General features: G+C 45.1%; 194 protein-coding genes, 1 tRNA gene and 1 other annotated feature (1 of these 196 cut by a window edge). Of the genes, 87 read left to right on the top strand and 108 right to left on the bottom strand.

The window, feature by feature from the left end:
* Positions 1 to 576: 576 nt before the first annotated feature.
* The 3 genes from clpB to rluD all read right to left on the bottom strand — a co-directional run bounded on the left by clpB (position 577) and on the right by rluD (position 4,937).
* Positions 577 to 3,150 carry an ATP-dependent chaperone ClpB gene (clpB, locus tag ACE1OE_RS13490; RefSeq protein WP_449211391.1) on the bottom strand — a complete coding sequence of 858 codons (2,574 nt, stop codon included), beginning with the start codon at positions 3,148 to 3,150 and terminating at the stop codon, positions 577 to 579.
* A gap of 84 nt (positions 3,151 to 3,234) precedes the next feature.
* Positions 3,235 to 3,963 carry a peptidoglycan editing factor PgeF gene (gene pgeF / locus ACE1OE_RS13495; protein ID WP_449211392.1) on the bottom strand — a complete coding sequence of 243 codons (729 nt, stop codon included), beginning with the start codon at positions 3,961 to 3,963 and terminating at the stop codon, positions 3,235 to 3,237.
* A complete protein-coding gene (gene rluD, locus ACE1OE_RS13500) occupies positions 3,963 to 4,937 on the bottom strand; it encodes a 23S rRNA pseudouridine(1911/1915/1917) synthase RluD (RefSeq protein ID WP_102470283.1) in 975 nt (324 codons plus the stop codon). The genes pgeF and rluD overlap by 1 nt, the downstream gene beginning before the upstream one ends.
* 132 nt (positions 4,938 to 5,069) lie before the next feature.
* Between rluD and ACE1OE_RS13505 the strand changes: the two genes are divergently transcribed.
* From ACE1OE_RS13505 to pheA, 4 genes are all read left to right on the top strand, one after another.
* Positions 5,070 to 5,795: an outer membrane protein assembly factor BamD gene (locus ACE1OE_RS13505; RefSeq protein WP_372059741.1), complete on the top strand. Its 726-nt coding sequence runs from the start codon at positions 5,070 to 5,072 to the stop codon at positions 5,793 to 5,795.
* Between the two features lie 153 nt (positions 5,796 to 5,948).
* The gene (locus ACE1OE_RS13510) at positions 5,949 to 7,361 is read left to right on the top strand and encodes a transglycosylase SLT domain-containing protein (RefSeq protein WP_449211476.1); all 1,413 of its coding nucleotides are present in this window, start codon (positions 5,949 to 5,951) and stop codon (positions 7,359 to 7,361) included.
* A gap of 308 nt (positions 7,362 to 7,669) precedes the next feature.
* Complete coding sequence (gene hpf / locus ACE1OE_RS13515; RefSeq protein ID WP_102470281.1) at positions 7,670 to 8,008, top strand: ribosome hibernation-promoting factor, HPF/YfiA family; 339 nt, start codon at positions 7,670 to 7,672, stop codon at positions 8,006 to 8,008.
* Positions 8,009 to 8,119: 111 nt separating this feature from the next.
* Positions 8,120 to 8,240, top strand: a sequence feature (Phe leader region).
* An 11-nt stretch (positions 8,241 to 8,251) separates the two neighbouring features.
* A complete protein-coding gene (gene pheA, locus ACE1OE_RS13520; protein ID WP_102470280.1) occupies positions 8,252 to 9,433 on the top strand; it encodes a prephenate dehydratase in 1,182 nt (393 codons plus the stop codon).
* 73 nt (positions 9,434 to 9,506) lie between these two features.
* On the opposite strand, the gene ACE1OE_RS13525 is transcribed toward pheA, so the two are convergent.
* Complete coding sequence (locus tag ACE1OE_RS13525; RefSeq protein WP_372059746.1) at positions 9,507 to 10,160, bottom strand: OmpA family protein; 654 nt, start codon at positions 10,158 to 10,160, stop codon at positions 9,507 to 9,509.
* A gap of 192 nt (positions 10,161 to 10,352) precedes the next feature.
* Between ACE1OE_RS13525 and yjjX the strand changes: the two genes are divergently transcribed.
* Complete coding sequence (gene yjjX / locus ACE1OE_RS13530; protein WP_449211393.1) at positions 10,353 to 10,874, top strand: inosine/xanthosine triphosphatase; 522 nt, start codon at positions 10,353 to 10,355, stop codon at positions 10,872 to 10,874.
* A gap of 117 nt (positions 10,875 to 10,991) precedes the next feature.
* On the opposite strand, the gene trpR is transcribed toward yjjX, so the two are convergent.
* Both trpR and sltY read right to left on the bottom strand, forming a co-directional pair.
* On the bottom strand, positions 10,992 to 11,279 hold the full coding sequence (gene trpR, locus ACE1OE_RS13535; RefSeq protein ID WP_372059739.1) for a trp operon repressor: 288 nt from the start codon (positions 11,277 to 11,279) through the stop codon (positions 10,992 to 10,994).
* A gap of 70 nt (positions 11,280 to 11,349) precedes the next feature.
* On the bottom strand, positions 11,350 to 13,290 hold the full coding sequence (sltY, locus tag ACE1OE_RS13540; protein WP_449211394.1) for a murein transglycosylase: 1,941 nt from the start codon (positions 13,288 to 13,290) through the stop codon (positions 11,350 to 11,352).
* Positions 13,291 to 13,594: 304 nt separating this feature from the next.
* Here sltY and ettA point away from each other — a divergent pair, with 304 nt between their 5' ends.
* Positions 13,595 to 15,262 carry an energy-dependent translational throttle protein EttA gene (gene ettA, locus ACE1OE_RS13545; RefSeq protein ID WP_102469949.1) on the top strand — a complete coding sequence of 556 codons (1,668 nt, stop codon included), beginning with the start codon at positions 13,595 to 13,597 and terminating at the stop codon, positions 15,260 to 15,262.
* Between the two features lie 144 nt (positions 15,263 to 15,406).
* Positions 15,407 to 16,438 (top strand): M23 family metallopeptidase, encoded by a 1,032-nt coding sequence (locus ACE1OE_RS13550; RefSeq protein ID WP_102469948.1) that lies wholly within the window; start codon positions 15,407 to 15,409, stop codon positions 16,436 to 16,438.
* Positions 16,439 to 16,526: 88 nt separating this feature from the next.
* Here ACE1OE_RS13550 and tyrA read toward each other — a convergent pair whose 3' ends face one another.
* Both tyrA and ACE1OE_RS13560 read right to left on the bottom strand, forming a co-directional pair.
* Positions 16,527 to 17,654, bottom strand: coding sequence for a bifunctional chorismate mutase/prephenate dehydrogenase (gene tyrA / locus ACE1OE_RS13555; RefSeq protein ID WP_102469947.1), 1,128 nt, complete (start codon positions 17,652 to 17,654; stop codon positions 16,527 to 16,529).
* A gap of 8 nt (positions 17,655 to 17,662) precedes the next feature.
* Positions 17,663 to 18,736 (bottom strand): 3-deoxy-7-phosphoheptulonate synthase, encoded by a 1,074-nt coding sequence (locus ACE1OE_RS13560; protein ID WP_449211395.1) that lies wholly within the window; start codon positions 18,734 to 18,736, stop codon positions 17,663 to 17,665.
* 252 nt (positions 18,737 to 18,988) lie between these two features.
* On the opposite strand from ACE1OE_RS13560, the gene ACE1OE_RS13565 reads away from it, so the two are divergent.
* Positions 18,989 to 20,692 carry a LytS/YhcK type 5TM receptor domain-containing protein gene (locus ACE1OE_RS13565; protein WP_449211396.1) on the top strand — a complete coding sequence of 568 codons (1,704 nt, stop codon included), beginning with the start codon at positions 18,989 to 18,991 and terminating at the stop codon, positions 20,690 to 20,692.
* A gap of 2 nt (positions 20,693 to 20,694) precedes the next feature.
* A complete protein-coding gene (btsR, locus tag ACE1OE_RS13570) occupies positions 20,695 to 21,414 on the top strand; it encodes a two-component system response regulator BtsR (protein ID WP_449211477.1) in 720 nt (239 codons plus the stop codon).
* An 86-nt stretch (positions 21,415 to 21,500) separates the two neighbouring features.
* Here btsR and nagZ read toward each other — a convergent pair whose 3' ends face one another.
* The gene (gene nagZ, locus ACE1OE_RS13575) at positions 21,501 to 22,484 is read right to left on the bottom strand and encodes a beta-N-acetylhexosaminidase (RefSeq protein WP_372059736.1); all 984 of its coding nucleotides are present in this window, start codon (positions 22,482 to 22,484) and stop codon (positions 21,501 to 21,503) included.
* 127 nt (positions 22,485 to 22,611) lie between these two features.
* On the opposite strand from nagZ, the gene ACE1OE_RS13580 reads away from it, so the two are divergent.
* Together ACE1OE_RS13580 and murQ are read left to right on the top strand one after the other, a co-directional pair.
* On the top strand, positions 22,612 to 23,730 hold the full coding sequence (locus ACE1OE_RS13580; RefSeq protein ID WP_449211397.1) for an anhydro-N-acetylmuramic acid kinase: 1,119 nt from the start codon (positions 22,612 to 22,614) through the stop codon (positions 23,728 to 23,730).
* 10 nt (positions 23,731 to 23,740) lie between these two features.
* Positions 23,741 to 24,670: an N-acetylmuramic acid 6-phosphate etherase gene (gene murQ / locus ACE1OE_RS13585; RefSeq protein ID WP_449211398.1), complete on the top strand. Its 930-nt coding sequence runs from the start codon at positions 23,741 to 23,743 to the stop codon at positions 24,668 to 24,670.
* A 73-nt stretch (positions 24,671 to 24,743) separates the two neighbouring features.
* Here murQ and ACE1OE_RS13590 read toward each other — a convergent pair whose 3' ends face one another.
* Positions 24,744 to 25,085 carry a DUF2799 domain-containing protein gene (locus tag ACE1OE_RS13590; protein WP_102469941.1) on the bottom strand — a complete coding sequence of 114 codons (342 nt, stop codon included), beginning with the start codon at positions 25,083 to 25,085 and terminating at the stop codon, positions 24,744 to 24,746.
* 277 nt (positions 25,086 to 25,362) lie between these two features.
* Between ACE1OE_RS13590 and ACE1OE_RS13595 the strand changes: the two genes are divergently transcribed.
* Complete coding sequence (locus ACE1OE_RS13595) at positions 25,363 to 26,847, top strand: carbon starvation CstA family protein (protein WP_449211399.1); 1,485 nt, start codon at positions 25,363 to 25,365, stop codon at positions 26,845 to 26,847.
* 216 nt (positions 26,848 to 27,063) lie between these two features.
* Here ACE1OE_RS13595 and ispH read toward each other — a convergent pair whose 3' ends face one another.
* The 6 genes from ispH to murJ form a co-directional block, all read right to left on the bottom strand.
* A complete protein-coding gene (ispH, locus tag ACE1OE_RS13600; RefSeq protein ID WP_102469939.1) occupies positions 27,064 to 28,020 on the bottom strand; it encodes a 4-hydroxy-3-methylbut-2-enyl diphosphate reductase in 957 nt (318 codons plus the stop codon).
* A gap of 35 nt (positions 28,021 to 28,055) precedes the next feature.
* Complete coding sequence (fkpB, locus tag ACE1OE_RS13605) at positions 28,056 to 28,487, bottom strand: FKBP-type peptidyl-prolyl cis-trans isomerase (protein WP_102469938.1); 432 nt, start codon at positions 28,485 to 28,487, stop codon at positions 28,056 to 28,058.
* A 146-nt stretch (positions 28,488 to 28,633) separates the two neighbouring features.
* Positions 28,634 to 29,137, bottom strand: coding sequence for a signal peptidase II (gene lspA, locus ACE1OE_RS13610; protein ID WP_102469937.1), 504 nt, complete (start codon positions 29,135 to 29,137; stop codon positions 28,634 to 28,636).
* 8 nt (positions 29,138 to 29,145) lie between these two features.
* On the bottom strand, positions 29,146 to 32,004 hold the full coding sequence (gene ileS / locus ACE1OE_RS13615) for an isoleucine--tRNA ligase (RefSeq protein ID WP_449211400.1): 2,859 nt from the start codon (positions 32,002 to 32,004) through the stop codon (positions 29,146 to 29,148).
* 62 nt (positions 32,005 to 32,066) lie between these two features.
* Positions 32,067 to 33,002, bottom strand: coding sequence for a bifunctional riboflavin kinase/FAD synthetase (gene ribF, locus ACE1OE_RS13620; RefSeq protein ID WP_449211401.1), 936 nt, complete (start codon positions 33,000 to 33,002; stop codon positions 32,067 to 32,069).
* Positions 33,003 to 33,071: 69 nt separating this feature from the next.
* Positions 33,072 to 34,634, bottom strand: coding sequence for a murein biosynthesis integral membrane protein MurJ (gene murJ, locus ACE1OE_RS13625; RefSeq protein ID WP_372059733.1), 1,563 nt, complete (start codon positions 34,632 to 34,634; stop codon positions 33,072 to 33,074).
* A gap of 257 nt (positions 34,635 to 34,891) precedes the next feature.
* Here murJ and rpsT point away from each other — a divergent pair, with 257 nt between their 5' ends.
* Complete coding sequence (rpsT, locus tag ACE1OE_RS13630) at positions 34,892 to 35,152, top strand: 30S ribosomal protein S20 (RefSeq protein WP_102469934.1); 261 nt, start codon at positions 34,892 to 34,894, stop codon at positions 35,150 to 35,152.
* 186 nt (positions 35,153 to 35,338) lie between these two features.
* Here the strand turns inward: rpsT and ACE1OE_RS13635 are convergent, their stop codons facing one another.
* Together ACE1OE_RS13635 and nhaR are read right to left on the bottom strand one after the other, a co-directional pair.
* Positions 35,339 to 35,638 (bottom strand): ArsR/SmtB family transcription factor, encoded by a 300-nt coding sequence (locus tag ACE1OE_RS13635; RefSeq protein WP_102469933.1) that lies wholly within the window; start codon positions 35,636 to 35,638, stop codon positions 35,339 to 35,341.
* 85 nt (positions 35,639 to 35,723) lie between these two features.
* Positions 35,724 to 36,617, bottom strand: a complete 894-nt coding sequence (nhaR, locus tag ACE1OE_RS13640; RefSeq protein ID WP_102469932.1) for a transcriptional activator NhaR — start codon at positions 36,615 to 36,617, stop codon at positions 35,724 to 35,726.
* A 393-nt stretch (positions 36,618 to 37,010) separates the two neighbouring features.
* Here nhaR and ACE1OE_RS13645 point away from each other — a divergent pair, with 393 nt between their 5' ends.
* Positions 37,011 to 38,156 carry a Na/Pi symporter gene (locus tag ACE1OE_RS13645; protein WP_198593150.1) on the top strand — a complete coding sequence of 382 codons (1,146 nt, stop codon included), beginning with the start codon at positions 37,011 to 37,013 and terminating at the stop codon, positions 38,154 to 38,156.
* A gap of 107 nt (positions 38,157 to 38,263) precedes the next feature.
* On the opposite strand, the gene ACE1OE_RS13650 is transcribed toward ACE1OE_RS13645, so the two are convergent.
* A complete protein-coding gene (locus ACE1OE_RS13650; RefSeq protein WP_449211402.1) occupies positions 38,264 to 38,836 on the bottom strand; it encodes a Slp family lipoprotein in 573 nt (190 codons plus the stop codon).
* A 260-nt stretch (positions 38,837 to 39,096) separates the two neighbouring features.
* Between ACE1OE_RS13650 and ACE1OE_RS13655 the strand changes: the two genes are divergently transcribed.
* Positions 39,097 to 39,417 carry a hypothetical protein gene (locus ACE1OE_RS13655; RefSeq protein WP_372059728.1) on the top strand — a complete coding sequence of 107 codons (321 nt, stop codon included), beginning with the start codon at positions 39,097 to 39,099 and terminating at the stop codon, positions 39,415 to 39,417.
* A 112-nt stretch (positions 39,418 to 39,529) separates the two neighbouring features.
* Here the strand turns inward: ACE1OE_RS13655 and ACE1OE_RS13660 are convergent, their stop codons facing one another.
* From ACE1OE_RS13660 to rppH, 5 genes are read right to left on the bottom strand one after another with little or no spacing between them, the layout of a single operon-like run.
* On the bottom strand, positions 39,530 to 40,381 hold the full coding sequence (locus ACE1OE_RS13660; protein WP_449211403.1) for a thymidylate synthase: 852 nt from the start codon (positions 40,379 to 40,381) through the stop codon (positions 39,530 to 39,532).
* Positions 40,382 to 40,389: 8 nt separating this feature from the next.
* Positions 40,390 to 41,208 carry a prolipoprotein diacylglyceryl transferase gene (lgt, locus tag ACE1OE_RS13665; RefSeq protein WP_102469927.1) on the bottom strand — a complete coding sequence of 273 codons (819 nt, stop codon included), beginning with the start codon at positions 41,206 to 41,208 and terminating at the stop codon, positions 40,390 to 40,392.
* A gap of 32 nt (positions 41,209 to 41,240) precedes the next feature.
* On the bottom strand, positions 41,241 to 42,032 hold the full coding sequence (locus tag ACE1OE_RS13670; protein ID WP_449211404.1) for a sulfite exporter TauE/SafE family protein: 792 nt from the start codon (positions 42,030 to 42,032) through the stop codon (positions 41,241 to 41,243).
* Positions 42,033 to 42,053: 21 nt separating this feature from the next.
* Complete coding sequence (ptsP, locus tag ACE1OE_RS13675) at positions 42,054 to 44,303, bottom strand: phosphoenolpyruvate--protein phosphotransferase (RefSeq protein WP_449211405.1); 2,250 nt, start codon at positions 44,301 to 44,303, stop codon at positions 42,054 to 42,056.
* A gap of 2 nt (positions 44,304 to 44,305) precedes the next feature.
* Positions 44,306 to 44,824, bottom strand: coding sequence for an RNA pyrophosphohydrolase (gene rppH / locus ACE1OE_RS13680; protein ID WP_102469924.1), 519 nt, complete (start codon positions 44,822 to 44,824; stop codon positions 44,306 to 44,308).
* A gap of 620 nt (positions 44,825 to 45,444) precedes the next feature.
* On the opposite strand from rppH, the gene mutH reads away from it, so the two are divergent.
* Complete coding sequence (mutH, locus tag ACE1OE_RS13685) at positions 45,445 to 46,110, top strand: DNA mismatch repair endonuclease MutH (RefSeq protein WP_372059723.1); 666 nt, start codon at positions 45,445 to 45,447, stop codon at positions 46,108 to 46,110.
* Between the two features lie 23 nt (positions 46,111 to 46,133).
* On the opposite strand, the gene ACE1OE_RS13690 is transcribed toward mutH, so the two are convergent.
* Positions 46,134 to 46,442, bottom strand: coding sequence for a DUF6482 family protein (locus ACE1OE_RS13690; RefSeq protein ID WP_102469922.1), 309 nt, complete (start codon positions 46,440 to 46,442; stop codon positions 46,134 to 46,136).
* 148 nt (positions 46,443 to 46,590) lie between these two features.
* Here ACE1OE_RS13690 and ACE1OE_RS13695 point away from each other — a divergent pair, with 148 nt between their 5' ends.
* A complete protein-coding gene (locus tag ACE1OE_RS13695; RefSeq protein WP_449211406.1) occupies positions 46,591 to 47,625 on the top strand; it encodes an NADP(H)-dependent aldo-keto reductase in 1,035 nt (344 codons plus the stop codon).
* A gap of 115 nt (positions 47,626 to 47,740) precedes the next feature.
* On the opposite strand, the gene ACE1OE_RS13700 is transcribed toward ACE1OE_RS13695, so the two are convergent.
* The 7 genes from ACE1OE_RS13700 to xerD form a co-directional block, all read right to left on the bottom strand.
* Positions 47,741 to 47,995 (bottom strand): DUF1127 domain-containing protein, encoded by a 255-nt coding sequence (locus ACE1OE_RS13700; protein WP_449211407.1) that lies wholly within the window; start codon positions 47,993 to 47,995, stop codon positions 47,741 to 47,743.
* A gap of 580 nt (positions 47,996 to 48,575) precedes the next feature.
* Positions 48,576 to 49,904 carry a sigma-54-dependent transcriptional regulator gene (locus ACE1OE_RS13705; protein WP_372059963.1) on the bottom strand — a complete coding sequence of 443 codons (1,329 nt, stop codon included), beginning with the start codon at positions 49,902 to 49,904 and terminating at the stop codon, positions 48,576 to 48,578.
* A 211-nt stretch (positions 49,905 to 50,115) separates the two neighbouring features.
* Positions 50,116 to 51,633 (bottom strand): lysine--tRNA ligase, encoded by a 1,518-nt coding sequence (gene lysS, locus ACE1OE_RS13710; protein WP_102469918.1) that lies wholly within the window; start codon positions 51,631 to 51,633, stop codon positions 50,116 to 50,118.
* 30 nt (positions 51,634 to 51,663) lie between these two features.
* A protein-coding gene (gene prfB / locus ACE1OE_RS13715; RefSeq protein WP_372059962.1) for a peptide chain release factor 2 occupies positions 51,664 to 52,762 on the bottom strand; the annotation gives its coding sequence in 2 pieces (ribosomal slippage) (positions 51,664 to 52,686 and positions 52,688 to 52,762; 1,098 coding nt in all).
* Positions 52,763 to 52,866: 104 nt separating this feature from the next.
* Positions 52,867 to 54,606: a single-stranded-DNA-specific exonuclease RecJ gene (recJ, locus tag ACE1OE_RS13720; protein ID WP_449211408.1), complete on the bottom strand. Its 1,740-nt coding sequence runs from the start codon at positions 54,604 to 54,606 to the stop codon at positions 52,867 to 52,869.
* Positions 54,607 to 54,641: 35 nt separating this feature from the next.
* The gene (gene dsbC, locus ACE1OE_RS13725) at positions 54,642 to 55,421 is read right to left on the bottom strand and encodes a bifunctional protein-disulfide isomerase/oxidoreductase DsbC (RefSeq protein ID WP_102469915.1); all 780 of its coding nucleotides are present in this window, start codon (positions 55,419 to 55,421) and stop codon (positions 54,642 to 54,644) included.
* Between the two features lie 60 nt (positions 55,422 to 55,481).
* The gene (gene xerD / locus ACE1OE_RS13730) at positions 55,482 to 56,390 is read right to left on the bottom strand and encodes a site-specific tyrosine recombinase XerD (protein WP_449211409.1); all 909 of its coding nucleotides are present in this window, start codon (positions 56,388 to 56,390) and stop codon (positions 55,482 to 55,484) included.
* A gap of 158 nt (positions 56,391 to 56,548) precedes the next feature.
* Here xerD and fldB point away from each other — a divergent pair, with 158 nt between their 5' ends.
* The gene (gene fldB / locus ACE1OE_RS13735) at positions 56,549 to 57,067 is read left to right on the top strand and encodes a flavodoxin FldB (protein WP_102469914.1); all 519 of its coding nucleotides are present in this window, start codon (positions 56,549 to 56,551) and stop codon (positions 57,065 to 57,067) included.
* Positions 57,068 to 57,185: 118 nt separating this feature from the next.
* Here the strand turns inward: fldB and brnQ are convergent, their stop codons facing one another.
* Positions 57,186 to 58,499, bottom strand: a complete 1,314-nt coding sequence (gene brnQ / locus ACE1OE_RS13740) for a branched-chain amino acid transport system II carrier protein (RefSeq protein WP_102469913.1) — start codon at positions 58,497 to 58,499, stop codon at positions 57,186 to 57,188.
* A 295-nt stretch (positions 58,500 to 58,794) separates the two neighbouring features.
* Between brnQ and ACE1OE_RS13745 the strand changes: the two genes are divergently transcribed.
* Complete coding sequence (locus tag ACE1OE_RS13745; RefSeq protein WP_102469912.1) at positions 58,795 to 59,517, top strand: tRNA1(Val) (adenine(37)-N6)-methyltransferase; 723 nt, start codon at positions 58,795 to 58,797, stop codon at positions 59,515 to 59,517.
* 95 nt (positions 59,518 to 59,612) lie between these two features.
* Positions 59,613 to 60,842 (top strand): ATP-dependent RNA helicase SrmB, encoded by a 1,230-nt coding sequence (gene srmB, locus ACE1OE_RS13750; RefSeq protein ID WP_372059958.1) that lies wholly within the window; start codon positions 59,613 to 59,615, stop codon positions 60,840 to 60,842.
* 209 nt (positions 60,843 to 61,051) lie between these two features.
* On the opposite strand, the gene yaaA is transcribed toward srmB, so the two are convergent.
* Together yaaA and ACE1OE_RS13760 are read right to left on the bottom strand one after the other, a co-directional pair.
* Positions 61,052 to 61,831, bottom strand: a complete 780-nt coding sequence (gene yaaA, locus ACE1OE_RS13755) for a peroxide stress protein YaaA (RefSeq protein WP_102469910.1) — start codon at positions 61,829 to 61,831, stop codon at positions 61,052 to 61,054.
* A 113-nt stretch (positions 61,832 to 61,944) separates the two neighbouring features.
* Entirely contained in the window at positions 61,945 to 63,387 is a 1,443-nt protein-coding gene (locus ACE1OE_RS13760; RefSeq protein ID WP_157933723.1) for an alanine/glycine:cation symporter family protein, read from the bottom strand.
* Between the two features lie 700 nt (positions 63,388 to 64,087).
* On the opposite strand from ACE1OE_RS13760, the gene ACE1OE_RS13765 reads away from it, so the two are divergent.
* From ACE1OE_RS13765 to ACE1OE_RS13810, 10 genes are all read left to right on the top strand, one after another.
* Positions 64,088 to 64,273, top strand: a complete 186-nt coding sequence (locus tag ACE1OE_RS13765) for a DUF3545 family protein (protein WP_102469908.1) — start codon at positions 64,088 to 64,090, stop codon at positions 64,271 to 64,273.
* Between the two features lie 210 nt (positions 64,274 to 64,483).
* A complete protein-coding gene (locus ACE1OE_RS13770; protein WP_449211410.1) occupies positions 64,484 to 65,380 on the top strand; it encodes a helix-turn-helix domain-containing protein in 897 nt (298 codons plus the stop codon).
* A 131-nt stretch (positions 65,381 to 65,511) separates the two neighbouring features.
* Entirely contained in the window at positions 65,512 to 67,641 is a 2,130-nt protein-coding gene (locus ACE1OE_RS13775) for a TonB-dependent siderophore receptor (protein WP_449211411.1), read from the top strand.
* Positions 67,642 to 67,696: 55 nt separating this feature from the next.
* On the top strand, positions 67,697 to 68,446 hold the full coding sequence (locus ACE1OE_RS13780) for a siderophore ferric iron reductase (RefSeq protein ID WP_449211412.1): 750 nt from the start codon (positions 67,697 to 67,699) through the stop codon (positions 68,444 to 68,446).
* 427 nt (positions 68,447 to 68,873) lie between these two features.
* On the top strand, positions 68,874 to 69,641 hold the full coding sequence (locus ACE1OE_RS13785) for a DUF3450 domain-containing protein (RefSeq protein WP_102469904.1): 768 nt from the start codon (positions 68,874 to 68,876) through the stop codon (positions 69,639 to 69,641).
* Positions 69,641 to 70,984 carry a MotA/TolQ/ExbB proton channel family protein gene (locus ACE1OE_RS13790; protein ID WP_102469903.1) on the top strand — a complete coding sequence of 448 codons (1,344 nt, stop codon included), beginning with the start codon at positions 69,641 to 69,643 and terminating at the stop codon, positions 70,982 to 70,984. The genes ACE1OE_RS13785 and ACE1OE_RS13790 overlap by 1 nt, the downstream gene beginning before the upstream one ends.
* A complete protein-coding gene (locus tag ACE1OE_RS13795) occupies positions 70,974 to 71,549 on the top strand; it encodes a MotA/TolQ/ExbB proton channel family protein (protein WP_102469902.1) in 576 nt (191 codons plus the stop codon). The genes ACE1OE_RS13790 and ACE1OE_RS13795 overlap by 11 nt, the downstream gene beginning before the upstream one ends.
* Positions 71,546 to 71,950, top strand: coding sequence for an ExbD/TolR family protein (locus tag ACE1OE_RS13800; RefSeq protein WP_102469901.1), 405 nt, complete (start codon positions 71,546 to 71,548; stop codon positions 71,948 to 71,950). Before ACE1OE_RS13795 ends, ACE1OE_RS13800 begins: the two co-directional genes overlap by 4 nt.
* Positions 71,950 to 72,576 (top strand): energy transducer TonB, encoded by a 627-nt coding sequence (locus ACE1OE_RS13805; protein ID WP_372059950.1) that lies wholly within the window; start codon positions 71,950 to 71,952, stop codon positions 72,574 to 72,576. Before ACE1OE_RS13800 ends, ACE1OE_RS13805 begins: the two co-directional genes overlap by 1 nt.
* The gene (locus tag ACE1OE_RS13810; protein ID WP_449211413.1) at positions 72,573 to 73,760 is read left to right on the top strand and encodes a tetratricopeptide repeat protein; all 1,188 of its coding nucleotides are present in this window, start codon (positions 72,573 to 72,575) and stop codon (positions 73,758 to 73,760) included. The genes ACE1OE_RS13805 and ACE1OE_RS13810 overlap by 4 nt, the downstream gene beginning before the upstream one ends.
* Before the next feature lie 115 nt (positions 73,761 to 73,875).
* Here the strand turns inward: ACE1OE_RS13810 and ACE1OE_RS13815 are convergent, their stop codons facing one another.
* The 3 genes from ACE1OE_RS13815 to nfo all read right to left on the bottom strand — a co-directional run bounded on the left by ACE1OE_RS13815 (position 73,876) and on the right by nfo (position 76,388).
* On the bottom strand, positions 73,876 to 74,427 hold the full coding sequence (locus ACE1OE_RS13815) for a hemerythrin domain-containing protein (protein ID WP_449211414.1): 552 nt from the start codon (positions 74,425 to 74,427) through the stop codon (positions 73,876 to 73,878).
* Positions 74,428 to 74,513: 86 nt separating this feature from the next.
* Positions 74,514 to 75,203 carry a uracil-DNA glycosylase gene (gene ung, locus ACE1OE_RS13820; protein WP_449211478.1) on the bottom strand — a complete coding sequence of 230 codons (690 nt, stop codon included), beginning with the start codon at positions 75,201 to 75,203 and terminating at the stop codon, positions 74,514 to 74,516.
* A 333-nt stretch (positions 75,204 to 75,536) separates the two neighbouring features.
* Positions 75,537 to 76,388 carry a deoxyribonuclease IV gene (gene nfo / locus ACE1OE_RS13825; RefSeq protein ID WP_372059947.1) on the bottom strand — a complete coding sequence of 284 codons (852 nt, stop codon included), beginning with the start codon at positions 76,386 to 76,388 and terminating at the stop codon, positions 75,537 to 75,539.
* Between the two features lie 370 nt (positions 76,389 to 76,758).
* On the opposite strand from nfo, the gene grcA reads away from it, so the two are divergent.
* Complete coding sequence (gene grcA / locus ACE1OE_RS13830) at positions 76,759 to 77,136, top strand: autonomous glycyl radical cofactor GrcA (protein WP_102469895.1); 378 nt, start codon at positions 76,759 to 76,761, stop codon at positions 77,134 to 77,136.
* 161 nt (positions 77,137 to 77,297) lie between these two features.
* Here grcA and tyrS read toward each other — a convergent pair whose 3' ends face one another.
* Entirely contained in the window at positions 77,298 to 78,485 is a 1,188-nt protein-coding gene (gene tyrS / locus ACE1OE_RS13835; RefSeq protein ID WP_102469894.1) for a tyrosine--tRNA ligase, read from the bottom strand.
* 129 nt (positions 78,486 to 78,614) lie between these two features.
* Here tyrS and ACE1OE_RS13840 point away from each other — a divergent pair, with 129 nt between their 5' ends.
* Positions 78,615 to 79,904, top strand: a complete 1,290-nt coding sequence (locus ACE1OE_RS13840) for a peptidoglycan DD-metalloendopeptidase family protein (protein WP_102469893.1) — start codon at positions 78,615 to 78,617, stop codon at positions 79,902 to 79,904.
* Between the two features lie 141 nt (positions 79,905 to 80,045).
* On the opposite strand, the gene ACE1OE_RS13845 is transcribed toward ACE1OE_RS13840, so the two are convergent.
* From ACE1OE_RS13845 to ACE1OE_RS13875, 7 genes are all read right to left on the bottom strand, one after another.
* Positions 80,046 to 81,893 (bottom strand): AMP-dependent synthetase/ligase, encoded by a 1,848-nt coding sequence (locus tag ACE1OE_RS13845; protein WP_449211415.1) that lies wholly within the window; start codon positions 81,891 to 81,893, stop codon positions 80,046 to 80,048.
* A gap of 178 nt (positions 81,894 to 82,071) precedes the next feature.
* Positions 82,072 to 83,031, bottom strand: coding sequence for a transcriptional regulator LeuO (gene leuO, locus ACE1OE_RS13850; RefSeq protein WP_102469891.1), 960 nt, complete (start codon positions 83,029 to 83,031; stop codon positions 82,072 to 82,074).
* A 490-nt stretch (positions 83,032 to 83,521) separates the two neighbouring features.
* Positions 83,522 to 84,565: an MJ1255/VC2487 family glycosyltransferase gene (locus tag ACE1OE_RS13855; RefSeq protein WP_102469890.1), complete on the bottom strand. Its 1,044-nt coding sequence runs from the start codon at positions 84,563 to 84,565 to the stop codon at positions 83,522 to 83,524.
* A 9-nt stretch (positions 84,566 to 84,574) separates the two neighbouring features.
* On the bottom strand, positions 84,575 to 85,108 hold the full coding sequence (locus ACE1OE_RS13860; RefSeq protein WP_449211416.1) for a phosphatase PAP2 family protein: 534 nt from the start codon (positions 85,106 to 85,108) through the stop codon (positions 84,575 to 84,577).
* A gap of 196 nt (positions 85,109 to 85,304) precedes the next feature.
* A complete protein-coding gene (locus ACE1OE_RS13865) occupies positions 85,305 to 88,406 on the bottom strand; it encodes an efflux RND transporter permease subunit (protein ID WP_449211417.1) in 3,102 nt (1,033 codons plus the stop codon).
* A complete protein-coding gene (locus tag ACE1OE_RS13870) occupies positions 88,403 to 89,731 on the bottom strand; it encodes an efflux RND transporter periplasmic adaptor subunit (RefSeq protein WP_449211418.1) in 1,329 nt (442 codons plus the stop codon). Before ACE1OE_RS13870 ends, ACE1OE_RS13865 begins: the two co-directional genes overlap by 4 nt.
* A gap of 30 nt (positions 89,732 to 89,761) precedes the next feature.
* Entirely contained in the window at positions 89,762 to 90,412 is a 651-nt protein-coding gene (locus ACE1OE_RS13875) for a TetR/AcrR family transcriptional regulator (protein WP_449211419.1), read from the bottom strand.
* Positions 90,413 to 90,799: 387 nt separating this feature from the next.
* Between ACE1OE_RS13875 and leuA the strand changes: the two genes are divergently transcribed.
* The 5 genes from leuA to ACE1OE_RS13900 all read left to right on the top strand — a co-directional run bounded on the left by leuA (position 90,800) and on the right by ACE1OE_RS13900 (position 96,622).
* On the top strand, positions 90,800 to 92,347 hold the full coding sequence (gene leuA / locus ACE1OE_RS13880; protein WP_102469885.1) for a 2-isopropylmalate synthase: 1,548 nt from the start codon (positions 90,800 to 90,802) through the stop codon (positions 92,345 to 92,347).
* An 81-nt stretch (positions 92,348 to 92,428) separates the two neighbouring features.
* Positions 92,429 to 93,517 (top strand): 3-isopropylmalate dehydrogenase, encoded by a 1,089-nt coding sequence (gene leuB / locus ACE1OE_RS13885; protein WP_372059940.1) that lies wholly within the window; start codon positions 92,429 to 92,431, stop codon positions 93,515 to 93,517.
* A gap of 81 nt (positions 93,518 to 93,598) precedes the next feature.
* Positions 93,599 to 94,999: a 3-isopropylmalate dehydratase large subunit gene (leuC, locus tag ACE1OE_RS13890; protein WP_449211420.1), complete on the top strand. Its 1,401-nt coding sequence runs from the start codon at positions 93,599 to 93,601 to the stop codon at positions 94,997 to 94,999.
* 13 nt (positions 95,000 to 95,012) lie between these two features.
* A complete protein-coding gene (gene leuD, locus ACE1OE_RS13895; RefSeq protein ID WP_102469882.1) occupies positions 95,013 to 95,615 on the top strand; it encodes a 3-isopropylmalate dehydratase small subunit in 603 nt (200 codons plus the stop codon).
* 227 nt (positions 95,616 to 95,842) lie between these two features.
* Entirely contained in the window at positions 95,843 to 96,622 is a 780-nt protein-coding gene (locus tag ACE1OE_RS13900; protein WP_449211421.1) for a DUF547 domain-containing protein, read from the top strand.
* A gap of 88 nt (positions 96,623 to 96,710) precedes the next feature.
* Here ACE1OE_RS13900 and ACE1OE_RS13905 read toward each other — a convergent pair whose 3' ends face one another.
* Complete coding sequence (locus ACE1OE_RS13905; protein ID WP_372059967.1) at positions 96,711 to 97,256, bottom strand: DUF924 family protein; 546 nt, start codon at positions 97,254 to 97,256, stop codon at positions 96,711 to 96,713.
* Positions 97,253 to 98,092 carry a co-chaperone DjlA gene (djlA, locus tag ACE1OE_RS13910; RefSeq protein WP_102469959.1) on the bottom strand — a complete coding sequence of 280 codons (840 nt, stop codon included), beginning with the start codon at positions 98,090 to 98,092 and terminating at the stop codon, positions 97,253 to 97,255. Before djlA ends, ACE1OE_RS13905 begins: the two co-directional genes overlap by 4 nt.
* A gap of 153 nt (positions 98,093 to 98,245) precedes the next feature.
* Between djlA and lptD the strand changes: the two genes are divergently transcribed.
* The 6 genes from lptD (at position 98,246) to ACE1OE_RS13940 (ending at position 105,078) form a co-directional block, all read left to right on the top strand.
* Entirely contained in the window at positions 98,246 to 100,567 is a 2,322-nt protein-coding gene (gene lptD, locus ACE1OE_RS13915; protein WP_449211422.1) for an LPS assembly protein LptD, read from the top strand.
* 107 nt (positions 100,568 to 100,674) lie between these two features.
* Positions 100,675 to 101,979 carry a peptidylprolyl isomerase SurA gene (gene surA / locus ACE1OE_RS13920; RefSeq protein ID WP_449211423.1) on the top strand — a complete coding sequence of 435 codons (1,305 nt, stop codon included), beginning with the start codon at positions 100,675 to 100,677 and terminating at the stop codon, positions 101,977 to 101,979.
* A complete protein-coding gene (pdxA, locus tag ACE1OE_RS13925) occupies positions 101,966 to 102,985 on the top strand; it encodes a 4-hydroxythreonine-4-phosphate dehydrogenase PdxA (RefSeq protein ID WP_449211424.1) in 1,020 nt (339 codons plus the stop codon). Before surA ends, pdxA begins: the two co-directional genes overlap by 14 nt.
* Positions 102,982 to 103,791 carry a 16S rRNA (adenine(1518)-N(6)/adenine(1519)-N(6))-dimethyltransferase RsmA gene (gene rsmA / locus ACE1OE_RS13930; RefSeq protein WP_102469876.1) on the top strand — a complete coding sequence of 270 codons (810 nt, stop codon included), beginning with the start codon at positions 102,982 to 102,984 and terminating at the stop codon, positions 103,789 to 103,791. Before pdxA ends, rsmA begins: the two co-directional genes overlap by 4 nt.
* A 53-nt stretch (positions 103,792 to 103,844) precedes the next feature.
* Positions 103,845 to 104,225, top strand: a complete 381-nt coding sequence (gene apaG / locus ACE1OE_RS13935) for a Co2+/Mg2+ efflux protein ApaG (protein ID WP_449211425.1) — start codon at positions 103,845 to 103,847, stop codon at positions 104,223 to 104,225.
* A gap of 49 nt (positions 104,226 to 104,274) precedes the next feature.
* Positions 104,275 to 105,078, top strand: a complete 804-nt coding sequence (locus ACE1OE_RS13940; protein ID WP_449211426.1) for a symmetrical bis(5'-nucleosyl)-tetraphosphatase — start codon at positions 104,275 to 104,277, stop codon at positions 105,076 to 105,078.
* A 77-nt stretch (positions 105,079 to 105,155) separates the two neighbouring features.
* Here the strand turns inward: ACE1OE_RS13940 and folA are convergent, their stop codons facing one another.
* From folA to rplU, 7 genes are all read right to left on the bottom strand, one after another.
* Positions 105,156 to 105,638 carry a type 3 dihydrofolate reductase gene (gene folA, locus ACE1OE_RS13945; RefSeq protein ID WP_372059930.1) on the bottom strand — a complete coding sequence of 161 codons (483 nt, stop codon included), beginning with the start codon at positions 105,636 to 105,638 and terminating at the stop codon, positions 105,156 to 105,158.
* A 156-nt stretch (positions 105,639 to 105,794) separates the two neighbouring features.
* Positions 105,795 to 106,274, bottom strand: coding sequence for a threonine/serine exporter family protein (locus ACE1OE_RS13950; RefSeq protein WP_372059929.1), 480 nt, complete (start codon positions 106,272 to 106,274; stop codon positions 105,795 to 105,797).
* Positions 106,274 to 107,041, bottom strand: a complete 768-nt coding sequence (locus ACE1OE_RS13955) for a threonine/serine exporter family protein (protein WP_102469871.1) — start codon at positions 107,039 to 107,041, stop codon at positions 106,274 to 106,276. Before ACE1OE_RS13955 ends, ACE1OE_RS13950 begins: the two co-directional genes overlap by 1 nt.
* 106 nt (positions 107,042 to 107,147) lie before the next feature.
* A complete protein-coding gene (locus ACE1OE_RS13960; RefSeq protein WP_449211427.1) occupies positions 107,148 to 108,203 on the bottom strand; it encodes an FUSC family protein in 1,056 nt (351 codons plus the stop codon).
* Between the two features lie 226 nt (positions 108,204 to 108,429).
* A complete protein-coding gene (cgtA, locus tag ACE1OE_RS13965) occupies positions 108,430 to 109,602 on the bottom strand; it encodes an Obg family GTPase CgtA (protein ID WP_102469869.1) in 1,173 nt (390 codons plus the stop codon).
* A gap of 271 nt (positions 109,603 to 109,873) precedes the next feature.
* Positions 109,874 to 110,128, bottom strand: coding sequence for a 50S ribosomal protein L27 (gene rpmA / locus ACE1OE_RS13970; RefSeq protein WP_102469868.1), 255 nt, complete (start codon positions 110,126 to 110,128; stop codon positions 109,874 to 109,876).
* A gap of 20 nt (positions 110,129 to 110,148) precedes the next feature.
* Positions 110,149 to 110,460 (bottom strand): 50S ribosomal protein L21, encoded by a 312-nt coding sequence (gene rplU / locus ACE1OE_RS13975; RefSeq protein ID WP_005437376.1) that lies wholly within the window; start codon positions 110,458 to 110,460, stop codon positions 110,149 to 110,151.
* 272 nt (positions 110,461 to 110,732) lie between these two features.
* Here rplU and ispB point away from each other — a divergent pair, with 272 nt between their 5' ends.
* Entirely contained in the window at positions 110,733 to 111,704 is a 972-nt protein-coding gene (gene ispB / locus ACE1OE_RS13980) for an octaprenyl diphosphate synthase (RefSeq protein WP_102469867.1), read from the top strand.
* A 155-nt stretch (positions 111,705 to 111,859) separates the two neighbouring features.
* Here the strand turns inward: ispB and ACE1OE_RS13985 are convergent, their stop codons facing one another.
* Both ACE1OE_RS13985 and mdh read right to left on the bottom strand, forming a co-directional pair.
* Complete coding sequence (locus ACE1OE_RS13985; RefSeq protein WP_102469958.1) at positions 111,860 to 112,051, bottom strand: hypothetical protein; 192 nt, start codon at positions 112,049 to 112,051, stop codon at positions 111,860 to 111,862.
* 180 nt (positions 112,052 to 112,231) lie between these two features.
* Positions 112,232 to 113,167: a malate dehydrogenase gene (gene mdh / locus ACE1OE_RS13990; protein WP_372059925.1), complete on the bottom strand. Its 936-nt coding sequence runs from the start codon at positions 113,165 to 113,167 to the stop codon at positions 112,232 to 112,234.
* Between the two features lie 336 nt (positions 113,168 to 113,503).
* On the opposite strand from mdh, the gene argR reads away from it, so the two are divergent.
* From argR to ACE1OE_RS14010, 4 genes are all read left to right on the top strand, one after another.
* Positions 113,504 to 113,974 (top strand): transcriptional regulator ArgR, encoded by a 471-nt coding sequence (gene argR / locus ACE1OE_RS13995; protein WP_102469865.1) that lies wholly within the window; start codon positions 113,504 to 113,506, stop codon positions 113,972 to 113,974.
* Between the two features lie 333 nt (positions 113,975 to 114,307).
* Complete coding sequence (locus tag ACE1OE_RS14000) at positions 114,308 to 115,276, top strand: TAXI family TRAP transporter solute-binding subunit (protein WP_449211428.1); 969 nt, start codon at positions 114,308 to 114,310, stop codon at positions 115,274 to 115,276.
* A 247-nt stretch (positions 115,277 to 115,523) separates the two neighbouring features.
* Positions 115,524 to 118,103, top strand: coding sequence for a TRAP transporter permease (locus tag ACE1OE_RS14005; RefSeq protein WP_449211429.1), 2,580 nt, complete (start codon positions 115,524 to 115,526; stop codon positions 118,101 to 118,103).
* 81 nt (positions 118,104 to 118,184) lie between these two features.
* Entirely contained in the window at positions 118,185 to 118,625 is a 441-nt protein-coding gene (locus tag ACE1OE_RS14010; RefSeq protein WP_102469862.1) for a universal stress protein, read from the top strand.
* Positions 118,626 to 118,711: 86 nt separating this feature from the next.
* Here ACE1OE_RS14010 and ACE1OE_RS14015 read toward each other — a convergent pair whose 3' ends face one another.
* From ACE1OE_RS14015 to rapA, 3 genes are all read right to left on the bottom strand, one after another.
* Entirely contained in the window at positions 118,712 to 119,704 is a 993-nt protein-coding gene (locus ACE1OE_RS14015; protein ID WP_449211430.1) for a D-2-hydroxyacid dehydrogenase, read from the bottom strand.
* Between the two features lie 46 nt (positions 119,705 to 119,750).
* Positions 119,751 to 120,488 carry a bifunctional tRNA pseudouridine(32) synthase/23S rRNA pseudouridine(746) synthase RluA gene (gene rluA, locus ACE1OE_RS14020; RefSeq protein ID WP_449211431.1) on the bottom strand — a complete coding sequence of 246 codons (738 nt, stop codon included), beginning with the start codon at positions 120,486 to 120,488 and terminating at the stop codon, positions 119,751 to 119,753.
* A gap of 123 nt (positions 120,489 to 120,611) precedes the next feature.
* The gene (gene rapA / locus ACE1OE_RS14025) at positions 120,612 to 123,521 is read right to left on the bottom strand and encodes an RNA polymerase-associated protein RapA (protein ID WP_449211432.1); all 2,910 of its coding nucleotides are present in this window, start codon (positions 123,519 to 123,521) and stop codon (positions 120,612 to 120,614) included.
* A 490-nt stretch (positions 123,522 to 124,011) separates the two neighbouring features.
* On the opposite strand from rapA, the gene ACE1OE_RS14030 reads away from it, so the two are divergent.
* Positions 124,012 to 125,388: a PhoH family protein gene (locus tag ACE1OE_RS14030; RefSeq protein WP_449211433.1), complete on the top strand. Its 1,377-nt coding sequence runs from the start codon at positions 124,012 to 124,014 to the stop codon at positions 125,386 to 125,388.
* A 115-nt stretch (positions 125,389 to 125,503) separates the two neighbouring features.
* On the opposite strand, the gene tldD is transcribed toward ACE1OE_RS14030, so the two are convergent.
* The 10 genes from tldD to ACE1OE_RS14080 all read right to left on the bottom strand — a co-directional run bounded on the left by tldD (position 125,504) and on the right by ACE1OE_RS14080 (position 139,289).
* The gene (gene tldD / locus ACE1OE_RS14035) at positions 125,504 to 126,943 is read right to left on the bottom strand and encodes a metalloprotease TldD (protein WP_449211434.1); all 1,440 of its coding nucleotides are present in this window, start codon (positions 126,941 to 126,943) and stop codon (positions 125,504 to 125,506) included.
* A 13-nt stretch (positions 126,944 to 126,956) separates the two neighbouring features.
* Positions 126,957 to 127,790, bottom strand: coding sequence for a carbon-nitrogen hydrolase family protein (locus ACE1OE_RS14040; protein ID WP_449211435.1), 834 nt, complete (start codon positions 127,788 to 127,790; stop codon positions 126,957 to 126,959).
* 4 nt (positions 127,791 to 127,794) lie between these two features.
* Positions 127,795 to 131,694 carry a YhdP family protein gene (locus ACE1OE_RS14045; protein WP_449211436.1) on the bottom strand — a complete coding sequence of 1,300 codons (3,900 nt, stop codon included), beginning with the start codon at positions 131,692 to 131,694 and terminating at the stop codon, positions 127,795 to 127,797.
* A gap of 10 nt (positions 131,695 to 131,704) precedes the next feature.
* Positions 131,705 to 133,174 carry a ribonuclease G gene (gene rng / locus ACE1OE_RS14050; protein WP_102469854.1) on the bottom strand — a complete coding sequence of 490 codons (1,470 nt, stop codon included), beginning with the start codon at positions 133,172 to 133,174 and terminating at the stop codon, positions 131,705 to 131,707.
* A 16-nt stretch (positions 133,175 to 133,190) separates the two neighbouring features.
* Entirely contained in the window at positions 133,191 to 133,787 is a 597-nt protein-coding gene (locus tag ACE1OE_RS14055) for a Maf family protein (RefSeq protein ID WP_449211437.1), read from the bottom strand.
* A complete protein-coding gene (gene mreD, locus ACE1OE_RS14060) occupies positions 133,777 to 134,265 on the bottom strand; it encodes a rod shape-determining protein MreD (RefSeq protein WP_102469852.1) in 489 nt (162 codons plus the stop codon). The genes ACE1OE_RS14055 and mreD overlap by 11 nt, the downstream gene beginning before the upstream one ends.
* Before the next feature lie 17 nt (positions 134,266 to 134,282).
* A complete protein-coding gene (mreC, locus tag ACE1OE_RS14065; protein WP_372059907.1) occupies positions 134,283 to 135,146 on the bottom strand; it encodes a rod shape-determining protein MreC in 864 nt (287 codons plus the stop codon).
* A gap of 61 nt (positions 135,147 to 135,207) precedes the next feature.
* Positions 135,208 to 136,251 (bottom strand): rod shape-determining protein, encoded by a 1,044-nt coding sequence (locus tag ACE1OE_RS14070; protein ID WP_102469850.1) that lies wholly within the window; start codon positions 136,249 to 136,251, stop codon positions 135,208 to 135,210.
* Between the two features lie 241 nt (positions 136,252 to 136,492).
* Entirely contained in the window at positions 136,493 to 138,484 is a 1,992-nt protein-coding gene (csrD, locus tag ACE1OE_RS14075) for an RNase E specificity factor CsrD (protein WP_449211438.1), read from the bottom strand.
* A 244-nt stretch (positions 138,485 to 138,728) separates the two neighbouring features.
* On the bottom strand, positions 138,729 to 139,289 hold the full coding sequence (locus ACE1OE_RS14080) for a single-stranded DNA-binding protein (RefSeq protein ID WP_372059905.1): 561 nt from the start codon (positions 139,287 to 139,289) through the stop codon (positions 138,729 to 138,731).
* Positions 139,290 to 139,551: 262 nt separating this feature from the next.
* On the opposite strand from ACE1OE_RS14080, the gene ACE1OE_RS14085 reads away from it, so the two are divergent.
* From ACE1OE_RS14085 to ACE1OE_RS14100, 4 genes are all read left to right on the top strand, one after another.
* Positions 139,552 to 140,199, top strand: a complete 648-nt coding sequence (locus ACE1OE_RS14085) for a LuxR C-terminal-related transcriptional regulator (RefSeq protein ID WP_449211439.1) — start codon at positions 139,552 to 139,554, stop codon at positions 140,197 to 140,199.
* 163 nt (positions 140,200 to 140,362) lie between these two features.
* Positions 140,363 to 141,232 (top strand): UTP--glucose-1-phosphate uridylyltransferase GalU, encoded by an 870-nt coding sequence (galU, locus tag ACE1OE_RS14090; protein ID WP_102469846.1) that lies wholly within the window; start codon positions 140,363 to 140,365, stop codon positions 141,230 to 141,232.
* Positions 141,233 to 141,396: 164 nt separating this feature from the next.
* On the top strand, positions 141,397 to 144,243 hold the full coding sequence (gene uvrA, locus ACE1OE_RS14095) for an excinuclease ABC subunit UvrA (protein ID WP_449211440.1): 2,847 nt from the start codon (positions 141,397 to 141,399) through the stop codon (positions 144,241 to 144,243).
* Between the two features lie 93 nt (positions 144,244 to 144,336).
* Entirely contained in the window at positions 144,337 to 146,115 is a 1,779-nt protein-coding gene (locus tag ACE1OE_RS14100; protein WP_449211441.1) for a PglL family O-oligosaccharyltransferase, read from the top strand.
* Between the two features lie 92 nt (positions 146,116 to 146,207).
* Here the strand turns inward: ACE1OE_RS14100 and ACE1OE_RS14105 are convergent, their stop codons facing one another.
* Both ACE1OE_RS14105 and ACE1OE_RS14110 read right to left on the bottom strand, forming a co-directional pair.
* Positions 146,208 to 146,960, bottom strand: a complete 753-nt coding sequence (locus tag ACE1OE_RS14105; RefSeq protein WP_449211442.1) for a general secretion pathway protein GspB — start codon at positions 146,958 to 146,960, stop codon at positions 146,208 to 146,210.
* A complete protein-coding gene (locus tag ACE1OE_RS14110; protein ID WP_449211443.1) occupies positions 146,950 to 148,656 on the bottom strand; it encodes an AAA family ATPase in 1,707 nt (568 codons plus the stop codon). The genes ACE1OE_RS14105 and ACE1OE_RS14110 overlap by 11 nt, the downstream gene beginning before the upstream one ends.
* An 86-nt stretch (positions 148,657 to 148,742) precedes the next feature.
* Here ACE1OE_RS14110 and ACE1OE_RS14115 point away from each other — a divergent pair, with 86 nt between their 5' ends.
* The gene (locus ACE1OE_RS14115) at positions 148,743 to 149,972 is read left to right on the top strand and encodes a multifunctional CCA addition/repair protein (RefSeq protein WP_449211444.1); all 1,230 of its coding nucleotides are present in this window, start codon (positions 148,743 to 148,745) and stop codon (positions 149,970 to 149,972) included.
* A 134-nt stretch (positions 149,973 to 150,106) separates the two neighbouring features.
* Here the strand turns inward: ACE1OE_RS14115 and ACE1OE_RS14120 are convergent, their stop codons facing one another.
* From ACE1OE_RS14120 to folB, 3 genes are all read right to left on the bottom strand, one after another.
* A complete protein-coding gene (locus ACE1OE_RS14120) occupies positions 150,107 to 150,910 on the bottom strand; it encodes an undecaprenyl-diphosphate phosphatase (protein ID WP_449211445.1) in 804 nt (267 codons plus the stop codon).
* A gap of 62 nt (positions 150,911 to 150,972) precedes the next feature.
* Complete coding sequence (folK, locus tag ACE1OE_RS14125; protein ID WP_372059895.1) at positions 150,973 to 151,455, bottom strand: 2-amino-4-hydroxy-6-hydroxymethyldihydropteridine diphosphokinase; 483 nt, start codon at positions 151,453 to 151,455, stop codon at positions 150,973 to 150,975.
* Positions 151,452 to 151,811, bottom strand: coding sequence for a dihydroneopterin aldolase (folB, locus tag ACE1OE_RS14130; protein WP_102469838.1), 360 nt, complete (start codon positions 151,809 to 151,811; stop codon positions 151,452 to 151,454). The genes folK and folB overlap by 4 nt, the downstream gene beginning before the upstream one ends.
* A 105-nt stretch (positions 151,812 to 151,916) precedes the next feature.
* On the opposite strand from folB, the gene plsY reads away from it, so the two are divergent.
* Positions 151,917 to 152,513 (top strand): glycerol-3-phosphate 1-O-acyltransferase PlsY, encoded by a 597-nt coding sequence (plsY, locus tag ACE1OE_RS14135; RefSeq protein ID WP_449211446.1) that lies wholly within the window; start codon positions 151,917 to 151,919, stop codon positions 152,511 to 152,513.
* A gap of 26 nt (positions 152,514 to 152,539) precedes the next feature.
* On the opposite strand, the gene ACE1OE_RS14140 is transcribed toward plsY, so the two are convergent.
* A complete protein-coding gene (locus ACE1OE_RS14140) occupies positions 152,540 to 153,355 on the bottom strand; it encodes an alpha/beta fold hydrolase (protein WP_449211447.1) in 816 nt (271 codons plus the stop codon).
* Positions 153,356 to 153,572: 217 nt separating this feature from the next.
* Positions 153,573 to 154,592, bottom strand: a complete 1,020-nt coding sequence (gene tsaD / locus ACE1OE_RS14145) for a tRNA (adenosine(37)-N6)-threonylcarbamoyltransferase complex transferase subunit TsaD (RefSeq protein WP_372059892.1) — start codon at positions 154,590 to 154,592, stop codon at positions 153,573 to 153,575.
* Between the two features lie 232 nt (positions 154,593 to 154,824).
* Between tsaD and rpsU the strand changes: the two genes are divergently transcribed.
* From rpsU to ACE1OE_RS14225, 16 genes are all read left to right on the top strand, one after another.
* Entirely contained in the window at positions 154,825 to 155,040 is a 216-nt protein-coding gene (gene rpsU / locus ACE1OE_RS14150) for a 30S ribosomal protein S21 (RefSeq protein ID WP_001145625.1), read from the top strand.
* A gap of 27 nt (positions 155,041 to 155,067) precedes the next feature.
* Positions 155,068 to 155,511: a GatB/YqeY domain-containing protein gene (locus ACE1OE_RS14155; protein WP_102469834.1), complete on the top strand. Its 444-nt coding sequence runs from the start codon at positions 155,068 to 155,070 to the stop codon at positions 155,509 to 155,511.
* A 105-nt stretch (positions 155,512 to 155,616) separates the two neighbouring features.
* Entirely contained in the window at positions 155,617 to 157,374 is a 1,758-nt protein-coding gene (gene dnaG / locus ACE1OE_RS14160) for a DNA primase (RefSeq protein ID WP_102469833.1), read from the top strand.
* 97 nt (positions 157,375 to 157,471) lie between these two features.
* Positions 157,472 to 159,322 carry an RNA polymerase sigma factor RpoD gene (gene rpoD / locus ACE1OE_RS14165; protein WP_449211448.1) on the top strand — a complete coding sequence of 617 codons (1,851 nt, stop codon included), beginning with the start codon at positions 157,472 to 157,474 and terminating at the stop codon, positions 159,320 to 159,322.
* 142 nt (positions 159,323 to 159,464) lie between these two features.
* A tRNA-Ile gene (locus ACE1OE_RS14170) sits at positions 159,465 to 159,540 on the top strand.
* Positions 159,541 to 160,495: 955 nt separating this feature from the next.
* Complete coding sequence (locus tag ACE1OE_RS14175) at positions 160,496 to 160,834, top strand: HopJ type III effector protein (RefSeq protein WP_449211449.1); 339 nt, start codon at positions 160,496 to 160,498, stop codon at positions 160,832 to 160,834.
* Positions 160,835 to 161,794: 960 nt separating this feature from the next.
* On the top strand, positions 161,795 to 163,477 hold the full coding sequence (locus ACE1OE_RS14180; protein WP_372059890.1) for an ABC transporter substrate-binding protein: 1,683 nt from the start codon (positions 161,795 to 161,797) through the stop codon (positions 163,475 to 163,477).
* Positions 163,478 to 163,630: 153 nt separating this feature from the next.
* Positions 163,631 to 164,617 carry an ABC transporter permease gene (locus ACE1OE_RS14185; RefSeq protein ID WP_102469820.1) on the top strand — a complete coding sequence of 329 codons (987 nt, stop codon included), beginning with the start codon at positions 163,631 to 163,633 and terminating at the stop codon, positions 164,615 to 164,617.
* A 2-nt stretch (positions 164,618 to 164,619) separates the two neighbouring features.
* Complete coding sequence (locus ACE1OE_RS14190; RefSeq protein WP_372059887.1) at positions 164,620 to 165,645, top strand: ABC transporter permease; 1,026 nt, start codon at positions 164,620 to 164,622, stop codon at positions 165,643 to 165,645.
* Positions 165,646 to 165,647: 2 nt separating this feature from the next.
* Positions 165,648 to 166,637 (top strand): ABC transporter ATP-binding protein, encoded by a 990-nt coding sequence (locus tag ACE1OE_RS14195; protein ID WP_102469818.1) that lies wholly within the window; start codon positions 165,648 to 165,650, stop codon positions 166,635 to 166,637.
* A 48-nt stretch (positions 166,638 to 166,685) separates the two neighbouring features.
* Positions 166,686 to 167,678, top strand: coding sequence for an ABC transporter ATP-binding protein (locus tag ACE1OE_RS14200; protein WP_102469817.1), 993 nt, complete (start codon positions 166,686 to 166,688; stop codon positions 167,676 to 167,678).
* Between the two features lie 90 nt (positions 167,679 to 167,768).
* Complete coding sequence (locus tag ACE1OE_RS14205; RefSeq protein ID WP_449211450.1) at positions 167,769 to 169,496, top strand: glycoside hydrolase family 9 protein; 1,728 nt, start codon at positions 167,769 to 167,771, stop codon at positions 169,494 to 169,496.
* Entirely contained in the window at positions 169,489 to 170,364 is an 876-nt protein-coding gene (locus tag ACE1OE_RS14210; RefSeq protein WP_449211451.1) for a BadF/BadG/BcrA/BcrD ATPase family protein, read from the top strand. The genes ACE1OE_RS14205 and ACE1OE_RS14210 overlap by 8 nt, the downstream gene beginning before the upstream one ends.
* Positions 170,365 to 170,376: 12 nt before the next feature.
* Complete coding sequence (locus tag ACE1OE_RS14215) at positions 170,377 to 172,290, top strand: beta-N-acetylhexosaminidase (protein ID WP_449211452.1); 1,914 nt, start codon at positions 170,377 to 170,379, stop codon at positions 172,288 to 172,290.
* A 92-nt stretch (positions 172,291 to 172,382) separates the two neighbouring features.
* Positions 172,383 to 174,788, top strand: a complete 2,406-nt coding sequence (locus tag ACE1OE_RS14220; protein ID WP_449211453.1) for a GH36-type glycosyl hydrolase domain-containing protein — start codon at positions 172,383 to 172,385, stop codon at positions 174,786 to 174,788.
* 56 nt (positions 174,789 to 174,844) lie between these two features.
* Positions 174,845 to 176,257 carry a phosphoglucomutase/phosphomannomutase family protein gene (locus ACE1OE_RS14225; protein WP_102469812.1) on the top strand — a complete coding sequence of 471 codons (1,413 nt, stop codon included), beginning with the start codon at positions 174,845 to 174,847 and terminating at the stop codon, positions 176,255 to 176,257.
* A gap of 270 nt (positions 176,258 to 176,527) precedes the next feature.
* On the opposite strand, the gene ACE1OE_RS14230 is transcribed toward ACE1OE_RS14225, so the two are convergent.
* From ACE1OE_RS14230 to ACE1OE_RS14255, 6 genes are all read right to left on the bottom strand, one after another.
* The gene (locus ACE1OE_RS14230) at positions 176,528 to 177,559 is read right to left on the bottom strand and encodes an ABC transporter ATP-binding protein (RefSeq protein WP_449211454.1); all 1,032 of its coding nucleotides are present in this window, start codon (positions 177,557 to 177,559) and stop codon (positions 176,528 to 176,530) included.
* On the bottom strand, positions 177,559 to 179,184 hold the full coding sequence (locus ACE1OE_RS14235; RefSeq protein WP_449211455.1) for an ABC transporter permease: 1,626 nt from the start codon (positions 179,182 to 179,184) through the stop codon (positions 177,559 to 177,561). The genes ACE1OE_RS14230 and ACE1OE_RS14235 overlap by 1 nt, the downstream gene beginning before the upstream one ends.
* 84 nt (positions 179,185 to 179,268) lie before the next feature.
* Positions 179,269 to 180,279: a Fe(3+) ABC transporter substrate-binding protein gene (locus ACE1OE_RS14240; protein WP_449211456.1), complete on the bottom strand. Its 1,011-nt coding sequence runs from the start codon at positions 180,277 to 180,279 to the stop codon at positions 179,269 to 179,271.
* Between the two features lie 171 nt (positions 180,280 to 180,450).
* Positions 180,451 to 181,680 carry an ammonium transporter gene (locus ACE1OE_RS14245; protein WP_449211479.1) on the bottom strand — a complete coding sequence of 410 codons (1,230 nt, stop codon included), beginning with the start codon at positions 181,678 to 181,680 and terminating at the stop codon, positions 180,451 to 180,453.
* An 18-nt stretch (positions 181,681 to 181,698) separates the two neighbouring features.
* Positions 181,699 to 182,037 carry a P-II family nitrogen regulator gene (glnK, locus tag ACE1OE_RS14250; protein ID WP_102469808.1) on the bottom strand — a complete coding sequence of 113 codons (339 nt, stop codon included), beginning with the start codon at positions 182,035 to 182,037 and terminating at the stop codon, positions 181,699 to 181,701.
* A gap of 197 nt (positions 182,038 to 182,234) precedes the next feature.
* Positions 182,235 to 182,606 carry a YacL family protein gene (locus ACE1OE_RS14255; protein WP_449211457.1) on the bottom strand — a complete coding sequence of 124 codons (372 nt, stop codon included), beginning with the start codon at positions 182,604 to 182,606 and terminating at the stop codon, positions 182,235 to 182,237.
* A 92-nt stretch (positions 182,607 to 182,698) separates the two neighbouring features.
* Here ACE1OE_RS14255 and ACE1OE_RS14260 point away from each other — a divergent pair, with 92 nt between their 5' ends.
* From ACE1OE_RS14260 to ACE1OE_RS14270, 3 genes are all read left to right on the top strand, one after another.
* Positions 182,699 to 183,841 (top strand): sugar diacid recognition domain-containing protein, encoded by a 1,143-nt coding sequence (locus ACE1OE_RS14260; RefSeq protein WP_449211458.1) that lies wholly within the window; start codon positions 182,699 to 182,701, stop codon positions 183,839 to 183,841.
* Between the two features lie 162 nt (positions 183,842 to 184,003).
* Complete coding sequence (locus ACE1OE_RS14265) at positions 184,004 to 185,269, top strand: GntP family permease (RefSeq protein WP_102469805.1); 1,266 nt, start codon at positions 184,004 to 184,006, stop codon at positions 185,267 to 185,269.
* Between the two features lie 9 nt (positions 185,270 to 185,278).
* Positions 185,279 to 186,418, top strand: a complete 1,140-nt coding sequence (locus ACE1OE_RS14270; RefSeq protein ID WP_449211459.1) for a glycerate kinase — start codon at positions 185,279 to 185,281, stop codon at positions 186,416 to 186,418.
* Between the two features lie 116 nt (positions 186,419 to 186,534).
* Here the strand turns inward: ACE1OE_RS14270 and sspB are convergent, their stop codons facing one another.
* The 8 genes from sspB to zapE all read right to left on the bottom strand — a co-directional run bounded on the left by sspB (position 186,535) and on the right by zapE (position 192,972).
* Positions 186,535 to 187,041: a ClpXP protease specificity-enhancing factor gene (gene sspB / locus ACE1OE_RS14275; RefSeq protein ID WP_449211460.1), complete on the bottom strand. Its 507-nt coding sequence runs from the start codon at positions 187,039 to 187,041 to the stop codon at positions 186,535 to 186,537.
* Positions 187,042 to 187,048: 7 nt separating this feature from the next.
* A complete protein-coding gene (sspA, locus tag ACE1OE_RS14280; RefSeq protein WP_102469802.1) occupies positions 187,049 to 187,684 on the bottom strand; it encodes a stringent starvation protein SspA in 636 nt (211 codons plus the stop codon).
* An 88-nt stretch (positions 187,685 to 187,772) separates the two neighbouring features.
* Positions 187,773 to 188,510, bottom strand: a complete 738-nt coding sequence (locus ACE1OE_RS14285; protein ID WP_372059870.1) for a cytochrome c1 — start codon at positions 188,508 to 188,510, stop codon at positions 187,773 to 187,775.
* Positions 188,507 to 189,772, bottom strand: coding sequence for a cytochrome b (locus ACE1OE_RS14290; RefSeq protein ID WP_449211461.1), 1,266 nt, complete (start codon positions 189,770 to 189,772; stop codon positions 188,507 to 188,509). Before ACE1OE_RS14290 ends, ACE1OE_RS14285 begins: the two co-directional genes overlap by 4 nt.
* Complete coding sequence (gene petA / locus ACE1OE_RS14295; protein WP_102469799.1) at positions 189,772 to 190,362, bottom strand: ubiquinol-cytochrome c reductase iron-sulfur subunit; 591 nt, start codon at positions 190,360 to 190,362, stop codon at positions 189,772 to 189,774. Before petA ends, ACE1OE_RS14290 begins: the two co-directional genes overlap by 1 nt.
* Before the next feature lie 457 nt (positions 190,363 to 190,819).
* Positions 190,820 to 191,212: a 30S ribosomal protein S9 gene (rpsI, locus tag ACE1OE_RS14300; protein WP_102469798.1), complete on the bottom strand. Its 393-nt coding sequence runs from the start codon at positions 191,210 to 191,212 to the stop codon at positions 190,820 to 190,822.
* A gap of 15 nt (positions 191,213 to 191,227) precedes the next feature.
* The gene (rplM, locus tag ACE1OE_RS14305; RefSeq protein ID WP_102469797.1) at positions 191,228 to 191,656 is read right to left on the bottom strand and encodes a 50S ribosomal protein L13; all 429 of its coding nucleotides are present in this window, start codon (positions 191,654 to 191,656) and stop codon (positions 191,228 to 191,230) included.
* Positions 191,657 to 191,868: 212 nt separating this feature from the next.
* Entirely contained in the window at positions 191,869 to 192,972 is a 1,104-nt protein-coding gene (gene zapE / locus ACE1OE_RS14310; protein WP_449211462.1) for a cell division protein ZapE, read from the bottom strand.
* A gap of 143 nt (positions 192,973 to 193,115) precedes the next feature.
* Here zapE and zapG point away from each other — a divergent pair, with 143 nt between their 5' ends.
* The 3 genes from zapG (at position 193,116) to degS (ending at position 196,361) form a co-directional block, all read left to right on the top strand.
* Entirely contained in the window at positions 193,116 to 193,571 is a 456-nt protein-coding gene (gene zapG / locus ACE1OE_RS14315; RefSeq protein WP_102469795.1) for a Z-ring associated protein ZapG, read from the top strand.
* Between the two features lie 132 nt (positions 193,572 to 193,703).
* The gene (locus ACE1OE_RS14320) at positions 193,704 to 195,071 is read left to right on the top strand and encodes a Do family serine endopeptidase (RefSeq protein ID WP_449211480.1); all 1,368 of its coding nucleotides are present in this window, start codon (positions 193,704 to 193,706) and stop codon (positions 195,069 to 195,071) included.
* A gap of 225 nt (positions 195,072 to 195,296) precedes the next feature.
* Positions 195,297 to 196,361, top strand: a complete 1,065-nt coding sequence (degS, locus tag ACE1OE_RS14325; protein WP_102469793.1) for an outer membrane-stress sensor serine endopeptidase DegS — start codon at positions 195,297 to 195,299, stop codon at positions 196,359 to 196,361.
* A gap of 88 nt (positions 196,362 to 196,449) precedes the next feature.
* On the opposite strand, the gene parC is transcribed toward degS, so the two are convergent.
* The 6 genes from parC to nudF form a co-directional block, all read right to left on the bottom strand.
* Positions 196,450 to 198,729 (bottom strand): DNA topoisomerase IV subunit A, encoded by a 2,280-nt coding sequence (gene parC / locus ACE1OE_RS14330; protein ID WP_449211463.1) that lies wholly within the window; start codon positions 198,727 to 198,729, stop codon positions 196,450 to 196,452.
* A 5-nt stretch (positions 198,730 to 198,734) separates the two neighbouring features.
* Positions 198,735 to 200,615, bottom strand: coding sequence for a DNA topoisomerase IV subunit B (gene parE, locus ACE1OE_RS14335; RefSeq protein ID WP_102469791.1), 1,881 nt, complete (start codon positions 200,613 to 200,615; stop codon positions 198,735 to 198,737).
* Positions 200,616 to 200,843: 228 nt separating this feature from the next.
* Positions 200,844 to 201,431: an esterase YqiA gene (yqiA, locus tag ACE1OE_RS14340; protein ID WP_449211464.1), complete on the bottom strand. Its 588-nt coding sequence runs from the start codon at positions 201,429 to 201,431 to the stop codon at positions 200,844 to 200,846.
* A complete protein-coding gene (gene cpdA / locus ACE1OE_RS14345) occupies positions 201,431 to 202,255 on the bottom strand; it encodes a 3',5'-cyclic-AMP phosphodiesterase (RefSeq protein ID WP_449211465.1) in 825 nt (274 codons plus the stop codon). The genes yqiA and cpdA overlap by 1 nt, the downstream gene beginning before the upstream one ends.
* Before the next feature lie 29 nt (positions 202,256 to 202,284).
* A complete protein-coding gene (locus ACE1OE_RS14350; protein WP_102469788.1) occupies positions 202,285 to 202,737 on the bottom strand; it encodes a DUF1249 family protein in 453 nt (150 codons plus the stop codon).
* Positions 202,734 to 203,363, bottom strand: coding sequence for an ADP-ribose diphosphatase (gene nudF / locus ACE1OE_RS14355; RefSeq protein WP_372059863.1), 630 nt, complete (start codon positions 203,361 to 203,363; stop codon positions 202,734 to 202,736). Before nudF ends, ACE1OE_RS14350 begins: the two co-directional genes overlap by 4 nt.
* Positions 203,364 to 203,598: 235 nt before the next feature.
* Here nudF and tolC point away from each other — a divergent pair, with 235 nt between their 5' ends.
* Positions 203,599 to 204,921 (top strand): outer membrane channel protein TolC, encoded by a 1,323-nt coding sequence (gene tolC, locus ACE1OE_RS14360; RefSeq protein ID WP_102469786.1) that lies wholly within the window; start codon positions 203,599 to 203,601, stop codon positions 204,919 to 204,921.
* Between the two features lie 74 nt (positions 204,922 to 204,995).
* Here the strand turns inward: tolC and hldE are convergent, their stop codons facing one another.
* The 5 genes from hldE to ACE1OE_RS14385 all read right to left on the bottom strand — a co-directional run bounded on the left by hldE (position 204,996) and on the right by ACE1OE_RS14385 (position 213,109).
* Entirely contained in the window at positions 204,996 to 206,426 is a 1,431-nt protein-coding gene (hldE, locus tag ACE1OE_RS14365) for a bifunctional D-glycero-beta-D-manno-heptose-7-phosphate kinase/D-glycero-beta-D-manno-heptose 1-phosphate adenylyltransferase HldE (RefSeq protein ID WP_372059862.1), read from the bottom strand.
* 181 nt (positions 206,427 to 206,607) lie between these two features.
* Entirely contained in the window at positions 206,608 to 209,454 is a 2,847-nt protein-coding gene (glnE, locus tag ACE1OE_RS14370) for a bifunctional [glutamate--ammonia ligase]-adenylyl-L-tyrosine phosphorylase/[glutamate--ammonia-ligase] adenylyltransferase (protein WP_449211466.1), read from the bottom strand.
* An 86-nt stretch (positions 209,455 to 209,540) separates the two neighbouring features.
* A complete protein-coding gene (locus ACE1OE_RS14375) occupies positions 209,541 to 210,311 on the bottom strand; it encodes an ABC transporter permease (RefSeq protein WP_102469783.1) in 771 nt (256 codons plus the stop codon).
* A 1-nt stretch (position 210,312) separates the two neighbouring features.
* Positions 210,313 to 211,233 (bottom strand): ABC transporter ATP-binding protein, encoded by a 921-nt coding sequence (locus tag ACE1OE_RS14380; protein WP_102469782.1) that lies wholly within the window; start codon positions 211,231 to 211,233, stop codon positions 210,313 to 210,315.
* A 202-nt stretch (positions 211,234 to 211,435) separates the two neighbouring features.
* Positions 211,436 to 213,109, bottom strand: a complete 1,674-nt coding sequence (locus tag ACE1OE_RS14385) for a SulP family inorganic anion transporter (protein WP_102469954.1) — start codon at positions 213,107 to 213,109, stop codon at positions 211,436 to 211,438.
* Between the two features lie 235 nt (positions 213,110 to 213,344).
* On the opposite strand from ACE1OE_RS14385, the gene can reads away from it, so the two are divergent.
* Entirely contained in the window at positions 213,345 to 214,004 is a 660-nt protein-coding gene (can, locus tag ACE1OE_RS14390) for a carbonate dehydratase (protein WP_102469781.1), read from the top strand.
* A gap of 55 nt (positions 214,005 to 214,059) precedes the next feature.
* Here the strand turns inward: can and hpt are convergent, their stop codons facing one another.
* Entirely contained in the window at positions 214,060 to 214,590 is a 531-nt protein-coding gene (gene hpt, locus ACE1OE_RS14395) for a hypoxanthine phosphoribosyltransferase (protein WP_102469780.1), read from the bottom strand.
* Positions 214,591 to 215,074: 484 nt separating this feature from the next.
* Between hpt and ACE1OE_RS14400 the strand changes: the two genes are divergently transcribed.
* Complete coding sequence (locus ACE1OE_RS14400) at positions 215,075 to 215,695, top strand: LuxR/HapR/OpaR family quorum-sensing transcriptional regulator (protein ID WP_372059857.1); 621 nt, start codon at positions 215,075 to 215,077, stop codon at positions 215,693 to 215,695.
* 99 nt (positions 215,696 to 215,794) lie between these two features.
* On the opposite strand, the gene lpdA is transcribed toward ACE1OE_RS14400, so the two are convergent.
* From lpdA to ampD, 5 genes are all read right to left on the bottom strand, one after another.
* On the bottom strand, positions 215,795 to 217,222 hold the full coding sequence (gene lpdA, locus ACE1OE_RS14405; protein WP_102469778.1) for a dihydrolipoyl dehydrogenase: 1,428 nt from the start codon (positions 217,220 to 217,222) through the stop codon (positions 215,795 to 215,797).
* Between the two features lie 266 nt (positions 217,223 to 217,488).
* Positions 217,489 to 219,399: a pyruvate dehydrogenase complex dihydrolipoyllysine-residue acetyltransferase gene (gene aceF, locus ACE1OE_RS14410; RefSeq protein WP_449211467.1), complete on the bottom strand. Its 1,911-nt coding sequence runs from the start codon at positions 219,397 to 219,399 to the stop codon at positions 217,489 to 217,491.
* A 26-nt stretch (positions 219,400 to 219,425) separates the two neighbouring features.
* Positions 219,426 to 222,089, bottom strand: coding sequence for a pyruvate dehydrogenase (acetyl-transferring), homodimeric type (aceE, locus tag ACE1OE_RS14415; protein ID WP_449211468.1), 2,664 nt, complete (start codon positions 222,087 to 222,089; stop codon positions 219,426 to 219,428).
* A 55-nt stretch (positions 222,090 to 222,144) separates the two neighbouring features.
* Positions 222,145 to 222,912: a pyruvate dehydrogenase complex transcriptional repressor PdhR gene (gene pdhR, locus ACE1OE_RS14420; protein WP_372059854.1), complete on the bottom strand. Its 768-nt coding sequence runs from the start codon at positions 222,910 to 222,912 to the stop codon at positions 222,145 to 222,147.
* 388 nt (positions 222,913 to 223,300) lie between these two features.
* Complete coding sequence (ampD, locus tag ACE1OE_RS14425) at positions 223,301 to 223,882, bottom strand: 1,6-anhydro-N-acetylmuramyl-L-alanine amidase AmpD (protein WP_449211469.1); 582 nt, start codon at positions 223,880 to 223,882, stop codon at positions 223,301 to 223,303.
* 134 nt (positions 223,883 to 224,016) lie between these two features.
* Here ampD and nadC point away from each other — a divergent pair, with 134 nt between their 5' ends.
* From nadC to zapD, 7 genes are all read left to right on the top strand, one after another.
* Complete coding sequence (nadC, locus tag ACE1OE_RS14430; protein ID WP_102469774.1) at positions 224,017 to 224,907, top strand: carboxylating nicotinate-nucleotide diphosphorylase; 891 nt, start codon at positions 224,017 to 224,019, stop codon at positions 224,905 to 224,907.
* A gap of 379 nt (positions 224,908 to 225,286) precedes the next feature.
* Entirely contained in the window at positions 225,287 to 225,751 is a 465-nt protein-coding gene (locus ACE1OE_RS14435) for a pilin (protein WP_449211470.1), read from the top strand.
* Complete coding sequence (gene pilB / locus ACE1OE_RS14440; RefSeq protein WP_449211471.1) at positions 225,752 to 227,440, top strand: type IV-A pilus assembly ATPase PilB; 1,689 nt, start codon at positions 225,752 to 225,754, stop codon at positions 227,438 to 227,440.
* 60 nt (positions 227,441 to 227,500) lie between these two features.
* Complete coding sequence (locus ACE1OE_RS14445; RefSeq protein ID WP_449211472.1) at positions 227,501 to 228,727, top strand: type II secretion system F family protein; 1,227 nt, start codon at positions 227,501 to 227,503, stop codon at positions 228,725 to 228,727.
* A 42-nt stretch (positions 228,728 to 228,769) separates the two neighbouring features.
* Positions 228,770 to 229,642 carry a prepilin peptidase gene (locus tag ACE1OE_RS14450; protein WP_449211473.1) on the top strand — a complete coding sequence of 291 codons (873 nt, stop codon included), beginning with the start codon at positions 228,770 to 228,772 and terminating at the stop codon, positions 229,640 to 229,642.
* Positions 229,642 to 230,250 carry a dephospho-CoA kinase gene (gene coaE, locus ACE1OE_RS14455; protein ID WP_102469769.1) on the top strand — a complete coding sequence of 203 codons (609 nt, stop codon included), beginning with the start codon at positions 229,642 to 229,644 and terminating at the stop codon, positions 230,248 to 230,250. Before ACE1OE_RS14450 ends, coaE begins: the two co-directional genes overlap by 1 nt.
* 32 nt (positions 230,251 to 230,282) lie before the next feature.
* Positions 230,283 to 230,686, top strand: the 5' portion of a protein-coding gene (gene zapD / locus ACE1OE_RS14460) for a cell division protein ZapD (RefSeq protein WP_102469768.1). Its footprint extends 337 nt past the window's final position; the window shows 404 of its 741 coding nt (coding positions 1–404); it begins with the start codon at positions 230,283 to 230,285; its stop codon lies beyond the right edge, outside the window.

Consider the following 230,686-nt stretch of genomic DNA (forward strand, 5'->3'; position numbering starts at 1 on the left):
TAAGATTTTGTCGGCTCAATGAATACTGACTTCAAAACTGTCCCTTACTTAAAAAGTAAGAAGTAATTTTAAAGCTATTATCGTTCCAACAGAACGATAATGATTGTTGACTGTGTGACAGCAAGCGAGCTCACTACCCTTAGGTCACGTGTTCATTGAAAACCATTTTACTTCCGAAGAAGTGTTCGTTTCTACTTTGCAGCAGAAGCAAACGTAATGATTATCATCAACAAGTGTCCACACAGATTGATATAGGTTTATATTGTTAAAGAGCTTGTTTCGAGCTTTACTCGAAACGGACGGCTATTTTAGCGAGTTAAGTTTCAGTGTCAAACACTTTTTTAAAACTAATTTCGTTTAGCTCATTGAGCTGAATAACCTTGCTGATTCGTTCTTGGTTTCTAACAACCTTTCCCGTCTCAGTGGGGTCGCATTATAGAGAACGAATTATTCTTGGCAAGTGTTAAATCACATAAAAACAGCACTTCCATACCGTTCGAACACAAATCAAACAAAGCGTCTATTAAAGACACAAAAAAGGAGGCTGACGCCTCCTTTTTGCATTCCAAAACCAAATTATTGGCTTGCAACAACCTTATCATTACTGACAATGAGTCTTATCGGTTTAGATGGATCTACTTTACCGGCTAGTATTTCTTTTGCTAGCGGGTTCTCAACACTTTGCTGAATCGCCCTTTTTAACGGTCTAGCGCCATACACAGGATCAAAACCGACCTTAGCGATAAATTCTAGCGCTTGCTCAGAAACGGACAACTGATAACCCGAGTCTTCCATGCGCTGTCCTAAACGTTGTAACTGAATATCTGCGATAGATTCTATATGCTTCGCGCCCAGCGGATGAAATACAACGCTCTCATCGACTCGGTTTAAAAATTCAGGTCTAAAGTGGGATGTCACCACTTCCATAACTTCTCTTTTTATTCCTTCGTAGTCTAATACAGCGAAGTTCTCTTGTATTTTAGAAGACCCTAAATTTGAAGTCATAATGACGACAGTATTACGAAAGTCGACAGTTCGCCCTTGTCCATCGGTTAAGCGACCATCATCTAACACCTGCAGCAAGATATTAAACACGTCTGGGTGCGCTTTCTCTATTTCATCAAGTAAAATCACTGAGTACGGCTTTCTTCTCACCGCCTCCGTGAGATACCCCCCCTCTTCATAGCCAACATAACCAGGAGGGGCACCGACTAGGCGAGCAACCGAATGTTTTTCCATAAACTCTGACATGTCGATGCGGATCATTGCGTCTTCGCTATCAAACATAAAATTCGCTAACGTTTTACAAAGCTCTGTTTTCCCTACTCCTGTTGGACCCAAAAACATAAAAGAACCGATCGGCTTATTGGGATCAGATAAACCCGCTCTGCTACGGCGAATCGCATCAGATACAACCTCAACCGCTTCAGCTTGGCCAATCACTCGCTTATGCAGTACTGCTTCCATTTGGAGTAGCTTATCTTTTTCCGCTTCCAGCATTTTTGAAACTGGTATTCCTGTTTGCTTTGAAAGCACTTCGGCAATCTCAGCGTCGGTGACTTTATTACGTAACAGGCTCATCTCTTGCATTTCAGCTTGCGTAGCCAAGTCGAGTTGCTTTTCTAATTCGGGGATTCGTCCGTATTGCAGTTCGGACATTCGATTGAGATCACCCGCTCGTCTTGCTACGTCCATATCCATACGAGCTTGCTCTAGCTCAGTTTTTATATGTTGAGTACCGGACAGTGCCGCTTTTTCTGCGTTCCAGACTTCGTCAAGTTCGGCATATTCTCGTTCTTTTGCGAGTAGCTCAGTGTTTAAAATGCCGAGTCGCTTTTCGCTTGCATCATCTTGTTCATTCTTCAGAGCCTGCTGTTCAATCTTAAGTTGAATGATTCTACGCTCTAATTTATCTAGTGATTCTGGCTTTGAATCGATCTGCAACCGAATACTTGATGCCGCTTCATCAATAAGATCGATAGCTTTGTCTGGTAATTGTCGATCCGTTATATAGCGATGAGAAAGGCTCGCGGCTGCGACGATAGCTGGGTCAGTAATCTCAACATGGTGGTGCAGTTCATAGCGCTCTTTCAAGCCACGTAGAATTGCAACGGTGTCCTCAACCGATGGTTCATCAACAATGACCTTTTGAAAGCGTCTTTCTAACGCTGCATCTTTCTCGATGTATTTCCTGTACTCATCTAGAGTGGTTGCCCCGACGCAATGTAGGTCACCTCGAGCCAAGGCTGGTTTCAGCATATTGCCAGCATCCATCGCCCCTTCACCTTTACCCGCTCCTACCATCGTGTGCAGTTCATCGATAAAGAGAATGATATTGCCTTCTTCTTTTGCTAGCTCGTTAAGGACAGACTTTAAACGCTCCTCAAATTCACCTCGGTATTTAGCGCCTGCTACAAGCGACCCCATATCAAGAGAAAGGACACGACGCCCTCTTAGCCCTTCAGGAACTTCGTTATTGATAATGCGCTGGGCGAGCCCTTCAACAATGGCCGTTTTTCCCACGCCTGGCTCACCTATAATGACAGGGTTATTTTTGGTACGCCTCTGTAGTACCTGAATCGTGCGGCGTATCTCATCATCTCGGCCAATAACCGGATCGAGCTTTCCTTGTTCTGCAAGTTCAGTCAGATCGATGGTAAATTTTTCGAGTGCTTGTCGTTTCTCTTCAGCGTTAGGATCATCAACTTTCTGACCACCTCTGATCTGTTCGATAGCTTGATTAATTTTAGCTTCCGTTAGACCCACCTTTTTAAGCAATTGACCAAGAGGTCCCTTGTCATCAATGGCTGCAAGTAGGAATATTTCAGATGAGATATACGAATCTTGTCGTTTTTGTGCAACCTTGTCGCATAAATTAAATAGCTTACCCATTGCACTTGAAAGCTGAACATCCCCACCAACCCCAGTGACTTTAGGAAGCTTATCTAACAATTCGCCTAATTTTGAGCGCAACTGCACCGCATCGACATTCAGCATGGTAAGCAGTGGACGAATGGAGCTACCTTGCTGATTGAGTAACGCAACCATCAGGTGGACAGGTTCAATATATTGATGGTCTCGGCCTAGGGCGAGAGATTGGGCATCAGAAATAGCGATTTGAAATTTGCTAGTAAAACGGTCAAGGCGCATAACAACCCCCTTAAATGACATACGATGTTATATGCAAATAAGATGGTTACGCGGTGAGCATTTTTCAAGATAAAGGGATAAAAATCAGCGCTGCATCCAGATAAAACTTGCCATACGTCCCGTTTGGCCATCACGACGGTAGGAAAAAAAACGCTGCGGGTCTGAATAGGTGCATAACGCACTTTGCGTAATGTCTGTTACACCCGATTGTTCAAGCTTTAATTGAGCAATAAAAGCGAGATCGGCTAGCCATTTATCTGAGGAAGGCTTGGCTTTAAATGCTTGTTCTAATCGCGAGTCTTTCCCACAAAAAATGGCTTTAACTTCACCGCCTATTTCAAAAGCATCGTAACCAATGGCGGGTCCAATCCAAGCTTGTAGTTCACCCGAAAAGCATTTAAGCGTATTTTCGACAATCCCATCCGCCAAACCTCGCCAACCCGCATGAATCGCAGCGATCTCTTGGCCATCCTTAGAGGCAATGAGAATAGGCAAACAATCCGCTGTCATCGCTGACAATACAATATTGGCGTGTTGTGTATACGCAGCATCAGCATCAACAATTTGATCGGTGATGTCAGTGATGATTGCCACATTTGTAGAGTGTGTTTGATTTAACCAGATAGGAGAAGAAGGCATGGCTGCCTTCTCTTTCAGTATTTGCCGGTTCAACGCAACATGGTCTGCGCTGTCACCAACATGAGTACCGATGTTCAGTCCATCATAAGGTGCCTGGGAGACACCTTGCTCTCTTGTTGAGGTCACAGAACTGATATTTGGATTTGTCACCCATGTTGGTACAAGAAGAGACACTAGTAGTCTTCTTCCTTGTTCAGCTTTGCATCTTCTCTTAACGCCTCGGTCATGACCACCATATCTTGGGGAATAGGAGCATGGAACTCCATCTCTTCTCCCGTAGTAGGGTGAGCAAATCTCAGCATAACAGCGTGAAGAGCCTGACGATCAAACGCACGAATCATTGTCGTTAATTCTTCGCTCGCTCCTCTTGGGATGCGCGCACGACCACCGTAGGCAGTATCGCCTAAAAGAGGGTGCTGCAGGTACGACATATGCACACGAATTTGGTGCGTACGACCTGTCTCTAGACGCAATCGAAGCCTTGTATGCTCACGAAAGTGTTCTGCCACACGGTAATGAGTCACCGCAGGTTTGCCTAACTCATTTACAGCCATCAATACACGTTTTGTTGCATGGCGGCTAATGCCTTTGTCAACCAGTCCACCAGCCGTCATTTTACCAATAGCAATGGCTTCATATTCACGTGTGATATTACGCTTTTGCAACGCACGCACTAAACGAGTTTGAGCTGGTACCGTTTTGGCAACCACCATAAGACCCGTCGTGTCTTTATCCAAACGATGCACAATACCTGCGCGTGGGACTTCTGCAATTGCTGGGTAATGATACAATAATGCATTAAGTACCGTACTATCGGGTGTCCCTGCCCCTGGGTGAACAACGAAATCTCTTGGCTTATTGATCACAATGATGTCATCATCTTCAAACACGATATCAAGAGGAATGTCTTGCGCGATAAAACGCTCTTCATCTTCTAATTCGGCTTGGATTGTGATTAACTCACCACCCATCATTTTGGTTCGGGGCTTGGTGATAACCTCTCCGTTAACGGAGATTTTTCCTGCTACTAACCACTCTTTTAAGCGTGAGCGAGAAAAATCTGTGAATAATTCAGCAACAGCTTGGTCTAATCTTTGACCTAACTGGCTGTCTTTTATTGTATTTGTTAATTCAATCTGCTGAGCCATATCGAACTTTTTAAAAAACCTTGGGACTAAGTAACCACGAGTGTGGATAATGTATCCCAACATTGTATCTGTTACTTGACTGAAAAGTAATGGAGACTGAAAAATATTTATGTCAAGGAATCTCGTTTTAGTATGAAACTGCTTAAACTGACAAGCTTATTATCGCTAGTTTTGTTGTTTGGTTGTGCTGACAAAGAAGTCACCGTTCCAGATGTCCCGCCGTCACAACTCTATTCTGAAGCACAAGATTCGCTGCGAAGTGGTAACTGGTCTTCAGCTATTGAACGTTTAGAAGCGCTTGACTCCCGCTACCCATTTGGTGCGTACACTGAACAAGTTCAACTTGATCTTATCTACGCTTACTACAAAAATGACGACCTAGCTCTGGGGCTTGCGACGATTGAACGTTTCTCACGCTTAAACCCAACGCACAATCGCTCAGATTGGGTGTTGTACATGCGCGGGTTAACCCATATGGCTCAAGATCGAAATTTCATGCATGACATATTCAGTATTGATCGCTCAGATCGCGATCCTGAGCCTGTCAAAGCTGCTTTCTCTGATTTTGACCGCCTGCTCAAACGCTACCCAGGTAGTGCTTATGCTGAAGACGCGCAAAAACGAATGGTTGCATTAAAAAATAGATTGGCAAAATATGACCTTGCGACTGCCGATTTCTATCTTCGTCGCGAGGCGTGGATTGCAGCAATCAACCGCTCACAAGAGATACAAAAGACCTTCCCCGACACTGAGGCAGCTCGGCTATCACTGGATATCCAAAAACAAGCCTATGAAAAACTCGGGATGGAAGATCAAGTGAAACGAACGGAAACGTTGATGGAGTTAAATCCTCGATAAATCACGGTTAGTTAACTTTTTTCACTATGAACGCTGCCAATTGTGCAGCGTTTTTTTTGTTTATAAATTGGCAACTTATCCCATTCATTTATATATTTACCTTTAACACAGTAGTAACAAGGGTAGTATGTGAAAACATTTATATTATGTTTGATGATGGCTTTCACTAGCTTGTCATCCGTTGCTTTGGAACTAACGCCATTAAGTAACGAGCCTTATAAGGGCGATTTAGACAAGTTAACAGAGCGAGGCGTATTAAGGGTTCTCGTCGCCGCGGATCTCGGCTTCTATTATATTGAAAAGGGGCAGCCCAAGGGTATTGGCGCTGAACAACTGCATCACTTCGAAAAAGAGCTTAAGAAAAAACACCGTCATTTAAAAGTTCAAGTAATCCCAGTACCAAGAGACGACCTAATTCCGTCACTCATTCGAGGTTATGGAGACTTGGTCATAGCGAATCTAACCGTCACTGAACGCCGAGAGCAAGTCATTGAGTTTAGTAACCCGATTCTTACCAACATCGACGAACTGGTTATCACTGCAAAAGACTACCCAAAGCTAAATTCTATAGAGCAACTGAGTGGCAAAGAAGTGTGGGTAAGGGCAAGCTCGAGCTACTTTGAAAGCTTACAAGCGCTCAATAAAAAGCTAACCGATAACAACAAGCCACCAGTCTTTGTGCAATACCTAGAAGAAACACTACAGGATTACGAACTGATTGAAATGGTAAAGCAAGGCTATATCGGCGCCACGATTCTTGATAGTCATAAAGCGGAATTTTGGCATAAAACAGATAAGAACCTTAATGTTCATTTCGATCTTCCGTTTAGAACCGGAGGAGAAATCGCGTGGGCAATGAGAAAAGATTCTCCAGTACTGGCTAAACAAGTAAATAGCTACATCAAGACAGCGAAGGCTGGGACTTTGCTCGGTAACGTCATCTACAACAAATATCTGGACAATATCTCTTGGTTTGCTCGGGCCCTAGACCCAGAAAAACTCAAACGCCTAAATAGCACTGCAGAACTCTTTAAAAAATATGGCGATCAGTATGATTTTGATTTTCTAATGATAGCGGCACAGGCCTTTCAAGAATCTAAACTCGACCAGAGAAAAGTCTCCCCCAAAGGCGCAGTAGGTATTATGCAAGTACTGCCAAGTACCGCTCGTGACCGTAACGTGAATATCAAAAACATTCATTTAGTCGAGAATAACGTCCATGCTGGCGTTAAGTATCTGCGTTTTATTCGAGATCGATATTTCAACGACGAGAGCATCAGCGAAAAAGACAAAGTCTACCTATCACTTGCTGCCTATAATGCAGGACCAGCTAACATATCCAAAATGCGACGACTCGCGACTAAGCATGGTTACGATGCCAATGTATGGTTTGGGAACGTTGAACTTATGGCTCGAAGGAATATCAGTTCAGAGCCTGTTACTTACGTCATGAACATCAATAGATACTTCGTCATATATAAGCAACTCGAATCACTACAACAAGTTCGAGAGGAACAGCAAGCACAAAACACAGACGTGCCATTTTACAAAATATTGAACGACTAGAATATCAAAATAGATAAAGGTGATATTGATCACACATTGGCGGAGTATGTTTTTTGAGCAAGGTATTATCGAGGCCGTAAAAAGCCTCCAAAAACAGTGTATTTTCAGCCTATTACCCTTTCAAATCTAAAGACTTTCAGGAAGGAATAAAAGGATTTCAACAAGTCAGAACTCATATCTTTGCGTTAGATCACATTTACTTTCTATCAATGAACACTCAATCACTTTAGTGATGTAGATCACATTTATTTCACTGTGAGCGAGTAATCTGAAGTTAACCCATAAGGGATGTCACAGAGGAAAAACATATGAGAATAAACATCACAGGCAAGAATATTGAGATTACCTCTGCAATCCGTGAACATATTGAAAGTAAGTTTAAAAAACTTGAAAAATGGCAAGTCGATATCATTAGCTGCCAAACCGCGTTTAGCGAAGAACCGAACAAACAAATGAAGTTTGAAGCATCCATTACGGTACCCAAAGGAAAATTGGTGGCATCCGCTTCGAACGAAGACCTTTATACTGCGGTTAATGAAGTAGAACAAAAACTTGAACGACAATTAAATAAGCTACGTCATAAACCGGAAGCTCGTCGCTCTGAGAAACTCGAATTCGAAGAAGAGATTGAAGCTGAGGTTGAATAACCTGCTCTCATTTCTTTACGATAGCGCCTAACGGCGCTATTTTTTTGCTTGACGGTCTATCCCCGCTTGCTTATTGTGGGGTTGGGTTCAACATAAAGTACTTCTCATAATGCTAATAACATCTCCGTTCTTTTTTGACTTTTTTTTCCTCCACTAACTTGGGGGCATCGTCGTTTACGAAAGAAAAATCAAAAACGAACGGAAAGCCTCCCAAACGGGAGGCTTTTTTATAAGGATAATTCGATGACCAATACTAAATATTCTCTTGATGAGATTCGATTACGTCTAAATGAGCTAGACGACCAATTACTGCAACTTCTATCTGAGCGTCGTCAGCTCAGTATTGAGGTTGCCAAGAGTAAAGTTCAAACATCGAAACCCGTGCGCGATGCCTCTCGCGAACAACAGTTACTCGTTAAACTCATTAATAACGGCAAAGAGAAATACCAGCTCGATGCACCTTATATCACCAAAATTTTTCATACCATCATTGAAGACTCCGTGTTACTTCAGCAGGTTTATTTACAGAACTTAGCTAACCCACAACAAAGCCGTAAGCCACTCGCTCGAGTAGCGTTCTTAGGCTCAAAAGGCTCATATTCACACCTAGCAAGTCGTGAGTATTTTTCACGTAAAAATACCGAACTGATTGAACTGAATTGCGATCAATTCAAAGAAGTGACGAAAACCGTGGAATCAGGGCATGCTGACTACGGTGTTTTACCGATTGAAAATACGAGTTCGGGCTCCATTAACGAAGTCTTTGATCTCCTTCAACACACAACATTGCATATCGTTGGTGAATTAACTCAGCCTATCGACCACTGTCTCGTTGCCACAAAAGAGATACAGCTAGAGAACATTAAAACCTTATATTCTCACCCGCAGCCCCATCAACAATGCAGTGAATTCCTAAGTCGGTTGTCAGGTGTGGCTTTAGAGTCCTGTGCGAGTACCGCAGATGCGATGCAGAAAGTCCAAGAACTGAACCGAGATGATGTCGCCGCTATCGGCCATGCCTCAAGCGGTAAACTCTATGGCTTGCAATCTATCCAAAGTGACATTGCTAACCAAACAGAAAACCACACTCGTTTCATTATCGTGGCAAGAAAGCCTGTTGAGGTATCCACTCAAATACCGGCGAAAACGACATTTATCATGTCAACCTCTCAAGATGCAGGTTCTCTGGTCGAAACCTTGCTGGTTCTACAACGTTATGGCATCAACATGACGAAGCTTGAATCTCGCCCAATTATGGGTAACCCTTGGGAGGAGATGTTTTACGTCGACGTAGAAGCACATAAAGATTCAGAACCCATGCAATTGGCAATACAAGAGTTAATTAAGATCACCAAGTACCTAAAAGTATTGGGTTGCTACCCTATTGATAACGTCAAACCCGTTATTCCTGATTTGAGTGAATAGCAAAAAGCCCCAGCAATTACGCTGGGGCTTTTTATGACCTATCATCTCTCTATGTCAGCAGAGACTTGTCGGGCTAAGTCAACGGCATAATCTTTATCTCAACACGTCGATTACATTTTCGACCTTCCGGTGTTGAGTTAGCGCAAATTGGGAATCGCTCACCATTCCCGCGAGCAACAGCTCGGCCTGCAGCAACATCTTGGCTAACTAAAAACGAACGCACTTGTTCTGCTCGTTTCTCTGACAATTCTTGATTATATTGAGCATCACCAGAGCTATCCGTAAAGCCATCAATGACTAAGCTCGTATCAGGGTATTCCACCAATATGCGGGCAACGCCTTTTAGTGAGCGGTTAATGCTGCTGTTGAGTGTGTAAGAGTTACTATTAAAACCAATCCCATTTTCCAATCGAAGCACGAGCTGGTTGTCACCCACTCTTTCTACTTGCACCCCAGAATTGAGAAGTTCTTGGCGCAACGCTTTTTCTTGTTGATCCAAATAGTACCCAGTCCCACCACCAAGGGCAGCGCCACTTGCCGCTCCCAATAAAATGCCGCGACCATCGCCACCAGAAGCAATACCCACAGCCGTTCCTGCTATTGCCCCAATCACCGCCCCTTTGGTCGCTGAATTCGTTTCATACTCACCCGTTGTTGCATTTTGGCGCTGCGTGGCTTGGCAGCCTGCTAATGTAACTAGACCCACTACTACGGCTATTTTTTTTATTTTCATTTCCATGATCTCTTTGTTCGAACAACTCACCATTTTACAGGATGATATTCCATATGGTAAAATTATTGTTATAAATCTTTCCCGATTCTTGACAAGAATAATGTTGCTCGAGAATTAAATGACATGGCTACGGAAGCTTTACGTTAGAATTGAGTTTGTTATCTAAGGTAATTGGAATCTATTGCTATGAAGAAAGTGATTATCGCCTCGCTAAATCCAGCTAAGATCAACGCAGTTAAGAGCGCGTTTGAGTCTACTTTCCCCACCCAGAGTTTTGAGTTTCAGGGGGTTAATGTTGCGAGCAACGTACCCGATCAACCGATGAACAATGACGAAACCTTACTAGGCGCTAGAAACCGTGTCGGCAATGCTCAGCATGCACTAAAAGACGCAGATTATTATGTAGGTATTGAAGCGGGATTAGATGGTGACTCAACGTTCGCATGGATGGTCATTGAATCGAATGGTATTGTCGGACAGTCAAGAAGTGCCAGTTTAATGTTGCCGCCTGCTGTTATCACTCAACTCGCTCCAGACGTTGAACTAGGTGACGTAATGGATTTAACCTTTGGTACCGACAACATCAAGCAAAAAGGCGGAGCAATTGCATTGCTAACCGCCCATCAGTTGACTCGTAGTTCGGTGTACCAGCAGGCATTAATACTCGCACTAATACCGTTCATTAACCCTCAGCACTTCCCTGGATAATTCTACCAGCCCGTGTGTGAACCCTTTGCACAGTCGACCAAATCAATGGCTGTTATCCGCTACGTAATAGCAGCTTAGTAAAAACGTACTTGAGTAATACGTTATTTGAGTAATACGTTATTTGAGTAACAAGTCACTGAGCGATAATTTATTCTCATCGCTCAGGCGCTTCACTTCAGCAGAACCCCGAGTAATTGTTGCGACTCCCACGCCAAGCATCTGACTGATCTGCCGCTGTGATAACTCACCCTTGAGTAATTCACATAAAATATTTACTCGCGCCGTTACTGCTTCCCGTTCGTCTGGAGTAAGCAGCATCGTCAGCAATGCCGCTTGTTGATCTGCTCCATCGGTTCTTTGAATGAGGTCGAGCACTTGTTGCCAGTCTTGATATTGAGGTTCCATTCACTTTTCCATCAGAAACATTCCTTTCGTATTTTAACCTCAAGAAGAAGGTAAATGGTAGCCCAGTCATTTAGTATCGACGATTCGCTTCCTCTGTCGTCAAAAAGCTGCCCTCTATCCCCAGTCGATCTCGATAGTACGTCTGAAACATCAAAATATTTTGCACGTAGCCACGAGTCTCCTTAAACGGGATGGTCTCAATAAAAGCAAAAACATCGAGTTGCTCGTCAGAACGTTGACGCCAGCGTTTGACTCTATTTGGCCCTGCATTGTACGCAGCAAAGGCAAAGATACGATTATTATCATAGTCGCCTAACAAACCATTCAAGTAATGCGAGCCTATTTCTATGTTTTTACCCACGTTATAAAGCTCTTTAGAGCTGCTGTATGAAATCTTATACTTCTTAGCCGTATATTTTGCTGTAGCTGGCATAATCTGCATAACACCTCGCGCCCCTACTGGTGAGCGAGCCTCTACATCCATGGCACTTTCTTGTCTCGCCAAAGCCATCATCATCATGCTATCGAGGCCGAGCTCCTTAGCATAAAAATCAAACCACCAGCGATGGGCAATCGGGAATCGCAGGCTCATGTTGTCCCACATTTTTGCTGAGATAGTCGCAACAACGGTAAAATGATGCCAACCTTGCTGACCGGCATAAGCCGCAAGCATCGTTTTTTCATCTTTTGATACTCGAGATAATAAATAACGCCATTCCGATTTCGCAGCTGCTATTTTATCTCGAACCACCAATTCTTTAATACGAACCAAACTGTCTTCGTATGGTTCAAGCACGGCCGTATCAATAGTAACTCGAGATATTGGGTAGACAATTGAGTGCTCTAAATAAGTTGCAGCAGCGGCGCTATAGAAATTACGCTCACCAACCAGTCTTTGAAGGCGTTCTTCTCCCTGCTGCTGATTACCTGATTTAATCTCGACGCGAGCTATCCAGTACTGCCATCGACTACTGTCGCGCTTAGCCTGTGATAGCTTTCCAATCCAATCTAGCAATCCAGCCCAATCACTTTGTTGAATAGCAAGACGAGCACGCCGTTCAATATTAATATCATTGCTACTATTCGCCAGTACGCTATCTCGCCATTTGGCCTCAGATGAAGATTCGGTATTAATCAACCGCATCGCTAAGTAATCGGCCATAGACTGCTTGATTTCATTAGATATTTTTTCATTGGCATTGAGGGTTGGCCATATTGAATACGCTTGATCGCTATCAGAGCGTGCAAGCTTCTTGAAAGCCGACTCGATTAACTCACTTTTATAAGGTTCAGGAAAAGTGCTACCAATGAATGAGGTGACTTGTTGAGGCGAGGAAAAAAGTGTGCTGACCTGTTTTCCTTGTGCTTGACCTTGATTCGTTTTTAACTGTTTATTGAGGTATTTAATGAGCGAACCATTGCGCGATTGATAAGCGTAAGTCATGCGCTCAATGAGTCGTTCATCGGTGCGAAATCCAGCCTTTGTCCACTCTGAAAACAATGGATCACAAGCGTCTGATACGCTTTTACCACTTTTCCATAGCTCACCAGCCCCTTTAAACGCTTCCTCGTGGTTTCCTGTCTTTAATTGTGCGTAATGGTACAAACATTGATAGCGTTCTCCTTTTGGGTAGGTAGTTTGAAACTCTAAAAGTTCATCCCATTGCTTACGCTGAGCCAAACGGTCCAAATAAGGTGCTCTTACACGAGAAGAGAAAGGCAACGCTTGGTTGTCTGCCATAAACTGATTGACTTGAGCAACCGACTTATCACCTAGCTCAAGAGAAAACACTCGATTATCAATATAGGGTGTTAAGGGATAATCGGCAATTTGAGGGCGTAAACTCTGATACCCAGAAATATCCTTACGATCGATTAATGACTGCGCTTTGTCATAAATTGCTCTTTGTTTTTTAAGCTTTGCCTCTTCTTGCGCTTGAACGCTCCCTACACTGACTAAGCATGACAGTATCGCCGTCCATGCTAACTTAACCTTTCCTTGTCTGTTCATCTAACCCTACCCCTTAAAATTGTATAATGATGCGACCACTTGATCATTGTTGTTATTTTTATGTCGCTTTCTCAACGCACACTAAAGGCATGGTCAACTTTCAATTTAAGACGATATCACTGCTTATGCCAATCCATTTCTCATTAAGAATTTGTTTCCTTTTGCTTCAGTGCGGTAATTTTTCACCTAACCGTGCATAACCGAGCGAATGAGTGCACTTTGCCAGAGAAGGAAAATTGAAACGTAGTGACTGCGTAGTGTAAAATAACCGTTCTATTGACTTGAATATTAGGATCGAACGGTAATGGCTGAGTACGTCTATACCATGTCGCGAGTGAGCAAAATTGTGCCACCGAAGCGACAAATACTTAAGGATATCTCTTTAAGCTTCTTCCCTGGCGCTAAGATTGGCGTTTTAGGCCTTAACGGTTCAGGTAAATCTACCCTGCTTCGTATTATGGCGGGTCTTGATACAGACATCGACGGAGAAGCGCGTCCACAGCCAGGACTGAACGTTGGTTATCTTCCTCAAGAACCTCAACTCGACGAATCTAAAACGGTACGTGAGATCGTTGAAGAAGCCGTTGCAGATGTGGCAGGTGCGATGAAGCGCCTTGATGAAGTCTACGCAGCCTACGCAGAACCTGATGCGGATTTTGACGCCCTAGCGAAAGAACAAGGCGAGCTTGAAGGACTGATTCAAGCTAAAGATGGTCATAATCTAGAGAACACCCTTGAGCGAGCTGCAGATGCCCTTCGTTTACCAGAATGGGATGCAAAAGTTGAATTCCTCTCTGGTGGTGAGCGTCGTCGTGTGGCGATTTGTCGCCTGTTGCTTGAGCAACCAGACATGTTACTACTCGACGAGCCTACCAACCACTTGGACGCAGAATCTGTCGCGTGGCTAGAGCGCTTCCTTGTTGATTATACCGGCACTGTTGTGGCCATTACCCATGACCGTTATTTCTTAGATAACGCGGCGGGTTGGATTCTCGAGCTAGACCGAGGCGAAGGTATCCCTTGGGAAGGCAACTACACCTCATGGCTTGAACAAAAAGACGCCCGTCTTCAGCAAGAAGCCTCTCAAGAAAAAGCTCGTCAAAAAACCATTGAGAAAGAGCTGGAATGGGTTCGTCAAAATCCTAAAGGCCGCCAAGCTAAATCAAAAGCTCGTATGGCTCGCTTTGAAGAACTACAAAGTGGCGACCATCAGAAACGTAATGAAACTAACGAGCTATTCATCCCGCCAGGTGAGCGTTTAGGTGATAAAGTTCTGGATGTGACCAATCTAACAAAATCATTCGATGGTCGTGTTCTTATCGACGATCTATCGTTCAGCATCCCTAAGGGAGCGATTGTTGGCATCATCGGTGCCAACGGTGCGGGTAAATCTACCCTGTTCAAAATGCTCAGCGGTACCGAGCAGCCTGATTCAGGCACCATTGAACTTGGCGATACCGTTAAGCTAGCATCCGTTGAGCAATTCCGTGATTCAATGAACGATAAAAACTCTGTCTTCCAAGAAATCTCGGAAGGATCAGATATCATCAAGATAAATAACTTTGAGATCCAAGCCCGAGCATACTGCTCTCGCTTCAACTTCAAAGGCGCAGATCAACAAAAGATCATTGGCGACCTTTCGGGTGGTGAGCGTAACCGTGTTCATTTGGCGAAACTGCTTAAAGCGGGTGGCAACATGTTGCTACTCGATGAACCAACCAATGACCTTGATGTAGAAACCTTACGTGCGCTTGAAGAAGCCCTGCTTGAGTTCCCTGGTTGCGCCATGGTTATCTCGCATGACCGTTGGTTCTTAGACCGTATCGCAACCCACATCATCGACTATCGCGATGAAGGCCAAGTAAACTTCTATGAAGGTAACTACACCGAATACATGGAATGGTTGAAGAAAACCTTAGGCCCACAAGCCGCTGAACCACACCGTATTAAATATAAGCGCATCTCAAAATAATCATATGAATTTGAGATAAACTTGTTTTTTTACATCAGGCCGCTAATAATAGCGGCCTATTTTTTTGTGATTTACGTTCATATTCAGCGAAAATTAACAGAAAATTCACTCTATTTATAGAAATTAAGTAAACTGAACTGACTCATGCCAAATCAAATTAAGGTTGTGATACCAACCACGCAAGGAAAGGCGAAGAAGACGCTACGCTTAGGAAAAAAGCGAACCTACAGCACCCTTATGCTTGCCGCTGCACTCCCTGTTGCTCTTGGTTTAGTTGGGTATTCATTTACACAATCGCAGACACAGCTCAATTCAACGCAACACCAATTATCATCAACTGAGTTGTCACTATCAGATTTGCAACTTGAAAAAAGCGAACTTGAATCTCAACTTCAAGCCCAAGTCGACATTACTCATAACCTATCTCAAGAGCTAGAAGACAAACGAGACGAGCTGCAATTACTTGGAAAACGAGTTAACGACGTTGAGGCTGTCCTTGGCCTTGTTGATGAAGAACTCTACGATGCAGAGATGCCACTTGATGAGCGTATTGATGCCGCTGCCATAGATTCTGCGGTTCGAGCAACGATGTTTCGACTTATTCCTAACGACAGCCCAATGACGTATCAACGAATCTCGTCATCCTATGGCCGCCGTACCAACCCTATTTCTGGCAACCGCCAACTGCATGCGGGGATCGACCTCACATGCAAAACAGGTGAACAGATCTTAGCGCCAGCAGACGGTGTGATTGAAACCGTTCGCCCTAGCCGTCAAGGTTATGGTAATTACATGACAATACGTCACGCATTTGGTTTTATGAGCTCCTATGCTCATCTCAATAAATTCAAAGCAAAAAGTGGACAATTTGTTAGAAAAGGCGACGTGATTGCACAGTGTGGTAACAGCGGTAACTCTACCGGCCCACATCTACACTATGAGGTCCGTTTTTTAGGTCGTACGCTTAATCCACAGTACTTAATGGATTGGAGCCCAGAAAATTTCGATTACGTCTTTGAAAAAGAGAAAAAAGTCCAATGGGCCCCACTTGTCGACCTCATCACAAGTGTCGTGAAGTTGCAGATTAATCTGACGAATGCACCTTATGTAGATTCGTCGATAAAGACGGCGGGGAACGAAGAACTGCCCTCAACAGAAGATGCACATACGCATTAAAGCAATACCAAAAGCAATAAACTAATACCGAAGCAATAAAAAAACGCAGCCATTGGCTGCGTTTTTTTGATTATTAGTCGTTCAACACTCAACTACGATGAATGGCATCGTTGGCCTGTTTCAGCAAATTTTGGCTTTCAGACATAAACTGCTGCGAATAATCACCAAACCACTCACTTACCTGGTTAAACTGAGTCACAAACTCTGTCTTGTCTTTGTTATCAAGTAGTGTCAGTGCTTCACCAAACTGTTGATGGAAGCGTTTAATCATCTCAATATTTTCATCTGATGATAAAATAATATCACCGTATAGGTTTGGGTCTTGAGCGAACAGTCTACCGACCATCGCCAACTCTAATCGATAAATAGGTGAACTCAGCTTCACCAACGTATCAAGGTCTGGATTCTCTTTACTCAAATGAAGGCCATAAGCAAATGAGGTAAAGTGGCGCAGCGCTTGAATAAGTGTCATGCCATTATCATGCTTCTCTGCTTCGATTTGGCACAGGCTTGCCCCCCAGATCGTAAACTGCTCTAACAACCATTGGTACTGAGACTCGCCACGTCCATCACTATAAACAATCACTTGTTTAGCCATACTCGGGACATCAGGACCAAACATTGGGTGTAACCCGACTACTGGCCCTTTATGAACGCGCATCATTGCCGTCAATGGGCGCTTTTTCACTGACGTTAGATCACACAAGATACAGTCTTCAGGCAGGTTGCCTAATTTTTCGATCACGCCCTCGGTTAGGTTAATAGGTACCGTCACCACAACCAAGCCCGCGTTATCAAGAATCTCATCCGCGTTAGACCAATCTTGGCTACCCAAGATCTTTACTTCATAACCCGATAGCGCGAACATTTTTCCAAATAGGCTGCCAAGTTGACCACGACCACCAACGATCACAACCGAGCGTAAATCAGGATTCAGACATTTAAATCCTGAGTCCTTTTCACTGGCATACGATTCACGCATGGTACGACGTAGAATATCTTCAATCAGTTGCGGCGGTACACCAACCTTCTCTGCTTCCGCTCGACGAGATGCCAGCATAGCGGCTTCTCGGTCAGGTGCATAAATTGGTAAACCATGCAGGCTTTTTACTTCACCAACTTGCTCTACAAGAGAGAGGCGCTGAGCCAGAAGCTCAAGCATCTTCTTATCAACTTCGTCTATTTTGTTACGAAGTGGGGTCAATTCAGCAGACATGGATGCGATTATTCCTTAATACGATTTTCCAAGAATGGGACAAGCTCTTTATGAGCATGGCGTAATAGTGCCTCAGTTGCATCCCAATTGATACATGCGTCGGTGATAGAAACCCCGTACTCCATCTCACTTAAAGGAATATCTGAGCTCTGGTTTCCTTCATTAAGGTGACTCTCGATCATTAAGCCAATAATTGACTTGTTGCCTTCTCGGATTTGATGCAACACATCTTCTGCTACCAATGGCTGGCGACGGTAATCTTTACGTGAATTAGCATGGCTACAGTCAACCATCAGCGACGCATCCAGATGGTGTTTCGCTAATTCTTGCTCACACTCGTTGACAGAGACTGAATCATAATTCGTTTGTTTGCCGCCGCGCAGGATCACATGACCATTAGCATTACCTTGTGTCGTCAACAGTGCAACCTGACCGTCTCGGTTAATCCCCATGAAACGGTGACTAGAAGAGGCCGCTTGCATGGCGTTAATCGCCGTTGATAAACTGCCATCGGTCCCGTTTTTAAAACCAATCGGCATCGATAAACCACTGGCCATTTCACGGTGAGTTTGAGACTCAGTGGTACGCGCCCCAATCGCTGCCCATGAGAATGTGTCCGCGAGATATTGCGGGCTAATTGGATCCAGCGCTTCCGTCGCTAATGGGATATCCATTTCAGCAAGATCGGTCAGAAGTTCACGTCCAACATGCAAACCGTGTTCAATATCGAACGTTCCATCTAATTGAGGATCATTGATTAGACCTTTCCAGCCTACCGTTGTACGTGGCTTTTCAAAATATACACGCATAACGATATACAGTTGGTCGCTCAACTCCGCAGACAAGGTTTTCAAACGTTTGGCATATTCTTTTGCGGCATCGATATCATGAATAGAGCATGGTCCACAAACAACCAATAAACGATGGTCGCGCTTATGGATAATGTCAGCAATAGCATCACGTGAATCTTGAATCGACTTTCTCGCTTTTTCACTTAAAGGTAGCTTCGCTTTCAGTGCTTCTGGCGTAATCAATACTTGTTCATCGCTAATATTGATATTACTTAATTCACTTTTCTTCATAATCTTATTCCGTAAAAAAACATTTACACCGAGTTTATTAAAAAACCCGCCCGGACACTCTATGAACTCTAATATACTCAGATATAAATCACTTGCAAGTGTAAATTATTAAAAACAGGTGGTGTAAATTATAACTTACACCTATTGCTGATAATAATAATACTGTGATGCATCACCTTGTCTCGACAACAACCGCGCTTCATATGATGTTTGTGTATACAATAAAGCCAATTGAAATTTAGGCGATCACAGATGGACTTAATCCTTTCTCTACTGCAACAGATGTGTGTTTATCTCATGCTGGCTTACATGCTCAGTAAAACACCTATCTTTATTCCTCTGTTCAGCCTGTCCAACCGAGTGAGTCATAAATTCAGTATCTACGTCTTGTTCTCCTTATTTTGTATCCTCGGCACCTACTTTGGGTTACAAATCAACGATGCCATTGCCAATACCAGAGCCATCGGTGCGGTCATGGGAGGTCTGTTTGGGGGACCTCTCGTTGGCTTTGCTGTTGGGCTGACCGGCGGTATACACCGCTATACACTCGGAGGGTTTACCGACCTTGCCTGTACCATATCAACAACCGCAGAAGGCTTAATCGGTGGCGTGGTACACCTATATTTCATTAAGAAGAAAAAGAAAGAGGCGCTCTTTAATCCCCTGGTGGTGCTGTATGTCACATTTACCGCTGAGATCATTCAGATGTTACTTATTCTTGCTATCGCTAAACCCTTTGATCAAGCGGCTGCTCTTGTTGCTGATATTGCTGCGCCAATGATCATCGCCAACTCGATTGGTGCGGCATTCTTTATGAGCATCCTTCAAGATAGAAAGACGATTTTTGAAGAATATTCTGCGACCTTTTCCCGACGTGCATTGAATATTGCAGAGCGTTCTGTTGGTATTCTGGTGCATGGATTTAATACCGATAATGCCAGCAAAATCGCACGCATCATCTACGAAGAAACCAATGTGGGTGCAGTGGCGATTACAGATAATGACAAAATCCTTGCCTTCGTTGGGATTGGTGATGATCACCATAAGCTCAATCGCCCTATTTCTTCGCAAAGCACGCTCGACTCCATCACCGAAAATCGCATCATCTATTTAGACGGTAAGGACAATGCCTATCAATGTTCAATCTCTCAAGATTGTAAGCTAGGTTCAGCGTTGATTATCCCACTGCGCACGGGTGATAAGGTCATAGGAACCATTAAGCTGTACGAACCAAAAAGAAAACTGTTTTCTACTATAAACATGTCAATGGCGGAAGGCATAGCTCAACTGCTCTCGAGCCAAATTTTACATGGCGAATATATCCATAAACAAACCCTACTCAATCAATCTGAGATTAAGCTTTTGCAAGCACAGGTGAACCCTCACTTTTTGTTTAATGCACTCAATACCATCAGCGCAATTACCCGTAGAGACCCCGATAAGGCTCGCAGCTTAATTCAGCATCTTTCGCAATTTTTTAGAAGTAACCTTAAACAAAACATTGAGACGGTCTCACTCAAAGAAGAACTCGCTCATGTCAACGCTTACCTGACGATTGAAAAAGCCCGCTTCACTGATAGGCTCAGTGTCGAGATGGATATTGAGCTATCACTCTTAGAAAGAGCTGTGCCCAGTTTTACCTTACAGCCGTTAGTAGAGAATGCGATCAAACATGGTATATCAACCAAAATTGAGGGTGGCAAAATTAGAATTTACAGTGAGGAAACGGCGGACGGACACCGCGTAATTGTCGAAGACAATGCTGGCACGTTTATCGCGCCCGGGCATGATCATGAAGGGCTCGGCATGCAAATTGTTGATAAGCGGCTAAGCAACAAATTTGGCCGTGACGCAGCGCTAAAAATTGAGGTAGAAAATGACACCTATACTCGAATGAGCTTTATTATTCCTGCGCGAGAAAAAACGACAGAAACAAGGACGACGATCACCTCATGATACTGATGACTGCTCTCATTATTGATGATGAATGCTTTGCGCGTGAAGAGCTCATTGAGTTGCTTGGCGACATCGAAGATATCACCGTCCTTGATCAAGCAAGTAACGCTATTGAAGGGTTAAAAAAGATCAATAACCTAAAACCTGATGTGGTCTTTCTCGATATACAAATGCCACAGATTACAGGGATAGAATTACTCGGCATGCTTGACCCAGATTCAATGCCTCATGTTGTGTTTGTCACCGCTTATGATCAGTACGCTGTGCAGGCATTTGAAGATAATGCATTCGACTACTTACTCAAACCTATCGATCCGTGTAGGCTCAGAAAAACGGTGAAGCGACTGCTTAAACAAGAGCAGCAGCAACAGAATGCCATTCAGTCGATTACTCCCCCTACTCTCGATCAAATCCCCTGTGTAGGGCATCACCGAATAGTCATTGTTCCCACCACCGAGGTGGAATGTGCCTTTAGCGATATTACCGGGGTTCAGGTTAGAACGGCCTCACAGCAAGCCAACAGTCAGTTATCGCTGAAAATTCTTGAAGAAAAAACCCCACTGCTGCGTTGTCATCGCCAGTACCTCATTAACATCAAAAGCATCAAAGAGATCAAGCTCCTTGAACATGGCCTGGCTGAAATTATTACTCACAGCGACTTTTCTGTACCAGTCAGTCGACGCTACCTAAAAACACTCAAAGAGACCCTAGGATTTCAATAAAAAAGCGAGCTATTTATGCTCGCTTCTCGTCTTGCATCATTTACCGCATTGTTCGTTTTTTACTCACCAAATCTAAGCATGCCACGCTAGATATCTAAAACTTGGCATACCTTTTTATTGGCCAATTTCCATTGCTCTGATTTAACAAGCTCAGCTAAAGTGAAGTGCTGTTTACGCAGCATCGTCGGCGCCTTGGCAACGCTTGAGATGGGTAGATTATCTAATACGTCGACCGCTGACCGGCGACTATTACACATTAGCACCATATCGCAACCGGCTTGCATGGCTTGTAATGAACGTTCTGCGGGTCCGCCCATTATCGCCGCTCCTTCCATTGAAAGATCATCAGAAAAAACAATTCCTTCAAAGTTAAGCTTTTCTTTTAAAACAGTTTTTAACCAGTACGGCGAACCACTTGCCGGATGCTCATCGTAATGAGGATACACAACATGAGCAGGCATCATGGCATCCAATAGCCCTGCTTCAATCTGTTGTTTGAACACCTGAATATCTTTTTCAAAAAGATCGCTTCTTTCATCATACGGCGTCTCTAAATGCGAGTCAGCAATCACACCACCATGCCCAGGAAAGTGCTTTCCAGTCGTCGCCATGCCCGCCGCTTTCATACCTGAAATGAACGCACTACTGAAACGAACGATACTGGCGATATCTTCACCAAAAGCTCGGTTACCAATGGCTTTGCATTCATGGCCTTGATCAAGCACAGGAGCAAAGCTCAGATCAATGTCATGTGCCACGAGTTCAGCCGCCATCAACCAACCTGCTTGCGTGGCAAATTCTTCATCGCCAATTTCTGCATAACGCTGTGCGGCAGGCAATAGCGTGAATCCTTCACGAAAACGCTGTACTCGCCCACCTTCTTGGTCAACACCAATAATGATTGGTTTCTTTGCTGCAGCTCTGATTTGTCTATTCAATTCAATAAGCTGCGCTGAATCATGATAATTGCGAGTAAATAGGATTAACCCTCCAACGGTCGGATGTTCTAGAACCTCGCGATCTTCAGCACTGAGTTCAAAACCTTCCACATCTAGCCATAACGGTCCCATTATTCGTCCTCTGCAATTTTGTTATCAAATAGGGGTGCGAAAAGATTATTCCGTTTATTTTTGATTTACAATGACTATCGCTAAGTATTGGCTTAGCATCTTGATAAGAGCACATGGAGTATACGTGATGGAATCTGCCAACTATTATATTGGCCTCATGTCTGGTACCAGCTTAGATGGAATCGATGTTGCGTTGGTCTCTATTGATGACAAGGGGATTTCGCTCCTTGAAAGTGACGCTCTCGACTACCCCGCTCAATTAAAGACTCGCGTTCTCGAGATATGCCACGGTCAAGCAACCGATTTAAAGGCGATTGGTGAACTCGACCACCAGCTTGGCCATGTGTATGCTCAGGCAGTATTACAGCTTCTTGATAAAGCCAATGTCACAGCAAGCCAAATTACAGCCATCGGTAATCATGGACAAACTGTTTTCCATCAACCCGACGGCAATGCCCCATTCACCATACAACTTGGTGACAACCATATCGTTGCGGCGAGAACCGGTATCAACACCGTGGGTGATTTTCGACGTCGAGATATGGCATTAGGTGGGCAGGGTGCGCCACTCGTGCCTGCTTTTCATCGCTACCTTTTTGGCGCCAGCCAATCCTCTCAGGTCATTTTGAACATCGGTGGTATTGCCAATATATCGATCCTTCAACCAGATGGCACCGTGATCGGTTTTGATACCGGACCGGGCAATACCTTGCTCGATACCCTTTGCTCCCAACACTTAAATAAGGCCTTTGATGAGGATGCACAAGAAGCACAACAAGGCCACGTTGACCCGCTGTGGTTAAACCAGCTACTTGAAGATGAATACCTATCGCGCCCGGCCCCAAAAAGCACAGGGCGGGAGTATTTCCATCAACATTGGCTCGATGACAAACAAGCCTTACAATGCCAGCCGCTCTCCGTCCATGATACCCTTCGCACCCTGACAGAATTTACAGTGCGTAGTATCGTTGATGCTCTGCTACCCTACAAAATTGGGGCACAACCTAAGCTTCTCGTCTGTGGCGGAGGAGCCAACAACCCTATCATCATGCAGCGCTTGACTGAGTTGCTCACCGGATGGCATGTCGCGAGTACCGATAGCGAGGCCATCAGTGGTGATTACATGGAATCGGTGGCGTTTGCTTGGCTGGCACACTGTTACGTTCACCATATACCAAGTAATCTTCCCTCTGTTACAGGGGCAAGCCGAGCCGTGCCACTAGGCGTGCTCTATTCAGCAGATTAGGAAACATATTATGACTAACGATGCATTGTTGCATGCCCTTACTCAACTCGTTTCTGAGGGACGCAACACAGAAACGATGGACATCGATTTACTCACTAGCCAGGAAATTGTCCTGCGCTTGAATCAACAAGATCACTTAGTACCGATTGCCGTCGAAAAAGTCATCCCTGAGATCGCGCAAGCCGTCGATGCAATTACTCAAGCATTTCAAAATAATGGGCGACTCATTTATATTGGTGCAGGCACCAGTGGCCGACTTGGCGTACTGGATGCGTCTGAATGCCCGCCCACATTTGGGACCTCACCTGAGATGGTCGTAGGCGTCATTGCTGGTGGGCAAGATGCCATGTTTAAGGCAAAAGAAGGTGCGGAGGATGACCCTGAATTAGGGCAAACTGATCTTGTTGGTATCAATGTCACTGCCAATGATGTGATTGTCGGCATTGCGGCCAGCGGACGCACTCCCTACGTCATTGGCGCATTGGAATACGCCAATGACATTGGCGCAACAACCGTATCGCTTTGCTGTAACCCTGCATCACAGCTAGCGAACATTGCTTCTATTGCCATTAGCCCAGTCGTGGGCCCAGAAGCATTAACGGGCTCCACACGGCTGAAATCAGGCACCGCACAAAAACTGGTGCTTAACATGCTAACCACAGCGAGTATGATTCGGTTGGGTAAAAGCTACGAGAACCTAATGGTCGATGTGAAAGCCACAAATGCGAAATTAGTCGCCCGGGCAACTCGGATTGTCATGCAAGCCACAGAGTGTACCGAACGTGAAGCCAAGCAGGCTTTAACAATCACCGACCATGACGTCAAGCTCGCCATCTTAATCATCCTCACTGGATTAGATAAAGAAGAAGCAAAGCAACAACTAGCCGACAAAGAGGGGTTCTTGCGAAAAGCTGTCGATAGCCACAAAGTGGATAAATAACCACAAGGTGAATAAATAGCCAAACGCTATCCTCTCCCTCTTATTAAAAACGGGACCTTAAAGGTCCCGTTTACTAATTTGAATAGTCGTTCCAGCCACGCTGCCATTCCATGCGAAAGCGCTGAGCGTCAGGCAACCCTTCGCAGGCCCCCGTATAATATTGCCCAGACAGGCCAATTTGGTAAGCAAAACTCGCATCGCAAAATTCTATGACACCAATCTGATACCCACGCTCATATTCAGCATGATCGGCGGCGCCTAATTTCTGCAATGCTGAGTATGTCCTAGGCAACTGCCCTCTGACACCGTCTTGATAGCCCATTTGATTCCAATTTCCTTGTTTGGCTAGCGCTTCAACACCGTTAGCACATCCAAATAATAGTAGCCCTGCGAGCACGGCAATAATGGCTTTCATAGTCATCCTTTTGCGTCCTATTTTATTGCAGCCACAATGCCAGTATTTCGCAAAGAATGCCACTCATTGAATGCTTAAGTGATGTGCTTCACGCTTCTCTCCTACCACTTACCCCGCATTTCTGACCACTTAAGCCATGAAAAAACCACTTAACCTAGCTATTGACCACTTAATCAGCTATTCAACCACTCGGCGAATAACCCCGGCATCTATAAATCAAGTCACGTTATGATCGACGACAGGTTTTAATGTTATTACAAATTAGGGATAACACATTATGTTGTGGTTCATGACTTGCGTTGCCGCATTGATTGGCGGTTACTTTATTTATGGTGCTTTCATCGAGAAAGTATTTGGAATCAATGAAAAGCGTCAAACCCCTGCGCATACCAAAGCGGATGGCGTGGATTATGTACCGATGTCGACTAAAAAAGTCTACTTGGTTCAGTTGCTGAACATTGCAGGGGTCGGCCCAATCTTTGGCCCTATCATGGGGGCTCTATACGGTCCGGCAGCGATGCTTTGGATTGTGCTTGGCTGTATCTTTGCTGGTGCGGTGCACGATTACTTCTCTGGCATGCTTTCTATCCGTAATGGTGGCGCATCCGTCCCTACTATTACAGGTCGATACCTAGGCAATGGCGCCAAACATTTTATGAACATTTTTGCCATTGTATTGCTGCTGCTTGTCGGTGTCGTATTTGTTTCTGCACCGGCTGGCATGATCACCAATCTAGTCAACGATCAATTTGATATGTCGGTCAGCATGACCACGATGGTTATCGCAATCTTCGCTTATTACATTGTTGCGACCATTGTACCGGTGGATAAAATCATTGGTCGTTTCTACCCGTTATTTGGCGCACTGCTTATCTTTATGTCAGTCGGCCTCATTACCGCTGTCGCAATGTCAAGCGAGCACACTGTCATGGGTGGCTTCGAAATCAGCGACATGTTCAATAACATGAACCCTAACGACCTTCCATTATGGCCTGCACTGTTTATCACGATTGCTTGTGGCGCTATCTCAGGTTTCCACGCGACACAATCGCCATTGATGGCACGCTGCATGGAAAATGAAAAAAATGGTCGCTTTGTATTTTACGGCGCAATGATCGGTGAGGGTGTCATTGCTCTTATCTGGTGTGCACTAGCACTTTCATTCTTTGGCTCAGTCGAGTCTCTCTCAGAGGCCGTTGCTAATGGCGGTCCTGGTAACGTCGTCTACAGCGCATCATTTGGTTTACTTGGTGTATTCGGCGGTATTCTCGCTTTCTTAGGTGTGGTTATCTTGCCTATTACATCGGGTGATACTGCATTCCGTTCAAGCCGCCTTATCCTTGCTGAATATTTCAACATGGAACAAAAGACACTACGTAACCGTCTGCTAATGGCGCTGCCATTGTTTGTTATCGGTGGCATCTTGACTCAAGTAGACTTCGGTATCATCTGGCGCTATTTCGGGTTTGCCAACCAAACGACAGCTGTGATGATGCTTTGGACGGCATCCGCCTACCTACTTCGTCATAACAAGTTGCACTGGGTAACGACGGCCCCTGCCATGTTCATGACCACGGTAGTCATTACCTTTATCCTAAACAACAGCACGTTAGGCTTTGGTTTACCAATGCAAATCTCCACAATCGTCGGTATTATTAGCACACTCTCCATTACGGCTTATGTGATTAAAATATCGAAAGGTAAAGGAGACATCGAGCTTGAAGATGAAGACAAGCCTCAAGGTGAAACGAAGACAGCCTAATCGCGCTACTACTCAATGATAGTGAGTTCTAAAAAAACGCTTCGTTTTCGATAAACAACTGACTACCACATAGAAATCCGAGTACTCATGTACTCGGATTTTTTATTAAATAAACGTACAGGTCGTCCGCTCAATAGACGGACGAAAAAAAGACCCAGTCGCATAGCGGCTAGGTCTTTAGTAAGAAGAACGATTTAATTTAGTAGGACGATGTAATTAGTCGATTTGCTTAACCTGCAACTCTCGCGGTACTTCAAAGAACATATTTTCTTCTCTTCCCAGCACTTCTTCAACGTCACTCGCACCTAAATCTTTAATGCGATCAATAATTTGATTAACCAGCTCCTCTGGTGCGGATGCGCCTGCGGTTACGCCAACTAAACCTTTGCCTTCAAACCACTCTGGTTCAATCTGATCAGGGGTGTCAGTCAAATAGGCCGGTGTGCCTAATTTTTCTGCCAGCTCTTTTAAGCGTGTTGAGTTTGAGGAATTTGTTGAACCGACGACGACCATCACGTCAACCGCTTCTGCAAGTTCACGCACGGCATCTTGACGGTTTTGGGTGGCGTAGCAAATATCATCTTTACGAGGCCCCTGAATCTGAGGGAATACCTCACGCAAGCGTTCAATCACATCTGCCGTCTCGTCCACTGACAGCGTGGTTTGGCTCACGTAATGCAGATTACTTGGGTCATTCACTTTCAATGAATCCACGTCTGCTGGGCGCTCGACTAAATACATTCCGCCAGTATTACTCGCATACTGCCCCATTGTCCCTTCAACCTCAGGGTGGCCAGCGTGTCCAATCAATACAACTTCCATGTTCTTGCGGCTTGCTCTTGCCACTTCCATATGAACTTTCGTCACCAAGGGACACGTTGCATCAAATACGGTTAATGCACGCTCTTTCGCTTCTTTTCGAACGGCCTGAGACACACCATGCGCAGAAAAAATGACAATATTGTCGTCAGGCACTTCTGCCAACTCTTCAACAAAAACGGCGCCGCGCTGTTTAAGGCCTTCGACTACAAAACGGTTGTGCACCACTTCATGACGTACGTAGATCGGCGGCTGGTACAACTCCAGAGCGCGCTCTACAATACTAATAGCCCTATCAACACCAGCACAAAAGCCACGTGGATTTGCTAATTTAATTTTCATTTCATTACTCATCAGTACACACCGATTTTGTTTATTCTATAGGACAGTTATTCTACTGAAAGTATTTCCACGTCAAACGTGACGTCTTGGCCTGCAAGTGGATGATTAAAATCCACCGTGACAGAATCACCTGCAATCTCGGTAATAATCCCTGGAATTTCCATTCCATCAGGGCCAGAGAAGGCCATTATTGTACCGACTTCCACCTCAGAGTCACCCACAAACTTAGCGCGATCCATATAGTGAATATTGTCCGGATTAGGCATACCAAAGGCGTCTTCGGCTTTCAGTTCGATCGATTGCTTGTCGGATGCTGACATCCCTAACAAGCATTGTTCAAAATTCTCACTCAAGCTACCATCACCAATCACAAGCTTTGCGGGTTTACCCATATTGTGAGTACTATCCGCCACTGAGCCGTCTTTCAGTTTGATGGTGAAATGCAGCGTTACTGCGCTATCTTGTTTTATGGTCATCACGTTACCGCTTCCTTGTAATCAAACGATTATTCTCAAACTAGCCGTTGCAAACTCGCTGTATCAAATAAGTCGTATCAAATGCTTGTTATATAAAAAAGCGCCGTACGAATCAACGTACAGCGCTTAGGGTTATTCAAGTTATAACACTAATTGGTTTCTTTTTTTCGAAAACTGTCGAGGATGATCAATCCAGCACCGATACAAATCGTCATATCGGCGAGGTTGAAAGCTGGCCAGTGATAGGTTCCCCAGTAAAAATCTAGGTAATCCACAACAAAACCATGCACCACACGATCAAACACATTACCCACCGCACCACCAATAATCATGGCATAGGCAATGTTGTTCCACTTTTCAGTTGCCGGTAGTTTGCTCATCCAGTATGTCAGCATACCGGTCACAACAAAGGCAATTCCAGTAAAGAACCAGCGCTGCCAACCTGCTTGGTCACTCAAAAAGCTAAATGCAGCCCCGTAGTTATGGACATAAAGGAGATTGAAAAACGGCAAAACCTCAATACGATTTGCCCATCCATATCCCATACTGTCCATGACGACGAGCTTAATAGCAATATCGGCAACGAAGATAAGTACCGCCAGCCACAGCCAGCGGACTCCAGATTGTTTTAATGAAAACGTCTGTTCAGTCATTGTGTTGTTTAAGCGAATTTACGAACTTCGCCTTCACCTTCTACGTTAGTGACACAGCGACCACAGATTTTTTCATGGCCAGCGATAGTGCCGACATCCGGTGTATGGTGCCAACAACGCTCACACTTCTCAGCTTCCGTTGCTACGACTTCAACAAACAAACCAGCAAGATCCGTTGCATGAGCCGCTGCAGACTTCTCACTTAACGCTTTTACTTCTGCTTTAGACGTCAGTAATACAAAGCGCAGCTCGTCATCCAGTTGGTTCAGTTTTTCAGCGAGTGCTTCATCAGCGTAAAGCGTCACTTCAGCTTGTAACGAACCGCCGATAACTTTCTCTTTACGAGCGTCTTCAAGCAGTTTATTCACAGAACCACGAACCGCTTGGATCTCAGCCCAAAATTCATTGCTCAAGGCTTCATCGTCCGCTAAATCAAACAGACCTTCATACCATTCGCCCGTGAACACAAACTTATCGCGCTGCTCTCCAGTCGGCAAAGAAGCTGGCATTTCGTTCCAGATTTCATCCGCAGTAAATGACATGATTGGCGCCATCCAACGAACAAGCGCTTCTACGATGTAGTACAGAGCACTTTGACAGCTGCGTTGAGCGTGACCGCCCTGCTTCGCTGTGTATTGGCGATCTTTAATCACATCTAGGTAGAAAGAGCCCATTTCGATTGAGCAGAACTGCATTAGGCGTTGAGTCACACCATGAGTATTGTACTCGCCGTATGCTTTAACAATCTCTTCTTGCGCCGCAAATGCACGACCTACCGCCCAGCGATCCAATGCCACCATTTCTTCTGCTGGCACTAAATCTGTCTCAGGGTTGAAACCATTTAGGTTCGCTAGGAAGAAACGAGCCGTGTTACGAATACGACGGTACGCATCGGCTGAGCGCTTAAGGATTTCATCAGAAACCGCTACTTCACCGGTGTAATCCGTTGAAGCGACCCACAGACGAAGGATATCAGCACCAAGCTTGTTAGTGACATCTTTAGGTGCCACAACATTACCGATAGATTTAGACATCTTACGGCCGTTGCCATCTACAACAAAACCATGCGTTAGCACTTGCTTGTAAGGGGCTTCATCTTTCATCGCAATCGAAGAGATCAATGAAGACTGGAACCAACCACGGTGTTGATCTGAGCCTTCAAGGTAAAGATCCGCTTTGTTGCCGTTGTACTCTTCACGAGTATCAACCACAGAGAAGTGCGTCACACCTGAGTCAAACCAAACATCGAGTGTATCAAGAACTTTTTCGTACTTGTCAGCATCGTCAGCGCCCATGAGTTCAGCAGCGTCTACGTCCCACCAAGCTTGAATGCCTTTTTCTTCCACTAGTTTTGCTACTTTTTCGATAAGAGCTGGGCTATCTGGATGAAGTTCTGATGTTTCTTTATGTACAAACAGCGCAATTGGCACGCCCCACGTACGTTGACGAGAGATACACCATTCAGGGCGACCTTCAATCATACCCTCGATACGGCTTTGGCCCCATTCAGGCATCCACTCAACATTCTTGGTTGATTCGAGTGCTTTTGCACGCAAACCCGCTTGATCCATTGAGATGAACCATTGTGGTGTTGCACGGAAAATAATTGGCGTTTTGTGTCTCCAACAATGTGGATAGCTATGCTCATACGCATGATGATGAAGCAGCGCGCCTTTTTCTTTCAATACTTCTAATACTGAATCATTCGCTTTAAAGACGTGTTGACCAGCAAATAGCTCAGTATCCGGCAGATAAACACCGTTTGAACCCACAGGGTTAGCGATTTCTAGGTTGTATTGCTTACCTACAATGAAATCTTCTTGGCCGTGGCCTGGCGCAGTATGAACAACACCCGTACCCGACTCTGTCGTTACGTGATCACCTAACACAGCAGGTACTGTGAAGTTGTAGAACGGGTGATTGAATTGAGAAAGCTCAAGCTCAGCACCCGTTGTAAAACCAAGATTGTGGAAGTGCTCAATACCCGCACGATCCATCACGCTTTTCGCAAGTTCAGAAGCAACAATAATACGTTGAGCCGTTTGCTCACCGTGCGCTTCAACTTGAATCAATACGTATTCTAGATCATCACGAAGACATACGGCGCGGTTTGCCGGTAGTGTCCACGGTGTGGTTGTCCAGATAACAATCGAGATTTCACCTTGGCCGGCATGTCCTTCCGCTAGAGTAAATTTCTCTAGAAGAGACGCTTCGTCTGCCGCAGTAAATTTCACATCAATAGATGGGGACACTTTATCTTTATATTCAACTTCTGCTTCAGCCAGCGCTGAACCACAATCCGTACACCAGTGAACAGGCTTAAACCCTTTCAGCAAGTGACCTTTGTCGGCAATTTTACCAAGTGCACGAATGATGTTTGCTTCAGTGCCAAAGTCCATAGTGCGGTAAGGTTTATCCCATTCGCCCATGATGCCAAGACGCTTAAAGCTTTCTTTTTGGCCTTCAACTTGACCCGCGGCATACTTACGGCACTCTTCACGGAATTCAGATGCAGAAATCTTTTGACCCGGCTTGCCTTTCTTCTTCTCTACCATCAATTCGATAGGAAGACCGTGACAATCCCAGCCCGGAATGTAAGGGGCATCAAAACCAGAAAGGGTTTTAGATTTAATAATAATGTCTTTAAGAATCTTGTTCAGTGCGTGGCCGATATGAATATCACCATTCGCGTATGGAGGGCCATCGTGTAATACAAATGACTTTTTGCCTTGCTTCGCTTTACGGATTTCCCCGTAAAGATCTTCTTTATACCAACGCTTCAGCATCTCTGGCTCTCTGTTAGCCAGGTTACCGCGCATAGGAAACCCTGTTTCAGGAAGGTTCAGGGTATCTTTATACTCACTCATCGATTCTTAATTCCGTTGTATTGGGCGACAGTTAGACATTATGTTAGCGGTGGAATCTCCCACTAACCCATACACTCAAGTAGCCACACCCTTGCTACTTCAGCGTCCAATTCTATTTGCTGCTTAAGCAGCTGCAAAGAGCTAAATTTCTTCTCATTGCGTATTTTGTGGAACAGTGCGACTTCAATTTGCTTTCCATACAGATCGCCATCAAAGCCAAAAATATGCACTTCTAAATCTAAGTTGGAACCATTGACTGTCGGTTTATTACCGACATTTGCGATACCAGGTAACGGCTGTTTATCAATGCCCATTACTTGCACCGCATATACACCACTGACCGGTGACACATATCGCTTTAAAGAGATATTTGCGGTTGGAAAACCGAAGTCTCGCGCCAGTTTTTTACCATGAGCAACCCGACCAGACAATGTGTAATGGCGCCCAAGCATTTCTGCGCTCACATCAAGCTCATCGTTGGCTAAAGCCTGACGAATTGCCGTGCTACTGACTCGCCTATCATCGACACAAAAGCTGCGTGTGCTGACGACTTCAAAACCAAACGTTTTACCCGCTTGTTTGAGCATGTCAAAGTTGCCGACTCGACCTTTGCCAAAGCGGAAATCATCACCAATCACTAAAAACTTAACGCCTAACTTATCGACGAGCAAATCACGAATAAATGATTCAGCCGACAGGCTAGCAAAGTGGTGGTTGAAGTTCACACAAAGCAAGCGGTCTATATTCATCTGCTGTAATAGCTCGAACTTATCTCGCAATCGCGTCAAACGTGCCGGTGCTTTGTCTTTGGCAAATAACTCCATTGGCTGAGGTTCAAACGTCATCACCACAGAAGGTAAATTCAAAAGCACTGCCTTTTCTTTTACCTGTTCGAGTACACGTTGGTGCCCTAAATGTACACCATCAAAATTACCAATCGTCAACACACAGCCATGATGTTGATTTCTTAGATTATGGATGCCTCGAATAAGTTCCATGAAACGACTAAACCACCTGTTGAAGTTAATAATAGCAGTGTGAAACCGACGGATTATAACGAATCATTGCTAATCTGTCGCTGCTTTTAAATCCTTCACTCTAATGCCAAGTAGCAAGAGTGTAAATAGGTAGCTCGCACCACCAACGCCGATCAACATAGTCAATGTCGTCACACGCTGTGTTAGCCCCCATGACAACCACTGCTGCATGTCTGCCAATAACCAAATCACCACCGCGACCATGATTAACGATGCAATAATTAACTTACCAATGAACAGGGCCGTCTGTTTTGTTAAACGGTAAACATTCTGAATATGAAGCCCACGGTAAAGTAGTGCCATATTAATAAGTGCAGACAAAGCCGTCGCCATAGCCAAGCCAACATAGCCATAAAAGTATGCAAAAATAGCATTGAATACCATATTAGAGACCATGGCAATAATGCCGTATTTCACCGGTGTTTTGGTATCTTGTCGCGAGAAATACCCAGGTGCTAAAACTTTTATCAGCATGAAGTTAAGTAAGCCTGACGCGTATGCGAGCAATGACATCGAGGCTTGGTTCACATCATGTGGTGTAAACTCACCGCGCATAAATAAGACCATTAGCATGGGCTTCGCTAGCACCATCAGTCCCAACATTGCCGGTAGACCCAATAACACCACCATACGCACCCCCCAATCCATCGTTGAGGCAAAGCCTCTACTCTCGGCATCAACATGCTTACGAGATAACGCAGGGAGAATGACAGTCGCAATCGCAATACCAAAAAGGCCAAGCGGGAACTCTAATAAGCGATCCGAATAATACAACCAACTAATGGAACCCGTCGCCAGAAAACTGGCGATAAAGGTATCAAACAATAAATTAATCTGACTGACTGAGACACCAAATAACGCAGGGATCATCAAGGTTCTGATCTTCACTACGCCAGGATCTCGCCAACCCCATTTCGGTTTAACAAGAACCCCCGCTCTTATAAGAAAGGGAAGCTGAAATACAAACTGAACAAAACCGCCAAGAAAGACACCAATAGCGAGACCGATCTCAGGTTGAGCAAGGTTGGGTGAGATAAACCAAGCGCAGCCAATGATCATCACATTTAGAAAGACGGGCGTAAACGATGAAACGGCAAACTTACCTAAGGTATTAAGAATAGCGCCAGATAAGGCCACAAAGGTAATAAACCAAAGATAGGGAAAGGTGATCTTGAGCATCAAGCTAGCCAGCTCAAATTTAGGGGCGGCTGGACCATCATTTAACCAATCAAGGAACCACCCAAAACCAAAGACAGCGGTAACGACACCAGACCCTAGCACACCAAACAATGTCACGATCGACACTAGTACGCCTAACGTTCCCGATACCTTAGCAATGAGATCACGTGTTTTTTCTTTATCTCCAGCGGCATGATACTCAGTAAGTACTGGAACAAAGGCTTGCGAAAAGGCGCCTTCAGCGAACAAGCGGCGCAAGAAGTTGGGTATTTTATTGGCAAAAAAGAACACATCGGCGCTCGCGCCTGCTCCCATTAAATTGGCCACGACCACGTCGCGCACCAGTCCCAATACTCGGGACACTAACGTCATAGCACTTACGATCATGCCAGACTTAAGAAGCTTTTTACTCACTTTCACCCCTAATTACCTAGCTAATACCTTGTCCTAGATGGGTTTCCGTCTTCTTTATTGTTCAAGAGCGGATAGTATTAGCATTGGTTGAAAAATACTGTTAGAATCCCCGCCATCTTAACCGCGAAGACCTCCAGATATCAAAACTTGTTTTATATCGTTGGGTTTTTGCACAAATCTGTTGACTTTTAAGTGCAAATAGAGGATATTCCTCGCCCTTAAATTGTCACCGAACTAAGTTTTTGGGAGTTAGACCCTTGGCAAACAGTAAATCTGCTAAGAAGCGCGCTATCCAAGCTGAGAAACGTCGCCAGCACAATGCTAGCCGTCGTTCTATGATGCGCACTTACATGAAAAAAACTATCGCTGCTATTGAAGCTGGCGATAAAGAAGCAGCAACAGCGGCACTAGTTGAAGTTACACCTCTTCTAGACCGTATGGCGACTAAAGGCCTTATTCATAAGAATAAAGCAGCTCGTCATAAGTCTCGCTTCACTGCAGCAATCAAAGCTCTTTAATTAGAACTCGATTAGCGATAAAAACCGGCCTTGGCCGGTTTTTTTGTATCTATCGTTTTATTTATAATTTTGCTTAAAAGCACCAATGCTGACTTAAAATGACATCGTCACTGTCCTAATAGCAATAGCATGTGAGCCAGCTCAGACATGAACTGGCCCTGATACAAACCGCACGCCCCTCAGGTATCACTCTTCTTCGCAATATAGGCCATGCAGTAGTTCGATCATTTGACGAACCTCTGTGCTACTTAAGGTGTAATACACCGTCTGTGCTTCTTTTCTCGTAGAAACCAGTCCATCTCTGCGCAACCATGCTAAATGTTGAGACAGCGCTGATTGGCTTAGGTTTAAATTTGCACACAACTCCCCGACTGAAAGCTCAGTATTATGAAGCATACAAAGTATTTGCAGGCGTCTTTCGTTTGCCATTGCTTTAAGGAGCATCACCGCTTGCGGTGCATTCTTTTCCATCTCCTGCAAATTCATACCTTACCTCTACCCTAGTAAAACGATCTAACCCGAACGAAGTAACCATTTTAAAATACGGCCTCTTCGTTACTAAAAAAACTCACTAAACATTCAACAAATCACTAAAGTCGGCCTCACAGACCCCTTTTACCGCAGGATGCTGGATCATTCGCTCAGCAAAAATAACGTAATACTCTTCCTTAAGGTCGTCGATATCACCAATATGTTGAAGCGGGCGTTTATCTGAGATCTCTGACATATATAAGCTTGGTGCTAAAAATATTACGTCTTCTTTGTACATAGAGAAGGCTTTCATCAATGCCACATCATCAAATTCGCCCAATATATTAGGTTGGATACCTTGCCGATCAAACCATTGATGGATCTTACGCCCCATTGAGGTGCGACTTCCTGGGAGTAATAATTTTCGTTGCTCCAGTATTTCAGGAAAATGATGATGTTCGACCTTTCCTGATGTAAAAAAACTCATCCGGCTTTCGCCAAGTTTCTTACTGAACAATCCTGGACTCTGACTAGAATCAACAGGACAATCGGACAAAATCATATCCAGCTTATGCTGAGATAGCTGCTCTAACAGCATCTCATGGGTAGATTCAAAGCACCGCAGGTGAATACTGTTATCATCAGGGATGGTCGTCATCAAAATCTTACTCACGAGACGCTTTGAGAGTGCATCGGCGACACCGACATCGAATAAGATATTAGAGCGCTGGCTGTAATTAACGATATCAAGCATCTCATAGCTCAAACCAAACATACGATCAGCGTACTTGTAAACAAGCTGCCCTAGCTCGGTAGGCTCAACACTTCTCCCATTGCGCTTGGTAAGCTTGCCGTCCATTCTTTCTTCAAGTGCTTTTATCTGTCCCGTCACCGTTTGTGGTGTTAAAAACAACGCGTCGGCTGCCTTTGTCACTGAGCCTTGCTTGCAAACCATCCAGAAATAGTAAACGTGATTATAATTAAGATGTGACATGAATTACCGCCTTAAAATTCTCAATGCCTTTTATATCAAACTCTTCCCAGATCAACAATATTCGGTTAAACCGATACAACCTAAGTCATGCATCGTAAATAACGAAACACAACCTGTCATAGTTGTCACATTCGCACACCAAAACCGCTCTACAATCGAATTTATTCATTAAAATAGCGCTATTTATCTATTTTTATCACATCAAATAAAATCATTTTAAATCAACGCTTTAGATTAAAAATATGTCATGTCAATAAAATAAAAAACACAAATATCGCAGTTATTGATGAGCGACATAATATCGTCATATTACTGTAATAATTCAGATCTACTATCGCAGCAGATTCCACAACAGACCGACAAAATTCTACAGGTCAAACGGAGAAAACTATGATGAACCAAGCAACAACAGCTGCGACACCAATGTCGAATTCGACACGCTGGCTACGCTGGGCTAACTTGGCGTTCATGCTATATCTACTGCTACTTGCGGTATCTATGGTGGGTAGTGGGTTTAAGATGGCGACAGGAGAGCAAGCCAAGGTCTTGTTCGAATTTGCTTCTCATCCTGTTGCTGGTTTAATGATTGGTTTGGTCGCGACGGCCCTTATTCAATCCTCAAGTACCGTCACATCTATCATTGTCGGCCTGGTTGCAGGTGGACTTCCTGTTACGGTTGCGATTCCAATGATCATGGGTGCCAACATCGGCACTACAGTAACCAACACACTAGTGAGCTTAGGCCACGTTCGTTGTAATACTGAATTTAAACGTGCCTTTGCTAGCGCAACGATCCATGATTTCTTCAATTTATTAGCGGTTGTCATTTTCTTACCACTAGAGATGATGTTTGGTATTTTAGAGAAAATATCACACTGGCTGGTGTCACCAATGCTAGCGAGTGGTGACATGAGCATGGGCGGTTTGAACTTTATCAAACCAATGACTAAACCAGTTGTCTCTGCAATTCAAGATCCATTGGCAACGTTTGGTAATGTCACCGGTGGTGTGCTTCTCATTGTCTTAGGTATCGCGACTATCTTTGTTGCTATCACGGTAATGGGCAAACTTATGAAGAGCCTAATGGTAGGCCGAGCGCGTGACATCCTTAAAAATGCCATCGGTCGTGGTCCAATTCACGGTATCGTATCGGGTTCTATCGTCACTATCTTAGTTCAGTCTTCTTCTACAACAACGAGCTTGATGGTTCCTCTAGTCGGCACCGGAACGTTGAAAGTTCGTGATGTTTATCCATTTACACTTGGGGCGAATATTGGTACTTGTATTACCGGCCTGCTTGCCGCAACAGCAGTCTCTGGTGAGTATGCGGTTTTTGCTCTTCAAATAGCGTTGGTTCACCTAGTCTTTAATGTCTTATCAACCGTATTCATCTTTGGTATTCCTTTCTTAAGAGAACTACCTGTTAAAGGCGCTGACTACATTTCAGATATGGCAATTAAGAATAAAGCGGTGGTAGCTGGATACCTTGCTTCTATCTTTGTCATCATTCCAGGGACGATTCTCGCTCTAACAACGTAATCGCCTCCGAGTAGCAACTCGCTTAAATGACAATGTAATACGAAATGAAAGCCCAACGTCAATGCGTTGGGCTTTTACTTTTTTAATCAATCAACATTGAATACGTATTAATAATCGCCGTAGTCATACGCATCGTAATCGTCATAATGCTCTATCAGATCAATATCATCGACATCGTCCCAGTAGTAATCACGATCGTAATAGTAATCATAGAATGGGTCACCGACATAGTAGGTTTTGATTCGCTTGTCTTCGGTCCATAAATAGTAGTTAGACGCCTTAACAACGGGTACGACTAGCGTTTGCTCTCCGACTTTAATCGTTTCATTGCCTGCGACTATGCCTACAAACGTCATGGCTTTACCCTGAACAAAAATACTCGGGTCTAAGAATCGGTCAACTTTTACGACAAAGCGGCTTGTTCCTTGCTGAGTTTCATCAGGCCTACCTTTGCTATCCAGCTCAAATTGACTGATTTGCAACACGCTACTATTGGGCGAAGGATTACTCAATTGAGCCACGACCCCACCCCACCTCGCTGGTTTACCGACAAATTCCGCTGTATTGTCAACGACCGCTTTATAAGCCACTAATTGTTTCTCATCCGCCACTTTTATTTCTGTCGGAGCACTGCTACAACCCACTAACATCCCAGCTAAAACATACCCAAACCATCGCATGATCAATTCCTATTCCAACGCTTATCTATCCATTATGAGTGACACTTGATGGTTATCGCAAGATAGGTCATTGCATTCACACTACAAATACCCCGCTCCAAACAAGCCTTAGTGATGGTCTTGGCTAGTGTAAAAGTAGCAATCATAAACCGCAGCAATAAACACACACTATACTGACCAAACCTTTACGCGAGGTATCTTATTTAGTTTGTCGATGTTCATTACCCTACTGTCACTTCCAATAACAATGTGAACGCGTTATGAAAATTAAAACACTTCTCCTTCTGGCTATGCTTAGCTCCCCTTCATTTGCTTACTACTGCGATCAAACCTCTGATGGTGCCATTGATGGCGCTGTTGATGGGGCTGTCACGGGGGCCGTCGTCGGGGGTATCGTCGATGGAAGTTCAGGAGCAGCGGCTGGTGCTGCTATTGGTGGTGGTGCCGGCGCAGTTGGCGGCGCTATTGATGGCGCATACGACGAAGAGACATGTGAGGTCGCGACCGATATCGTAGAAGAGGAAGTTATAGAAGACGACATCATCGAAGAAGAAATTATCGAGGATGAGTACTACGACTAATTCGCTCGTCTATCTCGCTAGATAAATGGATAGAGAGATAGAGATAGAGAGAAGCGCTCACTTTTTCCCTTCTATCTAGATAATAAAAAGCCGAGCATCGCTCGGCATTTTATTACACTGAAAATGGGTATTTTATTGGTTCGTGACATTGATAGTCACGCACCTCAAAGTCATCCATCGTCACCCAAGTTTCTAAATCTTCGAGTGACTGAATCTTCGGATTTATATGGAAAGTCGCCGCTGAAAGAGGCTCACGCTTTAGTTGAACATCACGCATCAACTCTAGCTGGTCTTCATAGATATGCCCGTTAACAATCTTATGATAGGCATGCCCCGGTTTCTTACCCGTAATTTGCGCCATAATCGCTAAGAAAACATACACTTGAACCATATTAAAGTTGAGCCCAAGTGGGACATCACACGAGCGCTGTGTACTGTTTAAATACAACGTATCACCAAGCAGTGAAAAGTGATGGCTGTACATACACGGACGTAGACACCCCATGTGGAACTCACCAGGGTTATAAAAATTCAGTATCTCACCGCGATCGTCAATACCACGAGATAGGTCATCGACAATCTTACGAAGTTGATCGACATGCCCGCCATCAGGCTTTGCCCACGAGCGTCCTTGAACGCCATAAACGCGCCCCATATCATCCTCACCTTTTCTGAAAGGGCTGTTTAGCCACACTTCATTGAGGTTGGAATTGGCGTCCCACGTTTTAGTTCCGAGCTTACGAAAGTCTTCAGCGTTATCGTATCCGCGGATATAACCCAACAATTCCGCTACTGCTGATTTCCAAAAGCTCTTACGCGTTGTCACCAATGGGAAGGCATTATTCGCCACATCATACGTAAGGTCGGCATTAATCACCGTCAAGCAACGCTTTCCTGTACGCTCATTTTCAATCCAGATACCGTCATCGACGATACGTTGGCATAAATCTAAATACTGCTTCACAACAATTCCTATTGCTTAGATACGTTATGTGTCGTGTTTCCGTTGACTTTGTAAGCCCACGTAATCATTAAGGCACCAAGGATGACCATAGGTAATGACAGAATCTGTCCCATCGAAATAAACCCGCCAAACAAGCCTAAGTGTGCGTCTGGTTCACGAACGTATTCAATCAAGAACCTAAAGCAACCGTAGCCAAGTAAGAATAGACCTGACACCGCACCCTCTGGGCGACTTCTCTTAATAAACCAATTGAGGATAAGGAATAATACGACACCTTCTAAGGCAAATTCATAAAGCTGGGAAGGGTGTCTTGGTAATGGCCCGCCATTTGGGAATACAATCGCCCAAGGCACGTCGGTAACTCGGCCCCAAAGTTCGCTGTTCATAAAGTTGCCGATACGCCCCATTCCTAAGCCAAATGGCACAAGCGGCGCGATAAAGTCAGCAACATTGAAAAAGGTACGACCGTTCTTACGGGCATACCACAACATAGCGGTAATCACCCCAAGCAACCCACCATGGAAAGACATCCCGCCAGTCCATACTTTGAACAAGTAGAGTGGATCCTGCATGAGAGTATCGAAACCGTAGAACAACACATACCCAACTCGACCACCAATCACCACACCCAAGAAGCCGGCAAATAGCAGATCCGATACCTGTTCACGAGTCCAGCCAGATCCGGCTTTATCTGCACGTCGATTGGCAAGCCACATCGCAAATGCAAAACCGATTAGGTACATTAAGCCATACCAGCGAACGGATATAGGGCCAATTTCAAATAAAACGGGGTCAATACTAGGAAATTCAATAAATCCCTGAGACATAAACTGCTCTCTTAACGTGTGGGTAATAAAGACTAAAACATCATTGAAAATGATACGAATACTAAGAAGACCGCAAAAATCTTTTTAAGTTTCGGTGTTGGCATCGTTGTGGCCAATTTAGCACCAAACCGAGTCGTTAACATCGAGGTCACGGCGATAGCCAACAGTGCGGGAACATACACATAGCCAAGGCTATATTCAGGTAAACCTTGTGCCTTAGCGCCATGGAGAATGAAGCCTATCATACCTGCAATCGCAATCACACAACCGCACACCGACGAAGATCCAACTGCCCTACGCATTTCTACACCATGCTTGCTTAAGAATGGGACAGACATAGAGCCGCCTCCGATACCGGCAAGGCTTGATACCATGCCAATAACACCACCACAGCAGCTCATAATAACTGGGGATGGCAGTGGACGAGTGGAGGTAGAGGAGATCGATAAAATCATCTGTACAGCCAGCGCAAAGACGATCAGTGCAAACACCTTAGGCAGATATTGGAAAGGGATCCATTCCGCTACAAATGACCCAACTAACCCACCCACGATGACACCAGGCAGCAGCCATTTAATTACAAAAAGGTCGACATTGCCGAGCTTGACATGATTAATAGCAGAAGATCCAGAGGTAATAATAATCGAGGCTAGCGACGTCGCCAACGCTATTTGCATCACTAATTCGGCGGGGATCCCAAATAGGGGTAACAAGTAAGCAAGGGCTGGCACAACAATTAACCCACCGCCAATACCGAGTAAGCCCGACATCGTGCCGACGATCGCCCCTAAAAGAAGCAATACAAAGAGAAGTTCAAAATTCATGTTATTTCCACGATGTGAGCACTAAGATTTCCCAGCACGAATAAACCCAGCCAAACCTTTTTGCTCAAAATAGTCACGCATCAGATTATAAATCGAATCACCATATGGATGCATTAATGCATTATTCGCAAGATGTTTCAGCTCATCCATTGTCGTTTGACGCAGCAAATATTTCACTTTAGCGACATTCGAGGTATTCATACTTAATGTATCGTAGCCCAAGCCAACCAGTAATAATGCACCGATAGGATCACCAGCAAGCTCACCACAAATACATACCGGCAATTGATAAGACTGGCACGTTTCAAAGATATGTTTCATCGCTGCTAATACAGACGGATGAAGGGTCTCATAGATATCCGCTACTTGGGCATTATTGCGATCAACCGCTAACAAATATTGCGTAAGATCATTCGTACCCACAGAAACAAAGTCGACCTTTTCTGCCATAAAAGGCAGAAGGTATAGCATAGATGGCACTTCAATCATCACACCAACCTGAGGAGGCACAATATCTTGATGTACTTGAGCTACCTCATCATAAGCTTGATTAATGAGTGTGATTGCTCCATCCAACTCCTGCATTGAGGAGACCATTGGTAACAATATGCTCAAATTATCGAGCCCTTCACTTGCTCTGAGCATTGCTCTTAATTGGATCAGAAAAATATCAGGGTGATCAAGCGTAAAGCGAATTCCACGCCAACCTAAGAACGGGTTATCTTCCTCAATAGGAAGATAAGGCAATGCCTTGTCACCACCAATATCCAACGTACGCATGACAACTCGCTTAGTAGGATAAGCTTGTAACACCGCTCGATATTGCTGGACTTGCTCTTCTTCAGACGGAAACTGTTGCCTCAATAAAAACGAAATTTCAGTTCGGTATAACCCAACACCATCCACACCTTTATTTAAGGAAATACTGGTGTCAGCGCTCAAACCCGCGTTTAATAAAACCTGAATTCGTTGACCATCTTTGGTTGCAGCATCAAGATCTAAGGTCTGCTCAACCATGTGCGACAATTCAGTCTCTTCGGTCACCAATTCGCGGTATTCAGAGAGTAACTCAACGGTTGGCTCTAAGAAAATTTCACCACTGTAGCCATCCACAATGGCTAGCTTAGCGCTTAATAATTCAGGATTAATCCCTAGTCCCATGACAGCAGGCACGCCCATCGCTCGAGATAGGATCGCAGCATGAGAGTTTGCAGCGCCTTCCAATGACACAACCGCCAGCAACTTTTCTTTGGGAATAGACGCCAAGATAGAGGCCGTCAGCTCCCTCACCACCATAATGACAGGCTCAGAAATCACATGTACTGGCTGCTCTGAGTTATGAAGAAAAAACAATAACCGCTGTCCGAGTTCACGGACATCTTGCGCCCGCTCTCTAAGATAGATGTCCGACATTTTAGCAAAGCGATTCGCGTAACTTTCAACCACTTGTCTTAGCGCCCAGTCCGCTCGATCTCCCTGAGCTATTTGAGCCTTGAGATCTTTTCGCAACATAGGATCATTGAGTAAGTGCGTAAAGAGGTCAAAAATAGCCAGAGCATCTTTATTTAACTCCAAATCTAGCTTTTTACGCATTCGCTTAAAGTCAGCAAGCGCTTTTTCGATCGCAAGCGATAACAGCTCTTGTTCACGACTAACATCCAGCGTAGACGCTGGAAACACGTCACTTAGCTCTGGCTGGGTGTTATCCCACCACATTGGACCAATCGCAACCCCAGAAGACGCTGCAATGCCTTTTACAACCGTTAATTGATTGCCCTCAAAGAAGCTATCCCCTTGGGCAGTAGCATGGGCAATGAGCACCGCGATCTGAGCGGCTAACGTAACAAGAAAAGATTCTTCTGTTTCACTAAACTGACGAGATTTTTTTTGCTGAATAACGAGTACGCCGAGCACTTGTTTACGGTGAATAATAGGTGTGCCAAGAAAGGCATGGTAGATATCCTCCCCAAGTTCAGGGAAAAATTTAAATGCAGGGTGCTGAGCCGCAGCCGCTATATTCAGTGGTTCAGCGGTGCGCTTGACTAACCCTACTAACCCTTCATCAAAGTTAATGTGAATGGTATCGCCCTGAAAAATAAGGCCTTGGGTTGCCATCAGCTCTAACCGTTGTTGCGGTTCATTGGCAAGATAAATTGTGCAGCATTCGGTATGCATAGCTGCACAAGTTTGTTTAACCAACATTTCAAGGGCTAAGTGCACGCTCTCCTCTTTAGAAACGTGCTCAACTATTTCCCTTAGTTGCGAAAGCATACTTACCCTCTTCGGTGTTTTCTTTTGCCTTTAAACTTACGTTCCTTAAAAGGCATTGCGAGAGAAGCAAATTCTTTCATGGCACGACGATAAACGTCACGCTTAAAAGAGACAACTTGCCTGACCGGATACCAATAACTTACCCAGCGCCAACCATCAAACTCAGGGGTACTACCACGTTGCATATTGATCCGCGACTCATCGCAATCCAAACGTAGCAAAAACCATTTCTGTTTTTGTCCAATACAAACAGGCTTCGAGTCCCAACGAACGAGCCGTTTAGGTAACTTGTATCTCAGCCAATGACGACTAACAGCGACAATTTTTACATCATCTTTTGTTAGCCCGACTTCTTCATACAGTTCTCGGTACATAGCTTGCTCAGGGGATTCACCTTCGTCAATACCACCTTGAGGAAACTGCCATGAATGTTGTCCGTATCGTTTAGCCCAGAAGACCTGACCATGGTTGTTACAGATTACAATACCCACATTAAGTCGGTAACCATCGCCATCTATCACTGGCCAACCTCAATTAAATTTTCATTACCTTGATTTTTCCACATATCCCCAAGTTGAGCAAACGTAGACACCCGTAAATTTGAACATTTACCACTTAATCGACAAACTATGGATAAGTTTTACTCGCACCAACACTTATCAACACCACAATGAGACCTAGACCACATTTATTCACCTTTTCTGTGAATAACCATGTGCAGAATCTTTGATCTTCTCTAACAATGACAAATAAATCACGTATACCAATTTATAGCACACATATAATCTAGAATATTAATCACTTTAAAACAACAAGTTAAATATAACGATTGAAAAATCAGCCTTAAATGAAATTGCCAATTGTCCATTGATCTTAGATCGGTCAAAGATCGAACAAAGCTTGTTTTATCCACACAAGAGCTGCTATCAATTCTATCACTTACAATTAATCAAGCATTAGTTTCCAAAAAATACCTGTTTATTCATACAGATGATATAATAATAAAGAAATTAAAAAACGAACTGTGGATAACTCAGTAATAGATCGAAAGCCGCGCTTTGTGATCTTTTTTTGTACAGGCAGAAGTCGAACTCCGTGATAAACTGACATCGTCATTTTTATCTACAACGTCTCTTAATATATGAAGTCTACTCCTAGATCAGAAAGCGAGCTCATGAGTAGAGCGCGACAAATAGCGGGCATGAGCTTTGGTGAGTTAGCGCAAGAAGCTGATATGAAGGTACCTGAAACCTTAAAGCGTGATAAGGGCTGGGTGGGTCAATTGCTAGAGTGGCACCTAGGTGCAAAGGCCGGTAGCAAACCGACACAAGATTTTCCAGATATTGGTATCGAACTTAAAAGCATCCCTATCAGTTATTCAGGTACACCGCTTGAGTCCACATTCGTTTGTGTCGCCCCTCTTACCGGCGTACAAGGTTTGACATGGGAGCGTAGCCATATTCGCAATAAACTCTCACGTGTACTTTGGCTGCCAGTGGAAGGTGAACGAGAAATCCCAGTAGCACAACGTCGCGTCGGATCCCCTTTGATCTGGAGCCCTTCCGAAGAAGAAGAACTCATGCTCAAAAATGATTGGGAAGAGTTAATGGACCATATTACTTTGGGACACATCAATCAACTGACCGCACACAGTGGCGAAATCCTACAAATAAGGCCAAAAGCAGCGAATAGCCGCGTGACAACAGGCGCTTATGGCGCCAACGGCCAGCCGATAAAAACCCTGCCCCGAGGGTTCTATCTCAGAGCGAAGTTTACATCCTATATCCTTGAAAACTACTTTGTCTAACGCCTTTATCATAAAGGCGTTACCTAGTGCAGTTTTAACTCAATATCACAGTACCGGTTCATTTCCCCCGTACTGCCACACTCGTCATAGGCGTTATGTAAACGAAGATAGGCTTTTTCAACGCCTAATTTGTGTAGTACCTCTTTCACCGAATCTAATGACTCAAAATGAATGGGTTCATCATTTTCTTTTATTGGTTCAAGCTTATGCTTGTATTCCACTGCTAACAAATAGTGTGAAATATCAGCACAACCAATTACAAAGACTTTAGGTGGTGTATAGGTGTCTTTGTGGTATCCATGTAACCACCGATCGAGCTGATGTTTTTGCATATTCCACCTCCTTTAAAAAATACTTGTGGATAATGCCTTACTGACAATCAACAGTTTAGTAAAATAAATTCAGAAGTGTGCTCTTTAAACTGAAGTTTTAACAAAACGCGGTATAGTGAAAGAAAACAAAAGCAGCAAGGAAGGCTCAATGAAATATCATACTCTCCCTCATTCCTCTCTTGAAGTCAGCAAAATTTGCTTAGGCACAATGACGTTTGGTGAGCAAAATACGAAAAAGGAAGCATTCGATCAGCTCGACTTTTCTGTCGAACATGGCGTGAACTTCATCGATACCGCCGAGATGTACCCTGTCCCACCAAAAGCCACAACGCAAGGTCTTACCGAAAGCTATATTGGTGACTGGTTATCTCAGTCAGATAAAAGACAAAAAGTCATATTGGCAACCAAAGTCGCGGGACCAAGAAGTGTTCCACATATTAGAAATAATATGCGCCTAGATCGCCGCAATATTCATCAAGCCGTCGACGATAGCCTCACTCGACTCAAGACAGACTATATCGATCTCTACCAATTGCATTGGCCTCAAAGGCAAACGAACTGTTTTGGTCAACTCAACTATCCCTACCATGAAGGCGGTGATGATGTCTCTTTGATCGAGACGTTAGAAGCGTTGAATGAAATGATCAATGCGGGGAAGATTCGTTATATCGGTGTTTCAAATGAAACCCCTTGGGGCGTAATGACGTTATTAAAATTGGCTGAAAAGCATAATTTACCTAGAATTGTCTCAATACAGAACCCGTATAATCTACTTAACCGAAGTTTTGAAGTCGGGTTATCAGAAATAAGCCATCATGAAGGCGTGGAGCTGTTAGCTTATTCACCACTAGCGTTTGGGTGTTTAAGTGGAAAATATCTGAATGGACAAAAGCCGCCAGGTGCTCGCTGTAGTGTTTTTGAACGCTTTGTTCGTTATTTCACACCCCAAGGTCTTGCCGCTACACAAGCGTATATCGATGTTGCTCATAAACACCAGATTGACCCAGCAGTAATGGCTTTAGCCTTTGTGAATCAACGCCCTTTCGTTGCGTCAAATATTATTGGTGCAACAAATTTATCTCAACTTGAAGCGAATATTAATAGCATTAACGTCACCTTATCTGATGAACTATTAAATGATATTCAAGAAATAGGGACTCAGTATTCTAATCCTTGTCCCTAGTGTTATTAACTCATCGTCATAAGTTGTTATTTCATTACTATTAACGATTTTATTGTCGTCTCATATACAATATAAAGAATCTAAGCGGGCAGTGAGACGCTCTGCCCGCTTTCAATTACGTTGCTATTGTCGATTTCAGCCCCCTTCGAAGATGACGAGCTTTGCGTGTCGCCACTACTGAAGGCACGTGAGTCACTAGCCCAAGTGGACGACCTTGCGAGTCAAGGCCAATATCACGAAGTAAGTGTTCGTTATACAACGGTAATTGGTAAGCATTTCGACGGTAGCGGCGCTTCCATTCTCTTTCTTCATGATGAAGATCAGCTTTAATTAACCAGGTAGCAAGTGTTAGGTATATAGATGTACGCATGTTGTTCTCCTAAATGGACAATATTGAGGAGAGAAATAGCGATCTAAAAAAGACTTATTTGACTTTGAGACTGCTATTTCCGCAGCCTCTAGGGGTACGGATATTAAAGTAGTGGTGTACCAAACGTAACTGGGCACGAGGCTTTAGTGGCCTTAACATGCATCCATTGTTTATTTACACATAAACGTGGAACAGCAATAATATTGATAGAAAATTTACGATTCATCATTTTATGCCTCCACTTAACTTTAAAATCCAAAATAATTTGATAGGTGAGCTTGTAGCTCAGGTTGATTTTTACTCATATCGACTATATTTTCAACATTCATTTACAAAATATATCAATACAATTTTATACTCTATTTCTTTGCCATTTAGCGGTTTCATTTCCAAGTAATCAACTGTTCATTAAATAAATAGCAGTGATTCATTTTACAAAAAATAATCATATAATAGAAAATATTTATAATTAACAATATTGCCAATTAATAGACCGTCGTATAGATCACAAAAATAATGTAACAGATAAGAGAATTAAAACCACTGAGGATACAGTGGCTTTAAAAATGAATAACCCGCTCTATAAGGTTTCTTCCGTAATTAGGTTATGCTTATTCAGCAAGCGATACATCGTTGCTCTTGAGATTCCCAGCTCTTTTGCCGCTAAGGTCACCTGACCATTATGGCTATCAAGTACTAAGATTAATGCATCTCGCTCTGAACGTTCTCGAATGCTCTTTAAACTCCGCTTACCCGAGTATGTACCCGGCAGTTCAAAGTGCTTCTTAGAAAGTACCTCTTCTTCTGTCATTAACACGGCTCGCTTGACTTGATTGAGTAGCTCTTTGACATTGCCAGGCCAATGATAATAGGTCAGCGTTTTTAGGGCATCATCATCAATGGATTTTACGGGGGAATTAAATTCTTTTGAAAACTGACCAATATAGTGATTAACCAGCAATCCTATGTCGGTAGCACGCTCTTTAAGACTTGGGACATTAATTCTTAATACATTGATACAGTGAAACAGCTCGTCATTAAACAAACCATCCCCTAACGCTTTTTCAATATCGGATGAATCAGAAGCCAGCACACGAATATCATACTCCTTCCAACCATCAACGGTTTCAACCTTGCCCTCTTGATAGAACTTTAATAAATTCATTTGTTGTTTGGGTTGCAAGGTAAAAATATCATTCAATAAAATCGTACCGCCAGCGGCTTGATCGAGCAGTGATATCTGATCTGGGTTGTGTAACCCGAAGAATTCATTCTCAAACCTCGCATCAGAAAAGGCTCGACAGTTGATCGATATAAAAGGTTTTTGCGACCGCGCAGAACAACGGTGAATGGCCTTTGCTACGGTTTCTTTACCGCAACCTACCTCACCGTGAATCATTATACTGACATCCGTCGGGCCAATGCGTTTAATTTGATCTCTTAGGCGCCGTAACGGTAATGATTGTCCTACTAGGCCTAGATCATTGTTATTACCATTATGCGGCCACACTTTTTGTTCAAGTTTAAGCATGCCTAACTGATGGCCAATCGTTCCCATCAAGCGCGAATCTGGAATGGGCGTCGTAAAAAAGTCGATACAAAAATTCACGATAAATTGGCATATAGTGTCAGAGCTTAATTGTGACTCTCGGATAAAGGCTATCCATCTCACCTGCTTATGTGTGCTCACAAGCTTTGCAATACCGTTCAAACTAAAGTCATCGCGTGTCAGATCCACGATGCCAATACAAGGCCCAGTATCTGAGAAAATAGCATCTGCCTTTCTTAAATCAGAACACTGCGTGCAACGCCAACCGGCCTGCTCTAAAACTGATAACCATGGCTCATACGTCCCCCCCACCACCACTAAGGCGCCTGGGATGGAATCCATCCTAAAGTCGGTCCCCATTACATCATTCCTTATTATTGTTTTTAGTTTTTAATTCGTTAATTCTATTGAATAGGACTATTCTCACAAGGTTACTCACGCCATATTGATGACTTTAGTTGTCTCAATTTTAAGACTAGTGCACTGTTTTCCATTTTTCTACAAAAGTTATTGTTTTTTGGCATAAAAAAAGCCTCTCAAAGAGAGGCTTAAAAAACATAGCAATAACAGATTATTGTTGAGGGCGCATCGCTGGAAACAAAATCACATCACGAATCGTATGCGTATTAGTAAACAACATGGCTAAACGATCAATACCAATACCTTGGCCTGCCGTTGGCGGTAAGCCATGCTCTAATGCAGTAATATAATCTGCATCGTAATACATCGCTTCATCATCACCCGCATCTTTAGCGTTCACTTGCGCTTTAAAACGCTCGTCTTGATCTTGAGCATCATTAAGCTCTGAGAAACCATTTGCCACTTCACGGCCGCCAATGAAAAACTCAAAACGATCAGTAAAGAATGGATTGCTGTCGCTACGACGAGCCAATGGCGAAATATCTGCAGGGTAACCGGTAATGAACGTTGGTTGAATAAGTTGAGGTTCAGCCGTTTCACCAAAGATTTCTTCAAGTAACTGACCGCATGTCCAGAATGACTCGACATCAACGTGCACTGATTTTGCGATAGCAACCATTAGGTCACGATCTTGAATATCAGCTTCCGTCATTTTTTGAATCTCAGCGTGGTCTGGGTTGTACTGTTTAATAGCTTCAAACATGCTAATACGTGTATAAGTACCACCAAACTCAACCGTTTCGTCACCGTATGGCATAGACGTTGAACCCAGTACGTCCATCGCAGCTGTACTTAGCATCTCTTCGGTCAGATCCATAAGATCTTTGTAATCCGCGTACGCTTGGTAGAACTCCATCATAGTGAATTCTGGATTGTGACGAGGAGAAAGGCCTTCGTTACGGAAGTTACGGTTGATTTCGAATACTCGGTCAAACCCACCCACAACTAAACGCTTCAGGTATAGCTCAGGTGCTACACGCAGGTACATATCAATATCAAGTGCATTGTGATGAGTCACGAATGGACGAGCCGTCGCACCACCAGGGATCACATGCATCATTGGTGTTTCTACTTCTAGATAACCTTTTGAGCTCATGAAGTTACGGATAGAAGACACCAACTTAGAACGAATGATGAACGCTTGACGTGAATCTTCGTTAACAATCAAGTCAACATAACGTTGACGGTAACGCATTTCCTGATCCGTTAAGCCGTGGAATTTTTCAGGTAGAGGACGAAGTGCTTTTGTTAGCAACTCGAATTCTTCCATGTTCACGTAAAGATCGCCTTTACCTGACTTATGAAGTGCACCTTTAACGCCGATGATGTCACCGATATCAAGGCCTTGGTACTTCTCTTTCAATACTTTTTGTACGTCTTTTGCCGCGTAAGCTTGGATACGACCCGATGTTTCTTGGATCGCTAGGAACGGACCACGCTTTGCCATGACACGACCAGCAATCGCTACAATATGGTTCAGTTCTTCTAGTTCTTCTTTCGTCTTTTCACCGAATTCAGCTTGAAGGTCGCCGGCAAGATTTTCACGACGAAAATCGTTAGGGTGGCCATTTGCTTTGCAGCTTTTGCGGATATGATCCAGCTTGCTACGACGCTCAGCAATTAACTTGTTTTCTTCTTGTACGTTTTCATTTTGAACAGCATCAGTCATTTGGATGTACCCTGTTAAGTTGCTTTTAGCTTACAGGCCTGATTTCAGGCTAGCTTCGATAAATTTGTCTAAATCGCCGTCGAGAACCGCTTGTGTATTACGGTTTTCAACGCCTGTACGTAAATCTTTAATTCGTGAGTCATCCAATACGTATGAACGTATTTGGCTTCCCCAGCCTATATCCGACTTCGCATCTTCGTTCGCTTGTTTTTCGGCATTCTGCTTATGTACTTCTAACTCAAACAGTTTAGCTCGAAGTTGCTTCATCGCTTGATCTTTGTTCTTATGCTGAGAACGATCATTTTGGCACTGAACCACGGTATTCGTTGGGACGTGTGTAATACGGACCGCTGATTCTGTGGTGTTGACGTGCTGACCACCCGCGCCAGACGCACGGTAAACATCAATACGTAGATCGGATGGGTTAATATCGATCTGGATGTTGTCATCAATCTCTGGATAAATAAACGCAGAAGCAAAAGAGGTATGGCGACGACCACTTGAATCAAATGGTGATTTACGCACTAATCGATGGACACCGGTTTCAGTACGTAGCCAACCATAAGCGTATTCGCCGCTAATACGGACCGTCGCGCCTTTCAAACCAGCAACATCACCATCAGAGACCTCTATGACCTCTGTCTTAAAGCCTTTCGCTTCAGCCCAGCGTAAATACATACGAAGTAGCATGGAAGTCCAGTCTTGCGCCTCGGTACCGCCAGATCCTGACTGTAGATCGATGTAGCAGTCTGATGCATCGTGATCACCAGCAAACATACGACGAAACTCAAGCTTTTCTAACTTAACTTCGAGTTCAGCAAGCTCAGGTTCGATTTCATCAAAGGTTTCTTGGTCTTGCTCTTCAACGGCAAGTTCCAGTAAGCCAGCAACATCCTCAACGCCTTGGTCAAGAATATCGATAGTTTCGACAATGGCTTCAAGTGATGAACGCTCTTTACCGAGCGCTTGTGCACGCTCAGGTTCGTTCCATACATCCGGTTGTTCTAATTCTGCATTAACTTCTTCTAGACGCTCTTTTCTGGCATCGTAGTCAAAGATACCCCCTCAGGATATTCGTGCGCTCAGTCACGTCCTGCAGGCGGTTATTAATTGGATTGATTTCAAACATATTTGCTCAGCATTTATGAGTAGAATTTAACCGGAGAATTCTACTCAAAAATGTGATGAAGATACAGAAAAATATCGATATTACTTGCTGTTTTGAAAAAGCCGCTATCGTGGCTCTAAGTAATCGACCATGAGCTGTAGAGATTGGTTTCCACGGAATTCATTGATGTCCAATTTGTACGCCAAAGTCACGGTTTTCACTGACGCATCTGGCCAACGACGCAGATCAACATTGAACGCAATCGCATCCAGCATAATATTGGTTCCAAACCCCTTATGCATGGGTTCAACCATCAGTTTTAAGTGCTTTTCTCCTACCAATTTTTGATGCAAGACTTTAAATTCCCCATCAAAAATTGGCTCAGGGAACGCTTGTCCCCAAGGCCCACCAGCGCGTAGCGTCTCAGCGGTATGCATTGTGAACTCTTCTGGCGCTAACTCACCGTCTGATAAGATGACCCCTTTTAATGCTGTTTCACCTAACTCGTCACGGACAATTTGATCAAACAATTGACTAAAACGTTCGAAGTCTTTTTCTTGAATGGTCAAGCCCGCAGCCATGGCATGCCCACCAAATTTGGCGATCAATCCTGGGTTTTGAGTATCGATTCGATCGAGTGCATCGCGCATATGTAATCCTGGGATAGACCGGCATGAACCTTTAATCGTTCCTTCGCCACCATCCGCAAATGCAATAACAGGTCGGTGAAATTTATCTTTAATACGAGATGCTAAGATACCGATGACACCTTGATGCCAATCGCGCTGAAACAGTGCTAAACCATACGGCATAGCTGCCTTGTCACTGATCTGTAGACGCTCACAAAAGGCTAACGCCTCTTGTTTCATTCCTTCTTCAATCTCTTTTCGAGTTTGGTTCAATCCATCCAACTCACTGGCCATTCGGCGAGCAGCGTGAATGTTATCACTCATCAGAAGCTCGACTCCAAAAGACATATCATCAAGCCGACCGGCCGCATTGATCCTTGGCCCAAGCGCAAAGCCAAAATCCGTCGCGACCAATTTTCTTGGATCGCGTTTGGCGATCTCGATCAACGCTTGGATACCTGGTCTCGCTTTACCTGCTCTTATTCGCTGAAGGCCTTGATGAACCAGGATACGATTATTTCTATCGAGCGGGACGACATCAGCAACCGTGCCCAATGCAACCAAGTCAATCAGCTCCATCAGCTTAGGTTCTGGCATGCCTTGCGAAGCAAACCAGTTTTGCTTTCGCATCGCTACACACAAAGCCATCATTAGATAAAACGCGACACCAACACCAGCCAACGCTTTGGAAGGAAAACCGCAATCGGTAAGATTAGGGTTCACCATAGCATCGACATCAGGCAGCTCAGAGCCTGGCAAGTGGTGATCGGTAACAATAACCTGTAGCCCTTTTTCTTTGGCGTATTTCACCCCAGAAATAGACGACACGCCATTATCAACGGTCATGATAACTTCTGCACCAATATCCAGTACTTGATCAACCACTTCAGGGCTCAAGCCATAACCGTCTTCAAATCGGTTTGGCACCAAATAGTCAACGTTGCGACTGCCAAGCATACGCAATGCTAATACAGACAGCGCCGAGCTCGTGGCACCATCCGCATCAAAGTCACCAACGACAATGATGCGCTTTTGGTCACGTACAGCCTGAAACAGCAGTTCAACGGCCTTGTCAATTCCGGCCAATTCAGTATAAGAGTGTAAGCCCTTTGATGCCTTCTCAAGCTCAGCAACGCTGCTGATACCACGAGAAAGATATAAGCGTCTTAAAATCTCTGGAATGCTCTCTGGTAATACAGAGATATCGACCGCATCACGGCGTTGAATTTCTATCATAGATTAAAAGGGCTCAATTAAGCGCCCTACCCTAATTATTGTTGAGTGCTTTCTAAGCGCTTTAGAAGATCAGCCGGCGGTAGGTAACCTCCAACCATTTCACCATTAGGAAGGAAGATCGCAGGTGTGCCACTAATCCCTAATTCACGACCTAAATTATAATGCTTCGCGATCGTTGCTTTACATTGAGCCAAATCACCATCAAAAGTAGGCTGTTTACGATTCACTTTTGCATCATGCATTGCGGTTTTCGGATCCTCAGCACACCAGATTTTGGCCATATTTTCTGCCACTTGCCCATTCACGCCTTCACGAGGGTAAGCTAAGTAGCGCACCGTAATGCCTAGGTCATTATACCCTTCTATTTGACTGTGCAGACGGACACAATAACCACATGTAATATCGGTAAATACGGTCACCGCGTATTTTTCATTATCCGCTTTGTATTCAATCATGCTATCGCGATATTGCGCTATTTTTTTAGCATTTAACGGCGCTTGGCGCTCAGCGACGATATCTTTGTAGTTACCATCTTTATCTAACGCATACAGAGTACCTGCGATAAAATGATCGCCAGATGGTGTGGTAAACAACACCCCGCCTTCTGTGCGAACTTCCATCAGTCCTGCCACGTCGGAAGGAACAATCTCAAGCACATCAATGCCAATTTTAGCGAAACGTGACGTAATCGCCGCCTCATCCGCTTGGACCGTCGCCACTTCAACTGGAGTAGGGGCAGGCTTCGCTTCTTCAGCGCCACAAGCCGTCACAAAGAAAGGAAGAGATAAAAGAGTCAAACAGCGCATTACGCTCATTAAAGTCACCATGATTTCTAAATGTGATGTTTCGATGAGATAACCATTCGAAACGGTAAATTAAGCCCTTGGATGATGCTGGCTATGAATATTTTTCAACCTTTCAGTTGCTACATGAGTATAAATTTGTGTCGTTGATAAGTCACTATGCCCTAACAACATCTGTACGACACGCAAATCTGCCCCGTAGTTCAACAAATGCGTAGCAAAAGCATGTCTCAATACGTGCGGAGAAAGCATTTCAGTATCGATACCTGCCAGTACAGCATAGTATTTGATCCGATGCCAAAACGTTTGCCGCGTCATTTGTCTCGCTCGTTTACTGGGAAATACCACATCTGAGGTATTCTCGCCCAGTAAATCGGGCCGCCCTTTTTCGATAAACTCACTGATCCAATCGATCGCGTTTTCACCCATAGGGACGAGCCGTTCTTTGTTGCCTTTACCAATGACACGAACAACCCCTTGTCTCAGGCTGATATTTTCCATCGTGAGACTCACCAATTCAGTCACACGAAGTCCAGTGGCGTAGAGCAACTCTAGCATCGCCTTGTCACGCAATTCTAACGGATTATTCAAATCCGGCGCCTCGAGAAGCGCCATAACCTGGTCTTCAGTCAGATCCTTTGGCAGACGCTTGGGTAATTTAGGACTGATGAGCAAAGCGGTCGGGTCATCACCTCGCTCTTTTTCTCGATGAAGGTATTGAAACAAACGGCGAATCGCTGAGAGCATGCGAGCCCGAGAGCTCTGATGGAAGTCTTGGTCAACCAACCACACTTGATATTCTTGTAGGCCAGCAAAACTTATAAACTGCAGCCTGTAGTTATGCTTGTTCATCCAGGTGAGCAGTTTCATTAAGTCATTTCGATACGATGACAGCGTATTTTCCGCTAAACCTCGCTCCATCCACATCGAATCCAAAAAATGCTCGACGAAACCTTGGTCTTGGATATTGACGTCACTCACAGAAGCCTCTTGTATGTTTATACAGTACTTAAAACAGAATATTAGACTTAAAGAAATATTGCCATAAAAACTCAAGAAATCCTCGATAACCGCTGCAATGCTAAGCGTTTTAAAGGTAGAATCTTGGGTAACAGATTGACCAACCATGCGAACAGATTATGAAAATAGGATTATTTTACGGCTCATCGACCTGCTACACCGAGATGGCTTCCGAAAAAATACGCGACATTATTGGCCCAGAGCTTGTCGATATATTCAACGTAAAAGAGACCCCTATTTCGAAAATGAGCGACTATGATTTACTTATCTTAGGGATCTCAACGTGGGATTTCGGTGAACTCCAAGAAGACTGGGGCGGGATATGGGATCACATCGCTGGCGTGTCACTAAAAGGCAAACACGTCGCACTATTCGGACTCGGCGATCAAGAAGGTTATGGCGAGTGGTATCTGGATGCTATGGGAATGCTGCATGACGAACTAAAGCCGACTGGCGCTCAGTTTATCGGCTACTGGCCTAATGTTGGCTATGAGTTTGATGCCTCAAAAGCACTGATAGACAACGATACGAAATTTGTTGGACTGGCGTTGGATGAAGACTCTCAGTATGAGTTAAGTGATGAACGAATCGCGACGTGGTGTGAACAGATTCTTGTCGAGTTTCAAGATTCTTTATAGAGCGCCTGGTCATACCCACTAACGTTTAGGGTGTGTCATTTACGCTAACCCCAATAAAAACGGCACTCTAAGGTGCCGTTTTTTAATTTCAAAGCGCTATTTTAAATCTAAGCCATCACTACGATGCTGTTTCTTCGGTAAGCTCACTCGACGAACGACCAATAAAGCACATACAAATGATGGCCGCTGTCGTTGGTAGTACCCAACCCATCCCGACACTAAATAGTGGCAGCATGTTGAATGCTGACACATCAATGCCACTCACTTTTGCCGCATCAATCAATGCAAATGCTAACGAAACTGAGATCACAACTCGGTAAGCCAATTGAGGGTTTGGTAGAAATTTACGTACAAACGTCAATGCTACAAGAGCAATGGCTACAGGATAAAGAGCAAACAAGACCGGAACCGACAAAGAAATAAGCTGAGCGAGACCAATATTTGCAACCGTTGCACACACCGGACCTAATATCAGAACCCATTTTTTGTAACTCACAGAGGTAATGCTGCTGAAATAATCAGAACACGCTGAGATCAAACCAATCGCAGTGGTTAAGCACGCAAGCAATACAATGATAGATAAAACAATCTGGCCATACGGCCCAAACAGCGCTTGCACGTATTGGCTCAATACCGCACCGCCATTGTCAGCACCTGCAGCAACCGTTGCACTGGTCGCGCCTAAATAAAACAAAGAGATGTAAACAAATGCTAGACCAGTTGCGGCAATAAGTGCTGCATTAATCAGATATTTAGTCGTTGCACTTTGTTCAGTAATCCCTTTCTTACGCAGCGCATCAACAATCAACATGCCAAACATCAAAGACCCAAAAGTGTCCATGGTGTTATAGCCTTCAAGAAAGCCCGTCGTTAATGGTTGCGTTGCATAATCACCCACAGGTGCAATCATTGCGCCCTGTGGATCCACAAAGACCGCTACGGCTAGAACAATAAGGCCAACGAACAATGCGGGGGTTAAAACCTTACCAATCACGTCAATCAATTTGCCTTGTGACCAAGCAAAAAACATCGCTACCGCAAAAAATAGAATTGAGAAAATAGTCAAATGAGCCTGCGCCGCTTCAGCAAAGAACGGACGAATTGCCATTTCGTAGGCCACCAGCCCAGTACGCGGTGCAGCAAACGCAGGACCAATGATGATAAAAATCAACACAGCGATAAGCATCGCAGCACGCTTGGGAAGATCTTTCGTTAGGTGATCCCAAGAGCCTCCTGCAACCGCGACGGCAATAATGGTAATAAGAGGGAGACCGACAGCAGTGATAAGAAAACCCGTCATGGCTGGCAATAAGTTCTCACCCGCAAGTTGACCAGCAAGAGGTGGGAAAATGATATTGCCCGCACCTAGAAAAAATGCAAACAGCATGAAGCCGACTGCTATAATATCTGTTGTTTTTAAACGTTGGTTCACAGATATACCTCTATTCGTTAATGTTGTGTGTTTTTCGAGAAAATCATCGCTTTCCCGTATAATTTAGGGCGGCATGATGACGAATCACCATTCGATTGGCAATAGAACCAGAAAAAACACTACATTAAATTACAAAATAGAGACAAAACCAGTTCAATACACTAGGTTTTATTTTATAACCAAAATATAATCCCGATCATTTACCTACACAACTTAAAAACAATCAGAACATAAAACCGCACAAACAATTAACATTAGATGAATAATCTCAATAGCAAACGATTGACAAAACAAAATGACATACAGTTCCCCAAAAACAAAAAGCTTTGCATTCAAACAGTTCAAGATTCATTCCGGTAACGCAGGCATGCCTGTCAGCACCGATGGCGTACTGCTTGGCGCTTGGGCTGAATTTAATGACTCAAGCCAACTGCTTGATATCGGTGTCGGTACCGGGTTGCTATCGTTAATGTTGGCGCAGCGATATACCACGGCATCAATCCATGGCATAGACATCGAAATTAGTGCGATCATCGATGCTCGTCATAATATTGCTCAATCTCCATGGCATGATCGAATTCAAGTAACCCATGGTGACATTGTCCGTCTCCCTCTTGAGCACCGTTATTCAGGCATTATTTGCAATCCACCCTATTTTAACTCTGGTGAACATGCTCTGAATCAACAGCGTGCCACCGCTCGGCATACGGCCTCACTCGCCCACTCAGAGCTGTTACTGCGGTGCGACCAATTACTTGATGACAACGGACACGCTAGCTTTGTATTACCGCTTATCGAGGGAGAACAATTTATTGATATGGCGTGCAAACAAGGTTGGAATCTAGCTCGCTGTTGTCTCGTTCGAGCGACAGAAAAGAAAGCGGTTAATCGAGTTCTTTTCACTATTTGCAAACAACAGACCGTACTAAAACAAGAGACTTTAGTCATTCATAGTGCTAATGGTGGCTATTCCGAGGCCTTTATTCACCTAACTCGCGATTTTTACCTTAAAATGTAAGTGCGCTCAGCGAGCGTTTGAGTATAATAGCCGCCCTACTTTTCCTGTGTCGTTTTTTTGTGCAGGTACAACTTCCGTCTTGTGGAGACACGATAGTGATCAGAACATTCGCCGAATTAGATTTAGACCCAGTCCTTTTAGAAGCGATTGAAGAAATGGGCTACGAACGCCCTACTCAGGTTCAGGCAGAAGCCATCCCACAAGCGCTAGATGCAAAAGATATCTTGGCATCTGCACCAACAGGCACGGGTAAGACCGCATCATTTGCGATCCCAGCGATCCAGTATTTGCTAGACTTACCACGCAGAAAAGCAGGTCCTGCTCGTATACTGATTTTGACCCCAACACGTGAGCTTGCCATGCAAGTGGCTGAACATACTAAAGCATTAGCAAAAAACACTCACCTGAAGGTAGCGACGATTACTGGTGGTGTGACGTATGACACCCACGCAGACACACTGGCACGCACGCAAGATATTGTTGTTGCAACCCCTGGTCGTCTAATGGAATACATCGAGGCAGAACGCTTTGATTGTCGTGCTATCGAATGGTTAATTCTTGATGAAGCAGACCGTATGCTTGATATGGGTTTTGCCCCTACCGTTGACCGTTTGTCTTCAGAGTGTCGCTGGCGTAAACAGACGCTATTGTTTTCCGCCACACTGGAAGGCCAAGGCGTGGAAGGGTATACCGCAGATCTTCTTAAGAACCCTGCAGAAATCAAAGCAGAACCGTCTCTACGTGAGCGCAAAAAGATCACACAATGGTATCACCGAGCCGATACCGCAGAGCACAAACTCACACTACTTAAACACATTCTGACAGAGCAAGCAGAACGTACCATTGTCTTTTTGAAAACACGTGAGCGTCTTGCCGAGCTTCGTCAACAGCTTGACAGTGCACAGATTCCTTGTGCGTGGATCCAAGGTGAAATGCCACAAGATCGTCGTAACAATGCGATTAGCCGCTTCAGAGATGGATCGGTAAATGTATTACTTGCTACCGATGTTGCAGCTCGCGGTATTGACCTTCCCGATGTTTCGCACGTGATTAACTACGATTTGCCTCGTACTGCTGACGTGTATTTACACCGCATTGGCCGTACTGCCCGAGCGGGTAAAAAAGGTATCGCGATCTCGCTCGTTGAGGCACACGACCAAGCAATGATGGAACGTGTTGGCCGTTACACCAGCGAGCTAATCAAAGAGCGCTTCATCGACGGTCTTCGACCAACGCACAAAAAGCCGACAGTAAAGAAAAAGAAGAAAGTTAAAAAAGACGACAAGAAAAAAGCCGTAAAGAAAAAAGCGAGTAAAAAGAAGTAACCCTGTCGTGACGGTATGCTGTATCACCAATATATACTCGATCAGTGATACCTTGTTTAATGACGGGCATCCGCTTAGGCGCTAAAAGTACTCGGTCATCATGACTAAAAATCCCCACTCATTGAGTGGGGATTTTTGATCGTAAACATCACGGTTTCATTTGTCATCTTATTTTACATTGAGACATTTTACGCTGAGACATTTACCGTTTACACGTTTTGCTCTTCACGCTTAAAGACCAACTGCGATGCTGTTGATTCAGCCTCTACAAAGTAATAGCCTGCTGTATCGAAACCTTTCAATGATTCAACTGAATCGATTTGATTATCAATAATATAACGAGCCATCATGCCGCGCGCTTTCTTAGCGTAGAAGCTGATAATTTTGTATTGGCCATTTTTGCAATCTTTAAACACCGGTGTCACGACCTGACCTTTTACTTGTTTCTCTTTCACCGCTTTGAAGTACTCATTAGAAGCTAAATTCACCAACACATCGCTCCCTTGAGAAGCGAGAGCGTCGTTAAGCTTGTTGGTGATAATATCCCCCCAAAACTGGTAAAGATTACTGCCACGTTCGTTAGCGAGCTTTGTGCCCATTTCTAAACGATAAGGCTGCATCAAATCTAACGGCTTTAGCAATCCATAAAGGCCAGACAACATGCGGAGGTGTGACTGAGCATAATCAAAATCTTGCTCAGACATCGTTTCAGCAGCCAACCCTGTGTACACGTCACCTTTAAATGCCAAGATAGCCTGACGTGCATTCGAGGGTGTAAACGTCGTATCCCACTGCGCAAAGCGTGCCACATTCAACCCTGCGATTTTGTCACTCACCTTCATCAACGCAGACACGTCGGCTGGGGTAAGCTTACGGCATACTTCAATCAGCTCAGCCGACTGCTCAATAAATTCAGGCTGGGTAAAACGTTCAGTTGCCAAAGGGGATTCATAATCCAGCGTCTTGGCAGGTGAGACAACAATTAGCATAACTTTACTCTTATCATGATTATTTGTGACCAGTATAAAAAAAGCCACGCATGAACTTCAATGAAATCCTGCATGGCTTCGTCTATTTCTGAGATAGAAGGTAGCTATTAAGACTATTTCGTCTTATCAGCGCTCTCTCTGCTATCCCAGATCCCTGGTTCTAACTGAGATTTCAACTCAGGGTATTCATCAGCATTGAAGGTCGGTACCTTGCCTGCTTTAAGCTGTTGGTTGTAGTCTTTCGCAAGCTTAACCACAATGCCCGACAACAAAATGATGGCGACCAAGTTAACTAACGCCATCAATCCCATCGAGACATCGGCGAGCGCCCAAATCATAGGAAGCGTAGCCACCGAACCAAACAGTACCATGCCTAGCACAACAAGACGGAATAGACCGAGTCCTGCTTTATGATTGTGCTCTAAGAAGATCAAGTTCGTCTCTGCATAAGAATAGTTAGCAATGATTGAAGTAAAGGCGAAGAAGAAAATCGCGACCGCAATAAAAATGCCGCCCCAATCGCCCACTTGTGAGCTCAATGCACGCTGTGTCAGTTCAATACCAGTGACCTCACCGTGAGGAACATATTCACCAGACATCAAGATGATAGCAACCGTTGCAGAACAAATGACAATGGTATCCACAAAGACACCCAACATTTGCACGTAACCTTGTGACGCAGGGTGTGGTGGATATGGTGTTGCCGACGCTGCCGCATTAGGCGCAGAACCCATACCGGCTTCATTTGAGAACAAGCCACGCTTAATGCCTTGAATCATCGCCTGTGCAATGGCATAACCCACGCCACCAGCAGCGGCTTCTTGCAGACCAAACGCACTCTTAAAAATGTACGCCAGAATCTCTGGCACTTTCTCGATGTTCATGAAAACAACGTAAAAAGCCAGCACAAGGTAGGCAAGCGCCATCACTGGAACAATCAGTTCAGCCGTACGGGCAATCTTGCGAATGCCACCAAAGATGACGAACGCAGAAATCAGAGCAATAACAATGCCCACGTACAGAGGCTCAAAACCAAATGCCGTTTGCATGGCATTCGCAATGGCGTTGGCTTGAACCGCATTGAACACAAGACCAAAAGCGACAATCAAGAACACTGAGAACAATACGCCCATCCAGCGCATCCCCAGGCCTTTCTCCATATAGTACGCCGGACCACCACGGTAGTTACCGTCATCATCACGAGTCTTGTACAGCTGTGCCAATGTGCTTTCTGCAAATGACGTTGCCATACCAAGCATCGCGATTAACCACATCCAGAAAATTGCACCAGGGCCACCAAATGTCAGGGCAACGGCGACACCAGCCATGTTACCGGTGCCCACACGTGCTGCTAAACTAGTACAAAGTGCTTGGAAAGATGAGATACCAGCAGCATCGGATTTTCGGCTATTTTTTAGCACACTAAACATGTGACCAAAATGGCGGAACTGAATGAACCCAAGGCGAACTGTAAAATATATCCCTACGCCTACGAGTAGATAAACCAGAATCGATCCCCAAAGAAGATCGTTCATTAAACTAATTACGTCTGTCACTTTAAAACCTCTTTAAAATTAGAGCGTCGGCAGTACTTCCTGTACTGACTAAGTTGCTGAGGTTATACCCATCCGTGTGGTTTTGATTAATTCACTGTTTTTCACGGCAACTTAGCTTGTATTTCTCACCCATTAGGAACGAAATACAATTCGACATCGTATTTGACGGAGCGGATTTTGCAGGGATGCTCAGCAAAAATCAATACGCAACTGCACTTATATCTGCCTTTATTTCACCTTAACATCACGTTCCCTTAACAGTTGCCGCAACAATTGCACTACCAACTATCATCAAAAACGCTGCTTACCAGTAACAATTAGTAAGCATAGCAATCAAACCTGATTTTATACTGACATTTCCTAGTAAACCTTTGTCCATCGGAGGTCGAGTGAATTTTACGGCATCACATGTTTTTTAATCATTCTTGGCGAATGAGAATGTTTCGCTCAGCGTATTCGGCGCACCCATCCATCATCCCGCCATCCACGTTAACAATCTTGCTAAGACAATTCTTTTTCATTATGTGAGTTAAACGATTATTTTTTAAACAACTCAATAAATTAAAACTGTGAGATTGAGTTCAATTTGGCATAAAACATTCATGCTAACGAAACAAATGAGAAACAAATCAAAGTTATGCTGCCTTGGAATATGGTACTTAAAAGGCTCCGCAAGGAGATTAATACTAAGAGGTAGCTTATGGATGGCTTTGAACTAAACGACATAATGGAAATGGATGCTCCCCGGACAAGAGCAGCTCGATCAAAACCGCTAAAGCGTAAATGGCGCGAAATAGAAGCAATAAAAGACAAACGACGTTTACAAAAAGAACTCAACGATATGGACATTGGTCTTGATTTCGCGATTGAAGATATCAAGCTTTAATTCACTAGTTTTTGGTGATGAGGGTGCCTGAACCTTCTTTGCTAAAATTAATATAACGCCCTCATATGAGGGTGTTATTTTATCGGGTATTGACTCAGAGCTCCTCTCACCTTTCTCAATAGACGACTATCCAACCGTTTATTAATTCGACGCCTGTTATGAAAAATGCCAAAATGTTGCCACCGAACCATCAATAAAGTCTCTTGATATATGGTCTCCAAAAGAAAACCAACTCACCTCAACCGAGTGGAAAGAGTGGTCGACTACATCAATCAAAATTTGGATAAACCCCTGACGGTGTCGGAACTTGCAGAAATAAGTTGCTGGTCACGCTGGCAGCTTCAGAGAGTCTTTCAAGAACAAACGAATCAAAATTTAGCGCAATATGTTCGCCAACAAAAACTCAGCCGTGCCGCTGAACACTTATTAGCTAGCACCTCTAAAATTACGGATATCGCCTTAGAGTTTGGTTTCAATTCCGAGGTAAGCTTTAGCCGCGCCTTCAAGCAACTCTTTGGCGTTTCACCCCGCCAGTATAAACAACAAGGTATTCTTAAAGGTATCCGTTTACCACTGACCATGAGTCCCGAGCTGCCACTTGAACAAAGCGCGAGCCAGATGGTACGTATCGAAACGCGTGCACCTAGCCAGTTTTGGGGCATCCATACTCCCATCGATAGTCTTCACTCAAGTGATCCCCAGTTTAGTACTCAAGTGCGCAATATTTGGCACCAGTTCGCTCAATGCTTAGACGCTCACCCTATCTCCAATGGCGAACACTACTTCGGGGTCATTGATACGAACCATGTACTTCCGAACGCACAAGTTATCTATTGGGCAGCCGGTACTCAAGATTGTCTGAGTCAACTGAACTCATTACAAAGCTTGAATATTCCAAAACAAACCTATGCCGTCATCACGCATATTGGTCCTGTAGCAAACTTCCCCCAAACCTTAGAATGGGTACTCTACCATTGGCTACCGCAATCCGGTTTTCACGGCGAAGAAGGCTATGAGCTAGAATGCTACCCTAGCGACTACGATCCACTCAAACCTGACGCTAAAATGGAGTTTTGGCTCCCTATTAGCGCCATCGGCACCCCATAAAGGCTCTTTCCCTCGACCTTTTCAAAAAACTTGCACCAAATTGTTAAGTATCTCGATAATATAATCGCTAGAATGCAAATGAAATTAATTATCAATAACATTTGCATACTCGTTAAGACTACTTATAAATTATGTTAACTATAAAAATCAGCCCAATAGCAGTAATCGTATCAATCACGCTATCTTCTCAATCCGTCCTTGCCGAACAAACTGAGGCCAACCATTCATCACCACAAACCGATGAACAAATGACGGTGTTAGGCAAAACCTATCGAAACACAGCCACCAAGACCTCGCTATCTCCTGAAGAGACACCACAAACGCTCAATGTCATTGAAAGCAAACAAATGGAACAGCGCGGTGTTCAATCTGTCATGCAGGCTCTACGCTATGCACCCGGTGTATCAACCGAAAATAAAGGCGGCGCAGTCGTCTTAACGGATTGGGTGAATATCCGCGGCTTTAGTTCATCGAATAATTATTATGATGGCTTGATGCTACCAGGGTTGCCAGGATGGAACGCGAAGCCACAAATTGACGCGATAGCCATGGAACGCCTAGAAATATTCAAAGGCCCTACGTCGGTGCTTTACGGCACTATGCCTCCAGGAGGCATGGTTAACATTATCGCTAAGGCGCCGAGCTTTGAAGAAAAAACCTCGGTTAAGGTCGCGACAGGTCTCGACAACCTAATGGAAGCCTCGATTGATAAAACGGGTGCACTCAGCGACAACGTTTCTTATCGACTTATTGCTCTTGGCCGAAAAAAAGACACACAAGTTGATCACGTGAAGGAAGAACGCTATCTCATCGCGCCCTCTATTGATTGGAACGTATCTGATAACACTTTCGTTAACTTCAACCTTTACTATCAGAACGACCCAGCACTAGGACAAAATGCCACGGTGCCATTAGCGGCCATCGAGTCAGGAAAAATTTCGCCCTCAACTTTTGCAGGCGATGTGAATTACAACGATATCAATCGTGAGTTTTTACTCACGGGCTATAAGGTCAAACATGACTTTAATAACGATTGGTCTTTCTTCCAAAACTTTCGCTATATGACCACTAAATTTGGCCAAAAGAGCACCAATAGCGGCGCGTTCAACGCTCAAACGGGTGAGCTGCAGCGTACCGCTTACAGCACAGATGAAAACTCCAATGGCGTCAGTGTCGACAACCAATTGTCGGGCTTCGTCAATACCGGAAGCCTTGACCACTATCTATTGTTCGGTGTGGACTATCGCACAATAGAAGGCTCTGCCGCTTACGACTCGTTTGATAATGTGGGCAGCATTAACTTATACAACCCAGACAACAATCAGCTCAATCCCGATGATTTTAATAAAAATTATTGGTCTAACACCGATGTGTCAATGAAACAGCTTGGCGGATATTTCCAAGATCAAATGCTGATTGATAATTGGGTCTTTATCGCCGGCGGTCGCTATGACATCGTGGAGTCGACGACTAAGGCTTCGGTTGGCGGCGGAGCACCCAACAACACAACAACCCGTGATAATAATTTCTCGTATCGCCTCGGCTCAATGTATCAGTTCGACAACGGCCTATCGCCATTTGCCAACTTTGCGACCAGCTTTGAACCCAATGCGAAACTTGATGCCAATGGCAATAACCTAGAACCTGAAAAGGGTGAACAAGTTGAAGCTGGGGTCAAATACACCTCTTACGACAAAACCACGTCAGGTTCGGCATCGCTGTTCCATATCAAAAAACGTAATGTTGGGGTGCGTAAAGACGGTGCATCGCCTTATGAAGCCATTGGTGAAGTTCGCTCGCAGGGCCTTGAGGTTGAAGGTAAGACGTTAATCAATGACAACCTCGATATCATCGCTAACTATACCTATACCAACATGGAAATCACAGAAGATGAAGACCAGTCTAATGTGGGCCAACAATTCATTTACGTGCCAGATCATGCCGCAAACCTATGGGCTAACTATACGGTTCATGAAGGCACAATGCGTGGTTTAAGAGTCGGTGGTGGGGTTCGTTATGTGGGTAACACTGTCCGCAATGATGCGTCCAACAAAAATGCAGGCACTTTACCGTCTTACACCTTAGTTGACCTTTCTATCGGCTACGACTTAGGTCAAGTCAGCTCTTCGCTCAAAGGCGCATCAGCAAACTTAATTGCGAATAACCTATTTAACAAAGAATACTATACCTGTTGGAACGAGAGTTATTGCTGGTATGGACAACAGCAGACGGTTCAGCTGAACGTGAAGTTTGATCTGTAATCAATCATAGAAAAGTACTTTAACAGCGGTTGGAGTACTTTAATTTAGGGTAAGAATGCATAGTTCACTCACCATTGAAAATATGTCGCACCTACACGGTCTGACACATATTTCACAACAAGTCTCCCCTTTGCTCATACCATTGAGTCGGGATGCTGATGCTATAATACCTGATTCTAAATCAAGCCCTGAGATTCATAGGCTCTACTCTTATTGGCAGCAGGCCTACCCTGAAGCCGGTGCTATTTACTGGCAAACTCGAACGTGGGCTATGCTCACCTGGCAGCCTATCACGATTGCCCTTATCGCAACCTATTATTCAGATTTCGTTCCTAAACTAAGCAGCATGAAGCAGGGGTTAAACACCGAATCTGGTGTCGTCGGCACCTTTGACTTCGTAGAGGATGAGTGGACAGCCGGCGACCAACACCAACGTCAACAACTCGCGGCCCAGGAGTTGACCAAGTTGTTAAGCAATCTAGCCGATCAATTGGGCGAGGTCTGTCGAATGAGCCCTGCAACCAGAGAGAAACTGCTCGCTGACACCGTAATGGAGATGCTGCTTCGTGGTCTCAAACATAGGGTAGGGTCAAACCGGCTCGCCTCAAATAAACTGCATGCCACCTTTGCTCACGAACTTGCGCATTGGCAACAATTACTCGCCCTTCCTCTATCTCGGTTTGGCCGCCTTGATGTATCCCATGATGGCGAGTTATTCATTCAGCGTCGTTCATGCTGCATGCACTATCGACGACGTGATGGTTCCTATTGTCAGGGCTGCCCTCAGAATAAAAGTCGCACTTAGCGGCATACCGAACAAACCTTTGTACCGTGCACGCATACCCATTTAAAATAAGAATGAGCGCCACATACACATTATGATTGAGTATCACTCTCATTTGCATTGTATTTATCACCCAATTTGCCATACAATGTGAGCTCTCAATTTTAACCACAAGTGCACTCATGTTATTGTCCTAGGCTGACAGTAACCATGAGGAATGTAAGTGTATAAAATCATACATAAATTACTGTATGCACTGTAATTGAGAGGCCGTATTTCATTTTTTGATTACGTTACTGACGACAATCCATTCATCTCGATTAGACATAAACGTCTAAATGCATGTTGTCGGTACGGCCATTATTTTAGTTTTATGTGTTAGACGACATAAAACCCGTAACTTTATTTTTCATTTTCCCTTTCTATTCGAAAGCAACAGGTTATTGAAATGAACAAAACGCTCGTTCACGCCGCATTGTGCTCCTTATCATTGGTCGCTATCAATGGGCAAGCTTTGGCCAATGATCTCAACACCGCAAGAAATGTTGAGGCTCAAACTATTACTCAAGGCACACAAAGCCAAAAACGCATCAATACCAGTAGCGACAAGGCGTTTGAGCTGAGCTCTGAAATTGCCGCTCTTGAGCAAGAGATCGCCAACCTTGAAGTATACGAGCGTCACTTGCAATCCGTCGTCGATAACCAACAACAAGAACTGACAAGTATCAACACACAACTCGTGCAAATCAGTGATACCCGCCAAGGTGTTGTACCACTAATGTACAAAATGCTTAGTGGGTTAGAGACTCACATCCAACAAGATAAACCCATTCGTATTGACGCCCGCTTAGCGCGCTTAGAAGAATTAAAGTCTCTTATGCCCCAAGCGGATGTCAGCGATGCAGAAAAGTATCGTCGCATCTTAGAGGCTTATCAGATCGAGATGGATTATGGCATTAAACTGGGCAGCTATCGTTCACGCATCAATGTCGGCGATGGCATCGAAGCCGAGCAGCTTTATCTAGGTCGCTTATCATTAGTCGCCCGTAGCCTGGATAGGAATCAATATTGGTCATGGGACAATCGTCAACGCACTTGGGTCAGCACTGATGCCTCACTTGCTTCACATATCGACCAAGCGTTTGCAATCGCGAACAAACAAGCCTCACCAAGCCTGATGACACTTCCGGTTTCTCTTGCCAAGGATCCTAGCTAATGCGTTACCTGACCTTATTGATTGCGCTGTTTTCATTCAGCGTCTCACACCTTACTTTCGCTGCTAATACGCTAACAAGTGACGCTAAGACAGCCCAAAAGCAAGAGCAACAACACAATGCCGCACGTGAAGCTCAGTTTAAGAAAGACGAGCAAACGCTTACAGCCAAACGCAAACAGCTTACTGAACGTAAGCGCCAGCTCGATGCATCTATTGAGTCTCTCAGTACGCAGTTTTCAAATAATGAAAAGACACTGGCGGAAAAACAAAAACAGCTACACCTTGAAACGGGCAGCTTAGGTGAACTGTTTGGTGTCGTTCGTCAATCAGCAAAAGAGCTGCAACTTGAGTTGGAAACGTCCGTCGCCAACAGTGAACAAGCACCACAACGTGCCGATATTGAGAACATTGTCGCGGCGAAAACACTACCGTCAATCCAAGAACTCACCGCATTATGGCAAGCATTTAATGCTCAGATAGCCAGCAGTGGCACCTATGCCAATATTGATGTTCCATTTGTCACTGGTAACGGTGAAATTACCACGATAAAAGCGCTCCGCCTTGGTAACTTCGCATTGCTAGCTAAACAGGGCCCTATTGATTGGGACGGTCAACTTGCAAGCGACTTCCCTCGACTCCCTAGCTCGGTTTCAACCATTGATAACGCCGAGAGTATCGTCAATGGCCAAATCCCTGTCGTAATCGATCCAAGCCGCGGGGATATCTACAAGCAATTAGCCGAAAATCCAACCCTAGCTCAACGATTTGAGCACGGTGGCATTGTCGGTAAGATTATTGCGGGATTATTCCTTGTTGGTTTGATCATCGCGTTATATCGCGCGGTCGTATTAGTTCGAATTGAGCAACAAATTAGCAAACAACTAAAAAGTCCCGAGACACCGACCGACAACCCGCTGGGCCGCGTGTTAAGTGTTTACAATCGCGATAAAAAGATGAACGTCGAGGCACTAGAGCTCCGCCTTCTGGAATCCATTATGGATGAACAGCAGCACCTAGAGCGTGGCTTAAGTATGCTAAAACTGATTGCGGCACTTGCACCAATGCTTGGTTTACTGGGTACCGTAACCGGTATGATTGAAACCTTCCAAGTGATCACTCAGTTTGGTAATGCCGAACCGCGTGTCATGGCTGGCGGTATCTCAATGGCGCTTGTAACGACCGTTCTCGGCTTGATCACAGCGATGCCACTGTTACTGGCTCATAACCTTCTGAGCTCAAAATCAGAGTCTATTCGGAATATATTGGAACGCCAAAGTGTCGGTTTAGTCGCTGAGCAAGCAGAAGTCCACTCTACCGAACAGAGAGCGAGCTATGCTGCATAATCTGACCAATTGGCTTCCTGGCTCAGAACACCTGAGCCAGTTTATGAACCAAGGTGGCCCCATTCTTTGGTGGCTAGCGGCTGTTGTCGTGGTCTTTTGGGTTGTCGCCTTTGAGCGAATTATCTATTTTTCGCGAGCGTTCCCAGTACAAAAACGCGATTGGACAAAAAAGTGGTCGCAACGTACTGACCATTTTTCTTGGTACGCTCGCATGCAGCGAGATGCGATCCTAAGTGATGCAGAAAACCAACTGAAGCAGAACCTTAACCTTCTAAAATGCTTACTAGCACTGTGCCCAATGCTGGGTCTTTTAGGCACAGTCACCGGTATGATCACTGTTTTTGACACACTGGCTGCACAAGGTAGCGCTCAACCACGCCTCATGGCGGCGGGCATCTCTATGGCGACGATTCCAACTATGGCTGGTATGGTTGCCGCCCTATCAGGCATGCTCGCGTTTTCTCGCATCCAGAAATGGAGCAACAAGAATTTGTTTCAGTTAGAGCAACTATTAAGAAGTGACCAACACATGGGAAGCCATCATCCCATAAGGAATAATACATGAGACTTGGCCACCGAAAAAAACAACAAGAAGAAGCCAACATTGATATGACCTCAATGCTCGACATTGTGTTCATCATGCTGATCTTTTTCATTGTCACTAGCTCTTTTGTCCGTGAATCAGGCGTGGACGTGAATCGTCCACAAGCCAGTCATGCGGTTAGTCAAAAGGATGCAGGGATATTTGTCGCCATTACTGCGAATAACGATGTATTCATTGATAAACGTCGCGTGGATGTAGAACGCGTGCAAGCGACTATCGAAAAACTATTACTTGAACAACCTAATGCGTCAATGGTCATTCAAGCCGATAAACATGCCTTCAATGGTACCGTTGTACAGGTCATGGACAGCGCAAAAGGTGCCGGGGTAACCAAGATAGCCCTCGCAACGGAGAGCCCGTAATGCTTCGCATTTTGTTGAGTATCCCCTTAGCAATGGCGCTGGCCTTCACTCTGTTCTCTTTTATGAGCTGGATGATCGACATCGGTCCAAAGTCTAAACCTGAAGAATCAGCAAGGCTAAGTTACGATCTAGTCATGACTGAACCGGATAGCGAAACGGCACGACGCACTCGTCTTTTGCCTGAACCGCCAAAGATGCCGGCGACACCACCTTCAGCGGCAGTGGTAGAGCAAAGCTCACAAAGCTCGAGTGTGCAAACCCCGACGTCACCTCAACTGCCTAATATTGCCATATCAACTCAGGTTGCGGGTGTGGCAATGAACGCCCCTAGCGTACCGGATATTGGTCGTAACCAGCAGGTCATGCCGTTGCATCGGAAAGAGCCACGCTACCCACGTCGTGCGATACAGCGCAATGTTGAAGGTTATGTCGTGATGTCATTCACCATTGACGTCAACGGTCGTCCAAGTGATATCGAAGTCGTCGAGGCCAATCCAAAGCGTATGTTCGAACGAGAAGCGATGGTAGCGCTGAAACAATGGAAATATCAGCCAATGATGGTCAATGGCAACGCACAACCAAGAGTTGGGCAAACGGTCAAATTGGAGTTTAAGTTAAACCAATGAAAAAACGATTGACTCATTTAAGCCTCCTCCTTACATGCTGCTTATCATTTTCGTTTAGCCAAGTGGCAGTGGCAAAACAAGAGCTTGGCATGCGAACGGCAACCCAAGTTTCCAAGGCTTATGAACTTGAACAGCAAGAAAAGCTCACAGAAGCCATCGCGTTGCTCGAAACACTCAAACCATCGGCAAGTTTTGATAAGGCTTACGTCGCAAGGATGCTCGGCATTTATTATTGGCAAGCTGATAAAACTGATCTTGCGATCAAGCAGTTGCAAATCGCCGTAAATACGCATGCTTTTAAAGATGATCAAGGCTGGCAAACCGAGCGTATGCTCGCCGAATTGTTATTATCGGATACCAAAGCAGAGCAATCGTTAGTCCATTTTGAGCGTTTGGTTACATCGGCCGAAGCGCTTGAAATCCCCAAAGCGCAACTCACCACGGCTTGGCTCAACAAAGCCAGAGCCCACTACTTATTGCAACAGTGGACGCCATTGCTGGCTTCGATTAACCAATACCATCGCCTTGATAGTACCCCAAAGCTGCAACCCCTTAGCTTACAACTCAGTGCCGAGCTGCAACTATCTCGCCTAAAAAGCGCAATCATTACGAGTCAAAAGCTGCTTGCCTTACAACCAGAAAAAATGATGTGGTGGCAACAACTGAGTGCGCTTTACATGCAAACCAAGCAATATAAGCTGGCTCTCGCCACGCTCGTTTCCGCCAAGCGAGCAGGCATCGACATTCCGGATACGATGCAACTTAGTATGGCGCAGCTTTATGCTCAGCAAGGGATCCCTGAGAAATCAGCACACCTCTATCGCGATCTACAACTCAGTGACACTGACGTCGATACCATCGTCAAACAAGCGACACATTGGCAAATGGCGAGAGAATGGACGCACGCACAGACCTCATGGTTAGCAGCGGCTCGTCTCAATGCTAAATACTATGAACAAGTATCGCGACTAGAAATGCAACAGGGTGATTTTAAGCAAGCCTTACAATCGTTAGATAAAGTCAAAGGGCTTACGTTGCAAGAAAAGCAATTGCTGCAAATCCGTGCCTATGTGGGATTGAAACAATACGCTACTGCGAAGACACTTGCCGAAAGCGCCCATAAAGCAAAACCAACGACGCAAACAGCAGATTGGCTCAACTATCTGGATCAAATGACTCAATAGACTTAATCATTACAAAAACCTACCGAAACGACAAAGGCATCGCTAGCGATGCCTTTGTCGTTTACGATGATCTTATTACTATCAATACCGCTACTTTCAGATCTCGATACCTAAGCTACACGCTTTCAAACTCATTCTGTCGCACCCGTTCAGCCAATTGCTTGTATCGGTCAGCAATGGTGTCACCAAACACGGGGTCATCATCAGCGTCGGTCCACAACGCCTCAACCACTTGCCAATCCTCTGTTGAAAACATCTTATCGATGAGTGGCAATACTGATTGTTCTTCAAGGTCTAAATGCTGCTTTTGGTTACGAATAAATTCAGACAAGCGATTGGCAAAAATCTCATGTGGCACGACCGCATCTTGCAAGATCATTTCAACGATATCGAGGAAATCATGCGTTTTCTCCGACAGATCATGATGCTCTGCCTCAAGATTCGATATGGTGCCCTGCTGTCCGTAATGCTCAATGAAATAGCGGTAAAGAATATCTTCTTTAGGATGATGCACTTTCTCTGAATGCACGGTTAGGTAGGTCACTATCTCTTTGATCAGAGAGTAATTGATGGGCTCTTCGCGCTCTAACAAATGTAATTTACGATTCAATATGGCGAGCAAACGGACCATATAGCCGTGCTCGCGTCTTATCCTTTCGATCATCATCGCCTTCTCTCCCTTAATTCCACATTCTTAATAAGTGTATAAGAGTTTCCAAGTTCATGCTTTGACTATGCTCGAAAAACCAGCGATTACCCCTCGCTACCAACCAGGTTAGGCTGCCAATTAATTGGATCTTTACCCATCGAACTCAGTAGTTGATTCGCTTGAGAAAAATGTTGGCAACCAAAAAAACCACGACGTGCCGACAACGGAGACGGATGTGGCGCAGTCAGCACATGGTGCCGCTGTCGATCGATTATCATGCCTTTTTTCTGTGCATGTGCTCCCCACAGCAAGAAAATAATATTCTCTCCATCGGTGTTGAGCGATTCAATCACATGATCAGTGAAAGTTTCCCAGCCCGCTTTCGAATGAGAATGAGCCTGGCCTTGCTCCACGGTGAGCACTGTATTCAGTAATAATACGCCTTGATCGGCCCAGCTTTTCAAAAAGCCATGAGAAGGAATCTCAAAACCATCGATATCTTGCGCCAATTCTTTATAGATATTCACAAGAGACGGTGGTTTTTTTACACTAGGTAACACCGAAAAGCACAAGCCATGGGCTTGATGAGGGCCATGATAAGGGTCTTGCCCAAGTATCACTACCTTAGTGCTGCTAAATTCAGTAAATTTGAATGCGTTGAATACATCATTGGCGGGAGGGTAAACGATCTTGCCTGATTCTCTTTCATTTTCTACAAACGAAAGCGTCTGCTGAAAGTACGCCTGTTGCTTCTCTTTTTCAATGACGTCATGCCATGTCAGTGTTGTCATTATGATTCCCCAGAGTTTGAAACTCTGGGGAGTTTAGCATCTCAAAAGTCACCACCACTACCGATTTAATACCAGTTTTATAGGGTTCAATTAATGATTACTTTTATGTTGTGGCGCTCGATGGTGCCCTTGTCCCGTCACATGACGATTTGGAACAGGGAAACGACTAGAACGCATGGTATTTGGTCGTGGAGCGACAGTTCGAGACATAATGACACCTACCTAAATCTTACACTACGATGGTTCGTGATATTTTCAAAATCACACTTTTATGCAACGTGCATGTAATCAATTATGAAAGAAAGATGCCAAAGATCCATGTTGTCACAAAAAAAATTAACTTTTTATTGCTAAGTGTCTCAGTTGTTGGATTTCATCAATCCAAATACCTGGTTCAATAGTCTCTAAAATCAATGGGATAGAATCAAATCTACGATCTTTCATGATGAACTCAAAACAGTCCCAGCCAATCTCTCCTTTCCCCAAAGATTGGTGGCGGTCAACCCTGTCACCTAATGCTATCTTTGAATCGTTGAGGTGCATTGCTCGTAAATAGTGCATCCCAACAATGTTATCAAACTCAGAAAATGTCGCCTCACAGGCTTCACTAGTTCGCAGGTCATAGCCAGCTGTGAATGTGTGGCAAGTATCAAGACACACCCCGACACGACTTTTATCTTCAACTTTGGCAATAATATGAGCAAGGTGCTCAAATCGCCAGCCAAGGTTCGTGCCCTGCCCGGCAGTATTTTCTATCACTGCCACGACGTTAGGCACCGCTTGATGAGCGATATTGATGGACTCCGCAATGCGATCCAAACACTCATCTTCTGTGATTTTTTTGAGGTGGCTACCCGGATGAAAATTCAATAACGTTAGACCCAGCTGCTGGCAGCGCTCCATTTCATCAATAAATGCCGCTCTCGATTTTTCAAGCTTTTCTAATTCAGGTGCGCCTAAGTTAATCAGGTAGGAATCGTGCGGAAGTATTTGCTCCGGAAGAAACTGGTATTTTTCACATTCTTCCTTAAAACGAATAATGGTTTCTTGTGTTAGCGGCTTCGCCACCCATTGCCTTTGATTCTTTGTGAACAGCGCAAATGCGTTTGCTCCAATTTCTGACGCTCGTTGTGGCACATTATCCACCCCACCAGCTGCTGATAAATGTGCACCTATAAACTTATTCATACCTTAACAACCCGATCTATATCACATTTTTAAAACTGTTATTTAGCGATCTTATACTTTCAGCTTTAACTATTGAAGCCCTTGTTTCTTGGTACACGGCGCTCTCAAAAACACAAAAATGTAGTTTTATTACTACATTTATCTCTTTCAAATAATTTTTAATGTATAAAATATTATTTAAGGCACCATTTTAAGAGGCTTAGTTGATATAGGTCAAGAAATCAGCCTTACACTAATTAATGTTATTTGTTGTAATTTGATCTAAATCAATACTAGAATACCCATTATTAGGTATATATAGCTCAGCTCAATAAAATTTGAAATTTAACACCACAACAATACCGCTATGAAAGTGGTTCAGGAGATAGTGATGATTCAAGGTATCCAAATTACTCAAGCAGCAAACGACGACCTACTCAATTCAATCTGGTTGCTAGATGGCGAGAAAAACGAAGCGCGCTGCGTTGCTGCCGCGACAGGTTTTGAAGCAGACCAAGTAGTTGCAATCAGCGATCTAGGTGAATACGAAAGCCGTGAAGTTGCCATTGAAACGGCACCTCGCATCGAAGGTGGCCAACACCTTAACGTTAACGTTCTTAAGCGTGAAACGCTAGAAGATGCTGTTGCTCACCCAGAGAACTACCCACAGCTTACTATCCGTGTTTCTGGCTACGCTGTGCGTTTTAACTCTCTAACAGTAGAGCAACAACGTGACGTAATCGCACGTACGTTTACTGAATCTCTATAATTTAGAATTTAGGCAATCAAAATATAAAAACAGACGCGATCGCGTCTGTTTTTTTTTGCTTAAGGCTCCCCTCAAACGTATCAGATATAAAAAAACCTCCCGAAAGAGGTTTTCATTCTGTCATGACTCAACATACGCCATAAGGCGGTAACGAAACGAGTCTACTTAAGTGTCACACGAGCAAACTTACGCTTACCAACCTGGTACACGGCTTGTCCTACAGCAGGAACGAGTTTTGTATCTTCGACTTTATCGCCATCGATTTTCACCGCACCTTGACGAATCATTCGCATCGCATCGGAGGTTGAACCGACAAGACCCGCTTCTTTCAGCAAGTTGTTGATGGCAATACCCGCTTCAAACTCAAATTCAGGCATCTCGTCAGGCATTGCGCCTTTTTGGAAGCGATTGATAAACTCTTGCTCTGCCGCGTCCGCATCTGCTTGTGAGTGGAAGCGCGCAATGATTTCTTTCGCCAGCAGAATCTTAACGTCTCGAGGGTTTTTACCCGCTTCTACATCGGCTTTAAATTGTGCGATTTCTTCTAGCGGACGGAAAGACAGTAACTCGTAGTAACTCCACATCAGCACGTCTGAGATCGACATGATTTTACCAAACATCTCTGTTGGTACTTCACTCACACCAATATAGTTATGCGCGGATTTGGACATTTTCTTCTCACCGTCAAGTCCAACGAGAAGTGGCATTGTTAATATGACTTGTGGCTTCTGACCATGCGACTTTTGTAGTTCTCGGCCCATTAAGAGGTTGAATTTTTGGTCAGTACCACCCAACTCAACGTCGGTTTCCATCGCAACAGAATCATAGCCTTGCAGTAACGGGTACATGAATTCATGGATCGCAATAGGTTGACCGTTGCTATAACGCTTCTTGAAGTCATCACGCTCTAACATGCGTGCAACCGTTTGGTTTGCAGCAAGGCGGATCATACCTTCTGCTCCAAGGTCTGACAGCCATTCAGAATTAAACTGAATTTTGGTCTTTGCAGGATCTAAGATTTTAAACACCTGCTCCTTGTAAGTGTCGGCGTTACGAAGTACGTCTTCACGAGTCAGTGGCGGTCGAGTGGTGTTTTTACCCGTTGGGTCACCCACCATACCTGTGAAATCACCAATCAAAAACGTCACGTCATGACCTAAATCTTGGAACGTACGTAGCTTGTTTAAAATGACCGTGTGGCCTAAGTGAATATCCGGCGCAGTCGGATCGGCACCTAGCTTAATACGTAGAGGACGGTTTTCTTTAAGTTTCGCAATGAGTTCTTCTTCTGGAATCAACTCATCGACACCACGTTTAATCTCAGCTAATGCAGCTTCTAGGCTCGCCATTCTTGTTCACTCCCACAGATTTGGCAAAAATATAATAGTTAGACATCTTACTTGAATAGCGATGTTTTTTGAAACCAGTTAGACTAATTGGTTCAGGAAATTTAAAAAATAATGTTGAATTAATCACTCATGGTATCTGTTTTTAAGCGCCTCCCTTGGCTTCATCGAGCTCTGATCGCATTTTTCACCGCGCTGATTGTCGTCGCTCTGTTCTTACCCGACGCCGCAGAGCTTCACGATGACCCGAATAAACTCGAGATAGGTAAATATTATCCACTGACAATTAATGCGTCTTCATTGAATATTGCCAACGAACCACCGCCAACGGTTGTCCTTAATTGGGAAGAACATTCTGTGCGTTCTGGCGAAAGCGCTGCAATATTATTTCAACGTGTGGGATTGTCTGCTCGCTTGCTCTATGACCTAGTGAATACCAATAAAGACATCGAACAACAACTGTCGCGCCTTCGACCTGGTGATACACTGATATTTGGCTTTGATGAGCATAATGACTTATTGCAACTGAAGCGGAGAATGAATGACTACGAGACCTTCCTGATTACTCGTACCGATGACGGCTTTACCTCTCAGTTCGACAAGAAAGACATCGACTACCAATACAACTATGCCGAGGCCGATATTACCTCTAACTTCTGGAATGCAGGAATAGGCGCCGGCCTAACGGCGAATCAGATCATGGAGCTCGCCGGTATTTTTGGTTGGGATATCGATTTCGCATTAGACATCCGTTCAGGTGATCACTTTGAGTTGCTCTATCAAGAAAAAGTGGTCGAGGGTGAAGTCATTGGCAGAGGTAAAATCATCGCGGCGGTGTTTAAAAACCAAGGTGATACATTTAAAGCCATTCTAGATGATAATACCAACAGCTATTATGACGAAAATGGCCGAGCCATGAAAAAAGCATTTCTACGCTCACCACTTGATTTCCGACGAGTTACCTCCAATTTCAACCCTAATCGACGCCACCCCGTGACCGGGAAAGTTCGTGCTCACCGTGGTACTGATTATGCGGCACCGGTTGGCACACCTATTTGGGCCGCAGGTGATGGCACGGTTCAAAAGTCAGGGTATAACCAATTTAACGGTAACTACGTTTTCATCAAGCACAGCAACACCTATATCACCAAGTACTTGCACCTAACTAAACGCACCGTCAAAACGGGGCAACGCGTTAAGCAAGGACAGACCATTGGTACACTTGGTGGGACAGGACGCGTGACCGGTCCACATTTGCATTATGAATTCTTGGTTAATGGCGTTCATAAGAATGCGAGAACGGTTAAGCTGCCGCAGTCTAAGTCTCTTACCGGCAAAGCAAAGCAAACCTTCCTTGCTAATGCGGAGATCCGCCTCACCAAGATGAATCGCTACAGCCAATTGTTGTTTGCTAAGCCCTAGCGTCAAAGCCGCTTAGCGTGCTCAGTGTTTGCTCATGATTGGCCGCCATTAAAAAAGCCCCCTTGAATAAATCTCAAGGGGGCTTTTTATCATCAATGACTTATTTAGTACCATCACATGTGATGACACGCCGAGAGTCGATTATTTATCGTTGTTCTCTTTGATGTCTTTCTTTTTCGAGTCTTTTTTATGGTGGTTGTCGCTATACATCTCTTCAATTTCATCTTGGTAACGATCATTGATCACCTTGCGACGTAATTTTTGAGTGGGTGTAAGCTCACCTTTGTCCATAGAAAAGCCACGAGGCAGTAATTTGAACTTCTTAACTTGTTCAAATTTTGCTAAGCCTTTTTGCAATTCAAACACTCGCTTCTCAAACATTTCGACAACTTCGTTATGTTTAATCAACTCTAAGCGATCATGGTATTTGATATTGAGTTCTTTGGCATACTCTTCGAGTGTGTCAAAGCATGGCACAATAAGCGCTGAGACAAATTTACGAGTGTCCGCGATAACCGCGATTTGTTCGATGTAATGGTCTTTACCAATGGTGCCCTCAATCGCTTGAGGAGCAATGTATTTACCATTTGACGTTTTCATTAGCTCTTTAATGCGGTCAGTAATGAATAAATTTCCATTGGCATCAAATTCACCGGCGTCACCAGTCTTTAAGAAGCCGTCAGCATCAAACGTTTTGGCCGTCTCTTCTGGCATTTTATAGTAGCCACGCATCACCATTGGACCGCGCACAAGTATCTCGCTATTCTCACCAATTTTCACTTCGGCGCCAGGCATCGGCATGCCAATAGAATCCGGGTTGTAACAGGTGTCATCCCAGCACGATACGGTCGCCGTCGTTTCTGTCATGCCATAGCCTAGCTTGACATTAATGCCAATCGCTTGGAAAAAGCGGCCAATCGTCTCATCAAGCTTCGCGCCACCACATGGCATAAAGTTGATGTTGCCACCGAGCAATTCACGTAGCTTACTCAAGACAATTTTATCGGCTAATGCATGACTCTTTTTGAGCATGAAAGAGGGCTGAACATTGTCTTGACGACATTGGGCCATTTTTGCACCCATGTTCACCGCCCAAGTAAAGAGCACCTTACGGTGTATTGGCGCCTTAGAAACACGCTCATGGATAGCAGAAAATATTTTCTCATAGAAGCGCGGCACCGCACTCATGACCGTTGGGCGAATCTCGCCCAAGGCATCACGCACTTGCATCGTGTCTTGCAAGTAACAGTTGGTTGCCCCTTTATAGAGGACGTAAAACGTCCAAGCACGCTCAAATACGTGAGACAGAGGCAAGAAGCACAGTGATACATCACTTTCAGACAAGCTCAGACGCTCATCATGCCCTTTCAGTTGTGCACCAATGTTCTGGTAGTCCAGCATCACACCTTTGGGCTGACCGGTTGTACCAGAGGTATAGATAAACGTCAGCAAGTCTTCAAAGTTGGCCTGCTCAAGTCGGGCCAAGAACTCTGGTTGCTGCTGGCTATGATCACCCGCGATGAAATCATCCCAAGTCATCACAAACGACTCGTCTGACGCAGCAATGCTGTCACACATAGTGACTATGCATTCCAGTTGTGGACATTCATCATAAATAGACAACGCCGCATCAAATTGGTCTTGTTCACCAACGAAAAGAATGCGTACATCGGCATTTTGAAGAATATAGCTCGTTTGAGCAGCCGTATTCGTTGGGTAAAGAGGGACAGTCACCGCACGGATTTGCAAGGATGCAAAATCAGCGATCGTCCATTTAGGCATGTTATTTGAGATAATGCCTATCTTGTCTTGAGGTTGAATACCTCGACTCAACAAGGCAAGAGACAGTGCATCAAGGTTTGCACCAAACTCTTTCCAGCTAATCCCTTGCCACACATTGTCGATCTTATGTCTTAAGGCGATCTTATCGCCACCTTTTAGGATTCGTTCACGAATCTTTTTTACAATATGGAATTCTAAATTAGCCATGTTCTATCTTACCTTTAAGCGTACACGCGTAAGCCATTTGAGCGCACAAGTGTACCTATGATGATAGAAAAGGCAACAGACCCAAATCAAACTTATGGCTAAATAATGTAACGAAAAAAGCCCCCACAACGAAGTATCAAAGACTTAGTTGTGGGGGCTTATTCTCATTGGCTGTGAATTACGCGAATGCGACAACTTCACCGCAGATCATCATTAACTGATCACGCAACCAGATGTGACCCTTATCTTTTTCGCTTGATTCATGCCAACTTAAAAACCCACTGATCATGGCATTGTCAAATGGCAATGAAAGCACTTGTAGCTGATCTTTATTGACCGCGTTTTCTACCATCCAGCGTGGTGCAATCGTAACCAGTTCAGACTGGCCAACAACATAGAGCACATTGCTTAGGCTAGTGCCTTCATAAGATGCTTGGCAATCTAGGTCTTTATAAGCATGCTCAGAGAAGCTACGTACACCGTGTACTTTTGACAATTTCGCATGTTTCTCGTGACTAAGTTGAGCAACACTTACCGCATTGTGAATACGTGGGTGGTTTTTCGACGCGACAACGACAAGCTCATCTTGGAAGATCTCAGTACTTGAGAAACCTTGTGCATCATAACGAGCGTAATCAATAACAAAATCGATTTCTTGGTAACGCATACGATCCGCAAGTTGACGGTCTGCTTCCGCATCAAGATGCAATTGTACATGGGGAGCTTGTCCTGAAATGCTTTGCATGATCTTTGGTGCAAATCGCATGTCACATGGCGAGCAGATTGCCATTTTAAACAGGCGTGTTGATGTCTCAGGTGTAAAGATAGAACTTGGCAACTCATTACGAATCAACTGTAGCGCTTGGCGAACTGGGCCAAATAATTGACGAGCACGCTGTGTTGGTTGAATACCACGGCCTTGACGCATAAACAATTCATCATTGAACATCACTTTTAAACGCGCAACGGCGTTACTAACTGCTGGCTGTGACATCCCTAAGTTGTGCGCAGCACGGGTAATGTTTTGCTCCTGCATTACCGCGTCAAATACGGTTAATAGGTTTAGATCTACGCCACGTAATGTGCTTTCCATGCGGTAGCTAGCGATTGCGCTCATAGCATCTTTTTTGTCTAACATTTAGTAAGCCTCGTTTAAAATCAATCTCGAATATGTGGGCAAGGATTAATCAGAAAATCATTAACGTCATTTCTGTACCCTACAATGTTCTATTAATCCTCTGCATAGTTCGAGGACGAAGCAAACTATCCACTAATAATAACTTCGACACCAACAAGTTTGATAAAGAATCAGTATATTTTACCGGCAAATATGCAATATCGATAAACAACAGTAGCTTACATCTAATGTAAAAAAAGATAAATTATATTTTTAATAACTTTTGTTGCAAATAATCCCTAAAAAGATAGACACAAGATATAACACTGTTAAATCCTGTCATGTTCATCCCGTTATCTCGCATATAGTTCATTCGCCAACCCATTAAAAAAACCAATACATCAATCCAATATAAGCCTAGGGATTAATACATAGTAAGAATACCAATCGACCCCAAAATGCAAAAAAGGCTACCAAACGTAGCCTTTTTGCATTGCCGCTTGTCTCCAGGCTACATAGAAGCGTAACTAGGAAAGTCGACCTTTGCCCACAGTCGCTTCCGTAAGGCTTGGCTGCAATGCCATTCACCCGACACTAACCAATCCGCAATCTCACTCGCCACATCTGGGTATATGACACGCTCAGCTTGTTTTTCATCAAGCCAGTCTCGAACCACGGCAGCATCAAGAGAGTCCATGCTATGAGCAAGCCCCAAGCTGTCCAACGTTGCGGCATTGCTTTGCTGCTCAAATTGCCCCTCAAGTGGCTTAACAAGCAGCTTTTTCCCTAAGCTCAGCGCTTCAGAAGGTAATTCAAATCCCCCATTAGCAATCACACCCGCACATCGATGCAGATCAACCTGAAACCCCAAATGGCTTAACGGCTTCATCGTGATGTTTTCAATCTTTTCTTCTTCAACGATTTCGGGGTGATAACAAGTGAAAGGTTGATTGACAAAACGAATCAGCAAATCGATGATGGCATTAATACTCTCAAAGGGCAGATAAACCAACACCATGGCTTCTGATGTCACGCAGTGCCCTTGAGTATGAACAATAGGAGGAAGGATCGGTTGGTCAAAATGGTACCAATGCAGCCCAAGCTGATGATCCGATGGTGCAAAGCGATGAATAATTTGGTTATCGAGCCAACTTGAGCCTTTTTGCGGAACATCAAAACGAAAAGCATTTTGATGACTAATGCTTACGGTCGGGACTTTTTGACGCTTTGCCGCCCACGCTGAGATAGGCTCAAAATCGTTGACCACGACATCGTAATGACTCACATCAAGATCTCTGGTTTCTTGCATAAAGCTCAATAGGTTGTTGTCGGTTGCCGTTTGAAAATAGTCAACTTTGCCATTTTTCGTCACGAAGCTGAACCCTCGTCGCGTTTGGTAGTCGCCAAACATTTCCATCGAGAAGTACTTATTTTTGTCGCGCCCCGAAAACAAAAAATCCACGTCAACATCATGAGAACTCAGCGCTTGACTCATTGCTCGCGCTCTCGCGATATGGCCATTACCCGTTCCTTGAACCCCATAAAGTATTTTCACACGCTCTCCCTACACCATCGATCCTACAAAATTTATCGCATACGTCGCACACGAAATACCAAGTAGCGCACCAATCACAATATCTGTTAGAAAATGCACCCCAAGAAGCACACGAGAAAATCCGATCAGCATCGCCCATACGATTGAGAATAAATGCAGCTCAGGATAAAAATGACCGATGACGGTCGCCATCAAAAACGCTGCTGCGGTATGACCGGACGGCAGGCTATAGCGATCTGAGGGAGTAATGAAAGGCTGCACGAATTGCGAAAGCTCTTGAGGACGTCGACGCTTAAAACCATTTTTTGCCAAAAAATAAATGGGCAATTCGATGGCAAAAGCAAGTAAGCCCGCAGCAAGAAAAGCCCCGCCAACCCTATCGTCAAACAACCAAATGAGCACGCCTAAGCACGCATATAGAGGGCCATCTCCACTTCTCGATATCAGGCGACTCAGCTTCGCTACTTGGGCATTAAATCGATGATCCAAACAAAATAATGAAAATGCCAGATCGAAACGAGCAATCGGTTCAATAGTGCGCATGACCTACTCCTTGTCATTGATAATCTCGTATGATCAAAAAGTAGCCAGATTGCATGACAATTAGGTGACGAATTATTGGAGAAATGATGAAGCTTAGTGAGGTAGGTATCTACCTCACTAATTGTTGGCGAGCTTTAGATGGTACAGCCCTATGGATGGTGTTGTGGCTAAAAGCCGCATTTATTGACGCGAGTGACTAAATCTCTTCGTGTTTATGCACTAACCCCCAGTCCGCTAATATGGCGTAGGCGGATGGAATCATGAACAGTACCAATAATGTGGACGCAAAGATGCCAAACACAATCGAGATAACGAGAGGCTGAATCACCTGAGCCTGTAAGCTTGTTTCCGTCAATAAAGGAAGCAATCCTGCAGCCGTTGTCATTGACGTCAAAAATACCGCTCTAAATCGCTCACGACTGGCTTTCACGACGGAGTCATGTACCGACTCTCCTTCATCCACATGATGCCGAATATATTGCACCAACAAGATAGAATCATTGACCACGATGCCCGCCAATGAAACGAATCCCATGATACTCGGCATGCTCAGCGAGTGACCAAGCAGTAAGTGCCCCCACACCACCCCAATAAACGCCAGTGGAATAGCCAGCATGACAACAAAAGGTTCTAAATAACTGCGGAACTGGTAGCTCAAAATACAGAACACACCGAACAATCCCAATAAGAAGCCTTTACCCATTGAAGAGCCTGTTTTAGCGGTGTCTTTTGCCTCACCTTCAAAATCAAAACGTAGACCTGGGTATTTCTCTTCAAGTACTGGCGCTTCATCAACTTGGAACTGACGAATAATCTCAGAAGAGCTCGCTTTACTATTATCAATATCACCAAATACGCTGACGGTTCTTAGGCCATCGATACGCTGGATCCTGACATAGTTACGTTGAAAATCCATGGTAGCAACCGCGCCAAGTGGCAGCTGAGATCCATCAGCGAGCATAATAGGAAAGTTTGCCAGTTGTTGAATATCAGCAATGTCTTCTTTGTTTAACTTGACCTCAATCTTGATATTTTCGACACCCAACTGTATCTCATCTGCTGTCTGCCCAAAGAAAGCGCCTCTTAACTGATTGGCGATCAGCTGGCCATCTACACCATATGTCTCCGCGCCTGGTCGTAGCTTGACTAGGATCTCTTCTTTACCTAATCGCATATCATCGAGCACGCCCGTTACGCCATCAAACTCGTTTAGATATTGTTGGATGTCTATCGATGCGGCTTTAAGCTGTTCAAGATCGTCATGTTTAATGCGAATCTCTATCGCGCGGCCACCAGGGCCCATCGTCGGCTGCTTAAAAACCAATGAAATAGGATCAGCCATCTCACCCACATCGTCTCGCCAAGCATCAACAAAATCATCAATTAAGGTGTTACGTTCTTCTGCACCGAGCAGATCGAGCCTCACGGTAGCAAGGTGAGGGCCAGATTCATTGGCATCCTGATTGGTGTTGAACTGGCTGGTGATCTGCTCGACTAGCGTTCGACCCCCTTCAACATCCTCACTCCACTCAACGTTAAGTTTTTTCGCCGAGGCGACAACGTGATCCACGACTCGCTCGGTTTGAGATAGGGATGAGCCAGGAGGCAATATAATCCTCACTTCAGCCGTATCGCCATCCAATTCAGGAAACGGGACAAACTTCACCGCGCCTCCAGCAATCAATGCGACCGAAACGAGCAGTAGCGACAAGACGCCCCCCATGAAGGCATAACGATGCGACACAACACGGTCAACAGCATTAACAAGGGTGGTATTTCTAAAATTTTCAAAGCGCTCAAGTAAGACTCGCTTGAACTTAATCGGTGGTTTTTCTTTTTTCTGTTTATGCAGTGAATGAGAAAGGTGGCTCGGCAAGATCAAGAACGCCTCAATTAAACTCAATGACAATACGAGAATAAGCACCTGCGGGACAGCTTTAAGCACCGCTCCCATTTCACCATCTAAAAACAACAAGCTACCAAAGATACAGACGGTCGTTAAGAAAGACGAAATGACCCCCGGCAATACCTTTTGTACTCCGTTTATCACAGCATCATCAATCTTCTGCCCTCGATCAAGGTGCGAGGCGATCGACTCGGCAATCACAATCGCGTCATCCATCATGATCCCAATCGCCATCAACAGCCCGACCAGGGACATGATATTGATCGACAACCCTAAATTGGCCATTAAAAATAGCCCACCTAAGAAGGCAACAGGCAGGCCGGCAGCCACCCAAAACGAATAACGAAAACTAAAGAACAACCACATGGTGGCAAACACAAGAACAATCCCTTGCCAGCCATTTTTCAGCATCATGGTCAGACGATCCCACAATACAGACGAGAGGTCGTTGGTCATTTCCAATGTCACGCCATCTGGAGCGATGGCACGCTGATCATCGACAAATCGAACCACATCTTCTTTGATCCGCAGTGCATCGTCTTCTTTATTTTTACTGATTTTTAGTACGGCTGAGGGCTTGTCATTGAACAGTACTTTTTGTTCATCCAACTCAAACCTATCGGTGATCGTTGCCACGTCATTAAGGCGGATTAATGCCCCAGATGAGCTAGCGCCAATGACCATAGACTCCAATTCTTGTGGTGTTACTCGGCGTTCATCGAATCGAATCAAGAAGTTTTTATCCGGCGTTTCGACGTTACCACTGGGTAGTTTTACATTCTGTTTGCCAATTTTAGAGGCAATATCGTTCACGCTAAGCCCAAGTTGACGCATAACTTGCGTGTCGAGTTCCACTCGATATTGGTGATCAGAGAAACCACTCACCTCCACAAGTGAGACGTCATAGTCCAACTTTAAGGTACGTTTGAGCTGTTCGGCATACGCTTTCAGTTCTGGCCAACCGGTATCCGCGGTAATAGCAATGTCGACAACAGGCTCGTTCCAATCTAACTCTTGGACCACTGGTGACTCTATCTCATCAGGGAAGTCGTTAATGGAATTAATCTGAGTCTGAACATCCACCAGCATGCGGCCAATATCGGCTTTTTCAGAGAGTTTGAGGGTTAAGCGAGCTGAACCTTCAATCGCCTCACATTTCGTTTCTTCAATATTCGCTAGGCCATCGACGGCGTCTTCCATTCGAATACACAGGCTTTCTTCCACTTCCTGTGGGGAAGCCCCAGGATAAGTAATCGCCGCCATGATGTATGGTGGGCTAAATTCTGGAAAGGTTTCTCGTTTTATCGTCGAGAGCGACGAAACGCCGAGAATAACCAAGGCAAGCATCAATAAATTGGCCGCCGTGGGGTGTTTGGAGAAAAAACGAATCATGACTCGTCACCTTCTTCACTCATGCCATCTTTGGCTACGCTGATATCTCGTAACAGCATTCCTTCTATCGCAGGCAGCAAATCATTCAATACCAGTTTGTCCCCTTGTTGAAATTCCCCCCGAACCGCTACTTGATTGTCTCGGCGGTACTCAACAACGACCGGTTTAATCTGCAATGTGTTATCCACGCTCATCAAATACACTTTATCACCATGCAAGGCACGCTCTGGAATCAACCAAGCCTGCTGAGGTTGACCTTCAATCTTTGCTTTAACAAACATTCCGTTCACCAACAATGGCGTATCAGATAGACCGTTACCTGTCGTAGACTGCGCGATCTCCAAAATCACACCCGCTGTCGCTTGATTGGGATCCACGGTCTCACTCACACGCACAACCTTCGCTGGCCAAGACGATTGCAAGCTACCGCTACTCAACTCTATCGACGCACTAAGGGCTTGCAATTCGTTGTTGCTACCACTATTGCGTGCTGAACTGTTCAGCGTGTCTGCAATAAGCTGTAAATCATGAATCGAAAGCTGAGCCTCCACCTCCATCATTTCGGTACCATGCGCTGTTACCATGGCCTGCTGTAGGTTTACTACTTGGTTAATTTCCGCATCAACCTCCGCGATACGCAAAGTTTCTGGCAGATAGATAATGGTTTTAGCTAATAAGCGTTGAGCTTCTTGCTCTTTGGCCTTATTGACGTTCACCACTGCCAACGCGACATCTCTTTCATCAGGGAGCAGCGCCATTTGGTTCTCAAGTTCTTGAACCAACTTTTGCTGTGACAGCATGTTCTGCTTTTGCGTATCCACATCAGACTGTGACGACAAACCTCGTTTATTGAGGTCGGCGCGGCGTTGGTACTCACTTCGCGCCAGCTTCAAGCGATTAAGTTCAATGGTAAGGGTTTGCTTTAAATTAATTTCTTCTTGATCAATGCGAGCCAGCTGTGTCTCGCTCGATTTAAGATCAGCAATCGCTTGGGAGACCTTAAGTTCGTAATCGAGGGGGTCGATTCGAAGCACTTCTGTCCCCGCGCTCACAATATTCCCTTTCTCTAAATTAGGGTGCTTATACACGACCTCCCCAGAAACCTCGGAGATCGCTTTCCACTCAAGTTTTGGGGTAACACGACCGAAACCAACAGCAAGGGGGGCGGAAAATTGTGGCTGCATGGTTAGAGTTTCGACCACTCGAGCACGATCTCCAGCAGGCTTAGTCGGAATATCTGGTCGTAAATTAATGGCGGCGATTAGCGCAACAACACCCACAGCGAGTGCAGGAAAAAACAGCAGTTTCTTGTTTATATTTTTCATAGATTTAATCTTTATCATTCTGATTTATATTTAATTATCGCGCAGTAAACCACGCGTCAGGAGCTGGATATTGTGCTCAAGTAATTCATCGAGAAAAGACTCGGTTAATTCAATACCATGCAATTGCAACATGGCGGGAGGTGCCATAAAAGGAAACACCATCAAAGCAATAAGTGAGAGCTTACATAACTTAGGGTCAAGACCTTCACGAAGGTACCCTGCAGCCTGTAATCTGCCGAACATCATGTCATGATCAGGACGGCCAAGATCAGAAAATACTTTCTCAAACAATCGCCGTTGCGTCGTCGATGGCGGCATGTGCATAACCTGAGACATCAACCTAGGGAATTGAGGAACCTTGTTCATTTCGTGATAATAGATTCGCATGAACTCAAATACGTTTTTATGATCATCTCGCTCAAAAATATCATTCATTTTTTGCTTGATCGGTCGCACGGTTTCACGAATCATGTTTTCAAACAGGCCTTCTTTATTGCCAAAATAATACCGGATCATAGCAATATTGACCCCCGCTCGTTGAGCAATGAGACGAGTCGATACCTTGTCATAGGGCATAACGACAAAAAGGTCGCGCGCATGAGTCAACAGTTTATCTCTCGTGTCTGTTTGTTGTTTCGGTCGCCCAACCTTTCTTTTGATCGAGGATTCATCATCATGCATTGCTTATCTCACTTATTAATCATCGATTAATTATAGAATGAATTGGCAGCATAAGATGAGCCTTTAAATTCATCATTATTTAATCAAATGATTAATTAATGATTTTCACACAAACTCCTCCGATAACCATAAAAATATCAGGAAAGACTTGACGGGAAAGTGTGAGTGCGGTACTAATTTGTTAACCAAATTTTGTGGAATGCATAACAATGACATTACGTTTTTCTCTCCTGCTGAGCCTCCTCCTTATCGTGAACAAAACGCGCGGGTAGCCAGTGTCTGAAAAACACCACTAAGAATTTTCTTAAAGCCCGCATCGAGATGCGGGCTTTTTTATATCAATCGAACAGGACGTAAACGATTAACCTGTACAGAGAGGAAGCAAATATGAATGACCAGGTAATTATCTTTGACACCACGTTGCGTGACGGCGAACAAGCACTTTCAGCAAGCTTGACAGTAAAAGAAAAACTGCAAATCGCTTTCGCTCTCGAACGTTTAGGTGTCGATGTTATCGAGGCAGGCTTCCCAATTTCATCGCCAGGTGATTTTGAGTCTGTACAGACCATCGCGAAACACATCAAAAACAGTCGCATTTGCGCGCTATCACGAGCGGTAGCCAAAGACATTGATGCTGCAGCAGAGGCACTAAAAGTTGCTGACGCCTTCCGTATTCACACGTTTATCTCTACGTCTACTGTACATGTACAAGACAAGCTGCGCCGCAGCTATGATGATGTGGTTGAAATGGCGGTACAAGCCGTAAAGCATGCACGTAACTACACCGATGACGTTGAGTTTTCTTGTGAAGATGCGGGTCGTACCCCTATCGACAACCTATGTCGCATGGTTGAAGCTGCCATCAATGCCGGCGCTAAAACGATTAATATTCCAGACACGGTTGGCTACACCGTACCGAATGAGTTTGGCGGCATTATCCAAACCCTATTTAATCGCGTGCCAAACATCGATAAAGCCATCATTTCTGTGCACTGCCACGATGATTTAGGAATGTCCGTTGCTAACTCCATTGCCGCCGTTCAGGCAGGAGCACGTCAAATTGAGGGCACCATCAATGGCATAGGCGAACGCGCGGGTAACTGCTCTCTTGAAGAAGTTGCAATGATCATCAAAACGCGCCAAGAATTACTAGGTGTACATACTGGACTTAATCATCAAGAGCTTCACCGTACCAGTAAGCTAGTAAGCCAATTGTGTAATATGCCTATTCAAGACAACAAAGCGATTGTCGGTGCAAACGCATTTAGCCACTCTTCTGGCATCCACCAAGATGGTATGTTGAAGAACAAAAACACCTACGAGATCATGACACCTGAGTCTATTGGTCTTAAAAACAAAGCGCTAAACCTAACCAGTCGCAGCGGTCGCGCAGCGGTTAAAAGTCACATGGATTCAATGGGCTACAACCCAGAAGAATACAACTTAGACGCTTTATATGCTGATTTCTTGAAACTTGCAGACCGTAAGGGCCAGGTCTTTGATTATGACTTAGAAGCCCTAATGCACTTTTCTAATCTGCGCGAAGAAGATGATTTCTATAAACTGAACTATCTAAGCGTGCAATCTGGTAGCGTGATGGCAACCACCAGCATCAAGATCCAGTGTGGCGAAGAAGAGCAATGTGAAGCTGCTGTGGGCAATGGTCCGGTTGACGCTCTTTACCAATGCATTTACCGTGTAACTGGATACGATATTGTTCTAGACAAATTTGATTTGACGGCAAAAGGTGAAGGCGAGGATGGCTTAGGTCAAGCTGACATCATTGCGAATTACAAGGGTCGAAAATACCACGGAACCGGTGTATCAACCGATATTGTAGAGGCATCAGGCCAAGCCTTACTGCACGTTATCAACAGTATCCACCGTGCGAACCAAGTAGAAGAAATCAAACAGAAAAAGGTAGAGACCGTGTAATTATTAGGCGCTCTATAGAAAACACAACATATTGAAAATAAATAATTTATAGCAATTACAAACCGTAAGGAACAGGACACCATGGCAGGCACATATAAGATTGCAGTATTACCAGGCGACGGCATTGGACCAGAAGTAATGGCTCAAGCACATAAAGTATTGGATGCAATTGAAGCAAAGCACAGCATTACGTTTGAATGCGAAGAATTTGATGTTGGCGGTATCGCGATTGATAACCATGGCTGTCCGCTTCCCGAAGACACCGTTAAAGGCTGTGAAAACTCGAACGCGATCTTGTTTGGTTCGGTCGGCGGTCCTAAGTGGGAGCACCTAGCACCAAACGATCAACCAGAGCGTGGTGCTTTACTTCCCTTACGTAAGCACTTCCAACTTTTCTGCAACTTGCGCCCTGCAAAGATCCATGCTGGATTAGAGGACTTTTCACCGCTACGTGCTGACATTTCAGCAAATGGTTTTGATATTGTTGTCGTACGCGAGCTAACGGGTGGCATCTACTTTGGTCAACCTAAAGGTCGTGAAGGAGAAGGTCCAACGGAAAAAGCGTTTGATACTGAGGTATACCACCGCTATGAAATCGAACGTATTGCCAAGATTGCGTTTGAGTCAGCCCGTCTGCGCAATAAAAATGTCTACTCCATCGATAAAGCTAACGTGCTGCAAAGCTCTATTTTATGGCGTGAGGTCGTGGAAGAAGTCGCTAAAGATTACCCCGACGTAAAACTCAACCATATGTACATCGACAATGCCACGATGCAGTTGATTAAAGACCCGTCACAATTCGATATCATGCTTTGTTCAAATATCTTTGGTGACATTATCTCAGATGAGTGCGCCATGATTACCGGTTCAATGGGCATGTTGCCATCAGCAAGCCTAAATGAAAGTCAATTTGGTCTGTATGAACCCGCTGGCGGTTCGGCGCCGGACATCGCAGGCAAAAACATTGCGAATCCTGTCGCACAAATTTTATCCGCCGCCTTGATGCTTCGTTATAGCCTAGGGGAAGAAGCGGCCGCTCAAGATATCGAAGCAGCAGTAAGCAAAGCACTTTCAGCAGGCGAGCTAACAGCGGATTTATCAGGTGATAAGCCAGCGTTGAGCACCTCTGAAATGGGTGACAAGATCGCCAGCTATATTACCAATGCATAAGTAACGACCTGACACATAATAAGAATACCCTGCTTGCGCTAAGCCATTATTAGCGCAAGACCAACAGCAAGGAATTGAGCAATGTCGAAAACACTTTACGAAAAAGTCTACGATGCGCACATCGCCGTAGAAGCCGAAGGTGAAAACCCAATCCTTTATATCGATCGCCATTTGGTGCACGAAGTGACCTCACCACAAGCCTTTGATGGGTTGCGTGAAAAAGGCCGTCAAGTTCGTCAAGTCGGTAAGACTTTTGCGACCATGGATCACAACGTCTCGACGACAACCAAGAACATTAACGCCTCAGGTGAGATGGCTCGAATCCAGATGGAAACGCTCTCTAAAAACTGTGAGGAGTTTGGGGTCACTCTGTATGACCTAAACCACAAATACCAAGGCATTGTGCATGTTATGGGGCCTGAGCTTGGCATTACCCTACCCGCAATGACCATTGTTTGTGGCGACTCGCACACTGCAACACATGGCGCTTTTGGTTCCCTTGCGTTCGGTATTGGTACCTCTGAGGTTGAACACGTACTGGCAACACAAACCCTAAAACAATCTCGTGCTAAGACAATGAAGATTGAAGTTAAAGGTAAGGTTGCACCCGGCGTGACGGCAAAAGACATCGTCTTGGCCATCATTGGCAAAACGACAGCAGCGGGTGGCACTGGCTACGTTGTAGAATTCTGTGGTGAAGCGATTACCGACCTTTCAATGGAAGGCCGTATGACTGTGTGTAATATGGCAATTGAACTCGGCGCCAAAGCCGGTCTTATTGCGCCTGACGAGACGACGCTAAACTACATCAAAGGCCGTAAATTTGCCCCACAAGGCGCAGATTGGGACGCGGCAGTCGAGTACTGGAATACGTTTAAAACCGACGACGATGCGACATTCGATGCCGTGGTCACCCTAAACGGTGCCGATATCAAACCGCAAGTAACTTGGGGCACCAACCCGGGTCAAGTGATCGCCGTTGACCAACCTATCCCTGATCCTAATCATTTTGCGGATCCAGTTGAAAAAATTTCCGCAGAAAAAGCACTCGCCTATATGGGCCTAGAAGCCGGTAAGTCATTGACCGATTACAACGTCGATAAGGTCTTTGTCGGTTCATGTACTAACTCTCGTATCGAAGATATGCGTGCCGCTGCTGCGATAGCTAAGGGACGTAGTGTCGCCTCTCATGTTCAAGCACTGATTGTACCGGGTTCGGAACAGGTAAAAGCACAAGCAGAAGCAGAAGGCTTAGATGTCATCTTTAAAGAAGCTGGCTTTGAATGGCGCTTACCAGGATGTTCCATGTGTTTAGCGATGAACAACGACCGTCTAGGTCCTCAAGAGCGCTGCGCCTCAACCAGTAACCGCAACTTTGAAGGCCGACAAGGCCGAGATGGTCGTACGCACCTAGTTAGCCCGGCAATGGCTGCTGCCGCTGCGATTGCTGGTCATTTTGTTGATATCAGAGAATTGGACTAATAAGGAATTACACATGACAGGTTTTAAACAGCACACCGGATTAGTCGTCCCTTTGGATATCGCGAATATTGATACCGATGCGATCATTCCGAAGCAATTTCTACAAAAAGTGACACGTACTGGGTTTGGCCAGCATCTCTTCAACGACTGGCGCTTCCTCGATAATGCAGGTCAGCAACCAAACCCTGAATTCATCATGAATGCGCCTCGCTACCAAGGTGCGAGTATTTTACTTGCACGCGAAAACTTTGGCTGTGGTTCATCTCGAGAGCATGCACCATGGGCGCTGGCCGATTATGGTATTCAAGTCATGATAGCCCCAAGTTTTGCCGATATTTTTTATGGCAACTCGATCAACAATCAAATGATCCCTGTTCGCCTGACGGAACAAGAGGTGGATGAGTTATTCACTTTTGTTGCCAACAATGAGGGTGCAGAGATCACCGTTGATCTTGAGTCTATGACGGTTAAAGCGGACGGCAAAGTATACCAATTCGAGATTGACGAGTTCCGTCGTCACTGCCTACTCAACGGCCTTGATAATATTGGCTTAACCCTTCAACACGCTGATAAAATAGCGGCGTACGAAGCTCAGATCCCGAGTTTTTTGAAGTAATTTATCAGCCATTAACCGCTTATTATCCCGGCCCTTATGCCGGGATTTTTTATACGAATAAAAACGCGACCATCACATTACCCTTTCAGCGTCTAAACTCCTCTCTGTACGACTAAAAATATCAACGTGACTCCATTTAATTTGAGTGCTTTTTTTGCTTACATTGAAAGAAAATCGCTTTAAATTGGGTCTTTTAAAATATCGCTCTCAATACGGACATGCTGACTATGACTCGACTGTTATCGCTTCTTATTCTTTTCCTTGCCACTAATGTGATCGCCGCACCCAAGTCCGAACTTTGGGCATTCTGGAATGTCAGTAATGAAGCCAATAGCCAGGTGGTTTCTCATCAACAATGGCAAACGTTTTTGGACCGTTATCTCGTTAGCGAGGGCGACAATACACTGCTGCGTTACGTTCGAGTGTCTTCCAATGACAAGCAAAATCTCAAGCAATACATTGCACAATTAGCGGAAATGGATCCCAAGCAGTTAAACAAAGCCGAGCAATACGCGTACTGGGTGAATTTATATAACGCGATTACCGTTGACCTTATCCTTGATAATTATCCAACCAAATCGATTACCAAGCTCGGTGGACTGTTTAGCTTTGGACCATGGGGAGATGATGTCGTCACCATCTCAGGTAAGGCACTCACGCTAAATGATATTGAGCATCGAATCCTTCGCCCAATATGGAATGACCCACGCACGCATTACGCGGTGAATTGTGCCAGTCTCGGTTGCCCCAACCTTCAACCACAAGCGTTTACCTCTATGAATACGAATGTACTCCTCGAACAAGCGGCAACACAATTTATCAACAGCGACAAAGGCGTCAACCTACAATCAAGCAAGGCGACGCTCTCTTCTATTTATGAATGGTTTGTGAGTGACTTTGCCGCTGATGGTGGTGTAAACGCGCACATCAGTCAGTATCGCCCGGAGTTTGAAACTTATAAAGGAAAGGTTGATTACGACTATAATTGGGATCTCAATGCTAAATAGCCTCATCCCACACCGTACGGAGCAGGCAGCACAAAGCGGATAGACTCAATATCGCATCTTAGCGCTGCCGTTTTAGTAAGCGGATGGATTAAAAGCTTGATCCCGGTTGTGTCAAAAACGCCCGTTCTTCCGAGGTCGACTCCCGTCCCAAGATCTCATTACGGTGCGGGTAACGACCAAACTGTTCAATAATCGCTTTGTGGCGCAATTCAAAATCGAGAGTAGATTCTACGCCATTGTCGGTAAACAGTCGTACCGCATGCTCGTGAATCTTTAACGACTCACTGTGCATGAAGGGCATGTAAAGAAAAGTACGTTCGTTGGCGGGAAGATCTTTATCTAACCCTAACGCAATGCACTCTTGAGCAAGCACCAACGCGACCGTGTCAGAAGAAAAAGCCCCCGGCTTCCCTCGATACAAGTTTCGAGAGAATTGATCCAAAACAATGACCTCTGCCAAACGGCCTTGGGCGTTGGTGCGCCATGATTGCAGCCCGCCCGCTGCCGCTATGGTATGAGTGTGGCTAAATCGATCCGCGATCAAACTATCAATCTCGCTCGCTCCCGAAAACCAATCACTTGCACTAAGCTCTTCAAACCAAAACGATAATACATCCTTGTATTCCATCATTATTTAAATCCTTTCGCTTTCTTTATTAAGTCATAGGCCGTTTGAATTTCTTGCGATTTTTCTTTTGCCACATTCATCATTTCTGGTGGCAAGCCTTTCGCCATAAGCTTATCGGGGTGATGTTCATTCATTAGCTTGCGGTGGGCACGTTTTAACGTTTTCGCATCCGCCGATTCGTCTACGCCAAGTACATTATAGGCATCAGAAAGCTGAGAAGCACTGCTCGCTTGTTGCCAACCGCCGGATTGACCGCCTTGATATTGGCCGCCCCCTTGTTGGAAACGAAATGCCGCCTCTTGCATGCGCAGTCGTTGTTCCAGTTGCTCAGCAGAAAAACCTAATCCTTTTGCAATTCGATGCAGTACATCTCGTTCGCTCGGATGAATACTGCCATCAGCAAACGCGGCTGATATCTGCAGCTCTAAAAAGAACTGCAATAAATCATGGCGACCGCCAGACGAGATCCTGACCTTGTCAAGAATACGGTCGAGAGGAAAGTCGGCTTCTTTACCTTCTCTAAAGGCATTCTGAGCTTGTTTTTTTTGCTCACTATTAAGGTTCATGCGATCCATCATGATGGTCGCAAGCTGAATCTCCTCGGCCGTAACCTGGCCTTTAGCTTTAGCAACATGCCCCATGACGGAGTACGCCGAATTCAGAAACTCTTGTTGGCGCTCTTCTTGGTTGACACCGCCAAAGCCCCCGCGATTAAACCCGCCACGGTTGATTCGCCTGGCTTTATCAAACTGATGCCCCAGAAACAATCCAAACAAAGCACCCAGTGCTCCGCCGAACAGCATGCCAAAGAATACACCTAAAATTTTTCCAATCATTTGTATTATGTGCTCTCTATCTATGAATTTTTGCGTTGATTCGCAGTCTACTAGTGTCTGTAAGGTCAATTTCCTTTATGATAGGAACCGTCTTATATACGATTCAATATCAATCGAATTCAATAGAATGAATCAAGTTAAACAGGATAGTACAACTCGATGTCACGTTATTCACGCTCATATCTAGCGGCCTCTATTGCTGCTGCGCTGCTCGCGTCTTACGCACACGCCGAAGATACATCGACAAATAAAGGGCAAAGTATGCCACCAACAGACCAGTGCTCTGTTGATACTGCCCAAAGTTCCGACTCCAATCAAGAGCCAATCAACATTGAAGCAAACTCATTAGAGGCGATCAATGGCAAACGTGCGACCTATAAAGGTGACGTTGTGGTGGTTCAGGGCAATAAAACCATTACTGCCGACAGCGTAACGCTGCATCAGGATGAAAATATCGTCGTGGCGGAAGGAAACGTCACCTTAGAAGACGGGCAACTAAAAACCGTCTCCGATAAAATCACCAACAATCTCAACAAAGATGAAATCACAGCTGAAAATAGCACCTATAAAATGCTATGTGGCGGCGGCCGTGGTGAAGCAGTCTATGTCTCTAAAACGGGCAAATCGATGTATCAAATCGAGGACGGCTCAATTACTACCTGTCCAGAGGATGACAATTCTTGGCGATTTCTTGCTGACGATATAAAAGTCGACCAAGAAGCTGAGGTCGCAACCCTATACGGCAGCCGTGTAGAAGTGAAGGATGTCCCTATTTTCTATATGCCTTATATGAGCATGCCAATTAGTGGTAAAAGAAAGACTGGCGTCTTGTTCCCATCATTATCTTTGGGGTCAAAAAACGGTCTTGAATTACAGGTTCCGGTCTATTGGAATCTTGCGCCAAACTATGATCTACTGACCACATTCCACTACATGCAGACACGTGGACTTCAGCTAAAAGGTAACCTTCGCTATCTCACCGGAACCAGTAATGGAACACTGGATGCCGAATATTTAGCGAACGATGACAAATATCCTGAATATGGCGATCGCTGGGCTGTCCAGTATAAAAATAGCAGTCGCTTTGGTGACAACTGGAAGCTAGACCTTGACTACTCTCAAGTTAGTGACAACGACTACTTTCAAGACTTAGATTCCAGTGTGGGCAGCCGCTCTGAAGGGCAGCTCTCTCAAAGAGGTAGTCTCGGTTATCGCGATAAGTATTGGGACGCGGCGCTCACCGTGCAAGATTTCCAGATTCTGGTTGACGACACCAAGCCTTACCAGTTGATGCCTCAATTCGAATTTAACTACTATCGTCCCGATATTTACAGCACCGTCAACTTTGACATGATAAGCCATATTTCTAGGTTTGAGACAGACGATGAAGATAAACCGTCTGCAACACGTGTGCATGTGGAGCCTGGCTTCACGCTGCCTTTATCAAACACCTGGGGCACATGGACCACAGAAGCGCGTTACCTGCTGACTCATTATCAACAAGACCTAGAGGGTCGAGACCCAACTGTTGTCGCCGACTTAGACGAAACGGTCACGCGGTCGCTTCCTGAATTTAGAACTCATGCAGGGGTGGTGCTCGAGCGTGATACGGCCTTTATAAAAGGCTATACACAAACCCTGGAACCACAAATTCAGTACCTGTATGTGCCAGAGGTTGATCAAAGTAACATCTACAACTACGATACCACCTTGCTTCAAACCGATTACTACGGCCTGTTCCGTAGCCGCCGATACAGTGGTGTCGATAAGATTGCTGCGGCCAATCAGATCAGCTACGGTGCAACATCGCGTTTTTATGATGATGGACAAAAAGAACGCCTTGCTATCTCATTTGGTCAAATTTATTACCTAGACGTGGCTAATAAAAACCCAAACACCTCTAATGATGATGCCAACTCGAACTACTCATCGTGGGCGGTAGAAACAGACTTTATCTACAATGACCGCATCTCCTACCATGGAGGCGTTCAATACGATATCGACTCTTCAGCCGTGTCTCTCGCCAATAGTGCGATTGAATACCGCATTCAAGATGACTTTATTCAAGCGAACTACCGTTATGTCACCAAAGAATACATCGAGAGTGTTAATAGCTATACCACGGATGAACTTGATAAACTGACAAGAAGCGGCATTAACCAAGTTGGCCTGATGGGCGGCTATCAAGTGAATAAAAACTGGATAGCAACCGGACAGTATTACTACGACATGACCGAAAAAGTGTCCGTCGAATGGCTAGCGAAGCTTGAATATCACTCCGACTGTTGGTATCTCGGTGTAGACTACAGCCGACAATTAAGAAGTTGGGAGTCCGGCATTGTTGGTATCGGCGCTGCAAACTTCGAAGACAATGTTCGCTTGAGCTTTGGTATTACCGGACTTGGCGGCAGTTCAAAAGCACCAGAGCCACCTAACGGTAACGCCCTGAAGTATGGTCGACCATTTATTCTAAATGACTAAGCCTCACTCACGAGGATCACGTAACAAAGTCATACTAGGAACTTTATACGCTTCATCGACTCTTAGTCACATAACGACAGTTGGTGAAGTTTACATTAGGAATATCGATGAAATTAACAAGTAAGATTCTCTCTTCCCTTTTACTCGCAGCCGTGACGCTGAGCGCCTTTGCTGCACCAGTAGAACTAGATCGAGTGCGTATCGTGGTTAACGATGGCGTAATTTTACAAAGCGACATTGATTCAGCGACTAAAACGCTCTTCGCCAATGCGAAGAAAAATAATCAAGAATTGCCGTCACAAGACATCATACAAGAGCAAATTCTAGATAAATTGATTCTTGAGAAACTTCAACTTCAAGAAGCAGAACGAATTGGTGTTCGGATTGATGATAATCGCCTTGAGGATACCCTTAAAGACATCGCTAAAAACAACAAACAAACAGTAGAAGAGTTACGTCAAACTGTCACGGAAGAAGGGTTAAGTTGGGCCTCTTTTCGTGAACAGATTCGTGATGAGATTGCGGCCAGTGAGGCTCGCAACGCGATGGTCAGGCAACGTATTAATATTTTACCAGCAGAGGTGGATAACCTAGCTGAAATCTTAGCGCAAGAAAGCAACGCCACAGTAACCTATAAAATTCGTCATATCCAACTACGTTTTAACGATGGCGAAGATAAAAACGAAGTCGAAGCACAAGCCAAAGATATCGTGGCCAAACTCAATAATGGTGAAGATTTTTCAACCATGGCTTATACCTACTCAAAAGGCCCAAAAGCACTTGAGGGTGGTGATTGGGGCTGGATGCGTAAAGAAGAGATGCCCACCATTTTTGCAGACCAAATCAAAATGCAGACAAAAGGTAGCATCATTGGTCCATTTCGCAGTGGCGTCGGTTTCCACATTTTAAAGATTGAAGATGTCAAAGGCCTAGAAACCGTGTCGGTTACCGAGGTTAATGCACGCCATATCCTGATCAAACCAACCGTTATTTTAAGTGACGAAGGCGTCAAGCGTGCCCTCAACAGCTATATCCAGAAGATTCAATCCGGTGAGGCCACCTTTGCCGAATTAGCAGAACAATACAGTGCTGACCCTGGCTCTGCGGCACAAGGTGGTGAGTTAGGTTACCAAACCCCTGAGCTGTATGTCCCTGAATTTAAACATCAGGTAGAAACACTGCCTATTGGTCAAATTAGTGCACCATTTAAAACCGTGCATGGCTGGCATATTGTCGAAGTCCTTGACCGACGTGAAGTAGACAAAACAGGCTCAGCAATGCAAAACCGAGCGTATCGCATCTTATTCAATCGTAAGTTTAATGAAGAAGCCTCCGCTTGGATGCAAGAGATCCGAGCCAGTGCATTTGTTGAAATGATAACGGACGAGGAAGATGACGATGCCAGCAACTAGCGAAGTGAGTACCACGTTGCGCGAGACAAGACGAATCCTTGTCACGGCAGGTGAACCTGCTGGGATTGGTCCCGACCTCGTGGTTGCCTTGTCACAAAGGGAATGGCCCTATCAAATTGTCATCTGTGCGGATAAAACGCTCATTGCAGAACGCGCTAAGCAGCTAGATACACCTCTCGAGCTTCTCGACTACGATCCGGCTTGTCATGATACGCATAAAGCGGGCACCCTGGTTGTTTTGCATGAACCACTTGCTACTTCCGTTCAAGCAGGAAAGCTTGATCCGTCAAACGGCCAATACGTATTAAATACGCTAGAAAAAGCAGCAAAAGGCTGTATGAACGGGGAATTTGATGCTATTGTCACCGGCCCTGTGCATAAAGGGGTGATCAACCGCGCTGGCGTGAGTTTTAGTGGTCATACTGAGTTCTTTGCAGAGGTGTCAAATACACCGCTTGTTGTTATGATGCTTGCGACTGAAGGTCTACGAACGGCATTAGTGACAACCCATCTGCCTTTGAGTGAGGTTCCAGCCGCAATAACCGAAGAGCGCGTGGCAAGTATCGTTGATATTTTACATCACGACCTTGTCAACAAATTTGGTATTGATCACCCAACCATCTACGTGTGTGGATTAAACCCTCACGCTGGTGAAGATGGCGTTCTTGGCTCAGAAGAGATCGATACGATCACACCGACCTTAGAAAGCCTTCGTACGGAAAAAGGTTACAATCTTATTGGCCCATTACCCGCCGATACGATTTTTAATGACAAATACTTACGCGATGCAGACGCTGTTTTAGGTATGTATCACGATCAAGTCCTCCCAGTACTTAAATACAAGGGCTTTGGTCGTTCAGTTAATATCACACTTGGTCTACCCTTTATAAGGACGTCGGTTGATCATGGCACTGCTTTAGATCTCGCAGGCACAGGCCTTGCAGATTTTGGCAGCTTTGAGACAGCATTAGCATACGCGATAGAATTAGTAGAGAGCAGACAATGAAAAATGATGTCCACTTAGGGCACAAAGCGAAAAAGCGTTTTGGTCAGAACTTTTTGAACGACCCGTACATCATTGACGGTATCGTATCATCGATCAATCCGCGACCAGGACAAAACTTGGTTGAGATTGGCCCTGGTCTTGGCGCAATTACAGAACCCGTTGGTAGAGAAGTTGATAAGTTCACTGTTATTGAGCTCGACCGTGACTTGGCTGCGCGACTCCGTAATCACCCAGAACTTGCTGATAAGCTCACGATACATGAAGGCGACGCAATGCGTTTCGACTTCAACCAATTAGTGAAGCCAAACAACAAGCTGCGTATATTCGGTAATCTACCATACAATATCTCAACGCCGCTGATGTTCCATCTTTTTGAATTTCATAAAGACATTCAAGACATGCACTTCATGCTGCAGAAAGAAGTCGTCAACCGTCTTGCGGCAGGCCCTGGTAGTAAAGCCTATGGTCGTTTAACCGTTATGGCACAATACTACTGCAAGATTGTTCCTGTTCTAGAGGTTCCACCAACTGCATTTGTACCGCCACCAAAGGTTGATTCCGCTGTTGTTCGCTTGATGCCTTATGAGGTTCTCCCTCACCCAGCAAAGAACATTAAATGGCTAGAGCGTGTGTGCAGAGAAGGCTTTAACCAGCGTCGTAAAACTGTGCGAAACTGTTATCGCTCGTTATTATCCATAGAGGTTCTGGAAGAGTTGGGTGTCAACCCAAGTATGCGACCAGAAAACCTGACGCTTGAGCAATTTGTTGCGATGGCAAACTGGCTTGAAGACAACCATACAAACTAATCCCCTCGCCTAGCACATTGTGCTGGGCGTTTTTTTAGGTAAAGGAAAGATATATGGACACTTCTTCCCCTTGTATAAAATGCCAAGTACACACTAAGTATATTGCCGAACAATCGGATCCTGATCATCATCGCTATGTCTTCGCTTATATCATAACCATCAAAAACCTCAGCAAAGAAACCGTCCAGCTGATCAGTCGCCGATGGCTTATCACCGATGCTAATGGGAAGCAAATGACCGTAGAGGGCGAAGGTGTCGTCGGTCAGCAACCTATGATTGCAGGTTATGACGAATACACCTACAGCAGCGGTACTGCAATAGAAACCCCCGTGGGTGTAATGCAGGGTCATTACATTATGTTAGATGACAAAGGCCATGAATTTACGGCCGAAGTTGAGCCCTTTCGCCTAGCGCTTCCCAATATCCTTAACTAGTACTGCTCATTGTTGTTTTCTTTTTATTTTCAATATCTATAGGTAATGTGTGGCCAATTATATTGTCGGTGATATTCAGGGTTGTTTCGATGAGCTCAAACAACTTCTTTCTACCGTTTCGTTTAATAGCAGCCTTGACACCCTTTGGGTCGCAGGAGATTTAGTCGCAAGAGGGAATAAGTCCCTTGAAACTCTGCGCTTCCTAAAAAGTCTTGGCGACTCCGCAAAGATTTGCCTTGGCAATCATGATCTTCACCTACTCGCGGTTTCTTTGGGGGTTCATCGAGTTAAATCAAAAGATAAGACCCTACCAATATTAGAAGCTGAGGATTGTACCGAGTTGCTCACTTGGCTACGTCAGCAACCGCTGCTTCTCGAGCATGATGATTTTGTTGTTTGTCATGCGGGTATTTCTCCAGACTGGACCCTTGCTATCGCGCGTGAGTGTTCACAAGAAATTGAAGACAAACTGGCCAGTGACCACTGGGAAACTCTCATAAGAAACATGTACAGCAATGAACCTGATAAATGGCATTCTGAACTAGCGGGTATAGAGCGTGATAGGTACATCATCAACGCCTTTACACGTATGCGTTTCTGCTCATACGATGGCCGCTTAGATATGGCTTGTAAATTACCACCTGAAGACATGCCAGCGAATGAACTCATTCCTTGGTTTAAGGTTCCGGCAAGGCAACCACTTGAAAAGACGGTACTGTTTGGACATTGGGCCGCACTAGGTGGTTACATGGGTGACGATGTGATTGGCTTAGATACTGGATGCGTTTGGGGAGGGACTCTCACCATGATTCGCTGGGAAGACAAAACACTATTTTCTCAAGCTGCGCTATGAAATCTAAATCTATGTAGGAGACTCGACGACAATGTTGTCGTCGAGCGTATCAATGCTACTGCTTTAGTAATACGTTACTATTGTTTTTCAAGCACCACAAAATTCATGTTGTAGCGATTCTTTTCATTGGCAGTAAACGGCTCATTATAGGTTTCTATCCAATCCTCGCCCCATTGTGGAAATTGAGTATCCCCATCAATCTCTGCGTCAATAAAGGTCAAATAAAGCTTCGTTGCTAGCGGCAAGCAATGTGAATAAAACGAACCACCACCAATGACCATAACCTCAATTTCATCACTGACTAATGCAATACCTTCCTCTAGCGAGGTAACCGTATCGACACCTTCGATGGTCAGGTTCGCATCTCGGCTCACGACAATATTACGCCTGCCAGGAAGGGCGCGACCAATTGAGTCATAGGTTTTTCTTCCCATAATCACAGGTTTACCCATGGTACATTTCTTAAACCACATAAAATCGGCGGGCAGATGCCAAGGCATTTGATTCTCTTTACCAATAATTCGGTTGTCTGCCATGGCAGCTATCATACTGATGATCATTGTTGCTTTATCCTATTGAGCTATAAACCTTGTGAGCTGTAAACCTTGTGAGCTGTAAACCTTGAGCTAATCAATACGCAGTGAAGTAAATAACAAGAAAGCCAAAGCCCCCTGAGCCATGATTCGCTCAACGACTCTCAACTGAGTGCTTTGTGCTCACACTACTGAACGGCGACGGTAGAATAGCAGCCCTGGTATCGCTAAGCCAATAGCAAGCGCGGCGATAATAAACATCGCCTTTAAAAAATTCTCCATCAAGGTCGCGAGCAATTCAGGGGTAAAGCCGAGGTGATTAATCTCGACCATGGCGATCATCGCCTTGAAAGCAAATACGCCAGGGATCATAGGGATCATAGCAGCGACCGTGAATACTTTCGGGTGAGCCAAAAACTTATGCGACCAATGGACCCCGATGCACCCCACTATTGTCGCTGCAAAAAATGTGGCCCATTCAATCGGCATACCATAGTGCATCATGAGGAAACGACAACCATGACCAATTGCTCCGCCAATCGCGCAATAAGCCAAAGCGCCTTGGGGCACATTAAACACTAAAGCAAACCCCACCGCGGGTATCGCGGCGAAAAACATGTCATTGAGCAACGCGATTAAAAGGTTGAATCCAATAAGCTCCATTATTGAACCCACCCTAAAACGTTCGTCAAACTCATTGCGCCAATGATGCCAAGGCAGGTTGCGAGCGTAAGTAGACTCGCCATAACAAAGCGGGCAATCCCCATGTTTATATACCCCTTGAGCATGTCAGCGACCGCATTGATTAAGGGAAAGCCTGGTACCAACATAAGAACAGAAGAGGCCATGACCAATTGAGGGTGATCGCCAACATCATACAACACCGCTTGCGCGGAAATTAATGTCGTGACAAAAGCCGTGGCTGAAAAATTCAATAGTGGGTTGAAGTGACGATGCCCAATCTCTTGCCTGACTATCATTCCGACAGAAGCGGCTAAGAATGTCATCATAAATGCTGGCCAATCCCCACCAGCCAATCGACTAAATGCCGCACACGAAAGGCCTATCATTACCACGACAATCCAACGATTGTAGCGCTCAGGGCTAATCGCATGAAGCTTTTTCTGGGCTAGCTCATAATCCAGAATACCTTTCTCCATCATGATACAAATCCGTTGGATTTGGGTTACCACTCGCATATTTAGCCCTTTATCAGGGCTTCTTCTCACGGTCGTCACACAATGTTCTTGATAAACCGTTGTGACCACTATTGAACTTGCCGACAATGATACTTCGACTTCATCCATACCCGCCGCAATACCAATACGGTATGTGATATGCCCCACTAGGGTGCTTTCCGCACCATGCGCTAATAACATTTGTCCTGATTGAGCAATTAAACGTGATACAGCACGTTGCTTAGAGTCCATTCCAACTTCACATTCTTGATAAAAGATAAGACGTTTATTTTAAAGTGATTTAGATACGTAGTATGTGAATTTTCGCCAAAATTGATGAATATAATCATCAATTTCCTTATTCCTGGGACAAGTTAAGAGAATAAATAATTAGGCGCCTCAGGTTCACCAAGTCCTCCATCACTTTTATATTCAACCACAAATAACCATTAATACTTATCTCATCTCCCGCAATCGTCGGCATACTTCGCTTAAGCTCATTCATTAGGTCTTGAAGCTCTTGGCCTGAAAAATCGGAAACCAGTTCCCCCGTGATCACAAGATTGGACAAGGCTTTAATCTCTGTGTGTATGACTTTCTGGCATTGCGTTAGCTCCTTTGACCAAAGCATGTTTAAATGGCTATTCCGATCACTCCAGTAGGAGGTATGCAATAGCTCAATGGCATACACCATATTTCGGAGATAAACCTGAATGGCTTCAAGCAACTGAGCGTTCAGTTTTGACTCTTTGACAGATGGAGAAATCAAGCTTCGTAGCGTCACCATCTCTTTCATTAGATGCTTTTGGTAGCGCTCAATATTGGGTTTTTCTACCACATTTGGCGAAGAGGAAAGCTGATAAATCGTTGAAAAGCTATTGAGTGCCCCCCCAAGTCTCATGCGCCAATGTATAAATGCTCGTTGAGGGTAAATAAAACAAAAGAGCACCGCTAATGCACAACCTAGCGTGACATCTAAGCCTCGCCACAGTGCAATCTCAATATCATGGTTACTCGCCCCTATGGTGACGGCCAACGTAATGCCAACCAACAAGCCAACATAGGGTCGTTTTCCTAGCGCAAAGTAAGCACTCATAAACATCACAGCACCGCACCAAAGATACATAAGCCCCAGCGACCACTGTCCTAAATATATTGCAAGCACACCGGAGACTGCACCGATTAATGTGCCTAAGGTTCTATGCCAGGCTCGAGGTAAAACATTGCCGAGGTAAGATATGGGGCCGATGACAACCACGAGCGTAATGAGAACCCAAGTACTTTCTGGCAAGTCCAGATACGTCGTGGCGATGAGCGTGATAACGAACGCCGTCGAAATACGAAGTCCGTGAACTGCACGATAGTATTTAAAGATAAACGCATCTGCTGTTGATATTTTACGGTTCAAATCCATTGATTCCGTATTCCTTATTAATGACGAGTGTTTAGTTATAACTTACTAATTGCTAATTGCTAATTGCTAATTGCTAATTGCTAATATTAATTCTCTCTTGTTGAGTTTGCCTGATAAATACGTCGGCTCCAATGCTACAGGCACAAAAAAGCCGCAACATAACATTGCGGCTTTATCACGTTCAACTGTCGGCGCATTTTAGAGCGAGACAAACAACGGCGATTATTTAGTCACGAACATAAATGACATGACCGTCATCTTCTTCGTCATCCCAATCATCATCGTCATCGCCGTCTTCAGTAACAACATCTTTGCCGGCAATCGCATCTTTATGATAATCATCCCACATAAAGTCGACTTTCTCTTCTTCAGAGATCTCTTCTTGCGCTCTAGGCAATGTATCCATAAAGTCAGCTAGCTTGTAACAAAGCTCTTTTGTGCCCTGCTTGTTCACGGCGGAGATCTTGAAATAATCGTCTTCCCAACCTAGCGCATCAATCACTTCTTGAATGATTACATCCGCTTCATCTTCCGACATTAAATCAACTTTATTGAAGACTAACCAGCGAGGCTTACCCGCTAACTTTTCACTATATTGCTCAAGTTCATCGATGATCGTCAATGCATTTTCAATCGGGCTCGATTGATCAATAGGCATGATATCGATCACATGCAACAACACTCGACAACGTTCAAGGTGTTTCAGGAATCGAATACCTAGACCAGCCCCATCCGCTGCGCCTTCAATAAGACCAGGAATATCGGCAACAACAAAGCTCTTCTCAGGAACGACGCTAACCATACCTAAGCTAGGGATCAGCGTAGTAAACGGATAATCGGCAACCTTGGGTTTTGCTGCAGAAACCGCACGGATAAATGTCGATTTACCTGCATTAGGTAAACCTAGCATGCCAACGTCAGCAAGCAAGAGAAGCTCAAGCCTTAACTCACGAAGCTCGCCCTTAGTGCCCAGTGTTTTCTGACGTGGTGCACGGTTAACTGACGACTTGAATCGAGTATTTCCAAGACCGTGCCAGCCACCTTTAGCGACCATGACTTTTTTGCCATGTTCAGCGACTTCAGCAACAATTTCATTGGTATGGATATCAACAGCACGAGTACCAACCGGTACCTTCATGACCTTGTCTTTACCACGTTTACCCGTACAGTTACCGCCACGGCCGTTCTGACCACGTTCGGCATCATAAAAACGCTGAAAACGGTAATCAATTAATGTGTTAAGGTTCTCATCAGCTTCGATGTAGATATCACCGCCATCGCCGCCATCGCCGCCGTCTGGGCCGCCCTTAGCCACAAATTTTTCTCGCCAAAAACTCACAACGCCGCTACCGCCGTCACCAGCTTGGACTTTTACTACCGCTTCATCTACGAACTTCATCTCTTACTCCGACTACTTCTTCGCGTGTATATCTTAGAGTCTCATCGGTTGATTTGCATAATATAACTACGCATCAACATTCCTCTAAGCTAAAACAATTATCACTGCATTTTAGCAGATGACAGAGACGATTCCCCACTAAACCTATTATGATAATAGTAAGGAGAGCTTCGTCTCTATCGACTGCCTATAAATAAAAAACCCTGCCGAATCGGCAGGGCTTTTGAATTCAGCTAAAAGCTAATTAATAATTAGGCGCTAGGCGTAATTATTAAGCTTCGATGCTTACAAACTTACGGTTTTTAGGACCTTTAACTTCAAATTTCACTTTACCTTCAGTAAGAGCGAAAAGAGTATGGTCTTTACCGATGCCAACGTTTGTGCCAGCGTGGAACTTAGTACCACGTTGACGAACGATGATGTTACCTGCAAGAACAGCTTCACCACCAAAACGCTTAACACCTAGGCGTTTGCTTTCTGAATCGCGGCCGTTACGAGTAGAACCACCAGCTTTTTTGTGTGCCATTGTTAAACTCTCCTAATCGATTAAGCGTTGATACCAGTGATCTTCACTTCTGTGAACCACTGACGGTGACCTTGTTGCTTACGTGAGTGCTTACGACGACGGAACTTAACGATTTTAACTTTATCGCCACGACCGTGTTGTACTACTTCAGCAACCACTTTACCGCCCTCAACAAGAGGTGCGCCAACTTGGATCTCTTCGCCGTTAGCAACAAGAAGAACTTTATCAAATTCTACAGTTGCGCCCGTTTCAACGTCTAATTTCTCTAAACGAAGGGTTTGACCTTCGCTTACTCGGTGTTGTTTGCCACCAGATTGGAAAACAGCGTACATATTTTACTCCGCTTTTTCCGCACAGCCTTTTGATTGTTATTTGAACAATGAGGGTGTGCGCTAAACTAATCATCAATAGGGCGCAGATTCTACGCGAACCATTATCCTATGACAAGCCATATTTTAAAAATTTTGGCGAAAAGCTAATCGCCAAAGAAAAGTGCGGCAATAATGCCTTTTAAGCATGTATTAATCAACGTTTTTTAGTGTATTATTCACAAATTATAATAATCGACTAAGCCTTATAGGCTCTATGCTCAACCGGGTACGTAATGGATTTTAAAGCTATCCAATCACTAACTGCTAGTGACATGGTAAAAGTGAACGAAACGATTCAAGCTCAATTGAATTCTGAGGTTAGCCTTATCAATCAATTGGGCTTCTACATTGTCAACAGTGGCGGAAAGCGCATTAGACCTCTGTTGGCGATATTATCAGCAAAAGCCTTAGGCTATGAAGGACAAGCTCACACGACGGCTGCAGCCTTTATCGAATTCATTCATACTGCAACCTTATTGCATGATGATGTGGTTGATGAATCAGATATGCGCCGTGGGAAAGCGACGGCAAATGCCGCCTTTGGTAACGCCGCCAGCGTCTTAGTAGGTGATTATATCTACACTCGCTCTTTCCAAATGATGACTGGGCTTGGTTCGTTGCGAATCCTAGAATTGATGAGTGACGCGGTGAATGTGATCGCTGAAGGCGAAGTGCAACAGTTAATTAACTGTAATGACCCCAATACTACCGAAGCCAGTTACATGCAGGTCATCTACTCAAAAACCGCTCGATTATTCGAAGCGGCAACTCAAGTCGGTGCCATTCTCAACGAGGCTTCACCTGAAACCGAGCTCGCCTTGCAAAACTACGGCAAATACTTAGGCACCGCATTTCAACTGATCGATGACGTAATGGATTACACCTCATCCGGTGACGATATGGGTAAAAATGTTGGCGATGACCTAGCAGAAGGGAAACCAACACTGCCTCTCATCCATGCCATGCAACATGGTGAGCCCGAAGAAACGGCGATGATTAGAGAGGCGATTGAGAAATCTAACGGTATTGATAAAATTGACGCTATTCTCGCGACAATGAAGCGTGTCGGCTCATTAGTCTACACCGAGGAGCAAGCGTACAGAGAAGCGGACAAAGCGATTGCTGAGCTCGATATACTGCCTGAAAGCATATATAAAGATGCCCTTATCGCACTTGCTTACATGGCGGTCAAAAGAACCGCGTAGAGCTTTACAGCCGTGTTGGCTTATAATAAGCACATCAGATAAACACACAGAGCGACGCTCAAAAACTAATTAAGTGTCGCTCTATGTGTTTATTTTGACTCTAGCGCTCGCGAGCGAGCAGCGTTGCGTCATCCCAATAATGATGTCGATCAACCCTAGTAATACTGGTCGCAACCATTATGAAGTTGAAGATTTTCATTTATTTCATCAACAGATAGCGCCCACTGCAGTTCGGTACCTGTCGGTGCGACCAACACAGACCCTGATACCTCGTCTACAACAAGTACTTTTCCTACACCGTGTTGAGACTCAACCCACATCCCTCGTGAAACATCTTTTATATCCATGATCATCCCTCACTCTTATCGTAGTCATTTATACCGAGATAGTTAGGGTATAGATCAAAAAACCGATCTTAAAAAGATCGGTTTTCATTAATATGACTCTGTATCAATACACTTATATTGCTACGGTCATCACTTTATAGATATTTATTATCGTGTTACACATATACTATCGCTAAAAAGTTATTTCGCGAATTCGATGCCAAGCTCAATATCTTTATTCAGTGTTTCGAGCATGCCATCCAGCGCTGCTTTTTCGTAGTCACTTAATTCGCCATAGCCTAACACCGCCTCAGCGCCATCTTTACCCAATTTAACAGGTTGTGCGAAGAACGGAGCATGTTCGCCCTCGCCTTCTACATAAGCGCATTCAATAACGTTCTCTTCACCTTGCAGGCCTTTCACCAATGCTAAACCGAAACGGCATGCAGCTTGGCCCATCGATAACGTTGCTGAACCACCACCGGCTTTCGCTTCAACCACTTCAGTCCCTGCGTTTTGAATTCGCTTCGTTAGCGCTTCCACTTCATCAGCAGTAAACTCAACCCCTTCAACCTGAGACAGCAACGGGAGAATAGTTACGCCAGAGTGACCACCAATAACAGGAACACGGATATCACCAGGATCTTTGTCTTTCAAACCAGCAACGAATGTCTCTGAGCGAATCACATCTAATGTCGTGATACCGAACAGCTTACGCTTGTTATAAACGCCCGCTTTTTTAAGTACTTCCGCAGCAATAGGAACCGTAGTATTAACAGGGTTGGTAATAATACCGATACATGCTGTAGGGCATACTACCGCGATACGTTCAGCCAACGACTTTACAATGCCAGCGTTCACATTAAATAAGTCTGAGCGATCCATACCAGGTTTACGAGCGACGCCAGCAGAAATTAGTACCACGTCAGCACCTTCAAGAGCCGGAGTTGGGTCTTCACCCGCATAGCCCTTAATAGAAACAGGAGTTGGGATGTGACTTAAGTCAGCAGCAACGCCCGGGGTGACCGGTGCAATGTCGTAAAGGGCTAAATCAGAACCAGCAGGGAGGCGGTTTTTCAATAGAAGGGCTAAAGCTTGGCCGATGCCACCTGCGGCACCAATGACAGCTACTTTCATGGGCGTTCTCCTTGAGACGATATCTCTTATTAATAGTTTTGTAGGGTAATTTTTCATCAATTAGAGAAAATCTATAATATTCACCAATTGATTACAATCAATTAACCTCAGCTTTGCGAGGTCGCGCACCTCACTAAATACGTGCTACTAAATTAGCATGAATCGTTCTCGATAATAACCTTCTTTTCTTCTTGGTTTTTATGAGGTTATAACGCTTAGTTCGACAATATATTATCGTGATATTGTCGACAGAAACTCTGGATTATTTGGTCAATAAACGGGTTCTGTGCAACAATAGGCGGATCACTGCTTGTCGGACAATATTAAGAGGCGTTTATGCGCAATAATGATAAACAAGATACTCTCATTCGTGCCTTTAAAGCACTCCTGAAAGAAGAGCGTTTCGGCTCACAAGGTGAGATCGTCGATGCACTAAAAATTGAAGGGTTTGAAAACATCAACCAGTCAAAAGTGTCACGCATGCTCACAAAGTTCGGCGCAGTGAGAACACGAAATGCCAAAATGGAAATGGTGTACTGCTTACCCGCAGAACTCGGTGTTCCCACCGTATCGAGCTCATTACGTGAATTGGTGCTCGATATTGATCATAACAATGCCATTGTGGTGATTCATACCGGGCCAGGGGCTGCACAACTTATCGCAAGATTGTTAGATTCTCTTGGGAAAGCCGAAGGTATCCTCGGTGTTGTAGCTGGTGATGACACCATTTTTATCACCCCGACTTTGAATATCACCACTGAACAATTATTTGATTCTGTCTGTGATTTATTTGAGTACGCTGGGTAATTTCAAACGGTAACATTCAGAATAATGTATCACGGAACCCCCTAGTCCGTGATACACATCACATCTTTAAAAATCTGATTTCCCTCCCAAAAAATCACTTAAGTCATTGTTTTAAAACATACACATATTACATCAATAATTCCTAGCTCACCTTCTAGCACAGACAAATCACCTATCTTTATTAACAATATGATAATTTTCTTCCAATTTATTTGGTATGATTGCGCTACTTTTTCAACAAACGGATTGAAAAAGATGCCGTTTCCGCATAGGAAGCCTCTGAAGACGACTATAGTTATGCAGAGTTAGTAATGAATAAAGGAAGGGAAATTCATGGCATTGAAGAAACTAATTAAAGTCGGCGCAATTGCAGCCGTCGTCATGGGCGCTGGCACAGTTCAGGCTCAAGAATTCATCACAATAGGTACAGGCTCTGTCACCGGTGTTTATTACCCTACTGGTGGTGCAATTTGTAAGCTTGTAAATAAAGGTCGTAAGGATCACAACATTCGTTGTTCTGTCGAATCTACTGGCGGTTCAATTTATAACGTGAACACCATGCGTGCTGGTGAACTAGATTTTGGTGTTGTTCAATCTGATTGGCAATATCATGGTTATAACGGTACCAGTAAGTTTGCAGACCAAGGTCCTTACAAAAAGCTTCGTGCTATGTTCTCACTGCACACCGAACCTTTCAACATCATCGCTCGTGCTGATTCTGGCATTGAAAACGTGACGGACCTAAAAGGCAAACGAGTCAACATTGGTAATCCAGGCTCTGGTGACCGCGCAACAATGGGCGTCGTTATGGACGCAATGGGGTGGACTAACGACGACTTTAAACTTGCCTCTGAGCTTAAAGGTTCAGAACGCTCACAAGCACTTTGTGATAACAAGATTGACGCGTTCGTGTATGTGGTTGGACATCCAAACGGATCCATCAAAGAAGCAACAACGTCTTGTGATGCTCGCCTGATCCCTGCTACCGGCGTTGAAGTCGATGAGATCGTAGCGGCTAACCCTTACTATGCATACTCTTCAGTACCTGCTGGCATGTACCGCGGTTCGGATGAAGACGTAAAAAGCTTCGGTGTAGCGGCAACAATGGTGACAAACTCTGATGTTTCAGATGAAGTGGCTTACAACGTGGCAAAAGCAGTATTTGAAAACTTTGACACCTTCAAGCGTCTGCATCCAGCATTCGCAAACCTGAAGAAAGAAGACATGGTAAAAGCTGGAATCTCGATTCCTCTTCACCCAGGTGCTGAAAAGTACTACAAAGAAGTCGGTCTTCTTAAGTAACATACCGAGTAGGGAAGCATTGCTTCCCTACTACTTTCTAGACCATATACAAAGACTTAACAGACACCAGATTTTCTTATCTGGTGAGGCTATTTGGGCTCACCGTTCACAGCCCACGATTTTCGAGCCAAACTAAACACAACAACAACCATTCCTTCGCAGACATTGACTACACTGTTAAATGCGAATTATGGTTTTAATCCGTTGTTGGGAAACATTGGACCATTAATAATAAAGGATAAAGTACATGACGCAGACATCACAACCGTCGCAAGATGTGCAGGAAATGGTCGCACAATCCGATACCGGAGCGCGAAGCCCTCAAGGAATACCAGCAAAAATCCTCTGGTTTGTTCCACTATGTTGGTCACTTTTTCAGCTTTGGTACGCCTCTCCGCTACCATTTATTTTCAACTTTGCTGTCCTAAACGACACTGAGGCGCGCTCAATACACCTGACATTTGCTATCTTCCTCGCATTCACGGCTTACCCTGCGATGAAATCATCACCAAGAGATCGCATTCCTGCTGTAGATTGGGTGTTAGCACTACTAGGTAGCTTTTCTGCCGCCTACATCTATTTATTTTATACCCAGCTTGCTGAGCGCTCTGGTGCGCCTACAACCATGGATATTGTGGCAGCCGTCACTGGAATGATCCTATTACTTGAGGCGACACGACGTGCATTAGGGCCACCCCTTATGGTGGTTGCCGCTGTATTTCTGTTGTATACGTTTGGTGGTCCACACATGCCTGACGTTATCGCTCACAAAGGAGCAAGCCTAAATAAAGCCATGTCACACCTCTGGCTCACCACTGAGGGTGTGTTTGGCGTTGCACTTGGCGTATCCACCTCATTTGTATTCTTGTTTGTACTCTTTGGTGCCATGCTAGAACGTGCTGGCGCAGGGGCTTATTTTATAAAAGTCGCCTTTTCTCTATTAGGACACATGCGTGGTGGCCCAGCAAAAGCCGCCGTTGTTGCGTCGGGTCTGTCAGGGCTGGTTTCTGGTTCATCCATTGCCAATGTTGTGACCACGGGTACATTTACTATCCCTCTCATGAAGCGCGTTGGCTTCCCTGGAACCAAAGCGGGTGCGGTCGAAGTAGCAGCCTCAACCAACGGTCAGCTTACTCCACCAATTATGGGAGCCGCGGCCTTCTTGATGGTCGAGTATGTGGGCATCTCCTACGTTGAAGTCATCAAAGCAGCCTTGCTTCCTGCTCTTATTTCTTACATCGCCTTAATTTACATTGTTCACCTAGAAGCTTGTAAAGCAGGCATGACCGGATTACCGCGTCGTCATAATCCTACCTTGGTACAAAGCCTCTTGTCGTTTACGGGCACAATACTCGGCTTATGTGTTATCAGCGCCGCGGTCTACTACGGTGTGGGTTGGACTAAAGGCGTCTTTGGTGAAGCCGCAACGCCTATCGTCGGTGTGGCCTTACTGATCTCTTACGTGGCCCTATTACGAATTTCCGCTCGCTATGCCAAAGAAGGCGGAATGAACATAGATGCAGAGTTAACAGAAGTGCCCGATCCCGGACCAACCATTAAGTCAGGCCTTCACTTCTTATTGCCGATTGTCGTTTTGGTATGGTGTTTGACGGTCGAACGCTTTTCTCCGGGCCTATCCGCCTTTTGGGCAACCGTGTTCATGATTTTTATTCTCATCACCCAGCGTCCTCTCATTGCATTAATGAGTCAATCCGGTGACGTCGCACAACAAACAAAAGTAGGCTTTAATGATCTTGCTGAGAGTTTGGTATCTGGTGCACGTAACATGATAGGCATTGGTGTGGCGACAGCGGCAGCGGGTATCGTGGTTGGTGTCGTAACACTGACGGGCATTGGCCTTGTCATGACTGACTTTGTTGAGTTTATATCAGGCGGCAGCATCATTCTTATGTTGTTGTTTACCGCGGTTATCAGTCTTATCTTGGGGATGGGATTGCCAACGACGGCCAACTACATTGTCGTATCCACGTTGATGGCTCCCGTGATTGTTACCCTCGGTGCCGCACACGGGCTAATTATCCCGTTAATTGCCGTCCACCTATTTGTGTTCTACTTCGGTATCTTAGCCGATGATACACCGCCTGTTGGACTTGCCGCATTTGCCGCTGCAGCCATCGCGAAATCGGATCCAATAAGAACCGGTATTCAAGGCTTTATGTACGATATTCGTACCGCCATTTTACCCTTTATGTTCATCTTCAATACTCAATTATTATTAATGGGAATTGATTCTTGGTGGCACCTTGCATTGACGGTGATTTCTTCCATTATTGCCATGCTGATATTCTCGGCAGCGACGCAAGGATGGTGGTTCACCAAAAATAAGTGGTGGGAAACAGTATTACTGCTGGTCTTAACATTTACCTTCTTCCGCCCAGGTTTTTGGTGGGATATGGTCTATCCAGCCAAGGTTTTCTCACCAGGAGTTGAGATAGCGCAAATCACTAAGACGTTGAATGTTGGACAATCCATCGAATTAAGAGTGGCAGGTGAAACGCTAGAGGGAAAATACCTCGAGAAGGCGGTACGTTTACCATTTGAAGATGACGCAGTAACAGCAGAAGATCGCATTGCTTCAATGGGCCTAATGCTGACAGAAAACGACGGTAAAATGATCATCGATATGGTGGAGTTTGGCAGCCCAGCTGAGGCATCTGGTTTAGATTTTGATTGGGAAATCAAATCCATTGTCCAAGATGCAGAGCGTCCAATGAAAGAGTGGATGTTTGTTCCAGCCCTACTCATCCTGCTTGCGATGGCCATGAACCAACAACGTCGTGCTCGTAGGGAAGCATTGAGCGCATAAGACGGATAAGGCTCCACATGTGGTGGAGCCTTAAAAAGGATAAAGCGACCTCACCTCGCGTGAACTAAGAAGAGAAATCACATGTATAAACAAATCCTTGTTCCTGTCGATCTAAATGATAAAGGCTTTTCTGATAAAGCCGTCGAGATTGCGGTCTGGCACGCCAAACATTCAAACGCTGAGATTCATATTCTCAATGTATTGCCAGGCATTCACATGTCGATGGTGGCCACTTATTTTCCCAAAGATGCCGCTGCCAAGATGAAGAGCGACGTGAAGGCACAGCTAAAAGCGTTCGCTAATCAACATATTGACGATGAAGTGATCTTTAAAGTCCACGTTGCTGAAGGCAAGCCTTATGCAACCATCTTAGATTATGCAGAACGGTTAGGTGCAGACTTGATTGTTATGCCAAGCCATAAACGCTCAAAGATCGATAAAGTCGTTTTAGGTTCCGTGGCGAGTAAGGTCGTACAAAACTCGCCAATTAATGTCTTAGTTGTGAAACCACAGTCTGATTAATTGACAATCATTCCCGTAGTTGTCATCAACCATGTAGTGAATAAAAGGTAGCCTTAGGCTACCTTTTCTATTTGCAAGCTTGTTCACTAAACCACATGATTGGTGTTTTTTCCTTGCCAAAAAGCGTCTATATTTTCAATGAGTATGTCGCAGAGTCGCTGGATAGAAGAATCACTTCCCCACGCAACATGCGGCGTCAACACTAAATTCGGCAAGTGCATATTGGCAATAAGAGGATTACTCGGTAATGCTGGCTCTTGCGTAAAGACATCCACACCAGCCCCCGCGATACTCCCTGCAATAAGAGCCTCCACCAAGGCTTGTTCATCCACTAAACCTCCCCGCCCGGTGTTGATTAGTACCGCTGACGACTTCATTAACGCGAGTTCATTTTCAGCAATTAGACCCTGAGTAAGTTCCGTCAAAGGGCACAGCAAACACACCGCATCGGATTGTCGCAAAACCGTTTCAAAATCCACATACCCCTGGCGCACAGTCGGCGCATTTTTTCGCTCAGAAAAGATGACCTTCATCCCTATAGCGCTTGCCAATTTGGCGGTTGCCTGACCTAATGCGCCTGAACCAATGATACCCAGTGTTGCCCCAGCGACATCTTGAATTGGGTGAGTAAAAAAACAGAACTTACCCTGTTTTTGCCATTCACCCTGAGCGATATCATTGTGATAAGCAGGAAGGTTTCTAAACAAAGTAAACAGCAATGCAATAACATGTTCTGGTACGGAACGTGTCGCATAACCTTGAATATTCGACACGCTGATCCCGCGAGACTGACAATATGCTAAATCGATATTATTCACGCCTGTTGCGGTGACGGCGATGTGCTTAACCTTTTGCGCACAGGATAAATCGTCAGCGCTAAGGGATACCTTATTCGTGACGATAATATCGGCATCGGCAATGCGCTCTACCAGATCTGGCAATTCTGTTTCAGGGTATGACACCCACTGATGCGGGAACGATGGAGAAGAAATGGAAATATGTGCAGGGATCGTGTCGCGATCTAAAAATACGATCCTAGTTCGCGTATTAGTATCGAACAAGTGATGATTATCGGCCATTGATTTTCCTCGAATTGCAACGACCGACAACACTGTTATGGCCGTATTAGCATTTAGGCAATGTCTTATAATCCGGTAAAACCGGTGCGGGGTCAAAGTATTCAATCACCATTTCCGTCGCTTGAGGGTAAAAATCACAAGGCACAAAGAGAGTCGTCAGCTCTAAGCTCTCTGGATGATAGAAGGAGAGCTCACTGGCATGTAGATCCAACGTCTCTGAGAACTGCATCGCTTCCTCATGTGCGTAAAATTCGTCACCCACAATCGGATGCCCAATTGCCAATAAATGAACACGCAGTTGATGGGAGCGACCCGTGATAGGAAATAGGCGAACAATACTGGTTTTATCTTCAACCTCAACCACTTGGTAATACGTCTGCGATGGCTTTCCATCTTGATAACAGACTTTCTGCCTTGGCCTGTTTGGCCAATCACAGATTAACGGCTCATCAATCAGGCCCTCACTGTTTTCTGGGGTTCCCCAAACGCGTGCATAATACACCTTGTGAGTGAGTCGGTATTGAAATTGCTTCTTTATTGACCGCTCTGCCGGTTTGTTTTTTGCCAACAACATCAACCCAGAAGTTGACATGTCTAAGCGGTGTACCACCTGAATATCAGGATATTCAGCATGCAAGCGACTCCACATGCTGTCGTAATGTTCTTCTGCTCGTCCTGGTACAGATAGCAACCCTGATGGTTTGTTCACGGCAAGGATATCCTCGTCCTCATAGACAATGTCAATCCAAGGGTCAGTGGGGGGGGTGTAGCTGATCATAGCCATAGTGGATACCAAAACAAAAAGGGATAGATATAAATGAAGGTAAACCTTTTACAGTTTACCTTCATTTTAACAAAGCCAAAAATACACAGCGCCGCCTTAGCATCGCATTATGCTGACTAAGCGTTAGTTATGACTCACAACAATAAGACGCAGTGAATCTAGCTGAAGCTGAGCGTTATTAATATAACCATCCAATGCTTTAATTTGAGCATCAATCGCTTCAATTTCTTCATCGCGAATGTTTGGGTTCACCGCTTTAAGCGCCTGCAAGCGTTCCAGTTCACCATTCAAACTGCTGTACATCGATTTGTGTGCTTCTTCTTTCGCTGCGGTCAGTTTAGATTCAACCATACCGTTGCCGGTTTCAATTAGGCGTACTACCTCTGCCTGCACCGAGGTCACCAGCTTGCTCGCAAGATGACGGTTTACCGGGCTGAGCTGACGGTTGAAGCCCTCAAACTCGACCTGAGCAGATAAGTCATTACCACGCCCATCAATCATAAGTCGGATTGGAGCAGGTGGTAAGAAGCGACTGATACCACTGCGTTTCGGTGCTTGAGCATCAACCACGTAAACCAGTTCAAGTAAAATCGTTCCGACAGGCAGCGCCTTGTTCTTCAACAAGGACACAGCACACGCGCCCACACCTTCACTCATTACCAAGTCAATACCACCTTGGATCATTGGGTGCTCCCAACTAATGAAGTTCATGTCTTCACGAGACAACGCCGTATCACGATCGAAGGTGATCGTCGCCCCTTCATAAGGCAAACCAGGGTAACTCGGTACCATCATATGCTCAGACGGTGTGACAACAAGGGCATTTTCACCTTTGTCATCTTGGTTCAGTCCAATGGTATCAAACAAGCTCAAAGCAAAAGTAACCAGATTGGTGTCACCATCAGTTGCCATGATGTCATCCGCAATTTTTTGCGCGGCCTCACCACCATTAGAATGCATCTCTAATAGGCGATCTCGTCCTTGTTCCAACTCGTGTTTCAGCTCTTGATTGTAGTGTCGAGATCCTTCAATGACCTCGTCTAACTCAGTCACATCACCCGATGCCAGCATATTAACGATGGCGTCCTGATAACGATCGTAGACCATGCGGCCTGTTGGGCACGTCTCAGCAAAGGCATTCAAGCCTTCATCAAACCAACGAGCAAGGATCGCTTGCGATGTCCCTTCAAGATAAGGAACATGCACATCAATATCGCGGCTTTGACCAATACGGTCCAAACGCCCGATACGCTGCTCTAGCAAGTCAGGGTTGAAAGGCAGGTCAAACATCACTAATTGATTAGCGAACTGGAAGTTACGACCTTCCGAGCCTATTTCGCTACAGATAAGAACCTGAGCCCCACCCTCTTCTTGTGCAAAATAAGCAGCGGCTTTATCACGCTCTAAAATTGACATGCCTTCGTGGAATACCGTAGCACGAATGCCTTCTCGCTCACGAAGGGCTTGTTCAAGTTGCAACGCTGTGCTTGAACGTGAGGCGATCACTAGAATTTTCTCGCTACGTTTGGCTTGGATTTTATCAATCAACCAGTTCACACGTGAATCAAACTGCCACCAGCTAGAATCTTCGCCTTCAAATTCTTGGAAGATTTCTTCTGGATACAGCATCTTCATTGCGCGAGCTTCAGGTGCCATTTTGCCACCGATCATGCCAGACACTCGCATAGAGGTCGTGTACTGCTGAGGGATCGGCATCGGAACTAGGTTGACATTACGTGTCGGAAAACCTTTGATGGCAGCACGTGTATTTCGGAACAATACTCGCCCAGTACCATGGCGATCCATCAGATTATCGATAAGCTCTTGACGTGCAATGGCTTTCTCGGTGTCATCCGCGGTGCTCTCGAGCACATTAAATAATGGCTCTGCGTCTTGTTCTGACAATAATTCTGTAATTTGATTCTTAGCTTCATTCGCCAGTTTTTCACCAGAAAATAATGCCGTAACGGCGTCTGCTACCGGCGCGTATTGGTCTTCTTCTTTAACAAATGCGTCGTAGTCAAAGAAGCGATCTGAGTCGAGCAAGCGTAAACGTGCAAAATGACTTTCACGCCCCAATTGTTCAGGTGTCGCGGTGAGCAATAGAACGCCCGGCGTTTGCTCTGCCAATGCCTCAATGACTTGATATTGTCGGCTTGGTTTGTCTTGGCTCCATTCTAAATGGTGCGCTTCATCAACAACAAGTAGATCCCACTCACCCTCAAGCGCTTGTTCAAAACGCTTACGACTTTTACGTAAAAAATCGAGAGAGCACAGGACATATTGCTGGGTATCAAATGGGTTTTCAGCCTCAGCAAACGCCTCAATACAACGCTCTTCATCAAAGATGGAGAAATGCAGATTGAAACGACGCATCATCTCAACTAACCATTGATGTTGAAGTGTTTCTGGCACCACAATAAGGATACGTTCAGCGCGGCCCGATAACACCTGTTGGTGAATGATCATGCCGGCTTCAATCGTTTTCCCCAGTCCTACTTCATCGGCTAATAGTACACGAGGGGCGTATCGACGACCGACCTCATGAGCAATAAAGAGTTGATGAGGAATCAGGCCTGCTCTCATTCCACAAAGGCCGCGCATTGGGCTTTTATGTTGCTGGTATTGATTGGTCAATGCGCGATAACGCAACACAAAATTGTCCATGCGGTCAATTTGACCAGCAAACAACTTATCCTGAGGCTTATTGAAACGGATGTGGTTGCTAAGAAAAATCTCACGCAATGCAATGTCTGTTTCTTGCGTATCTTGTCGCGTACCCATGTACGTCAAGACACCTTGATTTTCAGACACATCTGCAACTTCTAAAGACCAGCCTTCTTGGCTATCTATAACATCGCCGACATTAAAAATGACTCGGGTTACCGGAGCATCACTACGTGCATAAACTCGATTTTCTTCTGATGCAGCAAACATCACTGATACTGTTCTCGCATCCATTGCGACGATGGTACCCAAACCTAAATCACTTTCCGTATCGCTAATCCAGCGCTGCCCTAAAGCAAATGTCATAGAACGAATACCTCACTCTTTTAGATGTCTTTGCGGTTATTTTGATGGTAGCTCTGCATTAATATCGAGCACATAACACCATCCAAATAATAGTAGATGATGACACAAAAATTGCGCATTTCTACCCTTTGATGAAAGGTCGCTAATCTTACTTGAAGGCGTGATTTAGGTCACGCCAATTGCACGGAAAAGCGCACTTTTTTTTGTTTTATGCACGTTGACATCAAACTGAAAAAAAATAGTGGCATTTGTTAACGGTAAGGTGATTTTTTTCGCTTATACTCAAAATGTAAACGTTACACAAATGTTAACCGAAGTTGATATTTTGAACGTATACAAGGATAAGAGATTCAATCTAGTTTTATTTTGATTGAAGCAACCAAAGTTGACTCACCGTGCACACAGACGAGCCAGCGAGGATCCAAAGCCTGATTCGTCTCAGCTGTGAGCAGCTTACTAGGACAGTCGCGGAATGCGGCAAGGAGACTCTATGGGCGACACCGACCGTAAATTTTTTGTTCTCGACACTAATATCCTTCTTCACGAACCCTTCGCTATCTACTCTTTCAAAGAACATGATGTTGTCATACCGATGACAGTGCTAGAAGAGCTCGACCGAATCAAAGACAGTAAACGAGACGTCGCTCGTGACGCCCGCGTTGCTATTCGAGCACTTGAAAATATATTCAAAGATGCCACGCCAGATGAAATCTCAGAAGGTATTCCTTTTTCTCACGACCAACAAGCAACAGGCACCATTTCGATACTCGCGGACTATATGCTTCAAGAAACCTTCAAGGCATTTGCCGACAAAGAAGGCGATAACCGAATCCTTAACGCCGTGCTTTATTTACAAAACAAGCGGGCACCGCGCGATATTATCTTAGTCACCAAAGACATTAACATGCGACTGCGAGCAAAAGGCGCAGGGGTCCTGCATGTTGAAGATTATCGCACCGATCAACTCATTGATGATGTCCAATATTTGAGTAAGGGTTTCCAGACCGTTCCTGGCGTATTTTGGGACGGTATTGATAACGTCGAAACCACCGTGTTAGGCGGAAAAACCTTTCACACCTTTGAAAAGCACGCCATTGAACCATCCTATGCCAATCAATATATCATTGATGAAGAAAGTGACTTTGCCGGCCGAGTTGCCGACCTTCATGATGAAGACATCACGATCAAAGACCTTAGCCAAGAACGTATGTTAACTCGCCAGGCTTGGGGAATTAGACCAAAAAATATCTACCAAGGTATGGCGATGGACGCCTTACTTGATCCCGACATTGATCTCGTTATCCTAACGGGTGCAGCCGGCAGTGGTAAAACCCTACTCGCTATGGCCGCGGCACTTGAAATGACGATTGAGCGTAGTATGTTTGATAAAATCATCGTAACGCGCAATACCCCGGATATCGGTGAGTCCATTGGCTTTCTTCCCGGTAGTGAAGAAGAGAAAATGATGCCATGGTTGGCGGCTATCACCGATACACTTGAGGCCCTACATAAGCACGACCATTGCACAGAAGGCTCTCTAAAGTACATTTGCGATAAGGCCAATATCCAATTTAAATCCATTAACTTTATGCGTGGTCGCTCTATACAAAATGCTTTTGTATTGCTCGATGAATGCCAAAACCTGACAGCCTCTCAAATAAAGACCATCATTACTCGCTGTGGCGAGGGGACAAAAATCGTCTGTTCAGGGAACCTCGCACAAATCGACTCTCATTATTTGACGCCCGTCACTTCAGGATTAACGTATATGGTTGAACGGTTTAAGAACTTTTCAGGCAGTGCCAACATTCACTTGAATGGCGTGGTAAGAAGCCGGTTGGCAGAATATGCGGAAGAGAATTTGTAAATGGGTCCTGGGTCCTGGGTCCTGGGTCCTGGGTCCTGCAAGATGAGGATCGTTACTTGATTTACTTGCAAAAAAAATCGCGGTATAAAACCGCGATTTTTTAATAGAAAAGACGCTAGTCAGTACCACCGACTGTCAGTGCATCGATTTTTAGGCTTGGTTGGCCTACACCGACTGGCACGCTTTGTCCTGCCTTACCACAGACCCCCACGCCGCGATCAAGACTAAGATCATTCCCCACCATCGACATTTGCTGCATCGCTTCAATGCCAGAGCCAATCAAAGTCGCACCTTTGACCGGAGTGGTGATCTTACCATCTTCGATCAAATACGCTTCTGATGCTGAAAACACGAACTTACCTGAGGTGATATCCACTTGACCACCACCAAAGTTAGGGGCGTACAAGCCTTTCTTCACCGTAGAGATAATTTCTTCTGGGGTATGCTGGCCAGGCTGCATGTAAGTATTCGTCATACGCGGCATAGGAAGGTGCGCGTATGATTCTCGGCGTGCATTCCCGGTTGGATTCACGCCCATCAAGCGAGCATTGAGCTTATCTTGCATGTAACCTTTCAGCACACCGTTTTCAATCAGCGTGTTGTGCTGGCCGTGTACACCTTCATCATCGACGTTCAAAGAACCACGTAAATCTTTTAGCGTACCATCATCGACAATGGTGCATAGTTTTGAGGTCACTTGTTGACCTAATTTGCCCGAGAACACCGATGACTCTTTGCGGTTAAAATCCCCTTCCAAACCATGGCCGACGGCTTCATGCAACAAAACACCTGGCCAGCCAGAGCCTAACACGACCGGCATAGTACCCGCTGGGGCATCAATGGCTTCTAGGTTAACCAATGCTTGACGAATGGCCTCATCGGCATAGTGGTAAGCGACCTGTCGGCCATTTTCATCTGAGATGAAAAAATCATAACCATAACGTCCACCGCCACCAGCACTACCACGCTCACGACGATCGCCTTTTTGAGCTAAGACGCTAATGGATAAACGGACTAAAGGTCTCACATCGCCAGCAAAGGTGCCGTCAGTTGCAGCGACAAGCATTTGCTCATACACACCACTTAAACTGACGGAAACCTCACTCACCAAAGGCTCCTTGGTACGGATGTATGCATCAAGTTCTTTCAGTAATTCGGTTTTCTGTTGTTTTTCCCAGCTTTCCAGTGGGTTAACTGCCGCATAGTAAGCTTGGTTATCATGGCGAGTGAGCGCCTTAACGGATGCATTTTTCCCTTGTTGAGCAATGCCTCGAGCCGCAATGGCACTCTGCTTCAACCCATTAAGGGTCAGTTGGTCAGAATAAGCAAAACCGGTTTTTTCCCCCGTGATTGCACGTACACCAACACCCCTATCAATATTAAAAGAACCGTCTTTGATAATACTGTCTTCAAGGACGAGTGACTCGTGCCAACTAGACTGAAAATAAATGTCTGCATAATCGATTTGGCGAGTCGCAATACTTGCGAGTGTAGCTTCGATATCTTGCTCAGTTAGACCAGTAGGCCCAAGTAGCGCATCTTCTATGCGTTCCATATTCGTACTCTTATTATCGTAATGAGTGTAGGTGTTGTTCAAAGCGAATATGCTTCGCAACAGGCATGGTTTGCCTGACTTCTTTAACAACATCAAAATTTAAATCGGCAATGATAGTACCCACTTGATTGCCGAGTTGGCCTTGCACCTCACCCCATGGAGAAATGACCATCGAATGGCCCCAAGTTTCTCTGCCACATAGGTGGGTGCCACATTGGTTAGCCGCGACGATCCAACATTGGTTCTCTATCGCTCTTGCTCGAAGCAATACTTCCCAATGAGCTTGCCCCGTGACCGCAGTGAAGGCAGCCGGTACGACAATCACGCTTGCCCCTTGCGCTCTTAATGCACTGTAGAGATGTGGGAAGCGCAAGTCATAACAAATCGTTAGGCCAATCGCACCAAAGTTAACAGGTACCATCGCAATATCGGTACCTGCTTTAAACGTCTCAGATTCACGGTAGCGTTGAAATCCATCGTCCACATCGACATCGAACATGTGCAGCTTATCATAGTGATTTAGTCGCTGCCCATTACTGTCAAAAACTAATGTCGTGGTGGTCACTTCCGTAGCGGACTGTCGAATGGGAAAGCTACCAATGATCAAATTAACGGCATGTGTCTTGGCAATATCGGCAAGCTGGTGTTGCAGCTTACCGTCACCCAGCCACTCGGCGTGAGAATGATAGTCTTCTCTTTTTCCGAATATCAACGAGTTTTCTGGTGTCAAGATCCAACGCGCCCCTTTACGGGCAAGAAGCTGAACTTGCTCGTCGATAAAGGCAAGATTCTGTTTAGGGTCTGGGCCCGAGGTCATTTGAATAATACCGAAGCGTTCCTTGCTCATGGGATTACTTTTGCTCCTTTTTTAGGTTATCCGGAAGTTTGTATTCGCCCTTTGTACGCGATATTTCACTGACTTCAGGCGATGCAAGTGGCCCTTTCACGGCATAATTAACCTGAGTCACCACCTCCACAACCGGAGAGATCACGGTCGTGACAGCCAATACGATTAATGCCGTTTGCGGCGTCACAGCAAAGGCAGTAATAATCGGAATCCCTGAGGTCATATCCGGGGTAAAGTTGACCTCTGCATCCACGGTTTGTGAAGTAAGATCCGCCAACCCTTTGATTTTCATATCACCAGCAATCGCATCCATCTCGATATCATTGGTAACAAACATCCCATCTCTTATTTTTCCGCTACCGGTAATGGAATTAAAAGCCATCCCCTTATCGAAGACATCTGTAAAGTCTAATTGCATCTTACGAATGATCGAATCAAGGCTAAACAACCCCAATAAACGCGCTGCACCGCTGACATCAGAGATCACGCCTTTGCCGAGCTTAGTATCAATGTCGCCATTAACGGTATCAATTCTCATCGACCAAGGCGCGCCATCCCAAGTCAGTTTTGAGTTAAGCTCAAAAGGCGCTTTTTGAATACCGGAAGTAATACCGAAGCGTTCCATTAGATCGCTGTTATTCTCACCTTCAACCTCTAGATTCACCTGGGTCTTATTTTGCTGTCCGGCAACCATCCAGCTACCATCGATACGAACCTTGTTACTGCCGCTGCTCAGGTTAAGTTTATTCCAAACGAGTTTGTTGCCTTGTCGAGCAACATCCATATCCACGTCACCAACTTTATACCCTTGAAACCAAAAGTTTTTTATATCTAACTTAGTATCAGGAATGGCATTAAAGAGCTTCCGGTCAAAATCACTCACTAGTGGCGCTGACAAATCATCTTGAAGAATCAATGAGTCATCTGGACTGGCAGATTCAGCGAGCGACGGTAAATAAACATGCAGTCGTTGAAGGGCGACATAAAGTTGATTATCGTCGCTGTAATTTGCCTGCCCTTTTGCTTCTTGGCTATCAAGTTCGAATTGCCAGCCACCTTGTTTATATCTCGCATTAAAGTCGACATCATGCCACTCAATCCCCCCGAGCATAAACTCCTTTGGTTCTATATTTACGCGTGTTGGCAAGGGAATTGTAGGTGTATTTAAGTCATCCAGCATGGCTTTTTTAGTACTTGCTGGCTGCTTAGTTAAGGCACTCCATTCGTCCAAGTTAAAGCGATCGGAACGTATCTGGAAATCGTGTCCAACAATAGGGCTTATCTTAAAACCGCCCTTACCAAGCACGAGATTGGTTGCCTTAAGCACCGGCGTTTCCTTGGTAATATCAATCTCAGTTTGGTATTTAACAGACGGGAGCTGCAATCGCGCTGTAATCGCCTGTTGGTTACCAGAGGCCTGCAACCTTGCTTTTCCTGATTCACCAAATGCTTTCTTTAATGGATAGGGGTAATCACTCGCAATCGTCACCAAGTTAGCATTGAGATCCAATTGATAAGTAAATCCAACGTCATTTAGCTGAAGATCCACTTCCAGATTCCAAGGGGCGTGCCCTTTTAAACCACTGACATACCGCTCTCCGACATAGGGTTCTAATGGCCCCATATTCCAATCGCCTATAGCATCAAGATCGACTCCATAACCTTTACCGGAGTTCTGGCCATTAAAGTCTAGGGTTATGGGCTGATTCAACAAGGTCGCGGATAAGCCTTTAGCGTTGATGACATCGTTATCAAATGCAATGCTTCCTGATACCTTCTCTAAGGTCATCGGTGGTGCGTCAATCTCGACATGATTGTCTTTCAGTTTTGCAGCGCCCCAAGCACGAGACGGCGTCGTGTCACCAGAAAACGGAATGTACAGCTGAAAATCCGCGTCAACCTTCCCGCTTACTTGCACCGCAGTCAGCGCAGCACCAACAGAGCCGACTAACGGTGTCGACATCATGTAATCGCGTACCGCACTACCACTACCAGTGGCATTGGCTTCAATCTCCAAATGACCATCACCGCGAAGCTCGGGAATGCGTCCAGTAATCCTCTTACCTTTCACGCCCATCAATGTGGCGGATTTCGAGTCAATGTGCATTGCCTCATTTTGGAACAGTAAATCGAGTTGCAAATCGGTCAATGGTGGCCAATTGGTATCGAAGCTAAATTTAGCATCGCGTAACCCCACCCACGCTTGAAACATGCCATTATGTTTTTTATACGGAAAATCGGAAAGCTGGCCGTACCAAAGTAACTTCGACGTATTGACGTGTCCCGCTTGAATAGCAGCGGATAAATAATCGGTTAGGCTTTGCCCAAGCGCAAGGGTTGGAAGATAACGCCACGTTTCCCCCGCATTATACAAATCGGCTTCGGCATAAAATGACAAAAATGGGCTGCTATCTTTAGGAAAATCAAGTCGAAACGCTCCCAATACCTGAATATCAGAGGTGGCGGCCGTCACTTTATCAGACCATAGCGACCAGCCCTTTTCACCATTATTTTCCCAATGAATATTGACTAAGCCTTGCTTGATATTAAGCGGGGCTTGGAAAACATCTCCGTAAGGAAATTTGTCATCGACCACCATCACCGTCGCATCCGCTTTGTTCACACTGCCGGCAACACTACCGGAGACATGAGAAAAGCCAGGAAGTAATGCCCATTGGGAGAGCGACAGCTGCCTAAAACTCGCGGAGTACAGCAAAGACTCAGCACCATTTTGTTGAGTGGCTCGGATATTTTCAATGCGCCCACCCGGATTCAGCTTATCCAACCACTCTTTAACCGTCGTATCTGGCATTAAAGATGCGAGCGGCTTTAAGGCATTGATATCTAATTGAGAAGCGTTCATTCGCCATTGATTTTCTCTGTTCCAATCCAGAGCAATATCTAATTCTGGCCATGGAGTATCGTTCGTTCTCGCCTGGATTTCATGGGCATTAAGCTGCCAACCCTTTTCTGATGGGTGTACATGAAGCACGGCAGATTCCAGCACAATCTGATTATTAACCCCGTCTCTTTGCCATGCCAACTCAGAGGGTAATACCTCAACATACGCATCACTGGCCTTACTTTGCTCAAGAGTTAGCCAAGCGCGCAGGCTTGCATCCCCACCCGTAATGCCTGTTTTTTGACTAATCTCGTCACTAAGCCATGGCGATACTGACATCTTATCAACCGTGACATAGAACTCCCCCGTGACATCAGTGAGTGAGCCGTTATCAACAAAGTCAGCACGAACCTCAAGCGAATCTAAATTTGCATCCGCAATAGACACTGTCCCCTGTGCAAGGTGCCGGTCATTTTCATTTCGCCATTGCAGATTTTCAATATCCAGTTGACGTGTATCACCTGATATCGCCTTATAAAAAATCGTGGATTGAGCCACAGAGAAACGATCGAGCTGCCTTAGCAATAAATTATCAAGGCGGTTAAGGATCTGCTCACCATTTTCTGCCGACTCAACGTTAGCAGGGTCGACTGATTTTTGATTGTTTGACGAGTGAAGAAGATCAACGGTTCGTACATCCAAAATCATACCGTTTATCGACATATCGGCGATAACAGGCTGACGTTGAATGATGGTCTGGACTAAATCAAATTCAAGTTCTAGGTTGTTCACTTCTAACTTGCTGTCTTCGCTTTTAGGAAGACTCACCGCGACACCTTGCAACGAAATAGAGGGGTGGGTGTTTCGCCAGAAACCACGAACATCACTGATAGACACATTGAATCCGCTTCCTTGATTTATCCAAGAAACGATTTCGGGTTGAATTCGGTTTAATTGAGGTAAAGTGACACGCAGCATTGTGACCGCACAGGCAAGTAACACCAATACGGTCAACAATATCCAAAGAAAAAAACGTACTAATTGATTAACGCGAGGACTCACACACTACTCATTACATCATAACAACATCAAATTGTTCTTGAATATACAAAGGTTCAGCCTGAATACGAACCTGTTTTCCAATAAAGACTTCAAGTTCTGCAAGGGCATGAGACTCTTCGCCTTCCAATGTTTCAGCAACAGCTGGAGAGGCATAGACAACAAATTTATCCGCATCATAGGCACGGTTTACTCGGGTTATCTCACGCAAGATCTCATAGCACACCGTTTCAACGGTTTTTACTGAACCACGGCTTTCACATGTTGGACAACCACTACAAAGAACATGTTCAATACTTTCACGCGTTCTTTTACGGGTCATCTCAACAAGTCCAAGCTGAGTAAAGCCATTGATATTGGTTTTCACTCGATCTTTTGCCAGCGCCGCATCTAACGACACTAAGACACGGCGGCGATGCTCTTCTATACCCATATCGATAAAGTCGATAATGATGATGCCACCTAAATTTCGTAGTCTTAACTGCCTAGCAATCGCTTGGGTCGCTTCAACGTTGGTGTTAAAAATAGTTTCTTCGAGGTTTCTTCGTCCTACAAATGCCCCAGTATTGATATCAACGGTCGTCATGGCTTCCGTTTGATCAATAATCAGGTAGCCACCGGATTTTAGATTGACTTTACGCTCCAATGAACGCTGAATCTCATTCTCCGTGTCGTACATATCGAAGATAGGTTTGTCACCTTCATAAAGCTCAAGCAAGCATTCCATTTCAGGCACAAACTCATGAGTGAACTCTTTTAGGCTTTCATAGATAAGACGGGAATCGACTTGAATACGAGTCAATTCGGTTCCAACAAAATCACGAATAATGCGATGTGCTAAACCCAACTCACCGTATAAGGTTGAGCGTGTTTTGTATTTTTTGCGGCGCTCATTGATCTTTAGCCATAGACGCTTCAAGAACTGAGCATCTTGAGCCAATTCTTTTTCATTCGCCCCTTCGGCCGCAGTACGAATGATAAAACCACCATTTTCATCGCAATAATCAGCAACAACGCGTTTAAGTCGGTTTCTTTCTTTTTCGCTCTCGATACGCTGAGACACACCAACATGACTAGCACCTGGCATAAAGACGAGGTAGCGAGACGGTAAGGTGATATCGGTTGTTAGTCGAGCGCCTTTGGTACCAAGCGGGTCTTTAACCACTTGAACAACAATGTCTTGCCCTTGACGCACGAGCTCTGAAATATCTCGTACCTGAAACTGTTTTTTCTCATTTTCCGCTACACATTCGGTATGTGGAACAATATCCGAGGCATGCAAAAAAGCTGCTTTCTCTAAGCCGATATCCACAAAGGCCGCTTGCATTCCGGGTAAAACGCGACTGACTTTTCCTTTGTAAATATTACCTACAATTCCGCGTTTCGCTTCACGTTCAATGTGAACTTCTTGAAGGATTCCGCCTTCGATCATAGCAACCCTCGTTTCACTAGGGGTTACGTTTAGCAACAGCTCTGCACTCATGAGCGCACCTCAATTTTTAATTATTTATAAATTCTTGCAGGAGCTGGTCAGTTTCATAGAGTGGCAATCCTACTACCGCGTAGTAGCTTCCTTCGATACGAGAGACAAATCGTCCTCCGAGTCCTTGAATTCCATAACTGCCAGCTTTATCTTGCGGCTCACCACTTAACCAGTATTGTTGTATTTCGTATTCAGTTAATGGCTTGAACCAGACGTCGGTTTTTACAATAACAGACGCTTGCTTGTCCTTAGCAACGACACTTACCGCCGTCAAAACTTGGTGCTGATTATTCGATAACTGGCTTAACATTCGCTGTGCATCAGCGTAGTCATTCGGCTTTTCAAGCACTTGCCCATGCAGTACGACAACGGTATCAGAGCCGATAACGATGGCTGGATTCTGCGAAGCAAAATTCACCAGCGCATAGCCCGCCATGGCTTTTTCTAGTGATAAACGTTCAACGTATGCTTCTGCGGATTCATTCACCCCTTTAAGCTCTTCAATATCAGGGCTTACGGCATGAAAATCATAGCCTAGTTGCGTCAGTAGCTCTTTGCGTCGAGGTGAAGTCGACGCTAACACGATAGCGTATTGTGATAAATTATCTGACATGCCAATGCCTTCTCATGCGGCGCAACAATAAAAACATCCATGGCCAAAGTATACAGTTAATCAAACCACTCCACAGCGACATTGGATTAAAAGTTACGTCTTGGATCAAATACTCACCGAAAAATATTGCGACCTCTAGGGCCATAGAAAGCAAGGCGATCACCGTTGCTTGTTGCCACAACGCCATATTGCGAAGGACCAAAAAATTCAGTGCCACTACGTAGATGATGATAGACATCATCATGCCACGAATCCCTAAGGTCGAACCAACAAGTAAATCCCATATTAGGCCGACAACAAGGGCGGTACCGACATTGATACGATGCGGTAACGCCAACACCCAATAACACATCACCAACAATAGCCATGAAGGGCGAATAAAATCGAGCACTCCTGGCCATGGGATGGTTTGTAAAGTAAGCGCGAGCAGTAATGACACACCAATTACTAACTGGCTGCGAAATCCACGATTAGTCATAGTCTAGTTCTCGTCTCTTATTCCGCATTAAGTGTCGCTTCAACTTCTTGCTGCTGCCTATCTTGATTAGGCCAAATCAGCAGTAAGTATCGTAAGCGATCAAAATCCACGACAGGTTCTGCGATGATGCTGGCAAATTCGCGTCGGTTATCTCGCTGCACTTTTCTAACATACGCAACGGGATAGCCCTCTGGATATATGCCTCCCAATCCCGAGGTAACAAGAAGATCTTCCTGCTGAATATCCGTGCTCGTTGGAATATGCTCTAGTTGAATCTCATCGACCAATCCATTTCCAGAAGCGATCACTCGAATATCATTACGAATTACTTGCACGGGAATCGCACTGTTTGAATCGGTTAACAACATGATTCGGCTATTGTGAGCCCCCACAAACGTCACCTGTCCAACGATACCATTTTCGTTGATGACAGGTTGGCCTTCATACACACCGTCTGTTTTTCCTTTATCAATCACGACTTGGTGACGATAAGGAGAAGTGTCTACCGCCATCACTTCCGTGACCATTTTCTTTTCGTCTCGTACAAATGACGACCCAAGCAGATCACGAAATCGTTGATTTTCTTCTCGGTATTGATCCAGCAAAATCAAATCGCTCTTTAAGCGTAAAACCTCTCGTTTGAGGTTAATATTTTGCTCAGCTAGACCTTGACGGGTATTAAAGCGCTCATACACACCATCAAACATACTTCTCGGTAGATTAGCGGTGTATTGAATAGGGGCTACCACACTATTCAGTAAATAGCGTACGTGGGAGAAGGTATCTAAACGACTATCAGCCAGCATTAAGCCAGCTGATAAGGATACCGCAAGAAATAGGCGAAGTTGTAAGGATGGACCTCGACCAAATATTGGTTTCATGAACTCATTATCCTGGTGTGGACTCTAGCTTCAGTACCACACCAAAACCAGAGTGAAACCATTATTCTTCAGTAAACAGATCGCCACCGTGCATGTCGATCATTTCTAACGCTTTACCGCCTCCACGAGCAACACAAGTCAGAGGGTCTTCTGCGATAACAACAGGAATGCCTGTTTCTTCAGTGATAAGACGATCGAGATCGCGCAGCAATGCACCACCACCCGTCAATACCATTCCATTTTCAGAAATATCAGAAGCTAACTCTGGCGGACACTGCTCAAGAGCAACCATAACGGCAGAGACAATACCGGTCAACGGCTCTTGAAGCGCTTCTAGGATTTCATTTGAGTTGAGGCTGAAACTACGAGGCACACCTTCAGCAAGGTTACGACCACGAACTTCAATCTCATTGACCGTATCACCAGGATACGCAGAGCCAATCTCATGTTTGATTTTTTCAGCGGTTGCTTCACCAATCAAGCTGCCATAATTACGACGCACGTAATTGATAATGGCTTCATCGAAACGATCGCCACCAATACGCACCGAAGATGAGTACACCACACCATTTAGTGAGATAACGGCGACTTCTGTAGTACCACCACCGATATCGATAACCATAGAACCGGTTGGCTCAGATACACGTAAACCGGCACCAATGGCTGCCGCCATTGGCTCATCAATCAAATACACTTCACGAGCGCCCGCACCCAGAGCCGATTCGCGGATTGCACGACGCTCTACCTGAGTTGAACCACAAGGTACACAAACCAATACACGTGGACTTGGCTTTAAAACGCTGTTGTCGTGTACTTGTTTGATGAAATGCTGCAGCATTTTTTCAGTCACATAAAAGTCGGCAATTACGCCATCTTTCATCGGACGAATTGCCGAAATGTTACCCGGTGTACGGCCTAACATTTGCTTAGCCGCATGGCCAACGGCCGCGACGCTCTTAGCAGAGCCAGCACGATCTTGGCGAATAGCGACTACAGAAGGCTCGTCTAGTACGATGCCCTGCCCTTTAACATAAATCAGTGTGTTGGCAGTACCTAGATCTATCGATAAATCGTTAGAAAACATGCCACGCAGTTTTTTAAACATATTCTTCGCTCGTCCTGCAAGAATGAGAAGACAAAAATTGCACTAAATGTACCAATGCGTTGCCATATCAGCAAGGCATTGAGGCAGAAACATGGGGGGAAAACCCCATTTTCTTACAGTTTCCTTACTTAACGCAAAAAATTGACAGTAATTAGCGGCAAACTCACTTTATTTCTTCTTTATAAGTCACTCATTCAATGTGGGGTTATTCGTCATTCGTGATAACAAAACTTCACAACCACTAGGTTTTACGCCAACGATTTCGACGACCCGGTTTGATTACGGCTGTTTTTACCGAGGCCTCAGGTAGCAATTGCGTTTCAGGAGCAAAGTAACGCCCCTGCCCACCAGACACACCTAAATCAATGAGGGTATGCCACTCTTTTTTGCTTTCCACTCCAACCGCGATGACCTTAGTGGGTGAATCACCACACGCTCCAACCATGCTGCGCACAAACAATTGGTTTTCGTCTCGTTGATCGATCTTTTTGATCAAACTACGGTGCAACTTCAGGTAATCAACTTTCAGATCTTTAATGTAATGAGTACTAACAATCGAACGGCCAGCTTGGCCAACGATAACGGTACACCCTAAACCGGATAGCATTCTAATAACAGGGCGAATATAGTCCAAGTGCTGAATGACTCTCGCTTCAGAAAATTCAAATGATAATTGCTGTCTTTGAGCAATAGGCATCTGTAATAACTCATCCCTAAACCATTTGAAGTGACGCTTGTTAGCAAAAGGAACCACATACAGATTAATGGAGATCGGGAGGATATTTTTACCTTGCTTTATATTATGAAGCACCTTGTTCAAAACAGAACGATCTAAATTGGATTCATAGCCCACTTGAATCAGCGCCGAGTGGAAGCGAGAAGCTTTGATCACTCCTCTCTCTGGATCTTCAATTCGAGCGAATAGCTCACGGTGAAGCGTACTCAGATCTTGGCCTTTTTCATACAGGTAACAAGGCTGGGAAAAAATCAACAAATTGTCCGGTAGCAGCGCTTTATCGAATAAGGTTCGCCAGCGCACACTGCCACGCTCATCCATACTTTGCGTCTGTTTACTAAACCGGCTCCAGTTATTGGCTTTTTGAAGCTGAGCACTTTTCAGAGCCGTTTCCGCCTCTTCCATAACTCGTCCCTGGCGCTCTGATTCCGCATACATACTCACGCCAATGTGGCACCAGTTGTCTTCATCAAGTGGCGTAGGTGGCGTCACCTTTTCTAACTGGCGAAGGCATTGATTGGCCAAACTCCCCAAATCTTTAGCACTCTGATGGGGAACAAAAACCGCAAAGTCGGCATCAAAGTATCGAGAGAAGATCGCATCTGGGTATTTTTGTACCGCATTAGAAATGACCTCGCCTACTTCAATCAAGAAGTCATCGGACACCGCTTTACTATTTAGCTCACTGACCTGATCCCAATCCTCTATGCGAAACAGCATCACGCCACCTTGCGCACCACTTTCCAGTAACGCGGATTCAAGCTTGCTATCAAAGAGCATACGGTTTGCACTGCCCGTCAATGGATCAAGAAACGTTTGAGTACGAATAAAAGTATCAAAACGGCTGCGCTCTTGACGAGCATCTTGTAGCTCCTCAATCAGTATATCTAGCGCTTCACTCGCAGTATAAGGCCACTCGCGTAAATCCCCTTTCGCGTATTGTTCAACTCGCCCAGCTAAGATCATTCTTCCCCGCTCTTCAAGCAGTTCTGATCCAATAAGTTGCCCTCTAACCCATTTCACGCCCTGCATTAAGCAAAAAACGATCAAACCAAAAGCCAATGTAACAGACCACATCGCCTCTAAAGAATAGCGGACCCCCAGGTAGGGCGGAAGTGCTGTAAAGCTGATGGTATAGCCGTCATTACGCTCTAAGGTATACGTTTTTTCGTAGGTGATCGTGCGGTCGATCATTGGGGAAGTGTTTTTGTAGCGGTAAACGACACCAGCTGAAGAAGAGAGCTGCATCTCAATAATATTACTGGCTTGCAGCATTTTAGGCATCCAGCGTTGCATTATGTATGCCGCGTCAGGATCTTCAAGTTCTTTGTCGATCACCTTCACGATGCCTGACAAATGGTGGTTAAGGTATTCTTGACCCATTTTTTTTATCGACAGCGTACCACCGACAAACAGAATAAAAACCGCACTGAGCACTATCACCGTGACAAACGCCACTAAGCGAGTACTCAATTTCAAGGTTGGGGTTTGTCTCATAAATGCTCAAGTCCTTTTTGATCCATTTATCTTCTCTACTCGAGAGAAAGGTTCACGCAGTACATTATCGATAATGCTTAAATACCGACAACAATGTTACGTTAACTATTTGTTATAACAGATTTATCAGCAAACGTACGTTTCATTCGTCACGCTAATTCTAATAAACGAAAAAAACCGCGAAATACTCGCGGTTTTTTTATTCGAGCTGCAAGCAACGTTATTGCTTACTATCACGACCAATCTAGAACGGGATGTCGTCATCAAAGTCCATTGGTGGCTCGTTGTATTGCGGCTGTTGCTGCGCTGGTTTTTGCTGCTGAGCAGGCTGCTGCTGTGCTTGTTGAACCGGCTGCTGTGGCTGACCCCAACCTTGTTGAGGTTGTTGTGCTTGTTGCTGCTGCATGCCGCCTTGGTTCATTCCACCTTGTTGCATCGGAGCACCGCCGCCTTGACGACCACCAAGCATTTGCATCACGCCATTGAAGCCTTGAACAACCACTTCGGTTGTATAGCGGTCTTGACCACTTTGATCTTGCCACTTACGCGTCTGCAATTGACCTTCAATATAAACTTGAGAGCCTTTTCTTAGGTATTCGCCTGCAACTTCAGCTAGCTTTCCAAACAAAGCAACACGATGCCACTCTGTTTTTTCACGCTGTTCGCCCGTTGCTTTATCACGCCAAGACTCTGACGTGGCGATTGTGATATTCGCTACCGCACCACCGTTTGGCATGTAACGAATTTCTGGGTCGTTACCTAAGTTACCCACTAGAATGACTTTGTTTACTCCACGGCTTGCCATGTTTTGCTCCGTAACCACAATAGATGTCTTAAATTAGCGCAACAGGATAACACGATACGCCATTTCGACAACAGTGCTTAATACATCAATCCGCAGATTGGCTCTGTACGCTCACTGTCATCTTGCACCGCTAAAAAATCAACTTGTTATTTATATCAGTTACTTAGATTTTTTAAGTGACTCCCAAATGTTTAGTACTGCCCTAGCACCTCGCCACCGTATTCGTCAGCATGCATAAAACACTGGGAGTAACGATACCTTTATGCGAACAAGTAATTACAAACGCGTCATTCAACATGTCACGCTGAGCACCACAGCCTCCGACCCTCTAATCCAAAGGCTGTCAGCATTAAGTATCAATGAAATCAAAACTATCGAACCTGAAAGTTTGCTGGTTGCCGGCAATAGTGTACGGAACCGGATCTTATTATTCGACTATCACGAATCCCTCGATATGTTTCAACAAGTTCTCAAGCTACCGCTCGTCAGCAAGCATTTTGAGACGATTTTAGTCAATGTCCCACATAGACTTACGACGGAAGAAATTCTTAAGTACGGCCATATCAAAGGCCTCTTTTATAGCCACGAATCGCCAGAAAAAATTGTTATCGGATGCGGTGAGATTATTAATGGCAAAAATTGGCTGCCAAGAGACGTGTCGAGCCAATTACTGCATCATTATCGACACGTTGTCGCAGCGAATACCTCACCGGCAGTGGTCGATCTCACCGTCAGAGAAATAGACATACTTCGCAGCTTGCAGTCTGGCGCCACCAATATGCAAATGGCGGAAGACCTTTTTATCACCGAATCCACCGTCAAGTCACACTTGTATCAGGTGTTTCGAAAACTCTCGGTAAAGAATCGCTTACAAGCCATTGCCTGGGCGAATCAGCACCTACTCTCTTAAAATATGACCCTAGACTCTTAATAAACGATGTTAACTAAGTCGCAATAATGTCGCGTTATTGCTGTTGGATATCGCTGTTATCTCAAATTAATTAGCGGTAGACTAGCAAGATAACCGTCGTTGGCGATACGATGTAAATATTATAAAGATAAAGGGTTTTATCATGATCAAAAAGTGCCTGTTCCCAGCCGCTGGCTACGGAACGCGTTTTCTTCCGGCAACAAAATCAATGCCAAAAGAAATGATGCCAGTCGTTAACAAACCACTCATTGAGTACGGTGTTGAAGAGGCGATTCAAGCCGGAATGGATGGGATGTGCATCGTCACAGGCCGTGGTAAACACTCCATCATGGACCATTTTGATAAAAACTATGAGCTAGAGCATCAGATCAACGGCACAAACAAAGAAGCACTGCTTGACGAGATTCGCGATATCATCGAATCAGCGCAGTTCACTTATGTCCGTCAGCGTGAAATGAAAGGCTTAGGTCATGCTATTTTAACGGGACGAGAATTAGTCGGTGATGAACCATTTGCTGTTGTGTTAGCGGATGACCTTTGTGTTAATGAAGAGCAAGGCGTACTGGCACAAATGGCGGCACTCTACAAACAGTTCCGTTGTTCAATTGTCGCGGTTCAAGAAGTGCCAGAAAGTGAAACGCATAAATACGGCGTGATTTCCGGTGAAATGATTAAAGACGACCTTTACCGCGTCGACGACATGGTAGAAAAGCCAGAAGCGGGCACAGCACCAAGTAATCTTGCTATTATTGGTCGCTACATCCTAACCCCAGATATTTTTGAGCTTATTGAGCAAACCGAGCCAGGTAAAGGTGGCGAAATCCAAATTACCGATGCGTTGCTTAAACAAGCAAAATCAGGCTGTGTCTTAGCGTATAAATTTAAGGGCAAACGTTTTGATTGCGGCAGTGTTGAGGGCTACATCGAAGCCACTAACTACTGCTTTGAAAACCTTTACCTAAAAGATGAAAAAACCTCAGAGCTTGGCAAACACGCGACGAAAAAAGCGTAATCTATTGCCAATCCCTGTGTTATCAGACGCCACTTTCTCTTAAGAAGTGGCGTTTTTTGTCGACGCTTCCATAGCTTCAAGCCTGTTTTTTTATCCAGTATTTCTTTGCACAAACTTCACACTATGTAATACTTATCGCACTGCATATTACATGAGTGGCAACAATGGATAAGATCGAAGTTAGGGGTGCTCGAACCCATAACCTAAAAAACGTCAGCCTCACGATTCCTCGCGATAAACTCACTGTCATTACCGGCCTTTCCGGATCTGGCAAGTCATCGCTTGCATTCGATACCTTGTATGCTGAGGGGCAAAGACGCTACGTCGAATCATTATCGGCGTATGCGAGACAGTTCTTATCCTTGATGGAAAAACCCGACGTCGACCATATCGAAGGGCTTTCTCCCGCCATCTCTATTGAACAAAAATCCACATCACACAACCCGCGCTCAACCGTTGGTACGATCACCGAGGTATACGATTACTTACGGCTCCTGTATGCCCGTGTTGGAGAACCTCGTTGTCCTGAACACAAAACACCTCTCGCCGCCCAGACGGTCAGCCAGATGGTGGATAAAGTACTGGAGCTACCCGAAGGCTCAAAGATGATGCTACTCGCCCCTATCGTAAAAGAGCGTAAAGGGGAGCACGTAAAAACACTCGAGAATCTGGCCGCACAAGGCTTTATACGCGCTCGTATCGACGGTGAAACCTGTGATCTTACCGATCCGCCCCCATTAGAGCTTCATAAAAAGCACACCATCGAGGTCGTTGTCGATCGATTTAAGGTCCGTGATAACCTACAACAACGACTCGCTGAATCCTTTGAAACCGCATTAGAGTTATCAGGTGGCATTGTCGCCGTGGGTTGGATGGATGATGCCGAGAAAGACGATATTATTTTTTCAGCTAATTTTGCTTGCCCGTATTGTGGCTACAGTATTCAAGAATTAGAACCTCGACTGTTTTCATTCAACAACCCTGCTGGGGCTTGCCACACCTGTGACGGCCTGGGCGTACAACAGTATTTTGACCCCGCCCGTGTCATTCAAGATGAGACCATCAGTATCGCTGAGGGGGCTATTCGTGGCTGGGATCAAAAGAATTACTATTACTTTCAAATGCTTTCTTCATTAGCCAAGCACTATGATTTCGATTTATTTGCGCCCTTTAAATCACTGCCGAAAAAAATAAGGGACGTCGTACTTAAAGGGTCAGGACGCACCGAGGTTGAGTTTAACTATGTGAATGACCGAGGCGATATTCGAGTTAAACATCACCCATTTGAGGGTATTTTGAATACGCTTGAGCGTCGTTACCGTGATACCGAATCGAACTCCGTACGTGAAGACCTAACGAAATATATCTCTACCAAATCTTGTACCTCTTGCGGGGGGACGCGGTTAAAAGAAGAAGCACGCAACGTATTCATCCAAGACACCACGCTACCTGAGATTGTCGAGATGAGTATCAGTGACGCGATGATCTTTTTCCACTCACTCTCCTTAGAAGGTCAGCGAGCGCAAATAGCCGATAAGGTGATGAAAGAGATCAATGACCGATTACAATTTTTGATTAATGTTGGACTGAATTACCTCAATCTATCTCGCAGTGCGGAAACATTATCAGGTGGTGAAGCGCAACGTATTCGTCTAGCAAGCCAAATTGGTGCTGGGCTTGTTGGTGTCATGTATGTTCTCGATGAGCCGTCAATTGGCCTTCATCAACGTGATAATGAACGCCTACTCGATACACTCATCCATCTGCGTGATTTAGGTAATACCGTGCTGGTGGTTGAGCACGATGAAGAGGCGATTCGCACTGCCGATCATGTCATTGATATTGGCCCTGGAGCCGGTGTCCATGGCGGTTATATCGTTGCGGAAGGCACAATTGATGACATTCTCGCTTCCGAGGCCTCATTAACGGGACAGTACTTAAGTGGCAAGCGTGAAATTTCGATTCCCAAGCAACGCACGCCTTTCGACCCAAAGAAAGTTGTGACCTTATCTGGTGCGACGGGCAACAATCTTAAGAACGTCGATTTAACGATCCCTGTGGGGTTATTTACCTGCATCACTGGCGTCTCAGGATCGGGTAAATCAACCCTAATCAACGACACCTTCTTTAAGCTTGCTCATACCCAGCTTAACGGTGCCACGACAGCTGAACCATCACCTTATAAGAAGATTGAAGGACTCGAGCACTTTGATAAGGTCATCGATATTGATCAAAGCCCAATAGGCCGAACACCCCGCTCAAACCCAGCGACATACACGGGTATTTTTACGCCGATTCGAGAACTGTTTGCAGGCACGCAAGAATCACGTTCTCGCGGTTACAAACCCGGTCGATTTAGCTTTAATGTGCGAGGCGGACGATGTGAGGCCTGTCAGGGTGACGGCGTGATTAAGGTGGAAATGCACTTTTTACCCGATGTATACGTCCCTTGTGATATCTGTAAAGGTAAGCGTTACAATCGCGAAACCTTAGAGATTCGCTACAAAGGTAAAACCATCGATGAGGTCTTGCAGATGACCGTTGAAGATGCACGAGAATACTTCGATCCTGTACCGATGATCGCCCGTAAGCTGCAAACATTAATGGATGTAGGCTTGTCTTATATTCGTTTAGGTCAAGCAGCCACCACACTCTCAGGTGGCGAGGCACAACGCGTGAAACTCGCGAAAGAACTCTCCAAACGAGACACAGGTAAAACACTCTACATTCTTGATGAGCCGACGACCGGCCTTCACTTCCATGATATTGAGCTACTGTTGTCGGTGTTACATCGCCTGCGTGATCATGGCAATAGCGTCGTAGTGATTGAGCACAACCTTGACGTGGTAAAAACCGCTGATTGGGTAATCGATCTTGGTCCAGAAGGTGGGCAAGGCGGTGGTGAAATAATTGCAGAAGGTACACCTGAATCTGTGTCACAAGTCGAAGGTTCACATACCGCTCGCTTCCTAAAACCGCTGTTACTTCCTAAAGACGGTGTGACTTCCTAAAAACTATGTTAAAAGAATAAATAGTCCCTATTGACTAAGTGCCTACTTCCTAGGCACTTAGTTTTTCTTAGCTATAGTGAAACCAGACTTACGATGGCAACAACATTTATCAATGGCACTGAATTAGCCACTATCAGCACGCGCCCACCACTGAACCGAAAATTTTTATCGGCAATGGCAGTGGTGTATCTCGTTGCTATGCATTTCTTTTGGCCTAATCCCGGTGGTATTGGCCTTGCGTTGTCATTTAACAACACGACCTGGATTGCCTTTAGTGTGGCCTTCGCCATTGGGCTATACCAATTGGGCAGTAATCAGTACTTACGCTTTAGTAAGCTCACCATTGGGTTGCTATTTTCATGTGTGCTGCTGACGTTGCCGTTATTGTATAGTCAGCCTAACATTGGCAGCGTTTTACCCCGCTTCATCACGCTGTGGAGTGGCTTCTTATTTTTTGTTCTACTGCAACAATTCCAATTTACTAATAAACAAAAACAACGGCTGCTGTGGTTGATTGTTCTCGCCAGCTTAATGGAAGCTATCTTAGGCTACATCCAATTTTTTTGGCTACCTGTTGATAATATTTTTGGTTACAACGCAATCGCCAATCGACCTTATGGGATATTTCAACAACCCAATGTCATGGCTAGCTTCCTCGCCACCGGCCTAGTGCTGTCTGGCTACTTACTCGCTCGACAAAAGCACAAATATCATCGCCGAATCAGTGATGTATCCTTATTGTATTTGACCCCTATCGTCTTAATTCCATTGATCGTTGTGCTGGGTTCAAGAACTGGCTGGCTGGGCGCGTCTACTGGTGCTTTGTTTTTGGTGCCCTACCTATATCGTCACTCCACTCGCAAACGCTTTCGCGGCTGGACGCTCGCAAACTTAACTGGCTTGGCATTAGGCATGCTGCTCGCTTTTGGTGGCAGTGGAAATCCTACACTCATCGAAGATAAATCCACACTACAAGACGTGAGAACAACGCTATATAGCCAATCTATTGATATGTTGATAGAAAAGCCTCTGACAGGCTATGGGCTTGGCAAGTTTGAATCGGAGTACATCCTTTATACCGCGCGACAACATCAGCTCAATGAGCAATTTGAACCAGGTATGCCCGCGTTAGATCACCCACACAATGAACTGCTCTTTTGGGGAATAGAGGGGGGGATTGTGGCTATTTTAGGTATTATTTTGGCTGCCGTGTTTATTTTAAGCCGTATCTATACCTCCAAACCAGGAACACGGCTGGCTATCTTTGCGCTCTTTATTCCTATCATTTTACATACACAACTTGAGTATCCTTTCTACCACTCATTGGTGCATTGGCTGACATTTATTGTCTTAATTTACTGGGTCGACCAGCGAGGTTCTCAGTTAAAACAAACCTCATTTTCTCGCGTAACAAAAACGTTAGTTCGAGTCATGTCGCTCGTGGTTCCCATCGTGACAACCGCCTATATGGTGGCAGCATTGCATACTAACTATGTACTGACCAAATTCGAGCAGAGTAAGCCTCGTAATCCTGATATTTTACAGCAAGTCTCAAACCCTGTCGTTTGGAAAGATCGGTATGACTGGGATGTATACAGTACCTATCTAAAAATTGGATTGAGCAGCCAGCAACCTCAATATATTCAGCCATACATTGACTGGTCAATTAAGATCATAAAACGTAAGCCGCGACCAGCTTTCTACCAAAACCTGATCCTCGCGTACTACGCTATTGGTGATAGCAGCCGGGCATTGCAAGTGCGTACAGAAGCTGAATACTTGTTTCCTAACGAAACGTTTTCGGGCCAGGCGGTCAGCATCAACGAACGTCCGCCATCATCGTCCCTACCAACCGACCCGACGGGTCAATAACACGACTCAAGAATGGCGCTAATCGCGCCTATTCGACCAACACTCCCATCAGTGAGTATGAGCAAGCCGCCGATCTTTAAGGCGACGCTCTATTACCCAGCCCATTCATAAAGCGCTGGCACTTCTATCAATTCATTGTCAAAGCGGATTGTCACTGATTGGGGGCTTATTTCTACGATTTGAACGTTGTTCAACCGATCCCCTTCCCTCAGCTCCTGACCATTAATTTTTATCCACCGACGATGCGAATCTGAAGAATACATATGCGTCTGAAGGTTCATTGCAGGGAGGCGACCCTGATATTTGCTTTCATTACCTTCCAGCGAGATGCGATTGGTGGTCACAGGGTTAGGGGTATCTATCTGACTCATGGCCGATGCCACTTTTCGAGCAATTTCAGGATCAAGCCCACTCAAATCTAAGCTTTCAAGAGTAAACGGCTCGTCTGATACATTACGCTCTGCTGGCGACTGCGATTGTGATTGTGATTGTCTGTTATTATCACTCGATGAATGGATAGCTAATAACGCAGGATCCACACTCTCCTGTTTTTGAACAGAGGGTTGCTCAACGATCGGCTTCTTATCTTCAGGCAATGTATTGAGCGGCCCAAAATCTGGATAAGTAAGAACGAGAACATCACTGTCGGACTTAATGACTTCACTCTGTTCCGGTTCACTTGACGTCGAGTCAGTATTCATTTTTTCCAATGACGTGACCTTCGAGGTCGTCGTAGACCCTAACGTCTCTTCTGAGGCAAAAGACGGTATTGAATGCACCACAGGCCACAAAATCAAACCACTAAGCGCAACAAGTGTCATCGTGTTCATTCGGTTACATTGCATGCTTAACCTCCTTTACAGAGGCGTCAAGCGCCAGTGATGGAGCATCAACCTGTGTTAACAATTCGAGGGTTTGTAGGGTATTTCGCCCTGCAATACCATCAACATCCATGTGTTGCCAGCGTTGAAACACTTCAACTTTCCTCTTTAATTGCTGATCGAAAACATTATGACCAGACGGTTGACTCCCTAAGACCTTTGATAACTTTTCATCCAAGATCTGTACCGCCTCTCCTGTTTGATTTAGCCTCAGAGTTTGAGTCAATGCCCGCTGCCAGATAAAGTAATATTCACCCGTCCATAATGATTCTAATGTATCAGTCGACACCTGAAGCCGCTCTGAACCATTGAGGATCTGTGCATAGGTGTCTGACAGTTTGTACAGCACAACATAACTTTCGCGTCCATCTAAATACATCGGCATCATGACCGGTAAATTGTTATCCCGCACTTGCTGCAACGTACCTAAACGCTTCTGGCAGACAAATGCACTGTTGCCATCACCTTCACACATACCATCAAGGACACTGGCTCGATACCCCCAAATTTTATACAACTCTTGTATTGCGGCGACTTTATCCGACCTTAAAAATACCGAATCAATCAATGTAGCAGAATACCCCAGGCGTATTTGGGTTGCTCCAAGCGATGTAACGCTAGGATCAACATGAGACGTATTCGTCAGCACCTTAGAATCAGAAGCCATCGCCTCCCCAGCTGGGCTTTTTTGGCTTTGTGGCCACAGTGCCAACAGCTCCGGCCCTTTGAAATAAAGCAACAAGGCCAGCGACACTCCAACCGTTCCTAACGACATATAACCGACAATCGTACGGATATTGATGGCATTTGGTGTCGCTCTCGAATGATGTGAACCATTAACAAAACCCGGAGCTTGAAATGATAAAATGTCTTCGCTCGCCTTTTGCGCTAGTGCTTTTGATACGTCTTTTTGTCCGGAGTGATAGGCGTACTGTAGAGACTTGTCGGCAATAAGATTGATAAGACGTGGGATTCCTTGGCTTGAATGATTGATCACCGAGACCGCACTTTTTGAAAAGAGCGTACTTTGGCCACCAGCCATTGAAAGACGAAACTCTATATATTGGCGAGCTTCCCCCTCAGTAAGTGGCAACAAATGGTATCGCCCGGTAATTCGTTGTGCGAGTTGACGCAGTTGCGTAGTACGCAGCTTATCTTGCAGTTCTGGCTGCCCAATCAATAATACTTTCAGTAATTTGCGGTCATCCGTTTCCAAATTAGTCAGTAATCTAAGCTGCTCTAACACATCGGCTGACAGGTGTTGCGCCTCATCAATGACCAATAACGTGTTGACGCCCTGCTCTTCATTGCTTTGTAAATAACGATAAATTGCCTGACTAAGCTGCTTGAGCGAGGCACCTTCTGGGTAGGTTAAACTGAATTCATCGCAGATTGCTTCAAGTAGATCTTGGCTAGAAAAGGTGGGATTGAGAATGAATCCAGATGCTGTTTTATCATCAAGCGCCGCTAACATCGCTTTAGCCACGGTTGTCTTACCGGTGCCAACTTCCCCAGTTAACATGGCAAAACCACCACCTTGCCCTAATCCAGCCTGTAGGTGCTGCATGGCTTCACGGTGTCTCTGGCTCAAAAAAAGATAACGAGAGCTCGGCACAATTGAAAACGGTACCTCGTGGAAACCAAAAAAATCCTTATACATTCTCTCGTCCTTACATTATGACAAAAAGCAAAGTACCATTGGGCTTAATGAATGCCAACGGCAAAGTGTGAAAAAGGGGAGCCAATTTGCAAGTCTATCTTGTTGGTGGTGCGGTACGTGACCACTTACTCAACCTTGAGGTATATGACAAAGACTGGGTTGTGGTTGGAGCCACACCAGAACAAATGCTCACCGCAGGTTTTCAGCCTGTGGGTAAAGACTTTCCTGTCTTCTTACACCCTAAGAACAAACAAGAGCATGCCCTTGCTCGTACGGAGCGTAAAACAGGTCATGGCTACACTGGGTTTGAGTGTTTTTCCTCTCCCGATGTCTCCTTAGAAGAAGACCTACTTCGTCGCGACCTCACCATTAATGCCATGGCTCAAAACGAGCAAGGTGATATTATCGATCCCTATCAGGGACAAATCGATCTAAAGCATCGCCTCTTGCGACACGTTTCGCCCGCTTTCGTTGAAGACCCGCTGCGTGTGTTACGCGTTGCACGCTTTGCAGCTAAACTGCATCATCTTGGTTTTCAGGTTGCGCCAGAAACTATGTCCCTCATGCAATCCATTGTATCGAATGGCGAACTCGCTCACCTGACACCGGAACGAGTTTGGCAAGAGTGGCATAAGTCGTTATCCACGCCCCATCCTGAAATATTTCTGACCGTACTAAGAGACTGTGGCGCACTGCGTGTGGTATTGCCTGAAATCGATGCTCTCTTTGGCGTACCACAACCTGAGAAGTGGCACCCTGAAATAGATACGGGTGTACACACCTTATTAGTGACGCAGCAAGCTAGCCGGTTAACTAAAGACACCACCATTCGTTTTGCGGCTCAAGTTCATGATCTGGGTAAAGGTGTCACGCCACAAGAGGAATGGCCGAGCCATAAGCGACACTGTCATACTGGACAAAAACTGATAAAGCAGCTTAGCCAACGTATTCGCGTGCCCAATGACTACCGTGACCTTGCCGTGGCGGTCTGCGCTCAGCATTCAAATATTCACAGAGCGAGTGAACTCAAAGCCACAACATTTATTAAGATATTCTCACAACTCGATGTTTGGCGAAAACCCGCTAAATTAGAGCAGATTCTCCTTTGTTGCCAGGCCGACCACCTTGGTCGCAAAGGATTAGAGATGATGCCATACCCGCAAGCCGATCGAGTGAGGGCGGCTTATCAAGCGGCGCTGTCTGTGAATGTACAGGCGATTATTGCCGATGGGTTCCAAGGTAAAGACATCAAAGATGAGTTGGATAAGCGCCGTGCAGATGCAATAAAGCAAACCCTAATAGTCTTAGATTCTTAAAGTCTTAGACTCTTAGACTCTTAGACTCTTAGACTCTTAGACCAATAATATAGACGGATAGAACAGAGTAGGCGCGATGCGCATTGAAACCGTTGAGCACGTAATTGGACAACTACGTGCTCAACCCTTATTCATTACGCCATCAGCAAAAACGCAAACAAGCCAAAGCCTAAGATTAATCGATAAATAACAAAGGGCATCATGCCCATTCGTGAGATCAATTTTAGGAAGTAATGAATACAGATGTATGCACTAATAAATGATACCACCATCCCCGTTAGCAAATAGCCAAAGTGGATCGGCTCTGAGCCGGTCACGAGCTTCATACCAAGATACGAACCCGCTAGAGTAATGATTGGGATCGACATCAAGAATGAGAACCGAGCGGCTGCTTCGCGTGTGAAGCCCAGATAAAGAGCGGCTGTAATTGTCGCGCCAGAACGAGACGTACCCGGAATAATCGCCATCGCTTGCGCAAAACCAATGAACAATGCTTTCTTCCAACCAGCCTGATATTCATCGGCATTTTGCTGCGCGTGTTTATCGACCCACCATAACAACAAACCAAAAATAATGGTGGTCGTTGCAATCACATAAGCACTGCGTAAGTACAGTTCGATAAGGTCCTTCATCAGCAATCCGAAAATACAGGCCGGAATGGTCGCCAGTACAATCATCCAGGCAAGCTTAGATTCTTTGCTTCGCTCACCTTTAAAAATAGAAGCGAACAAAGCGCTAAACAGCGTCACCACTTCTTGTCTAAAATAGATCACCACGGCGACCAACGTACCAATGTGTACCGCCACATCAAAGGCAAGTCCCTGATCTTCCCAGCCAAGAATGGCAGAAGGCAAGATTAAGTGCGCCGAGCTTGAGATAGGTAAAAATTCGGTTAGCCCTTGAATCAAGGCTAAGATAAAGGCTTCAAAATAACTCATTATTCACTGCTACCACTAAAACGTTTCGGTCCAGCCCGCAAAGCTGTGCTCTGTAAGACTGATTAAAGGTTAAGATCGATGGTTCTAAGTTCAACGGGATCAGACATAGCCTGCCAAATTTGCGTCACCGTGCGACCATCTTGAGGGATCACTAGATCCGGAGCCAGATCATACAGGGGTTGTATGACAAAAGAATATTTAAAGATATCTTCTCGTGGCAAAATCGGTTTTTTTTGTGAAATTTCATTTCCAAACAGTAAAATATCAAGATCTAATGTTCTGTTTTGAAATTTCTTGGCTCCTAACTCCCGCCCCCACTTCACTTCAATTTCTTTAAGTGCGGCGCTTAATGATGCCACCGTGTGTGAGGTTTTTATTCGCACCACGAGATTATAAAATTCATTGCCTGAGAATCCATAGGACTCAGAAGCGTACACCGGTGAAAAGGCCGTATCTTGACTCAATAATTCAAGCTCTCGGCACGCCGCTACAATGTGTTTTCTACGATCAATATTGGAGCCAACCCCAATATAGGCAATGGTCATGCCTGACCTCTTTCGATCACAACGCCAACACCGCTGGCTTGTGCAACTGCCCCTGGTTTAGTCAAACGAATCTTAACCCATGGCACTGAAAACTGGGTTTGAATCAATGCAGCAATCTCTTCTGCGACACGTTCCACCAAAAGAAAACGCCCACTTTCGATGTGATGAATCACTGCTGTACTCACTTGAGAGTAATCAAGCGCGTCTTCTACGTTATCACTCTTCCCTGCTGGCGCATTGTCGTGTGCCATTTCAATATCTAAAACCAGCTTCTGCTTAATTTCTTGTTCCCAGTCATAAACACCAATGGTGGTTATCACTTCAAGCTGCTCAATAAATACTTTGTCCAATGCCATGATTTGTCCTTTATTAGAGGTCGGATACCCATTTGTTGGGAAAAAACGTACTATTGCCGATATGATATCAGTCCCTATTGATAATTTCTTGAGAAAAGGTATGCAATGACACCGTTAGCGCTCGCCATGATCATCATCGCTTATTTACTCGGCTCCGTGTCGAGTGCAGTGCTGATCTGTCGCTTATTGCACCTACCCGATCCAAGAACCGTGGGTTCTCAAAATCCTGGAGCAACCAATGTTTTACGGCTAGGCGGAAAAGGTGCCGCTGCCGCAGTATTGCTGTGCGATATGCTCAAAGGAACGATACCGGTATGGATTGGCTACTATCTAGATATCGACCCTATCATTTTAGGTGTGATCGCAATTGCCGCATGCTTGGGTCATATGTATCCGTTGTTTTTTCATTTCACTGGGGGAAAAGGGGTCGCGACAGCATTAGGAGCGATAGCTCCGCTCGGTTGGGATCTCACAGGGCTGATCACTGGCACTTGGTTGGTTGTTGCGTTGATCTTTCGCTATTCGTCTTTGGCTGCTATCACAACCGTGATGCTCGCGCCACTTTACACTTGGATGGTACGACCGGTATTTACACTCCCTGTCGCGATGTTGAGTTGCCTCATCATTTTACGTCATCACCAAAATATTCGTCGCCTATTTGACGGCACAGAGCCAAAAGTTGGACAAAAAAAAGCACCGTAAACGGTGCCTTTTCTGAAAAATGGTCTCTATTCGGCGTGCTGCGCTAAAAATTCTTGCAACTTAGCGGTTACGACATCGGGCTGCTCAAGGTTGCTAATATGCCCTGCACTTGGAATCACCATCAACTCGCTACCTGACACTAAATCTTGCATCAAGTAGGACTCTAATACTGGTCTTGGCTTATCTTCTGCGCCCACCGCAATCAATGTTGGTAACGCGAACTTCTCAAGCTCATCACATAGGTCTCGTCGACCAAATACCATGCGACCAATACGTGCAACCTCGACCGCCTCTTCACCTTGCAAGTTAGAAAGCTGACTGGTGAATGCCTCGACTAACCGTGGCGTGTTATTCACAGCATCTTGCGCAAAGAACATAGGCACAACGGCGTCGACGATCGCTTGAGGTACGGCTTTGAGTTGTGTGATGGTATCTAACATCGCAAAGTATTTAGTGTGCATGACTTCAGGCTCAAGCCCGACAAAGGTGTCCATCATGACCAAGCTTTTTACGCGAGACGGGACGAGTGAGGTCAACTCTGCGCCCCACATACCACCAACAGACAAACCAACAATAGAGAATTCATTGATACCGAGCTCATCTAACAATGCCACGATATGCTGAGCATAGTCGGTAAGGTTGCGCATAGACGTTGGGGCTGAATCAGACTCTCCATGTGCCCAAAGATCTGGAACAATGCAACGATAATGTTGACTCAAGGTGGCTATTTGCGGTGCCCACATATTACTATCCCACAAATAACTGTGACCAAAAACGACAACTGGGCCAGAGCCTATATCTTGATACGCCATCATTTGGCCATCAATAGAAAACTGTTTCATTGTTCTTATTCCCTATATTTTTTATTAAGATAGCACGCTTTAAAAGTAACAAACCTTAGGTGTTTTGTTTAAATTTGTCATTGAAAAAGGCCACTGATGTGACCTTTATTCTAACCTTGGGGGAATGACAATATTGAGTGACTGCGGTATTGAGTTGCTACAGTATTAAGCGGCTATGATGTCTAGCCACTTGAGTCATAAACTCACTCTCGTCTATTTAATCTTTAATCGGTGTTAACTGATCAATTGGCCAGCGAGGTGTGGCTTCTACTGCCATATCAGCGATATCTCCATTCTTTAACCGTTGCATTCCAGCATAAGCAATCATGGCACCGTTGTCCGTACAGAACTCAGTACGAGGATAATACACCTCTCCACCGACCTTCTTGGCCAGTGCCTCAAGCTCTTGACGTAGGAATTGGTTTGCGCTCACGCCACCAGCAATCACGATTCGCTTCATTCCCGTTTGCTTTAGTGCCCGCTTACATTTTATTGCTAACGTATCACAGACGGCTTCTTGGAACGCATAAGCGATATCAGCACGAGTCTGCGGATCATCGTCATTGGCTCGTATCGTGTTTGCAGCAAAGGTTTTTAAACCCGAAAAGCTCATATCCAGACCGGGTCTATCCGTCATCGGTCGTGGAAACTTAAAACGACCTTTGGTGCCTTTTTCTGCCAATTTTGACAACAACGGACCACCAGGGTATTCAAGCCCCATCAACTTTGCGGTTTTATCGAAGGCTTCGCCCGCAGCATCATCAATGGATTCACCTAAAATTTTATAATCACCGATACCTTTGACCTCAACGATCATGGTATGACCACCAGATACTAATAACGCGATAAAAGGAAACGGCGGTGGGTTATCTTCTAGCATTGGCGCTAACAAATGCCCTTCCATATGGTGCACGGGTACCGCTGGCACTCCCCATGCGTACGCCATACTACGACCAATTGTGGTACCAACAAGCAAGGCACCAACAAGGCCTGGACCAGAGGTGTAAGCAACACCATCAAGATCTTTTGGCGTTAAATTCGCTTCAGCCAATGCCGCTTTGATCAATGGGATCGTTTTTTTTACGTGATCACGAGAGGCTAACTCAGGCACCACACCACCATAATCAGCATGCAATTTGACTTGGCTATAGAGTTGATGTGATAGCAGGCCTTTCTCGTCATCATAGATGGCGATACCCGTTTCATCACAAGAGGTTTCAATACCTAAAATGCGCATAATGTTCTCGACATATTTCGAAATTGGCGCAATATTACCTCGTCATCGCCTCTCAAACAAATTTTGTACAAGAGATAAGCGGAAAAACACTTTACAAAGCCCATCTGATCGGATTAAAATTCCGCACCATTTTTGATTTAGCTGGTTTACCGATTAGAACTAAGGAATTTCTTAGGGCTAACAACAAAAGCACCAGCATTAATGAACAGATAAACCCTGAGGTGAAAGGCATATGCCAGTAGTTAAAGTACGTGAAAACGAACCGTTCGACGTTGCACTACGTCGTTTCAAGCGCTCTTGCGAAAAAGCAGGTATCCTTTCTGAAGTGCGTCGTCGTGAGCACTATGAAAAACCTACTACAGTACGCAAACGCGCTAAAGCAGCAGCTCAAAAGCGTCACGCTAAGAAGCTAGCTCGCGAAAACGCACGTCGCGTTCGCCTGTACTAATAACTAGGTCCCAAGAGGAATTTAGTTATGGCTCTTATTGAACAACTCAAAGAAGAGCAAAAGATTGCGATGAAAGCCAAGGACAAAGCTCGCCTTGGCACTATTCGTTTAGCCCTGTCAGCAATTAAGCAACGTGAAGTCGACGAACGGATTACTCTGAACGACGATGACATTATTGCAATTCTGACAAAAATGGTTAAACAACGTCGCGATTCTGTCTCTCAATTTGAAGCTGCGAATCGTCAAGATCTCGCGGATGCAGAAAAAGCTGAAATTACGGTTCTTGAGGATTTTATGCCTCAACCACTGACCGAAGACGAAGTAAGCGCGCTTATCGCAAGTGCTATTACAGAATCTGGTGCCGCTGGCATGCAAGACATGGGCAAAGTAATGGGCGTGCTGAAGCCGCAGATTCAAGGCCGAGCAGACATGGGTAAAGTAAGTGGTTTAGTTCGCGCTAAACTGGCTTAGTCACCCAATCGAATTGCAACAAGCCGTGCTATCCTCTGGAGTGCACGGCTTGTTTGTATCTCAACTCTAGTAAAAAGGGTTATCTCTTTCTTGTAAAAAGGTTTTATGGCTGGAATCATCCCCCGCAACTTCATTGACGACCTGCTTGCTCGACTCGATATTGTCGACATCGTTGATGCACGTGTAAAACTAAAAAAACAAGGTAAGAACTACGGCGCATGCTGCCCCTTCCACAATGAAAAGACGCCCTCATTTAGTGTCAGCCAAGACAAGCAGTTCTACCATTGCTTTGGTTGCGGTGTACACGGAAACGCGATTGATTTCCTAATGGAATACGATCGTCTTGAGTTCGTAGAAGCAATAGAAGAACTTGCCTCATCTCTAGGACTAGAGGTCCCAAGAGAGCAAACCAACGGCAAAAGCGGCTTTACCAAAGGGCCTACGGCCAACAGCGAACAAAAAAGATCCTTGTATGATCTCATGACCGCTATCGGACAATACTACAAAGATCAACTCAAGGTATCGAGCAACAAAATTGCGATTGAATACCTTAAAGGTCGTGGACTCTCTGGTGAAATCGTTCAAAAGTTTGGCATCGGGTACGTACCTGATGAATGGGACAACGTAAGAAAGAATTTTGGCCAACAAAAAGCCACTCAGGATATGCTTGTATCCGGTGGCATGCTGATAGAAAACGACAAAGGCAATCGATACGACCGTTTTCGTGGTCGCATCATGTTCCCTATCAGGGACAAACGTGGTCGTGTAATTGGATTTGGTGGTCGTGTACTTGGTAACGATACGCCCAAGTATCTCAATTCTCCCGAAACACCGATATTCCATAAAGGCAAAGAGCTGTATGGATTATATGAAGTCCTGCAAGCTTACCGTGAGCCACCACATATTCTCGTGGTTGAAGGCTATATGGATGTGGTTGCGCTAGCTCAATATAACGTTGATTACTCAGTAGCCTCGCTCGGAACATCGACAACAGGCGATCACCTGCAGGTGTTATTTCGTCAAACTAACACCGTCGTGTGTTGTTATGATGGTGATAGAGCCGGTAGAGATGCGGCCTGGCGAGCGCTTGAGAATGCCTTGCCACACCTAAAATCTGGCAACACCTTGAAGTTTCTATTTTTGCCAGATGGTGAAGACCCTGATAGCTATGTACGTAAGTATGGAAAAGAAGCACTAGAGCAACAAATTGAAAACGCGACACCGTTGTCTTCTTATTTATTCGATAACCTTATTGAGCTAAACAAGCTCAATCTAGGGTCGAATGAAGGAAAATCAGCCCTACGCGCCCTTTCGAGCGAATTGATCAATAAAATTCCTGATATTTACTTTCAGGAGTTATTAGAAAAGCGCTTAGATGAACGAACAGGCTTTGATAATCAACTCAGGCGCGCTCGCAAAACCAACGTAGAAACACGACCACAACCGCAAAAAGTGATCAAACGAACACCAATGCGTGATGTAATCGCTCTACTTTTGCAAAATCCGAGCTATGCTCAAATGGTACCGGATCTCTCAACAGTGAGAGATTTATCACTTCCTGGGTTAATTTTATTGGGCGAAGTGGTTGATAAGTGTCAAGCGCACCCCCATATGACTACAGGTCAACTGCTTGAACATTGGCGTAATACCAAGAATGAGGCGCTTCTGTCTCGTCTCGCAAGCTGGGATCTCCAGGTTGACGATGACAATCAAGAAGATGTATTTATTGACTCATTGGACCGAATTTTAGCCCAATGCGTGGAACAACAAATCGAAAACCTGCAAGCTAAAGAAAGAAGCGTCGGCTTATCAGTCGATGAAAAACGGGAGCTACTGGCCTTGATGCTAGATTTAAAAGCGTAACCCTATTTGTTTAGTCAGCAATAAATAAATTTGTTACTATTAACGGTTTGCATTTCGCATACTAAACCCTTCACTAGATCTAAGTTGGATATCGTCTATGGAGCAAAATCCGCAGTCACAGCTAAAACTGCTTGTCATCAAGGGCAAGGAACAAGGCTATCTGACCTACGCAGAAGTAAATGACCACCTACCTGAAGAGATTGTAGATTCTGAGCAGGTAGAAGATATTATTCAGATGATTAATGACATGGGTATTAAGGTGGTAGAAACTGCCCCTGATGCCGATGACCTTGCACTGAGTGATGAACAGTCTATCACCGATGAAGATGCTGCCGAAGCGGCTGCTGCCGCGCTTTCAAGCGTAGAAAGTGAAATTGGCCGTACCACCGATCCTGTCCGCATGTACATGCGTGAGATGGGCACTGTTGAGTTGTTGACTCGCGAAGGCGAAATCGATATTGCTAAGCGTATCGAAGATGGTATCAACCAGGTACAAGCCTCTGTTGCTGAGTACCCAGGTACTATTCCTTATATTCTTGAGCAGTTTGATAAAGTTCAAGCCGAAGAGTTGCGCCTGACCGATGTCATTCAAGGCTTCGTTGATCCTGATGACGATGGTACAACCGCACCAACCGCCACACACATCGGTTCAGAACTTGCTGAAACTGATCTTGCTGACGAAGATAAAGAAGGCGAAGACAGCTCTGACGAGGACGATGAGGAAGAAGAAGATCAAGGTATTGACCCAGAACTTGCTTTAGAGAAGTTCACGGCTCTGCGTAACACTTACCAAGACCTTCAGCTTGTTATCAACGAATTCGGATACGACAGCCCACAAGTGGCTAAGTCTCACGGTCTTGTACAAGAAGTCTTCAAAGAATTCCGTTTAACACCAAAACAATTTGATCACCTCGTAAGAGAGCTACGCACCTCAATGGATCGCGTAAGAACTCAAGAGCGTTTGATCATGCGTCAGGCTGTTGAATACGGAAAAATGCCGAAAAAATCATTCATTGCCCTCTTTACTGGCAATGAATCAAATGACGCATGGCTTGACGAAGTACTCAGCTCTGATAAGCCGTACGCTGAAAAAGTTCGTCGCTACGAAAATGACATTCGTCGTTCTATCCAAAAACTGGATATTATCGAAGAAGAAACGTCACTTTCAGTACAAAATATCAAAGACATCAGCCGTCGTATGTCTATCGGTGAAGCGAAAGCTCGTCGTGCTAAGAAAGAGATGGTTGAAGCGAACTTACGTCTGGTAATTTCGATTGCTAAAAAGTACACCAACCGTGGCCTACAATTCTTGGATCTAATCCAAGAAGGTAACATCGGTTTGATGAAAGCCGTTGATAAGTTTGAATACCGTCGTGGTTATAAGTTCTCAACTTACGCTACATGGTGGATTCGTCAGGCGATCACTCGTTCAATCGCTGACCAAGCACGTACCATCCGTATTCCGGTGCACATGATCGAAACGATCAACAAGCTGAACCGTATTTCTCGTCAAATGCTTCAAGAAATGGGTCGTGAGCCTCTTCCTGAAGAACTGGCAGAACGTATGCAAATGCCGGAAGACAAGATCCGTAAGGTTCTTAAGATTGCCAAAGAGCCAATCTCAATGGAGACACCAATTGGTGACGACGAAGATTCGCATCTAGGTGACTTTATCGAAGATACGACTCTCGAGCTGCCTCTAGACTCCGCGACAATGACGAGCCTACGAGTTGCAACGAAAGATGTTCTAGCGGGTCTGACTCCTCGTGAGGCGAAAGTACTTCGTATGCGTTTTGGTATTGATATGAACACTGACCACACTCTTGAAGAGGTGGGTAAACAGTTCGACGTAACACGTGAACGTATTCGTCAAATCGAAGCGAAAGCACTGCGTAAACTTCGTCACCCTAGCCGCTCAGAGACTCTGCGTAGCTTCCTAGACGAGTAACAACCGCATAAATCAGACAAAAGGTGAGCACTAGCTCACCTTTTTTGTGTCTATTGGTTTAAGTGATTAAAAAGCAAGCGCAATTAGCCCTGCTTACGTCTAGACAGCTTGCCTACCATCCCCTATAATCTCTTCCCTATAAGGCCCCTTAGCTCAGTGGTTAGAGCACTCGACTCATAATCGATTGGTCCGCAGTTCAAGTCTGCGAGGGGCCACCAAATACAGAAAGGCCTGAGAGCATTATTGCTTCTCAGGCCTTTTGCTTTTCTGCTCTTCTATAGCAAAAAATCTAAGCACACCCTCTTCTACCTCAAATGATTTATCTCATCATTAGACGCATTGAGTTTTCTCTTTGCTCTAGCACAATACCATTCAAGAAGTATCGACATTCAAGCGAAATATAAATGACTGACGACTCTTACCTTAACATTCTATGACCCACCGAAGTTAAGTCATCATCCTTGTGGAAGCAAAGATGACTCAAAGCGAGCAACTCACTTGAAATACAAACCAAGTGCTAAGAACCAATTCACTACGCGCTGGTGAAGATCCCCTTGTTCAAGGGGATGACGGTTATTTTGATTGGTGGGAGCAGTCACATGCCAGAGTCTATTCTGCGCTGACGAAAACCAAGCCCAAGCTAACGCACCTTGGAGAGCGACCTCTTAGTACGTCACGTTCTAACTCATCCCAATTAGGCCGTTATTCTTGTGAAAACGGGGATCTCCCAAAGCGTGTAACTCACTTAAAATAACAACCAAGTGCGAGGAAACCAGTTCACAACGCGCTGGTGAAGATCCCCTTTTTCAAGGGGATGACGGTTATTTTGATTGGTGGAAGAAGTCACATGCCAGAGTCTATTCTGCGCTGACGAAAGCCAAGTACTAGGAAGCTGTTCACGACGCGCTGATGAAGCTCCCCCCCCCCCTTTTTCCAAGGGGTGACGGTTAGTCTTTATTTGTGGGAGCAGTTACAGCCCAAGCTTCATTCTGCGCTAGCGAAGACAGAGCTGACACGTTTTTGAACCGTTCAAATTTGTAAATAACGAGCTGCCGAAATAAATCTGCAAGAACGTAACTGTCCATCAACAAGTACTTTTTCTACTTGTTACTCACTTTTGATTGGCCTGATGATATAGTACGGGCTCTGATGAATCACGAGGGAGAACATAATATGGATAAATTTCTAGAGTTACTGGCTACAAAGCCTAATGAAGTCATGTTTGAGCAAACGATGCAAGTTATTGACGAGCATTTTAAGTTTAACCCAGTCCGCTTCGTAAACGGAGAAACCGAAAATCAAGCAGGACAAAATAATGGGTCTTGTAAGATTTTTGCTTTTGCTCAGGCTCAAGGGTTAGATGAATCATCAACGCTCGCTTGTTTTGGTCAATTCTATCGTGACGACGTTTTAAAACACCCTAATGGTAGCGACCATGCCAACATTCGTAACTTCATTCAGCACGGTTGGGTAGGCATTCATTTTGATGGAATCGCATTAACAGCAAAGTAGGTCTTCTGACAGACTTAATGTTAAAAACACTTGCTAGTACAAACCAGCTGCTAAAAATTCGTCTTCAATATTAGACTCTCAAACACGCTGATGAAGATCCCCTTTTTCAAGGGGATGACGGTTATTTTTATTTTTGAGAGCAATAACATACCAGAACCTATTCTGTCCTGAAAAAGATCATACGCTGACGCACCTTTGGACAGAGACTTTGTTGTAAACTACCGAAGCCGTAAAGACTTCGAATGCTCTCCTTTATTCCAAACGCCCTACCTATTAGCTCATTTACTCGTGACCATGACATCCTCTCACCACGGCAAAGCAATGCTTAACCATTCTATTAAGATGACCAACACTTAGCTCGAAATTAGACAGCCCCCACAGCGCCTTTTTACCCCTGACATGCCATCCTACTTCCTGACGCCTCTTTTTGTACGATACAAAACAAGTGATATTATTGGTGTCATGACAAGGCAATAGAGGGATGAAAATTGCAAATTGCAGCCTCGAAACCAGGAGTAAATAACCAGTTTGCGACCACAATCACAACAAATTGCCATTACTAATTATCAAGTTAAATTAACGTGTCAATTCTCAACGTGACAACCATCACCATTTTCAACAAACACCACGAAGCACTGAATAAAAAAGAACAAAGCCGTAGTGAACACTAACAAACAACAATATAAAATTATTGAATGTGATTGATATCACCCTAACTCAGCGCTCAAAAAACCAGCAAAAGACTGTGATTTTAACGTTTTTGACAACACTAGACCCAAAATTGACGTTTTTGACGGAGAGCGTAATTGATAAATCTTTCTTTAAGGTGTTTTCTAGTAGTGCCTAAGGCTTACAGGCCACTCTTCAGGACACAAACACAAGAGGTAGGCTTTAGCAAAACGTGAGGGTAAATCTCCAATGTTTACCCTGTGAAACAAAAGCAAATAGTAAGGAATAGCTATGCTTGCGCATATTAAAAAAACAGCACTCGCGACAGCAATGATTGCCACAGCGGTAACCGGATTCAGCTCTGTAGCAGCGGCGGCAGAACGTAATGAACTGACGGTTCACCCGAAAGAGTTCAATACCTTTGTTCGTAACTTCAACCCATATTTGGGTGCAACAAACCTACATACTACCACCGACTTTATTTATGAGCCTTTAGTTGTCTTCAATGAAATGCACGGCAATAAACCGGTATTCCGTCTTGCAGAAGGCTTTGAAATGTCAGATGACCTAATGACGGTCACCTTCGACATTCGTAAAGGCGTGAAGTGGTCTGATGGTGAAAGTTTTGACGCTGACGATGTTCTTTTCTCATTCAATCTTGTTAAGTCAAAACCAGAGCTTGATCAAAGCGGTATTAACTCTTGGGTAGAAAAAGTCGAGAAGCTTAATGACCATCAGGTAAAATTCTATCTCACTGAAGCCAACTCAAACGTCCCTTATGAGATCGTAAAGGTCCCTGTCGTTCCTGAGCATGTTTGGAAAGATATTAAAGACCCAGCTACGTTTACTAATGAAAACCCTGTCGGTTCTGGTCCATTTACTGAGATCGATACCTTTACAGGCCAGCTTTACGTTCAATGTCGCAACGAGAACTACTGGGATGCCGACAACCTAGAAGTGGATTGTTTACGCGTCCCTCAGATTGCTAATAATGACCAGTTCTTAGGTAAGGTCGTCAACTCTGAGATGGATTGGACGTCATCATTTATTCCAGATATTGACCGCACCTACGCTGCGGCAAGCCCTAATCATCACTACTGGTACCCGCCATCAGGCACACAAGCGTTCATGCTTAACTTTAAGAACCCAGATGAAGTTAAAAATGAAGCACTCAACAACGTTGATTTCCGTCGTGCATTCTCAATGGCGCTTGATCGCCAAACCATCATTGATATTGCGTTTTACGGTGGTGGCACGGTGAACGACTTCGCATCGGGCTTGGGCTATGCCTTTACCGCTTGGTCTGATGAAGCGACACATAATAAGTTTAAGGGTTATAACTCTTATGACGTTGAGGGAGCAAAAGCACTGCTTTCAAAAGCGGGCTTTAAAGATGTCAATAATGATGGCTTTGTTGATACGCCAGAAGGTAAGTCTTTTGAGCTGTTGATTCAATCGCCAAATGGTTGGACTGATTTCAACAACACGGTACAACTTGCTGTTGAGCAACTTGCTGAGGTTGGTATCAAAGCGAAAGCTCGTACCCCTGACTTCTCCGTCTACAACCAGTCAATGCTTGAGGGTTCATACGACGTCGCATACACCAACTATTTCCATGGTGCCGACCCTTACACATATTGGAACAGCGCGTACAACTCAACACTGCAACACGGTGATGGTATGCCACGTTTTGCGATGCATTTTTACCAAAACTCAGACCTAGATTCATTGCTAAGCAGCTTCTATAAAACGGCTGATAAAGATGAGCAAATGAAGATCGCTCACGGTATTCAAAAAATCATCGCTCAGGATCAGGTAACAGTACCCGTCATGTCTGGCGCCTACATGTTCCAATATAACACCACTCGCTACACAGGTTGGTGGAATGAGCAAAACCCTCAAGGCCGTCCAAATATCTGGGCTGGTATCCCTGAGCGCTTGCTACACGTACTGGACCTAAAACCAGTTAAATAAATCATCAGTAAATAGAGCGGTACTTCCGTACCGCTTTCATCCCCTTTTTATATTCAATTGAATGTGTGGCGTTTGTCGTCAGGGGATAGCTCGTCTCAATGTTATGGACGGCAATACCGGCAAGTAAGATGCTGGGTAAACAAGGTGTAAGTTATGGGTTATTTTTTAAGACGATTGTCCTTTTATTGTATGGCGCTTTTAGTTGCGGCCACTATCAACTTTATTATTCCACGCGCAATGCCTGGCGACCCCGTCACCATGATGTTCGCGCATACTACGGTACAAATTACCCCAGAGCGAATTGCTGCAATGAAAGAGTTGCTCGGCTTCGTAGATGGTAATTACTTTGTTCAGTATCTCGCTTACATGAAAAACATTCTGAGCTGGGAGCTTGGTACCTCAGTGCAGTTTTTCCCCTTATCAGTAAACAGCTTACTTGGCAGTGCTTTTGGCTGGTCTCTGTTTCTTGCTGGTTGTGCTGTCGTTCTGTCTTTCTCTGTAGGATCGATACTGGGTATCTTCGCAGCTTGGAAACGAGGCAGTCGCTTTGACACCTTTATCACCCCCGGAATGCTGATTATTCAAGCAATTCCACAGGTCGTTATCGCGATGTTAGCACTGTTCATTTTCGCTATCGGCCTTAAGTGGTTCCCAACCGGTTATGCCTATACCGCCGGTACCACACCTGACTGGACCAGCTGGGCTTTCATTAAAGACGTACTGTATCACGCCGTTCTGCCCCTTATCTGTGCCACGATCATTCAAATTGGTGGCTTCCTCGTCAACATGCGTAACAACATGATTAACCTGCTCAACGAAGACTACATCACGATGGCCAAAGGCAAAGGCCTAAGCGAAAACCGTGTCGTTTTCAACTATGCAGCTAGAAACGCCATGCTGCCAAGTGTCACCGCACTTTCTATGTCTCTTGGCATGGCGCTTGGTGGACAACTCATCATCGAGATCATCTTTAACTACCCCGGTTTAGGCAGTGTCATGCTTAACGCGATTCATGCTCGTGATTATCAAGTCCTACAGGGCCAACTGCTTATCATGACGCTCTTTATGCTGTTCTTTAACTTAGTCGCTGACATGTTGTATGTCGTGCTTGACCCCCGCCTACGCAAAGGAGGCAAATAATTATGAAAGGATTCCTCTCTCTCGTATGGCGAAATACCACCGCTCGTATTGGACTCATTATTGTTGGTTTATTCATATTCATGGCAATCGCAGCGCCATTAATTACTAAGCATGCGCCAGATAAACGCACCGGAAACCCTCATGAATACCCTGGATTTGTTGTCAAAATGGCACAAGAAAATCCGGATGGATGGGTCGCTGAAAATCTGGCTGACAATCGCCGAGCACTGCTCATGTCAAAAAAAGCCGACCACACATTGGGCACGACACGTATGGGACGTGATGTCTGGTCACAGGTCGTTTATGGCGCTCGTGTGTCTTTAATGGTGGGTTTCGGTGCTGGATTAACCGTATGCATTTTGGCAACCGTTATCGGTATTTCAGCCGGTTATTTTGGTGGAAAAGTCGACGATGTACTAACGGCTGCCATGAACATCATGCTGGTTATTCCTCAGTACCCTTTATTATTTGTGGTCGCCGCCTTTATCGGCGAAGCCGGGCCATTAACCATTTCTCTGGTGATCGGTTTTATGTCCTGGGCTTGGGGGGCAAGGGTTATTCGTTCACAAACACTTTCACTGCGCGAAAAAGAGTTTGTAAAAGCAGCGGAAGTCCTTGGGGAGTCAAGACTGCGTATTATTTTTGTTGAGCTACTCCCGAATCTAATCTCGATTGTTGGCGCGAGCTTCATCGGTTCCGTCATGTATGCGATTTCAATGGAAGCCATCATCTCTTTCTTAGGGATGGGCGATCCGAATACTGTCAGCTGGGGCATCATGCTCTACAACGTTCAAACCTCATCGGCGATGTTGATTGGCGCGTGGTGGGAAATGCTCGCACCTTGTTTTGCTCTGATACTCCTCGTGACTGGTTTAGCGCTGCTTAACTTTGCTGTTGATGAGATTGCCAACCCGCAACTTCGTTCTCACAAAGGTATGAAGCGTTGGAAAAAACTCGCTAAGCAAGACAAAGATACTCGTGAACCTGAACTTCCACCACAGAATGCACTTTGGAGCGGAGACCGTTAATTATGCCTAATCCACTAATTTCAATCCGCAACCTTTGCGTCGATTACATTACCGATGCCGGTGATGTACGAGCTTGTAATAACGTCAGTTTCGATATCGCACCGGGTGAGGTCTTTGGCCTTGCTGGGGAGTCAGGCTGTGGCAAGTCAACCGTTGCATTCTCACTCATGCGCTTACACAAGCCGCCCGCTTATATCAGCTCAGGGCAGGTTATTTTCAACGGTGAAGATATCTTGCAGTACAGTGATGAGCGCATGCAGACTTTTCGCTGGAGCGAGATGTCGATGGTATTTCAAAGCGCCATGAATGCGCTAAATCCAGTACTTACCATCGAAGAGCAATTTTGCGATGTCATCATGCGCCATACCAACATGACACGCCAGCAAGCGAAGAAACGTGCTGAAGGACTGCTTGAGATCGTCGATATTCATCCAAGTCGACTGAATGATTACCCTCACCAGTTTTCTGGCGGCATGCGTCAGCGTCTTGTTATTGCCATCGCACTCGCGCTCAATCCAAAAATGATCATTATGGATGAGCCTACAACAGCGTTAGATGTGGTCGTGCAGCGCGAGATCTTACAGAAGATATACGCCCTGAAAGAAGAGTTTGGCTTTTCTATCTTATTCATCACTCATGATATCTCATTGATGGTGGAATTCTCCGACCGTATCGGGATCATGTATTCCGGTGAACTGATCGAGATAGCACCCTCAAAGCAAATATTAGAATCACCTTACCATCCTTATACCAAAGGGCTGGGAAGTTCATTTCCTCCATTGACGGGACCTAAGACAAAGCTAACTGGTATTCCTGGTAATCCACTTAACCTGCTGGAAATCCCACAAGGTTGCCGCTTCCAAGCTCGCTGTGAACGCGTGCATGAGGCCTGTACCAAGATACCTACTCAGCTGCGTCAGATAGAAGCGAATCGCTTCTCAAACTGTCATTTATACGGCGAACATATCGCGGTCACTGAAGCGTTGTCATAGACAGCCACCAGTAAAAAACAAGCAACAATACCATTTCTGGAGATGAATATGAGCAACTATGGTGAACTGCTAATTGAAGGCAACAACGTCGTAAAAGACTTTCCAATTAACAGCAATACACTGTCTCAACCAATGATGCGTGCCATTAATGACGTGTCATTCAAGATGTATAAGAGTCGTGGTCTGGCCGTTGTTGGTGAGTCGGGTTCAGGCAAGTCAACCACAGCCAAAATGATCGCAAAAATGTATGCACCAAGTGGTGGTGAAATTAAATATCGTGGCCGTGATATACAAGATATTACTAAGCGAGCTGAGCTGACTCAGTATCGCCAAGGCGTACAAATGGTGTGGCAAGATCCGTTTGGATCACTCAATCCTACCCACACCATTTTCCACCACATTGCGCGCCCTTTGCTGATCCATAACAAGGTCAACAAGCGCAATAAAAAAGAGCTGGAAGAACGTATCTATGACCTGCTTGAGCAAGTTGGATTGATTCCTGCGAAAGAAACGGCCGCTAAATACCCGCATCAACTTTCTGGTGGGCAACGTCAACGTGTCAACCTCGCAAGAAACATTGCGATTGGTGCCGAAGTCGTCTTAGCCGATGAGCCAACATCCATGCTCGATGTTTCCATTCGCGCAGGGGTATTGAACCTCATGGAAGAGATGAAGTTTGAAAAGCAAATGTCCTTGCTTTACATCACACATGATATTGCCACTGCTCGCTATATCGCAGAGGACATATCCGTGATGTACGTCGGTCATATGGTGGAATGGGGGGATACCGATGAGGTCATCGCTAACCCTCAACACCCTTACACACAACTCTTGGTTTCCGCGGTACCCGATCCCGCTAAATCTATCCACGAAAAGCTAAAAGGCAATAAAGGTGAAATCCCATTATGGACACCTCAATCCATCGGCTGCCCTTTTTCTGGACGTTGTGCGCACGCGACCAAGCGCTGCTCAGAAGCCTTACCAAGCGTCACCAAACTGGCTGAAAACCACTTTGTACGCTGCTACTTATACGAAAACTAATTTATTTATACAAAAGCTAATTACGACAAAAACCAATCATTGGGCCTGCTCATACACGGGGCCTAATGACACGGCTGGCTGGGACACATCATGCAATTTTTAACAAACCACATTGGTTATCAGGCAACAGGCACTAAATGTGCGGTCCTTATGTCTGAGCATGCGCTCACCGAAATCGGCAGTGCTTTTTTAATCAACGCAACAAGCCACGCCAGGGTTTTGGAGATCCCTTTATTGGGAGGTTCTCGCGTTGATGACTGGCATCAGGGGTACTTTTTTGAGATTGATTTTAGCGAGTGTCAGTTACCTGGCGACTATTATCTCAGCTACCAATCGGCTTACTCACACACCTTTAAAATTGGTGACCACCAGCTTATGGATCGTGCCTTTTCAGACATCATCCATTATTTCAAATCCCAGCGATGCAGTGGCAGTATCTTTGATGACGCAGACCGCTCAGCGAAAGTGGTGAATAGCCACGAACGCATTGATGTTCATGGAGGATGGTATGACGCCTCAGGTGATGTAAGTAAGTACTTAAGTCATTTGTCCTACGCCAATTATCTCAATCCTCAGCAAACCCCAATGGTGGTGTGGAATCTGCTTAAAGCCGAAGAGGTCTTACGCGACAGCTTGGCGCACTCTTTTGTTCAAACAAGAGTGCATGAAGAAGCGCGTTTTGGGGCTGAATTTTTGCTTCGCATGCAGCACCCCGATGGTTACTTCTACATGACGGTGTTTGATAAATGGAGTAAAGACACAGAGCAACGCGAAATCTGTGCCTATGAGACACAGCTTGGGCACAAAAAGTCGGACTATCAGGCTGGGTTTCGCCAAGGTGGGGGGATGTCGATTGCTGCATTAGCGAAAGCGAGCCTCATCGCCAACGTGGCACCAGACAAGACCCAACAATTTTTAGCCGCGGCCGAAGCGGGTTATGCCCACCTCAAACAATACAACACACACTACCTCGATGATGGCATCGAAAACATCATCGACGAGTACTGCGCGCTATTAGCCAGCGTTGAACTGTATCGCTCAACGAACCAAAAACAGTATCTAACAGAAGCAAGGTCTTGGGCAGAGGCGCTCGCAAAGCGCGCCGCCCACGATGAACAGTATGCATTCTACTGGTCAAGCAATACCGACGGTTCTCGTCCTTATTATCATGCCGCAGAAGCTGGGTTACCGGTTATCGCACTTAATGAGTATGTACTAATAGAAGATGATGCCTCTCGAGCCAAGCGATTTACTCAGCTCATACAAGAAGCGTGTCAATTCGAACTCACCATCACTCAAGAGGTGTTTAACCCATTTGGCTACCCTCGCCAATACACAAAACCAATCGATGGTGTAAAACGCAGCGCTTTCTTTATTCCTCATAACAACGAATCTGGATATTGGTGGCAAGGGGAAAACGCTCGTCTTGCTTCTTTGGCTACGATGGCGCTTACCGTGCAATCTCAACTTGATAGTTCAACGTTAAAAAAAGAGCTTGAAAGCTACGCCGCTAATGCCATGAACTGGATTCTAGGCGCTAACCCTTACGACATGTGCATGTTAGACGGGCATGGCCACAATAACCCTGAGTATTTGGCTAATCTCGGTTTTTTTAATGCTCATGGCGGCATTTGTAACGGCATCACCGCTGGGTTCGATAATGAAGGCGACATTGCCTTTAATCCGCCAAATCAAAAAGATGACATGCTACAAAACTGGCGTTGGGGAGAACAGTGGATCCCACACGCGGCTTGGTTCCTGTTGGCTGCGGCGCTCACTCATCAGCACTACCACCTCAAGGAGCGTTCCCATGCCTAAATTTATCGCTGGTATCGACGGCGGTGGTACATCGTGTCGAGCACGAATCCTAACCGAACAGGGTGAACGCATTGGTGAAGGAAAAAGTGGTAGTGCCAATATTATGCTAGGGGCGGATGTGGCGATGTCTGCGGTCATAAAAGCCGTTACAGCCGCTCTCGTTCAAGGCGGCTTAAATCGCGATGCGCTGTCTCAGGTTCATGTTGGTTTAGCGCTCGCGGGGGCAGAACATAAAGCGGCATATCAGGCATTTATGAGCACTGAACATCCCTTTGCCAGCCTGACACTTAATACTGACGCATACGGAGCGTGCTTAGGTGCACACCGTGGTCAAGATGGCGCGATCATGATTGCAGGCACAGGATCATGTGGAATATTGCTAAAGGACGGCCAGCAGTTTGTTGTGGGTGGTAGAGAGTTTCCAATCTCAGATCAGGGTGGCGGTGCCATCATGGGGCTTCGCCTTATACAAGAGGTGTTGCTAATCCAAGATGGTATCAAGCCACCGTCTCCACTGGCCGATCTGGTTATGAGTCATTTTGATCACGATGTCGATCGCATTGTGGAATGGTCCAAAACCGCATTGCCTTGTGATTATGGGCAATTTTCACCCGCTATTTTCGACTATGCATTGCTCAACGAGGAGCTAGGAAAATCGTTACTGCAACAAACCGCTGACGATATTGAGATGTACCTGTCGGCATTGAATCAACAAGGTGCACAGCGTATCTGTTTAATGGGCAGCATCGCACAACGCATCCATGATTGGTTATCACCAAAGGCACAGCGCTGGATAGTCGAACCGCAAGGTGACGCGATGGATGGGGCACTGATGATGGCGGGTCAACGCCAGCACAATCTATATTAAATGGGGATGACTATGGATTTTCGCGTCGATATCGCAGTACTAGAGAGCCACACGAAAGGCAGTCGCTTTGGCTTAACCCTGCACAATCTTTCTGAAAAAAGCTACGCACATTGGCGTCTAAGTTTCACCTTTGATCGCTACATTGATCCAAGTAGCATCTCAGGTGGGCAGATCACACAAGTAGGCAGTTTTTGTACACTCGATATAATAGAATCAGTGTTGTATTCCAATCATCATGTCTATGTTGAGTTTTCAATTTTAACCGCCCCTTTCCGGTTTCTTTCTGATGGTATTAAGGAAGCGTATCTAGATACTGACTCACTATCTCGAGCAGGCGTTAGCGTATCGCCAATCGTACTGAAAGACCCACATCACCATCACACCCCAACACCTGATGTTAACTCACATACACACCAATTGATCCCTGAGCCAATGAGTTTCACACAGTCTGATGGCGTGTTTGAGCTCACTCGGTATAGTCAGATCACCTGTGATCACCCTGAGAGTAAAGGCGCTGCCGAATGGCTACAACAAGAAGTTGAACGCTTATTTTCTATTACACCTAAGTCCATTGGGCAACAAGGCATTCACTTCAAACGCAGCCCTGTGCTATCAAAAGAAGAATACAAACTCAATATCGATAGCTCAGGTATCACTATTGAAGCCACATCTGACGCTGGTTTTATCTATGCAGCTAGCACACTAATCCAGCTTTTTCATTTTGACGAAGCAAGACAAACATTAACGGTGCCGTTTGTTTCCATACAGGACAAACCTCGTTTTTCTTACCGTGGTGTCATGCTTGATAGCGCGCGTCACTTCCAGCCTGTTGATGAAATAAAACGCTTTATTAATCTATTGGCACACTACAAGTTCAACACATTCCACTGGCACCTTACCGACGATGAAGGATGGCGAATAGAAATAAAAGCGCTGCCAGCTCTGACCGATATCGGCGCATGGCGCGGACCAGAAGAAGTGTTAGAACCACAATTTCATCATATTTCGAACAAATATGGCGGTTTTTACTCACAACAAGAAATCAAAGATATCGTCGCGTTCGCTGCCGTTCGTGACATTCAAGTGATACCCGAAATTGATATCCCTGGTCACTGCCGAGCAGCCATTAAGTCTCTGCCTGAGATGCTCGTTGATCACGATGATCGCTCTACCTACCGTAGCGTCCAGCACTATACCGATAACACCTTATCCCCTGGGATTGCAGGAACGTATCAATTCCTAGATATCGTATTGGAAGAAGTCTCACAGCTATTTCCTGCACCTTACCTACATATCGGCGCTGATGAAGTGCCAATTGGTTCTTGGGCAAGCAGCCCAAGCTGTCAAAAGCTCATGCAAACCCACGGCTATAACAGCACTAAAGAACTGCAGGGACATCTACTAAGATACGCTGAAGACAAACTTCGCTCACTCGGCAAACGAATGTTGGGTTGGGAAGAAGCGCATTTTGGCAACAAAGTCAGTAAAGATACCGTTATTTACTCGTGGTTAAGTGAAGAGGCCGCCATCAATTGCGCAAAAATGGGTTACGACGTGGTGCTTCAACCCGCTCAAACCACCTATCTTGATATGGCTCAAGACCGCAGCAGCGATGAACCTGGTGTCGATTGGGCATCGGTCATTTCACTCGAGCAAGCATACCAATATGAGCCACTGTCGGACATTGCCCATGATGACCCCATTAATAAACGCATATTAGGTATCCAAGCCGCGCTGTGGACAGAGCTCATTGCCCATCAAGATCGCCTGGACTATATGGTTTTTCCACGCTTACTCGCCCTGTCCGAAACAGCTTGGAGTCATAACCTAAATAAAAATTACTCACACTTTTTAGCAAGACTAAAACCACACTTAACCTTGCTGGACAGACAACGCATTCAATACAGGCCTCCTTGGTCAGAATAGGCTGACTTGATAACAAGAATGGTGATCATACCGAGACTAACGACCAGGATCACGGCTAGAAAATTAAGATTAGATTTCATAAGGATATACTCATGCAATACGGCTATTTCGATAACGACAATCGTGAATATGTAATCACTCGTCCCGACGTTCCAGCGCCATGGACTAATTATCTCGGCACAGAGAAGTTCTGTACCGTTATCTCACACAATGCAGGCGGCTATTCATTTTACAATTCGCCAGAATACAACCGCGTCACTAAGTTCAGACCGAATGCAACATTTGATAGACCAGGTCACTACGTCTACCTTAGGGATGATGAAACAGGTGATTACTGGTCTATCTCTTGGCAACCTGTCGCGAAGAGCCTAGAGGAAGCACAATATGAAGTGCGTCATGGCTTGTCTTATTCAAAATTCAAGTGTGATTACAACGGAATTGAGGCGAGTAAAACGTTATTCATCCCTAAAGGTGAAGATGCCGAAATCTGGGATGTGGTATTACGTAATAACAGCAATAAGCCGCGCACCATTAGTACCTTTTCATTTGTCGAGTTCTCTTTTAGCCACATTGCATCGGACAATCAAAACCATCAAATGTCGCTGTATTCCGCAGGTACTCATTATCAGGAGGGCGTGATTGAATACGACCTTTTCTACAACACCAATGAAAAAGAAGGCTTTTATTACCTAGCCTCAACGTTTGAACCTGACAGCTATGACGGCCAACGAGACAGTTTCCTAGGTCTCTACCGAGATGAATCAAACCCCATCGCGGTAGAGCGTGGTCAATGCTCTAATCACACGCAAACCTGTTACAACCATTGTGGTTCTCTGCATAAGCAATTCACGATTCAACCGGGCCAAGAGGTGCGTTTTGCTTATGTCTTGGGTATCGGCAAGGGCAACGGTGCACGGCTGAGAGAAAAGTATCAAGATCTTAGCGAGGTTGATAAAGCCTTTGCGGCTATTCGGACACACTGGGATGAACGCTGCGCAAAATTCCAAGTTAAATCACCTAACCAAGGGCTTGATACCATGCTCAATGCATGGACACTCTACCAAGCTGAAACTTGTGTGGTTTGGTCTCGATTCGCCTCCTTTATCGAGGTTGGTGGGCGTACAGGGCTGGGCTATCGAGACACCGCTCAAGACGCGTTGGCGGTGCCGCACTCTAACCCTGCAATGACAAAAAAGCGCATCATCGATTTGCTGCGTGGCCAAGTCAAAGCAGGCTACGGCTTACACTTATTTGATCCCGACTGGTTTGATCCCGGTAAAGCCGATATTGAACCATCTAAATCACCAACCGTGGTTCCAACGCCGAGTGACGAAGATAAGATCCACGGCATTGCTGATACCTGTTCTGATGATCATTTATGGCTGATCCCAACCATTTGTCGCTACGTCATGGAAACCGGAGAGACTGAGTTCTTTGACGAACTCATCCCTTATGCTGACGGCGGTAATGCCACTGTGTATGAACACATGAAAGCAGCATTGGATTTTACCGATAAACATGTCGGTGCGACGGGTATCGCGAAAGGCTTAAGAGCGGATTGGAATGACTGTCTTAATCTTGGCGGCGGTGAATCTTCCATGGTCGCCTTCCTTCACTACTGGGCGTTGCAGGAATTTGTCGACCTTGCCAAGCACTTAAACCAATCTGAAGACGCTCTCTGTTATGAACAGATGGCAAAAAAAGTACAAGACGCCTGTGAGACTCATCTTTGGGATGATGACGGTGGTTGGTATATCCGAGGCATCACGAAAACCGGCGATAAAGTTGGCACTAACCAACAGGCTGAAGGAAAGGTGCATCTTGAATCCAACACATGGGCGGTGATCTCTGGCGCAGTGACGGAAGAACGAGGCAAGAAAGCCATGAACGCCGTTGATGAGTACCTGTATTCAGATTATGGCTTACATCTCAATGCACCATCATTTGCAACGCCTAATGATGATATCGGTTTTGTAACCCGTGTTTATCAAGGCGTAAAAGAAAATGGGGCGATCTTTTCTCATCCCAACCCATGGGCTTGGGTCGCTGAGGCAAAGCTAGGCCGTGGCGACCAAGCAATGAAGTTCTACGACGCGCTCAACCCCTACAACCAAAACGACAACATAGAAACCCGGATCACTGAACCCTATTCTTATGTGCAATTCGTGATGGGACGCGATCATCAGGATCACGGTCGAGCGAATCACCCTTGGTTAACGGGCACGTCAGGTTGGGCTTACTTTGCCGCGACCAACTATATCCTCGGCGTGAGGTTAAGTTTTGATGGCTTGATAGTTGATCCCTGTATCCCTGTTGACTGGCCTGGTTTTGAGGTCACGCGGGAGTGGCGCGGCGCGACGTATCAAATCAAGGTTGAAAATCCAAATGGTGTCAGCAAAGGCGTGCAGTCCCTCACATTGAATGGCATCAATACGAGCGGCGCGATTGCTCCTCAACCTGAAGGCTCAGTCAACCTTGTTCATGTCGTACTGGGTTAATTCCACCATCGATTCACCAACATTACGAGCCCAACAGGGCTCGTTAGGAGAAAGCTATGATTAAATTTGGTACCGGTGGCTGGCGCGCATTTATTGGCGAAGAGTTTACCCGAGATAATGTCAGAGTCGTGGCACAAGCACTTGCCAACATAATCAATCAGGAGCAGGTCGCAGATCGAGGGTTTGTTATCGGCTATGACCGACGTTTTTTATCCGATAAAGCAGGACAGTGGTTTGCAGAAGTACTGGCTGGCAATGACATTCCAGTCAGCTTTATTAACAAGTTTGTGCCGACACCTATTGTCATGTATCAAGCAAAAGAAATGAATTGTGCGTACTCAGCATGCATTACTGCGTCTCATAATCCAGCGGATTACAACGGCATTAAGGTATTCATTGAGGGTGGTAGAGACGCCGATGAGATCATCACAGAGAAGATTGAATCTCAGATCGCAACCTTAACGGCCTCTCAAATTCGGCTCCTTGACTTTGACATCGCGATACAAGAACACAAGATCACTGAGATCAACCCAATGAATCAGTTCGTAGATTCGATCATCAACCTCATCGATATTGAAGCGATCAAACAAGCCAATTTACGAGTGTTGATTGATCCTATGTTTGGTGTAGCCAAGAATGCGTTGCAAACCGTTTTGATCAATGGCCGCTGCGATGTTGATGTTATCAATGATGGTAAAAACCCCGACTTTGGTGGCTTAATGCCCTCACCTAACGCCGCGACACTTTACCGCCTAAAACACCTTGTCGCCGCAGAAGGCTATGACATCGGCATTGGTACCGATGGTGATGCAGACCGCCTTGGTATCATCGATGAAAAAGGCAATTTCATCCACCCTAATGAGGTGCTGATGCTGCTGTATTACTACATGCTGGAATACAAAGGATGGACCGGGTCTGTCGTGCGTAACATCGCAACCACACACCTGCTTGACAAGATTGCTTCACACTATGGACAGCGAGCCTTTGAGGTACCCGTAGGCTTTAAGCACATCAGTGCTCAAATGGAAGCCGACGACTCGCTAATTGGCGGTGAAAGCTCTGGAGGTCTCACCATTCGTGGCCACATCAAGGGTAAGGATGGCGTATTTGCTTCCAGCCTACTGGTTGAGATGCTGAGTGTTACCGGTAAGAAACTCTCAGAGTTACTCAGCGATATTTACTCTCAATATGGTTACGCGTACACGGCAGAGGGCGACTGTACATTCAAGTCCGCACAGAAGGATAGCCTTTATCACAAACTCTACATTGAAAAACAGTTACCTGAATTTAGCTACGATATTGATAAGGTAAGTTACGCGGATGGGGCGAAAGTGTACTTCAAAAATGGGGGGTGGGTCATTGCTCGTTTCTCGGGAACTGAGCCTCTTTTGCGAATCTTCTGTGAGATGGAAGATAAAGAACAAGCCGAACATGTTCTTCAACAGATGAAAGGCTTTTTGTCATTGTAGTCTCTGTTTCCTCACTTCTTGTGGATCGAATGACTGTTTACCTGATCGTAGCGCCGATATTATTTAGCGCGAAGTAAACAGTAAACACCGTCACAAGAAACACCCTATAGGTGGAGAACATTTTGCCCGATGAGAAATCATCGGGCTTTTTTTATGTCTTTCGATACCCATTTTAGGGTTCGAATCTCAGCTTAAAGTAACCCAGGATTCTTACTTGCACTTAACTTAAAAACACTCGATAACATCTATCTTAACTCGATGTTATCTGTCTTAGCTAAAGGCGACAATCCCTTGAGATTCGACACTTACCGCCACACTTTGTCCAACATTCAATGCTTCCATCGAGGTAGCCAATATGCGTGTACCCTTGATATCCACCACGTAACGACAATGGTCGCCCATGAACTGCTGCTCGACCACATGGATACTGCTCTGCTCTGAAGATGAAAGCTGGATTTGTTGTGGACGAACCAGCAACTGACACGTCGCACCTTCGGCAATAAAGCTGCAAGATGTCGCTGCTATCTGTCCTATTTCCGTATCAAACGTAGAGCCAGAAATATGTGTCGCTTCTAAATAGCTACCACCACCTAAAAAGTCGGCAACAAATTTACTTGATGGACAAAAATAAAGCTCTGACGCACTGCCATACTGTTCAATGACCCCCTCGTTCATCACTGCCATTTTGTCTGCAAAAGCAAAAGCTTCCTCTCGACTATGGGTGACAAAGATAGCGGTAATACCTTGTTTCTTGAAAATCTTTCGAATCTCTCGAATTAGCTCATGGCGGACCTGCGTATCAATATTTGAGAATGGCTCATCTAGAAGCAACAGATCGGGCTTGTAAGCCAAGCTTCGTGCAATGGCAACCCGTTGTTGTTGGCCGCCAGACAGTTGATGTGGATACCGTGCTTTAAACGCCTCTAAGTGCACCAAAGAGAGTGCATCATTAACAATAGAATCCTGCATTCCCTTTGAGTGACCTTTGAGTCCAAAGGCAACGTTTTCAGCAACGGTTAAGTGAGGAAACAGGGCATAATCTTGAAAAATCATTCCTATATTACGCTGCTCAGGGGGCAACCATGTCTTTCCATCATCAATAACATTGTCGTTCAGCGTCATGGTGCCGCCAGCCAATGGCAATAAGCCAGCTATCGCTTTGAGTAACGTGGTTTTCCCACAACCACTCGCCCCCAATAAACACACAATTTCACCTTGGTTAACCTCTAGCGACAGAGCTTCCAGTATCATTTGAGATTCATATTGGCAGGATAGATTTTCAATAGACAGAGCGGTTGTCATTAGTGGGGTTGCTCCAGAGATCGATTAACAATGATGAGAGGGATAAGCCCAACGAGAACTAATAAGACAGCGGGCATCGCCGCCAGCTCCAAATGCTCATCAGAAGCAAAGTTATACACATAGGTTGCGAGCGTTTCGAAGTTGAACGGGCGTAACAATAAGGCGGCATTCAGCTCTTTCATCGACTCAATGAATACCAATAACCCAGCAATCAAAATGCCACGCTTGATAAGAGGGAAGTGCACCCGAGCCAACATTTGATTTTGCTTACAGCCCATCGTACGAGAAGCCATATCCAGTGATGGTGATACCTTACTTAAACTGGTCTCTATGCTGCCAATAGCAACCGCAGAAAAGCGAACGACCATGGCAACAACAATAGCAAACATCGATCCAGAAAAGATAAGCCCAGGTCGCTTCCAATCCATCCAAACAGCGAAATCATTAACAGCGTGGTCCATGAAAATAACAGGTACCATGACACCGATAGCTAACACAGTACCGGGAACGGCGTAACCCAATGAACTGGCTCGCATAAAAATTTGGCTAGACGTGTTCGGCGATAATCGGCGGTAGAAGTTTACGACAAGTGCAATCAGCACGGCTATCAATGCCGCGGCGATTGACACCTTAAGACTATTGATGGCGTAGGTTTGAAATTCAGGCGTCCAACTCTGCGCAAAATACTTATACGCATAGATGACAAGCTGACCTAACGGGAGAATAAAGGCTATCGACACTAAGCCCCAGCACCAAGTAACCGCAAACCACTTCTTCCAACCAGTGAGCTGATAACGAAAGTCTTCATGGCTATTATATTGACTTTGAAACAGTTTCTGTCGACGTCGACTGTAGCGTTCAGCCCCAAGTAACAGCACAATAACGACCATCATTAAGGCCGATATTTTAGCGGCTGCACTCAAGCTTGAGTATCCTAGCCACGTATCATACACCGCCGTTGTCAGAGTGTTGACGGCAAAGTAGCTCACCGTGCCGAAGTCACCAATGGTTTCCATCGCCACCAGCGACAAACCAACCGCGATAGAAGGACGCGCAAGAGGCAGCGAGATGCGCCAAAAACTTTCGAATGGCGTGCACTTTAATAATCTTGCAGACTGAAGTAAGGAGACGTTTTGCTCCATAAAAGCGGCGCGGCATAGCAGGTAAACATATGGATACAGTACGAGAGACAAGACGACCGTCGCGCCCCCTACTGTTCGTATGTCGGGGAACCAATAATCGCCTACTCCCCATTCAAATACATTGCGCAACCAGATTTGAATCGGTCCGGCAAAATCGAACCAATCGGTAAAGATATAACCGATAATATAGCCAGGCATCGCGAGAGGAAGCACCAACGCCCATTGCAGTACTTTTTCCGATGGCAGCTTACACATGGCCATAAACCATGCGCTAGGGACACCGAGACATAAAGAAAGGACAAGCACACCTGCGACTAACAACACCGTATTCATGGTGTAAGTCGGCATCACCGTATTTAAAAGGTGCGAGAAGATGTCACTTGTTTCACCAAGTGCTGTATAGAAGATCGCTAAAATAGGTAAAACCAGTAACAGAGTAAGCACTCCACTACTGGTTTTCCAAACTACATTTTTTTCTTTCATTGCCTAAACATACATCAGGCGACATAGAGTCGAGATGTTCAGTAACCGGAACCAATTAAGGGGCATTATACCCCTTTTTATCGGTTAAAGGTCGAACTTAACTTCATCTAACAATTTGATTGCTGCACTATGGTAGCCAGCGATGTCATCAAGTGACACCATATCTGCTTTATAGTCACCCCATGACTCCACCAGCTCAGAGCGCTTAACACCCTCTTTTACTGGGTATTCAAAGTTTACTTCAGCATACATTTGTTGCGCGGTATCACCCGTTAAAAATTCCATAAGCTTTAGGGCATTCTCTTTGTTAGGCGAGTATTTTGCCATTGCCATTCCGCTGATATTAACGTGTGTGCCTTCTGTTTCTTGATTCGGGAAGTTAATGTAAACCGCATCCGCCCACGCTTTTTGCTCTTTGTCGTTAACCATCTTACCTAGGTAATAGCTGTTACCTAAAGACACATCACAAAGGCCTTCTTTAATCGCTTTCACTTGACCACGGTCATTACCTTGAGGCTTACGCGCTAGGTTAGCCTTAACACCTTCCAGCCACGCTTTCGTTTCCGCTTCACCATGGTGAGCGATCATCGAAGAAACAAGAGAGACGTTATACGGGTGTTTGCCGCTGCGAGTACAGATCTTACCTTTATACTCAGGCTTGGCTAAATCGGCATAGTTAAAGTCATCGCCTAATTTACCAACGCGATCTTTTGATGAGTACACATTACGCGTACGCAGTGTTAGCGCGAACCATTCGTTCTCTTTATCTCGGTATTGAGCCGGAACATTAGCGGCAATGACTTCGCTATCAACAGCCTGAACAACGTCTTTGTCTGTTAGTTCAGCGAGGCGACTGATATCAGTTGTTAGAACGACATCAGCAGGACTGTATTCACCTTCTTGTTGTAGCTTTTCTGCTAATCCTTTTTTAGCAAACTTTACATTGACCTTAATACCCGTTTCTTTAGTGAACTCGTTGAACATCGGCTCTACAAGAAACGGTTGACGGTAAGAGTAAACGTTGACTTCTTCAGCGGCCATTGCTGGTGCAGCAAATCCTACGGCGATTGCTGAAAGGGCTAGCAGTTTTTTCATTATTAAGTTCCTTTAATTTAAAATGAGAACGTTTATCAGTTGCGTTATTATATGCATCTTCTGCTAGAAAACAATGATCTGATATAAAAAAACCTGTCACTAGGGACAGGTTTTTTATCAACTATGTAACAGTATGTGTATGCATTGGTAACTTTAATGCAGCTTAATATCTTATTTTGAAGTTACAAACTCAGGGTATGCGCCAACACCACAATCGTGCATATCCATACCTTCCAGCTCTTCTTCTTCCGATACACGAATACCAATCGTCGCTTTAAGTACCGCCCAAACCGCTAAGCTTGCAGCAAATACCCAGGCAAAGATAACCGCAGCACCAAGAAGCTGAGCACCAAATGTTGCATCACCATTACTCAGTGGAACCACCATTAGGCCAAAGAACCCACACACACCGTGTACTGAGATAGCACCCACTGGATCATCAATCTTAATTTTATCTAAACCGATGATACTAAATACGACTAATACGCCTGCCACTGCACCAATCGCAACCGAATATACCGGTGATGGTGATAGCGGGTCAGCAGTAATCGCGACCAAGCCAGCCAATGCACCATTCAAAATCATCGTCAGGTCAGCTTTGCCCCATGTAGTCTTACAAACTAACAACGCGGCGATAGCGCCCGCTGCAGCGGCAGCATTGGTATTTAAGAAGATTTGTCCTACTGCTGTCGCATTCTCGAAATCAGAGACCATCAATTGAGAGCCACCGTTAAAGCCAAACCAACCTAACCATAGGATAAAGGTACCCAGCGTCGCTAATGGCATGTTTGAACCTGGGATTGGATATATTTCACCATTTTTCCCGTACTTACCTTTACGTGCGCCTAGCAGCAACACACCGGCTAGCGCCGCTGAAGCACCTGCCAAATGTACGATACCAGAGCCAGCAAAGTCACTAAAGCCAGCTTCAGCGAGGAAGCCTCCACCCCATGTCCAATACCCTTCCATCGGATAAATAAACGCCGTCAAAACTACCGCAAAGATAAGGAAAGACCACAGCTTCATACGTTCTGCTACTGCACCGGATACCACCGACATTGCGGTTGCAACAAACACCACTTGGAAGAAGAAATCTGACTCAAGTGAATGATCCGCCCCTTCAGCTTGCGTACCAATCAATGCGCCAAATGAAGGCAACCAACCCGCCTCTGCGTTATCGACATACATGATGTGATAACCCACGACTAAATAACAAGTACAAGCAATGGCATACAAACAAAAGTTTTTGGTTAATATTTCAGTGGTATTTTTAGAGCGAACTAAACCCGCCTCTAACATGGCAAAACCCGCTGCCATCCACATAACAAGTGCGCCTGAAATAAGAAAGTAAAAAGTGTCCAGCGCGTAACGTAGTTCGCTTACAGTCGTTGCTAATTCCATCATAATGTCTCCAATCCCTTAAAGTGCTTCCGCATCCATTTCACCAGTACGAATACGAACGGCCTGGCTTAGGTCGTACACGAATATTTTACCGTCACCAATTTTTCCTGTTTGCGCTGCATTTGAGATAGCCTCAACAACACGGTCGACATTGTCGGCGTGCGTTGCAATCTCAATCTTCACTTTAGGTAAAAAATCGACCTGATATTCTGCACCACGGTAAAGTTCAGTGTGTCCCTTTTGTCGGCCAAATCCTTTGACCTCTGAAACTGTCATACCCTCAACACCTACATCAGCAAGCGCCTCACGTACGTCGTCCAGTTTAAATGGTTTAATAATCGCGTTAATAAGTTTCATAGCATCCCTTTCGCCGTGTTGTATCCCGTTATGAGAATAGAGCTTTCAAGGTGCATGCCAAGTTTTCAAGTTATTGAAAAATAAGAAAACATAGAAATCATGTTATAGAAATGAAAACAGCTCGCACCATAATGGTGCGAGCTGTTCACGAAATTAATGCAACCCAAGCAAAGAGCACTATTAAAGTGCAAATCGTTTTATCTATTGTGAATAAAGCGCTCCCATTGCTTGATTACTGCGTTAAAATCTTCAAGGCCGGACTCGCTAAAACTCTCGCTGCTATAGAGTTCAAACTCCTCAACGTTATCATTCGTCACATCAAAATTAAGACAGTTTTCAAACACATGAACTTCAGATTCCAGAATGCTCAATGAGATTTCCTTCCCTTCCCAGCGAAATTCTTTACTTGGATACTGAGCGGCTGAGGCAAGTTGGTTCTTAATCTCTGCAATGGTCTGATCATTTGTAGAGATCTCTTCTTGAAATAAACGGGCTAATACTTCATGCCCCATTTCACACCGTACCAGGTACTCTCCTGTCAGTGAGTTTTTTATAAATTCGAATTCCATCACATTGTCTCTTGGCAATAACCTAATGATTATACCTCAAATTTTTAAGTTCTCGGGTATACTCAAAATATTCGTAGCACAGAGAAGATGTCATGCAACTTAACGCCCTGATAGCAAAACAAATTGTCGATAGAGCGAAAAAAATCATTCGTCATTCGATCAATGTTATGGACGACAGTGGTGTCATTATTGGTTCCAGCGATCCTTCTCGTTTGCATCACATCCATGATGGGGCACTCTTAGCCATCAAAGACAACCGCATTATTGAAATCAATGACGCCGTGGCTTCCACTCTATCTGGCGTAAAAAAAGGCATCAACCTGCCCATTATTTACGACGGCAATGTCATTGGTGTCGTCGGGGTTTCAGGCACACCAGAAGAGGTGCGTAGCTATGGGGAACTGGTCAAAATGACAGCAGAACTCATTGTTGAACAAGCCGCGTTAATGCACCAAATTCAATGGGATAAACGGCACAGAGAAGAGTTATTATTACAGCTCATTCAAGGTACCAGCCTGAACGAAGGTCAACTATTGTCTATCGCTCAACGGTTAGACCTCGACTTGGACCAACCTCGTGTAGCCGCCGTGATCAAGGTCATTCCAAGGCCCAAAGAAACATTGACACTAGAGCATTTACAGCGCCTCACACACCTGCTTGAGTTTCCTGAGCGAGATAACATTGTCGGTATCGTATCGGTATCAATGAATGAGATTGTAGTATTAAAGCCGATTACGATGAGCCACTCAGTTTGGAATCGACAAGAGGAACAAAAAAGAGCCGCTAAACTACTGAGGCGAATCGATAACGAATGTGACTTCTCTATACAGATGGCGCTTGGGGATTATTTTCCTGGCGTTATCGGACTAGCAAAGTCTTATGAAACGGCTAAAGCAACGATGGCGATCAGCGAACCAAAAGCAAAATCCATTCTGTTTTATCACGACCACAAGCTTTCGGTCTTGGTCAGCAATATCAAGAATGACCCCTGGCGCGCCCAACAATTGAAGGCCCCCCTGGAAAAGCTCATTCAATCTGACGCTAAACAGGTTCTTGTCAAAACGCTGCATCTCTTTTTTGCACATAATTGCGATCTAGCTCAAACTTGTGAATCACTACATATTCATAGAAACACCCTTCGTTACCGAATAGACAAGATCGAGTCAATCACATCCTTAGATATCAACAAGTTAGAGGATAAAATCCAACTATATCTCGCCCTAAAATGTCTATAACCCCACACAATAACTGTGCAATAGCACAATTATTGTGTGTATTTCCACTCTAAATCTGTCACTTCGCATAAAGAAATACCGCTATATGATCGGTAACCTTGCTCAAAACAGGGCGTTACTCTGCGCCTAACAATACTGATAACAATTAGCGGAAAATTGATAATGATCGAAGTTTCGACTCTTGGCGCCTTAGCGGCCCTTGTTGTGGCTATTGGCCTCATACTTAAAAAAGTACCACCCGCCTATGGCATGATGATTGGCGCGTTGGTTGGCGGCGTCGTCGGCGGCGTTTCACTGACCGATACGGTGGGTCTCATGATTGGTGGTGCGCAGGGCATTGTCACTGCTGTGCTTCGTATACTCGCGGCAGGCGTGCTTGCTGGTGTGTTGATTGAATCAGGGGCAGCCACATCGATTGCTGAAACGATTGTCAAAAAGGTGGGAGAAACACGCGCTTTATTGGCATTGGCGGTCGCGACAATGATCCTAACCGCTGTAGGCGTGTTTGTGGATGTTGCTGTTATTACTGTTGCGCCTATCGCCCTAGCCATTGCTCATCGCGCTGATATTTCCAAAACGGCAATTTTATTAGCGATGGTAGGTGGTGGTAAAGCCGGTAATGTTATGTCGCCAAACCCAAATGCTATCGCCGCCGCTGACGCCTTTAATGTCCCTCTGACTTCCGTCATGGCTGCCGGTGTTATTCCCGGTCTTTGCGGTATGTTCGTTGCGTACTTTATTGCTAAAAAGCTTATCAATAAGGGCTCAAAAGTCACAAAAAGCGAGGTGGTCGCTGTTGACCATTCTAAGCTGCCTTCCTTCAGTGCGGCTATTGTTGCCCCTATGGTCGCCATCGCTCTACTTTCTTTACGACCAATTGCAGGCATCAATGTTGACCCGCTCATCGCACTGCCATTAGGTGGCCTAATGGGCGCTGTTGTCATGGGTCGATTTGCCGACACGAACCACTTTGCTGTTTCGGGCCTAACTCGTATGGCACCAGTTGCCGTGATGTTGCTGGGCACAGGGACATTGGCAGGCATCATTGCAAACTCAGCGCTGAAAGACGGGTTGATTGATGTACTTACCGCTTCAGGATTGCCGTCTTATTTATTAGCGCCAATCTCTGGTGCCATGATGGCTCTAGCAACAGCATCAACAACCGCCGGTACAGCTGTTGCGTCCAGTGTATTCAGCGGCACCATTCTAGAACTCGGCGTCCCAGCTCTCGCTGGCGCAGCCATGATCCACTCCGGCGCAACTGTACTTGACCATATGCCACATGGCAGCTTCTTCCACGCTACGGGCGGTGCGGTTCATATGGACATTAAGGAGCGGCTAAAATTGATCCCTTACGAATCGGCTGTAGGCTTAGTGATCGCATTTGTCTCCGTCATGATGTTCGGTGTATTTGGTTTATTTGTATAAGGTATTATCATGAAAATAGTAATTGCTCCTGATTCATATAAAGAAAGCTTAACCGCAATGGAAGTCGCACAAGCCATAGAAAATGGATTCCAGAAAATCTTTCCCGATGCTGAATACATCAAACTTCCTATGGCTGATGGAGGGGAAGGCACCGTTCAATCTCTTATTGATGCAACGGGTGGAGAATTGATTTCCGTTAATGTCACCGGTCCGCTCGGCGCGCCTGTGGACGGCTTTTTAGGTCTTGTTGGTGATGGTTCAACGGCTGTGATCGAAATGGCTGCAGCTTCTGGTATCCATCTTGTCCCCGCAGATAAGCGAGATCCGCTAGTCACTACCTCTTATGGAACGGGTGAGCTTATTAAGGCGGCTTTAGATATGGGGGTGAGACATATCATTGTTGGTATCGGTGGCAGCGCAACCAATGATGCAGGTCTGGGCATGGCACAAGCATTGGGTGCTCAACTACTCGATAGCAATGGTAATGAGCTAGGCTACGGAGGTGGCGAACTAAGCAAATTAGCCTCAATCCACACCGAGGATATGGACCCGCGCCTAGGTGATATCAAACTGGAGATCGCTTGTGATGTGGATAACCCGTTATGTGGTCATAAAGGCGCATCAGCGGTATTTGGCCCGCAGAAGGGGGCAACACCAGCAATGGTCGCCATATTGGATGCTAACCTTTCTCACTATGCTGATGTAATTAAAGCAACAAATGGCAAAGACGTTAAGCATACCCCTGGCGCAGGCGCCGCGGGTGGACTCGGAGCCGCATTCCTTGGACTATTTAATGCAAGTCTACGTCCAGGTATTCAGATAGTAATGGATGCCGTGAGTTTGAGTGATGTGGTTAAAGATGCGGATCTTGTCATCACTGGAGAAGGGCGTATTGATAGCCAAACCATTCATGGCAAAACACCGGTCGGTGTAGCGCGAACAGCAAAACAAACACAGGTGCCTGTGATTGCTATCGCAGGAAGCACAGCGAAAGACTGTCACGTTGTTTATGACCATGGCATTGATGCCGTCTATAGCGTCGTACTCGGCGCAACGGATCTACCGACCGCTCTAAAAGAAGCCGCATTTAATGTTGAGATGACATCTCGCAATATCGCCGCTGCGCTCGCAATGTCTTTTACGCACTAGCGCTTATAGGCACTAACGCTTATAGGCACGTAAACCACTAACGCAACTTGTGTCACATCGTTTTGAATGAGACATACCGATGAAAAAAAAGACTGCTCAAAGGCAGTCTTTTTTTATTACTTTACGACTCGAAGGCTTGGTCGGCCTTTCGTACGTGGTGGCTCTGGCTCATCATCGCCATGAGGCTCAGACTCCAACACCGACTCTTCAGAAAGCTTCGCTACCGGTACTTCTGCAACCGTTAGCCCAGAGACGGGTGTCTCTTCAGCAAAGTCTTCTTCTTCAATCGATGCATAGGCATCTTCAGGTTCAAACATCGTACCTGCGCCGTTTTCTCGCGCATAGATGGCTTGAACTGAATAAAGCGGCACAATAACGGTGTGCGGCTTTCCACCAAATCGAGCGTGAAAGGTAATGGCTTCATTACCTAACTCTAATTGCCCTACCGCCCTAGAGGCGATATTCAAGATGATCTGTCCATCTTGAATAAACTCTTGCGGTACACGCACCCCAGGTAACATTGCATCAACAACGATATGAGGGGTAAGGTCGTTCTCTGCCAGCCAGTCATAAAATGCACGAAGCATATAAGGACGGCGAGGCGTCATTTTAGTAATATCCATGAATAACTTAGCGAACTAAACGCATCTCACGCTCAGCTTCTGTTAAAGAAGCCAGGAATGAATCACGTTCAAATACTCGGTTCATGTATATTTTAATTTCTTTCGCACCAGGGCCAACAAGGTCGATACCCATTTCTGGGAGACGCCACAATAGCGGAGCTAAGTAGCAGTCGATCAAGCTGAACTCTTCACTCATGAAGTACTCATATTCAGCAAAGATTGGCGCGAGTGTCAGTAAGTCATTACGCAGTTTATTACGTGCAGCTTCAGATTCTTCAGCAGTTCCTCTTACCACTTTTTCAGCAAGCGTATACCAGTTACGTTCAATGCGATAAATCATTAAACGGCTGTTACCGCGAGCTACCGGGTATACAGGCATAAGTGGTGGATGAGGGAAACGCTCATCTAGGTATTCCATAATGATCTTAGAATCGTAAAGGGCTAGTTCACGATCAACCAAAGTTGGTACGGTTTTATATGGGTTTAGTTCAGCAAGCTCTGCTGGGATGTTTGACTCATCCACTAACTCAACCTCAACACTGACACCTTTTTCTGCTAGAACGATACGAACCTGGTGGCTATATAGATCGGTAGCACTAGAAAAAAGAGTCATCACAGAACGTTTATTGGCAGCTACAGCCATGGAGCCCTCCGGAATACTTACAAAAAACAATGGAGGCAAAGCCTCCATTGTTAACTAAATTTAGAATCAGCGCGACATGATATCACAATTAGTGAACATCACGCCAATACTCTTTCTTAAGCAAAACAACGACAATGGTAAACAGCACAAGGAACGCCATTGCCCACCAACCCATTGCATGACGCTCCAGCTTCACTGGGTCACCCGAATACTCAAGGAAGTTAACCAAATCGCGAACCGCATCATCGTATTCGCTAGTGCTTAATTCGCCGCGTCCATCCGTTTGAGTTCCTACAACAACCTCAACATCTTGACCATTAACCACATGAGTCTCAAAGATTGGGCTTGGGATGCCTTGAAGCTCTTCGAGCACATGAGGCATACCGACATTTGGGAACGTCGTGTTATTCACACCAAACGGACGACTTGGGTCAGCATAGAACGAACGCAAGTACGTATAAAGCCAATCAGCGCCACGTACACGAGCGACTAAGGTTAGGTCTGGCGGTGGAGCGCCAAACCAGCTAGCCGCTTGTTTTTGCGGCATCGCGTTAACCATTAGGTCACCGATCTTTGCTTCCGGGTCAAAAACTAAATTTTCTTTAGCCAGATCAACCGGAATACCAAGGTCATTCGCTACACGCTCATAACGTTGATACTGCGTTGAGTGACAAGCAAAACAATAGTTCATGAACAGCTTCGCACCATTTTGTAGCGAAGCTTGATCGGTGAGGTCATTATTTGCTTTATCCAGATGCACATTTCCACCAGCCGCAAACGCGAGGGATGGCAACAGTGCAAAAAGTACTACAATCCACTTTTTCATTTAAATGTCACCCTCTTCGGTAGTGGCTTGGTGTTCTCATTTTTACTGTAGACATACAACAAAATGAAGAACATGAAATATCCCAAACTAAAGATTTGAGCCATCAAGGTGTACGTTGCCGTTGCTGGAAGCGCACCGAGAATGCCTAACGCAATAAAGCTGATCGTAAACTGAATGATATTAATCAAATGGATTTTGCTTCTGTAACGGTAAGAACGAACTTTACAACGGTCAAACCACGGAAGTAAAAATAAGAATACAATTGAAGCCCCCATTGCAGCCACACCTAGCAGCTTATCAGGAACCGCACGTAAGATGGCGTAGAACGGCGTGAAATACCAAACTGGGGCAATATGCTCTGGTGTTTTCAGAGGGTTCGCCGCTTCAAAGTTTGGTGGCTCAAGGAAATAGCCGCCCATTTCTGGGTTAAAGAACAACACGTAGCTGAACAAGAAGAAGAAGCCTGCTATACCCACCATATCTTTTACCGTTCCATATGGGTGGAAAGGTATCGAATCAATGATGTCGTATTTTTTGCTGTAGTAATCATGGAATTTGAACTGCGTTTTGTAGTCATCGCCCATTGAGCCTTTAGGTAGCTTAGTTTCAATACCGTCCGGGTTATTTGAGCCCACTTCATGTAGCGCCAAAACGTGCAAGACAATCAGTAGCAGTAGCACAATTGGTAACGCAATAACGTGCAATGCAAAGAATCGGTTTAGTGTCGCGCCCGAGATGATGTAATCACCACGGATCCACAATGTCAGATCATCACCGATAACTGGGATGGCACCAAACAGTGAAATAATTACTTGAGCGCCCCAGTAAGACATTTGTCCCCAAGGAAGCAGGTAGCCCATAAAGGCTTCAGCCATTAGCACTAAGAAAATCAGCATACCGAAAACCCAAAGCAACTCACGAGGTTTTTGGTATGAGCCATAAATCAGGCCGCGGAACATATGAAGGTAAATAACCACAAAGAAAGCAGATGCACCCGTTGAGTGCATATAACGCAACAACCAGCCGTATTCCACATCACGCATGATGTATTCCACAGAAGCAAATGCGCCTTCACCAGATGGTACGTAGTTCATGGTAAGCCAAATCCCCGTTAGGATTTGGTTAACAAGGACCAACATAGCAAGAGAGCCGAATAAATACCAAAAGTTAAAGTTCTTTGGCATTGGATATTCTGATAAATGCTTTTTATAAGCATTCATTGCGGGCAGTCGTTTTTCTACCCAGTCAAGTACAGCTTGCATTATGCATCCCCCTCATCCACGCCGATAAGAATTTTTGTATCACTCAAATACATATGCTTAGGAATCACTAGATTCAGTGGTGCCGGCACGTTCTGGAATACTCGGCCTGCCATGTCAAATTTCGACCCATGACAAGGACAGAAGAAGCCTGATTTCACACCTTGGACTTGCTCACTAAAAGAGTCCGCAAGGTAGGTAGGTGAACATCCTAGGTGGGTACAGAATCCAACCGCAATAAAATACTCTGGTTTAATCGAGCGATAACCATTTTGAGCATATTCCGGTTGCTGTTCTTCTTGAGATTGTGGGTCACGTAATTTATCTGATAACGTCCCCAAATTATCCAAAACAGACTGTGCTCGCCTAACAACCCATACCGGTTTGCCTTGCCACTCGACGCGAACCATCTGGCCCTCTTCAAGTTTACTGACTTCAACCTCTACAGGAGCACCGGCGGCCTTTGCTTTGGCACTTGGGTTCCAAGATTTAATAAAAGGAACGGCGACTGCAGCTGCTCCCAAACCACCAACAACCGCAGTTGTAGCAGTAAGGAAACGCCTACGACCGTTATTTAAAGGCGCATTGCTCATCCAACATTTCTCCCATATGCTCCTTTGGGCCAATATCCAGCGAATCCAAGCTGCTCTGTCATGTTAAATAACCGTAGGGGAACCATTCCTTTGGTTATCTTCCTTGCGTTGAACGTGCAAATTTAAAATAAATTATGCGAACTTGAGTCCATTCTGATACTAGTTATCACCAATAAAGCATGGCTAACAAAATAAGAATTTTAGTTGTTTTTATTTGATAGCAAATGATAAAGAAAACCCTACTTTTTGACAAGATAAAGCTACCTTTTCGTAACATCTATAGCAGGAAATCGTTTACCAGTTCACAAAAGGGAGGAAAAGCGAAGTCTCTTCAGGGGAGTTGATGAATTTAGAGGGATTATTAGGGGTGATAAAAACAAAAAAGCCCAGCCATAAGGCTGAGCTTTTGGACCACAAACCAGCAAAAACTGGAAAGTAGATTTCTGAAAGCGAAAAATTAACGCTTTGAGAATTGTGGTTTACGACGTGCTTTACGTAGACCAACTTTCTTACGCTCAACGCAACGAGCGTCACGAGTAACGTAGCCAGCTGAACGTAGTGCAGGACGTAGAGTTTCGTCGTATTCCATAAGCGCGCGAGTGATACCGTGACGGATAGCACCAGCTTGACCAGAAATACCGCCACCTTTAACAGTAACGAATAGATCTAGCTTCTCAGTTAGTTCAGTAAGCTCAAGAGGCTGACGAACTACCATGCAAGAAGTTTCGCGACCGAAGTAAACTTCTAGTTCACGCTTGTTGATTACGATGTTGCCAGTGCCTGGTTTAATAAAAACGCGAGCAGCTGAGCTTTTGCGACGACCAGTGCCGTAGTATTGATTCTCTGCCATTTCTGATATCCCCAATTAGATGTCTAGTACTTGTGGTTGTTGAGCAACATGGTTGTGCTCAGCGCCAGCGTAAACTTTTAGCTTACGGTACATAGCACGGCCAAGAGGACCACGTGGTAGCATACCTTTAACAGCTAGTTCGATTACCATTTCTGGCTTCTTGTCGATCAACTTTTCAAAAGTGATAGACTTAAGACCACCTGGGAACTCAGTGTGACGGTAATACACTTTACCTTTAGCCTTGTTACCAGTTACAGTAACTTTCTCAGCGTTAACAACGATGATGTAATCACCAGTGTCTACGTGAGGAGTGTATTCAGCTTTATGCTTACCGCGAAGACGAGATGCGATCTCGCTTGCGATACGGCCAAGAGTTTTGCCTTCTGCGTCTACAACATACCAGTCACGTTTTACAGTTTCTGGTTTAGCAACGAAAGTTTTCATGCTAATAATTACCTATAAAAAAAATTTACACTTAAGGAACAATATGTTCCCACTGTCTAAGAGTCCCATTCATCACCCCTTCGAGTGTTGGAAACACTTGGCATAACCTGACTTTCGTCGAAGCTAGAGGCTCGCAGTAACGGTAGGTCGCAGGATTATAGAGAAGCTAGAGGAAAAAATCACCTATTTTTTAGCCAAATGAAGTAAAAATCCTATGCGAGGTGTTCAGAAGCCAAATAATCATGGCTTTGCATTTCGGTAAGTCGCGAAATACAGCGTTTGAATTCAAATTCTAACAGCCCGTGCGTATAAATAGACTCCAGTTCAACCTCAGCCGATATGATCAACTTTACACGACGCTCATAAAACTCATCCACAAGTGCGATGAATCGCCTTGCTGCATCATCCACTTTGTTGTCCATCTGTTTGACATCCGCCAACAGTACCGTGTGATAGAGGCGTGATATCTCAATATAATCATTTTGGCTACGCATCGTCTGACAAAGCTGCTCAAACGTGGCAAACAGTACATCATCAGCCGATGCCACCACTGGAATAGCACGATGGTTAATCTCTATCGATGATTCCAATGCCTTATCTTCCAGCACTAACTGCTTAAAGTAGCGATGAAGGTTTTCATTCGCCGAGGTATCGAGAGGGAAATGATAAATCTCTGCTTGTTCAAGTGTGCGCAACCGGTAATCAATACCGCTATCTACATTTAATACATCACAGTGTTTTTGAATGAGTGCGATTGTCGGAACAAACCTTGCTCGCTGCAATCCATTACGGTATAGATTTTCTGGCGGAATATTCGAGGTGGCGACCAAAACAACACCACGACTAAATAACGCCTGCATTAACGATGATAAAATCATCGCATCCGTGATGTCAGAAACATAAAATTCATCGAAACAAATAATGGTTGCTTCAGCCGCAAAGATATTGGCAACACTGTCGAGTGGGTTTTCAATATCGCCCAGTTTTTTCAATTCATCATGAACACGATACATAAAGCGATGAAAATGCACCCGCATCTTTTTCTCTGAAGGTACACTGTCAAAAAAAGCATCCATTAAATACGTTTTTCCACGCCCTACGCCCCCCCAAAAGTACAACCCCTGAGGCGCGATAGCTTGCTCTGGCGATTTACCTAACAATTTTTGCATCATAGTGAGTGGCGGGGCTTCAAAGTTCAAATACTCAATGAACTCGTGATGAAGACGATCTAATGCTTCCACCGCTTGATGCTGGGCCGCATCGCGCTGAAAACCATTGGTTTCAATGTCGTAATTGTATTTTTCTATCGGTGTCATGGATAACTCGCAGCACAGATCCAACAACCATAAATGGCGTATTTTTCTTTATTGGCATGAACACTCATAGTACCATGACAAAACAACGTGTGTAACCATCAGGTAACGCACATGTTAATAAACAATATAATAAGGGAACTGCTATGCCTTGGATTTACGCCGTCGTCGGCCTACTTGTGGGTGCCATTTTAGGAATTGTGATTTCTCGACTCACTACCCCACAATACAAAAAACAAAAAACGATTCAAAAAGATCTCGAATCAGCAAAATTCGCTTTAGAGCAACAACGTCAAGAGTTGTCAGATCATTTTGCGCAAAGTGCAGAGATGCTCGACACGCTCGGTAAAGACTACACGAAGCTTTACCAGCACATGGCAAAAACCTCCGCTGAGTTGCTACCTAACCTTCCAGAGCAAGATAACCCTTTTGTGAAGAAGATTGCGGAACACAACATCGAATCGGAAAGCACCTCTAATGCTGATGAGCAACCTAAAGATTACGCTAATGGTGCGACAGGCTTATTACGAGAAGAAACAAAAGAAGTCGTCGCGTCACCTGAACTCGTGACCTCTGAGCCAATCACAGCTAAAGCCTCGTAGCCAATCTTGGATAAAAGCGGTTGAATTTACCTCAATGATTATTGGATGGGATTTTCTGCCGCTTTTTATTTTGAGTGAACTTTATTCAAATCAACCAGTCATAACTCTTACTAAACCTAGAGGAGTTTTATGATGAAAAAACCGATACTTGCCTTAACTGTTTTGTCGTTAAGCCTGAGTTCAATCATCACACCCATGCCAGTCTCTGCCGCTCTACCTCTTGCCATTGATGGTGAGCAACTTCCAAGCCTTGCTCCTATGCTAGAAACGGTCACCCCTGCCGTCGTTAGCATCGCCGTTGAAGGCACGCAAGTCTCCAAGCAGCAGTACCCTGAGCAATTCAAATTCTTCTTTGGTCCCGACTTTCCAACAGAACAGCTTCAAGAGCGCCCATTTCGCGGCCTGGGCTCTGGTGTCGTCATTAACGCTAAAAAGGGTTATATCGTCACCAACTACCACGTTATCAATGGTGCTGAAGAGATTCACGTTAAACTGCAAGATGGCCGAGAATACGACGCAGAGCTTGTAGGCGGAGACGAAATGTCAGACGTTGCTCTGCTCAAGCTCGATGATGCCAAAAACCTCACTGAGATAAAGATTGCTGACTCAGATTCATTACGGGTAGGTGATTTCACCGTCGCAATTGGCAACCCATTTGGCTTAGGACAAACCGTTACCTCTGGTATTGTCTCTGCGCTAGGTCGCAGTGGATTAAACCTCGAAAACTTCGAAAACTTTATACAAACTGATGCGGCTATAAATAGCGGTAACTCCGGCGGTGCACTGGTCAACTTAAAAGGTGAACTGATCGGTATTAATACCGCCATACTCGGCCCCAATGGTGGCAATGTCGGCATCGGCTTTGCCATCCCATCAAATATGATGGATAACCTAACAAAGCAAATTATCGAATTTGGTGAGGTAAAACGTGGCATGCTCGGCGTTCAAGGCGGTGAGGTAACCTCTGAGCTTGCTGAGGCACTAGGTTATGATTCAAGTAAAGGCGCCTTTGTTAGCCAAGTCATGCCTGATAGCGCCGCAGAAAAAGGCGGTCTAAAGGCCGGCGATATTATCGTCTCTGTCAACGGCAAAAAAATTGCGACCTTTAGTGAATTGAGAGCTAAAGTCGCGACACTCGGAGCGGGTAAAACGATTACTCTTGGTCTCATTCGTGATGGCAAGTCCATGACAGTCGATGCCACCCTCACCGAAGGCGCCAAAAGTCTCACCAAAGCCGATAAGCTGCATGAAGGCCTCACGGGTGCTGAATTCTCTAATACAGAAAAAAGTGACGATGTTGAGGGCGTCAAAGTGAAATCCGTCGCTGAGGGCTCACCTGCTGCACAATATGAGCTTCAGCAGGGCGATATCATTATGGACGTTAACCGTGAACGGGTTAAAAATGTGGGTGAATTCCGTAAGATTCTAGAGGCTAAGCCGGGGGTTTTGGCACTCAATATCCAACGGGGCGATCGCACAATTTACTTAGTGGTCCGCTAAATCGTCACAATTTGTGTAAATTCTTAGTGAAAGGGCTATCCAACGTGACAGCCCTTTTTTATTATTTCTCAACAAAATGATATGCTTTGTTCGCAAGCTGTTGCTCGAAAAGCATTAAGTCCATGGCAATCCGTATCGTTTAAGACCATTTTCATACTATGCTAGCTTCAGTGATTGTTATTTTGTCCCATTGACCGTCAATGCCGATATCTTATTGAGAGAACAATGCTGAACTTTTTATTCCGATCCGTATCAATGGGGTTGATCACCGCGCTGTTAGTCCTAATCGCGGTGCCGTCTCTGAGACCAACGATCATCTCTGAGCAGTTTGATACTCAACCAGTTACTGGTACTTCACTACAGGTCTCATTCAATCAGGCCGTTCGTAACGCGGCACCTGCGGTCGTCAATATCTATAGTCGACAGTACAAAGAAAACGATCGTACTACCTTGTCAACTCAAGGGTTAGGATCGGGTGTCATCGTGAGTGAAAAAGGCTACATCATCACCAACTACCATGTTGTTGCTAATGCTGACCAAATCGTTGTCGCCCTGCAAGATGGTCGAATCGCCGCTGCTCAGTTAGTGGGTAAGGATCAACGTACTGACATTGCCATTTTGCGGGTCGAAGGCACAGACCTTCCCGTTATCCCTTTAAACCAAAGCTATAGCCCAAAAGTTGGCGACGTCGTATTAGCCATTGGCAATCCCTATAACCTTGGGCAAACCACAACTTTCGGTATTATCTCTGCGACGGGTCGCTCCTCGATAAGTGCGGGCGGGATTCAAGCCTTTATCCAAACTGACGCGGCGATTAACCAAGGTAATTCAGGTGGCGCTTTAGTCAATACACAGGGTGAGTTAGTTGGTATCAATACCGCCTCTTTCCAACAAGCTACCGATCTAGAAACCTACGGCATCTCTTTCGCTATCCCATATAAACTGGCAAGCAAAATAATGGAAAAAATCATTGCTGACGGCCGAGTGATTCGTGGTTACATCGGCATCGACGGGCAAGACATCAACTCCGTCACCGCTCGTCTTTTAGGGAATGAACACATTGGTGGCATAATTGTACTAGGGCTGGATCCAAAAGGCCCTGCGGCAGAGGGAGGAATAAAGGTTCAAGATATTATTCTGACGATTGGTGGCAAAAAGCTCAATGGCAGACAAGGGGTTCTTGACCTTGTTACTGATTTAAGACCCGGCACTACCGTAGATGTCAACCTGCTTCGTGATGGAAAAGAGATGACGTTAAAAGTGACAGTGGCGGAAGATAGCCGCGGATAACAGTGTGTATACCGCTACCCTATTGAAGTAACGGATAAGCAAATCATAAAAAATGCCGCTGAATATTCAGCGGCATTTTTGTTAGGTTTTATTCCTCGGTATTTTCTGTTTCCAGTACGGTGCCGCCCTCAACATCAATCCGAGTAACACGCTGCAGGCCTCTTGGTAGTAAACCACCTCGACGTCCTCGCTCGCCTCTGAAATTATCCAAGTCACTCGGCTTAAGACCCAGCTTGCGCTTACCCGCATAAAGCGTCACAGACGCACCTTGCGGTAAAGCCATTAGGTGGGACACAAACTCTTCCCTTGCTTTCGCTTTAGCGGAAGGAATATTGATGATCTTATTGCCCTTCCCTTTCCCTAACTGAGGTAGGTCTTTAATCGGGAACAACAACATCCGCCCCTGATTCGTAATGGCCATGATTTCATCCGAATCCAAGTCACCAACCTCACTCGGTGTCATCACCTCGGCCGCTTGAGGTAGAGTGACTAATGCCTTACCACTTCTGTTTTTAGACAATAAGTCAGAACCTTTACAAACAAATCCATAGCCAGCATCAGACCCAACCAACCACAGTTGCGTTTCTTCACCCATAATGACCTGACGAATAGTCGTACCAGCATTGATATTCAAGCGACCGGTAATCGGCTCACCTTGGCTACGAGCAGAAGGCAGTGAATGGGATTCAAGCGAATAACTTCGCCCATCGTTTCCGAGGAATACTGCAGGTTGACTGCTTTTTCCACGAGCTGAAGCCAAGTAAGTATCACCCGACTTATAATTCAGGGTTGATGGATCGACATCATGGCCTTTCGCGTGGCGTATCCAGCCTTTTTCTGACAACACAACGGTGATCGGCTCACTAGGAACAAGATCTCGCTCGGTCATGGCTTTCGCTTCAGCACGCTCAACCAAAGGAGAGCGGCGGTCGTCGCCATATGTCAGAGCGTCAGCTTGAATCTCTTTTTTCAGCAAGGTGTTCATGCGACGCTCAGAGCCCAACAAGCTTTCTAGCTTCTGACGTTCTTTTTCAAGTTCATCCTGCTCACCACGGATCTTCATCTCTTCGAGCTTAGCTAAATGGCGAAGTTTAATATCTAAAATCGCGTCCGCTTGAATGTCAGTAATACCAAACCGAGCAACAAGTACCGCCTTCGGTTCGTCTTCCGTTCGAATGATTTCGATTACTTCATCAAGATTGAGATAAGCAACCAACAAGCCTTCTAGGATATGTAAACGCGCTAATATCTTATCTAAACGGAACTGTAGGCGCTTACGCACAGTATCGCGACGGTATGTAATCCATTCAGATAAGATCGCTACCAGGCCTTTAACCTGTGGTCGATTATTTAGACCAATCATGTTGAGGTTAACGCGGAAGTTTTTCTCAAGATCCGTAGACGCAAACAGGTGGTTCATCAGCTGGTCGCAGTCAATTCTGTTTGAGCGAGGAACAATCACGATGCGTGTCGGATTTTCATGATCAGATTCATCACGAAGATCGTCTACCATTGGCAGTTTCTTCGCTCGCATCTGGTTAGCGATTTGCTCTAATAGCTTCGCACCTGATACCTGATGTGGCAGGGCCGTAATAACAATATCCGAGCTTTCTTTGTGCCAGACGGCACGCATTTTTACGCTGCCACGACCGGTGCGGTAGATCTTCTCGAGATCCGCTTGCGGCGAAATAATTTCGGCTTCTGTCGGATAATCCGGCCCTTTGACGTAGGCCATCACATCGGACAGTTCCGCTTTCGGATTGTCAATCAAATGTACCGTAGCTTCAGCCACTTCACGGACGTTGTGAGGAGGGATATCCGTCGCCATACCCACCGCAATACCAGTAATCCCGTTTAAAAGGATATGAGGCAACCGTGCAGGTAGGATTTTTGGCTCTTTCATTGTGCCGTCAAAGTTAGGTTGCCATTCAACCGTTCCTAACCCGACCTCACTAAGCAGTACTTCTGCAAACTTCGACAGTTTCGCTTCGGTATAACGCATCGCTGCAAATGATTTAGGATCATCGGGCGCACCCCAGTTACCTTGACCATCAACCAGTGGATAACGATATGAAAATGGCTGCGCCATTAATACCATTGCTTCATAACAAGCAGAATCACCATGAGGGTGGTATTTACCAAGAACATCACCAACAGTACGTGCTGATTTTTTATACTTGGCAGAAGAGGATAACCCTAGCTCAGACATCGCATAGATAATACGACGCTGTACAGGCTTAAGGCCATCGCCAATATACGGCAATGCACGATCCATAATCACGTACATTGAGTAATTCAAATAGGCATCTTCGGTGAACTTGCGCATCGGCAGTTGTTCAACGCCATCAAAAGACATTTCAGTCGACATTATACTTATACCTCGGCCATGTCGCCGTTACTTTGCAGCCAGCTTCGGCGGTCATCCGCTCGCTTCTTGCCGAGTAACATATCCATCATTTCATCTGTCGCCGTATCGTCATCGATCGTTAACTGAACCAAGCGACGAGTATTCGGATCCATCGTCGTTTCACGCAGCTGAAGTGGGTTCATCTCACCCAAACCTTTAAATCGTTGAACGTTGATCTTCGCTTTCTTTTTGCTCAATCGCTCTAAGATGCCGTCTTTTTCATCATCATCAAGTGCATAAAAGACTTCTTTTCCACAGTCAATCCGATACAGAGGAGGCATTGCCACATAAACATGCCCAGCCGATACTAAGCTTCTAAAGTGCTTAGTAAACAACGCACACAAAAGGGTCGCAATATGCAGCCCATCAGAATCCGCATCCGCAAGAATACAGACCTTGCCGTATCGTAAACCGTCTAAATCATCGTTATCAGGGTCAATGCCAAGCGCCACCGAGATGTCATGCACTTCTTGGGACGCTAATACCTGATCGGTCGCCACTTCCCATGTGTTCAGGATTTTACCACGTAATGGCATGACGGCTTGAAACTCACGATCGCGAGCTTGCTTCGCAGAACCACCCGCCGAGTCGCCTTCCACGAAAAAGATTTCAGTACGACTCAAATCCTGTTGAGAACAGTCGGTCAGCTTACCTGGTAATGCTGGGCCAGAGGCCACTTTTTTACGGACCACTTTTTTACTGGCGCGCATACGACGATGGGCATTGGCAATACATACCTCTGCCAGTTGTTCAGCCAATTGAGGTTTTTCGTTCAACCAAAGGCTAAAGGCATCTTTAACGACACCCGAAACAAACGCCGCACACTGCCTTGATGACAATCGCTCTTTTGTTTGACCAGCAAACTGAGGATCTTGCATCTTCACCGACAACACGTAAGAACAACGGTCAAACACATCATCACCGGTCAGCTTAACACCACGTGGTAACAAGTTACGGAATTCGCAAAACTCACGCATGGCATCAAGTAAGCCCTGACGCAAGCCATTGACGTGCGTACCGCCTTGCGCAGTAGGAATTAAGTTGACGTAGCTCTCGGTGATCATCTCACCGCCTTCTGGTTGCCAGATCAGAGCCCATGTCGCCGCTTCAGTTTCAGCGCTAAATTCACCTGTGAACGGTTGTTCTGGTAGGACGGTATAACCTTTTACCCCTTCGGCAAGGTAGTCTTTCAAACCATCTTCGTAATACCATTTGTAATCTTTGCCGTTCACTTTATCGGTGAAGGTAATCTCTAAACCAGGACAAAGTACCGCTTTAGCTCGCAGGTTATTAACAAGACGAGTCACTGAAAAATTAGGCGAGTCAAAGTAACTGGTGTCTGGCCAAAAGTGCACACTGGTGCCTTTGTTACGGCGTCCACACGTTCCAGTTACTGTCAATTCTTCTACTTTATTACCGTGTTCAAAAGCCATTTCATAGACTTGGCCTTCTCGGCGAACCGTCACTTCAACGCGCTTGGACAACGCATTGACGACGGAGATACCCACCCCATGAAGGCCGCCTGAGAACTGGTAGTTTTTATTAGAAAACTTACCACCAGCATGCAGCTTACAAAATATCAGTTCAACCCCTGACACTTTTTCTTCTGGGTGAATATCTACAGGCATACCTCGGCCGTCATCAATCACTTCTAGAGATTGATCGGCATGGAGAATCACTTGTACTTTTGAGGCATGTCCGGCTAGCGCTTCATCGACACTGTTGTCGATAACTTCTTGGCCCAAATGGTTTGGGCGCGCTGTATCCGTATACATCCCTGGTCGGCGACGTACTGGCTCAAGACCATTGAGTACTTCAATGGCTCCAGCATTATATTGTTCTGTCATAATACGGAAATTTTACTCAAATAAAGATTGATACTTAGCAGCAAAAAAGATGTTTGGTGGTGCTTGCACCATCCGCCTTAATACACTCGTAAAGTCAGAATATTAAGGCATACGCGTAAGTACAGACATATCATAGTCTGGCTCAAAGGAAGTGTTGTCAAGTTTCACACCAAAGTTGGAGGGAAATTTATGACTGTCTCCTCAGCTACGCACTTATGATCAGTAAACTTATAGGGCTAAGAACTGAATGATTTGCTCAGGATAACGCTCAAAGTCGATAAAACTATGGTCACCGCCAGGTTCAACGGTTTGCTTAGAATCGGCATATTTGGTCACCGCTTGGCGGAAATCCAATACCTCATCGCCTTCTTGTTGTAGCAACCAAAAGTCTTGGGGGGAGCGAATCGTTTTCACATCCAATGCTTTCAGTTCATCGATGTGTTTTGATTCTAAGGTGTATTTCTCATGAGTATAAGGATTTTCTTGCTCACCAAGAAAATCCACAAGCAACTCATACGGTTTGACCGCTGGATTTATGAGTACAACCTTGTAGCCATATCGCTCATGCAACCACGTCGAAAGGTAGCCACCTAACGAGCTTCCCACCAAACCAAGATGATGTGTTTTTTCATATTGGCTAATAATATCCACGAGATAATGCGCTGCTTGTTGAGGAAAGCATGGCATCTGCGGAACCACCACCGTAATATCAGGCCGATTATCCTGGCAAAACTGCTGCATGACTTGCGCTTTATGCGATAGCGGTGAGCTGTTAAAACCATGAATATAAAGCAACAACGATGGTTTATTTTCCATTAGTAACCTTCTGCGTTGAAGTCTGGTCGGAAAGCCCCATGAGGCAGCCGCTTTACCGTGGTGTTTAGTTGTCCATTATCAAACAACTCTAACTCACGCCAACCTGGCGATAGGGTATCGAGAGAAAACTCGTTCGAGTTAGGCTTAAATTGCACACACGTAGACGGCGTCGCAAGCACTCTTACACCGCGACGTAACTGATCAAGCTCCTGATGAATATGCCCACATAGAACCGCACGAACGTTGTCATGCTTGTCGGCAATCTCCCAGAACTCTTGTGAATCTTTCAGGGAGTGCTGGTCAAGCCACGCACTATTCACCAGTATCGGGTGATGATGGAGCAACACCAGAGTATGTCGGTCGCTATGCTGAGTCAGAATTTGGTCGAGGTAATCTAGCTGCTGATCACTCAGGCGCCCATGAGGAACACCGACGACTTGCGAATCAAGCAGCACAATCTGCCAATGCTCACCAAGTAACTTATGCGTCGCCGTCTGAATCAGAGGAGAATCAAGCACACTATTCATACTTGGTTTGAAATCGTGATTACCAGGCAACCAAAAGCACGGAAGTTGGAGCGGTACAATACCCTCAACAAACTTACGATAGGACAATTCGGTATGATCTTGAGAAATATCTCCGGTTGCCAATAGCGCATCAAAATGCGCCCCTTGCTTGCACACTTCAGATACAACAGCGTTAAAGCTGTCATGGGTATTGACACTCAGCAAGCAGCCATCCGGGGGCGCAAATAGATGCGTATCGGTCAACTGCAGTAACCTGACGGCACTAGACTGAGATTCACCACTGGGTGTTGTTTTCAAAATAATAAAACCTGAATATCTACTATTGTTTAACTTCGATACATGATCGGAGCTCGACTAATTCCATTTTTAAGACAAAACGTCAACCAATCACTAAGAAATTGATTAAATTGAAATTTTTCATCTTTCTGGAGCATTTTTGTATTAGGGTAATCGTACCGCGCTTTCACTCTAGCCGTTTGTTCACAATGACAAACTTCGGCAACTTTAGCGTCATGGTAGAGCCTAACTATCATTTTAGGCAAAGGAAAAACAGGAAGTTCATCATCTTGGCAAATTTCCACCAATGTTGTGTACTTCGTCACTTCTTGAATGACTAGCTGATACGTCAATGAACCGGCTTGGTAACAACGCACATCGCCAACGTCTGGCGAGATAGGAATCAATCGATTTAATTTGGCGTAGTTGGTTTCATAAACTCGCATTAGCTCTGCAAGATCAACATGATACACTTTTTTATCGCCTTGGCGTGTTGGGCTCATAATGACCACTCACGCTGTAGCTGAGCGTAATTCAGCTCAAGCCACTGCAATGCAATAATTGAAGCGCCGTTTTCTATCTCACCACTGGCTATCATTTGATAGGCTTGCGTGCGAGGCACCACTTTAACTCGAATGTCTTCACCTTCGCTTTTTAAACCATGAACGCCACTCGCTGTCGATGAATCTACCTGTCCCACAAAGACGGCTATTTTTTCAGAGCATCCCCCAGATGAAGGATAATAGGACGTCACTTTAGTCAACCGATCAACATTCACCCCAGCTTCTTCGACTGCTTCTCGCTGCACAAGTTCTTCAACAGACTCTTGTTTATCGACGATACCCGCTATAATTTCCGTTTGCCAAGGGGAGTCGTGCTCCAGAGCCCCCACCCTAATTTGTTCAATGAGTACCACTTCATCACGATAAGCATCGTAAGGCAGTAATGCCGCAGCACCGCCACGAACCAACATTTCACGTTGAATCTCAGAACTCCAGCCTCCATCAAAAAGGCGATGCTTAAAGCGATACAGCACCATTTCAAAAAAACCGCTAAACACCGTTTGTTTAGAGATTATTTCGACATCCTTTGATGTATATGTAGCGGACGGTTGTTCTGATTTATTCATGACAAACCTCATTAAAAATGAATGTTACAGTTTACTCAACGAATCGCCTAACTACCAACGACAAGCTTCAACTTTTTACGTAATAATTCAAAAAACATTAGGTTTTGGTTAATTTATTGTCGCAATTTTGAGTGCTGTTGCGTAAAAAAGTGCAAAGTTTCGAGTGAATTACGTCGATTATAAGTTAAACTGTGAATCATACCTCTTATTCAGTATTCAGGCAGGATCAGGACAAATGAAAAAACTGCTTCCACTATTCATCGCAGCTGCATTAGGAAGCGCAAGTGCAGCAACATGGGCCGACTCTTTAACAGAAGTCTACGACCAAGCTAAGCAAAACGATCCTCAACTGTTGCGTTCCGCTGCAGAAAGAGATCGTGCATTTGAAGCCATTAACTCTGCTCGAAGCACTTTGCTCCCTCAAATAAACCTAACCGCTGGATATGATTTCACCCGCGTAGACAACAATTTAGGTGGTGATAGCGACAATATAAGCGCTGGTTTGGGTTTCTCTCAAGAACTGTACAATCGTTCAAGCTGGATCACACTTGATACCGCGGAGAAAAATGCTCGTCAAGCGGATTCGCTTTATGCGGCTGCTCAGCAAAACCTAATCCTACGTACCGCACAAGCTTACTTCGAGGTTCTTCGCTCAAAGGATAGCCTTGAGTCCGTAAGAGCCAACAAAGCGGCTGTCGCTCGTCAGCTAGAACAAACAAAGCAACGTTTTGAGGTTGGTTTGTCTGCGATTACCGATGTTCATGATGCTCAAGCACAGTATGACCGTGTCTTAGCGGATGAAGTTATCGCCGAGAATGACCTGCTGAACAAGTACGAAGGTCTGCGCGAAATTACGGGTCAAGAACATTCTAATATTGATATCCTAGATACCGATCGTTTTTCTGCCGCTCGTCCACAACAATCCGTTTCCGTTTTCTTAGAAGAAGCACAATCTAAAAACTTAGACTTGTTATCGGCACGTATTGGTCAAGACATCGCAAAAGATAACATCACGCTAGCAAGCTCTGGTCATCTTCCAAAGCTAACCTTGGATGGTGGCTATGGTTATGACAACGAAAGAAATAGTGTGTCTAGCCGTTACGGCACAGCGAATGAGACAACTAACTCATTTAATGCTGGCATTAATCTTTCGGTTCCACTGTATACCGGCGGCAATATCACGTCACAAACCAAACAAGCAGAGTTTGCTTACGTTGAAGCAAGCGAACAGCTAGAGCAAACTTACCGCTCAGTCGTTAAAAACGTTCGTGGTAACAACAACAACATCAACTCTTCAATTGGTGCTATTCGCGCATATGAACAATCTGTTATCTCTGCAGAGTCAGCGCTTGAGGCAACTAAAGCTGGTTTTGATGTCGGTACACGTACCATTGTTGATGTGCTAGAAGCCACGCAAGCATTGTATGACGCAGAAAGCAGCTTGTCGGATGCTCGATACGACTACATTGTGAGTGTTTTAAACCTACGTCAGTCGGTGGGTACATTAAGCGAACAAGATATCATTGATGTCAATGCTGGCTTAAAGAAAGCAGAGTAGTAACAACATCTCGTTAAAATAAATGAAAAAAGGGACGCGAATGCGTCCCTTTTTATATCTTATTAAACAAAGCGTTAGCCTTGCCCACCTTTAATCGCTTCAATGATTTCTGTTGTTGAACAGCCATCTTCAAAGTTAAGGACTTTAACTTCACCACCAGCGGCAATCACTTCGATTCCGCCAGCAATCTCTTCCGGTTTATAATCGCCACCTTTCACCAACAAACTTGGTAAAACCTCAGCAATTAATCGTTGTGGTGTTTCTTCTGAGAAAGGAACAACCCAATCTACCGCACCTAAACCTGCTAGCACCGCCATGCGGCGATCTGTTGGGTTGACTGGGCGTCCAGGACCTTTTAGCGCTCGAACTGATTCATCCGTGTTAACGGCAACAATAAGGCGATCACCTAGCTCAGCCGCGTGATTAAGATACGACACGTGCCCCGCATGAAGAATGTCAAAACAGCCATTCGTCATAACGACTTTCTCACCTTTCGAACGTGCTTTTTTCACCGCTTCAATTAAAGCGGACTCACTAATAACACCAAAGTCAGTATCCTGACTACCATGTACCGCTTCGGCAAGTTCAATCGTTGATAGCGTAGATGTGCCCAATTTACCAACTACAACACCAGCTGCCGCATTTGCTAATGCACACGCTTCATCTAATGGCTTACCCGCCGCAACAGAAGCAGCTAAGACAGAAATAACCGTATCACCGGCACCCGTTACATCAAACACTTCTTTGGCTTGAGTCGGCAAGTGAAATGGTGCTTCGTTGCGACGTAACAGCGTCATACCATGTTCGCTGCGTGTCACTAGTAGGGCTTCAAAATCGAACTCTTCGATTAACGCGCAACCTTTTTCAACGAGCTCTTGGTCATTTTTAACTTTGCCGACAACCGTTTCAAATTCAAGCATGTTGGGTGTCAGCAATGTTGCACCGCGATAACGCTCGAAATCGGCACCTTTCGGGTCAATGAATACAGGGACACCCGCCGCTTTCGCTTGCTGGATGTACGCTTGTACATGCTCTAGGGCACCCTTAGCGTAATCAGATAGCACCACCGCTTTAACATTAGGCAAAGCAGTCTTCATCTTGTTCAATACTAACGCAGGGTCGGTACCTTCAAATTTATCTTCGAAGTCTAAACGTATGAGTTGCTGACCACGACTTAACACACGCAGTTTTGTGATGGTTGGGTAATCGGCAAGCTCAACGAAGTCGCATGTCACATGTAATGACGACAACGTATCGGTCAACACTTTAGCCGGCTCATCTTTGCCAACAAGCCCTATCGTGTGTGCGTGACCGCCTAGCGAAGCAATATTCATCGCAACGTTGGCAGCACCACCTGGACGCTCTTCGTTGTTTTCTACTTTCACTACAGGTACTGGCGCTTCAGGTGAAATACGCCCTGTTGGGCCATACCAGTATCTATCCAGCATGACATCACCAACAATCAGTACACCTGAATCGCTGTAATTAGGTAGGATGGGTTTCATTCTCTCACTCCAAATAACAAGCCTGGAGGGCTTTTGCTCCCAGGCTATAATTGTTCTTTATGTTACGGCATCTCATCACGGTATCGACATGAATTATCAACGGATAAAGCATCACAATACGAATTTAAGACTTTGAAAAGATAGTAGCACAACTCTTAGGGCTGACACCAAACTCGAGTGGTCAAGTCATCCATTGTTGCCATGCTTGCCTAACCGCTTCTCGCTCTTCAAGTAGCTTATCGTCTGCCACATCGGCATCCAAATTTAACAAATTACGATGATGGATTTCATCTCGTAGTGTTGTGTAGGCTCGGGTTAATGTCATCACTTGTTCTTCGTCCATGACCCCTTGCTGGAGCATGCTTTCAAAAATCCGAACATTGTCCGACCAACGAGTCAGCTTTGGTTTCTCATGACTAAAACGTAGCACTAGGTATTGCGCCAGAAATTCAATGTCGGTAATACCACCGGGGTCTTGCTTTAACATAAAGCGCCCAGCTTTTTTTCCACCAAGATGAGCGCGCATTTTTTCACGCATTTCAACCACCTTGGGTTTAAGTTCCTCAGCATCACGCGGCTTACTCAATACGTCCACACGCGTGTGGTTAAAGGCTTGATGCAGTAGTTCATCACCATATATTAGCCGCGTGCGAACCAATGCTTGATGCTCCCATGTCCAAGCATCATTATGCTGATACTCATCAAATGCCTCTGTCGGACTCACCAGTAAACCAGAGACACCAGACGGACGAAGACGCGTATCGACTTCATACAAAATACCTGACGCAGTACGCGTCGAGAAGATATGAATAATACGCTGAGCTAAGCGTAGATAAAATTGTCGGCCATCAATCTCTTTTTTACCGTCGGTATACACATTCACAGGACAGTCGTGCATAAAGACGATATCAAGGTCGGAGTTATATCCGAGCTCCCAACCACCCACCTTGCCATAGCCAATCACAGCAAAGCCATTGCTCCCGCGATCTTTGATATGAGTCGGCTCTCCAAACTTCTCCGCCATTTGTTGCCACGCTTGGTTCACACCAGCTTCAACAATGGCCTCGGCTAAGTACGTTAGGTGATCACTCACTTTCATCACAGGCAGCACCCCTGCAATATCCGCCGCTGCAATCCGCAAAATACAGGTTTGCTTAAACTGGCGCAGTGCTTCCATTTGCTGTTCCATATCTTCTTCAGGGATACGAGCAAGGTAATCTCTAAGCTCTGTTTTATACGACGCCAAAGGAACAGGGTTATACAAATGAGACGGATCAAGCAGTTCATCAAGAAGAATAGGATAACGACCCAGCTGCTCTGAAATCATAGGGCTTGCTGTGCATAAACGAACTAATTGAACCAGCGCTGCTGGGTGCTCATCTAATAACTCAAGGTACGTCGTTCGAGTGACGATGCGATGCAAGACATGCAGCACTCGAGATAAACCAAACTCGGCATCTTTATGGGCATAAATAGCACTGAATACCTTAGGCATTAGGCGATTCAGCACCTCTCGACCTCGAGGCCCTAGGGTCTTCTTCGCCAGATCTTTTTTAAATTGGCAAATCGTGCTTCGCTTTACATCTGCATTATCAAGGTTCAAGTCATGCTCAAGAATGTGTTCGACGACTTCAGGATCATGCACCATATCCCATAATTCATGGAAGTGCTTCTGTACTGGACTCGGCGTTTCTTCTTCATCTTCACCAATCAGATCACCAAACACGCAATGAACGTTAAGCATATGTTGAGACGTCGCCTCCAGCATGAGATCCCAAGACTCAAACCCCATCGCAAACGCGAGCTTGATTTGGTCCGTCTCTTTCTCTGGCAATGTTTGTGTTTGTTTATCCGCCATAGCTTGCAGTAAGTTTTCTTGACGTCTTAAGAAACAGTAAGCCTCTCGCAGGTGCATCACTTCTTTTTTCTCAAGTAGTGCGAGAGTTTCAATGGCATCGAGCGTTTCAAGTAACCCGCGTCCTCGCAAGCTAGGTTCTCGACCACCACGAATAAGCTGAAAAACTTGTGCAATAAACTCAACCTCACGAATCCCGCCAGGCCCCAGCTTGATATTATTGCCAAGTCCACGACGTCTCACCTCACTGCTGATCATCGATTTCATACGGCGTAAGGATTGGATCGCACTAAAATCAATATAGCGGCGGAACACAAACGGACGCAACATTTGGCGCAGCTCTTGGTATTCAGGATACATCTCACTCCCCATTACCCGAGCTTTTATCATGGCGTAACGCTCCCAGTCTCGACCTTGCTCTTGGTAGTAATCTTCAAGAGCGGCATAACTCATCACCAGCGGCCCACTTTCACCAAAGGGGCGAAGGCGCATATCCACACGGTAACAAAAACCGTCGAAGGTCTGCTGATCCAAAGCCTTGATGATGCGCTGGCCTAAACGAGTAAAGAACTGCGCATTAGCAATGGAGCGTCGTGCGCCCTGCGTTTCACCATTTTCTGGGTAGGTAAAAATCAAATCGATATCGGATGAGAAATTCAGCTCACCACCGCCTAGCTTGCCCATTCCGATAATGAGCATTGGCTGTGCTTCGCCTTCGGCATTGCAAGGGGTTCCCCACTCATTGCAACATACCTGATACTGCCAGCGGTACGTCTCAAATATCATGGCTTCTGCAAGCATCGATAAATGCTGCAAGCTCTCTTCTAGCGTCCAGTCGCCCACCATGTCACGCCACGCAATATACGTCATTTCACGGTTACGAAAGCGTCGTAATTCACGGTGGCCATCGGTTTCAATCGAGCACGCCGATAACACGGTGCGTAGGTGCTCACGGTAAGATTCAGCGCGCTCTGGATGCTCAAGCATTTGTGGTAACTGCTGAAATAAAACCTCATCTTTCAATAATGCTTCTTCAACAAATTCGCTGATTGACAACACACGTTGCAATTGCTCTAAACGCGTGGCAGGCCAATGCGAAGCGTCTGCATATCGTTCGTGGATTCGCTCAATTGACTGTTGAGTATGTAATTCTAATGATGCTGGCAGTTGCATTCGTCGTCCTTGTCTCGACCCAAAAACAAAAATGGTGGCTCATTCGCCACCATTTAATTTATCAGTTCAGTAATTGATTCAAGCGATTAGCTTCGAAGGCCAATCCCTTTTGTTACTAAATAATGTGCTACCCCATAAAGTACCACGATAAACACTAAGAGTACGCCAAATGAAGTCACAATCCCGACATCGGATACCCCTAAGAATCCATAACGGAAGGCATTGACCATATAAACAATCGGATTGATTTTAGATATACCTTGCCAGAATTCAGGTAAGAGACTGATTGAATAGAATACACCGCCTAGATACGTCAATGGCGTTAAAATAAACGTTGGAATAATAGAGATATCATCAAACGTTTTTGCAAATACCGCGTTGATTAGTCCACCAAGAGAAAATACGACCGAGGTTAAGAATACCGTCGCGATAATGATGCCCCAATGCTGTACCTGAAGATCAACAAAGAAAAGCGATACCAACGTCACGATCGTACCAACAAGCAGACCGCGAACCACACCGCCCATCACAAACCCAGCAATAATCACATAATTAGGGACGGGCGCGACCAGCAGCTCTTCAATATTTTTTTGAAATTTAGCACTAAAAAAGGAGGAGGCAACGTTAGAGTAAGAGTTAGTAATCACCGACATCATGATAAGGCCAGGGACGATGTACTCCATGTAACTAAACCCACCCATTTGACCAATTCGAGATCCAATCAAGCTGCCAAAGATAATAAAATACAATGTCATCGTGATCGCAGGTGGTACTAAGGTCTGTACCCAAATACGCGTAAAACGGTTGATCTCTTTCGTGAGTAAGCTCTTAAACGCAGTCCAGTAAAGAGTGTGCATACTACTGCTCCTGTTGCGGTTTACGAACAATCGAGACAAACAACTCTTCAAGTCGGTTCGCTTTGTTTCGCATTGATAATACAGTGATACCCGCTTGAGTCAGTTGCTCAAACACGTGATTCAGTCCTTGTGTTTTTTCTAGTTCAATCTCCAGCGAACCATTCACCATATGCTGAGCCGTCACACCTGAAAGTACTGGTATGTCATGATTATCGGCAATATCAAAAATAAAGGTCTCGACATGAAGTTTGTTCAATAATGACTTCATCGAGGTATTTTCGATCAACTCGCCACTTTGAATAATACCGATATTTCGGCACAGCAATTCAGCCTCTTCTAGGTAATGCGTGGTCAAAATAATGGTAATACCTTGCTTGTTAATCTCTTTTAGAAAATCCCACATAGAGCGACGCAGTTCAATATCAACACCAGCGGTTGGTTCATCAAGGATCAGAAGCTTGGGTTCATGCATCAAAGCCCGCGCAATCATTAAGCGACGCTTCATGCCCCCCGATAGGTGGCGTGCACGTTCATCTTTTTTCTCCCACAAATCTAATTGTGTTAGGTATTTTTGCGCACGCTGCTTAGCAAGATCACGCGGGACACCATAATAACCAGCTTGTTGCAATACGATTTGCTGCACGGTCTCAAATGGATTGAAGTTAAATTCTTGTGGTACAAGGCCGAGCTGCTGCTTTGCCTGCTCGAGTTGGTTATCGATGTTATAACCAAACACTTTTACACCACCAGAGGTTTTGTTTACTAGCGATGTAATAATACCAATTGTGGTCGATTTCCCGGCACCATTTGGGCCAAGCAAGGCGTAAAAGTCCCCTTGCTCTACGGTCAGGCTTACACCTTTGAGCGCCTCAAACCCACCTGCATAGGTCTTGCGGAGTTGTTCTATTTCTAATGCGTACATGCTGTGCACCGATTGTGATCAGACTAGGATGTTTTGACAATTCCGATTATATCGAAAAATAAAGAAGTCGTGGTTATTTATCTCCCACCAACATGATGGCGCGTCGCTCTCTTTTCAATAGTAAACGTACAATCCGCTTGAATCTATGCCTCCCTTGCTTCACTCATATTGCTGTTGAAAAATAACAATCGTATACGCAACCTCATTCGTTATCCTGTGTAAGTGGGCTTGTCGCAAGCGCACGTGAAGCGGCACTCAATGCGAGCTCTCTTGAGGGGTAGATGTTGCTGTGAGGCACCAAATCAATAATGTGGAACTTATCTAATTGCTGTTGTGTTTGTTCATTAGGACAAAGTAAATACACCCTACAGTTGGCATCCAGTGCATCTTTAATCGCATTTTCAAGGGCAAGCCCGACGGTGACATCAATCATAGGCACATCCGTCAGATCGAGAATCATTGCTTCGTAATCGGCGATACTTGAATGTTGGCGAGAAATGGCTTTTGAGACACTGAATATCATCGGCCCCGATAGATAGAAAAATAATATTTTGCCATTGGCTTGCTCTAGCAAACGACGCTCATTCGCTGTCAGCGGCACATCATCTTCATCTGCGTCACTAATGGCTTTGACTTGGCGAGCTTGCTCCCGGCTTAAGCGTTCGATAATAATGATATTGGAGATGAACACCCCTAGCCCGACGGCAACAATGAGATCAACGAACACCGTTAATAACATCACACCGTACATGATTGCCATGCCTTGAAGGCTGACTTTATGAGCTCGCTGGATGAAGCTCCAGTCCAATATATTAAACCCAACAAACACGGCAATACCCGCCAAAACCGCCATTGGGATCGGTTCAGTTAGCCCACCAGCCACCAAAACGACTAACGCTAATACCATGGCACGAACCACACCAGACAATGGTGAACGAGCCCCAACTTGGATATTAGTCACGGTTCCCATGGTCGCGCCTGCACCAGGAAGCGCTCCAAAAAGTCCAGCAACTAAGTTCGCTAGACCTTGACCCCGCAACTCCTTATCGGAGTCATGTTCTTTACGAGTCAAAGAGTCTCCAATCACGGCGGTCAATAGGGTATCAATACACCCCAACGTGCCAAGTACGAGCGCATCAATCACCATCGTAGTCAACATATCGGCATTGATATAAGGCATCACAAGGGTGGGGAGTCCTGCAGGAATTTCGCCTATACGACGTATACTGTCTGAATCAAAAAACACCACCGACAATAAGGTGACCGCTACGAGTGCGACCAGTTGTGGCGGAACATATTTTTGATACCGCTTGGGAAAGAAAAATAAAATAGCCAGCGTCAACAGGCCAAGAAATAGTTCGGCAATATCCAGCTGCGCGAAAATATCAGGAACCGCTTGCAGCGTGCCGATCACCCCACCAGCTGGCGCGGCTTGTCCGAGCAAAGGCGCAAACTGAAGAATAATCAAGATAACGCCAATGCCCGACATAAAACCGGACACGACACTATATGGCATAAGCGTGACGTATTTCCCCAGTCGCAATGTGCCCAGCAACATTTGGAACGCCCCAGCCATCATTACGACCGTAAAAGTCATGGCCAATCCGGTCTCTGGGTACTTAGCCATCATACTGGTTAGCACCGCCGTCATAATCACGGTCATTGGGCCTGTAGGCTCAGAGATTAACGTTGATGAGCCGCCAAATAACGAGGCAAACAGGCCAACCATAATGGCGCCCCACAATCCGGCCTCTGCGCCCGCGCCCGATGCGACCCCAAACGCTAGTGCGAGGGGCAGCGAGATGATTGCGGTAGTAACACCGCCAAAGAGATCTCCTTTCAAACTCATGTCACTAAAACGATGTGTTAACTGCATAGCCATCCCTGTTCAATACATCAAAAATCGCCGTACAATATCAAATGTAAGCACCCATGAAGAAGTGTTATGAATTGATTCAATTGTTATAACTCATATTCAAAACGAAACTTAATGTGTAAGTCGCTGATTTTCGGTGCATGAAGACGTCAGATGAGTGCTTTTTGACATAACTTTTACGGGATTCAAATTGTAACATTGTGTATAGTGATTTAAGTCACTTAAAGGAATAACCATGCCAGAAATCAAACAACTCTTTGACAATAACTCAAAATGGTCAGAGCAAATTAGAGCAGAACGCCCCGCGTACTTTGCCAAGCTAGAAGAAGGTCAGAACCCTGGGTTTCTTTGGATCGGTTGTTCAGATAGCCGTGTCCCAGCAGAGCGCCTTACCGGTTTGTATTCTGGCGAACTCTTCGTACACCGTAATGTAGCAAACCAAGTGATCCATACTGACCTCAACTGCTTATCCGTTGTGCAATATGCGGTAGACGTGTTGAAAGTGAAGCATATTATTGTCTGCGGGCACTATGGATGTGGCGGTGTCAATGCTGCCATCGATAATCCACAACTTGGGCTCATCAACAACTGGCTGCTGCACATTCGTGATTTATACCTAAAACATAGAAATTGGCTCGGTGAGCTGCCGCAAGACATGCGGGCCGATAAGTTATGTGAAATCAACGTTGCTGAGCAGGTATACAACCTCGGTAACTCAACGGTCATGCAGGGCGCATGGGAGCGTGGACAAGATACTGAAATCCATGGCGTGGTTTACGGCATTGGTGATGGCAAGCTGCAAGACCTAGGCGTTCGTTGTTATAGCCGCGAAACTCTCGAAGTCAACTATCAAGCCGCGATGGCAAAAATTCTCAATAGTGAAGTACTGAAGTAACTCGATTCCCAACAGTACCACTATTGTAAAAATGCCCACTTCTGTGGGCATTTTATTATTCTTGCGGTACAACCTTACCAATGTAAGGTAAATGACGGTACTTCTGCGCGTAATCAATACCCACACCGACAACAAACTCGTCTGGAATACCAAAGCCAATCCATTTCACATCAACAGGAACCTCACGGCGAGACGGCTTATCGAGCAAGGTACAGATCTGGATAGATTTCGGCTCACGTAAAGAAAGTATCTCTTTCACTTTCGTTAACGTATTGCCAGTATCAATAATGTCTTCAACCAACAGGATATCTTTACCTTTGATATCGTCATCAAGATCTTTCAAGATACGAACATCACGAGAGCTTTCCATGGTATTACCGTAACTAGATGCGGTCATGAAATCGACTGAGTGCGTAATATCAATAGCACGCGCTAGGTCAGCCATAAAGACGAACGAACCTCTCAACAAGCCGACCATAACAAGGTCTTCGCTGCCTTTATAGTACTCGGTAATTTCCTTACCTAAGACTTGAACACGGTCATGTACTTCTTTCTCAGAAATCATCACTTCAATGGTATGTTTCATATCGATCTCTATTTTTGTTGTTAACTCCAACCATGTCACCCTAGGCAGGTATCTCTGTTGATACTGGCCAGCTATCAGGATTAGGAGAGTCGTTTTTAAAGTGGCCGTATGGTAACACTTTATGCCTTTCGATAAAAACCAAGGCTATTCCCCCCTACTAGCCTCATGTGGTCTAAACCACATGAGGCTCCTTGTTAACGTAACCTGTTGAAAAAAAATTACACTTTCAAAAAAAGTGTGATGTGCAGGTAAATAAGCACTAATTATCATAATTATCAGTGAATGTGCATTGACCAACCTATATATGCACCATTACACTTATCGCTTAAAAGAAAAAGCCAAGCGGTAAATTTCCAAAATGGAAATCGATATAATGAAAGTCACCTCGTCTTTCTTTAGTCATCTCCCATTGCGGACATCTGACTCGGCATCACAATAAGAGCATTTACGTCATATGCTCAAACAACGTTGGCAAGGAAATAATATGGACTCAATCATTAAAAGACCTAGAACCCGCCTATCTCCTCAGAAGCGTAAACTGCAACTCATGGAGATAGCCTTAGAAGTATTTGCGACACGTGGGATTGGCCGTGGTGGACACGCTGATATTGCAGAAATTGCTCAGGTTTCTGTTGCTACAGTTTTCAACTACTTCCCAACCAGAGAAGACCTCGTCGACGAAGTGCTCAATCATGTCGTCTGTCAACATTCTAACTTTTTATCTAACACCATTGATCTCGATGTCACTATCAAAGAGAACCTAACGAATATCCTCGACAATGTCGTTGACCTAGTTATGGAAGATTGTCATTGGAATAAGGTATGGTTTGAGTGGAGTACGTCAACTCGTGATGAAGTTTGGCCACTGTTTATGTCGTCAAATAAAACGAGCCAAGCGCTTGTTGAGAATATGTTCATTAAATCCATTGAGCGTGGTGAGGTCTGCCCTCATCATGAACCCAAACATCTGACGAGTCTTTTCCACGGGATTTGTTATTCGCTATTCATTGAGGCAAATCGTAATAAAGACAGTGACAGTATTAAGTCTTTAACGGATTGTTACATGAATATGGTGTGTATCTACAAAGACGTTGCACATCATTAAGACGCCCATCTAACAATAGATTGAAGGTAGTCTTACCTAGTTTAGAAACATAAAAAAACCGCTCTTAAGAGCGGTTTTTTGTATCATGAAGAAAGGTGATTATTTCTTTTTCTTCGCCTTTGCATTCGGAAGGTCAGTAATCGTACCTTCAAAGACTTCAGCGGCAAGACCCACTGACTCGTGCAAGGTTGGGTGAGCATGAATAGTCAGTGCGATATCTTCTGCATCACAACCCATCTCGATAGCTAGACCAATTTCACCTAGTAATTCACCACCGTTAGTACCAACAATAGCACCACCAATCACACGGTGTGTGTCTTTGTCGAAGATAAGCTTAGTCATACCATCAGCACAATCAGAAGCAATCGCACGGCCTGATGCTGCCCAAGGGAAGCTTGCTGTTTCGTAGTTTAGACCTTCTGCTTTCGCTTCTTTTTCAGTCTTACCTACCCACGCAACTTCTGGCTCGGTATAAGCAATCGACGGGATGACTTTCGGATCAAAGTAGTGCTTCTTACCAGAGATAACCTCTGCCGCTACGTGGCCTTCGTGCACACCTTTGTGCGCAAGCATTGGCTGACCAACGATATCACCGATAGCGTGGATATGAGGTACATTAGTGCGCATTTGCTTATCAACATTGATAAAGCCGCGCTCATCCACTTCAATACCCGCTTTTTCAGCATCCAAAAGCTTACCGTTTGGCACACGACCAATCGCAACAAGAACCGCATCATAACGCTCAGCTTCTGCTGGTGCTTTTTTGCCTTCCATTGAAACGTAGATACCGTCTTCTTTCGCTTCAACAGCCGTCACTTTGGTTTCAAGCATCAAGTTAAACTTGTTTTTAATACGCTTGGTGTAAACCTTAACCATGTCTTTATCAGCAGCAGGAATCAGTTGATCGAACATCTCAACAACGTCGATCTTAGAACCTAGTGAATGGTAAACCGTCGCCATTTCTAGACCGATGATACCACCGCCCATGATAAGCAGTTTTCCAGGAACTTCTTTAAGCTCTAGTGCATCCGTTGAATCCCAAATACGTGGGTCTTCATGCGGAATGAACGGTAACTTAATAGGACGAGAGCCTGCGGCTACGATCGCATTATCAAAGTTAACCGTTGTTTTGCCATCTTCGCCATCAACATCGATAGAGTTAGGACCAGTAAACTGACCTAAGCCGTTCACTACCGTCACTTTACGCATCTTAGCCATACCGCCAAGACCACCGGTAAGTTGACTAATAACTTTTTCTTTCCAAAGACGGATCTTATCGATGTCCGTTTGTGGCTCACCAAATACGATGCCATGCTCAGCAAGTGCTTTCGCTTCTTCGATAACTTTAGATACGTGAAGTAGTGCTTTAGATGGGATACAACCCACGTTCAAACATACACCACCAAGCGTGCTATAACGCTCGATTAGAACCGTTTCTAGGCCTAAATCGGCACAACGGAATGCAGCGGAGTAACCAGCAGGACCGGCACCAAGTACTACCACTTGGGCTTTAATTTCTTTGCTCATTTTGACCTCTTGTAGTCATTATCCCTAACAGGCTGAGTGGGTATTGATTTCTTATTGTGAGGCGTTGTTTAAAATAAAAATCACTTAAACAATGCAACGTCAGACCGCCAACAGTTTACAGAGATGTTAATGGTGTGAAAAGTAAATCAATTTAGCCTGTGAGCTAGACAGCAATTCGATTTGTAAAAATTACAGTATCATCAAATTGTCATTGAATATCGTAAATAAGGGCGACTATTTTAGCCGCCCTACTTTCTAACCTTTGCTTATAGTACCAAGCGACGAATATCGCTCAAGCAAGCATTTAGGTAAGTAATGAAACGCGCACCTTCCGCGCCATCAATCACACGGTGGTCGTATGATAGAGACAATGGAAGTTGTAGGCGTGGCTCAAACTCTTTGCCATTCCATACCGGTTTCATTTCAGACTTAGATACCCCTAGGATACCCACTTCTGGTGCATTGACGATTGGCGTAAATGCCGTACCACCAATACCACCAAGGCTAGAGATAGTGAAACAACCGCCTTGCATATCGCCAGCCGTCAGCTTACCAGAGCGTGCTTTCTTAGAAATCACGGCTAGCTCTTCAGACAACTCGTAAATGCCTTTCTTGTTCACATCCTTAAAGACAGGAACAACCAAGCCATTTGGCGTATCAACCGCAATACCAACATTTACATACTTCTTCAGAATAATGCTTTCGCCGTCATCAGATAGAGAAGAGTTAAACGTTGGGAACGCTTCAAGTGCTTTAGCGACCGCTTTCATGATGAACACAAGTGGTGTGATCTTCATGCCCGTATCTCGCTTCGCTTCAATCGCGTTTTGCTCTTTACGGAATGCTTCAAGCGCTGTGATATCTGCGTTGTCCCACTGAGTAACATGTGGAATCATTACCCAGTTACGGTGCAGGTTAGCACCAGAAATTTTCTTAATCTTAGAAAGCTTCTGGATCTCAGTATCACCAAACTTGCTGAAATCAACTTTAGGCCATGGAAGCAGACCAAGAGCAGAGCCGTCACCGCCTTTGCCAGATGCTGCAGCACCAGACTCAAGACGCTTAAGCGCCTCTTTAACGTAAGACTGAACGTCTTCTTTCAGAATGCGGCTCTTACGACCTGAACCTTTCACCTTCGACAGGTTAACGCCAAATTCACGAGCAAGACGACGAACAACTGGAGAAGCGTGCGCGTAGTCACCGTTCTCTTGGAAGTCGCCTGCTGCTGGAGCCGCTGCAGGTGCTTCTGATTTAGGACGGTCCGCCGATGCGGCAGGTGCCGCCGCTGGAGCGGCTGCTTGTGCCGGTGCTGCAACAGGAGCTGCGCCTTCAACGACAAACGTCATGATTAGAGAGCCAGTTGACACGGTATCGCCAGCTGCAATCTTGATTTCTTTCACTGTACCAGCGAATGGTGCAGGCACTTCCATTGAAGCTTTGTCACCTTCAACAGTAATTAGAGATTGCTCTTCTTCTACTGTATCGCCAACCGCTACCATGATTTCAGTAACTTCTACTTCGTCACCACCGATATCTGGTACGTTGACTTCTTTTTCAGCAGAAGCAGCTGGAGCTGCTGCAACAGGAGCCGCTGCTGGAGCAGGAGCGGCTGCAACTGGAGCGCCAGAACCTGCAACTTCAAATACCATGACTAGAGAACCAGTTGATACTGAGTCACCAGAAGCGATCTTGATTTCTTTAACGATACCAGCGAATGGTGCAGGCACTTCCATTGAAGCCTTGTCGCCTTCAACAGTAAGAAGCGATTGCTCTTCTTCTACTGCATCACCGATAGCGACCATGATTTCAGTGACTTCAACTTCATCACCGCCGATATCTGGAACGTGAACTTCTTTAAGTTCAGCGGCCGCAGGAGCCGCAGCAACAGGTGCCGCTGCTTCAACTGCTGGCGCAGCCGGTGCTGCTGCACCTTCCGCAGGAGAGCCTGCCTCTTCAAAGATCATGATAAGAGAACCAGTAGAAACTGAATCACCTTCTGCTATTTTGATCTCTTTAACGATACCCGCTTGAGACGCAGGAACTTCCATAGAAGCTTTGTCGCCTTCAACAGTGATCAGTGACTGCTCTTCTTCAACCTTGTCGCCAACGTTTACTAGAATCTCAGTTACTTCAACCTCATCTGCACCGATGTCTGGTACATTAATTTCGATTGTCATTGTGTTTTCCTATCTTAATGGAAGTCTTATGCGTATTGCGGGTTAGTTTTTTCAGTGTCGATATCGAATTTAGCGATAGCTTCAGCAACCACAGATTTCTCAATATCACCACGTTTAACTAGCTCAGTTAGCGCTGCAACAACAATGTAGCCTGCGTTAACTTCAAAATGACGACGTAGGTTTGCACGGCTGTCAGAGCGGCCGAAACCATCTGTACCAAGTACTTTGTAAGACTCAGTTGGCATGTACGCACGTACTTGCTCAGCGTAGTTCTTCATGTAATCCGTCACTGCGATTGCAGGTTCTTTACCAAGAACAGTCGTGATGTACGGTACTTTCTCTTCAGCTTCTGGGTGAAGCATGTTGTCACGCTCTACCGCTTGGCCGTCACGAGTCAGTTCGTTGAACGACGTCACAGAGAACACATCAGAGGCTACGCCGTACTCTTCGCTTAGAATTTCAGCCGCTTTACGCGCTTCGTTCATGATAGTACCAGAGCTCATTAGTTGAACTTTGCCCTTAGCACCAGCGTGAGATTCAAGCTTGTAGATACCCTTACGAATACCTTCTTCAGCGCCTTCTGGCATTGCTGGCATTGCGTAGTTCTCGTTCATTACTGTTAGGTAGTAGTAAACGTTCTCTTGGTTCTCACCGTACATGCGACGGATACCGTCTTGCATGATAACCGCTAGCTCGTAAGCAAACGTTGGGTCGTAAGAGATACAGTTAGGGATCGTGTTCGCTTGAATGTGCGAGTGACCATCTTCGTGCTGTAGACCTTCACCATTCAGTGTTGTACGACCTGCAGTCGCACCTAGTAGGAAGCCACGAGCTTGTTGGTCGCCTGCTAACCAAGCCATGTCGCCAATACGTTGGAAACCGAACATTGAGTAGTAGATGTAGAACGGGATCATCGGTAGATCGTTTGTGCTGTATGACGTTGCAGCCGCAACCCATGAAGCCATAGAACCTAGTTCGTTGATACCTTCTTGAAGAACTTGACCAGACGTTGCTTCTTTGTAGTAAGAAACAATGCCTTTATCTTCAGGTGTGTATTCTTGACCGTGTGGGTTGTAGATACCAACCTGACGGAATAGACCTTCCATACCGAATGTACGAGCTTCATCACAGATGATAGGAACGATGTTCTTACCAATGTTCTTATCTTTAAGAAGGATGTTTAGCGTACGTACATAAGCCATCGTTGTAGAGATATCACGCTTCTGTTCACCCAATAGAGGGGCGAATGCGTCTAGCTCAGGAACCTTGAACTCTTGAGTAAACTTAGGAAGACGAGCAGGCGTGTAACCGTGTAGAGCGTTACGACGAGCGTGCATGTATTCGTACTCAGGCGTACCTTCTTCTAACTTAAGGTAAGGAAGCTCTGTGATTTTCTCATCAGAAAGAATGTCTTCTAGGCCTAGACGATCACGCAGGTGTTGAACATGAGTCATGTCCATTTTCTTAACACCGTGTGCAATGTTCTTACCTTCAGCTGCATCACCCATGCCGTAACCTTTAACAGTCTTAGCTAGGATTACCGTTGGCTTACCGTTTGTCTCTTTTGCATTGTTGAATGCAGCAAACAGTTTAGAAGAGTCATGACCACCACGCTTAAGCGCGAAGATTTCGTCATCAGTCATGTCTGCAACTAGTGCAGCTGTTTCTGGGTACTTACCAAAGAAGTGCTCACGTACGTATGCGCCATCTTTAGATTTGAATGTCTGGTAGTCACCATCGATAGTTTCGTTCATGAGTTGAAGAAGCTTACCAGTCGTGTCTTTAGCCAGTAGTGAATCCCAGTTGCTACCCCAGATAACTTTAACAACGTTCCAACCTGCGCCTTTGAATAGGCCTTCAAGTTCTTGGATGATGCTACCGTTACCCATTACAGGGCCGTCTAGGCGCTGTAGGTTACAGTTGATTAGGAAACATAGGTTGTCTAGCTTCTCACGCGCAGCGAAAGAGATAGCGCCACGAGATTCTGGCTCATCCATCTCACCGTCACCTAGGAACGCGTATACGCGTTGCGCTGAAGTTTCTTTCAGGCCACGGCCGTCAAGGTACTTAAGGAAGCGCGCTTGGTAGATCGCAGAGATAGGACCAAGACCCATAGATACAGTAGGGAACTGCCAGAACTCAGGCATCAGTTTCGGGTGCGGGTAAGAAGGGATACCTTTACCATCCACTTCTTGACGGAAGTTATCTAGCTGTTCTTCAGTTAGACGACCTTCAACGAATGCACGAGAGTAGATACCTGGAGAGATGTGACCTTGGTAATAAACGAGATCGCCACCGTCCGTCTCATTTGGAGCACGGAAGAAGTGGTTGAAACAGACTTCGTAGAACGCTGCAGCTGACTGGTAAGAAGCCATGTGACCACCAAGGTCTAGGTCTTTCTTAGAAGCACGCAATACGATCATGATTGCGTTCCAGCGAATAATCGAACGAATACGACGCTCAAGAGTGACGTCACCAGGGTAAGCTGGCTCTTGTGCTGCTGGGATGGTGTTGATGTAGTTCGTGTTGATGCCGGTTGGCATATCAACGCCGTCTAAACGTGCTTTGTCTAGAACTTGTTCTAGTAAATATTGTGCACGTTCAACGCCTTCTTCGCGTACTACTGACTCTAGTGCTTCTAACCAATCTTGAGTTTCTAGAGCATCAACGTCATGCTTCATGTCAGACATGGCGGTCTATCCTTTTATTAGTTGGATTCTACTAAACATTTAATGGGCCGTTTAATTACGACTCATTACCCTGTTGAATTCGACGTAAAGAGCGCTCTCGGCGCGATTCTTCTCGAGTCAAATCCAACAATGTTTCTTCGATATACGCTAAATGAGAGTGCGACATTTCTCGTGCCTTTTCTGGCTGACCAGAAACAATCGCATCCACAATATTAGCTCTATGTTTACTGACTTTCTCCGACACTTCTGTGCGGCGATGTAATAACTTTAAATTCTGTAGAACATTTTGCTCAAGTAGCGGAGCTAAGCTGCGTACTATATGAAGTAGCACCACATTATGGGCGGCTTCCGTTAAAGCAATAAGAAAGGCCATCACAGCAGAAGCTTCAGCATCTACATTTTTTGTTGCCTGCACTTCACTGATGTTTTCTAAGCAGCTTTCTATTTGAGCAAAATCTTCTTCGGTACCACGTAGTGCAGCAAAGTAAGCAGAGATACCTTCCATCGCATGACGAGCTTCTAGCAAGTCGAGCTGAGTTTCATTATGTGAAGATAGGAGCTCTAGCAAAGGATCTGAAAAACTTTTCCAAATATTATCACTTACAAACGTTCCACCACCCTGTCTGCGAGTCAGCAAACGCTTTGCTTCCAAGCGCTGAATTGCCTCTCGAATGGAAGGTCGAGAAACATCAAATTGTTTTGCTAATTCACGCTCAGGCGGGAGCTGTTGTCCTGCTGAAAGCGTTCCTTCGACGATCAACCGCTCAAGTTCCTGTTCGATAACATCCGAAAGTTTGGGCTGACGAATCCTTTGATAAGCCATGTCTATAGTTCTACTTTTCTCATGCTGACAATTGGTATTACCAATTTCAAGTTGGGCTAAAAATTAACACATTTAAAACGTAAATGTCTAGTGAAAAATTGATTCAAATCATAGAAGCAGGCTTGCGTTAACAGCCATGAAACATTTATAGATTAAAACATCAACACCCATGGTCAGACCAATTACATACACGAAACCTATAGGGAATTTTTCGTGCTAGAAAACTCATTAAAAATCAATAACTAAGAAAGACATTTGTCATACAAGAAAACTTGATCAATATCAAAAACCACGTCAAGTCGCGAAAGGGGGGGATTTATAATTTGAGTAACAAAATAAATAAAAGCGTTCTAATGTTAGGCAAGCTATTGATGAGATTAATATTTTATTACATTAGCTGTTTGAATTTTGACCAATCAAAGACAAGGCCAGGATCGGTCTTTCTCAACGGCGCAATGTATTGATGCCCTGTAATGCGTTGCGGAGTGATTTTAGGATAACGAGACATAATGGCAGCACTGAGTGCGCCCAAACTCAGGTACTGAGCTTCGGTGTAGGCCAGATAATCGGTCCCCTCAAGCTCAATGCCAATAGAGTAGTCATTGCATCGCGATCTTCCGGCAAAACTCGAGACACCAGCATGCCAAGCGCGAGCAGTAAAAGGCACAAATTGCACCACCTCACCATCGCGGCGAATAAGACAATGCGCAGACACCCGTACATGCTCAATAACCTTGAAAAATGGATGAAGGCTCGCATCCAGACGACCTTGAAAAAAAGCCTCAATATGATCACCACCAAACTGACCCGGCGGCAAACTGATGTTGTGGACCACCAGCAATGAGATATCTTGTTCATCATCGCGCTCGTCAAAATGCGGTGACGGCACCTGCCGTGCAGGTAAATACCACCCAAGCTCATCAATAGATAAACGGGAAGGGGTCATTTGTGGTCTATCTGTGTTCTGCATATTAACGGCATCCATCTACGCTAGGTGGCTATGATTTTATCCAACAACCAATAAAATGCGAGAATTGATGCTGAAATTCCAAACAAGCCAGAGTATCATGCCCACTTTGTTCCCCCATACAGATGCCTTAAGCGATGAAAAACACACATAATAGCCAAGAACGCCTCGAGTATTTAAAGCAACAACTCCCTACCGAAATTACCCGTGCCGTCGCCGATACACTTCGTGAGGATTTGGGTGGAACGCTAGATGTTACCGCAGATATTACGGCCAGTTTAATCCCAGCCGACACCCAAAACGTGGCGACCATTATTACCCGTGAGCACGGTGTTTTTTGTGGACAGATGTGGGCTGATGAAGTCTTCAAGCAACTGGGTGGTGAAGTGAATATTGATTGGCACGTCAGCGACGGCGATAAAGTTGAACCTAATCAAGTCCTTTGCACCATGACAGGCCCTGCGAGAATTCTTTTAACGGGTGAACGTAATGCGATGAACTTTATTCAAACACTGTCTGGTTGCGCGACGACTACCGCCCAATACGCGGAAAAAATAGCGCACACCCAGTGTCGCTTGCTTGATACCCGTAAAACGATTCCAGGCTTACGCAGTGCGCTGAAATATGCTGTTGCTTGTGGCGGTGGTCACAACCACCGTATTGGCGTATTCGATGCTTACCTAATTAAGGAAAACCACATCATTGCTTGTGGAGGCCTCGCTAAGGCCATTGAAACGGCTAAGCAATTGAACCCGGGAAAACCAGTAGAAATAGAGACCGAATCACTAACAGAGCTTAAACAAGCTATCGAGGCCGGCGCTGATATCATCATGCTCGATAACTTCACTCAAGAGATGATGCGTGAGGCGGTAGCAATCAACGCAGGCCGCGCCGCACTAGAAAATTCAGGGAACGTAACGATGGATACCATCAAAGAGTTTGCTGAGACGGGGGTGGATTACATTTCGGTTGGTGCATTGACTAAGCATTTAAAAGCGATGGATTTGTCGATGAGGTTTAAAGGGTAAGAGCGGTTTAGGAGCAGGGTCCTGGGGCCTGGAGGAAAAATAAACTGAGCGGAGTCTAATGAGGCTTCGCTTTTTTTATGTCTGTGGTCCTGTGGTCCTGGACTACGTTTAATGCTCAACCTGTCAAATAATACTGTTAATTCAGTATCCCCATCTAGGAACTAGGAACTGCTCTTCCCCTAAACCATAGGGCCACAGGGCCATAGCACCGCTCTTACTCTGCCTACAACCCAAACTCCAACCCCACTCGCAAGCTCTCCTGCATACCGTGCAACGCATTCCAATAATTTCCCGACTCACTCGTAGCTCAACCAATGTGCACTTTATTGCGCATGGCCTGCTCTCTACTGTAGCTAGGTATCACTATTCTAAGGACAAGATGATGAAAAAAAATTTTAAGCAACAAGGCTTTACCTTGATTGAACTGATGATTGTAGTTGCGGTGATTGGCGTGTTGGCAGCGGTTGCCCTTCCTCAGTATCAAAAGTATGTTGGTAAATCTGAAGCCGCTTCAGCTTTAGCTACACTGTCAGGTTTAAAAACAAACGTAGAAACTTACACATTAGAAAAAGGAAGCTTCCCAAATTCTAGCCAAAATGGCGTTAAAGAACTACTGGGTTTTCCATCCTCGATAAGTAATGCAATTACGTCAGTTCAGGGGACGGTGAGTGCAGCAGGAAGCGTTGTCATAGCCTTCTCTGATATACCAAACTCAAGCCCTTCTGTTAAGGGACAAAAGCTTGGATTAATTCGAGACGAAAATGGTGGTTGGAGTTGTAAAAGTACAGCTTCAGAAAACTCAGGAGTCTTACCCAAAGGATGCTCTGAAGATTCAAATCTATAAATGCAATCCAACCTCCCCTCTATCTTGCAGCACGCTAGCCTAATTAGCCCTGCGCAAGCGGAGTCGGTGTTAGATCTCATCGCCACATCGGGCTGTTCCGCGCCCGATGCGGTGCTTGAGCTTAATCTATTCACACCGCAGGAATTAACCCACCAGCTAAGCTTATTGTTTGGCCTTGCGGTTACGCTCATTGATGATTTTGATTTTACTGAGCTGTGCCAACGTTTAGGGCTACGCGATGCCATTACCAATCACAACGCGTTGCCACTTTCTCAATTTAATGGTGTTCTCACTGTCGCGATTGGCGATCCAACCTTACACCATGTTGAGAATGACTTTCGCTTTGCCACTGGTCTGCAAATAGAGCTCGTCTTAGCCAGCCATCAAGACATTCGGGCTGCCGTTCGTCGCTTGTATGGTGATACCGGAGATGCTTGGCAAAACAACAGTAAAGATCTGACGTCTGATGACTTAGCTAACTTGGTGCAAGTCACCGATGCAGAAATAGACAACATCGAGGACTTAAGCCTCGATGAATCACCTGTCAGCCGCTTTATCCAACAAGTGCTCATTGACGCCGTTCGCAAGAAAGCGTCCGACATCCACTTCGAGCCCTATGAACACGTCTACCGCATTCGCTTACGCTGTGACGGTATTTTAATTGAAACCCACCAGCCTGCTGGACACCTAAGCCGACGCCTCTCTGCCCGCATTAAAATTTTAGCCAAGCTCGATATTGCTGAGCGGCGTTTACCGCAAGATGGTCGAATTAAACTCAAGCTGTCTGAGCAGGCAGCCGTCGATATGCGAGTCTCTACACTGCCCACGATGTGGGGAGAAAAGATTGTATTGCGGATCCTCGATGGCGGATCGGCAAGTTTAAATATTGATCAGCTTGGCTATACCAAACACCAACGCACACTCTACCTCAATGCGTTAAACAAACCCCAAGGAATGATCCTGATCACGGGCCCGACTGGCAGCGGAAAAACCGTCTCACTCTACACGGGATTGAACATTCTCAATACGCCGGAATGCAATATATCAACGGCAGAAGATCCGGTCGAGATCCATCTTGATGGTATCAACCAAGTCCAAGTCAACCCTAAAATTGGCTTTGGTTTCTCTGAAGCGCTACGATCTTTTCTAAGGCAAGATCCCGATATTGTGATGGTGGGAGAAATTCGAGATGTTGATACCGCTGAGATTGCGGTCAAAGCCGCTCAGACAGGACACCTAGTGCTTTCTACTTTACACACCAATTCAGCAGTAGAAACCGTGGTTAGATTGCAAAACATGGGGATCGATGCTTTCAACCTTGCCTCATCCTTATCCCTAATCATCGCACAACGACTGGCTCGCAAACTCTGCGCTCATTGTAAAACACCACAAATACTACCGCTCGGGTTACAACACTCTCTCGCCTTATCGCCATCCGTCACTATTTATCAAGCCAACGAGAAAGGCTGCAATGCCTGTAATAATGGGTATGCGGGGCGCACAGGAATCCACGAAGTCATGCCATTCACAGCGGAACTCGCAGAAGCGATCATGCAACATGCGAGTATTCAAGAGCTGGAATCTATCGCGACCGAGCAAGGTATGCTCAGCTTAAAACAGTCTGGCATCGCCAAATTGGAACAAGGGGTTACCAGCTTTAAAGAGCTGCAGCGCGTTCTCTACTTTTAGGTCAACAATGCACAGGCCTTGCCCACAAGCCCTCTTTACATCACGATGAAAGGAATGCCAATGGCTAAGATTCGAGCTATTTCACTGAAAACCTTTCGCTGGAAAGGCATCAACAGCGCAGGTAAAAAGGTGTCTGGTCATACGCTGGCCATGACAGAAAACGAAGTTAGGGACAAGCTCAAAAACCAGCATGTTAAAATTAAAAAAATAACCCGACACAGTGTCTCGTTTTGGACCAAAATTACGCACAGGATTGAACGGCAAGACATCACAACCCTCACGCGACAGCTTGCCACGATGCTCAGTACTGGCATCCCAATCATTCACGCGATAAGGCTCATTGCGGATAATCACACCAAAGCTGAGATGAAGTCGGCGCTAGGACAAATAGGTAAGGCGATTGAAGCTGGAACCCCGATTTCACAGGCAATGCAAATGGCGAGCGTTCATTTTGACAGCTTTTATGTTGATATGGTGGCGACGGGTGAAGCATCAGGTACCTTACCCGATGTATTTGAACGTCTCGCTGTGTATAGAGAGAAACAAGAAGCTCTGAAGTCAAAGGTCATCAAGGCACTTATCTACCCTGGAATGGTGGTACTGGTTTCATTTCTTGTGACTTTTTTAATGCTCACTCAAGTCATTCCAGAGTTTGAAAGTATGTTCAAGGGCTTCAATGCGACGCTGCCTTGGTTCACATTACAGATACTAATGGCCTCCCATTGGCTACAAGCTAATGGGACCTTATTAATAGGCAGCCTTATCGCCAGTATGCTTGGTTTTCGACAGATGAGAAAACACAACGCTCGCTTCAAGTTTCATACTAGCCGCTACTCTCTGAGTCTTCCTGTCATCGGTGGCATCATTAGCAAGGCATCGATTGCGAAATTCAGTCGAACACTTGCTACCAGCTTTAGCTCTGGTATCCCCATCCTTTCTAGTATTCAGGCCAGCGCTAAAACCGCAGACTGTACCTATTATCAACAATCTATATTATCCATTCATAGTGACGTTGTGGCAGGTACTCCCATACACCTCGCCATGCGTAATGCGGAGGCTTTTCCTGAAATGGTGCTACAAATGGTGATGATTGGTGAAGAGTCAGGACAACTCGATGACATGCTCAATAAAATCGCGGCAATTTATGAATTTGAGGTTGATAACACCGTCGATAACCTAGGAAAAATTCTCGAGCCCTTCATTATAGTTTTTTTGGGCACCATAGTCGGTGGGTTAGTGGTAGCGATGTACTTACCCATCTTTAACTTAATGTCCGTAATAGGATAACATAAGCGATTCATATCATTTATTAACGGCGCGCGCGTATTCATGGACATCTTCAGTTATTATCCTTGGCTCTATCCGGTCTTCGCCGCCATCGTTGGGCTTATCGTGGGCAGCTTTCTCAATGTCGTTATCCACCGATTGCCTATAATGATGGAACGCGGTTGGCGTCAAGAGTGTTCTGAAGCATTTCCTGAGCATCATATTACGCCACCTGAAGGAACATTTAACCTAAGCCTTCCTCATTCTACGTGTCCGAAGTGCCATACCGCGATACGGATTATTGATAATATCCCCGTCATCAGCTGGCTATTGCTTCGTGGAAAATGTCGTGAGTGTCAGAATAGAATTAGTGCTCGTTATCCGTGCATTGAAATCCTTACCGCTGTTCTCGCGGCAACGGTAGCAATACAAATGGGCTATAGCGAATATAGTCTAGCCTTAATCGTTTTTACTTTTGTTCTTATCAGTGCCACATTTATCGATTTGGATACGATGTTACTCCCCGATCAACTGACATTACCCTTGATGTGGGCGGGTATTGCCTGTGCTCTATTTGGCATTTCTCCCATCTCTCTTAATGAATCCATCATAGGAGCAATGATGGGATATTTATGTCTATGGTCTGTTTACTGGGGATTTAAGCTGCTCACCGGAAAAGAAGGTATGGGGTATGGCGATTTCAAGCTGCTCGCTGCGCTTGGCGCTTGGCTCGGCTGGTCTCATCTACCGCTTATTGTATTGCTTTCTTCTGTGGTCGGTGTGGTGTTTGGCATCATTCAACTTCGCCTACAAAAGAAAGGGATTGATATGATGTTTCCATTTGGGCCATACCTCGCGATTGCTGGTTGGGTTAGTGCACTTTGGGGTGACACGATTATTCACTATTATTTAATTTCTTTTGTTGGAATGAGCTGATGAGTTTTGTAGTTGGGTTAACTGGAGGCATTGCGAGTGGAAAAACCACCGTTGCTAATCTTTTTCGTGACCAATTCAATATTGAATTAGTTGATGCTGATGTGGTCGCCAGAGACGTTGTCGCCGTGGGTTCTCATGGCCTCAAGGCTATCGAAAAACACTTCGGCTCATCGATATTATTATCGACTGGAGAACTCGATCGCCATGCATTGCGCGAACGTATTTTTGCCAGTGACGACGACAAAAAGTGGCTCAATAACTTGTTGCACCCGATGATTCGTGAGCAAATGCAGATAATGCTGCAAGCATCGCAGAGCCCCTATACACTTTTTGTCGTACCGTTGTTGATTGAAAACGGCTTAAATAATATGGCAGATCGTGTCTTGGTTGTTGATGTCACTCAGGAAACACAAATTTACCGAACAATGACACGGGACGGTGTACCAGAATCACAAGTGCGTTCTATACTCAAATCACAGGCTGATCGAGAAACTCGATTAGCGTATGCTGATGATGTGATTGATAATAATACAAACAACGCTCAACTTTTGTCCCAAGTCACACAATTACACCAAAAGTACCTAGCATTGTGCAGTCAAAATCGGTGAAAATAACAGGGAAGCGTTTAAAGGCTAGCAAAATGACCACAAATAGATTCGAACACCCTCTTAACGAGAAAACCAGAATTTACCTAAGAGTTGAATCTCTTCTGAGACAGCTTCAGCATTCTTCGTCATTTTCAGACAGCTATCAGCATCAGATTTTCTTTAAATCACTGTTTGATTTGTTGGAGATATTTGAGCAGATGCAGCTCAAAAGCGAATTAGCGAAAGATCTGGAGAAACAAAGACAAACCTATCGATCATGGTTGAACATTGATGATGTTGACCAAGATATGCTAGGTAACCTTCTTCGGGATATCGACGTCGCACATAAAGACCTAATGATGGCAGAACGCTTTGGGCAATCACTAAGAGAAGATCGCTTCCTTAGCACGATTCGTCAACGCTTTGGCTTGCCTGGCGGTTCTTGCTGCTTTGATTT

Source organism: Vibrio sp. E150_011 (genome assembly GCF_053544015.1).

Coding starts and splice junctions, on each gene's coding strand:
- sspA (WP_102469802.1), bottom strand. CDS start 187,684: ATGGCTGTAGCTGCCAATAAACGTTCTGTGATGACTCTTTTTTCTAGT.
- ACE1OE_RS13860 (WP_449211416.1), bottom strand. CDS start 85,108: ATGCGCACTATTGAACCGATTGCTCGTTTCGATCTGGCATTTTCATTA.
- ACE1OE_RS14215 (WP_449211452.1), top strand. CDS start 170,377: ATGGATTTTCGCGTCGATATCGCAGTACTAGAGAGCCACACGAAAGGC.
- glnK (WP_102469808.1), bottom strand. CDS start 182,037: ATGAAACTTATTAACGCGATTATTAAACCATTTAAACTGGACGACGTA.
- ACE1OE_RS14110 (WP_449211443.1), bottom strand. CDS start 148,656: ATGTATAAGGATTTTTTTGGTTTCCACGAGGTACCGTTTTCAATTGTG.
- ettA (WP_102469949.1), top strand. CDS start 13,595: ATGGCTGAGTACGTCTATACCATGTCGCGAGTGAGCAAAATTGTGCCA.
- ACE1OE_RS14320 (WP_449211480.1), top strand. CDS start 193,704: ATGAAAAAACCGATACTTGCCTTAACTGTTTTGTCGTTAAGCCTGAGT.
- parE (WP_102469791.1), bottom strand. CDS start 200,615: ATGACAGAACAATATAATGCTGGAGCCATTGAAGTACTCAATGGTCTT.
- folA (WP_372059930.1), bottom strand. CDS start 105,638: ATGATCATCAGTATGATAGCTGCCATGGCAGACAACCGAATTATTGGT.
- lgt (WP_102469927.1), bottom strand. CDS start 41,208: ATGTCTCAGGGATTTATTGAATTTCCTAGTATTGACCCCGTTTTATTT.
- csrD (WP_449211438.1), bottom strand. CDS start 138,484: ATGAGACAAACCCCAACCTTGAAATTGAGTACTCGCTTAGTGGCGTTT.
- leuO (WP_102469891.1), bottom strand. CDS start 83,031: ATGTTAGACAAAAAAGATGCTATGAGCGCAATCGCTAGCTACCGCATG.
- ACE1OE_RS14375 (WP_102469783.1), bottom strand. CDS start 210,311: ATGCACACTCTTTACTGGACTGCGTTTAAGAGCTTACTCACGAAAGAG.
- ACE1OE_RS13745 (WP_102469912.1), top strand. CDS start 58,795: ATGACATACAGTTCCCCAAAAACAAAAAGCTTTGCATTCAAACAGTTC.
- ptsP (WP_449211405.1), bottom strand. CDS start 44,303: ATGCTTTCGCAACTAAGGGAAATAGTTGAGCACGTTTCTAAAGAGGAG.
- tyrS (WP_102469894.1), bottom strand. CDS start 78,485: ATGGCGAGCCTAGAAGCTGCATTAGCTGAGATTAAACGTGGTGTCGAT.
- ACE1OE_RS14210 (WP_449211451.1), top strand. CDS start 169,489: ATGCCTAAATTTATCGCTGGTATCGACGGCGGTGGTACATCGTGTCGA.
- ACE1OE_RS14380 (WP_102469782.1), bottom strand. CDS start 211,233: ATGTACGCATTAGAAATAGAACAACTCCGCAAGACCTATGCAGGTGGG.
- ACE1OE_RS14385 (WP_102469954.1), bottom strand. CDS start 213,109: ATGCAGTTAACACATCGTTTTAGTGACATGAGTTTGAAAGGAGATCTC.
- can (WP_102469781.1), top strand. CDS start 213,345: ATGCCAGAAATCAAACAACTCTTTGACAATAACTCAAAATGGTCAGAG.
- ACE1OE_RS14350 (WP_102469788.1), bottom strand. CDS start 202,737: ATGAGCCCAACACGCCAAGGCGATAAAAAAGTGTATCATGTTGATCTT.
- ileS (WP_449211400.1), bottom strand. CDS start 32,004: ATGAGTGAGTATAAAGATACCCTGAACCTTCCTGAAACAGGGTTTCCT.
- rplU (WP_005437376.1), bottom strand. CDS start 110,460: ATGTACGCTGTTTTCCAATCTGGTGGCAAACAACACCGAGTAAGCGAA.
- folB (WP_102469838.1), bottom strand. CDS start 151,811: ATGGCATTGGACAAAGTATTTATTGAGCAGCTTGAAGTGATAACCACC.
- plsY (WP_449211446.1), top strand. CDS start 151,917: ATGACACCGTTAGCGCTCGCCATGATCATCATCGCTTATTTACTCGGC.
- ACE1OE_RS14195 (WP_102469818.1), top strand. CDS start 165,648: ATGCCTAATCCACTAATTTCAATCCGCAACCTTTGCGTCGATTACATT.
- ispB (WP_102469867.1), top strand. CDS start 110,733: ATGGATTTTAAAGCTATCCAATCACTAACTGCTAGTGACATGGTAAAA.
- rpsU (WP_001145625.1), top strand. CDS start 154,825: ATGCCAGTAGTTAAAGTACGTGAAAACGAACCGTTCGACGTTGCACTA.
- nfo (WP_372059947.1), bottom strand. CDS start 76,388: ATGAATAAGTTTATAGGTGCACATTTATCAGCAGCTGGTGGGGTGGAT.
- rng (WP_102469854.1), bottom strand. CDS start 133,174: ATGAGTGCAGAGCTGTTGCTAAACGTAACCCCTAGTGAAACGAGGGTT.
- ACE1OE_RS14185 (WP_102469820.1), top strand. CDS start 163,631: ATGGGTTATTTTTTAAGACGATTGTCCTTTTATTGTATGGCGCTTTTA.
- lysS (WP_102469918.1), bottom strand. CDS start 51,633: ATGACTGATGCTGTTCAAAATGAAAACGTACAAGAAGAAAACAAGTTA.
- ACE1OE_RS13785 (WP_102469904.1), top strand. CDS start 68,874: ATGAACAAAACGCTCGTTCACGCCGCATTGTGCTCCTTATCATTGGTC.
- ACE1OE_RS13985 (WP_102469958.1), bottom strand. CDS start 112,051: ATGGATATAAAAGATGTTTCACGAGGGATGTGGGTTGAGTCTCAACAC.
- ACE1OE_RS14055 (WP_449211437.1), bottom strand. CDS start 133,787: ATGTCAGATAATTTATCACAATACGCTATCGTGTTAGCGTCGACTTCA.
- tolC (WP_102469786.1), top strand. CDS start 203,599: ATGAAAAAACTGCTTCCACTATTCATCGCAGCTGCATTAGGAAGCGCA.
- dnaG (WP_102469833.1), top strand. CDS start 155,617: ATGGCTGGAATCATCCCCCGCAACTTCATTGACGACCTGCTTGCTCGA.
- ACE1OE_RS13815 (WP_449211414.1), bottom strand. CDS start 74,427: ATGATGATCGAAAGGATAAGACGCGAGCACGGCTATATGGTCCGTTTG.
- clpB (WP_449211391.1), bottom strand. CDS start 3,150: ATGCGCCTTGACCGTTTTACTAGCAAATTTCAAATCGCTATTTCTGAT.
- ACE1OE_RS14235 (WP_449211455.1), bottom strand. CDS start 179,184: ATGAAAGAAAAAAATGTAGTTTGGAAAACCAGTAGTGGAGTGCTTACT.
- ACE1OE_RS14120 (WP_449211445.1), bottom strand. CDS start 150,910: ATGAGTTATTTTGAAGCCTTTATCTTAGCCTTGATTCAAGGGCTAACC.
- ACE1OE_RS14005 (WP_449211429.1), top strand. CDS start 115,524: ATGACGCAGACATCACAACCGTCGCAAGATGTGCAGGAAATGGTCGCA.
- murQ (WP_449211398.1), top strand. CDS start 23,741: ATGACTAACGATGCATTGTTGCATGCCCTTACTCAACTCGTTTCTGAG.
- ACE1OE_RS14015 (WP_449211430.1), bottom strand. CDS start 119,704: ATGGCCGATAATCATCACTTGTTCGATACTAATACGCGAACTAGGATC.
- rpmA (WP_102469868.1), bottom strand. CDS start 110,128: ATGGCACACAAAAAAGCTGGTGGTTCTACTCGTAACGGCCGCGATTCA.
- ACE1OE_RS14435 (WP_449211470.1), top strand. CDS start 225,287: ATGATGAAAAAAAATTTTAAGCAACAAGGCTTTACCTTGATTGAACTG.
- yqiA (WP_449211464.1), bottom strand. CDS start 201,431: ATGGAAAATAAACCATCGTTGTTGCTTTATATTCATGGTTTTAACAGC.
- ACE1OE_RS13770 (WP_449211410.1), top strand. CDS start 64,484: ATGGTCTCCAAAAGAAAACCAACTCACCTCAACCGAGTGGAAAGAGTG.
- leuC (WP_449211420.1), top strand. CDS start 93,599: ATGTCGAAAACACTTTACGAAAAAGTCTACGATGCGCACATCGCCGTA.
- nadC (WP_102469774.1), top strand. CDS start 224,017: ATGAAAAACACACATAATAGCCAAGAACGCCTCGAGTATTTAAAGCAA.
- ACE1OE_RS13775 (WP_449211411.1), top strand. CDS start 65,512: ATGTTAACTATAAAAATCAGCCCAATAGCAGTAATCGTATCAATCACG.
- ACE1OE_RS14085 (WP_449211439.1), top strand. CDS start 139,552: ATGCGAACAAGTAATTACAAACGCGTCATTCAACATGTCACGCTGAGC.
- ACE1OE_RS14220 (WP_449211453.1), top strand. CDS start 172,383: ATGCAATACGGCTATTTCGATAACGACAATCGTGAATATGTAATCACT.
- rluD (WP_102470283.1), bottom strand. CDS start 4,937: ATGGCTCAGCAGATTGAATTAACAAATACAATAAAAGACAGCCAGTTA.
- ACE1OE_RS14240 (WP_449211456.1), bottom strand. CDS start 180,279: ATGAAAAAACTGCTAGCCCTTTCAGCAATCGCCGTAGGATTTGCTGCA.
- ACE1OE_RS14100 (WP_449211441.1), top strand. CDS start 144,337: ATGGCAACAACATTTATCAATGGCACTGAATTAGCCACTATCAGCACG.
- pilB (WP_449211471.1), top strand. CDS start 225,752: ATGCAATCCAACCTCCCCTCTATCTTGCAGCACGCTAGCCTAATTAGC.
- ACE1OE_RS13950 (WP_372059929.1), bottom strand. CDS start 106,274: ATGGAGCTTATTGGATTCAACCTTTTAATCGCGTTGCTCAATGACATG.
- ACE1OE_RS14030 (WP_449211433.1), top strand. CDS start 124,012: ATGGGCGACACCGACCGTAAATTTTTTGTTCTCGACACTAATATCCTT.
- ACE1OE_RS14230 (WP_449211454.1), bottom strand. CDS start 177,559: ATGACAACCGCTCTGTCTATTGAAAATCTATCCTGCCAATATGAATCT.
- coaE (WP_102469769.1), top strand. CDS start 229,642: ATGAGTTTTGTAGTTGGGTTAACTGGAGGCATTGCGAGTGGAAAAACC.
- ispH (WP_102469939.1), bottom strand. CDS start 28,020: ATGAGTAATGAAATGAAAATTAAATTAGCAAATCCACGTGGCTTTTGT.
- ACE1OE_RS14040 (WP_449211435.1), bottom strand. CDS start 127,790: ATGAGCAAGGAACGCTTCGGTATTATTCAAATGACCTCGGGCCCAGAC.
- ACE1OE_RS13790 (WP_102469903.1), top strand. CDS start 69,641: ATGCGTTACCTGACCTTATTGATTGCGCTGTTTTCATTCAGCGTCTCA.
- ACE1OE_RS14140 (WP_449211447.1), bottom strand. CDS start 153,355: ATGAAACAGTTTTCTATTGATGGCCAAATGATGGCGTATCAAGATATA.
- ACE1OE_RS13955 (WP_102469871.1), bottom strand. CDS start 107,041: ATGGACTCTAAGCAACGTGCTGTATCACGTTTAATTGCTCAATCAGGA.
- ACE1OE_RS13875 (WP_449211419.1), bottom strand. CDS start 90,412: ATGCATGATGATGAATCCTCGATCAAAAGAAAGGTTGGGCGACCGAAA.
- cgtA (WP_102469869.1), bottom strand. CDS start 109,602: ATGAAGTTCGTAGATGAAGCGGTAGTAAAAGTCCAAGCTGGTGACGGC.
- ACE1OE_RS14205 (WP_449211450.1), top strand. CDS start 167,769: ATGCAATTTTTAACAAACCACATTGGTTATCAGGCAACAGGCACTAAA.
- ACE1OE_RS14200 (WP_102469817.1), top strand. CDS start 166,686: ATGAGCAACTATGGTGAACTGCTAATTGAAGGCAACAACGTCGTAAAA.
- ACE1OE_RS13840 (WP_102469893.1), top strand. CDS start 78,615: ATGGTATCTGTTTTTAAGCGCCTCCCTTGGCTTCATCGAGCTCTGATC.
- ACE1OE_RS13700 (WP_449211407.1), bottom strand. CDS start 47,995: ATGCGTACATCTATATACCTAACACTTGCTACCTGGTTAATTAAAGCT.
- ampD (WP_449211469.1), bottom strand. CDS start 223,882: ATGCAGAACACAGATAGACCACAAATGACCCCTTCCCGTTTATCTATT.
- ACE1OE_RS14225 (WP_102469812.1), top strand. CDS start 174,845: ATGATTAAATTTGGTACCGGTGGCTGGCGCGCATTTATTGGCGAAGAG.
- nhaR (WP_102469932.1), bottom strand. CDS start 36,617: ATGTCACATCTTAATTATAATCACGTTTACTATTTCTGGATGGTTTGC.
- ACE1OE_RS13580 (WP_449211397.1), top strand. CDS start 22,612: ATGGAATCTGCCAACTATTATATTGGCCTCATGTCTGGTACCAGCTTA.
- sspB (WP_449211460.1), bottom strand. CDS start 187,041: ATGGATATTACTAAAATGACGCCTCGCCGTCCTTATATGCTTCGTGCA.
- rsmA (WP_102469876.1), top strand. CDS start 102,982: ATGAAAAATGATGTCCACTTAGGGCACAAAGCGAAAAAGCGTTTTGGT.
- ACE1OE_RS13565 (WP_449211396.1), top strand. CDS start 18,989: ATGGACTTAATCCTTTCTCTACTGCAACAGATGTGTGTTTATCTCATG.
- ACE1OE_RS13560 (WP_449211395.1), bottom strand. CDS start 18,736: ATGAAGAAAAGTGAATTAAGTAATATCAATATTAGCGATGAACAAGTA.
- lpdA (WP_102469778.1), bottom strand. CDS start 217,222: ATGAGCAAAGAAATTAAAGCCCAAGTGGTAGTACTTGGTGCCGGTCCT.
- ACE1OE_RS13705 (WP_372059963.1), bottom strand. CDS start 49,904: ATGGGGACCGACTTTAGGATGGATTCCATCCCAGGCGCCTTAGTGGTG.
- mutH (WP_372059723.1), top strand. CDS start 45,445: ATGAAGTCTACTCCTAGATCAGAAAGCGAGCTCATGAGTAGAGCGCGA.
- ACE1OE_RS13645 (WP_198593150.1), top strand. CDS start 37,011: ATGAACCAAGCAACAACAGCTGCGACACCAATGTCGAATTCGACACGC.
- parC (WP_449211463.1), bottom strand. CDS start 198,729: ATGTCGACTGAAATGTCTTTTGATGGCGTTGAACAACTGCCGATGCGC.
- ACE1OE_RS13870 (WP_449211418.1), bottom strand. CDS start 89,731: ATGAAAAATATAAACAAGAAACTGCTGTTTTTTCCTGCACTCGCTGTG.
- mdh (WP_372059925.1), bottom strand. CDS start 113,167: ATGAAAGTAGCTGTCATTGGTGCCGCAGGTGGCATCGGCCAAGCTTTA.
- ACE1OE_RS14070 (WP_102469850.1), bottom strand. CDS start 136,251: ATGTTTAAAAAACTGCGTGGCATGTTTTCTAACGATTTATCGATAGAT.
- leuD (WP_102469882.1), top strand. CDS start 95,013: ATGACAGGTTTTAAACAGCACACCGGATTAGTCGTCCCTTTGGATATC.
- trpR (WP_372059739.1), bottom strand. CDS start 11,279: ATGGAACCTCAATATCAAGACTGGCAACAAGTGCTCGACCTCATTCAA.
- ACE1OE_RS13845 (WP_449211415.1), bottom strand. CDS start 81,893: ATGGCTAATTTAGAATTCCATATTGTAAAAAAGATTCGTGAACGAATC.
- degS (WP_102469793.1), top strand. CDS start 195,297: ATGCTGAACTTTTTATTCCGATCCGTATCAATGGGGTTGATCACCGCG.
- ACE1OE_RS13765 (WP_102469908.1), top strand. CDS start 64,088: ATGGATGGCTTTGAACTAAACGACATAATGGAAATGGATGCTCCCCGG.
- leuB (WP_372059940.1), top strand. CDS start 92,429: ATGGCAGGCACATATAAGATTGCAGTATTACCAGGCGACGGCATTGGA.
- ACE1OE_RS13805 (WP_372059950.1), top strand. CDS start 71,950: ATGCTTCGCATTTTGTTGAGTATCCCCTTAGCAATGGCGCTGGCCTTC.
- zapG (WP_102469795.1), top strand. CDS start 193,116: ATGCCTTGGATTTACGCCGTCGTCGGCCTACTTGTGGGTGCCATTTTA.
- surA (WP_449211423.1), top strand. CDS start 100,675: ATGAAATTAACAAGTAAGATTCTCTCTTCCCTTTTACTCGCAGCCGTG.
- mreD (WP_102469852.1), bottom strand. CDS start 134,265: ATGACTAATCGTGGATTTCGCAGCCAGTTAGTAATTGGTGTGTCATTA.
- ACE1OE_RS14400 (WP_372059857.1), top strand. CDS start 215,075: ATGGACTCAATCATTAAAAGACCTAGAACCCGCCTATCTCCTCAGAAG.
- ACE1OE_RS13900 (WP_449211421.1), top strand. CDS start 95,843: ATGACTCGACTGTTATCGCTTCTTATTCTTTTCCTTGCCACTAATGTG.
- ACE1OE_RS13695 (WP_449211406.1), top strand. CDS start 46,591: ATGAAATATCATACTCTCCCTCATTCCTCTCTTGAAGTCAGCAAAATT.
- hpf (WP_102470281.1), top strand. CDS start 7,670: ATGAGAATAAACATCACAGGCAAGAATATTGAGATTACCTCTGCAATC.
- ACE1OE_RS13960 (WP_449211427.1), bottom strand. CDS start 108,203: ATGGATTTGAACCGTAAAATATCAACAGCAGATGCGTTTATCTTTAAA.
- ACE1OE_RS14010 (WP_102469862.1), top strand. CDS start 118,185: ATGTATAAACAAATCCTTGTTCCTGTCGATCTAAATGATAAAGGCTTT.
- rpoD (WP_449211448.1), top strand. CDS start 157,472: ATGGAGCAAAATCCGCAGTCACAGCTAAAACTGCTTGTCATCAAGGGC.
- rpsI (WP_102469798.1), bottom strand. CDS start 191,212: ATGGCAGAGAATCAATACTACGGCACTGGTCGTCGCAAAAGCTCAGCT.
- ACE1OE_RS13550 (WP_102469948.1), top strand. CDS start 15,407: ATGCCAAATCAAATTAAGGTTGTGATACCAACCACGCAAGGAAAGGCG.
- leuA (WP_102469885.1), top strand. CDS start 90,800: ATGAATGACCAGGTAATTATCTTTGACACCACGTTGCGTGACGGCGAA.
- ACE1OE_RS14445 (WP_449211472.1), top strand. CDS start 227,501: ATGGCTAAGATTCGAGCTATTTCACTGAAAACCTTTCGCTGGAAAGGC.
- lptD (WP_449211422.1), top strand. CDS start 98,246: ATGTCACGTTATTCACGCTCATATCTAGCGGCCTCTATTGCTGCTGCG.
- ACE1OE_RS13595 (WP_449211399.1), top strand. CDS start 25,363: ATGTTGTGGTTCATGACTTGCGTTGCCGCATTGATTGGCGGTTACTTT.
- ACE1OE_RS14000 (WP_449211428.1), top strand. CDS start 114,308: ATGGCATTGAAGAAACTAATTAAAGTCGGCGCAATTGCAGCCGTCGTC.
- apaG (WP_449211425.1), top strand. CDS start 103,845: ATGGACACTTCTTCCCCTTGTATAAAATGCCAAGTACACACTAAGTAT.
- ACE1OE_RS14255 (WP_449211457.1), bottom strand. CDS start 182,606: ATGGAATTCGAATTTATAAAAAACTCACTGACAGGAGAGTACCTGGTA.
- ACE1OE_RS14105 (WP_449211442.1), bottom strand. CDS start 146,960: ATGCAATGTAACCGAATGAACACGATGACACTTGTTGCGCTTAGTGGT.
- tsaD (WP_372059892.1), bottom strand. CDS start 154,592: ATGCGCATTTTAGGTATTGAAACCTCTTGTGATGAAACGGGTATCGCC.
- tyrA (WP_102469947.1), bottom strand. CDS start 17,654: ATGTCTGCTGAATTGACCCCACTTCGTAACAAAATAGACGAAGTTGAT.
- ACE1OE_RS13655 (WP_372059728.1), top strand. CDS start 39,097: ATGAAAATTAAAACACTTCTCCTTCTGGCTATGCTTAGCTCCCCTTCA.
- ACE1OE_RS13635 (WP_102469933.1), bottom strand. CDS start 35,638: ATGAATTTGCAGGAGATGGAAAAGAATGCACCGCAAGCGGTGATGCTC.
- ACE1OE_RS14450 (WP_449211473.1), top strand. CDS start 228,770: ATGGACATCTTCAGTTATTATCCTTGGCTCTATCCGGTCTTCGCCGCC.
- yjjX (WP_449211393.1), top strand. CDS start 10,353: ATGAAGAAAGTGATTATCGCCTCGCTAAATCCAGCTAAGATCAACGCA.
- nagZ (WP_372059736.1), bottom strand. CDS start 22,484: ATGGGACCGTTATGGCTAGATGTGGAAGGTTTTGAACTCAGTGCTGAA.
- ACE1OE_RS13590 (WP_102469941.1), bottom strand. CDS start 25,085: ATGAAAGCCATTATTGCCGTGCTCGCAGGGCTACTATTATTTGGATGT.
- ACE1OE_RS13865 (WP_449211417.1), bottom strand. CDS start 88,406: ATGATTCGTTTTTTCTCCAAACACCCCACGGCGGCCAATTTATTGATG.
- ACE1OE_RS14290 (WP_449211461.1), bottom strand. CDS start 189,772: ATGCAAGCTGTACTTGACTGGGTAGAAAAACGACTGCCCGCAATGAAT.
- aceF (WP_449211467.1), bottom strand. CDS start 219,399: ATGACAATCGAAATTAATGTACCAGACATCGGTGCAGATGAGGTTGAA.
- tldD (WP_449211434.1), bottom strand. CDS start 126,943: ATGGAACGCATAGAAGATGCGCTACTTGGGCCTACTGGTCTAACTGAG.
- aceE (WP_449211468.1), bottom strand. CDS start 222,089: ATGTCTGACATGAAGCATGACGTTGATGCTCTAGAAACTCAAGATTGG.
- ribF (WP_449211401.1), bottom strand. CDS start 33,002: ATGGAACTTATTCGAGGCATCCATAATCTAAGAAATCAACATCATGGC.
- rapA (WP_449211432.1), bottom strand. CDS start 123,521: ATGACATTTGCTTTAGGGCAGCGCTGGATTAGCGATACGGAAAGTGAT.
- sltY (WP_449211394.1), bottom strand. CDS start 13,290: ATGAACAGACAAGGAAAGGTTAAGTTAGCATGGACGGCGATACTGTCA.
- ACE1OE_RS14260 (WP_449211458.1), top strand. CDS start 182,699: ATGCAACTTAACGCCCTGATAGCAAAACAAATTGTCGATAGAGCGAAA.
- ACE1OE_RS13670 (WP_449211404.1), bottom strand. CDS start 42,032: ATGAATTTTGAACTTCTCTTTGTATTGCTTCTTTTAGGGGCGATCGTC.
- pheA (WP_102470280.1), top strand. CDS start 8,252: ATGACCAATACTAAATATTCTCTTGATGAGATTCGATTACGTCTAAAT.
- ACE1OE_RS13510 (WP_449211476.1), top strand. CDS start 5,949: ATGATGGCTTTCACTAGCTTGTCATCCGTTGCTTTGGAACTAACGCCA.
- ACE1OE_RS14180 (WP_372059890.1), top strand. CDS start 161,795: ATGCTTGCGCATATTAAAAAAACAGCACTCGCGACAGCAATGATTGCC.
- mreC (WP_372059907.1), bottom strand. CDS start 135,146: ATGAAACCAATATTTGGTCGAGGTCCATCCTTACAACTTCGCCTATTT.
- galU (WP_102469846.1), top strand. CDS start 140,363: ATGATCAAAAAGTGCCTGTTCCCAGCCGCTGGCTACGGAACGCGTTTT.
- ACE1OE_RS13800 (WP_102469901.1), top strand. CDS start 71,546: ATGAGACTTGGCCACCGAAAAAAACAACAAGAAGAAGCCAACATTGAT.
- grcA (WP_102469895.1), top strand. CDS start 76,759: ATGATTCAAGGTATCCAAATTACTCAAGCAGCAAACGACGACCTACTC.
- hldE (WP_372059862.1), bottom strand. CDS start 206,426: ATGAAACCCATCCTACCTAATTACAGCGATTCAGGTGTACTGATTGTT.
- ACE1OE_RS14245 (WP_449211479.1), bottom strand. CDS start 181,680: ATGGAATTAGCAACGACTGTAAGCGAACTACGTTACGCGCTGGACACT.
- ACE1OE_RS13795 (WP_102469902.1), top strand. CDS start 70,974: ATGCTGCATAATCTGACCAATTGGCTTCCTGGCTCAGAACACCTGAGC.
- uvrA (WP_449211440.1), top strand. CDS start 141,397: ATGGATAAGATCGAAGTTAGGGGTGCTCGAACCCATAACCTAAAAAAC.
- petA (WP_102469799.1), bottom strand. CDS start 190,362: ATGAGCAATGCGCCTTTAAATAACGGTCGTAGGCGTTTCCTTACTGCT.
- rluA (WP_449211431.1), bottom strand. CDS start 120,488: ATGGCTATGATCAGCTACACCCCCCCCACTGACCCTTGGATTGACATT.
- fldB (WP_102469914.1), top strand. CDS start 56,549: ATGAAAATAGGATTATTTTACGGCTCATCGACCTGCTACACCGAGATG.
- ACE1OE_RS13650 (WP_449211402.1), bottom strand. CDS start 38,836: ATGCGATGGTTTGGGTATGTTTTAGCTGGGATGTTAGTGGGTTGTAGC.
- rplM (WP_102469797.1), bottom strand. CDS start 191,656: ATGAAAACTTTCGTTGCTAAACCAGAAACTGTAAAACGTGACTGGTAT.
- ACE1OE_RS14175 (WP_449211449.1), top strand. CDS start 160,496: ATGGATAAATTTCTAGAGTTACTGGCTACAAAGCCTAATGAAGTCATG.
- lspA (WP_102469937.1), bottom strand. CDS start 29,137: ATGACTGAACAGACGTTTTCATTAAAACAATCTGGAGTCCGCTGGCTG.
- argR (WP_102469865.1), top strand. CDS start 113,504: ATGCGCAATAATGATAAACAAGATACTCTCATTCGTGCCTTTAAAGCA.
- recJ (WP_449211408.1), bottom strand. CDS start 54,606: ATGATAGAAATTCAACGCCGTGATGCGGTCGATATCTCTGTATTACCA.
- ACE1OE_RS14190 (WP_372059887.1), top strand. CDS start 164,620: ATGAAAGGATTCCTCTCTCTCGTATGGCGAAATACCACCGCTCGTATT.
- ACE1OE_RS13810 (WP_449211413.1), top strand. CDS start 72,573: ATGAAAAAACGATTGACTCATTTAAGCCTCCTCCTTACATGCTGCTTA.
- dsbC (WP_102469915.1), bottom strand. CDS start 55,421: ATGAGCGTAATGCGCTGTTTGACTCTTTTATCTCTTCCTTTCTTTGTG.
- pdxA (WP_449211424.1), top strand. CDS start 101,966: ATGCCAGCAACTAGCGAAGTGAGTACCACGTTGCGCGAGACAAGACGA.
- ACE1OE_RS14285 (WP_372059870.1), bottom strand. CDS start 188,510: ATGAAAAAGTGGATTGTAGTACTTTTTGCACTGTTGCCATCCCTCGCG.
- nudF (WP_372059863.1), bottom strand. CDS start 203,363: ATGAATAAATCAGAACAACCGTCCGCTACATATACATCAAAGGATGTC.
- ACE1OE_RS14080 (WP_372059905.1), bottom strand. CDS start 139,289: ATGGCAAGCCGTGGAGTAAACAAAGTCATTCTAGTGGGTAACTTAGGT.
- ACE1OE_RS13505 (WP_372059741.1), top strand. CDS start 5,070: ATGAAACTGCTTAAACTGACAAGCTTATTATCGCTAGTTTTGTTGTTT.
- ACE1OE_RS13690 (WP_102469922.1), bottom strand. CDS start 46,442: ATGCAAAAACATCAGCTCGATCGGTGGTTACATGGATACCACAAAGAC.
- glnE (WP_449211466.1), bottom strand. CDS start 209,454: ATGCAACTGCCAGCATCATTAGAATTACATACTCAACAGTCAATTGAG.
- zapE (WP_449211462.1), bottom strand. CDS start 192,972: ATGACACCGATAGAAAAATACAATTACGACATTGAAACCAATGGTTTT.
- ACE1OE_RS13780 (WP_449211412.1), top strand. CDS start 67,697: ATGCATAGTTCACTCACCATTGAAAATATGTCGCACCTACACGGTCTG.
- ACE1OE_RS14155 (WP_102469834.1), top strand. CDS start 155,068: ATGGCTCTTATTGAACAACTCAAAGAAGAGCAAAAGATTGCGATGAAA.
- ACE1OE_RS14270 (WP_449211459.1), top strand. CDS start 185,279: ATGAAAATAGTAATTGCTCCTGATTCATATAAAGAAAGCTTAACCGCA.
- yaaA (WP_102469910.1), bottom strand. CDS start 61,831: ATGCTAATTGTTGTCTCACCTGCCAAGACGCTGGATTATGAATCCCCT.
- folK (WP_372059895.1), bottom strand. CDS start 151,455: ATGACCATTGCCTATATTGGGGTTGGCTCCAATATTGATCGTAGAAAA.
- pdhR (WP_372059854.1), bottom strand. CDS start 222,912: ATGGCTTATCAAAGGATTCGTCAGCCCAAACTTTCGGATGTTATCGAA.
- hpt (WP_102469780.1), bottom strand. CDS start 214,590: ATGAAACATACCATTGAAGTGATGATTTCTGAGAAAGAAGTACATGAC.
- ACE1OE_RS14265 (WP_102469805.1), top strand. CDS start 184,004: ATGATCGAAGTTTCGACTCTTGGCGCCTTAGCGGCCCTTGTTGTGGCT.